Origin of the sequence: Dokdonia pacifica, from assembly GCF_900188275.1 — a bacterium.
Classification (GTDB): domain Bacteria; phylum Bacteroidota; class Bacteroidia; order Flavobacteriales; family Flavobacteriaceae; genus Dokdonia; species Dokdonia pacifica.
Genome location: NZ_FZNY01000001.1, coordinates 173,015 through 403,700, shown reverse-complemented (window position 1 = coordinate 403,700; position 230,686 = coordinate 173,015). Strand labels below are relative to the sequence as shown.

The window sequence follows — 230,686 nt, the reverse complement described above, 5'->3', positions numbered from 1 at the left end:
ATGCATACCATAAACTTGAGTGTTGCTGTATGGGTGGGATTCATTGCCTTATTTGGTATTGCAACAGATGATGGTGTAGTAATGGCAACTTATCTAACGCAAACCTTTGACAAAAACAAACCTAAAGACAGAAAAGGAATAAGGGCATCTGTGGTCGAAGCTGGAGAGAAACGTATTCGACCTTGTTTGATGACAACAGCAACTACCATTCTTGCTTTACTGCCTGTACTCACATCAACAGGCCGCGGTAGTGATATAATGATACCAATGGCCATCCCTTCTTTTGGAGGAATGCTAATTGCCTTAGTAACCTTATTTGTTGTGCCAGTTTTATTTAGCTGGAAACACGAGTTTCAATTAAAAAGAGCTACAAAATGAGATATATAATTTTAATAGGAATAGTTGTTTTCGCTTTCACGAAAACAAATGCACAAGAGTTAGTGTCTTATATTCAGGAAGCTGAAAGGAATAATCCAGAAATTCAGGCTTTTGAATTGCGGTATAACATAGCCGAAGAAAAAGTAAATGAGGTCAATACCTTACCAGATACTCAAGTAAGTGCTGGCTATTTTGTGAGTGAACCCGAAACCCGCACAGGAGCACAACGCGCACGTTTTTCAGTAAAGCAAATGTTGCCTTGGTTTGGAACCATTACAGCTAGAGAAAATTACGCAAGTTCAATGGCAGAAACTCAATATGTAGATATTGCGATTGCCAAGCGAAAACTTGCCCTAGCAGTATCTCAATCTTATTATAAGCTATATGCCATCAGAGCAAAACAACGTGTTTTAGATGAGAATATTGAGCTTTTAGAAACTTATGAACGCCTTGCACTAACCTCGGTAGAAGTTGGTAAGGCATCTGCAGTGGATGTACTGCGCCTTCAAATAAGACAAAATGAACTTGTACAGAAAAAAGATGTACTGGAGCAAGATTACCTTGCTGAACAAGTAGCTTTCAATAATCTATTAAATCGTGATGAAACTATTGCGGTAACCGTTGTTGAGGAGATGTTTATTCCAGAGGAGGATGCATTAATATTAGCCGAAAATCTTCAGTTAAATCCTGAACTGCTGAGGTATGATAAGTTATACGAATCGGTTGAACAATCAGAGTTATTAAATCAGAAAGAAAGTGCACCCAACATAGGTTTTGGTTTGGATTATGTGCCAGTTTCTGAACGTCCTGATTTGAGTTTCAGTGATAACGGAAAAGATATAGTAATGCCAATGGTATCTATTTCAATTCCAATTTTCAATAACAAATATAAGTCTGTAACAAAGCAGAATGAATTAAAACAGTTACAAATACAATCTCAAAAAGCAGATAGGCTAAACAAACTAGAGACGTTACTTGCAGATGCGCAATATAGTAGAGAGACAACAAGAATTAAGTTCAATATTCAATCAGATAATTTGAAGCAAGCCAATGATGCTGAACAAATCCTAATAAAAAATTATGAGACGGGTACTATTGATTTTAATGATGTATTAGACGTTCAGGAGTTACAGTTAAAATTTCAAATCAATCTTATTGAATCTATTAAGGGCTATTATATACAATATGCCTTGATTAATTACTTAACACAATAAAAATGAGAATAATAAATATAATAGCACTATTACTATTTACCTCTTCAATTTTTGCCCAAGTTGGAACAAATGGTGAAGATAGAAAAGAAGAAAGTCGCCAAGTTAAGGAGTATAACCTTACTCTGGAACAAAAGGAAATGACACTTGGTGGTGTAACGGCCAAATCAATGACCATCAACGGCAGTATTCCTGGTCCTACATTAGAATTTACTGAAGGTGACCTTGCCATAATCAATGTGACTAATAAAATGGACGAAGAAACTTCAGTACACTGGCACGGGCTAATTCTTCCAAATTTCTATGATGGTGTTCCTTATTTAAATACACCGCCAATTGAACCCGGAGATACGTTTCAATACAGAATCCCTATTAACCAATCAGGTACCTATTGGTACCATTCCCATACAATGCTTCAAGAACAAAAGGGGGTTTTTGGTTCCATTATCATTCAGCCCAAAGAAAAAACATTGGATTATGATAAAGATTTGATTGTAATGCTGTCTGACTGGACCAATGAAAAACCACTAAATGTATTACGCAACCTCAAAAGAGGTAACGAGTGGTATCAGGTAAAAAAAGGTACAGCAGTACCATTGAGTCGAGTCATTAAAGAAGGTGCATTGGGCGCACAATTTAAATTTTGGCGAGACCGTATGGAAGGTGCGGACATTTCGGATATCTACTATCCAGCATTTTTGACCAATGGTAAAAAAGTAGCGGAATACCCAGAATTTAAGCCAGGTGAAAAGGTCAGACTTCGCTTTATAAATGCTTCAGCATCCACCTATTATTGGATGGATTTTGGTGGAGGCAACCCAATCATAGTTGCGAGTGACGGTATAGATGTGGAACCTGTGCATAAAAGCCGATTTCTTTTTGGAATAGCCGAAACCTATGATGTGATAGTAACTATCCCGGAAGGTACTTTAGAGATTACTGCCACAACGCAAGATGGTTCTGGTAACACCTCTTTACATCTAGGACAAGGAACACTTTTTCCCGCAGTTGTAATAGACAGACCAGACAAAGTGGAAATGATGAAGGTAATGGCAAAAATGGATATGAAGATGGGTGCACCTGCAATGGTGGGCAATCAAAAGAAAAAAACGCCAGAAGTATTAATGCAAAAGTACGGGATGAAGATGGATATGAAGGATGGGCAGATGAAAATGAATATGGGCAATACGATGGAGATGAAAAAGGACTCGATGTCAATGAACCATAACGAAACATCGGACAAAATGAAAGGTCATATGAATCATGATACGTCCAAGATGAAAAAAGACAGTTCCGTTTTCGATTACAGTACTCGTAAAACCTATTTCAACTATGATTTTTTAAAGGCAAAAGAGAATACCACTTTTGAGACAGATGCGCCAGTAAATGAGATACTGCTTAATCTAACCGGAAATATGCAACGATACATTTGGAGTATGAATGGCGTACCATTGTCAGAAACCGATAATATTAAAATTAAAGGCGGTGAGGTTACAAGAATCACCTTAAATAACATAACAATGATGCATCACCCAATGCACCTTCACGGACATTTTTTCAGGGTGATTAATGAAAATGGGGAGCGTTCACCATTAAAGCACACGGTTAACGTGCCACCAATGCAAAAAGTGATTATAGAGTTCTATAATGAAGAAGTTGGTGATTGGATTTTTCATTGTCACGTACTATATCATATGATGGGTGGTATGGCAAGAGTATTTAGTTATGATACACCAAGAGACGAAAGGATGAAAGAATTTCCAGCTCAAAAGCTAGTGGATGAAACAGACCTGTATTACTCGTGGGGAGCTGCGCGGATAGGTTCAAACTTTAATGAACTCTTTTTAACGACGAGCAACATTCGTAACGAATTTGGATTACGTGCCGAATTTGATTATGACCAAAATGCCGAAATAGAAGTAAATTATAACAGGTATTTGAATGATTGGGTACGTGTTTATGTAGGTGTAAATACTGAAACCGAAATCCCAAATTCTTATGATGAATTTAATACCGTAGGATTGGTAGGTTTAAAATATTTCACGCCTTACAGATTTAACGTAGATGTGAGTATTGACCATCAATTGCGCCCAAGAATACGGTTGGATAGAGAGATATTGATTTTTCCAAGAATTTTTCTGGAAGGGGAATATGAATATAGAGCCGACTTTGGTTGGGTCAATGATTTAGAAAATAATAGTTCTTATGAAGGTGAGACCCAATGGTTGGTAGGAGCTTCTTATATCCTTTCAAGAAATTTTTCAATACAAGGAAATTATAATAATGTATATGGTTGGGGTGGTGGCCTTTTAGCCAGATTTTAAAACTATAAATGATAAACTTTAAACAAATAAAAATGAGCAAATTAAAATTAGTATTTGGAGTGGTTGCAATAGCATTTGTAACCTTAACAGTAGTGTCTTGTAAAGATGCTAAAACAGAAAGCAGTACCAATTCTGAAATCGGTACTGAGGAAGACCATTCAAAAATGAACCACGATAATTCCGATGGCCACCACGATGTGGATAAAAAGGAAATGACAATGAGTGGAAATGGTAATTCACAAACTGTATTAAATGACTATTTCATTCTTAAAGATGCCTTGGTAGCAGATGATAATGCTAAAGCCAAAGGGCTTGGTGCAACCCTCGCAACAACTTTGGGAAAACTTGACATTTCAAAATATACTGACACTCAAAAGGCAGATTTAAAAGATATTATTGAGGATGCTGTAGAGCACGCAGAACATATTTCTGAAAGTGACATTGCACACCAGCGTGAGCATTTCAAAGTATTGAGTAAAGATATTACAGATATGGTAGCCATTACTGGTACACAAAATACATTGTACCAACAGTTTTGCCCAATGTATGATGGTGGTAGTGCTTGGTTGAGTATGAGTGAAGATATTAAAAATCCGTACTACGGTAGTAAAATGTTGAAATGCGGAAAAGTTCAAAAGGAAATCAATTAAATGAAGATTGTAAAAATCATAGCAATAATCTTGTTGGTTGCTTTTGTAGGTATACAATTTGTGCCTGTAGACCACAACCAAAGTGAAGGTGTTCCAAAAACCGACTTTATGTTGGTAAATGATGTCCCAAATGATATCAAGAACAAATTGCAAGTCTCTTGCTATGATTGTCACAGTAACAATACAAAATATCCTTGGTACAACAAGGTGCAACCGGTAGCCTGGTTTCTAGAAGAGCATATCAAAGAAGGAAAAGCAGAGTTAAACTTTAATGAGTGGGATTCTCTTTCAAGTAGAAGGAAAGTAAGTAAACTGAGGTCTATGATTAAGCAGATTGAAAGTGGTGAGATGCCTTTAGGTTCCTATACTTTCATTCATAAAGACGCAAAGTTTTCAGAAGAAGAAACCCAGCAGCTAGTTGAGTATATAGAAAATTTAAAAGACAGTTTATAGTTAATATTAAAATATAAAATATAAAAAATGAAAAATATAAAAATGAGTATAGCAACAATGCTATTGTTAGCAGTTTCCTTTACCAATGCACAGGAAAAAGGAAAAATGAAAATGGACCATGGTAAAATGATGAATATGAAATCTGAAGCGATTTTAAGTGATTATTTCAGCTTAAAGGATGCTTTGGTGGCAGATGATTCTAAAAAAGCAGCTGAGGCAGGTTCTAAATTGGCGGTTTCACTAAAGGCATTTGACAAGTCAAATTACACCGCAGGAGAGCAAAAAGAATTGACGGATATTATTGAAGATGCTACAGAGCACGCAGAGCATATTACAAAAAGTGAAATAGGCCATCAGAGAGAACATTTTAAGACATTAAGTAAGGATATTACGGATATGGTAGCTATAACTGGCACTAAGAATACGCTGTATGAACAGTTTTGCCCAATGTACGATAAGGGTAGTGCTTGGTTAAGTACAAAAGAAGAGGTGAGAAACCCATATTATGGAAGTAAAATGCTTAAGTGCGGGAAAGTTCAAAAGACTATTCAATAGATAATCCCTTCCTTATGTCTTTATACATTCTTCTGGTTTATTAGTTAACATAAGATGATAAAATGACAAGGATATCTGAATAGTTAGAAGTCCTGTCGTGGGAAGGAAAAATAGTTGATGGTTAGTGTTAGTTCCTTCCCAGGTCAGGCACAAAATAATTGAAAAAGAAAAGTTGATTTGGTTAATAGCAGCCTGTGCAAGGGAGAGAGAATAATCCCCTATAATATAGTATCTCTCTTCCTTTTTCAGGCAAAACATAAGCTTTTGAAAAAGAGAAGTTTAATTAAATGCACTTGATTTTGAGAGAAGAACCTGTTTTTTGATTGATGGATAGCGTCTAACTCTCATTTTCAGGTGCTGTTTAAAGAGAAAATAATAATGAAGCAAAATTATAATTTAATTTAACTAGAGTAGTGTAATGAAAGATTGCTGCAAGGACGGTTGCTATAACAAAACAGAGAAATCTGTAGTTAGAAAATGGTTCAATTATATAGTATACGCAATACTTATATTAATAATTGGTGGTGCATTGGCACTTCAATTATTTGATTAAGAGTATTAACCAAAGTGAGTATGGAGAACATAACAAAAATATCAAACAACACAGGCTTTTACGAACAGCTTTTTAAAAAAGTATTGTTTACCACTAGCGTAGTGACTATTGTGTCATTGAGTTATCTGTTTTGGATTTATGAGAATTCGGATAGCTCATTCCTACCGTTTTTAATTGTTGGTTTGGCTCTGATTAAAACAGTTTTTATTGTCAGGCTCACTTTTATACAATTAAGTAAAATAATAGGGGAAAGTCATCAGCTTACGCACGTTCTAACATTATTTGGCGTATTAATTGTTTTGATTGTCCTTTCATTTTCGGCAGATTATCTAGCGTTGTACGTATTGAATTCAGAAAGTTTTAAAATTGCTACAGTACTCAATGGTTCCTCTTTTTTGCAATTCTTTGAGTTTATATACTTCAGCTTAATCACTTTTTCATCTGTTGGTTTTGGAGATATAGTACCATTAACTATTTCAGGAAAACTTTTAGTGATGATGGAAGTTTTTTTAAGCTTTTTGGTACTCGTATTTGGTATAGCCAACATAAATAGAATACACGTCAATAAATAAAACTTAATAAAACCAAAATTATGAAAACACTAAAACTTACAGCATTCTTAACGCTATTGTTATTTGCAACTAGTCAAATCTATAGCCAAAACAGAGATTTAGAAACAGAGAAAGAAACTGTTCTTGAAGTAATGAAATCATACAAAGATGCCTTGCAAAACCTTACTACAGAAGGTACATTCGAGTTATTTACAAAAGACTCTAAAGTGTTTGAATCTGGGGGTGTAGAAGGAACTTACAGTCACTATATAGAGCATCATTTGGGTCCAGAATTAGGGCACTTTAAAAGTTTTACATTTTCAGATTATGAAATCGATGTACAAGTAGATGCACCTTATGCATTTACAACAGAAACCTACATCTATACCATCGTTCTAAACCCTGATGATAAGGGCAATTCTAGAACTATAAAGAAAAAAGGAGTGGCAACATCAATTTTAAAGAAGATAGATGGTAAATGGAAAATTATTAAAACACATTCTTCATCAAGAAATATAAAGTAAAATCTAATGAAAAAACATATCCACCTTTCTGTATTACTAATCGTTTTTCTAATCGTCTCTTGCAAACAAGAAACAAAAGATGTCAAAGAGGTAGTTGTTGAGGAAAAAGCTTCAGAAACTTCTACACAACCAAATAAAAAGAAACCTTTAAGCCCACATACATCAACAATGGCAATGATAGGCGATGCTCATATCCATATTGATTATTCATCACCAGGAGTAAGAGATAGAATCATCTTTGGTGGTTTGGTAGGGTATGACCAAGTGTGGCAGGCAGGCGCGCATATGGCTACCTGGATAGAAACCAATAAAGATTTAATCATAAATGGAGAAACGATTCCTAAAGGGAAATATGGCTTTTTTACAATTCCATCAAAAGGCGACTGGACAGTGATGATTAATAAAAACTGGGAGCAACACGGTAAAGATGAATATGACGAAAAAAATGATGTTATTCGATTTAAAGTAACACCTACAATTTCAGAGGAAATCACTGAACATTTAAAGTATGAGGTAACGAAGAAAAATGAAACGGAAGGCACTATATCTCTTGCTTGGGAAAAAGTAAAAATCGAGTTTCCTTTTGTAGTAAAAAATTAAAAAATGGTAAACAGGCATACAGCTTTAAAAATTAGAAAAACCCACAGGTATTTGGGTCTCTTTTTAGGGATTCAATTCCTGTTTTGGACTATTAGTGGCTTGTATTTTAGTTGGACAGATATTGATGAAATACATGGAGACCAATTTAAAAACTTGGAGTATCAACCCAAAACGTTTAATAATTTAATAAGTCCTTCAAAACTAGGAACATCTGCAGGAGTTAATACTATTGAGTTAAGAGATATTGGCAATACACCATATTATTGGGTAAACAATAAACTATTGTATAACGCTATCGATGGAAGTCCAAAAAATAGTATTACAAAGGATGAAGCACTTTATATTGCCAAAAACTATATGAAAAGCGACTTGGTGGTAGAATCTGTTGAGGAAATTACAGAAACTGGAAAACATCACGAGTATCGAGAAAAACTGTTGCCTGCTTATGTTATATCTTATAAAACAGATGACGCTCTAAAGGCATATGTTTCTGTAAAAGATGGAAAATTTCAAACCGTAAGACATCGCAGCTGGCGATGGTTCGATTTTCTTTGGATGACGCATACTATGGACTATGAGGGACGAGATAATTTCAACACCATTGTTTTAAGAGCATTTTCACTTTTAGGTTTGATAACCGTTTTAAGTGGATTCTTGCTTTGGTATACGTCATCACCAACGATTAGAAAAATTAATAAAAAAAATAAAAAATAAATATTATGAATAAAAACATCATTTATATAGGTGTTGCGTTGATTGTTGGCCTGTTGGGCGGCTTTCTAATTTTTGGTGGAGATTCTGCCGATAGTGCAACAAATGAGGTTATGGATAACCACAATCATTCAGAAGAAATTGCTTCCAATCAAATGTGGACCTGCTCTATGCATCCGCAAATTATGCAACCGGAAGCAGGAGATTGCCCCATTTGCGGAATGGATTTAATTCCAGCTGAAACTGGTGCAGATGGTCTTAGTGCAAATGAGATTAAAATGACAGACAATGCGACAGCATTGGCTAACATTCAAACATCCGTGGTAGGACAAGGAGAAATGGAAGATAACTCTTTAAAGTTATCAGGTAAAATAAAGGCCAATGAAGAGTCTAATGCAGTACAAGTCACTTATTTTGGCGGAAGAATTGAAAAACTATACGTTAATTCTACGGGAGAACGTGTAGGTGCTGGACAGCGTCTAGCAACTATTTACTCACCAGAATTAGTTGCTGCACAGCAAGAATTGCTTACGGCTTCATCCCTAAAAGAATCGCAGCCAGAATTATATAAAGCTGTTAGAAACAAACTTAAACTTTGGAAACTTTCAGAAAAGCAAATAAACGCTATTGAATCTGCTGGAAAAGTACAAGAGTACTTTCCCGTATTTGCAACAGTTTCAGGCACGGTAACTCATAAAATGGTAGAAGAAGGTGACTACGTAAAACAAGGACAACCTCTTTATAAAATAGCCAATTTCAATACGGTTTGGGCAGAATTTGATGCCTATGAAAATCAAATTGCTTTGCTAAAAGAAGGTCAATCTATTAAGGTTACTACAAATGCATACCGCAATGAGGTTTTTGATGCAAAGATTTCTTTCATAGACCCATTACTGAATTCAACAACCAGAACTATCGTTGTAAGAGCAGTGCTCAACAATAAAAAAGATAAGTTTAAACCAGGAATGTTTGTTGAAGGTAAAGTTGAAGGGATTCAATCGAGTTCTAAAAGTACGGTTACGGTTCCTGCTACTGCTGTAATGTGGACAGGTGAACGCTCTGTGGTTTATATTAAAACAAAGCCAAATGAGTCTGTTTTTGAAATGAGAGAAGTTCTTTTAGGTAATACCAATGGCACTAATTATACAATATTAGAAGGTCTTGAAAATGGAGATGAAGTGGTGACTAATGGAACATTTACAGTAGATGCAGCGGCCCAATTACAGGGTAAAAAATCTATGATGAACACCGAAGGAGGTAAAACAACAACTGGGCACGAAGGACACCTAGGTATGCAAGAGAATAGTTCAGGAGACGCGAAGGAAAATACTAACCATTCAAAGATGAATAAAAGAATCGAAGTTCCCAATAAATTTCAAAATCAATTAAAGGAAGTTTTTGATGATTATATTCTATTGAAAGATGCTCTTGTTAATGACAACTCTGAAGAAGCACAAACAGTTGCAAAAAACATAGGAAAGAATTTAGCAAAAGTAGATATGAAATTGTTGTCCGATAACGAAGCACATAACCATTGGATGACCATACAAAAAGAATTAAAAAACTCTGCCAGTGCTATTGAGAAAAATTCGAACATAGCGGCGCAAAGAGGACATTTTAAACATCTTTCTGCACATATGATAAGTAGCGTAAGGCTTTTTGGGATTAACCAAACAGTATATAGTGAGTTTTGCCCTATGGCAGATAATAATAAGGGAGCCTATTGGTTGAGTTTAGAAAAAGAAATTCGTAACCCATATTACGGAGAAGCAATGTTAACCTGTGGTGAAGTAAAAGAGACTTTAGAATAATAAGGTTATAAACTAAATCAAATATCTACATTAAGAAAAGTTTGCAATGGTAATGGTAAGAGAAATGACGATGAGTGAAAGTAGAAGAAATAGAAGAAAAGCTAAAAAGAACAAGCGACAGTCTAAAAATGATATTTCTCAAAAAGATAAAATCATTTGCATACTGGCTATAGTTACCATATTTATAATTGCTGCTGTAGCCGCATATTATTATTCACTTTCAAAAGCAGGAGTAAATCTATTTTAAAAAAAATGAGTTCAATTATTCACATAAAAAATATGGTATGTCCGAGATGCATATCGACAGTATCGCAAATTTTGTCAGATTTAAATCTGGACTTCAAGGCTATTAAGTTGGGTGAAGTAGAATTGATTTCAAAACTTAACGAATTGCAAAGAGAGGCGTTAGCCAGGAAACTTAAAGATTCTGGTTTTAATATAATTAATGACCGTAAATCACAGCTTATTGAGCAAATGAAGAATCTTGTAGTTGAAAAAGTACATCATTCCAATGAAGAAACCGATGAAAAATGGGCAGATATTATAAGTGGCGAACTCAACCTAGATTACAAATATTTAAGTTCCCTATTCTCGTCAGTAGAGAGTATCACGTTTGAGCAATACATCATCAACCAAAAAATTGAACGTGTTAAAGAACTCATTGTGTATGATGAATTGACCTTGAGTGAGATAGCTTTTCAACTACATTATAGTAGCGTTGCCTATTTAAGCAATCAATTCAAAAAAGTAACAGGAATGACACCCACACAGTTTAAGAAGTCCGTAGACAAAAACCGAAAATCTTTGGATGAGATTTGATTAAAGTACATTAAAAACATAGGGTTATTTAAAGGTCCATAACTATTTGCAATATTATTATTTTAGTATTTGCTTAAATAAGAAATAATTGTAACTTTGTTTTATGGAAAATAATTCTTGTATAAGACAGCAAGCGGATATTAAACAGATAAACCGTTGTAAAGAAACAGTTTCAGAACTAAACGAAACATTTGATTATTTAGCAAATGGACTTTCATTGGTTGGTAATAGTGTAAGACTTAAGATACTTTACTTACTCTTTGAGGAGAAACGACTTTGTGTTTGCGACTTAAGTGATATTCTCGGAATGAATATTTCTGCCATCTCTCAACATCTGAGAAAAATGAAGGACAGAAATTTATTGGATACCGAAAGAGATGCTCAAACCATTTTTTACTCGCTAACCCCTGAATATTCAATATTGTTGAATCCTTTCTTTGAAATACTTGATAAAAACAAAGTTTTAGAAACGATATGAAAGCAGAAAAGACATCAAAAAACGCAGCTTATACAGGTTTGTTCGCTGCGGTTGCGGCATCATCCTGTTGCATACCACCAGTTATTGCGCTAATTGCAGGAGTGGGTGGTAGCGCATCAGCACTATCATGGATGGAACCTTTTAGACCCTATTTAATCGGTTTGGCCGTTGTAGCAATTGGTTATGCCTGGTATGCTTACTTAAAACCTCAAAAAGAAGATGATTGTTGCGAAGTTGATGCAAAACCAAAATGGTATCAAACCAAAGGGTTCTTAATCGTTATTACATTGTTCGCTGTCATTGCTATTGCATTTCCATATTATTCAACCATTTTTTATCCGGACAATAAAAAAGAAGTGGTCATTGTAAGCCAATCTGATATTCAAATCATAAACTTTACTATTCAAGGAATGACCTGTGCTGGCTGTGAAGAAAGCATAAAACACGCTGTAAATGAATTGGACGGCATTATAAATGTAACCCCTTCCTATGAACAGGGAAGTACCGTCGTAGAGTTTGATAAGTCTAAAACCTCTAAAGCAGCTATTGAAAAGGCAATTAATTCAACAGGATACAAAGTTATAAAGGATAAATAAAGGTAAAATTACCCATTATGAAAAAACTATCAATAGTGCCTATTTTGGTTTTAATGCTGATTTCTTTTCAGGCCAAATCGCAAAGCAGTGAGGTTACAAATCAAGTTGTGGAAGTAACCTCAAAGAAACAAAATACAACCATGGTGAAATTTAAAATTACAGGTATTACTTGTGCTGGCTGTTCCAATTCGATTTACAATGCATTAAAAGAAGTAGATGGTGTTTTGGAGCATTCTGTTGAATACCCAGGCGACATTGCGGTTATACAATTTGATAAAACAAAGACGAGTACAGAAGCCTTAAAGGCTGTTATTGAGAAGAAAGGATATAAAGTAGAATTACTAAAAGACAAAGTATAGATTCCGGCTCTATATATATTCTAATTTTTTAATTAAATAATCATTTGAATATAATAATGGAAAAATTTAAATCAAATATATGTCCTACTTGTGGGTGTTCGTTAGTAAGGCTAGGTATAAAAGAAATATCGGCTACAAAATCAACATATAAAGATGAATCTTATTCTTTTTGCTGCTCAGGATGTGCAAAAATATTTGATGAAAACCCAAAAAAATATATAGAGGAAATCAAAAATGTAATTGTATGTCCGGTGTGTCTTGCAGAAAAAAATATAGCTCATACTACAGGAGTGAAGTTCAAAGACACTGTAGTACCTTTTTGCAGATGTCCACATTGTATTTCCACATTTGAGGAAAAGCCTGAATACTATTTGGATAGGTTGGTAGGTAAAATTGAATATAAGGGGCTATTCAATAATTTGTGCTGCTAATAAAATCGTAAAAATATGTCGCAAAAGATAGAAAAAATTACATTAGAGATAAACGGAATGACCTGTAGTGGTTGTTCCTCGCATATCGAAAAGGATATGAACGCAACTGAAGGTGTTTTAAGTTCCACAGTTAACCACGAAACCGGAAAGGGCGAATTTACTATTGATGTTGATAAGATGAGTAAGGCAAATGTAATAGATGCAGTAAACAGCTTTGGTGATTATTCGGTCATAAATAATGTCGACGAGGGAAAGGTTTCCGTAGTAAATTCCAAAAGCAAAAATCAATACGATTTAATAGTTATTGGTGGTGGTTCTGCGGCATTTTCAGCAGCGATTAAGGCTGAAGGTTTAGGACTCACAACGCTAATGGTAAATGCAGGATTGGATTTTGGTGGCACTTGCGTAAACGTGGGTTGTGTGCCGTCTAAAAATCTTATTAGAGCTGCCGAAACGGTACGTCACGCTACGCATTCCAATTTTAAGGGTATAAAACCTAAAGGTGCAGAGATTGATTTTGCACAAATCATAAAAGATAAAAAAGCATTGGTTGCTTCACTTCAGCAACAAAAATATCTGGATGTGGTCAGTGATTTTGAAAACTTAACCATGCTAAAAGGATGGGCAGAGTTTGTGGATAATAACACAATACTTATAGATAGAAAAGACACCTACACAGCAACCAACGTTATAATAGCAACAGGAGCAACTACCAATATCCCAAATATTGAAGGACTGAATGAGGTTGATTATTTAACCAATGTGTCCTTATTCGATTTAGAAGAGAAACCCAAAAGCCTGACCATTATGGGAGCTGGTTATATCGGTTTGGAAATTGCGATGGCATATAATCGTTTAGGTGTGAAAGTGCGTATCATTGAATTTACCGATAGGCCGTTACGCAGCCAAACAAAAGATATTACAGATGTTTTGGTAGAACAAATGAAAAGTGAAGGGATTGAAATTCTACCAAATTGTAGAGCCTTTAAATTTGAAAAGGATGGAGACAATACAGTTATACATTGTAAATGTCCTGACGGTTCCACAACACAAATCATCGAAAAAGGACATATTGTGGTGGCTACAGGGACGAAGCCAAACACCTCTAAATTAGGACTTGAAAATATTGATATTAATTTAACAGAAAGAGGCCATATTATAGTCAACGAGAAAATGGAAACCAGCATTTCCAATATTTTTGCGTCAGGAGATGTCACCAATACACCAGCATTTGTATATACAGCAGCAACCGAAGGCAATGCAGCAGTTAATAATGCATTTTCATTATCAAAAACCAGTATTGATTATTCATCATTGCCTTGGGTAGTATTTACAGACCCTCAAATCGCGGGAGCAGGTATAGATGAAATAGAAGCAGAAAAAAAGGAAATTCCTTTTGAGGTCAGTAAGCTTGATTTAATTCACGTTCCAAGAGCCTTAGCAGCTCAAGATGCCAGAGGGTTTATAAAACTGATACGTAACACTGAAACCGATAAATTAATAGGCGCAAGAGTAGTTGCGCCAGAAGGCGGAGAACTCATCCAACAATTAAGTATGGCTATTAAATTTGGAATCACTATAAGTGATTTAGCTGAAAGTTTTTATCCATATTTGACATTAAGTGAAGGAATTAAATTAGCCGCTATCACTTTTGGGAAAAATGTTTCAAAGTTGAGTTGTTGTGCGAGTTAACCTTAATCATATTTGCAACACAGTTGCATCATAATATTTTTATCTTTGTAACTTGAAATATTTCGCATTCATACTATCATTATATTTTTTAGCACTCAATGTAGTGCCTTGTAGCGATACTGGAAACATTAATGATGATTCCCAAGTTGTTGCAATGGTTGATTTTGATGGCGACCACAACCAAGATTGCGAACTTTGCTCGCCGTTTTGCCAGTGCCATTGTTGCCACGTTCATACCATAAATTTTGGACTTACGGTGTTTGAACCCCTGCAACCACTAATTTCGCAAGATAACTTTAACCATTTTGATAGTGTAGGTAAGGATATTTCACTTTCCCTTTTACAGCCACCACAGGTTTAATTCAGTTTTAAAGGATAACTATGTCCTGTTCTGATGTATCCCAATTTGGATATATCAAGGTCGTGCGTTGCATTGTACTCTAAGTGTTCAACGCGAATGTAAACTGAATTAATACCCTTTTCATTCTATGATTAACAAAATCATTGATTTTTCAATCAATAACAAATTTATAATTGGTCTGCTAACCTTGGCACTAATCGGTGCAGGTATCTATAGTATGACTCAAGTCCCTATTGACGCCGTACCAGATATTACTAATAATCAGGTGCAAGTCATCACTCAATCGCCCAATCTGGGTACAGAGGATATCGAGCAATTCGTTACCTATCCAATAGAAGTTGCTATGAGCAATCTGCCCAATGTAAAGGAAATCCGCTCGATTTCACGATTTGGACTTTCCGTGGTTACGGTGGTATTTGATGATGATATGGGAACGTATCTACCACGTCAGCTTGTTTCCGAAAAACTGACTGAAGTTCGTGAGCAGATACCCGAAGAACTAGGGCAACCGTCTATGGGACCTATTTCAACAGGCTTGGGCGAAGTATATCAATATACCCTGAAAGTTGAACCTGAGTTTCAGGATAAATATTCTTTGTCCGATTTACGTACGATGCAAGACTGGATTGTTCAAAGACAAATGGCAATGGTTCCAGGGGTTGTTGAAATCAATGCCATTGGCGGAAAAATAAAACAGTATGAGGTAGCCGTAGACCCCAATGAGCTAAAGGCTATCGGTCTTGCCATTACTGATGTTTTTGAAGCCTTGGAAGCCAACAATAAAAATACAGGTGGTGCTTATATCGAAAAAAATCACCAAGCCAACTTTATCCGTGGCGAAGGTTTGGTACGCAACCTTGATGACATTAAAAAAATCATTATCAAAAATGAAAATGGTATACCAATAACCGTAAGTGATGTTGCCGATGTACGTTTTGGTTCTGCCGTACGCTATGGAGCATTGACACAGGATGGTGAAGGTGAAGTCGTTGGTGGATTGGTAATGATGCTTAAAGGTGCAAACTCAAATGAGGTCATCGTCCGAGTGAAGGAAAGAATGACCGAAATACAGAAATCTCTACCTGAAGGGGTTGTCATTCAACCTTTATTGGATAGAAGTAAGCTTATAAACGAAACTACTGGTACAGTGCGCAACAATCTACTGGAAGGTGCACTCATCGTAATTTTTGTTTTGGTTTTTTTGCTAGGTAACTGGCGTGGTGGATTGATTGTAGCTTCTACTATACCGCTATCCTTATTATTCGCTTTTATACTGATGAATGTTTTTAACGTCTGGGCAAACCTAATGAGTTTAGGGGCAATCGACTTCGGAATCATTGTCGATGGCGCGGTTATCATTGTGGAAGCAAGCGTATTTCTTATGGGTAGTTATATATTTAAAAAGAAAGCTTTAAAAAAGGAAGACCGAGACGTAATCGCTGCCGATGCATCCAAAAAGATGATGAATGCTGCTTTTTTCGGCCAGTTGATAATCCTAATTGTATTCCTTCCCATTTTAGCATTGGAAGGTGTAGAAGGAAAGATGTTCCAGCCAATGGCATTAACATTCATATTTGCGATGATGGGGGCAATGATTCTGTGTCTAACCTATGTGCCTATGATGTCAGCCTTATTTTTAAAACCACCCAAAACGGAAAAAAAATCTTGGAGCGACCGTTTTGTGCAATGGGTACAACATAAGTATGAACCCCTTTTAATGCGAGCCTTGAAAAAAGGAAAGTGGGTTGTGGGTATTGCAGTTGCCATATTCGCTGTAGCCGTATTTGTATTTTCTAAAATGGGCGGCGAGTTTATCCCACAATTGGATGAGGGTGATATTGCCTTCCACGCCATCCTTAAACCCGGTAGTTCGCTCAGCGAAACTATTGAGACAACTACTAAAGTAGAACGCATTGTAAAGGCTGAATTTCCTGAAGTGGAAAAAATTGTGAGTCGTATCGGTGTGGCTGAAGTACCTACCGACCCGATGCCGATGGACTTTGCAGATGTATTCGTTATACTGAAACCACAGGACGAATGGGTGTCAGCTGATTCAAAGGATGAACTTATAAATAAGATGAAGGATGCCGTAAGTATTATCCCAGGTGTCAACTATGAGTTTACCCAACCCATCGAAATGAGGTTCAATGAACTTTTGGAAGGCATCCGTGAGGATGTTGCTATTAAAATATATGGTGAGGATATTGATGTACTTGCTGCCAAAGCGGACGAGATTACCAAAATCATAGCAGGTACTGAAGGTATAGGCGATATGAGAGCGGAAGCTACTTCAGGCTTACCTCAAATGACCATAAAGTACAATCGCGATAAACTGGCACAATATGGTGTCAGCATCGACCAACTCAATACGATAGTCCAATCTGCTTTTGCAGGCGGATATGCGGGTATCATCTTTGAGGGCGAAAAGCGTTTCGATTTGGTCGTTAGACTCGATGAGCAGAACCGTACAGATATCAACGACATCAGAAATCTATACATCAATTTACCAAACGGTTCACAAATTCCACTTCAAGAATTGGCAAATATCGAATACACACCAGGACCGATGCAGATAAGCCGGGATAATACCAATCGTAGAACCTATGTGGGTGTAAATGTCCGTGGACGGGATGTAGAATCATTAGTCAATGAGATAAAGGATAAACTGGATGCAAATCTTGATTTACCCCCAGGGTATTTTATACGCTATGGAGGTGCATTCGAGAATCTAGAAAGGGCAAGTGACCGATTGCAGACTGTTGTTCCTATTGCATTATTGTTAATATTCATCCTGATTTACTTTGCGTTAAAATCTTTTCCACAGACCTTGATGATTTATTTGGCTATACCGATGGCTACTATAGGTGGTGTTTTTGCCCTATGGCTTAGGGATATGCCCTTTAGCATTTCCGCGGGTGTCGGCTTTATCGTATTATTTGGTGTTGCTGTACTGAATGGTTTGGTGATGATTAGCGGACTGAACGAGTTGAAAGAGGAAGGTGTTACCGACCTTAAAGAACGTATTGTAGAGGGAACAAAAAGAAGAGTACGGCCTATTATGCTCACGGCCTTTACCGATATACTTGGTTTTTTGCCTATGGCCGTTTCTGCATCCGCAGGAGCTGAAGTACAGCGACCACTTGCAACTGTTGTTATAGGTGGTTTGATTACTTCAACATTATTGACCCTTTTTATCCTTCCAATTTTTTATCAATGGGTAGAAAAGCGTTCTGAACGTAAGACGAAGCTCAATCCTAAGTTCATAACCGCAACAGCTATGGTGTGCTTACTACTTACTTCGGCTTTCGCGAAAGCGCAACAAGTTCAAGAAAGTGATGCAATACCTGCTATCTCGTTTAAACAAGCAGTGGAAATTGCAAAGAAAAATTATCCGCTATTGAAAACAAAACAGTTGGAAATTCAAAAACAGAACGCCCTTAAAGGCACAGCGTATGACTTAGGGAACACCCAAGTTTTTATAGGCGGTGAGGAAGTAAACGATGGTCAAGGTATTTACACTTTAGTGGGTGTAGGTCAGCAGAATATCAATCTATTTGGTATTGGTGCAAAGAAGCGTTTACAGGAAAAGCGAATTGCATTGGCAGAAACTGCGCTCAACCTTTCTGGACTGCAAGTGGAACAGGAAGTGAAAAAGGCGTGGTCTCAAGCGTACCAACAAAGACAGAAATTTATACTCTACCGTGAACTGGATTCTATCTATTCACAGTTTGAAAAAGCAATCGAACTCAATTATAAGGTAGAGGCTATTTCAAGATTGGAATATTCATCTGCAACCAATCAGGCGTTGCAAATCAATAATAAACTGCAACAGGCCGAGAGCGACTATGCCATTGCGCTGCAAAAGCTTAACCTTTGGTTGGTTTCCGATACTTTTTACACCGTTCCCGACACACTGGACGAAAGTGAAGTTGCTGTATTGGGAATATCCGCAAGTATAAAGAATCATCCCGAACTGGAACTTTCACAAAAGCGAATCGACGAAGCCGAAGCTGGCTATAAAGCTGCTCGTTCTGATTTGTTACCAAATCTAAATCTTCAGGGCGGATTACAACAAGTGAATGGAAGCAACGGGTTTTACACTTATCAAGCAGGAATATCTGTTCCCCTATTCTCTGGAACAAAACGAAGTCAAGCCAAGGCCGCTAAAATAGACAGTGAAATTGCCAAGACTAATGCGGACTTTGTAAAACGCCAATTGCAATCAGAATATCGACAAGCTGTACAAGCCTATCAAAAGTGGAAAGTATCTTGGCAATTTTATAAAGATAAAGCGTTGCCACTTGCCGGAGAGCAAAGACGGGGCGCGTTATTAGCTTATAGAGAAGGTGCGGTTGATTACGCAGCTTTCACTCAAATCATAAGGGATGCCATACAGACCGAAATGGATGCGCTGGCCGCTCTCGACAATTACCTAAAATCAGTTTTTGAACTACAATATTTCAAACAATAATGAAAAATCTATCTAAATACACAATTATAGGGCTACTGACAATGCTTTTAGGCTTTGCCTCTTGTGGCGATTCGAAAAGTGGTGCCGCAGAAAATAAAGAAACAAATTCTGAAATGAAAGAAGAGCATTCCGAAGGTGAAGCCGAGGAAGTGCTATTAACAGAAAAGCAGTTTGATGCATTACAAATGCAAATCGATATCTTACCAATGCGAAATATGAGTGGGTACGTGAAAGCCAATGGTCAGTTGGAAGTCCCACCACAAAACGAAGCTACTATAACTACGGTGGTTGGTGCTAATGTAGTTTCCATTGAGGTTATCGAAGGCGATAAGGTCAATAAAGGACAAACCGTCGCCTATCTCTCACACCCCAATATTATCCAGAAACAGACAGATTATCTCAACGCCTATAGTAATAGCCAGTTTCTCAAAAAGGAATATGAACGGCAAAAAACCCTGTACGAAGCAGGTGTTGGCAGCGGTGCAAATTTTCAAAAGGCAGAAGCCGAATATCAAGCATCCCGAAGTATGGCTAACGGATTGGAAGCTCAACTAAAACAGCTGAGCATTAGTGCCTCAGGCGTAAGAAACGGAACAATTTATCAGCGGGTAGCACTTAGAAGTCCTATTGAAGGCTTTGTACAAAAGGTAGAAATTAAAACAGGCCAATATGTAGAACCCCAGACCGACCTAATGGAAATTGTAGATACGCATCACGTGCACGCAGATTTAATGGTTTTTGAAAAGGACGTATATAAGGTTAAGGAAGGGCAGAAAATCACTTTCAATGTTCAATCCATTCCTGGCAAGGAACTTACCGCAGAAATCTATTCCGTAGGAAAGACTTTTGAACAGAATCCAAAAGCAATACACGTACACGCTGAAATTGAAAATAAGGAAGGGAACCTGATTCCCGGAATGTATATCCAGGGACGCATTCAAACTGACAACACTAAAACATTGGCAATGCCCGAGAGTGCCATAGCTGCTGATGGCAACAGGTTCTTTGTGTTTTCAGCTGAAAAGGAAGGTGATAATTGGGCTTTTATGCCCTATGAAGTTATAAAGAGTACTCAAGATGGAGAATGGATTGCCATTGACTTTCTAACAGAACAAAAATCAAATGTAGAATACGCATTTAACAATGCTTACTATTTAATGGCAGAAATGAAAAAAGGTGAATCTGAAGAACACGGACATTGATAAATAAGACTAAATAATGAAAGAAATAGAACAAAGACTTACTGAAAATGGCGTTCGGCCTACGGCAATGCGCATTTTGATTTATAAGTATATGGCTGAAAGCGAAGTTGCCATTGCGCTCACGGATATTGAGAACGCTTTTGCGAAAGCAGATAGAACAACGTTATTCAGAACCCTAAAAACGTTTGAACAGAAAGGTGTAGTGCACCAAATAGATGATGGTACGGGCGTTCAAAAATATGCGCTCTGTGAAACAGGATGCAATTGTGAACTCGAACAGGATTTGCATTTACATTTTCATTGCAATAATTGTAATGAGACCGTTTGTCTTACCGAACATAAAATTCCAAATATTAACTTGCCAGAAGGCTATGTGGCTGAGGATGCCAATTTGGTGTTAAAGGGAATTTGCGAGAAATGTAGTGCTCAATAAATGCACTTCCGTTGCACTACAATTTTTAATTATTTGCACAGATTATGAAAAAGAAAAAAATAAACTTACGCGACTTAAAACCTAAAGAACACCAAGGTGAGCACAGTCACGATGGCGGCCATAACAATAACAGTACTGAAGTAATATTCGATTTTAGAACCTACTTGCCCTCTATTTTTAGTCTTGTAATGCTGATTGCTGGAATTGCGATTGATTATTTTGATGCCTTTCCACGTTTTTCTGGTTGGATTCGTATTCTTTGGTATGCAATAGCCTATATCCCTGTTGGATTTCCTGTAGTGAAAGAAGGGTGGGAAAGTATAAAAAAAGGCGATTTCTTCACAGAGTTCTTTTTAATGTCTATTGCTACTATTGGCGCATTTGTCATTGGTGAATATCCCGAAGGCGTAGCTGTAATGCTATTTTATGCGGTAGGTGAACTATTCCAAAATGCTGCGGTTAAAAGAGCAAAGGGTAATATCAAAGCCTTGTTGGATGTTCGCCCAAAAGAAGCCAATGTACTTCGTGATGGCGATTATAAAAGTGTTTCACCAGAAGATGTAAATATTGGAGAAAAGATTCAAATTAGAGTAGGTGAAAAAATTCCGTTGGATGGGTTACTATTATCTGAAAAAGCATCATTAAATACTGCAGCCTTAACGGGAGAAAGCAAACCAGATTCTATTTTAAAAGAAGCCAAAGTATATGCAGGTAGTATCAATTTAGAAAGTGTCATTGAAGTTGAAGTAACTAATAAGTTTGAAGATAGTTCTATAGCCAGAATATTGGATTTGGTTCAAAACGCTACGGCACGTAAATCCAAAACGGAATTATTCATTAGGCAGTTTGCTCGTATATATACACCAATAGTTGTGTTTTTGGCTATTGGAGTTACTTTCCTACCTTACTTTTTCGTTGATGATTATGTGTTTAGAGATTGGCTTTACAGAGCCTTAATATTCTTGGTGATTTCTTGTCCTTGCGCATTGGTGATTTCTATTCCATTGGGTTATTTCGGTGGATTAGGCGCAGCTTCAAAGAACGGTATTTTATTTAAAGGTGCTTCGTTTTTAGATGCGATGACCAAAATAAATACCTTGGTGATGGACAAAACAGGAACAGTTACCAAAGGTGTTTTCAAAATCAAGGAAATTAAAGCTATAGGTTGGGAAGAATCTGAATTTATGAAATACCTAATGGCTCTGGAGGAACAATCCACGCATCCTATTGCAAAAGCCATTATGGAGTATAAAGAAAATGGTGAAGACTTTGAAGCAAAGGAAGTCTCTGAAATTGCAGGTAAAGGCTTAAAAGGTGTTGTAAATGGTAGAGCTATTTTAGTAGGAAATAAAGCATTAATGATAGCCAATGCTATAGATGTTCCAACTGAAACCGAATCTATTGTAGAATCTATTGTATTAGTAGCAATAGATAATAAGTTCGCTGGTTATGTGGTGATAGCAGACGAATTAAAAGAAGATGCCAAAGAAACGATTTCAGCATTACACAAAGTAGGTATTAAAAATATTATAATGCTTTCAGGTGATAAAGATTCCATAACACAACAAATTGCAAAAGAATTAAATGTTGAAAAAGCAAAAGGCGGCCTATTACCAGAGGATAAATTAAATGAGGTTGAAATTTTGAAGAAAAATCCAGAAAATAAAGTGGCCTTTATCGGCGATGGAATCAATGACGCACCTGTTTTAGCCGCAAGTAACGTGGGGATTGCGATGGGTGGTTTGGGAAGTGATGTGGCTATTGAAACTGCAGACGTAATCATTCAAACCGACCAACCGTCAAAAGTAGTTAGAGCTATAAAAATAAGTCGTTCTACTCGAAAAATTGTATGGCAGAATATCATATTGGCTTTTGGAGTTAAATTGGTTGTCTTGATTTTAGGGGCAGGTGGTTTAGCAACAATGTGGGAAGCTGTTTTTGCAGACGTTGGAGTGGCATTATTGGCAATTTTGAATGCTGTTAGGTTACAGCGAATGAGTTGGAACTAAAGTCTCATAATGAGTAACTAAAGCATCTATTAGTACTGAAACTAAACTTATCATTTTTTAAGGTATTGACTAAATAATAACTATATTTTAAAATGCAACGAATTCAGCAAATTCTACAAATCATTCAGCATATAACGTAACACATTAAAGTCTATTAATCCTGAAATTTGTAATGTACAAATAAGAATGGATTTATGGAGACAATCAACATATTTGAAACCGAAAATAAGAATCATAAAAAGGGTTTGAAAGAATCATTTCCTGTTACGGGAATGACTTGTGCATCTTGTGCAGCAAGTGTCGAATCTGTATTAAAACACACAGAAGGTGTGTTTGATGCAAGCGTCAATTTCGCGAATAGCTCTGTTTTGGTAGAGTACGATAACGGGTTAAACCCTAATCAACTTCAAAACGCGCTTCGCGAGGTAGGATATGATATTATAATGGATGCCGAAGATCCTTCGGAAGTACAACAAGCACTTCAGCAGAAGCATTATCAGGACATAAAAAACCGCACTATCTGGTCGGCTATACTTACGCTACCCATTTTCGTGTTGGGAATGTTTTATATGCAATGGGAACCTGGAAAGTGGATTTCTTTGGTATTAGCCTTTCCAATTCTTTTTTGGTTCGGGCGTAGCTTTTTTATCAATGCCTTCAAGCAGGCCAAACACGGTAAAGCAAATATGGACACCTTGGTCGCTTTGAGTACCGGAATCGCTTTCCTCTTTAGTATGTTCAATACTTTCTTTCCTGAATTTTGGTTAAGTCGCGGCATCGAACCTCACGTATATTATGAAGCGGCTACCGTAATTATCACCTTTATTTCCTTGGGAAAACTATTGGAAGAAAAGGCAAAATCAAATACATCTTCAGCCATCAAAAAACTAATGGGTCTTCAACCTAAATCCCTTAAAATTATTGAGAATGGGAAAGAAAAGGAAATCCCTATTTCATCCGTACAGGCAGGTCAGACCATTTTGGTACGTCCCGGAGAAAAGATTCCTGTGGATGGCGAAGTTTCCAAAGGAAGCTCGTTTGTAGATGAAAGTATGATTACGGGAGAACCTGTTCCGGTTCAGAAATCCCAAGGAGAAAAGGTCTTTGCCGGTACCGTTAATCAAAAAGGAAGCTTTCAGTTTACCGCTAAAAAAGTAGGTGGAGAAACCCTGCTTTCCCAAATCATTAAAATGGTTCAGCAAGCGCAAGGGAGTAAGGCACCCGTTCAAAAACTGGTCGATAAGATTGCCGGTATTTTTGTTCCTGTGGTATTGAGTATTTCCATTGTAACTTTTATCGTCTGGATGTCAGTAGGTGGCGAGAATGGCTTCTCGCAAGCCTTATTGACCTCTGTAGCCGTTTTGGTTATCGCTTGTCCCTGTGCATTGGGCTTGGCAACGCCTACTGCCATAATGGTGGGTATCGGCAAGGGAGCTGAAAATAATATCCTTATAAAGGATGCCGAAAGTTTAGAACTCGGCCATAAAGTAAATGCAGTAATCCTTGATAAAACGGGTACAATTACAGAAGGAAAACCATTGGTAACCGATATACTCTGGAACGATAAGCTTGAAAATCAAAATGAATACAAGGAAATTCTCTTGGCTATCGAAGGGCAATCAGAGCATCCTTTGGCAGAAGCAGTCGTTAATCATTTGAAAGAAGAAAATATTGAACAAGCAGAAATCTCTTCTTTCGAAAGCATTACAGGAAAAGGTGTAAAGGCGCAAATAGAGAATGGTTCAAAATATTATGTGGGCAACCATAAACTAATGGTCGAAAAGAATATTCAAATCGACGCTACTTTAATGCAAACAGCAGAAAGTCTCGAAGAAAAAGCAAAAACAGTCATATTCTTTGGTAACCAAAATCAAGTGCTCGCGATACTGGCCATTGCAGACAAGATTAAAGAAACTTCAAAAAAAGCTATAGTTATGCTTCAAGAAAGGGGCATCGAGGTCTATATGCTCACGGGAGATAACAATAAAACCGCATCAGCTGTTGCAAAACAAGTAGGAATAACAAATTACCAAGGCGAAGTAATGCCTTCCGACAAAGCGGCTTTTGTTGAAGAATTACAGGTGGAGGGAAAAATTGTCGCAATGGTAGGCGATGGTATCAACGATTCACACGCTTTGGCGCAAGCTAATGTGAGTATTGCAATGGGTAAGGGTTCGGATATAGCAATGGACGTCGCAAAAATGACCTTGATAACGTCAGATTTACAATCCATCCCCAAAGCATTGGAACTATCAAAGAGGACCGTGCTGGGCATACGTCAGAACTTGTTCTGGGCATTCATTTATAACATCATCGGAATTCCAATTGCAGCTGGAGTTTTGTACCCCGTAAATGGATTTTTGTTAGACCCAATGATTGCAGGTGCAGCAATGGCATTCAGTAGTGTATCCGTAGTTGCAAATAGCTTAAGATTGAAACGAGTAAACCTTTAATAATAAATAAATTCAATACTATGAAAACTTTAAAATTTAAAACAAACATCAATTGCGGTGGGTGTGTATCAAAAGTAACCCCTTTCTTAAATAAACAAGAAGGTGTAGAAAACTGGGAAGTGGATACTGCCAATCCTGAGAAAATCCTAACCATTGAAAGCGATGGAGCAACCAAAGAAGACGTAAAATCAACTTTGCAAAAAGTGGGATTTAAGGCCGAACCTGTAGATTAATACGTTTTTTAGTATGGCTTATATTTTAATTTCGGTTGTGATTATTCTCTTTGCTGTTCATTTTTATAGAAAAGCCAAACGCCAAAGCGTAAAGCCATTTCCAGAGCATTGGCATAAATTATTGATGGATAATGTGCTGTTTTATAGAAACCTTTCAAAAGATAGGCAGCTTCTTTTTCAGCAAAAAATGATGCAATTTTTAAGTGAGGTCTATATTGATGCTGTACAGTTTGAATTGGAAGAATTGGACAAGATTTTAATTGCGGCAAGCGCAGTAATCCCTGTTTTTGGCTTCAAAGAATGGCACTACACAAATTTAAGTGGCATCCTATTGTATCCAGATAATTTTAATGAGGATATGCAATTTGGAAGTAAGGATAACTCACGGAATATTGGTGGAATAGTTGGAAATGGAAGGTTCGAGAAACAGATGATACTTTCCAAAAAAGCATTGTACCACGGCTTTAAAAACACCACCGATAAAAGGAATACTGGCATACACGAATTTGTGCATCTTATTGATAAGATGGATGATAGAACAGACGGTGTGCCAGAACGGCTATTGGAACATCAATACGCAATACCTTGGTTAAATTTAATCCATAAAGAAATCGAAGCGATAAATGATAACCACTCTGATATCCGAAAATATGGTGGCACTAATCAAGCTGAATTCTTTGCCGTTGCTTCAGAGTATTTTTTTGAACGTCCAAGTTTGCTTAAAAAGAAACATCCTGAATTATACAAGATGTTGGTTAAATGTTTTAATCAAAAATTAGTACGCCTATCTCAAGAGTAGTTTACACTTAAAAGGGAGTAGTTCACCTTAGAAGAATAGGTCAAAAGTTAACAACGCTATCTAAAGCATCATCCGCTTCTCTATGGATAAAATTTGCCTGATAATTTAGTGTTGTTTTTAAGTCACTATGCCTGTAGAGTTTTTGTAACATTAAAGGATGAATGGAATCACCGGCAATATTGCCAAAAGTATGTCTTGCGATATGCATTGTTATCTTCTTGTCTATTTTAGCTTTTTTGGCAATGGATTTTAAGTTGTCGTTGAATTTCTTAGTTGCCGTTTTTCTTTTATTATAGATGTCTTTGGCATCCTCAAGATTGGCCTTTTTCAATTCAGGAAAAACAAAATCGGTAGCGTATCTTTTATCATCTCTGTAGAAATCCAAAATTCTTAGAACCTTATCTGGAATTTTTAAGGACAGTAGTTTTGAGTTTTTATTCATTCTGTAATGAAGCCTATTGTCGTATATATCTGACCACTTTGTCCAGAGTACATCTGTAACCCGCATTCCTGCAAAATTGAAGCTGAATAGCCAAACATTTCTTGTGTGAATTTCATTACGGGTTAGATTATCTAAGGCTTCAATAGCTCTTACTTCAATAATGTTCAACCCTATTTTTGTAGTCTCAGGAAACTTGATTTTAATTTGGTCAGCACCAAAAGGATACAATTCCCTGCTGACTATTTTTAGCTTTATAGCTCTGTTGAACAATAAGCGGATTAGGACAAGAATATTCATTATTGAAGTTTCAGCAAGGTCGTGCTTAACTTTGAGGTATATCATCAATTTCTTAAGAAATCGCTCATCAATTTCTTGAAACGATAACTGCTTTGATTTGTGATATTTTACGATATAACTAATCAATGCGCTGTCCGTGGATAGACGGTTTAACTTTTCAGCAACTTCCAGTTCGTCCAGATGCTCTTGTGCCAGTTCAAAGAAAGTTGAGGAATTCCCTGAGGCATAAATTTCTTTTTTAATCTGGTTTGCTGAGGCATCTTTATACTCGGACTGTAAATCAATAAGCGCCTTATTGGCATTAGAAAGTTGTTGTGATAATAACTTGTTTAGGCTATCGGCATTTGGATTTGATTTTTTTACTCGAAGATTTTTCTCGTCCCATTCCTCAATATCAATATAATGGCCAATATATTGATAAGTGGAACGACGGTTTTTTGTAATTCGAATAGCTAATGGATATTGACCTTTACTGTTCGGTTTTTTACGAAGAACTATTTTTGCATTTGATGACATAATTGACCTGTTTTTAGTACGAAAGTCAAATCAGGTACAACATAGGTACAACATTGCGTTTTTTGCTCAATTTTTGCTGTACACTTTCGATAAAGATACGAATTTATTGGGCTTTTTAGGTACAACATAGGTACAACAAATGTTGAAATCAACTGATATTAAATGACTTTAAAGAAAATGTAAAAACATATAAATCATTGAAAATGAGTATTTTTGCGTTTCTTTGATGCAATATACGCTAGACTTAGGATCTAGTGCCGCAAGGTGTGAGAGTTCGAGTCTCTCCGCCCGTACAAAGGAAAAGCTCATCAGAAATGATGAGCTTTTTTGTTTAGATCATTTATCAGAAGTCTACCACAATCCCTATACTAGGTGTGATTTGACTAGTATCTGTATCAATTTGAACTAGACAACGAGGTTCTGATATGTTTCCTAAAGAATTACGCGCTAATCCAAATTGTGGTGTTTGAGTTTTATTAAGCACTTTGGGACTTATTTTTTACAGATATTTTTATATTTAATGTGCTTTAAAACAGGTGTTTAATCACGTATAAATACGCATAGTTAGATTGAGGTTTCTTACTAGTTTTGAATATTGAAGTTTAAATAGCTTCAATATCCATTGATATTACACCTTATTCTTAAACTAAGCATTATGACAAATTATGTACTTACTATCAGTTTTACAGATCAACAATTGACCGATATTTACAATACAAATACACAAGTAACTATCGGAAAACAGGTAAATAGTCAAGAGCCTAACGTTGCCTGGCAAAGTTTCAACCCTCTTCAGAATAATCAAGTGACTTGGGAAGAGGAATATGGAATTTATGCTTCTAATTCAGAAATTGTGAATGGAACCACTATAGTTCAATTATCAAATACACCTACAGGAGTGCCAATGGATCAATTATATACATTAGAACCATCGGGTGTTATTTCAGGACCAAGTAATGGCGGTGCATCCAATGCATTTGCATTACTGAATGAATATAGTAATAAAGATTACATGACAATAGGTCTCCTCCAAGATGCTATTGTAAATGGAACTGACGTTATAGGAAACGCAGTATCTGCAGTCCCCGTTTTATTGGCAAGTACCGCTTTGATGACACCTAGTACAACATTATATATATGGTTACAATCTGAAGTGACAGGAAATTCTATAGTAACTGTTGTGACTTCACCCATGACTCAATTGAAATTTGGAAATGGGGTTACAAATATTGCTGTGGAGTATGATACAGAATCAGGAAATTTTATTACGGTACAGAATTAAATATGCAAAAAAGCACATCAGAAATGATGCACTTTTTTGTTTATCTCCTATTTTTATTTCACTCTCTTCATAAAAGAACGAATCTTAGCAATAATAGCACCCCCTTCTTCTTCTAGAGCAAAATGGCCCGTATCATAGATATTATAATCTATGTTTTTAACATCTTTTTTATATGCAGCTGCACCACTTTCAGGAAAAAACAAATCATTTTTCCCCCACACAATTAACATAGGAGGTTGGTTGTCTCTTAAGTATTGTTGCCACTTTGGATATTGCTTAATGTTATTTTGATAATCATAAAATAAATCAAAATTAACAGCATGAGCATTGGGTCTTGATAGACGTAAATAATCCAAATGCCAGGTGTCAGGATTGACCGTTTCTGGATTACGCGTACCATGGGTATACTGCCATTTAAGTCCTTCCAAAGAAAATACAGGAAGTAATGCTTTTTCAGTTTCAGCATTTCTATTTGCCCAAAATTTTCGCACATCTCCCCACGCTTCGCCTAATCCTTCTTTATATGCATTTCCATTTTGATTAATGATGGCGGTTACTCTTTCTGGATGTGCTGTTGCAATTCTAAATCCTACAGGAGCTCCATAATCTTGTATCATCAGCGCATAGGAATTAAGACCTAACTTTTCTAATAAACCATCTATAGAGGTAGCCAGATTATCAAATGTATAGGTATATACATCTTGAGAAGGAAAATCACTATTCCCAAACCCTGGGTAATCAGGAGCAATCAAATGGTATTCATCAGAAAGTTGATCTAAAACTTTACGATATTGATGTGATGAAGAAGGAAAGCCGTGCAATAATACAATCGTTGGATCTTTCGGATTTCCAGCTTCTCTGTAAGCTATGTTTACGCCATTTACTTCTAAAGAGCGATACATAGTTGGATACTTTGAGATTGTATCTTCAGTTAATGAATGGCTAGTATCTTTTACAGTATAAGAAGAAAATGTAAAGAAAGAGATAATAGCTAAAAAGGTAATGAGCGAAATTTTAATAATTGGTTTCATTGATGTTGTTTTAAATTAATATTTTACCGATCGTTCGGTAAATAAGTCGAAACACTTTTCACTCCTTACATTATTGAATTATATTTTTTGAAAAATTATGGATTTGTACTGTATACGTTTTAACGCTACGATCTCCCTTTTGGTCGTGAACCTGCCTGCCGGCAGGCAGGTCTCGCTCGCTCGCTTTAACGTTGCACTCTCCCTTTGGTCGTGAATCTCGCTCGCTCGATTTCGCACTTCGACAAGCTCAGCATAAACTTCTTCGTCACTTTGTTCCTTGAAAGCGTACTCTAAAAGTATTTATTTTACTATAAATGCTATGTAATATCTGTATCCGAGCCTCCTTGTAGTACTTTTTCTATAAGCTCCCATGACTTATCGGTCCATGACCAAACGATAGAGCCGTGCCATCCATGATGTTTTAATGTATTGACAAGATTTTCTGAAGGAATTTCAAAAATGGGATCGGGGTAATATTCGGCAATAATGGCTCTTTTGTCTAATTTTTTAGCGTCATAACGAGTATGAAAAGGAGATCCTTCTTTTTTTGCCCATGTATAATAATGAATATTATAAAAGTCTAAGTAGCCTGTAATTTCTCCACCAATATCTTCCAATACCTGATCCGAATATCGATTTTGATATCCGTGTTTTGGATCATCTATAGAAGATAAGAAACCCAATGCTCCACTTGTAATTTTAACGTCTGGCTGCGCATTACGTATATAAGCAGCAGTTCTATTAATAAAACGTTGAATATCTTCCATGGTAACACGTTCTGCAAATCCTTCCCAATGGCTTGCATATTCATGAGTCATACCTTCGGGTTCATTAAAAATTTCCCAAGCAAAAAGCCCAGGATGAGCTCCTATATAGTTGACAAGCGGGAGTAGTGCATTTTCAATATAAGCGGTATAATGAGCAACTTCAGTTAATAGTTTTTTATTAGCCTGTGCATCTACGCCTTCTTTTGTTTTGAGCATATCAAAAGACCATAAGCAGATTTGGATTTTCAGGCCTTTAGAAGCTGCCATGGCTAGTAGTTGCATCACATCTTGATGGAAAAAATCAGGATTTGGTAGCGCTTTTTTAGTGTCATCAAGCCTTGGATTTGTAGATCCGTCGGTATGATACCACCATCGTATCACATTCCCTCCATTGGCAACAGTAAGTTCCATGATCTCATCTAGTGTATCCCAATCAGGATGGTATTCTTCTTGTGTGATTGGATGAATGCCAACATCTTTTCCAAAGTCCAACCAAGCAATATTAATTCCGTGTACAAAATCAATATCATGTGGAGGCTGGAGGTGTTTAGGATACTTCATAATCATTTATTTTTAAACTATTCTCTTATATGCTTTCGCGAAAGCATATACAGCAACATAAGTACTAGAATACGCTTTTAGGAGTTAAGATACTTTGCTAATAAACTATGGAAATGGTGAACGCCCTTTTCACGCGTAGGAGAGAATCTTCCTGCTTTATAGAATTTAGATTGTAGTCCTTTATGAACGCCTTCTACCACAAACTCATCTTCGCGTTCTACTTTGTCTAGTAAAGCGCCAGCACCCGTATGTAGTTTTGTTTCATCATATACATACGTGATAAAGGAGACCTTTGTTTTATTGAGACTAAAGGGTTTTACAATATTTATGGATAATCCCCAAGGGTAAAAGTTAAACATCATATTAGGAAATACCCAGTAATAATAGGCAGCTACATGTTTTCCTTGATCGGGATGACCCTCTGGGAGTTCAAAAACTTCGTCGCCTCCATCGGTATATCCAATTTGTAGGTTTACATGCTCATAAATCTCTGTTTTATATTGCCCATAATCTAATGCATCGTTTAAATCTGCATGTACAAATGGGATGTGAAATCCTTCTAGGTAATTATCACAGTACAATGCCCAATGACAATTAATGATATAGTCTTTGTTGAGACTAGTATCTAGTTTGAATTCGTTGAGTGGTAAAAAACCAACACGTTCTTTCATCACATTGATCACCTCAGAAAAATCAAATACAGGCTTGAGTCCAACAAATAAATGTGAGCCCCATTCCCGTAATTCAAATTTGTGCAAGCTGTCACAGGGTCTTGGAAAATCTTTTGCTTCTTCAAATTCAGGCATCGATTTAAAAGTGCCTTGCAAGTCAAAACGCCTTCCGTGATACATACAGGTGAAATTCTTTATTTTTCCAGGATGATGCGCCACAATATTTCCACGATGTGTACATACATTACTGAGACACGTAATCTTATTTTCTTTGTCTCTTACCACCATCATAGGCTCTGTAAGGTAATTGTCTAACAAGACAAAGGGAAATACACTTTCTGTTAATGGGATGCAGGAATTTGCATCACCAATCCATTGCCAAGTGGTTTCAAAAACGCGTTCTTTTATCGCATCAAAAACATCTTGACTACGATAAAAAGAGGCAGGTAAGGTTTCGGCTTGTGTAATGTCTGGATGAATGTAGAATGGTTCCATATCCCTAAATTTAAGAACTTTTTTTGGTTAGATATAGATAAAACGGAATTCCAAGGACTAATAATGCAAATCCCCACAGTACAGTTTCGGCGCCACAACCTATAATCACCCAAATACAAAATAGTATACTTACGCCTGATATGATTGTCTTGCTTAGTGGGATTTTCTTTTCTTTTCTATAGATCAATATCAATAAACTTATAGCTGATAATACATAGGGCGTTAATACAGATAGTGTCGAGAGTTTCATCATAAATGTAAAAGCATCTACGAGGCTTTTGGTATAATTTAATCCCATCAATATGGATGCTAAAATACTTGAGATAATAATCCCAGTAATAGGTGATGTATGATGATTTGTTTTGCCAAATATTTTAGGAAAAAGCTGATCTTGAGCTGCGGCCATTGGAATTTGTCCTTGTATTAAAATCCATCCGTTTAACGCTCCTAATGTTGCTATAACAGCACCTGCTGCTACAATGTATTTAGCAGACTCTCCCCAAAATAGAGCCGCCGCATCTGCAAATGGGGCATTTGAAGTAACAAGTACATCTGGCGGAACAATTCCCATGATAGCTACAGAGCTAAGAATATATACGATAATGGTGATGAATGTGCCAAAAACAGTTGCTTTTTTTATAGTACTTGCTGCATTTTTAATGGAGGAGCTAGGAATCGTTGCAGTTTCCATTCCTAAAAAAGCAAAGAGTGTAAGCATTGTAGTAGCTGTAATTGCAGAAAGACTAGAAGTACCACTAAGATTGAATGGCGTAAAATGATCCATTTTTATATAAGCAATCCCAATAAAACCTATGAGCATAATAGGAACTACTTTAAGAATGGTGGTGATTAATTGTACAAAGGCAACTGTTTTTATAGGTTTAGAATTTACCCAGGTAAATAACCAAATAAAGCCTAATCCAGTGGATACTGAAAGTAGTTGATTGTGCCCCAGTATAGGAAAGAATACTTCGAGGTATCCTACTAATGCCACTGCAATGGCTGCATTTGTACACCAGATAGAAATCCAATAACCCCAAGCGACTAAATAGGCTGGAAATCTACCTAACCCTAATCGCGTATATGCATAAGGACCCCCTGTTGTATCGGGAGCTAATTTGCCTAAATATCCAAAAATTAACGCTAATAATATCGCTCCTATAGAAGCACAAATCCATCCAATAATGCTAATGGCGCCATAGGCTGCTAATGAAGCTGGTAATAAGAATACACCAGATCCAATCATGTTTCCTACCACAAGAGAGGTACTAGACCAAAACCCGATTTTCTTTGTACGCAATATCGTTTAATTTTCTACTGATCTGTAATGTACGTATAAACTATTAAAGTTGGTTACAATAGAAAGAGACTGTCTAAAGATTGGGTAAACATCATTCTGAATTTATTTCAGAATCTCATCATAATTAGTTGTTACGCTATTGAGAAACTGAAACACGTTCAGTTTGACGAAAACTATATCTTTTAGACAGTCTCTTTGTCTTATGGTTTTAAAATTTTTGTATACGCTTTCGCGAAAGCATATACAGAAACTTCATATTATAATTCTAAAATCTGACGTATCATTTGATTTGTGAATCCCCACTCATTATCATACCACGTCATCACTTTTAATAAATCGCCATCTACCACACGTGTCATGCTTAAATCTACGGTAGATGCATATGGGCTTTTTACAATATCTGAAGAAACAATAGGTTCATGCGTAGTGGCTAATACATTTGTATAACGTGCCGTTTGTGCTTCTTCTTGGAGTATTGTATTTATTTCTTCTACAGTTACTGGCTTCTCTGTTACAAACGTCATATCAGAAATAGAGCCAACTGGAATTGGAACTCGTAAAGCTACCCCATCAAATTTTCCTTTGTATTGTGGTAATGCTTTTGTGGTTGCAATAGCTGCACCCGTTGAGGTAGGGACAATATTTGCTGCGCCTGCACGTCCCATACGGTAGTTCTTTTTAGAAACGGAATCTACCATATTTTGCGAAGCCGTATAAGCGTGTACAGTCGTCATAATGGCTTTTTTAATCCCAATACGTCTTCCTAATACCTCTACGACGGGACTTATATTGTTAGTAGTACAACTCGCACAAGAGAAGATAGAAGTCTTTCCCTCTTCTGAGTTTACACCATGCACAACTGTAGGCGTATCTTCACTTTTAGTAGGCGCCGAAATAACAACTGTTTTTGCACCTGCAGTGATGTGTTTTGCAGCATCTTCACTATTGGTAAAAAAACCTGTGCTTTCTATCACAATCTCGATATTATCCTCTTTCCAAGGAAGTTCTTCCGGATTACGATTTGAATAATAGTTGATTTTCTTGCCATCTATAATCAGGTGATTCTCATCATGAGTAACTTCTTTTTCATAAATACCGTATACAGAATCATATTTAAGTAAGTACGCAATATTATCTACTGGTACAAGGTCATTTACAGCTACTACATCGAGTTCTGGGGTGTCTAAAATTACTTTGAGAGCAGCACGTCCTATGCGTCCCATTCCGTTGATTGCTATTTTTTTCATTGGTTTATTTTTTGAGGTTGGTTTTATAATTTTCTGTCTTTCTCTTCAATAGCGAGATCATTAATACTTGCATATCGTTTTTTCATCAATCCGTTTTCATCAAATTCCCAGTTTTCATTTCCGTAAGCTCGATACCATTGTCCTTCTGGCGTGTGATATTCATATTCAAAACGAACTGCTATGCGATTATCACTATGTGCCCAGTATTCTTTTTTGAGTTTGTAATCGAGTTCTTGATCCCATTTTCCTGTGAGGAATTGACGTATTTCTTCACGTCCATTTATAAATTGAGATCTATTGCGCCATTCGCTATCTATAGAATAGGCCATTGCCACTTTTTCAGGGTTTTGGCTATTCCATGCGTCTTCTGCTAGTTGTATTTTTTGTTTTGCCGTTTCTAATGTAAATGGTGGCAAAGGATGTTTTTGTTCCATGATATTATATTATGTGGTTGGGTAATATAAATTTTGAATTGTTTCTAATGTATTTTTAAAAATAGTCGTGTCGTTAAGGCCTTTTGTAATGATTAAAGAACCTTGAATATTAATTAATGTTTGCAATGCTTTTTGATGCGCTATTTCTGATGAAAACCCTATTTCTTGCGCAAAGGTTTTAAAGGCTTGAATCCAATTATTCATCGTCACTTGAATAAGGCTATCCAGAGAAGTAATGCCTGTATCCATAGACAGTGCTCGTAAAATACAAGTCTTTGTTCCTTGTGCGTATAAGACATCTATATGGTCTATTACTTTTTCTAAGCGCTGTCGGGCTGGAATCGCTTGATTTGCTAGCGTGTCTTCTACATGTGTTTTACCCCATGTCGTTGTATATTCAAGCACAGTAGTGACAATCTCTTCTTTTCCTCCAGGAAATCTGTGGTACAAGCTTGCTTTTTTTAGTCCTGCCGATGTTGCAAGATCATTGAGACTTGAGCCTTCATATCCTTTAGATCTGAATACGTCAATAAGTCTTCCTAATAGTGCGGTATCATCAATTTTTTGAGGTCTCATAGTAATGTTAACTAACGTTCGGTATAATAGTCTTAAAAATAAAAACTCCTTACAAATAGGTGTCTGAATTTGTATGGAGTTATCTTTTTTTGTGGATGAAAAATAGAATGTCTCTTGTTTTAGAAATAAAGAGGTTTACATTTTTTTATGGATAATATTTCTAATCTTAACTTCATCATTCTGAAGTTGGTTTCCAAATGTTAATCGGTGTTCTAATTGTATGATTCGTCCTTTAAGGTCTTCTATTTCAGCATTTACAGTAAAAATACCCCAAGTCCATATGGTTAATCCACATTTTAAATTACTGGGTGTTCTCTTGATAATATTCACTCTATTTTTACCAAAGGTGCTATGTAGTTTATAGGTTACTTGTTTTATATAGGGTAAGTCTAATCCATCTATATAAATTTTCACCTTATACAATTTCTTTTGACTACGAGTACTCTTTTTATAATACACAGTTTTTGAGTCATTAGATTCTTCTAAGTCTAATAAGATATCTTTTATTTCAAGATTGTATGTTTCTAAATTCATAGGGTTATCGCTGTATATTATTCGTCTTCGTCTACAAGGGGTTCAACAATATGAGGCTCAACTATTTCTTCTTCGGCGGTTGGAGCGCCCGCTTCATTTGTAATTTCTTCACTTCCTGAAGTAATCACTCCATTTTGATTTAATTTATTTCTTGCGGCAGATTCTCCATAGTAGTATCCTATAATAGAACCTAGTAGTCCGCCAAGAGAGGCAATCACGAGCTGCATGGCTTCCATTCGATCGTCAAAATTATCTCCAGACCACATTGCTGCAATAATTAATCCTACAAATAAGATCACAATAAGTAATGCTAAAAAATGCCTAAAATCATCTACAATATTTACCAGAGAGCGTGTTAAAATAAAGGTGATACTATTATTCTGAGCTTTTGCGGCTTTTCGGTTGCTGTATTTGCCTACACCAAATATCTGAAATAACCATCTAAGGATGATCACAAAAATAACAGACAAAAGAATAAGCATCATGATTCCTTTGTCATGGTTTTCTAAATAGGTTAAAAATGCATCCATAATATGATAATTTTGTGTGGTACAACAAGTGCGTTTTAAAGATACAGTTTTTTGTAATAAAGGCTTGCTATTAAAGCAACTAGTGTAGTATCGTATATATGGAGTGCGTTTTTTTAAAGGTTGTCTTGCTAGCTCGCTTTAACGCTACGCTCTCCCTTTTGGTCGTGAATCTTGCTAGCTCGATTTCGCACTTCGGCAAGCTCAGCATAAACTTCTTCGTCACTTTGTTCCTTGAAAGCGTACCCAAAAAGAATACCTACGAGTATAATGACCGGAGCCAACTAGAGCGCTCCTGACTTAAATGAATAGGCTCTTTATAAGGGGGTGTAAGTACCACCGAAAATCGTCCAGGTTTATAAGGTTGCAAACTTTTTATAGCAGTGATGCGAGCAATGATTTTTCTGTGTAATCGTACAAAATCGTCCGGATGAATGCTTTTGTGTATCTGATCTAAGGATTGATCAATGATATACGTAGAGCCATCCAGAAGGGTGACAAATACATAGTCATCTCTATAGAAATAGGCGATTTGATCTATTTGAACCGGCACGTATTGTTTCCCATTTTTTAAAAGAAATTGTTTCTTATAATTCGCTGTATTTTTAGGAGTGATGCGATGTAAAAGATCCGTATTTTTAATCATCCAGTCAATGGTAGTTTCTTCTTTTTGAGCGTTGTATTTTTGAATGACTTGAGAGACATCTTCTTCTGAAATGGGTTTTAATAGATAGCCGATTCCTGTTGTTTTAAAAGCTTCAATAGCATACTGATCATAGGCCGTAATAAAAATTATAGGGCATGTAATGCTCGTAGCTGTGATGATTTCAAAAGAATTCCCATCCGAAAGATGGATATCCATAAAAATGAGATCAGGTGTTTCATGATGTGCTAACCAATGAAGACTATCTTTTATAGAGGTACAGGAGGCTAAAATATCAAATGCTTGGGGTAACCCTTGTAGGATTTTTATGAGATGCTTGGTTGCAATAACTTCATCTTCGATAATAAGTATTTTGATCTTCATAATTATAAAAGAGGTACCGTTACTTTAAAGGTATCATTTTCTGAACTAATAGTGATTTTTTTATCTGTGAGGTAACTATAGCGTTTTTTGATATTTACAAGACCAGAACCATGCGTATTTGTATTGGTTTTTTTCTGCCCTATCGTAGTTATTACAAGGGTGTCTTTTGTTGCAGAAAATACAATTTTTAGGGTTGTGTGAATATCAATTTTATTGTGCTTGATAGCATTTTCAATAAGTTGCTGTAATACTAATGGGGGCATTTTTTTGTCTTGTAACTGAGCTTTGGAGATGGTGTTTTCTACCTGTAAGCCTTCTTGGTAACGCTGCTTAATAATTTGTAAGTATTGTTGCGCCATTTCATATTCTTTGGGAGCACTAATCGTAATATGATGCTTGTTTTGTAGGATCTGGCGGTAAATATCAGAGATGTTTTTTAAAAAACTTTTAGCCAGTGTTGTGTCTTCATCTATAAGATAATATAGGGTGTTGAGATTATTAAAAAGGAAATGAGGATCTAGTTGATTTTTTAAAATAGAAAGGTTGGCCTCTGTAATCTCATGCTTGTATTTTTCGTTTTCAAGTAGCGTATTATAATGAGTAGTTTTTAAGTTGGATACATATTCTATAAGTGAAAAAATAATAGAAATGCACAGCCCAATAAGAGCCGCCATGATCATATGTTTTACTGTTGGGGATTCACTATGGTAATACCAGTAATCAAACCATTTGAAACCATAAAATAATAGGGTGTAAACAATAGTTCCTATCAAGATGCTTCCAAATAAAATGAATACCTGAAATGGCATGTTTTTTTGAAACCATGCTTTGATACGTTTACTTTTCTGGAAAGAAAAAATAACTTCAAATGTGGCATAGATCATTAAAATCCAAACTACAGTTAAAAAACCAAATTGAGGTGGTTCTTTAAACTGTGAGGTTATCCAAATCATTGCTACTAAGATCAATGAAATGATAAGCGAAATAAGGAGTCTTTTGTATATAGAGAAAAGCTTCATGAATCTATGTGTTATTCCAAAAGTAGGGTATTTTTTTAGGTGTAGTTTTAAAAAAAGTAGTCAAATCACTTAAAAAATCAAGATGTAGCAGATACTCATGACCATGCTATTTTAGTTGGGAAGCATATCATATAGATTCATGCTCTTTTTATACATATTCATAAGAATAAGGTAAAAACTTCCCCTATTGAATATGTAGTTTTGAGAAAACAATTTTATATGAAATATTGTATTCTCACATTATGGATAAGCCTTTCATCCCTAACCCTATTTGCACAAAACATAGAAGGTATTCAGAAGCATAGTTTTTCGGTTTCGGAGCTATCAGATACTCAATTTAAGAATTTTATACAACCCCGTATACAGGAAAGTCAGTTTGTGTTTTTAGGAGAACAACATGGTATTATAGAAGTGGGAGAGGCTACGAATATATTGTATACATTAGGTCAACCTTTTGGTTATCACACATTATGTATAGAAACAGATGCTATAGCTGCTAAGACCATCACTTCTTATTTTGATACAAAAAAGCCTCTTGCAACGGCAAAGGAATTGGATACGAAATATGACTTTTCGATTCCATTTTATAATAATGAAGAGGATATGATGATGTTCAAAAATGTACTAGATACTAATGGTACACTTTGGGGAATTGATCAAAGTCTAATGACGCAGTTTCGATTAAATTTTGAGTATTTAATTAATAACACACAAAGTGTCAAATTTAAATCGGCATTGATGCCCTTACGAGAAAAAGCCATTGCCGCTTTCGAAAAAACCGTTCGCGAAAAAGATTTTATGGCGCCTTATATTTTTTCGTATGATGATGAGACACATCAAGACTTATTAGAACTAACGGCTACTTCAGAAGAAAAAGAAGTTTTAAAAGCACTAAAAAAAACACAAGAGATTTATGCCTATAATTTTGGTGGAGAGTATTATCTGAATAATTACGTACGTGCTCGCCACATGAAACAAAATTTCATGCGTTACTATAAAGCCGCACTTCAAAAAGAAGCAACCCCTAAAGTACTATTTAAACTAGGAGGAAACCATGCCGCTAGAGGCCTCACTCGAACCCGAGTATATGATATTGCTAATCTAGGTGCCGAACTCGCTGAAATGAATGAAATGGAATCATTACACCTATTGGTGATGGGCGTGTCAGGAATTCAGAATGTAGCCAATCCATTTGAACCTGAAAAATCAAAACAACCTATTGATGTTTCAGATTTTGTCCCTAAAGAATTTATAGGCCAAACCTTAGCAGGAGCACATAAGTATCAAATCATAGATACAAAAGCATTACGTCCAAAAGCACATACCTTTTCTAAGGAAGTGCAAAAAATGATCTTTGCCTATGATGTTGTAATTTTGATAAAAGAGGCAGAACCATTAACCTCATTTTAAGCTTGGCATCTTAATTGAGAAAAAGATGTAGCAAATAATATCTTTATAAATAATAATTTACAAACACATGACTAAGATTGTTACGGCACTCTTGTTTTTATTTATAGGTAGCTATACCTATGCACAAAATGAAGAGGTAACATTAGAATATATTCAGGAAAACGATTCTATTATTTTTCAAGTAAAAAGTGTTGCCATCATTCCTATAGATATTGTGAGCAAACAAGTAGATACTATTTTTCCAAAGATTGTCTATAAAGAAGTAGCGACAGTATTCCCCAATGATAGTGTACGCGGCTTTATAAGAGTTCACATAAATGATTTTGAAAACCTAAAACAAGCTAGGAAAGAACGAAAGATTTATACTGTCGAGGCCCATTATGGCGATCGCAGAAATGCAAAACACGATAGTACATATTTGTATACTTTACCCTATCAAAGAGGAAGAAAGGTAGAAATCGAGCAAACCTTTTTTGGGAAATCTTCCCACAAAAATATTGCGTCTCGATATGCCATTGATTTTGGAATGCGAACCGGAGATAGGGTATATGCTGCCAGAGAAGGTGTAGTCGTGTTTGCCATAGATCATTTTACAGAAGGTGGTAAGCGAAAAGAGCTCACACACAAGGCTAATAAAATTGTCATTGCCCACTCAGATGGAACCCTAGCATCTTATGCCCATTTAATGCACAAAGGCACGCTTGTTAAAAAAGGAGATACAGTGACTAAAGGACAACACATAGGGTATTCAGGAAGCACAGGCTATAGCGGAGGACCTCATTTACATTTTGTAGTACGTGAACCAGGAGATATTGCAGTACCTATCTATTTTGAAGACTACGAAGGTCAGGTATTAAAGCGTGGGAAACGTTATAAAAGAAAGCATTAATTCCTTTATTTTCCCCTCATCCTCACCTTCTCCCCAAGGGAGAAGGAACTGTTATGGAAACTGTTATAAAAGTTTGGGTAGATTCAAAATAGAATAGTACTCTATTTTTTTTTTACGCTTTCGCGAAAAGGAATACATCTTCTTTATCTTATGAGATGTCACACTGAGCACTTCGACCAGCTCAGCATGACACTTGTCGAAGTGCTCAGGGTTACACCTGTCGAAGTACGATTTAAATGACAATACCAGTCATTTCGAAAGAGCAAAGTATGAGCGATGAGAAATCGCATAACAGTGAGCCAGATGTGTGATCTCTCCTAAAGTTTATCCTGAGCTTGTCGAAGGATCGAGATGACTTTTGTTGTAAGTATACAGAGCGCAAGGTGGTTGAGTGATTTTCGCTTTTCGCGAAAATTGTACCGAAGCTACCGAGATACATAGTTCTAAGCCCTTCGACATGCTCAGGGTGACATTTAATTTATCTAAAAACTACCGTCTACCGACTACTATCTAGTAACTAACAGCTACTTCACCAAATCTTTAATCTTAGAAAGCGTAGCCAATGGATCTTCTACTGCTTTTTCTTCTAACATAATGGGCTCATTGGCTTTTTCAGAACTTTGAAGCGTATGATTTATGATTTTTTCCATAGTATCTAGAATCTTTTTACGTGCATCTTCATTATTTATAGAAAGCGCATTAATGGCTTGTAAACCACCCTCTACAGAATCTACATACCGTTTACGTTCATTGAGACGAACAATATTTTGTAATCTCTTATTGATTTGATTAATAAAAGTAATTATTAGAGAAAAAGAAATAAGTAAAGGAGAGGCGTAAAATAACCAATTAATAAAGGTCGTTCCAGAATCCATATTGAGTTTGAAATTAGTATAATGGTCATTTATATAATTCATAAAAAACCAAACAGTCAAAAGGCTTAATAATACGTAAAGCCCCATTAAAATATATTGAAATGTAATTTGCTTTGATATATATGCATTAGGGTTTTTTAGATATTTCACAGCTGTTTCTATCTGTGCCTTTGTTTTCTTTTTAGCATCCTGTTCTCGTTGTATGGTTTGTTCTGCTAGTTCTAATTGTGCTTCTACTTGTTTAAGACGCTCTTTCTCTTCTTTGGTAGCACTAGATGCTTGTTGTAGTTTTTCTTGAAGTTCTTTTTTCTCGTCTTGTAAAGATTTTATTTGACTCTCGGTGTCTAGAATAATATCTTTTTTTAGAAGATATTTAGAGGGTACATTAATAGCTTTTTCTAATTGTGAGTCTAAATATAGAGCATCTTCAAGATTTGCTCCTAAAAGATTTGCTCCTAAAAGATTTGCTCCTAAAAGATTTGCTCCTAAAAGATTTGCTCCTAAAAGATTTGCTTCTTGAAGATATGCTCTAAAAAGATATACTTCTTGAAGATTTGTTTCTTGAAGGTTTGCTAAACTAAGATCTGTTTTTTGAAGATCTGCTTCTTGTAGATTTGCTCTTCCAAGATTTGCATTGAAAAGATTTGCTCTTCCAAGATTTGCTTTGGAAAGATCTGCTTCTTGTAGATTTGTCCCTCTAAGATCTGCTTCCATAAGATTTGCTCTGAAAAGATTTGCTTTGTAAAGATCTGCCTTCAAAAGATTAGCCCTTTTACCTTTTTTACCATCACTTTCAAACCATAATTGATGTTCTACTAAAATATTATCTAACTCTTCTTGCGTAATTTTTCGTAATTCTTCTGCCATATATACCACTGTTAACTCTATAAAAATACAGGAATTAATTTATAAAGTGTTGTGATTGTGTGGTTTATTTCCTACCGTCCTAACCTTCTCCCCAAGGGAGAAGGAACTCTATATGCGATAAAAGTTTTTGACAAGCAAAATAGAGTACTACTCTAAAATAGAGTGTTACTCTGTTTTTTTTCACACCTCCCTAGCCCTCCTTTCTAGGAGGGAAGACTAATATATTTATAACTAAAAATAAGAGTATGAGTTTCCCCTCTAGTAAGAGGGGAGTAAGGGGTGTGTCTTTTCGCGAAAGCGAAAATGATACCAAAACTACTGACTATTAGTTAAGCACTAACAACTGAAGGCTATCACTAAGTCCTTCGACAGGCTCAGGGTGATATTATAGTTTATCTAAGAACTACCGTCTACAAGCGAACAGCTAAGCACTACCGACTAATAGCTAAAAGCTATCACTAAGCCCTTCGACAGGCTCAGGGTGACATGAACTATCAACACCCCTAAAGATAAGATTTAACAACTACCGTCTACCGACTAAAAGCTACCGACTAATAACCACCTTCCAGCAAATCATCAATCTCATCATTAGTTACTACAGCATTGGCGCCAGCTTTTCCAGCAACCAAACTTCCCATAGCAGCAGCAACCTCAAGGGAATCTTCAGGGGCTTCTCCAGAGATTAATCCAAAGATAAGGGCCGCTAAAAATGAATCACCAGCACCTACGGTATCAACAACCTTGGTGGGGAATCCTACCTGAGTATAGATCGTTTTGTTATGATATAACATCGCACCATCGGGGCCTAACGTGACACAAACCGTATCCGTATTGGTAGCTTTAGCAACCGCTTTTAACTCTTCTTCTAAGCTCTCCTTCTCAAGATCAAGTAAGGTAACAATCAGCTCTAACTCTTCGTCATTGAGTTTAATGCAATTGGCAATTTCCATGAGCGATAACACCACATCCAAATCGTAATGAGGATCTCTCAAGTTGAGATCAAAAACGGTGTATTTCGCCTCAGTTACTAAGGCTTCAAATTGCGCCTGATTATAAGTTTCGCGCAATGCTAAACTGCCAAAAACAAAGGCATCTGCTTTTTTGACTTCTTCAATAGCTTCGGGTGTCGCCGCTATATGATCCCAAGCGGCATCTTTCTGGATATCATAACGAGCACTTCCCGAGTCATCTAGTGTCACAGTCACCTGCCCTGTAGGACGTTTTGACTGTTGGATATATGTTGTAGGAAAGTCTTTTTCTTTTAAGGCTTCTAGGGTTGTTTTTCCAAGTGCATCTTTTCCAAGCGCACTAATAATACTCGTATTAGCACCAAACGAATGTAGTCGTAATGCAACGTTTAAAGGCGCGCCCCCTAATTTTTTCCCATCTGGAAATACATCCCAGAGGATTTCACCATAACAAACAATATGCGGTAATTTACTCATCTTCAGGAATTAGTTTTTTCTCAAGTGCTTCCAAGGAAACTCCTTTGGTTTCTGGCATTTTAAAAATAGCCCAGAATAATTGTAAAACCATCATGGCTGCAAAGAAATAATAAATATACCAAACCGCATCTTTAAGTACTCCTTCTTGACCATCTAAGAAGAAAGGCGTAATTAAGGTAATAATAGCTGCAAATACCCAGTGGGTTCCTGTTCCCCATGATTGTCCATACGCACGCACACGATTCGGAAAAATTTCAGAAATAAATACCCAAATTACGGCACCTTGTCCTATGGCGTGGGATGCCACAAAAAGACAAATAAATAAAAGCGTAAGTGTAGAACTTAGCTCTTGCTGGAAACAAATTCCCACCATGATCAAACTAAATATATAGCCTATCGATCCAATAATCATGAGCTGTCTACGTCCTAGTTTATCCAATAATCGCACTCCTATAATCGTAAATACTAAGTTTACAATCCCAATAGCAATCGAATTAAATAGCGATTCAGAACCACCAAGTCCGGCTTGTTCTAATATTTCTGGAGCATAATACAATACAAAATTGATTCCCGATAGCTGATTGAAAAAAGCAATTAAAAACCCTAACCATAACACACGATTGTATTTTTTTTGAAATAAGGTATTGCTTCCTTTTTGATTGTCAGAATCTGCTTTAATCTCTTTAAGCTGTATTGCTGCATCTTCAGGAGTATATATTTTATTTAAAACCTCAAGAGCACCTTGGTCATCTTTTTTCTGTAAAGCAAGCCATCTTGGGCTATTCGGTACTTTTAATACCATGAGTGTGTATAGTAAAGCAGGAATTGCTTCTACTCCTAGCATCCATCGCCAGTCATTAGCACCATCAAAACCTTTGAGTAACCAATTGGAGACAAAGGCAATCAAAATACCAAATACCAAGCAAAACTGATACAGTCCTCCAAGTTTTCCTCTATTAGAACTTGTGGTAATTTCTGAAATATAAATAGGTGCCGCTACCGATGAAATTCCAACACCTACTCCGCCTATAAATCGGAAAAAAGAAAACGAGTAAGGGTCTGGTGCAATCGCACTTCCCAAAGCAGAAGCAAAGAAAAGAACTCCTATCCAAAACAAAGTTTTTTTACGTCCTAGTTTTTTTGTGGGAATCCCCCCCATTAAAGAACCCAATACAGTTCCCCATAGTGCCATACTCATAATAAATGTCCCGTGAAAAAGCGGAGAGAGTTCCCAAATATCTTTGATGGGTTGATTAGCTCCACTAATGACAACCGTGTCAAATCCAAATAAGAATCCAGCGAGGGCAACGGTGATACTCCATTTTGTAATTTCTTTCATGAGTGTATAGTTTTAAAATAGTCGGTTAGGTATTTTTTGAATTAGGCTCAACTTAGTGATTTTTTGTGTAATTCACATCATATGTAAGATGTGGAAAATGTAATAGTATATGATAGATGGTTATAATTCACCTCGGTCTTTTAAAAAATTAAAAATAATTTTATCTACGGCAGAGACCTTCTCAATATCTTGATACGTAAGCCACACCACTTCTTCTATTTCGCTATTTGCAGCAAGTGTTCCTGAGTAGGTAGCTGTATAGCATGTCATTTGCACTTGAACCCCTTCAGGAGCTCCATCAGAGGGAGCGGTAAATGTACCAAGGTAGTTTATAGAAGATGGATGTATCGTCACAGAAAGCTCTTCTTTAATTTCTCGAATAAGCGTTTCAGTATCGGTTTCTTGACCTTCTCTTTTTCCGCCAGGAATATAGTATTTCTCTTTTCCTTTAGAACGCGTACTTAGAATAGAGCGATCTTTTGTTTCTATAAGCGCTATCTTATCAATAAGAGTAGATGTTACTCCCATATTCGTTTCATTTTTGAGACACGTACTTGCGTCATTTTATGATCCTTACTTGTAAATGTCATCACCGTATATGGTTGTGTTGGGAAAATTTGTTCGGTCATGGTAGTAGTACCTTGATCTACAAAAAACTCAACAGAAGATGCATCTAGAAAAATACTAAATCTGGTGTGATCATTTTTATCTGTACGTGCAGGAGCAAGGTGTATTTTTTCGGCAAAACGTGGTTCAAAATCAATCTTTCCAGATTTTCTGCGATCTACATAAAAGGAATGATCTTCTTTATGATATCCTAGAAATAACTGATCATTAGCAACATTTGAAAACTTCACTTCAAAATCTTCCAAAGCACCTTCAATCTCAAAATCAATGCGCATTTCATTAAAGTTCTCAGAAGTAAGGGAGTACTTATTTGTAATACTATCATAGGTTTTTGAGTCATAGCTGTATTCATCTATAGCAGCTACAGGATAACTCTTTAAATAGTAAGTATCGTTTTTATGCAGGGTAAGCTTTCGCGAAAGCGTCATCGCACTTCTCCAATTTTCGGTAGGGGTTTTTTGTGCATAATTCCAGTTACTCATCCATCCTATGAAGGTGCGATCACTATCGGGTAATCCGTTATACGTGACACCAGCATAGTTGTCAGAACCATAATCTATCCATTTGATGTCTTTTTGAGAGGTTGTAAACGTAGTACCGTCAAAATCTCCTACAAAATATTGTGTACCAGAACCTCCATTGGGAGCGCCAGGATTTATGCTTATGAGTAAGACCCATTTTGTTTCATCACTTCCCGCAACGGTAAGCGGAAATAAATCTGGGCATTCCCAAACACCACCATGAGCGCCTTTGTCTTTTCCAAAATCACTAAGATAGGTCCATGATTTTAGATCCGGACTACTATAAAACTTTGCATGATCTCCTGCGACAAGGGTGAGAATCCATTTTTGAGAAGCTTCATGCCACATGACTTTTGGGTCTCTAAAATCACGAATACTTGTTGGATTACCTATCACGGGATTCCCCTCGTATTTGGTCCATGTATTCCCTTCGTCTAGGCTGTATGCGATACTTTGATATTGAAAATCATTCTTCCCTTCTTTTTCTCCTTTGGGTTCGTGATGTGTGAAAATGGCTATCATTGGCGGATTATCTTTGGAGCCTAGTCCAGAAGTATTCTCAAGATCCATGACGGCACTTCCAGAAAAAATATACCCTAATTCGTCAGGATATAACGCAATGGGTTGGTGCTTCCAAGAAACTAAATCTTTACTAGTAGCATGACCCCAATGCATCGGTCCCCAAACAATATCTTCAGGGTAATATTGATAAAATAAATGATAAGTGCCATTATGGAATAGAAGCCCATTAGGATCATTCATCCACTTTTCGGGTGGTGTAAAATGGTATTGCGGTCTATAGCTTTCGCGAAAGCGTACGACGTCATTTTTTTCGGTAATTTCTTTTTTTACATCTTTTACATCAGGAGTTGTTTCCTTTTTACAAGCGGTTAGGATTATAAAAAGAAACAAAAAAGAGACAATTCGCATGGTTTTTAGTTTGCATAAATATAATAATACCAATTGTAATTTTTGTTAATTCGCTTTCGCGAAAGCGTATGGTGTAATCATTCATTATGTGTTTTTAGGTCTATTTTTTTTGATTTATGTGTTATTCTTAATTAGTTATTAAGATTACAACGTTTTCGTAGGAAAAAGGATTTGCCTAAATTGTAAGTCAATAGCGAACCCCTTATTTTTACATGATATAGTAGTATGAAACGAAAACTCACCCTTAAACTCATCGCCAAAGAACTTGATGTGTCTATTTCGACAGTATCAAAAGCATTACGTGATAGTGCCGAAATAAGCGAAGATACACGCCAAAAGATTAAAGCCTTTGCTAAGTTATATAACTACAAACCTAATAACATAGCATTAAGTCTTAAAAATCGTAAAACACGTACCATAGGAATTATTATTCCTCAAATTGTACATCACTTTTTCACAAAAGTGATTAAAGGGATTGAGCAAATGGCAAGAGAGCATAACTACAATGTGATTATCACGCTTTCTAATAACGATTTTGACAAGGAAGTACTCAACATGGAACTGCTTGCTAATGGGAGTACCGATGGGTTTATCGTATCACTAGCGAATGAGACTTTGCATAAAGATGATTTTAGGCATGTAACTGAAGCCATAGATCAAGGAATGCCTGTAGTGATGTTTGACCGTATTGTAGATGAGATCCCATGTGATAAGGTACTTATAGATGACCGCGAAGGTGCAAAAATGGGAGTAAGACATCTCTTAAAAACTGGGTGTCGTAAGATTGCTATTATTACAACAAAAGATTATGTGACCATTGGTAAATTGCGTACCAAAGGATATATAGAAGCATTAGAATCTTATGGGGTTAGAGTGCAAAAAGAACTAATTCTTAAGCTGGATAATATTGATAGATGTGATGATGAATGTTCTGCGAAAATTAAACACTTTTTAAAAGACAATGATATTGATGCGGTGTTTACAGTTAATGAAATGTTTGCAGTTACTGCAGCAAGGCATCTAAATGCATTGGGTAAAAATGTACCTACAGATGTATCTATTGTGAGCTTTAGTGATGGCGAATTATCTAAGCATTTAATTCCTAGTTTAAGTACGGTAAGTCAGCATGGAGAATTAATGGGACGTAAAGCTGCCGAATTATTGATTAATAAATTAGAACGTCCTGAAGATGAGGTAGAGGAGTATACGACTGCGTATATTGATACCACACTTATAGAAAGAGAAAGTACAAAAAAGATAAAAAACTAGTCTTAACGCTACTAAAAGCGTGAGGCATATTGCTAAAATATGATTTGCGATGAGAGGAATAGGATTTCCGCTTTCGCGGAAATGACACTAAATATTCTATGAAGAAAGCATTTATATTTGATTTGGACGGTGTGATTGTAGACACTGCAAAATTTCATTATCTCGCCTGGAGAAACCTTGCTAAAGGAATTGATTTTGACTTTACAGAAGAACAAAATGAACAATTTAAAGGCGTAAGTCGTGTACGATCTTTAGAGATCTTACTAGACATGGCAAAGTATACGGCAACACAAGAACAAAAAGAGGTGTGGTTGGTACAGAAAAATGAGGAATATCTGAAGTATATTCAGAAAATGGATGAAAGCGAAATCTTACCAGATGTCCCTCGTGTGCTGGATTATTTAATCGAAAATCAACAAGGGATTGCTTTAGGAAGTGCTAGTAAAAATGCGCGTCCTATTTTAGAACGTGTTTCACTTCTAGATAAATTTCAAGCCATTGTAGATGGAAATGATGTTACTGCGGCCAAGCCAGATCCAGAAGTTTTTGTCAAAGGAGCACAAGCCCTAAAAACGGAAGCAAAAGACTGTATTGTATTTGAAGATTCCATTGCAGGTATTCAAGCTGCAAATGCCGCAGGAATGATCAGTATAGGAATTGGTGATCCAACAGTATTACACGAGGCATTTCATGTTTTCACAAACTTCACTGAGCTATCAAATGACTTTTTACAGGAATTAATAGCATCATAGATTTTATAAAATACAGAACCCATTAATAGTAATTACTTAATAGTCTTTCAAGAATCAGTATAAAATAAAAGACCTTACAAAGTCTTGTATCTAGCAGTGAGTAAAGCGAGCAATCCCGATTCTTGATTCAAAATATAAAACATGCATATAGAATATATTATCCCCGACGCTTGGTCTATTATCGAAGAAAACTGGAATCCAGACCATGTAAAATCATCAGAAAGTTTGATGAGTCTCGGAAATGGGACCATGGGGCAACGTGCCAATTTTGAAGAAAAATACAGTGGCGCTACTTTTCAAGGTAGTTATATTGGTGGCGTATATTATCCAGATAAAACTCGTGTAGGATGGTGGAAGAATGGCTATCCAGAATATTTTGCAAAGGTGCTTAATGCACCAAGTTGGATAGGTATTAAGGTGACTATAAATGGAGAAAAACTAGATTTACATACCTGCACTTCTGTTCAGAATTTTAAGAGAACTCTCAACATGAAAGAAGGGGTGCTGTATCGAAGTTTTGAAGCGACATTAAAAAATGGGATTAAAGTAGCGGTAAATGTTACTCGTTTTTTAAGTCTTGCCATGGATGAGATAGGTGCCATTAAATATGAAGTGACACCATTCAATCAGGATGCTACGATAAGCTATGAGCCCTTTTTGGATAGTGGGATAACCAATGAAGACTCCAATTGGGATGATCAGTTTTGGAATACGTTGTCTATAGCAGATGAAGATCAACATGCTTTTATTGTGGCACATACCATGAAAACGGAGTTTCACGTATGCACAATGATGAGTAACCAGTTATTTGTGGAAGGAAGACCGCTTCAGCTTTCGCGAAAGCGTACTGAAAAATCATCCTATCAAGGTACCGTAGGTAATAAGCAAGAAACCATTACCTACATAGGACATTATTATGAAACAGATGTTAAGCAGGGGGAGACCTTAGCAATTCATAAGTTTGGAGGGTATGTAAGTGATTTAAATCACGATAGAGAAGCCTTAGTAACTGCAGCCAAAACAGTGCTTGAAAAAGCAGAAGCTACAGGTTTTGAAGCTTTATTACAACAACAAAAAGAAGATTGGGCAGCGGTTTGGGCCATGGCAGATATTACGATAGATGGCGATGTCAAAGCACAGCAAGGCATTCGTTTTAATATTTTTCAGCTCAATCAGACGTATTCTGGAAAAGATGCGCGTCTCAATATTGGTCCTAAAGGATTTACGGGAGAGAAATATGGCGGCTCTACCTATTGGGATACCGAAGCTTATTGTATCCCGTTTTATATGGCGACCAAAGATCAAGGCGTAGCTCGTAATTTACTTACTTATCGATATAAACAATTGGATAAGGCCATCGAAAATGCGGAGAAATTAGGCTTTATAAAAGGTGCAGCTTTGTATCCTATGGTGACTATGAATGGTGAAGAGTGTCATAACGAATGGGAGATCACCTTTGAAGAAATACACCGTAATGGTTCTATGGTTTTTGCCATTCATAACTATGAGCGTTTTACAGGCGATACTTCCTATATTCCAGAAATGGGATTGGAAGTGATTATTGGGGTAGCACGTTTTTGGAAACAGCGATTTAATTGGTCTGCTGCCAAAGAAAAATATGTGATGTTAGGCGTTACAGGACCTAATGAGTATGAGAATAATGTCAATAACAATTGGTTTACTAATTATATAGCAACGTGGTGTCTGGAGTACGCTTTCGCGAAAGCGCACGAAGTAAAACAAGAACATGCCACCGACTATGATCGTATTGTAGCAAAAACAGGACTCACCGATGCCGAAATAACCGAATGGCAAAGTGTAGCAAGTCAGGTATTTTTTCCATATTCAGAAAAGCATGATGTATTCTTACAGCAAGATGGTTTCTTAGATAAAGAACTCATTTCTGTAGCCGATTTACCCATGTCTGAACGCCCGATCAATCAAAAATGGTCATGGGATCGTATTTTACGTTCACCGTATATCAAACAGGCAGATACCTTACAAGGGTTTTACTTTTTTGAAGATCATTTTACACAAGAACAACTAGAGAAGCATTTTGACTTCTATGAACCTTTTACGGTACATGAGAGTTCGTTGTCTCCTTGTGTACATGCCATACAAGCGGCAAAACTAGGGCGTATGGAGCAAGCCTATACCTTCTATTTACGTACGTCTCGTTTGGATCTAGATGATTATAACAAAGAAGTAGAAGAAGGATTACATATTACAAGTATGGCAGGTACATGGATGAGTGTGGTAGAAGGATTTGGAGGAATGCGTATGCATGAAGGAATGCTTTCTTTTGAGCCTCAAATTCCAGATGCATGGGAGCGCTATTCGTTTAAAATTAACTATAGAGGGCAAATCCTTACCGTTGAAGTTACGAAAGAGAATACCCACTTTAGTATCGATCAAGGAAATGATTTAAACATCTTAGTACATGGGAATGCTGTTGTATTAGGTAAAGACCGTACAGTAGTCGTATAAAACAAACACTATATTATAAAAATAAAAAGCCCTCTCATGAGGGCTTTTTATATGAAGTAAGGATAAGCTTTATTATGAATTAAATGGGTTTCAACAAATTTGAAATAGCTATATGCTAATTTGAAATAAATGAAATTTTGACATCTTATAATTCATTTAAAACCTCTAATTTTAAGGTTATTACATTTTTTAATTCTAACACTTAATGTATTTATAGTATGAGACAATATCTAAAATCGCATTTAATTATGTTACTTATTGTGGGTTTTATACCTGCATCAAAAGCTAACACTATCAAACCTATTGATGAAAGAATGAATCTTTCAATGCAACAGAGTGAGGTAGAAATTCAAGATGCAAATGATTTTGCAAATCTTGTAGCAAATACAGTTTATATCATTGATGCAGTTTACTCTTTAGAAAACGTAAATGTAGTAACACCAATACCCGTAGGAGTAACTTTTTCATTTGAAGGGGCAGGAATGCTTTTAGATAATGGAGCTTTAGTGGGTAATAATACTAGAATTGTGACTAGTAATAATGATAATCAAATTTTTGATACTGTAGGAGAGATGGGTGGTACTTGGGATGTTCCTTTTATTTTTCCATCGTGGTTTGGGGCCACAGATATGCCAAATAGTACTGATGATGATACGTTGGCTTTACAAAAAGCGGTTTCTATGGGAGGGAATATACTTTTGGGTGAAGAGTATACCATAACCGACACGATAAATATTACAAAAAACACCACCATTAATAGTGCTTTTACAGCAAACCCTACACATACTCTTATAATCTATGATACCCCTAACATGATCTCGTTTGTATTTACATTACAAGCAAATGTAGATGTAAGTATTGAAAATGTTGAGATAGAAACAAATGGATTATTTGAACTCAATAGCGATGCTTCTTCTATTATTTTAAGAAATAACATTGTTAGTAATGAAACGCTAAATGCTAAAACAGTAATTAGGAATTATAATAATATCCCTAGAAATATAGATAGCTTTATCATCACAGGAAATCATTTTGAACAAGTAACCGTTGCATTTTTAGATGGTACTACTTCAAATGAACTTATTTTTAATGATAATGTAATACGTGATTGTTTTAGATATCTTTTAAGAGCAGAATCATCAGCCGATGAGGAACAAGGATATATATCATTTCAAAGAAATGATATTGATGGATTAAGAGGGAATAATGCAGGTGATGTAGCGCGTGTTTTACAAGCCAGTGCCTCAACTACTATTGATTATTTAGATAATACAATAAGAAATATTGAAGGGACAGCGGCTGCAAATTTTATTTATTGGAGAGCTGGAAATCTAAATTTTATAGGGAATCATTGCTTTGACATTTCTTCAGGTACGGGAGCAATTCACGATAAGGGATTATCTCTAGAATATACTGTGACTATTAGAGATAATGTTTTTGATCAATCTAATACAGATTTATTAGTGCTTCCTCCAGAAGAATTTGGAGGAGATAATATAATAAAACGAAACCCTGTTCTAGGAATCATCAATATTAGTAGAGCACATAATGTGAATATAGAGAATAATGAATATTTAAACTTAAGAACATTTGCATTAAGAATTTCGCATCCATTTACTCCTACTAGTGATAATAGTCAATTGCCAGAAAATATTGTATTTCATAATAATACTGTGACGAATACTAACAATAAATCTGTTATTTTGGTTGCTCCTGTTGTAACAAATATTGATATTACCAATAATTGTATTGATGGATTGTCAAATAGAAGAATAGAAACAAATCATCATCCAAGATTTATAGAGTTCTCAGTAAATTCTTCTCATCCTCTTGCTGCTGTAAATGATGTTGTTATATCAAGAAATACATTGATAAAAGTTCCAAGATATGCAGAAATGTTATGGGTAAATGATGGAAATTTTGTTTGCACATCGGGCACTAATATACCTGCAAAGATTAATGATGTAGTCATTTCTGAAAATAGTCAAATTGGAGGTCAATCATTTGTGACATTTCAAGGGGTTAATGCTACAGGGATCAGAAATTTATCAATAACGGATAATGTATATCATAATGTTTTAGATATCACTAGAGGAGGAAATGCGTGTTTAGATATCCAAGAAGATGATGTTACTAATGTTGAGGTTGAGCCAAATTTAATTAGTTGTTATAATACGGTGCCAATTATTAATGAAACAAATCCTGACATTCCTAAACAAAAAACAACTACCATTAAGTTATATCCTAACCCAGTTACTGATGTCTTAACTATAGAAAGTGAGACTGTTATTAAAGCAATTTCCCTACAAAGAAGTAATGGGTCTTTCATTAAGAATATTAAACCTATTGAAGGTAAAAACCGATTGAATGAATTAAACTTAGAAAACTTAGCAAAAGGGGTCTATTTCTTAGTAATAAAAACAGACACAGAAATAATAACAAAACAAATTATAAAGGAATAAACTTAAACTTCTTTTTGGGATGTTAAATTCCAGATGCCTGGGCTTGGAGAAAATAGAACAGTTGTGATGTAATAAAAACGACTAAAGAATGAATTAAAAAGCCATACGTAAATCACGTATGGCTTTTTTAGTATAAGACAAAGTTTTGCTATAGAAAAGCAAAATAGTATATCGTCAAATTGTTTAAAATACGGATAGACTTATTGGATTTGGGTACTATTTGTGTACATATTTGTATTTCTAAAATTGAAATTACTTCACTATTAATTCTTAAAAACTATTTATGAAAAAATCACTAAATACAATTATTTTGTTTGCATCTTTTATCTTCTTTTCTGCTTGTACTACTAACGAGATTGATGCTCCTTTAGAAGTTGAAAACCAACATTTAGAATACAATAAGGAAAATAACACAAATGGAATCAGTGAATGTCCTGACTGCTTAGAATTAGATTTCTCATTAGAACAAACTTTTGGTATAAAATTGTGTAGTTATGACTTTGATGTTTCTATAGTTAATAACCCAGTAGATTGCGGATTTTCGGGAGGTGCAAACACCATATTTACTCCTACAAGTGTAACTTGGGATTTTGGGGATGGGACTGGATTTACAGGAACAGGTTTTGATGCTTTATCAGTGACACACCCCTATGGAGGTAGTTGCCCTGATGAGGGTACTATCGTTACTGTAGATATAGTTTTTGACATTTTTGACCCGTTTGCTAGTGGCGGACCCGATTTAGGGGAATGTAGTGGCACGATCACTCACACCTTTAAATTTAAAAAATAATTTTGCCTGCTAGCGCTCGTCTTTGACGGGTGCCGTCAAGAGTGAGCGCATGAAAGAACAAAAAGCTATACGAAGTAACGTATAGCTTTTTGTATTTTAAGAAGTTGTTGTATAACTTTTCGCGAAAGCGCAAAAAAAAACAGTTATTTATTCCAATAAACAGACGTTTGTCCGTATTGAAAATGAATAGGATTAAGGGAAGGGTCATTTTGGAACATATAGAGTTCTTGTGGGGGTTTTTCAAATAACATAATGATATCTGAACCTCCAAATCTAAATTTTCCAAACTCTTGTCCTTTGACCACTTCTTGTCCCTGTAACTCAGTATACATATCTACACCTGATACTTGGCACATTCCAATGGGTAAAATAGCAACCTTTCCAACTTCAGGACCAGCATCCATAATAACCAATCCACGAGCTTGATTAAATTCGTATCCATTGCCACCGCCGTCGGGCGCATCAAACTGTCCGTTAGGAGCAGTCTCAACATTCAAATAGACTTGGCCTTGTACGGGAAGGATTTCTAAAATCTTACCGCTTACGGGTGTGTGAAAACGATGGTAATCAAAGGGGCTTAAGAAATAATGAATAAATGTACCTCCATAAAATTTCTCTCCATATTTACTAAACTGTAATAACTCATCTACAGTACCAATAGTGTGTGTCCCTTTTAATGTAATCTCATCTACATTTCCATCTTTATCAATGGGGTAATACGCTTTAAAGGTGCAATCTGCTGGAGAAACAATAACAGTATTATCATCAGGAGATGCTATGGGACGCAAAGGAGAGATTCCTGTTTTTGAATGGGCATTATTAAATTCTCTGTAAAAGAATTGATTAAAAGTTGTCCAGCTTTTTTCATTGTCTGCATACAAAGGAAAATTATAAACACTTTCTCCTTGATCATTTTTATCGTCTTTGAATGATTGTAAACTCTCTTTTGTTAAGGAGGCTTCAGTATCTAAGAACGTACCCCAAGCTGTTGCAAAATTTACCAACCAATTAGCAAATTCTGGATAACTTTGCATGGTTTCTCCCTCTGCATTTTTTTGATCAATTAACCAATACGATTGACAAAGGAGATCATAGACTTTTTGATTGTATCCATTTTTTGTTCCATCACTTGTCCAGGCATTAGGATATTCTGGATCTCTACTTTCATTTGGAATCATTCGCACATAAATATCTAAATAGTCATAATAAGCTTCTACAGTTTCTGGCCATCCTTTTCCATTGAATTCTTTGTCTATTGCTTTGTAAAGAGAATCATTCAAAGGAGGGATGTTTTTGTTGGGATCACCGTTCTTCGATAAATCTACCGCAGTTTTAAGTGAATTTTCTAAGTCTTTTGCCATTTTTGGATTACCGTCCAAAATACTTTTGAGTTGTTCAACAATTGCTTTATGTGCTTCCATAATTGATTATAATATTTAATAACTCCTACTCTTTTTTAATGGGCTTTTCGGATACTGCCTGTATCAATAAAATCTGATTGTGGTTTATCAATCGGATATTTTGTTTTGAATACCTTACAAATGTCAGACTATGTTATGAATTCCAATAGCGTAATAATACGTGACTTTTATATTGGTACTATCTGTAAATCAAATAATTGGATTGAAGTAATAAGTTCGTATAGATCTTTAATTACGCTAGTTATACTTCTTTTGCGTTGGTAAATTCCAGTTAGCGCTTGTCTGTGTTGGGTTCTATTTTGAGTGAAGAATGACATGAATAATGACATGAATATCAAAGTATAGCTTCTTTATATCATAAAGTAGGCTCCCAATATCATTAATGGATAAAGTAAACGGTGAAGCTCTTAATTTCAAGTAGCGTTTTTAAACCCTTTTTAAAAGCAGTAATACCTGATCATTGAATATGTCTAAAACAATTATTATTTACGTTGTCGCATTATGTTCATTCTCCACAGTACAAGCGCAAGATAGCCTTCTTATAAAACAGCTGACTCAACATGTGGAGACATTTAGTATACAAGATTCTATATTTCAAGGGAAAGGATGGACGACACTTCTTAAGGAGATAGAAAAATCGGGTAATGTGTTGATAGGAGAATCTCATTTTACGAAGGAGATTCCTTATTTCACTTCGCAAATAGCAACACATCATTTTTTTGACAATTTTATTTTTGAGATTGATCCATTTTCGGCAGCTATTTTAGAAGATAAAATAAAGAATCTTAACGCATCCGGTCTGGAAGCATACTATAAAACATATGGAGAAAACTTTTCTTTTTATGCGTCCAAACCAGAATATGAACTTTTAAAACAATTAGCAAAAGCAGGTACTTCTTTTATTGGGACAGATCAAATCATAAAAATTGGAGATCGGTTAATTTTTAGTGAGTTGGCTTCAGAGACCAAAAATGAAACAGCAAAGGTTATTTTTAATCGGATAGTAACAAAATCTGCAAAGTATTATGATGCATTTTTAGAGGACACATCGAAAGATTTTTACATTGAAACCAAAGAATTCCTAAACGACTTAGAAGCACTTTCTAGCTTAGATTTATCTGAAAAAGAAAAAAAATGCATAGCAGCTTTTTATACAACAGTCAAGATTTTTAATACGGATGACCATTCATTTAGAATTGATGTCATGAAACACCAACTCATGAATCGTTATGACGATTGGGGTGTTAGAGGCAAGAAAAATCTTTTTAAATATGGGGCCGTTCATGCGCCCAAAGGAGAAAGTTTATTACGTATATATGATATAGGTAATTTGGTAAATAATATTTCAGACAGTCATTTTGATACCTCTTTACATATCATGATTGTAGGAATGACAGGAACTTCAGGAGCTCCTTTTAAAGGATTTCCACCTCAGAACGTATCTTATGAAAAGGGTATGCTACAACCCATCTCTCTATTTTTTAATGCTGTAAAAGGAGATCAATGGCATTGTTTTGATACTAGACCGATATGGAAAGCCTATTTACGAGGAGAATTAACGATTAAAAGCACAATGATTAAAAGAATTCTTAAAGGATATGATTATGTCATTATAATACCAGAAGTGACGGCTGCTGTTGTTGAAAAGAAGTAGCTAATGCCGCTAGCGCTCGTCTGTGACGAGTGTCGTTACGAGTGAGAACATATAAAATTGAAAGCTGTATCTATTTTGGGTGCAGCTTTTTGTATGTTAGGTAGTAGCGGTATGTGTTTTAACGCTACGCTCTCCCTTTAGGTTGTAAACCTGTCTGTCGGCAGACAGGTTTCGCTAGCTCGATTTCGTACTTCGACTAGCTCAGTATAAACTTCACTTTCGTGAAAGCGTAAAAGGAGATCAAGAAAAAAGTATATGTATGATGCGACAGGCATCAAACTCACAATAGTGTTTGTAAGCACTCGTTGCAAACGAGCGCTAGCGGGGGTATTCCTGTGTTTAATGATTTTAATTAATAAATTATGAAAAATGATATTGGTTATCAGATATTAGAGCCTGAATCTTTAGATAAACTATTTGGAGGTATTATTAGAGTTGAATTTAAAATTTTACTATTAAATGGGATATTATCAATTATAAGAGAAACGGAGATTATAAGAAAGTATAACATTATTGCCTTAGATGTAATTATGGTAAATTATATTAGTAAATATCCAGCTATTGGAGTAAGATATTCTAATAATGAAAATGATTATGGAGATGAAATAGAAGAGTATATTAATGAAATTATAAAATCGAGTTATATTTTTAATTTGATAAATTATATTGTTGATAATAATTCTCTTATTGAAGAGGATATATCAAAATTGACAAAACAGTAGGTGGGTAATGGGTAAAAATGTTGCTTTTGAAATTTATTATTAATTGTCCTCCGCTAGCGCTCATTTGTGACGAGTGCCGTCAAGAGAAAATATACATTGATTCTAACATTTGAAACTGTAAATGAATCATCGCTAACGTGTTAGTAATGCATAAAGAGATTATGAATCCAGAAGAATTTATTATATCCTATGAAACGGCTTTAGGTACTCAAGATTGGAAAGTCGTTGCGCCTTTGGTCGCTGAAAATGTAAGTGTTACCTTTTCTAATGGAACGGTACATATAGGAAAAGAAAATGTTCAAAAAGCATTTGAGAAAAATTTCTCCCTCATTAAGAATGAAAAATATGTTGTTGAAAATGTGCAATGGTTACTAAAGGATACAATGTATGCGGTCTATGTATTTGAATTTAGTTGGACGGGTATTATACATGGAAAATCTGCTTCTGGAAATGGGGTAGGTACTTCTGTCATAATAAAAGAAGATGCTCAATGGAAATTATTGACAGAGCATTTAGGAAGAAAACCCAATTGAATTTTTGTTTAAAATATAGCTGAAATAGAATGCTATAGTATAAATGTCGTCGCTAGCACTCGTTTGTAATAACTCTCCTGATTAAATAATATACAGATGAATACATGTATGAAATACACTTTTACTTTAGTTTTTGTATTAATTCTTTTTAGTTGTGCTGTTCAACATCAGAACCCAGAAATTGTAACTGTTATTGGTATAGCTAAAGATAAAAAGGCTAGGGCTGCTGTTACCTCTATTAAAGATGGAAAAGTATATGAACTAGATGAAATTCCATATTGGGATGAAGAAATAAGAGGTAAATTGATAAAAGTAACAGGAACTTTAATTGTAGAGAAATTAAAATTTGATAAAAATGACACGGTCTTAGGTGTCCCTGTGCAACAAGCAGTTGGTACTAGAAGGTTATTATTAAATCCTAAATGGGAAATAGTACCTAATAATAATGAATCAAATTAAAAGAAATCATACTTTTTACAACCCCTAGCGCTCATTTGCAACGAGTACCGTCAAGAGTAAAGAATACAAGAATAAAGGCGGTATCTATTTTAGGTACAGCTTTTTGTTTGTTAAGGAGTTGTTGTATCGATTTCGCGAAAGCGTAAAAAACATTTTTAAAAAGTATATTTATGACGCGACAGGTATCAAACTGACAATGGTGTTTGCAAGCACTCGTTACAAACGAGCGCTAGCAGGAGCTCCAATAGAAGTACCTCCTCAATAGGTTGTAGTATGAAAAAGTATGTATTTATAGCTTCTTTATTCTTAATGTTTTCATGTAATTCTGAAAAATTGTTAGTGGAAAAAGGATATGGATTATTACTTGATTTTAGTAAAGAAAAAATTAATATGTCTAAGTTTGATTTTGAAAACCGATCTAACGAGATTGTATCTCTCAATATTTCAAATAATAATTTAACTGAAATCCCTGTCTTTGTATATGAGTTAGAGAATTTGAGATTTCTATGGCTAGAAAATAATAAGATATCTAATATCTCTAGTGATATTGTCAAATTAAAGAAGCTAGAAAAAATAGGGTTGGACAATACCGAAATTAAAGAATTACCTTCCAATTTTCACGAATTAAAGAATCTAGAGTATATAATTTATTTAGATAATAGCTTAACAAATAGTCAGGCTGAAAGTATGCTTTGTTCAATGCCAGAAAAATCAGCAATATATCTTATTAAAGAAGAGGCATCAAAATCTACTTATCCTTGTAATTAGATAAAGGATAGGTATTTTAAAGTTCTCCACTAGCACTCATTTGCAACGAGTGCCGTCAAGAGTAAGAACATATAAGAATAACGTCACAAAAAAGTAAACCCCAATGTCATTGGGGTTTAGTATAACGAATTGTTGTATGATAAGGCTTTAAATTAGCCATTTGTAGTAGGAGAGCAAACACCTCCTGAGCAAAAGCCTGTAGGGCAATGTGGGAAGCCTGTTAAGCAAGCTAAACCATCTGATGTTGGACCGCAACTACTTACATAAGGTGTTAATCCTCCTTGAATAGATTTTTGTTCTGTCGTGTTTAGTGCTGTGCCTAAACTTGAAATGTTTTTAATCATAGCATTGTTTTTTAAAATTAATAATCAGCTCTAATTTAATAAAAATATCTGATTATCAATTAGTTATGAATTTATCGTAATTTTAGATAAATACAACGTAAATAGTAATACGTTAGAATACCATTTTTGAAAAAATGAAGTTAATTTATTAGTTTTTAGGAAATTATATAAAGAAAAGGCTAAGAAATTTTAATTCCATATTTATGAACTAGCCCTTCTACTCCGTCTTTAGAGAAACGAGCACCTTTTACTTGATTCTTGTCAAGATCAATGGTATAGTTTACGGCTGTTCTAAAATCTGCTTTTTGAAGATTTGTGGTGTCAAAAATGGTCCCTTTAAGATCGCAAGTAGTAAAAACAGCTTGTGATAAATTACTCTCTGTAAAATCTGCTTCTTTTAATGAACAGTCTTTGAAATGTGTGTTTGAAAGGGTGCATTGGTAACAATTAGCAAGATCTAAAACGCAATTTTCTGCCTGTATAGAAAGCATAAAGTCATTACATACACTTAGATCTACTCCCACCATTTTACATCCTTTAAATAGGACATTGTTAAGTGTAGTCCCACCAAACTTGGTATTGGTAAAATTACAGTCTATAAATGTGCATTCTAGAAAGTTTGTGTTTGAGATATGGAGTTCTGGAAATAGGCAATCCGTAAAAGTACAGTGGTCATACTCTCCAACAGTAAATTCCTGAAGCGTATAATCAATACCTTTATAAGTTTCATCTAGGAATAGCTTGGACATGTCTGTTTACTCTTTAATAGGCATAAAAATCTCAGCCTTCCACTGGAGTTCGTTACCACCCATATTAGGATTGTTATAGAATACTTCAATAGGGGTAAGGTCTATTGGGATGTTGTGGCTCTTGGCATAGGTTTGTAATGCATACCAAGCACGATCTGAGGTAATATAGTTGCCGTTATAAGTAGCTTTTATGGCCTTTTGTGAATGGTACTGCTTGTACTTGATTTGAGGATGCTCAGGTAAGCTATCGTTTTTCTTAATAGGAAAACAGAAATTGTATGCAATGCTATCTGTTTTGGTATCCCAATGGGTCACTTCTACAAAAGGAGTTCCGTTAAGTTCTACCTTTCCTTTCAGCATGATTTGAGTCAATAAAGAATAATTATACATCATTCCTTTTGCTTTTTCATCCTGTAAACCTTTAAGCGGTGTGTAGGCTACATAGGTAGCTCTTGTAGTATCCTCTCCGTTTATGGTGACTCTTGTTCTTTTAAGATGTGCGTTGAGAATGTCATAGAATTCTTTGACAGTAGCTTCAGAGCGTTTTTCGATGGCTGTTTTTGAAAACGGAATTGCAAGTTTATTAGCAAAGCTATGGTCATTATCTTTTACATATACTTTTACCCGTGATGTCGAGTCTGTTAAAGCCTCTATTTTCCAGGTATAGGTATGTATAGAATCTCCAAAATTAAATTGTTGTTTCAACTCATCAAATTGAGACTGATCTATAATCTTAGTACCTTCTATACCTGCATACCATGATTTTATAGATTGATTAATGGTTCCTACGGTTGTTTTGGCAGGAAACCGTACTACATAATCATAAGGTTTTATAAATAGATACCAGACTGCTACAAGAATGACTAGGATGAGTAGAAGACGTACTATCTTTTTCATAAGGTATTAATTTGAAGCTTGACTATTATTGATTTTCATTTTTAAAGAAGCATTGATAAATCTACCAATGTTTTTTCCTTGTACTAGACCATTATCTACAGCTGCACGGTAATGAATCCCTCCGTACAATCTACTCACAGCAGCTTCACTAGCAGCAGCTCTAAAGGAAGAGAAGCTACGTACAGGAAGTCCATACGGTAACTCTGTATCATCTACAAATGAAAAGCCATCACCAAAAATACTGGTTAATGCTTCAGAAGCAGCGCCAGAAACTACGGAGTGACCACTTACATATTCTGGAAATGGAGGAGTCTGTAAGATAGGTTGCCAGTTATCATTAAAATGTTCATTAATCAAGGTTTCTGGACGCACTAAATTACTACGGTATTTTTCATCCCAACAGCTTATAAAAGCATCGGCAATGGCAATAGATGTTTTTGTGTAGGTATACATAGTTTCCATTACATCATGCCCTGCATTTCTAGAGGCAATTTTAGCAATTCCAATCCAATGTGCACCAGGAGTGATTTTTTTTGTAGCAAACATCAAGTGTCCTCTTGTAACAGATACATAAGGATTACAGTCCCAAAATTGTGCAATCGCAATCTCTTCTGCATCATCTCCTTGTTTTGTAATACTTTCACTAATGTCATATACTTCTTTTAATTCTTTGTAAAAATCTGAAGATTTATCCATAGAGAATGCAGGAGGTGGTACCGGTTTAAATTGTGCTGCCGAGTCAATTACAAATGGGCGTATTTTGTTCCAGTGTGGTTCAATCCCATCTGCATAGGCAGGTGGAGTAGGTTGCCATCTAGAAGGGTCGTCGGTAATGACAGAAAACTTAGGCATCGTACGTGTTTCTTTGTACATATCTTTATCCATCCACGCAGCAACATGCTCTGCTACGGCAAGACCATATGTTTTTGAAGTTGTGTATTCTGTAGGGTTTTTGGTATTCCATAATTGATATAAACTATCTCTATAGGGGGTGATCATATCTTCAGAAAACACCAAACGTCTACTTAAATCCATATGCGCTACTAATGCAGCGAGTTCATAATTTAAATGTTCTGTAGTTGCTGGCTCTGGAATAGCTTCAAAATCGGTGAGTTGAGTTGCTAAAGAGTTGTAGTCTGAAGCTTTACTAGCTAAGATTTCATAGGCCGCTACATTAGGATAGGCATAAATTCTACTCGCTTGTGGTGGAGAGAATATATCATGTATCATCACTTCTGTTACATTATTGACAGATGTGTGAAAATCTTCAGCAGTAATGGTGATAGGTTCTACTGGTTTTTCTTCACAAGCGGTAAAGAGAAAAACAAGTAGGAGTACTCCAAAATAACGGGATAATAGGGTATTCATGTTGCGTTTATTTTTGTAATTGGTATACATGTGCTTTGTCATTATTAAAAGTAACCAAAAGGTATGTTTTTGTATCTAGGGTTAGGAGGTTGAGATGCCTTACTGATTTTTGAGAAAGGTCCAATCCTAATCGATGACCTAATGTACTACTTCCATCACTTTTAAGCAACGCTCCAGAGAAAGAATCAAGTCTTCCGTGAAAAGGTTTTACACCAAAGTAATTTCCAGCAGCGAGTACTTCTTCTTTTCCATCTCCATCAAAATCATATACGGTCAATGCCATGATGGGTGCCGTTTGTAAGTTTTCGCCGAAAGGCACAAAAGAAAAACGACCTCCTTCATTTTTAAGATACCCAGATTGTAAGGTGTGTACCGTGAGTTTTGTACTTTCTGAGATGGCTTTTTTACCCATGATCTCTTCAACCGTTTGGCCTCCAAAATCTTTATAACTCGTATATTTTTTAAAGAGGTGTGTCATCTGACTTCCTAATTCATTTAATCCTAGTAAGGGGTAATAGGCTCCATTTTTTTGAGTAGCGACTATGGTTTCTGATTGCCCGTTATCATCAAAATCATCTAGATATGCATACATGGGTGCTTCTGGCGAGGCAGCAAACTTGCTGTTTTCTCCCCAATTTCCCAAGATATAATCCATGTCTCCATCGGCATCCATATCAAATGGTTGTAGGGTCTGCCATAGGCCATTAAGAGCATCTTCATACATACTTACTTTTTGAAGTGTGCCGTTAGTATTGGTATAAAATTGTGGAGCCATCCATTCTCCAATAAGGATAAGATCTTTTGTGCCATCGGCATTAAAATCACTCCAAACCGCATCAGTAATCATTCCGATGTTATCAAAAGAAATGGCAGTATCTATAGTAAAAGTCCCTTTGTTATTGCGAAGTAATAGTGATTGTGATGGGCGTCCAAAGTCATTTGCAATGGCTTGGTTTCCTACAAATACATCGAGGTCTCCATCGGCATCATAATCATGTACGGCAAGAACAGAAGCGTTCTGAAAGCTTTCTGGAAGCTGTTGTTGTACAAAAGTCGTGTCTTGTGCTGTGTAATAAAGGTCTTTAAGGGGTTGGGCATTATTATCAAAATCGGCACCTCCTGTCCCGATGATCAGATCTGCACGTCCATCTTGATTAAAGTCCTGAAGGGTTGCTACCACATCTTCTGTAATCGTTTCTTTGGTGATTTCTGGATAGGTAGCTTCTGAAAATCCAGTACTATCACTAAGGTAAATTTTAGACGTCATAAACTTTGAGCTCCCAAAATAAATATCGTCTTTCTGATCTCCGTTTATATCGCCAATAGCAACAGCTGGACCACGATCGGATACTTGGTACGGGATGAGTTTTTGCCTGTTAAAATCAATATATCGGTCTTCTGTATGTGTAAAATCAATCCCTAGATTATCGGCTACTTTTTTGAAAAGAGGCTTGTGTACGGGTTGTAAGGTACCGTAATCAAATGGAGTATTGCCTTTCGGCGAAATGGTAAGTGTTTGGTTTGTGGTTACATCTGTTAGTACTTGTGATGTCTTATCAGGCCATACAACTCTAAGCGAATCTATCGTAGCTGTCGTGCCAAATCCAAAATGAAGTATCGGCTCTGATGATGCCTGAAAACCACGTACGGTGTATAGTTCTTTATACTGTAATTGCCCTTTGTGATATGCAAAAACCTTTGTGCCTATTCCGAAAGCATTTGCCTTTGGATATTCAAAACGAATCTTTAAATAATTGGCAGCAGCATCCGTTGTATTTTGATATACTTGTGGCGTGCTATTAATAGTATTGGTTACAATATCTAAGTCACCATCATTATCCAGATCGGCTAGGGCAGTGGCACCAGATACAAGCGTGTCTTTTTGAGTCCATGTGCCAGAGAGGTCTTCAAAAGCTAGTTTCCCTTTCCCTTTAAATATATAATTGTGCGTATTTCCCTTAGGCATTAATTCTAATGCTTTCTGATCAATAAGCTTGGTATTACTTATTTTATTTTGAATTTGCTCACTGGAGATAAAACGAATATAATCTAGATCATTAGGACGTTTAGGAATTCCGTTTGAGATAAAAAGATCTTGTGAACTATCTTGATCAAAATCGGCAAATAAAGCACTCCAACTCCAATCGGTAGCAGCAATACCACTTAACAATGCAGTTTCTTGATAATCGTATCCTTTTTGGTTTACATATAGCATATTGCGTGTAAACTGATAATGATATCCAAAGCGATCAATACGTAACTTCTGCGTTTGAATATTATCATCTCCTTCAGACGATTTTAATACTTTTTCATTTTCAGGAAGCATGTCTAGTGAGATCATATCTGGCCAACCATCGCTATTAATATCTGCCACATCATTTCCCATAGAAAATCGTGAAGTGTGTCCAAAATAGTCTTTTAAGCTTTCGCGAAAGCTTCCTTCTCCCGTATTCAAATAATAATAATCATCTTCATGAAAATCATTTCCTACGTAAATATCAGGCCATCCGTCTTGATTAAAATCGGCAATAGCAATTCCTAATCCGTAACTATTAATACCTCCTAGAATACCTGCTTCTTCACTTACATCTGTAAATGTGTTGCCGTCATTACGCATGAGTCGATCTCCCGTCTCATAATTTCGCTTAAAGCGTAAAGAAGCCTTTCCGTATGATTCTTGGGTATGTACCGCATGATTAAGAATATAAATGTCCAAATCGCCATCTAAATCATAATCTAAAAATGCAGCATTAGAGCTGTAAGTATCTAGATCTAGACCGTACTTTGCGGCACTTTCTGTAAATGTTGCATCTCCATTATTGATGTATAATTCGTTATATCCATCAAAACCATTAATGCCTACGACAGCACACACGTAAATATCTAATAAACCATCACCATTTACATCGCCCATCACAGCACCCGTATTCCATGTACTATTGCCTGCGATACCTGCTTTATCACTAATATCTTCAAATTGAAGATTTCCTTTGTTGAGGTATAATTTATTCTTTACTTGATTGCCCGAAATAAAAATATCAGGAAGATGATCACCATTGATATCGCCTATGGCAAGGCCCCCACCATTATAAAAGTAGAGGTAATCAATAATATTAAAATCGTCACTCTCTGTAAGGGTGTTTACAAAGGTAAGCCCTGTATCTGCCGCCGAAGGGTTTTTAAATAAGGTGTCTTTCTCTTTACAACCTATGAGTATAAAGAGTAGACTAAGAAATATGATATTTCTAATTACCGGCATTGTATACTCTTGGTTTTTCGTTATTAATAGCCGCAATTAAAAAGGTGTTGCCTTTGCTATCTTTAAATGTTGCTAGGTGTTTAATCTCTTCGCGTACTTCAAAACCACTGGTGGTATAATCTTGCCAAGTAAACCCAAGATTTCCATCGCCTAATAATACATTCCCGCTGCTGGCATCTAGTTGTGAGTACTGAGGTTTGAATTCAAAATTATTACCTCCCATCACAAGATCAAGATTTCCATCATTATTAATATCTGTACAGGCAATACCACATACACATGATAATTGCACACGAACTGGTAAATCTTGAATTTTAAAAGTACCATTGCCTTCATTAATCGCAATGACAGAAGATGCGGTTTGTACTTGCTTTACGATAGATACATCAATGACTTCTTTTGGGAATAATTCATCGATAGATCGCTTTGCATAATCTGATGCTTTGATGTTTTGCTTTTTAAGAGATACTAACTGTCCCGTAAGCTCTTTCTTTTGATGTAATGGATAGTCTTTGCCATCTTTATGAAAGGTCGTTATTTGTTCTATGGTACCATTGTTATCAAAATCATTGATGTACATTTTCATTGGGGCGCCTTCTTCAGGTTTGTAATGAATATTAGTTCCTTCATTTCCTAATACAAGATCAAGGTCGCCATCATTATCAAGATCTGATGCTTCTACTGTATTCCACCATCCATGTAATTCATCTAATGAGCTTTTCATAGCCGTAAGACGTCTTCCGTTATTTTTAAAGATTTTTGTGGTTCCCCATTCTGAAGTAACGACAAGATCTTTTTTGCCATCTTGATCCATATCTGCCCAAAGTGCATCGGTAATCATTCCTGCATTTTTAATAGGGTAGGCAATACGCTCTGTTGCGTTAGAGAATTCGCCGTTTCCTCTATTTTCAAGGAAAAGATGTTCAGGGTCAATTCCATATACTGCAATCACACTTCGAGACCCTACAAATACATCCATATCGCCATCGTCATCAAAATCATATGGAGCGATTACAGACATGTTTTGGTATGCAGAAGGGATGGTGTAGTCCGCTTTCGCGAAAGCGCCTTTACCATCATTCAAATATAAACGAAGACTATAATCGGTTTTGGTAGTTACCTCATTACCGCCTGAGCCTACCATCAAATCTAAATCACCATCATTATCTGCATCAAAAAATGCCGCGGCCGAATCTTCATAATTGGCTTCTTTTTTAAAGATGGCATTGTTAGGTGCTTTAACTAATTTTCCATTTCCTTTATGTAAATAAAGAGTTCCTGCTTGTTTTTTAGCGCCTCCAATAAATATGTCTTCATGTCCATCACCATTTACATCTCCAATAGCTAGAGAAGGTCCTTCTTGAGATAGTTTTTTTGCAATGAGGCCTTCATAATCAAAGTCGCTGTATTCATTTTCTTTATGGGCGTCTAATGATGTGTTTGCAACCTCATTAAAAAGTGTTTTGGCTTTTTTAGGAGCCGGTGCTTTATACGTACTTGTAGCATCGGTAATCTGTAATTGAAGTGTTTGGTTGACCGTTAGGTTTTCAAAAACCTGTGTCTTGTCATTAGGCCAAATCACACGAAGAGAATCTATTTTTTGAGAAGTTCCTAATCCTATAGTCATTGCATGTTCCATAGAAGATTGAAATCCTCTTGATGGGACAAGCTCTTGAATATAAGTTTGACCTCCGTGATATAAGCGTACAGAAGTACCAATAGCGAAAGGGTTTTTTTCTGCTCCTTTAAATTTTAATTTGATGTAGTTGTTATCTCTTTCTTTATCGGTATTATTTCTAAATACAAAAGAAGGCATGTTTACATTATTTACAACAAGGTCTAAATCGCCATCATTATCTAAATCGCCATAAGCAGCACCATTAGACATACTTAAAATTTCAAGTCCCCAATCGTTGGCTTTGTTTTCAAAAGTGATGTCTCCTTGGTTATGATAGGCATAATTAGACAAAGGTTTTACGGGCATTTTATTAATAATGGTGTCTAAAACTCTTGTTTCTCCTGTGGCCTTACTTTGAATAATTTCATTAGCAAAAAAGTCTACAAAATCTAAATCGGTAAGGTCATGGTTAATACCATTGGTAACATAAATATCTCTATAGCCATCATTATCCATGTCAAATACAAGTCCAGACCAACTCCAATCTGTCGCTTCTACACCACTGTGGTAGGCTACTTCTGAGAAGGTGCCATTTCCATTATTAACCTGTAAGGTGTTTTGGATAAACTGCTGGTAGAAATCATTACGCTGTTTTCTCTTGTATACATTGTATCCGTCAAACTCCATGACAGATTTTACACGTTCTTCTCCATCAGGAAGCATATCTGTAATAAAAATATCCTGTAGTCCGTCATTATTAATATCTGAAATATCAACGCCCATCGCAGAGAGTGATAGGTGAGAAGTCCATTTTTTTATTTCTTCAGTAAAGGTGCCATCTTGATTATTGATATAAAGGTAGTCACGCTCAAAAAAGTCATTAGAGATATAAATATCAGGATATAAATCGTGATTAATATCTGTAACCATTACACCTAATCCAAAACCGATAAGTGACCCATATATACCCGCTTCGTCACTTACGTCTGTAAAAACACCATCGTCATTACGCATTAATAAATCTCCAACACCTCTAAATTGGCTATCTACATTCTCCCAATCCTGAGCACGTTTATCTCGTTGTCCTTTATTTCCTAGACTGCTTACAGGGACATTGCTGTTATTTAAAATATATACATCTAGATCACCATCTTTATCATAGTCAAAGAAAGAGGCATGTGTAGAAAATCCAGAAGTTGCAAGATTGTATTCTTTTGCTTTTTCTGAAAATGTAAGATCTCCATTATTGATATATAAATCATTGTCATGGTTATCTGCTTCTAAATTTCCTGCATTACTTACATAGATATCTAATAGTCCATCTGCATTGATATCTGCCATAGTAACTCCTGTAGACCAAGCTTTGTTACCTTCAATTCCCGCTTTTTCTGAAATGTCTTCAAACGTAAAATCTCCTTTGTTTAGATACAGTTTATTCTTCTCCATATTTGCCGTGAGAAAAATATCAGGAAGTCCATCGTTATTAATATCACCTATAGCCACACCACCACCATTATAGAAGTTGCGGTATTTGAAAATATTAAAATCCTTTTGGTTTTTTATGTTATTTACAAAGTCAATACCGGTTTCTTCTTTAGAAAGGAGTGTAAATAGTGGATTTCCTTCTGTTGTTTTTTGTTTTTCGTCTTCTTTTTCTTTGGTAGTCGAAGTACACCCTATGATGCATAGAGCTAAGAAAGCTCCAATAACGGTTTGGTATGTGAATTTAATTTGCATATGCTATTACTTCTCTTGTTTTAGAAATATAGGAGTATCGTTATTACGTCCTACGACATAAAAAATACGATCTGTTATTTTAATTTTTTGAATACTACGGGAAGCCCCACTAATATCATAATCTTGATTTGAAAGGACTATAAAATTGCCTTTAGTATCATTTTTCAAAAATACGCCATGAGAGCCATCTAGCCTACCTAATTGGGTACTTATTTCATAGTTATTACCTACTAAAAGCGCATCTAGAAAGCCATCTTGATCAAAATCTTCAATAAGGATGTCTTCTACTGTAGAAACTTGTGCTAAGAAAGGTAATTCATGTGCTTGAAAAGTGTTGTTTCCTTTGTTTTCAAAATAGGTAGAAGCAAATAGGTATGCTTCTTTCTTTTCCGATTCTTGTAATTTCTTTTTGTCTAGTAATTGTTCTATATCCGCTTTCGCGAAAGCGTTATAAGACAGATACTTTTTATTAAGCAACGGAATCTGCTTTACGAGTTCATCTTTAGTGGCAATTGTGGTTTCTGTTCCTTGATAATAATAGGTAACAATCGGGTCAATTTGATTGTTGTTATCAAAATCATTGCGATATAAGGTCACTGGTTCTTCTAGGGTAGGTTTTAAACGGGTATTGAGTCCCCAATTCCCAGCGATGATATCTTGATCCCCATCATTATCAAAATCGGCTACTTTAATGCTATTCCACCATCCATGCGTGTTTTTTAACCCAGTTGTTTTTTGAAGGGTTAGGGAAGTGCCATCGTTTATAAAAATAGAAATAGGCATCCAGTGGCCAGCTACAATGGCATCAGGATATCCATTACCATTAAGATCCTGCCAAGTAATATCATATACATTTCCTATGTTTTGAAAATCTTTTGCATAGGTATTTGTAATCTCTTCAAAATGTCCCTTACCATCATTTTTAAATAGATATTGTGTCGGGGTTTTGCCAAATTGATGTGGTACTACATTGGCAGTAATACAAACATCCATATCTCCATCATTGTCTATATCGATAGCAGTAACTTTAGATGCATTTACAAAAAGGTCTTTAAATTGGGTTTCATCTCTTTGTAATGTGTTTTGAGATGTAAGGTATAATCTTGGTGTGAGTGGTTTTCCTTGTTTAAATTCATTACCTCCGCTTACAATAAGTACATCATTTATTTGATCTCCATTGGCATCAAAGATAAGTGCATGTGTATCCTCATGAATTTGCGTGTTTTTGGCATCTGGTAGTTCTTGCACTTGAAAGTTGCCGGATGCATCCTGAATCCATAGTTGAGTTGATTGTCCTTTTGCTCCTAGAGTAAGGATATCTTCTCTTTGATCATTTGTAAGGTCACCTATAGCGATATGAGGCCCTAAATTGGTACTCGCGTACGGAATTAAGGGAGAACGACTAAACTCTATGGAAGTACCGTCACGATGATTAAAATCTATGGGAGCTGTTGTGTTTGTAATAAAAGAGGTTTGTGATTGCTTTGTGTATGGATATGTGTTTTCTGATGTATTGTTGTAGTTCAAGATAATACGTTGATTTGCTTTTGTGTTTTGGAGGGTTTGATATTTTCCATCTGGCCAGATAACTTGAAGCGAATCTATAGTTTCTTGGTTTCCTAATCCAACGAGTATACTAGGAGGTGTTGCAGATAGGTATCCTTGCGTAGTATAATTTTCGAAAAATTGTTTTTGTTTGCCAGCATATACAATCACTTTTGCTCCTATGCCTTTTGTGTTTGTAGGACTCCCTTCAAAATGTATTTTTATATAGTTTGTATTGCTACTGTCTACTTGTGTTGTGTTTTCTAAAATGAATGCATTTTGATTTACATTATTTACTACAAGATCTACATCTCCATCGTTATCAAGATCTGCATAGCTAGCGCCATTACTAAAAGATGCTTGTTCTATTTGCCAATGATTACTGACATCTTCAAATTGAGCGTTGCCTATATTCTTATAGAAGTAATTGACAGTTTTCTTTTCGGGTAATTCATCAATGAATTTGAGTTCTTCAGAACTCATTCCTTGGCCTAGTTTTTTTTGGATACTTTCATTAGAGATAAAGTTAACAAAATCCATATCGTTGGTTGCTCCTTGTATTCCATTGGTAATATAAATATCCTTATGGCCATCATTATCAAAATCGGCAATAAGAGGCGACCATGACCATTCTGTAGCAGAGATACCACTTAAAAAAGCAGTTTCTGCATATTTGCCATTTCCTAGATTGAGGTGTAATGTATTTTGCATGAATTGGGGTTCATATCCATTACGAAGCTGATTTTGAAATATGGGATAATTGTATTCGGCTCCAGAGACTTTTAGTGTGTGTAAATCTTCTGGTAGCATGTCTAATGACATAATATCTGGATGTCCATCATTATTAACATCAGTAATGGCATTTCCCATAGAAAAATGAGAACTATGCCCAAGTGCGGACTGTGTAGAGTTTACTTCTACAAATGTTTTGTTTTTTTGATTGATGTAGAGGTAATCATTTTCAAAGAAATCATTACCTAAATAAATATCTGGGTATCCATCGTTATTGATATCAGATATAGAAATACCTAATCCATATCCTAATCTGCTTTGGAAGATGCCAGAAGTATCTGTAACATCTATGAAACGCCCATTTTGATTTTCTAATAATTTGTCTCCGTAAATAGAATCTTTTTGAGTTCGTAGTCCTCCTTTTCCGTAGTTGCTATTAGGGTGTAATGAATGATTTAAAATAAAAACATCTAAATCTCCATCTACATCATAATCAAAAAATGATGCTTGTGTGGTTAGACCTTTTAAAGCTAGGTTATATGTAGTAGCTTGTTCTTTAAATTGCGGAATACCATCTGGGGTATTTCCTTGATTGATAAATAACAGATTGGATCCTTCTATTTCTAGGTGCCCGTTTATCTTAGAAACGTATATGTCCATACGTCCGTCGTTATTAATATCTACTGTAGTAACTCCAGTTGTCCAGCCTTGATCATTCTGTATGCCTGATAAAGAAGTAGTATTTGTAAACTGTAGTTTTCCTTTATTTATATAGAGTTGATCTGCTTGTTGATTTGAAGTAAAATAAATGTCATCTAACCCGTCATTATTAAAATCGGCAATAGCAGTACCTGCTCCATTATAGAAATAGAGATAATTTAAAATATTAAGTTCAGGTGTATTTTGAACAGTATTTGAAAATGAAATGCCAGAATCAGCTACTTCAATAAATTTAGGCTGAAGTATTGTTTTTTCTTTACAAGAGACGAAGAAAAAGGAAATGATTAATATGAAAAATAGGGGTTTCAATGTAAATCTAAAATGCAATTTTACTAAAAGAAAAGTGAATAAAAAAGAGGGTTGAAACAACCCTCTTTTTAAGCTTAATTCAAAATTTAGGTTTAGTAACCTGGATTCTGTGTCAAATTAGGGTTAAGAATAACCTGACTTGCTGGAATTGGGAATAAATTCAAGTTGGCATCACCTACAGCTCCTGGGCTTTTAAGCTCCCAGTCTCTAGTATATTGACCAAAACGAATCATATCATTTCTTCTCCATATTTCAGCATATAATTCACGTCCTCTTTCATCTAATAAATCTTGCTCAGTTACTGCTCCTAATGGTGCAGCTCCTCTTAGTATACGTAATGTGTTAACTTCTGAAGTAGCATCACCACCACCACGTAACATTGCTTCTGCTCTCATTAAGTGAGCATCTGAGAATCTAAAGAATATTTCGTGCTCAGTAAACCCTCCGTAACGTGGGTTGTACTTCTGAAGGCGTATACCAGTAGTTTCATCATTGTTAATTAAGTTGCTATTTCCATCACCATCTACAAAATCTCTTTTGAATGTTAATGGTGCACCTGGACGATCTGTTAATGGAGTTCCATCGATCTCATATTGTTGACCAATTAAGAATCCAAACCCTATGTTAGAACCTCTTTCAAATCCTGGAAAATCCCCAGACTCTTCAGTTCCAGCATCACCTGTAAAAGGCACACCCATTGTAGGTACAAATCCACGACGCTCTTCTTGTCCACTTCCAGGAACATTGATATTAGGATCTCCTTCAAATAGATCATAATATTCTGCAAGTGTAGAGAATCCATTCCATCCACCTCCAGCAATTTCTGGAGCCATGTTGTAGTGTAATCCATTCCAAATTCTATTTCCTACACCAGTAGGTAAGAACCAGATTGTTTCTGCATCTAATTCATTTCTAAAGATGTCAAAATATCCGTCTACAAGACCGTATCCTTCACCTTCAATTTCATTTACTAAAGAAACTACTTGGTTCATGTCTGCACTATCAGGCGAAGTACCAAGGTAGATATGCTTATTTAAAAGCACTTTAGCTAATAAATAACGAGCAGCAGCTTTAGAACCTCTAGCATGAGCAGAGTTATTATCTCCTACTCCAGCACCTGGAGCAAGTGAAGGTAAATTAGCAATTGCTGTGTTAAGATCAGATACAATTAAGTCTACAGCTTCTTGTCCTCTAAGTACAGCAGGATCTTCTAATAAAGATGCTTCTGGATCACGGAAAGGAACTTGTCCGTAGTTATCTAAAATTACAAATGTTCCTAACGCTCTTAAGAAATGTGCATCTCCTAACTGAGCAGGAGAAGCATTAGAAAGTGGAGAAATTACTTGTGTTGCAGCAAAGTGAGTTTGGTTCCACTGGTTCCATACATTAAGAATAAATGCATGCTCAGTTGTCCAGTTGTGCTGGTGTAACTGTCTCCAGATACCGTTATCTCCCCAGTCAGATCCACGAGTTGGGATAAGGGCTGCGTCTGTAGTAACTTCACTCAAGGCAAATAAGTTTGCTTGATCTCCAACTTGACCATTAAGGCTGTTGTATATTCCCTGGATGAAAGAGTCTGGATCTTCAACTCCTTCAAAACCAGCAGCAGTAATAAGAGAATCTGTCTCTTCTACTTCTAGATCAGTACAAGATGTGATAACACCAAGTGCTAACATACCGAGTAGTAATACTCTAAGTTTAAATGTGTGTTTCATAGTTTCTGTTTTTTTTAATTAAAATCGTGCATTAACACCTAATGTAAATGTTCTAGCTCTAGGAACAGCTGCATAATCAATACCCGCTGTTGGGATATTTGATGCATTAATCTGTCCAGTGCTTACCGAAACTTCTGGATCTAAACCACTATAGTCAGTGATTAAGAATAAGTTTTGTCCTGTTAAAGAAAGTCTTAAAGAATCAAAGAATCCTTCACCGCTTACAGGGAAGTTATATCCTAATGATAATGTTTGTAAACGTACAAAGTCTCCTGACTCTAAGAATCTTGTTGATACTGCTGTTGTAGCAGCACCATCTTCACCACTAGTAAGAACATCTTGAGTTACGTTTTTACTAATTGCTAATCCACCTGCAGTAAAGAATGCGTTATCTGTTGCATTATATACTGAGAATCCGAATTGTCCTGTGAAATATGTTGCAAGATCAAATCTCTTGTAACGGAAGTTTAATGATAAACCAGAAGTAATTTCTGGAACTGCATTTTCTCCTACAAACGTCTTATCTGAATCTGGATCACCAACACCATCTCCGTTTACATCTCTATATGTTGGGAAACCGTTGTCATCAAATCCTGTAAATTCAGCAAGGAAGAAAGAGAATAATGGCTCACCAGCTTGAAGACGTTGTGCAAACGCTCCTGTTAAACCATTACCATTAATAGCTCCTGTATCAATAACTTGATCAGTATCTTGTACTTCATTTTGGTTATATGCAATGTTGAATGCTGCAGAGAATCCCCAATCGTCAGTATCTATAAAATCATAATTTAATGCAAGTTCAACCCCTTGATTCACTACAATACCATCATCAAGGTTTCTGAATATAGTAGGAACATTAGCCGATGATGGAGCTGCAAGAGCACTGTTTAATAATAAATCAGAAGTTTCTTTACGGTATACGTTAAAGCTACCATTGAAACGATCGTTATTAAATCCAAAATCAATACCTACGTTAAAGTCTAATGTTTCCTCCCATTTAAGATCTGGGTTCGTATTACCAATTACTACTGTTCCTGGACGGTTTACAGTAAGATCATTTGTGATACCTGCTCCACCGAAACGCTCTCTTCTAATAAACTGTGCGTGTCCTAGTCCTTCTTGACTACCCACGATACCAGCTCCTAAACGTAACTTTAAAGTAGATACATTATCTCCTACAAAATCTTCTTCGTGTATTTGCCATGCAAATGCTCCAGAAGGGAAGTAACCATATTGGTTTTCAGATCCAAACGTTGAAGAACCATCTGCTCTGAATGTTCCAGTAAATAAATATTTATCTGCAATTGTATAGTTAGCTCTTACAAAGAATGATTGAAGCTCGTCTACATTATCAAATGTATCTCCAACAAAAGCTCTAATGCTTCTGTTAAATCCTGAAGGTAAAATATCAGTGTCATTAATTTCAGGGAATAAACGGTTTACAAAAGAACCATTTTCACCATATCCGAAGTTTTGGAAAGATCCTTGGATACTTCCACTTACAGCATTATACGTGCTTTCTAATTGATTTAAGATAGTTCCTAAATTATTTGTTGAGAATCCAGCTCCGTTTGCAAATACACCACTTCTATCAAATTCTTGGTATGAATAACCTCCAACTACGCTTAAATTAGAATTTTCGAATTCTTTATTATAAGAAAGTGTAGCTTCCAAAAGTGAGTTGTCTTGTTCAAATGTATTATAGTTACCTCTACCAATACCAGACACTCCGTTTAATCCAAGTACATCTGCTGAGAAAGCAGATACTGTAGTAGATTCAAGTTGATCATAACCAACAGTAACTTTAGCACTAAACTCATCAGTGATTTTATAATCAGCAGATAAGTTTAATAAGATTCTGTCTGTATTAGAAAGACCTCTAAACGTAGCTAATAAACTAGCAGGGTTTAATACATTATTTCCTGGATTAAAATCAGCATCTGCAGGAATTGTTGGATTTCCTGATATAGAAGCACCAATTAAATCTCCTGTTGAACCAGCATTACCTGAAATAGGTGCTAGATTATCATTTACTCTAGACATAGATCCTTGGAAGGCTAATGTTAACTTATCATCAAAGAATTTATGTTGAGCATTTAAACGACCAGCAATACGCTCTTGTGATTGTGTTTCAATAACACCATTTGTATTACTATATCCAAAAGATGCTCTTACATTTCCTCCTTGGTAGCTTTTAGAATAACTTAAATCTGTATTTCTAGAATAAGCAGTACGCGTAAGGAAATCTTGCCAATCTGTATCTGCTCCTCCAAAATCAGCAGCTACAGGGTCATTACCTATAGACTCTACTGCAGAAAGGAATTGCTCTCTATTTAAAAGGTCATACTCATCGGCAGCGTTTGATGCACTTACAGATGTGTTTATTTCCCATCTACCTTTACTAGCGCCTCTACCTCCTTTAGTTTGAATGATGATTACACCATTCGCACCACGAGATCCATAGATCGCTGTAGCTGATGCATCTTTAAGAATAGAGATGCTTTCAATATCATTAGGGTTTAAGAAACTAAGTGGGTTTCTTGAGTTACCACCTCCAATACCTGGAGTGTTTGCTGTTGGAGCTCCTGCTGAAGTTAATGGAACACCATCAACAACAAATAAAGGATTGTTTCCAGAACGAATAGAGTTCGAACCTCTAATACGCACTACAACACTACCTCCTGGCTCACCAGACGCTTCAGAAATTTGAACACCGGCAGTTTTACCTTGAATTAATTGCTCAGGAGATTGGATAACCCCTTGGTTAAATTCTTCGGAAGTAACCGCTGCAACAGAACCTGTAGCATCTTTTATAGTTGTTGTTCCATATCCAATTAATACCACTTCATCAAGCGCATTATCTAAAGATAATGATGCATTTACAGTGCTTCTTCCATCTACTGCAATTTCTTGCGTAGAATATCCTACATAACTAAATACGAGTATAGCATCACTTGCTACATTATTGAGAGTGTAGTTACCGTCAAAGTCGGTAGTAGCACCATTCTGGGTGCCTTTTACAATTACGTTTGCACCCGGCAAAGGACCATTCTCCTCTGTCACTGTTCCAGAAACTGTCTGGGCAGTTGAAATTCCCGCAAAGAGAACCGCGACAAACAGCAGCATACTTTTAAGTAATACTTTCTTCATAAGATTCTTGTTTAAAATTAGTTTGCTTAGTTTAAAAATTTTAGCGTTTAATCACTTTATAAGCGCCTAATTTATGTAAAATTTACGTTAACGCAACAAAAATACATCGTTAAAGTTACGAAAACGTTTTCGTGTTTAAAAGCCTTTTTGTATGGATTTATGTGAAAATTTTGATCAATTTTTTGGCAAGTTCATAAAAAGAAATAGCTCATACTGTCAAATACATAATGAGTTATAATTTTATACCTGAATTAAGAGAAATTGTAGTAACATAATTTTCGTTAAAGTAAATTTGATTTTTTTAAAAAAATAATTTGATCTTGTCTTCAATATTTGAAGAGTATATTTGTGCAAAAAGTATTTTTTGGAGACTAGATTACTACATAAAGATGTTATTATTATAGGAGGTGGTGCGGCAGGATTTTTTACTGCTATAAATATTGCTTCTAACGTTCCAGATGCTTCTATTTTAATTTTAGAAAGAGGAAAAGAAGTTTTAACTAAAGTTCGTATTTCTGGTGGCGGTAGGTGTAATGTAACCCATGCAGAATTTGTTCCTAAAGAATTATCAAAAAACTATCCTAGAGGTGAAAAAGAACTTTTAGGGCCTTTTCATACATTTATGACAGGTGATACCATTGCATGGTTTGAAGATCGTGGAGTGGCACTTAAAATAGAAGATGATGGTCGTATGTTTCCCGTATCTGATTCTTCTGCTACTATTATAGAGTGCTTTTTAAAGGAAGCAAAACAACTGGGTGTTGAGATTTATAAAAATCATGCTGTTCAAAAAATTGAAAAACTTGAAAACCATTGGAGTTTAGCAACCACACAACATGATTTTACATGTGACACTTTAATTGTCACAACAGGAAGTAATCCTAAAATGTGGAAACAACTAGAAAGCTTGGGGCATACGATAACCCAAGCAGTTCCTTCTTTATTTACATTTAATAGTAAGGATATACGTATTAAAGATTTGATGGGACTATCATCAGAAGCATCTGTAGAGATCCTAGGCACAAAACTACAGTCAGAAGGACCTCTGCTTATTACACATTGGGGATTGAGTGGTCCAGGCGTTTTAAAACTTTCTGCTTGGGGAGCTAGAGACCTAGCTGCGATGAATTATCACTTTACGATTAAAGTTAATTGGTTAGTATATGAATCTCAAGAAGATGTAATGGATGTATTAATGAACTATAAACATACATTAGCTAAACAGTCTCCTTATACATATACACAATTTGATTTACCTAAAAGACTTTGGCAAAGTTTACTTACTGCTTCAGGGATTAAAGAGGGTGAGAAATGGGCGAATCTTACAAAAAATCAATTACAGTCTTTAAGTAAAGAGCTTACCGGTGGTTTGTATGAAATAAAAGGAAAAAGCACTTTTAAAGAAGAATTTGTAACAGCTGGTGGTATCAATCTCAAAGAAGTTAATTTTAAAACCTTTGAAAGTAAAATTCATGAGAATTTATACTTTGCAGGAGAAGTGCTCAATATAGATGCTATTACAGGAGGGTTTAATTTTCAAAATGCATGGACGGGTGGTCATATGATAGCAGCAGCTATTGCCAATAAATAATTAGCTATTATACGCTTTAACGCTTCGCTCTCCTTTTAGTCGTGAATCTCACAAGTTCGCTTTCGCGAAAGCGTACACGGAAATTTAATTTAATCTCCAAATCTCAAAGTTGAGTATAGTAGCAAAAGCTACCCAGCAAGCATATGGGATGAGTAAATAGGCAGCACGTTTATCTACTACTTTAAACCATTTAATAGTAAGTAAGATTAATATAAATAGAATGCCAATATTGATAAGTGCCCATGCGGGTCTCTTCATTCCAAAAAACAAAATACTCCACATCGCATTTAAGATGAGTTGAAATCCAAAATGATATAAGGCGGTTTGTACCCATTTGTGATAAAAGCCTTTATGCCATACAAGAGCAACAGCAATTCCCATCATAATATATAAGACAGTCCAAACGGGAGCAAAAATCCAATTTGGGGGATTAAAACTAGGTTTGTTGAGTGTCATATACCAATCTGCAATACTAGATTGTGTGGCAATAGCACCTATACCACCTATGGATAGGCAGAAAATAACAGAAATTAAAATTTTAAGTAGTAGGCGTTTCTTCATAATGGTACTACCAATTTATGAAAAAACTCTTAAATCCAGATTATGTAATAGAAAATCTATTCCGTTTTGAACCTGCTGCAAAATATATCGCTGCGCTACATTTTTGAGTTTAATCATAGCGATGCTATGCTAAAACTAAGAATATGTCATATTTTATTGCTGTTTCAATTCTCATCACAAAGTTCTATTGCATAATCTGGATTAAAAACTTCCATACAAATAATAGAAAGACAACAGTTATCTTTGCCAAAACTTATAATTCTTATATGTCTGAAGATTCTTTTGTTTTAAATTCAAATACAGCTATACTTTCAGCTGGATCTGTGTCTTGGCAATCTCCTAGTAATATCGCTTTAGTGAAGTATTGGGGAAAACATGGAGAGCAATTGCCTCAAAATGCTAGTATAAGCTTTACGTTAAGTAATTGTCATACAGCTACAACATTACATTATACGCCAAAAGAATCTGATGGATTTGATTTTGAAGTATATCTTGATGGACATAAAGAGGAAGGGTTTGAACCTAAGATAGCCAGTTTTTTTAAACGCATAGAAAAGTATGTTCCATTTATTACGAAGTATCGTTTTAAGATAGAAACATCAAATTCTTTTCCGCATAGTTCAGGAATTGCTTCTTCGGCATCAGGGATGAGCGCATTGTCTTTATGTGTGATGGATATAGAACGACAACTTTCTCCTGAAATGACAGATGATTATTTTATGCAAAAAGCCTCTTTCTTATCTCGTCTAGGATCTGGAAGTGCTTGCCGAAGTTTGGAAGGACCTCTTATTGTTTGGGGAGCACATCAGGATATCTCAAATAGTAGTGATTTATATGGAACAGCATACCCTTATGAAGTACATGCTAATTTTCAAGATTTTCAGGATTCAATCTTATTAGTAGATAAGGGAGAGAAACAAGTGAGTAGTACTGTTGGACATGGGTTAATGCATGGGCACGCTTTCGCGAAAGCGAGATTTGATCAGGCTTACGGTAATTTAGTTCAATTAAAAACGGTGTTGCAATCTGGAGATTTGGATGCTTTTATAGCCATTGTAGAGAGTGAAGCACTCACCTTACATGCGATGATGATGACAAGCCATCCTTATTTTATTTTGATGAAACCTAATACTCTAGAGATCATAAATCGCATATGGGCGTATAGAGAAAAAACAGGTTCGAAAGTATGCTTTACACTAGATGCAGGTGCCAATGTACATGTGTTGTATCCTAAAAAAGAAACCAAAGAAATACACCTTTTTATAGAAAATGAATTGTCAAGTTTTTGCCAAAACAACCACTATATTAATGATTGCGTGGGAAATGGAGCAAAAAAATTGTAAATTTGTATATACTAAGTTAACCTACAACTATGAAAGGCCCCTTATTTTATTCTAAAATTCTTCTTTTCGGAGAATACGGAATCATTAAAGATTCAAAAGGACTCTCAATCCCTTATAACTTTTACAACGGAGCTCTAAAGTGCGATGGTAATACATCACCAGAAGCATTAGATTCTAATGTTAAGTTAAAGCAATTTGCGATACACTTATCAGAATTATCACAATCTGAAGATGTGCTTGTTCAATTTGATACAGAGCGTTTATCTCAAGATTTAGAGAAGGGAATGTATTTTGATTCTAGTATTCCTCAAGGATATGGAGTAGGAAGTAGTGGGGCATTAGTAGCAGCTATTTATGATAAATATGCTACTGAAAAAATTACAGTATTAGAAAACCTAACAAGAGAGAAGCTTTTAAAATTGAAAGCTGTTTTTGGAGCTATGGAATCTTTCTTCCATGGAAAATCTTCTGGATTAGATCCTTTAAATAGTTATTTGAGTTTACCGATTCTAATTAATAGTAAAGATAATATAGAACCTGCAGGTATTCCTTCTCAAGAACAAGAAGGGAAAGGTGCTGTGTTTTTATTAGATAGCGGTATTGTAGGAGAAACAGCTCCTATGGTAAATATCTTTATGGAAAACATGAAGCAGGAAGGTTTTCGAAATATGCTTAAAGACCAGTTTGTAAAACACACAGATGCTTGTGTAGACGATTTCTTAAAAGGAGATGTGAAATCTCTTTTTGGAAATGTAAAACAACTTTCTAAAGTAGTCTTAAGTAACTTTAAACCTATGATTCCTAAAGCTTTTCATAGCTTATGGAAACAAGGGATAGAAAGTAATGATTACTATCTAAAACTTTGTGGTTCTGGCGGAGGTGGTTATATCTTAGGATTTACCCAAGATATAGACAAGGCTCGTAAAGCGTTACACGCTCATAAGCTAGAAGTTGTGTATAATTTTTAACTATTTCTTTTACAAGAGTTTTCTATATGCTTTCGCGAAAAAATAAACGAACACTTCTTAAGATGTTCAGTTTGTTTTCTGTAGTGAGAGGATATAATATTCTAGTGATTGTACTTGCACAATACCTTGCCTCTATATTTATTATGTCATCAGGCAAGACCTTAAGAGAAGTTGTACTAGATCTTAATCTTTTTATGCTTGTTATTGCTTCTGCGGCTACTATAGCGGGTGGTTATATCATTAATAATTTTTACGATTCAGAAAAAGACCTCATTAATAGACCTCGCAAAACGATGTTAGATCGACTGGTAAGTCAAAATACCAAGCTCTCTTTTTACTTTGTGCTTAATTTTTTAGCGGTTATTGCAGCAAGTTATGTTTCGTTTAGAGCTGTGGTGTTTTTTGCGATTTATATTTTTGGTATCTGGTTGTACTCCCATAAGCTTAAAAAGATTTCATTTATTGGAAACCTAACAGCGGCAATACTTGCAATAACTCCCTTTTTTGCGGTTTTTGTGTATTATAAAAACTTAGATACCGTCATTTTTATTCATGCGAGCTTTTTATTTTTAATTATTGTGATGCGTGAGTTAGTAAAAGACTTAGAAAATATAAAAGGAGATCTAGCTCAAAACTATAAAACAATCCCAATAGTGTATGGGACAAAGACTTCAAAATGGTTGTTAACCGCTTTAGCAGGGCTTACCATTATTCCTACTTATTTTTTAGTAAATGATTTTGCAATGGGATATATGCACTTTTATTTTTATGCAAGTGTAATTTTATTGCTTCTTTTCCTACTAGTTTTATGGCGTTCAAAAGAAAAGCTACATTACCTTGTACTTCATACTATTTTGAAATTTATAATTGTAGCAGGTGTGTTTAGTATTTTACTGCTAGACATACGTGTTTTATTAGATCATATATAATTACGTTTTATGACAGCAATACCGGAAAATCATCTTAAAATAGCCATGGCACAAATTGCTCCTGTATGGCTAAATAAACAAGCTACCTTAGAGAAAATTAAAAAAGCAATAATTGAAGCTGCTCAGGAAGGTGCAGAGCTTATTGTATTTGGAGAAGGGGTGTTGCCTGGCTATCCTTACTGGTTAGCACTCACTGGTGGAGCCGAGTGGAATAAAGATGTGGTGAAAGAATTGCATGCACATTACGCTCGTAATTGTGTTGATATTGATGCAGGAGATTTAGAAGAGGTATGTACGCTTTCGCGAAAGCATAACATAGCAATTTACCTAGGGATCATAGAACGTCCACAAGATAGAGGGGGGCATAGTTTATATGCTTCTTTAGTTTATATAAATCAAGAAGGAGAGATACAGTCAGTACATCGTAAATTACAACCTACCTATGATGAACGCTTAACGTGGTCACCCGGAGATGGCCATGGGTTACAAGTACATCCTTTAAAACAATTTACAGTAGGCGGATTAAATTGTTGGGAAAACTGGATGCCTTTACCACGAGCAGCTTTATATGGTCAAGGGGAGAATTTACACATTGCTGTGTGGCCAGGAAGTGATTACAATACCAAAGATATTACCCGATTTATAGCTAGAGAATCACGTTCTTTTGTGGTGTCTGTATCTAGTAGAATGCATATATCAGACTTTCCAAAAGATACACCACATTATGAGGAGTTAGTTAAAAACGCTCCAGAACTCTTGTCTAATGGAGGTTCTTGTATTGCTGGGCCTGATGGAGAATTTATAGTACATCCAGATATTACTACAGAAGGGAATATATATCATACTATTGATTTTAACCGCGTGTATGAAGAGCGACAAAATTTTGATGCTGTAGGACATTACTCGCGTCCAGATGTGACGCAATTACATGTGAATAGGGAACGTCAGAGTACGGTGAAGTTGTCACCCTCATCCTAACATTCTCCCAGAAGGAGAAGGGACTTTTTAAGAGGGAATCCTTTTGTAAGTGTCGAAACTACCGACTGTATTAAAAAACAAACACCCGTTCATAGAGTGATGGTTTCTCAATGGCGGGTGTTGTACACTTGATGATTAGTGTATTACTTTTAAAGGTCTCTCTTTTTTGTTTGAGCATCAGTAATCAAAAGAGGATATAACTCCTTAATTTCTTTTAACTGTGCTTTTACCTTCTGTAAATTTCCTTTGTAACGACCTTCTTGTACTTCCTGATGAATAGTGGTAAAGTCATATCCAAATAAACGTTGTGACTCACGATTGCGAAGTGTGTTATAGGCCTTTGCTAATTCATTTTGCAAAAGTATGTATGATTTATACGTAGATTTTCTATTGGCATCTATAGCAATGACTGCTTTTTTAGGCCCATCTGATGATTTAGGATCACGATCTCCTTGGCAATAACTGCAATAAAATTCGTGGTCTACTGGAGCGCCTCCATTATCGATAAAATTTAAAGCTATTTCTGAAATTTCATTGATAGGAGTGACAGTTTCATCTACAAGAAATTCCCCTTCAATATTTATAAAAATAGGAAGGATGTTTCGCTCTTGAATAGGTTGAGGCTCTTCATGAGTAATAGGTAAAAATCTAGCAATTCCTTTATCCTTGTCGATAGTGGTGGTGACTAGAAAAAAAATAAGCAATAAAAAGGCAATATCTGCCATGGATCCTGCATTAACTTCGGGTACTCTTCGTTTTGACATAACGTGATGGTTTTAAAAAATTATTTAAATAAAAATCTCCATTTGGTTGGTATCTGTTTTATTGTAAATAATGTGGTATCGTTAGTTTGTCTTGATAGAATACTTCCTAATACTTCATCTTCTTTTTTTAATAGGGAAGCTAGTCTTTCAAAATCATTATAGGGTGATTTTTCAGAAAAGAAATTATCCTTCTTTTCTTCAGATAGTGCATATGATTTGTTGTTAATGGTTACGATATAGTATTCATTTTTAATTTTAAATTCCTCTTCACTATAGGGATATGTCTTGATTCTAGGTGAGTTTTCGTAATAATCTTCTTCATCTTCTTCTAGTATATAAAAATCTTCAAAGGAAGTTGTTTTTACTTGAGTCGGTTGTAATATGATTTTGGTGTTTTCCTTTATATAATCGCCAGAAATATGTTTAATATCACCACTGCCAAAACAAGAGAAAAAACTGGTTCGGTAATAAAATGTATTATTAGATAATAGCCCTAATGATATACTACTATTAAACCCTTGTATACTATACGCTGTAGTGTCAACTATTGTTACTTTCTTTTCTGAAATACCAGTGTTAACTATAGATTCTTCATAATCAGAACACGCTATGAAAATGAGACTAAGAAGTAAGAATGTGCTTAATGGTAGTATTTTTTTCACGAGCTTGAATGTTAGATGTTTTAGTTTCTATCAATAGATATGCCATAAAGAGAATCATAAAGCTTTCGTAGTTTGTATTTCAGAGTTTAAAGCTACCTTTGCACCCAAATAGAAAGAATCATGAGTCAAGGAGCATCTCGAAGTAACAAAGGAAAACAAAAGACCACTAGAGGAGGCTATCAGAAGCAGGTAAAGCCAAAACAGGCGACACCTCAAAAGAAGAAGGATGACGGAACTATGCGTTTAAATAAATACATAGCAAATGCTGGTATTTGTTCTCGTCGTGAAGCCGATATGTATATCTCTATAGGAAATGTAACGGTAAATGGAAAGGTAGTAAATGAGATGGGATATAAGGTGCAACTAGGAGATGATGTGCGTTTTGATGGACGTCGTATCAATCCAGAATCTAAGGCGTATGTACTTTTAAATAAACCTAAAGGGTTTGCAACCACTACCAGTAACGATAAAGGGAATACAGTGATGGATCTTGTGGCAAAGTCAACAAGCTCTCGAATTAAACCTATAGGGAGATTAGGGCGTAATGCGACAGGATTATTACTATTTACAAATGATGAAGAAGTACACCAGCGTTTTACAAATTCCAAAACTGGTGTTGCTAAATTATATCATGTAGAGTTATCTAAAAATGTAAAGGCGGCAGATATTGAGCGTATCAATGAAGGTTTAACTATTGAAGGTAAGAAAATAACTATTGAAGAAATTAGTTATGTAGATGGAGCTCCTAAAAAAGAAGTAGGACTTAAAATCAAACATACAGGTAATAGTGTGATTCGTACTATTTTTGAACACTTAAACTATGAGGTTGTAAAGATAGATTGTGTTACCATCGCGGGTCTTACTAAAAAAGACTTACCAAGAGGTCATTGGCGTCATCTTACAAAACAAGAAGTCATTAATTTAAAAATGGTATAGTTTTTAAGAAAAAACTATATTGCAGAAACTAACTTTATTTTAATGTCGTACCGACTTACCATTGTAGTCCCTGTTTACAACGAGGAAGATAATCTTCAACGTGTAGAAAAAGAGTTTCTCGCATATTTTGAGAATGCGGCTGTAAAAAGTAAAGTGCTCTTCGTAAATGATGGTTCTAAGGATGGTAGTCAGGCACTTATAGAAGACATCTGTTCTCGCAGTGATAATTTTACCTATATTTCATTTGCACATAATGCTGGACTAAGTGCCGCTATAAAAGCAGGTTTTGATTATGCAGATACAGCACTGGTAGGATATATAGATGCCGATCTTCAAACTACTCCAGACGATTTTAATAAATTATTAGATGAAATGGATGATTGTGCGCTAGTCACTGGAGTGCGCGCAGATCGTAAGGATAGTTTTGTCAAGAATATGTCTTCCAAAATTGCTAATGGGATTCGTCGTGCATTTACACATGATGGGATGGATGACACTGGGTGCCCTCTTAAAATCATAAAATCAGATTATGCAAAACGTATTCCTATGTTTAGAGGATTACATCGTTTTTTGCCTGCTATGATTTTATTGCAAAATGGGAAAGTAAAACAAGTACCCGTACGCCATTTTCCTCGTATTGCAGGGGAAGCAAAGTTTGGATTATGGAACAGATTGTTAGGTCCACTGATGGATTGTTTTGCCTATCTCTGGATGAAAAAAAAGTATATTAATTATACTGTAGAAAAAACAAGCCGTGGATAAATTTTCCATACTTGCTATTATTGCACAAATCCTTTTTGGCGGAAGGATGTACTCACAATGGATTCTTTCAGAAAAACAAAAAAAATCAGTAACTCCACTTTTCTTTTGGTGGTTAAGTCTTTCGGGTTCTTTTCTATTGTTTATCTATGGGTATTTGCGTGTTGATTTTGCATTAATGCTAGGACAGGTACTCACCTATTTTATATATATACGAAACTTACAAATACAAGACCAATGGACAAAAATACCCAAATGGAGTAGGCTTTTGTTTTTTCTCATCCCCATAGCTATTGTGATATATGGATATAATAATGGGGATTATGATATTAAAAATCTTTTAAATAATCCTGAGATTGCACAATGGTTATTAATCTTAGGGATCATTGCTCAAATAGTATTTACACTGCGATTTGTATATCAATGGTTGTATGCCGAACAGCATAAAGAAGCGATCTTGCCCTTAGGTTTTTGGGTGATTAGTCTTGTAGGTGGTCTTATGACATTAACTTATTTTATCTTTAGACAAGATATTGTATTGATTATTTCTAATGTAATGGGCGCTATTATTTATATGCGTAATATTATGTTATATAGAAAAAAACGTGATTGATTTAGTAAAAAAACGACCGATACTCACCATCATTACTGTGGTTGCTTTATTGCTGCTGCCATTTTTAGATGTGATGGAAGTGACTATCATGGAAGCACGTAATTTTATTACAGCTCGTGAAATGCTCACTGATGACAACTGGATTCTTACCACCATGAATGGTGAGGCTAGGTATCAAAAACCACCACTTCCTACATGGTTAACAGCGCTTTCAGCAATGTTATTTGGCATAAAGAGTACATGGGCTTTGCGATTACCAGCAGTACTCATGGTGATGTTATTAGGGAGTATGTTGTATACGCTTTCGCGAAAGCTTACCCTTGATAAATCTCATAGTTTGTATAATGGTCTGATAGGAGTTACCTCTCTTTATGTTATTCTTATTGTCTTTGAAGCTCCTTGGGACATTTATGCACATGCATTCATGCTCGTTGGGATCTATAGTATTGTTCAGATTTTTAGAAAAGACACGATTTCTTGGGCATACGGATTACTTGCCATTGTAGGAATAGGATGCTCTGTATTAAGCAAAGGCCCTGTGTCTGCGTATGCATTATTATTACCATTTTTGATTTCTTATGGTATTATATTTCGTACATCTACGACTGCTAAAAAATGGTTGTTGTTTGTAGGTCTTCTATTGGTTGGATTAGCTGTTGGGTTTAGTTGGTATCTCTATGTACGATATGCAGACCCAGAAACATTTGCAGCCATTACATCTAAAGAAACAGGAAATTGGACCAGCTATAATGTGCGACCTTTTTATTACTATTGGAGTTTCTTTGTGCAAAGTGGTCTTTGGACAGTTCCTGCTTTTATAGGGTTGTTATATCCCTATTTAAAGACACGTGTTTCCAACTTGAAAGTATATCAGTTTACATTGTTGTGGACGCTAGTTGCCGTTGTATTACTGTCTGTTATTCCAGAGAAAAAGTCAAGATACCTAATGCCTGTTTTAATTCCATTGGCAATGAATACAGGCTTTTATATTGAGTATCTCATACGTCGCTTTAAGGAGTTAAAAGATAAACGAGAGACCATTCCTGTGTATTTCTCTTTCGGGATAATTGGTATTGTTTTTATTGGTGCTTCTATTTTTGGACTATATCTTTTATTTACAGAAAAACCTATTGAAGTTCCCATAATAACCTATGTTTTTTACGGCTCACTAAGTGTAATAGGAATCTTACTTCTAAAAAAGTTGTATCAAAAATCAATTGAACAGGTTTTTGTGCTACTCACTATAGGACTTATAGCACTTATATATAGTTTAGGAACTTTACATGCTGAAAATAAGATAGCTAGCAAAAATCATTTTGAATTTGATGGTTTTTTTAAAGGATTGAATATTGATAAATCAACACCTATTTACGCTTATAAAAAAACATCGCCAGAAATGATCTGGGCTAGAGGAGCTAAAATTCCTATTATTAATAGCTTAAAAGAATTAAAAGGAAATGATGTTATTTATATTATTGACTGTGAATGGTGTGGGGAGTTGATTGAAAATGACCCATACATTGATACCTTTAAAAACGCAGGCTCTTATCTTATTGACTTGAATTATGAAGGATTAGATTACAAAAACCGAAAGGTAGGGTATGTCTATAAATTAATTAAGAGAGAGTAATAAAAAACTTGTATGATATTTAGCCCAAGGAGACTTTTTTTAATAGATGGATTGGGAGCAATATTGTCAGCTTTTATGCTAGGAATAGTGCTTGTTCAATTTGAAAGCGCTTTTGGAATCCCTTCTGCTACCTTATATGTACTTGCCATATTTCCTGTGTTTTTTGCCATTTTTGATTTCTATTGTTTTCAAAAAAAGAATGCTAACTTGAGTAAGCTGTTAAAAATAATTGCAATACTTAATTTACTGTATTGTTGTATGTCTATAGGATGTGCAATGTATCATATAGATACGGTCACAATTTTAGGATGGGTGTATATTTGTGTTGAGGTATTACTTATAGTCATCCTTTCCCTATTCGAACTTAAAGTAGCTATTAAAAATAATAAATAATGAAACAAAGCTTCACCTATTATATTACGTTATTTATTATTAAACTAAAAGGATTAAAAAAAGACTTTAGTCAAGATCCAATAGATTATAAAAAAATACGGAAAGAAGATGTACGTGAAGTAAAAGGAACGTTCTTTAAGAAGCATCAAACACGTACATTTACTATTCTAAATACTTCGATTACAGAGATTACGTCAAACAAGGCTTCAGGTAAATTAGTATTATTTATTCACGGAGGTGCTTTTATATCTGGTCCAGCAAAACATCATTGGGATACTATAAAGACTATCGTTAAGCAAACAAATCATACTGTCTGGATGTGTGATTATCCAAAAGCACCTGAACATAAGATTTCACTGATATCTCAAAATATAGACGAGGTATATAATATAGCTCTAAAAACATACAGTGCACATCAGATTTCTTGCATTGGGGACTCTGTAGGAGGTACATTGATTACAGCTTTAGTTCAAAGGTTAGTTCAAAAAGACATGGAATTACCCGCTAAAATTATTCTAGTCTCTCCAGTAATGGACGCTACCTTATCAAATCCTGATATAGAAAAAATAGATCCTCGTGATCCTATGTTATCTAAAAAAGGGGTACTTAGCGCAAAGCAAATGTGTGCTGAAGATAAAGATCTAAAAAACACAATGATTTCCCCATTGTATGGAAGCTTTGAAAATTTCCCTCATACTATTTTATATGCGGCAACCTATGATATTACCTATCCGGATCAAAAACTAACTATTGAAAAATTAATAAAAACGAATACTCAGGTAGCTATTATTGAAGGAGAAAAGATGCCTCATATTTGGCCATTCCTTCCCGTAATGCAGGAAGCAAAAAGAGCATTAAAACAAATCATTGATAGCTTGAATGAGTGATTTTATATTTCATAAAGCTGTTATACAACAATAGGCTTCTTACTTTTTCTAAAAACCTCCCAAAGGAATACACCTAATACAAGCAGGTATTCGGTAGCGACAAGCCATAAATTTTCTTTAAAACCATCTGGGCCATATGCCGAATAACTGAGTATAATCGTAAAGCTCCATACCAATGGGAAACGATACTTTGTAAATACACATAAAATAAGTGGCGTTGCTACATACCAAGGATGTACTGTGGTAGAAAGTAAAAAGTAAAATGAAATCCCTAGGAGTATGGCGGTAATGGTGGCTTTAAGGGTTCTGTTTTTTCTAAAGAATGCAAATAGTAGTAATAGTCCAACAACATAGCGAGGTAGCAAAGGACCAACATCTCCTATAATATTCCATCCCACTACTTTAAAACCTATCCAGCGTATTACATAGTAGATACTTGCATTAAATTCAAATTTCTTAAACCAAAGTGCGATAGAAGCCCCGAAATTTTCGGCAAACTCACCCGTAAGGAAAGGCGCAAAGGTAAGTGCTACGGTTCCTAAAACAACTAAGTAATACAACGCAGCTTGTTTCCAACCCTTCCATGATAGAAATAGGTTTTTTCCTTGTATAGCTTTTCGCGAAAGCAAAAACTGAAATAATAACGGTAAGAATAATAAGGGTAATAATTTAATAGAAATAGAAAGCGCTAATAAAACAGCACTTCCTATCCATTTTCCTTTATGCAAAAGATAGAGAGACCATATCACAAAAAAGAGCATCACCGATTCAAAGTGTAAATTGCCCGTCATTTCTATGATAATAAATGGGTTGAGCGCATACCAAAAGATAGCATGAATGGGTAATCCCATACGTTGAAGGAGTTTTTTCCCTAGTATGATGATACCCATGTCTGCAATAAGAATCAGAATTCTAAAAACTACTGCAGCACCTGTAATACTATTACCAGAAAAAAGCCCAGCAATCGCAAAACATAATTGATTAATAGGCGGGTAATTGGTGTAATGACTTCCATTAAGTTCGCCCATACCTTTGTAGAGCGCATCGGCTTGTGATACAATATCCATTGTGCCAGACTCCACATAACTCAGAGGCGTAGTTAGGTAAGGATTAAAACCTTCTAATAGTAATCTGCCGTCCCATATAAAGCGATAAAAATCTTGAGAGAGGTTAGGGATTGCTGGAAGGAAAATAAGCCTAAAAACAAATGCAATAAACGCTAATAACCAAAAATCAGTTTTCCCTAGTTGTACGATTTTGTAGAATAGAAAAAATAGTGCGCTATATAAGGTGAATAATTTTATAAAATCATTACGTACGAGATCATACGTAAATACCCAATAGAATACCAGTGATAGTAAAGCAAGAAGAAGCGGAAGTTTGTGATATTTCCAAATCTGGGCGATCACACTTTAGAGGTTAATGATTTAAAGAATACAAATCCAAACCCTATAAAAAGCATTAAGTGAAAAGGGAATAATCCAAAGTCACCTCCTTGATCTCCCACAATAAAAGCACTGTACATTCCAAAAGCAAAATAAAGCATAAGTGCTCCTTCGATAAAAACATTTAAGGAGACTTTTTTCTTAAGATATTTATTGCCTTTCCAGTTATCTTTAAGGTTATTTATATTAAACTTTGGCGTACGTATAAAATCACTTCGTTTTCCAATATGTCCTTCAATTACTGCAATAGAATTATGTAATGAGAAGCCCATCGCGATACTGAAAAAGGTAAAAAACATCCCTATATATCGTATAAACTGTTTAAAGCCGCCTCCATAGATATTCTTAAACATATACCAGTAACAAATAAAGAAAATCACGGTACTTGTGACAAAGAAGCTCATCACTACAAAGTAAGTTTTAAGATGCCCATATTCATTTTTGATATAAAGCATAGGAATACTTAATAGGCCAACAATCAATACATTTAAAAACATGGTGCTATTTAATAAATGTAAGATGCCGTGAAACTTTGTTTTTGTAGATAGGTTTTTACTATTCACAACTTTTGAAGCCATTTTCTGGAAGTTTTCAGCCCCTCCTTTATTCCATCTAAATTGTTGAGAGCGTGCAGCACTAATAACTACTGGTAATTCTGCAGGAGTCTCTACATCTTCCAAATATTTGAATTTCCAGTTTTTAAGTTGTGCTCTATAGCTTAAGTCTAAATCTTCTGTAAGTGTATCACCTTCCCAATTTCCAGCATCGATAATACATTGTTTACGCCACAATCCAGCAGTACCATTAAAATTAATAAAATGACCTTTGCTGTTTCTTCCTACTTGCTCTAATGTAAAATGCGCATCGAGAGCAAAAGCTTGTACTTTGGTAAGTAGTGAGTAATCTCTATTTATATGTCCCCATCGGGTTTGTACTACTCCGATATTACGATCTATAAAATACGGTACAGTACGTTGTAACCAGTTTGATTCTGGAAGAAAATCGGCATCAAAAATAGCAATAAACTCTCCTTTTGCCTGGGTAAGTCCTTCTTTAAGAGCACCTGCTTTAAATCCAGATCTATCTTCACGAGTTACATGTTTTATATCAAGTCCCGTTTTTTGTAAACGCTCGATATGCTCTTTTGTAGTTTGTAAAGATTCATCTGTACTATCATCCAGTACTTGAATTTCTAATTTGTCTTTCGGATATTCTAATAATGCGATATTATCTAATAAACGTTCCATGACATACAACTCATTATACACAGGAAGTTGTATGGTTACATAAGGGACTTGTTCAGGGTCTGACATGTCAAATTTTGGCGAATCATCCTTTTTACGTTGTGCCCGTAAATAGTTAAATAGCAAATTTAGTTGCGATAAACTATATGCAAATATGATGAGTAGCGCGATGGTATAAATCGTGATGATTGTGAATTCTAACAGCATTATTTAAAACTATATTTAAATATCCAACTTAAAATTTTTATGCCAGCAAAGATAGCACCTTTTACTGTTCCAGAAACTTTGGAAACCCCAATACGATTACGGTATTTTACAGGGATTTCTGTGTATTTCATTTTCTTTTTCAAGACCTTAAGCTGCATTTCTACGGTCCAGCCATAGGTCTTGTCTTCCATTTCTAATTCGAGCAAACTTTCATACTTCATTGCTCTAAAAGGGCCTAAATCTGTAAAACGAGCTCTGAAAAAGAGACGCATTAAGGTAGTGGCTAACCAATTTCCAAATATTTGGGGAACGGTCATGGATCCGCTTTCGCGAAAGCGTTTATCTCGTGCTCCAATTACCATATCACATCCATCTTCAATAATAGGCGTAATCAATAATGGCAATTGCTCGGGATAATCACTATAATCACCATCTAAAAAAACAATAATATCTGTTTTGTCTGATGAGTTTGCTACATAATCCATTCCTTTTAAACAGGCATTTCCATATCCAGGCGTATTTTCTCTTAATACAGTGGCTCCTGCTTCTTTTGCAACGACATCTGTTTGATCTGTAGATGCATTGCTCACAACAATAATTTCCTGTACACTATCTGGAATATCGTTAATGACCAGACCTATAGAATCTTGCTCATTATAAGCCGGAATGATAACTTTGATGATGGGATTCATAATTAGGCAACAAATCTAGTACATCTTTACATCAGGGTTGTCACGCCTAAAACTACTAATACTGGTCCACATACCTTTATATACGTCTTGTATGTATTTTTCCACTTTTATGAGTTTATTTTTCTGATATATTAAACTAAATCCGTTTTTCTTATTGTTTTGGTATTGTGTTTTGCGTTTTTCTTGGGTTGCAAGATCGTAAAAAATCCACCAATTTTCGGCGATTCCTTTTTTATAATGCCCTTCTTTCTCTAAAGCGCCGTTTTTATCATAATAATACCAGTATTCAGTTTTATGATTAGCCTTATAATGTCCTCTTGAAGCAAGCTTGCCGTTTTCGTGATAATAATACCAATAACTGGTCTTATCACTCCCCATAACCCAACCTTCTGACTTAAGATTACCATTGGTATAATATTCTTTACTATACATACGTACGGCATTCTCATTTGTGGAGGGCGAAATCCATAAAAATAAGATGAGTAAATATGATGTCATGTTGATGTCGTTAGGCTTGCTTAGACGTAAATACTTTGAGAGGCTAACAGAAAAATATTTTTTTTGTTTTTGACATGCCAGAAAGAAAGTATAGATCATCTCGCAGAAAATATCATAAAGTAAATGATGATGCTTATTTTTACCTAAAGCTTTACAAGTATGAGTTTAAGTTATTGGGAATATAAATCTTGGTTATCTCACATTGATTATACCATAATAGGAAGTGGTATTGTGGGATTAAATTGTGCATTACGCTTACGCGAAAAGTTTCCCAAGGCTCGTATTCTTATTTTAGAAAAAGGGATGTTGCCACAGGGCGCCAGTACAAAAAATGCTGGTTTTGCTTGTTTTGGAAGCCTTTCTGAAATTCTGGATGATCTTACTTCCCATTCTGAAGCAGAAGTAGTAGCACTTGTTAAGAAACGTATTGATGGGTTAAAACTATTGAGAGCAACGGTAGGCGATACAACATTAGATTATCAAGAATTAGGAGGTTATGAACTTTTTACCCAAGAAGATGCTGCTTTGTACCAACATTGCTTACAGCATATAGATCGCATAAATGCATTGTTATATCCTATTTTTAATGCTCCGGTATATAGTACAAAAGAAAACGTATTTGGATTTAACCATATTCAAGAGCGTTATATCTATAATGCTTTTGAAGGACAGATTGATACGGGAGCGATGATGGGAAATTTATTACAACTCGCCATTCAAAAAGGAATTAAAATTATGAATGGAGTTCAGGTGGAAGCTTTTGAAGAAAAAGAGAATACGATCACAGTTACAACAAACAAATTTTCTTTAGAGAGTAAGCAACTATTTATAGCAACTAATGGCTTTGCTTCTCAATTAGGATTACAGCAAGTAAAACCTGCGAGAGCACAGGTATTGATTACAAAACCAATTCCTGATTTAAAAATAAAAGGGACATTCCATCTGGATAAAGGGTATTATTATTTTAGAAATATAGATAACCGTATTCTTTTTGGAGGGGGCCGTAATTTAGATTTCGCCGCCGAAGAGACTACAGATTTAGGTCAGACAGTTGTAGTTCAAAACAAATTGGAAGAGGTATTGAAAGACGTTATTTTACCAGAAACTCCTTTTGAAATTGATAGACGATGGAGCGGTATTATGGGTGTAGGGACACAAAAAAAACCTATTGTTAAGACCCTTTCTCATAGCATACACGTAGGTGTGCGCCTAGGTGGCATGGGTGTGGCTATCGGGAGTCAAGTAGGAAGGGACTTGGCTGATTTGGTAAGAGATTAATCTGTTTTCTGAATAACCCATGAGGGGTGGTTGTAATTTTAAAAAAGAAGCTTTTTCGCTTTTTTAGAAATTACTTTCCGTTATCTTGGTTTCAGAGTCAAGTAGGAAGAGACTTGGCCGATTTGGTAAGAGATTAATCTGTTTTCTGAATAACCTATGAAGGGGTGGTTGTTCTTTTGTTTTTGTAATTTTTAGGATACAAAAAGAAAAGAATTTTCCGTTACTCTATTCTTAAAATCAAGTAGGAAGAACATGGTCTATTTAATACCATAATACGTTTTATTCGTAATTGAGATTAGTATACATGAAAAAACAAGCATTAAAAGAAGCACTATTGAAACAATGTACCTCTCAACTAGCAGTACGACGTGCGACAGTAGATAAAACACTTGCTGATATTGCAGTATCTCTTAAAGAAGAGACCAAAAGCTCTGCAGGAGATAAGCATGAGACAGGTAGAGCAATGCTTCAGTTAGAGCGAGAAAATGCAGGAAAACAACTCGCAGAAATAGAAAAGCTAGAAGTCATTCTTGATCGTGTTTCTAAAAAGATATCTTCTGGCCCTGTGCATTTGGGAAGTGTTGTTATGACTTCTCAGCATACTTATTTTATCAGTATTCCTGTTGGGGAAATTAAGATAGAGAAAGATGTTTTCTACGCTATTGGTATACAGTCGCCTATAGGACAATTACTACTTGGCAAGCAGGAAGGAGATGAGGTACGCTTTCGCGAAAGTGTACTCACTATCCATACAATTTATTAAGTAAGTAAAAGGTGTTTTCAATGTATTTTATGAAAACACCTTTGGTATTTAAATAAATAGGAATAGGTATTATTTTTTAATAACTTTTATAGTCTGCGATTGTTGATTGGTTCCTAAGATTTCAGCAAAATAAATTCCTGAGGAAAGGGTAGACATGTCTACGTTTGCGGTATTGTCTTGTGATGCAATTAACTCACCCAGTACACTATATAGGTTTACTTTTAATATTTCAGATGTATTTGGGGTTTGTATCATAAGTTGATCTTCCACCGGGTTTGGAAAAACAGAAAATGTAGTTAGATTTTCCTCACCAGCAGATAGTGATCCGGCTTCTAAAACACTCACACCTTCTAAAGTTCCAAACCAGATATTTCCATCTCGATCTGGTTCAATGCCTCTTACCAAATTACTTAGAAGTCCATTGCTTTCATTTAATATTAACCAGTTTTCGCCATCAAATCTTGTCACACCAGCACTTCCTGCAAACCATAAATTATCATCGTCATCTTGTGCAATTTCTCGTACATTGTTTGCGGCAAGCCCATCTGCAGTTGTGAAAATAGTGAAAGAGTTACCGTCAAAACGAGTTAAACCTGCATTACTAAAGCCAGACGCAAACCATATATTTCCGCTTCTATCTTCAAAGACTCTTGTGAGCTCGTTAGATGCAAGTCCGTCGTCTACCGTATAATTTGTAAATGTAGTTCCATCAAACTTTGAGGCACCACCATCAAATGTAGTTACCCATATATCGCCATTTTTATCTTGGATAACTGATGTGATGCTATTACTAGGAAGTCCATCTTCTATAGTATAGCTTGTAAAAATATTGCTATCAAATTTTGTGAGCCCTCCATTTGTAGCAAACCACAAATCGTTAAAGCTACCTTCTGCGATATCTTCTATAGCAGTACCTGCAAAAACATTTTCAGGAAAGTATGCCCAAGCAAAACCATTAAACCTACTAGCACCATTTTGATTTCCTTCAGAAGGGACACTTCCAAACCAATATGCCCCAGTTTTGTCTTGTAATAGACTAATAAATGTATTACTATGTGGTCCATCATCATCATTTCCGAAAAGCTCCCAGCTTTCACCATTAAATCTTGCAATACCTGGGCTAGTGGCATCTAGCCATCCTACACACCAGATATCACCATCATCATCTTCTATGATTTCATTTACTAAGCTTGGAAAAAGTCCATCTGCTTCAGTATAATTTGTAAATGTTTGACCCACTGTAGTTAGTGTGATCATTACTGCAATTAAAAATAGTTGTTTTTTCATATCCATTGTTTTTTATGATTGATACCCTAAGGTCTAATAAAATGGATTTTATAAGGTGTTATTTTATAAACGTTTACGCAGTGATATTATATAGTTTCGTAAACCCCGATAAGAGTTTTCGGCAGGATTTTTATGTATACGTATAGCATGAGATAATGGAAGTGGTTTCTTGTTTTAGTATACGATAGATCCGCATAATGTCCTCCTAAAAACATATATGCGGATCTCCTAACAAACCAACTAAACACTCTTTTTGTCAATACGACGTTATTTTTCTATTTCAATGTGTGTTCCTTTTATCCAGTGTTTATACTCTTCTCCATAATATAGATATACTGTGCTCGCAGGCGCGGTATATGACCCCGCGACTTCTGCTTTTAAGTCTAAATGAATTGTTTTTTCTTCAAGCTCTTTAAATGAACGCCAATACAAGACCACATAGTTGTCATATACTTCATAAAAAGCAACATGATCCTTTTCTATTAACTCTTTAAGTTGCCATGGTTGTGCAGATGCTCCTGATGGAATTCCAATAATAGCAGTGACCATTCCAAGCCCATTATCTTTTTTATTTTTTATAGTAGTGCTATGTCTTATAGTTTGTCCAATTGTATACGCTCGGTCTATAACTGTAGTAGCTATTTCTAAGGGACGATTTTCTGCAGATTCTGGTAATGTACTATCCCAATCTAAAGTAAGACTATATGGAAATTGTTTTTTTGAATCAGAAAAAATAACATCAATTGTATTAGTGCCACGCGTAAAATCTTTTTCAAGATCTGCGATAGTTATTTTTCCATTGGAAGAAGCCTTTAGTTTAGACTTGTAGGATTTTCCATTAATAGTAATGGTTATGAGATCATCTTCTGCTATTATTTTTGCTTTTTGTGTCTTTGTATATGCAATTAATGCTTTAAGAGACATTGCGGTTGCTTGAGTTGCTCCAAACCCTCCATTTTTTCTATTACTTACTAATTGCTCTACGGCTTTGTTTATTTGAATTAAATCTTGTTGTTGCTGTTTTAATAAGGCTAGGATCGTAAAGGCCAGTGTTTCTGTTTTCTTATCCTTACCATAAGATCTAGTAATCGTATTTGTAACTGGAAGGTCATCAAATCCAAAAGTTTCAATGTTTGCTTGTATTTTGCTTAAAAGTTGTTGTGCATCTTCTTGTTGAATGAGATTAAATGCAGCACAAGCCATAAGCGCCATTTTATAACTGTCATTGCTTTCTAACGCGTCTTGATAAGCAGTGCTATATTCTTTCTGGATATCTACTTTAATACCAGCTTCACTTAAGGCATATACGATATAAGCATTTGCCACATCTTGAGGAGAACTAGCAAAGCTATCGTATCCTTTTTTACTCTTATGGAAACCTCCTTTTCCATCTCTTCTACTCATTAACCAGTCTACCGTACGCATGATCATTTTCTCATTTACATCTGGATATACTTCTTTCATTTCTGTAAACTCAAGAATCCCAAAGGCGGTTAATGTTTCGTGTGGAGGTGTATGTCCAAACCATTCAAATCCTCCTTTTTTCGTTTCAAAACTGATAAGCCTTTTATATCCTTGCTTTATAAAGTCTAATGCTTTTGCTTCTATTTCAGGATTTGATTTGCCACTTTCTCTTAGGTATTTTAAAACCATGACATTAGGATATGTACTAGAAGAAGTTTGTTCAAAGCATCCATACGGCTTGCGTATAATAGAGGATATTCCGTCCATAACTTCACCCACAACATCTGTGTATAAATTAAATTCTGCTACCATGCTACCTGGAACTACATGATCTAAAGAGAATTCAAAAGATTCATTTTTAACTCCAGATAATGATGCTTTTGTAGGAAAATAAGGGCTTACAATGGTAGTAGATGTAGTTAAAAAATCTGTGTATGTGTCATTTGTAAAGAGTGCTTTTATGATTGCTTCTTCAGATTTTTGAATCGTACGAATTGGGATATATACTGGGGTAAAACTTTTTGGTGCTATTGTTATTTCTTGAGGAACATAATTTTTTGAAAACTGTATCTCTTTAGGTAAGTCTATAGAAAAAATACCAGTAATAAGCTCCTCTGTGTTATTTTGTATAGATACATTCAAAAGGACTTCATCACCTACAGACATATATGCCGGTGTTTTATAATCAACCGTAATAGGATTTATAACATGATAAGATGATTCTTTACGCCCTACTTCTCCAGAGGCACTGATGCCTTCTGCAATAATGTTAAAAGAAGTAACCGCATCAGAATTGTAATAATGTAAAGTAGCTTTCCCATCATTACCTGTTTGTACTATAGGATTCCAATAGATAGTTTGTCTAAAATCGGTACGCTCTTCAGAGAGTTGAATCGTGTTGTCATATACAGGAACATAAAACTTCTTACTTGGGGTATAGTATCTATAATTTTGAGAAGAGAACTTCTGTATTACATAATTACGATACTTAGAATTATTAAGTCTCTTTTTCCCATATGAGGAATAGTATCTATTGTTTTTTGTGTTTACAATAATAACGCCATTTCTGCCTGCGGTACCATATAATGTTGTTGCTGCTAATCCTTTTAAAATGTTTATAGACTCTATGTTATTAGGGTCAAGATTTAATGATCTATCAATGCTTTCTGTGTAGGGAACACCATCAACTATAAAGAGAGCTTGATTATTACCACTTATAGAGTTGTACCCTCTTATCACCACATTAGTTGCATTACCTGAAGAACCGCTTTGATTTGTAATTGCTACACCACTTGCTTTTCCAGATAAAATTCGCCCTACATCCCCTTCGGTTCCTACATCTTCACCCGAAACTTCACTTACGGCATATCCAAGTGCTTTTTTCTCTCTTCGTATTCCTTGTGCAGTAACAACAACTTCATCCAGTTGATTGTCTGATTGTAAAATAGTAGAGACATTTTTGGAAGCAGTTTTATCTTTTTTGACAACTTTCTTAGTTATCGGTTTTGCCGTAGGCTTTGCTAGTTTTTTTGTGGCGATTTCTTCTTGTTTTTTATTTTTTTCTTCTTGCCTTCTTAATTCTTCCCAATTATTGGTACTATGTACACTTCCTGATATAATAGTCAACTTGTCTCCTGCGTCATTATATGCAAGTAATGTATAATGTACACCATCTACCATTTTAAAGAAAAATTCTCCTTTATTATTGGTGTTAAATGGTAATACATCATCACCATAAGTGTCAAATAACAATAGCTTGGCCGGAGTAGGCTCATTCTTTTGGTTGATAACAACGCCAGTTTGAATAGAGAAATTTTCAGGTGGGTATTGTGCTGTGTGAACATCTCCTATTTTTTCGGTTAAATAACTTCTCCAACCATGCGTGAGTAATACATAATCTAAAGCCTTTTCTGCTTTGTCTTCTTTTGGATTAAAGTAAAAATTAGGCTTGTAAATACTCCCTTTTAGTTCGCTAGACATAAGTAAGTAAGAGGCTATGTTGTCTTGTCTGTCATCTGCAAAACTCATAAGCTTATTGTCTACAACAGCAAGTGATAAATTGGAAGGAACGGGTTTGCCATTTTGATCTTTTGTGAGAATAGCTACTTGAACTTTCTCGCGAGTGCTATAAGATGTTTTATCTGTAGTGATCTCAATAGATAGCTTTCTATTATAATTTAAAAAAGCAAGACGTTCTGCAATAAAGCGACCATTTATAGTTTGGATTGTAAATTTTGTAATACCCTGTGGGAAGTCATTTATATTTACGACAAGTTGTTGTGTTCCTTTTTTAAGTTGAATTTGATCATTATATAATGTTTGTTTTACATCACTCGCACACCATTCTACTTTTTGATTTTTGGAACTTGTGACCGTAAAAGTTGCGAGTTCATTCTCTATATGATCAAGGTGAATGCTAATTCCTTGGTTTTGCGCTTCAGGAATAGTATAGATGATTTTAGATGTAAAAGGTTCATAGATATGAGCTGTGTAATGCGCTCCATTTTTAGGGGTAAGTTCAAAGCTTCCCATGCCATTATGAAAACTATTAAAATTAGCCACAATTTCTCCTTGTGTATTTTTAATAACCCCACGTATATCTGCTGGTTTCCCATATGCATTTGTAGCTTTAAAAGCAATGGTATTTTTATAGCCTTCTAAAAGCACGCCGCTTTCTGGAAGAAATTGTAGATCAATATTATCTAATGTTACAGGAATACTTCTTGAAATAGATTCTGTATTCCCCAAGTGAGGTATGAGTACATTTACAATAGCATCTGTTGTATTTAAATTTTCAGGTAATAAAAATGCTATAGCTAATTTACCTTCATCATCAGAGATGACCTCATTTTTTGAGAGTGTTTTTCCTCCTATACGTAATGTGTAAGAACACTTTTTGTTTTTTAGCACATTGTTTTCTAGGTCTTTTAATACGACTGTAGCTTGCACATTACTTCCTGGTCCGTAGGCTTCTTTTTTAAAGTCAAATTTCATCTGCAAGCGAGGCTCTACTATCTTTTGAACAGTAATTTTTTTGGAGAATAAAGAAGCATTTCCATTATTAAGCATCCATTTGGTATATGCCTTTATAGTGTATATACCACCTACCCAATCAGCATTAAGACTAAATTGGCCATAGGCATACCCATTTTGAATACGGTATTCTCCTTTTTGAATGCTATTTCCTTCTGGAGATAGAAGCTCTACATAAACAATATCGCTTAAGGATGTTATTTCTTGATGCGCATTGGTTATATAGGTTTTAAACCAAATTGTTTCTCCAGGAAAATAGAAAGGACGATCTGTATGAGTATACGTTTTTTCAATATAATCAGCTTCACTTATACCTAATAGCTCTTCTTGACCTAATGTTATAGCACTTACGCATATCAACAATAAGGTATATACATATTTCTTTATCATGAGTTTATATTTTTGCAATGATTTGGATACCCGTTTGAGAAGTGATGGGCGTATTAAAAAAGTTGAATCCTTGACTACTTGCGCCATCAAAAAATGTACTGTATGGAGTAGCACCTTTAAAAGCACTCCAAGTAGCGATATTATGAGTGTATACACTTAATTTTAATGACGTAATAAATGGGTCGTGTGTGCGGTTACTGTTTTTATCAATAAATTCATAAGAGGCAGTAATTGACTTAAGATTTAGATAAGTCCCATCTTCAATAAAGCTCTCATCGATACCTGCAAAACCTTCTATGGCTTTTTGGGTTCCGTTCCAAATGTCTCCTCCTTTTTGATAGTCTAGCGTAAAGCCTAATTCAAATCGTTTATAAGAAAAAGTATTTGAAAGTCCTATATTATAATCAGGAATGGGATCTCCTATAATTTGCGGTTGATCTGCTACCAATGCGTTTCCATTTTCATCTGTGAGAATGGTATTGTCTTCACCTCTTGCAAATGCAGTCCCTACGATAACTCCTGGAGATGCTCCTTCAATTAAGTTTGTGTTGATTGTAGAAAACCCAGAAACAGGTATTCTTGGTTGATCTATTAAGAGCTTAGATACTTTTATACGCTTTCGCGAAAGCGAAACACTTGTACTCCAATTAAAGTTGTCATCATAGCTTTTAATGTGGTCAGACGTGAGTTCTATGTCTAAGCCATGAAATGAGGTGTTTGCGCTATTTTTTAGATTAAATGTACCTCCTTCTAATATGGGAAACACGCCTTTTTCATTCTCCTCTTCTGTATAAGCGATATCAAGTAACAATCGATGTCTTATAAATTTAAAAGATGCTGCAACTTCAAAACTTTTCCCTTGTTCTAATTGAAGATCAGGATTAAAAAATAAGTCTATTCTATTTGAAAATTGAGTTACATTTTCAGGAGTGATTGCAAGTGCATTATGGCTATAGTTACGATATAGTAAAGGGCTATCTTTTACAGTTTCTCCATATCGTACAGAGAGATTTGCGTAGTTAAAGAAATTAGATCGTATGTCATAAAAAGCTGCTGTAGGTACAAATGATAGCATAGCTTGTGGGATCCACCAATCACTTTCTTGAATAGAACTTGTGTAGCTTACATTAGACAGTGTAAGAAATAGAAAGTTATCATAGTCTATAGTCGCATTGTTTTTTAATTCGAATACTTGTTTTGTGAGATCATTTGGAATACGAAGTGGTATATCGCCATTGCGTTCTATAAAATTATAATCAAGACGGTTAAATATATATTTCCCATTTGTACTGGTATCTACTCCAATCCAATCTGAGATATAAAAATCTGTGTTTGCAGAAAGATTCGATTGAAATTGATGTGTGGTTATTTCTTTTGTTGAGGTATATGCATTTTCAAAACCTAGGGTGCCAGCTTGAGCTTCATACTGCTCTCTAGCGGTATCTATCGTAATGCTGGATTGAGATTCTAAATCTATTTCATCTATGATCGAATATGAAGCCGTCAAAGAAGAATCAAAATGATTTTGTGTTTTTTTACTTCTAGTGGTATTTAAAAGTGATGCTGTTGTATCTAGCGCATTTGTAGGTTCAATAAATTGATTCTGAATCAATAGGTTTTGGAATCCATTTATGTTTGCAAGGTTATCTATATGTGAGGATGCGTTTACTCTAATAGTTAAAGGGATTTTACTTTCGTAACCAAATAATCCGCTTACAGCTTTTTCTGTAGTACTATTACTGTTATATAGATTGCGCCCTGTGGATAATGATGCATTGATGGTACTTTGAAATTTTTCAGAGACTATTGAAAAACGTGCATCATGATTATTTCTAAACACCGTTTGAAAAAGTGTATTCTGATTATTAGGTAAATTACCAGATTGAATATTTTTAATAGCTAGTTTGTTATTTAAACTTCCATCTATATAAATGTCTGGTTTGAAATAGGTGAGGTATACGACATTTTTTTTGGTGTTGATATTTTGTATTCTTGAGAACGAACGATACCCAGTTTCTTTTGTGTAGGTATAAGGTGTACTTGCAATATTAGGAAAGAGATTACCTGTTTTTTGTTTTTTCAGAGCATTAGCATACGCACTATTTTGTATAGGTTTTACTTCTACTTTAGGAGCACTATACGCAATGCCATCACCGCCAAACATAGCTGCTGTTACTACAATTTCTCTTGTGACAAATCCTATGTAATCGATCACTAGAATATCTCCTACATTACATTCTATCGAGTAGTTACCATCAAAGTCAGTTTGAGTGCCGTTTAAGGTTCCTTTTACCATAATAGTTGCACCAGGTAATGGCCCACCTTCTTCTTCTAATGTTCCAGTAATGGTGCCTCTTTGTGAAAAAACAAGGGAGGTAATTAGTAAAGTGCTTATAAGTAGTATACTCCTCATGAGTTGATTGTTTTAGATGTGACCAAAAGTAATTTGACTCTTGGCAGATAAAAACAAACAATGAGTGAAGTAGTTGTTTGAATGAGTGAAGTGTTTTTTAGTTTTTAATTAAAATGAATAAGATGATTAATTATTTGGTGTATATAATTTAGAGTACATTCGCAGCCTAACTAACCTCTCTTACTATACATGGATTATTTTCTAATGTACCTAGGAATTGCTGCATTCTTAGGACTTTTAACCCATTATTCATTCAAGTTTTTAAAGCATAAATCGCTATACCCTTTTATGCCGTTCAAGTATAATTTTAGACGCCGCAGAGATACTTTTGCAAAAACACTTCAGTTATTATCAGAACGAAATGCAAAGAATATTGTAGAAACCGGAACTTCTAGAAATGGATTGTCTGCGACAAGAGGAGATGGCGCGGGTACGTTTGTTTTTGGGAAATGGGCTATGGAAAATAATGCAAAATTATTTTCTGTAGATATTAATGAAAGTGCTGTAAAAGAGTGTAGCGTAGAGGTAAAAAACCAAGAACTTCAAGATACGGTTACTGTTGTGTTAGATGACTCTTTACAATTCTTAGATGCATTTGAAGAAACCGTAGATTTTCTATATTTAGATAGTTATGATTATTGTCGTGTAGACACAGATATCCAACTAAAAAGCCAAGAGCATCACTTAAAAGAATTTATGGCTATTGAGTCGCAATTACATAAAGATACTATTGTATTAATAGATGATTGTGGATTGCCTGGAGGCGGAAAAGGAAAAACAGTGGTTCCCTATATGGAACAGAAAGGATGGGAAGTATTAATAGATGCTTACCAAATACTCTTAGTCCATCAAGAGAGTCTTTAGTGCAAGTTTTATTTGATCAGAAGGGAAGTATTCTTTTGAAGACTCAAAAAAGATAGGGGTGTCATTATGCATACTTTCTATTAGATAGTATCCGCCTTTAAAATAACTTTGTTTTACAGTTACATCAAGTCCGGTGTTTGCTGCAATAATTTGATAAGGATATAGTAATGCTAGTGTATTAGAGTCTGTGATTGTAGTGTCTAGCCAATGAGCAGGAATCTCATTTACTTCTCCAAAAAGCGAAGCGATATAATGAGTTTTTGGGTTTTTGTAGAGCTCTCTTGTAGGTGCATTTGCAATAATTTCACCTTCTCTAATCACAATTGTCTGGTCCATATAAGACAGAATATCGGTACTATCATGAGTCGCTACGATACAGGTAATATGTTGTTTTTTTAAGTATGAAAAGAGTTTTCTTCGCAGTCTGTTTTTTCTAAAATTATCAATGTGAGAAAAGGGTTCGTCAAGCAATAAAATTTTAGGCTCTTTAGCGAGAGATTGCGCTAGTGCAACTCGCTGTTTCTGTCCTCCAGAGAGTGTTTTTACATGCGCTTTCGCGAAAGCGGACATCTCCACCACCTCTAATAATTCTTGGGTGCGTTGCTCACTTTCTTTTGGGTATAAACGCGACAGAAATTTTTTAATGTTCTCTTCTACCGAAATAAAGGGCATCAAATCAAAATCTTGAGAAAGGTGTTTTATAAATGGCATGCCAGGTACTAAATGATCTTTAGGCCCTGTGATCTGGTGGTCTTTCCAAAAGATAGTGCCCGTATCGGTGTCATAAAGACCGTAAATTAATTTTAGTAAAGTGGTTTTTCCACAGCCACTTTCTCCAATGATAGAAACGTGTGTGCCTTCTTCTATCTGAAGGTTTAGATTCTGTAAGGAAAACCTATCAGAAATGCTATAAGATACATTGGTAATACGAAGCATATAATTGCAAAGGTAGCAGTTGTGATGCTTTTTCTATACACTTATATTGATTTTTTAGAAAATGGAAAACGGTAATAACCTCTATACTTTAAAAGAAGAATCTCTAACGATAAGATGTGTTTTTACAGTAACTGTTTTTGTGGTTATTTCATTTTTGTTGCTTTCAATCTCTTTGATTAAATACGTGACGGCTGTTTTTCCAATTTTTTCCCCAGGTTGATCTACAGTTGTAAGTGATGGTTGTATGATGGTAGCATGTATGGAATTACTAAATCCTACAACAGCAATCTCTTCAGGTATTTTTATGTTGTATTTATGCAAGGCTTTAATAGCTCCAATAGCAGCGGTATCTGTAATAGCAAAAATTGCATCAGGTCTTTCCTTAAGACTTAATAAGATATTGGTCATCATACGTCCTTTGTATAATGAAACATCTTCTGTACTTAAGATTATTTTTTTATCTACCTCAATATGATGTTCTTTTAGTGCTCTTAGATATCCCGCAAATCTTTTTTCTGAATTGAATGAGTTTTCTGTTTCCTTAATAATAGCAATACGTTTTTTGCCAGTATTGATGAGATGTTCTACAGCATTAAAAGCGGCTATTTCTTCGTCTACAACTACTTGTGTACATGGAATTTTATGAGAGACTTTATCAAAAAGTACTAAGGGAACTGTATCTAAGGTGTTGAGAATGCTATCTACAGATGTTGTTTTACGTGATAAGGCTAATAGGATACCATCTACTCCAAACTGACTCATAGTGCGTAGCATTTCTGATTGTTTGTTTTCATTGTTGTTAGACTCTGAGACAATGACTTTATATCCTTTTGTTTCTGCTTCTTCAAGAATGCCTTTTAGAATTGTTGATGTAAAATAATGCGCAATATTAGGAACAATTACCCCCAAAATATGACTTCGTTGTGTTCTAAAACCCTGCGCAAATAAGTTAGGAGAATAGTGTAGTTTTTCTGCAAGTTGCTGTACCTTTTCTTTAGTAGCATCACTAATGTCCGGATGGTTATTTAATGCTCTTGATGCCGTAGAGATAGAGATGTCTAACTTTTTTGCAATTTCTTTGAGTGTCGTTGCTTTTCTTTTATTCATAAGAATTAAAGATAGGTCAAAAAAAGAATTCTGCAATTATTCCCGCAAACGTTTGAATACATTTTTGAAGCTATTTCTGTAATGCCAATAAGATATTCTTATAATTTTAAGTACTCCTTAAAAATACAGAAGATGTAATGCATATGGACGTGTCATCTTTCTGTGAAGTGTATTACATATGAAAGAAGCGTTACTAGAAAGGGCAAAACAGGTATTAGATGCAAACTATCAAGAGGGTGGGTTCACCATTCCAAGTAAAGGATTATATCCTTTTCAGTGGAAATGGGATTCAGGGTTTATTGCGATAGGGTTAGCTCATTATAATACTACAAAAGCAAAGCAAGAAATTGCCACACTACTAGATGCGCAATGGGAAAATGGATTTGTTCCTCATATAGTTTTCCATAATGAGAGTGATACTTATTTTCCAGGAGCAGATTTTCATCAATCTCATTTACATCCTTTGTCCTCAAAAAAGTATAAAACTACTGGAATGACGCAGCCTCCTGTATTGGGGTTTGTGCTTGAAGAAATGTTGAGAATCTCAAAAGATGATAGTGATATGCTCTCTTTTATAAAAGCACATATTGATAAGGTGTTTGCTAATCATGTGTATTTCTATAAAAACAGAGACCCTCATCAAGAAGGGTTGGTGTATATCTATCACAATTGGGAATCGGGAACAGATAACTCTCCAGTTTGGGATGAAATATGGGAAGATGTTGAAGCTCCTGAATATACTTTTGAACGAAGAGATACCACACATGTAGACCCATCGCAAAGACCTTCAAATAGAGAATACAATCACTATTTACATATTATCGAGATTGCAAAATCACATCAGTATAACGATCAAAAAATAGCAGCACATTCTCCCTTATTAATACAAGATCCTCTTTTTAATGCAATGCTTATTAAATCTAATGAATCTTTAATAGCACTATATGAGCGTATTGGGAATAATGAAGAAAAAATTGCTTATCTCAAAAAATATCAAGCCAAAAGTATAGCAAGGTTTAATGAAAAACTATTTGATGAGACATTAGGGGCTTATATCTATTATGATATGAGAAATGATCAACCGATGCCCTATATCACCTCTTCTTCTTTTGCTCCTTTGTATGCTGGGATTCCTAATGAAGATCAGGCAAAGCAACTTTTAAACGTGTTGTTGCAAAAATTTAGAGGAGAAGGACAATACCTCTGCGCTTCTTTTGATCCAACAAGTCCCTTATATAACCCTAAAAAGTATTGGCGAGGCCCTATATGGATGAACTTGAATTGGATACTTTATAAAGGACTTAAGCGATACGGTTTTGAAGAAGCTGCGGCCATTGTAAAAATGGATTCTATTAGTCTTATAGAGACTTCAGGATTTTATGAATATTTTGATGCTAGAAAAGAATTGCCATCTGGAGATAGTAGAGCCTATGGAGGGAATAATTTCTCTTGGAGTGCAGCACTTTTAATTGATTTGCTACATGAATGATTTTAAAATATATGATATACGCTTTCGCGAAATCGAGCTTTCGAGACCTGCCTACCGGCAGGCAGGTTCACGACCTTAGGGAGAGTGAAACGTTAAAGCTTATAAAAGAATACTCCTTTTTAGAAAGAGGAAACAAATGCATACAGCTAATTAATAATCAACTATTATGAATTATTTAGACTATCTAGTTATTGTTATTTACTTAATAGGATTTTTGGGACTTGGATATGTTTTTAAGGAAAATAAAACCTCTAGTGATTACTTTCTAGGCGGGAGAAGTATCTCCTGGTTGCCATTAAGCCTGTCTACGATGGCAACACAATTATCTGCCATTAGTTTTATATCTGCTCCTGCATTTGTAGGTTTAAAAGATGGCGGTGGATTGCAATGGCTTACCTATGAGTTTGGGGTACCACTCGCAATGGCTTTCTTACTGATTGCAGTATTGCCAAGCTTATATAAGTCGGGTATCGTAAGTGTGTATGAGTACTTGGAAAAACGATTTGATGCGTCTTCAAGATTGTTAATCAGTTTTGTGTTTCAAATAAGTCGCTCTGTAGCAACAGGGGTTATGGTGTATACCATGGCACTTATTTTACAAGCAACGATTGGATTAGATTTCTGGATATCAGTAGCTATTATAGGAATCATTACCATGATTTACTCTTTTCAAGGCGGGATGAAAGCCGTAATCTGGGGAGATGTGATACAAATGACGATATTATTTCTAGGGATTGTGATCTGTCTTTTTTATGGACTGAGCGAGCTAGGGGGATTTGATAATTTCTTGACGCATGTAGATAAAGATAGAATCAACACAGTAGATTTTTCCAAATGGGGATTTAATAATGCCGATGGGAATGATGCATTTGGATTTTGGCCTATGGTGATAGGAGGGTTCTTTTTGTATGCCTCTTATTATGGAACTGACCAAACACAATCACAACGATTACTATCTGCTAAGAATATGCCTACTCTTAAAAAGCTATTATTAGCCAATGGCCTTTTTAGATTTCCAATCACATTGGTGTATTGTATTATGGGGTTAGTACTAGGAACATTGTTATTTCAGGACACAAGTTTTCAAGTAGCTATGGAAAATGTATATCAAGCTAATATTGGAACACTAGAAGGAAAAAAAGCAGACTTAATGGTGCCCGTTTTTATTATTCAATATTTACCTAATGGAGTGATAGGTATTTTGATAGTTGCTATTATGTCGGCAGCAATGTCTTCCTTGAGCTCTACAGTTAATTCACTTTCGGCTGTGACTATGGAAGATTTTGTAAAGCGTTTCAAACCAAATATGGATAATAAAAAGTATATAAGTACGTCAAGACTATTGTCTGTTTTTTGGGGTCTTGTATGCTTGTTTTTTGCCTTTTTTGCAGGCAATATAGAAGGAACAGTCATTGAGGTGATTAATAAAATAAGCTCTGTTTTTTATGGACCCATCTTAGCGGTATTTATGCTAGCAATCCTTACTAAAAAAACACATGCCTTAGGAGCAAATATTGGTATTGTAGTTGGCGTACTGTTTAATGCCTACTTATGGCTATATGTACCCGAAATATTCTGGTTCTGGTGGAATGCATTAGGATGTATTATGACCATTGTTGTAGCATTAGGTGTGAGTTATATTATTAAAAGAGAGGTAAAAGAAAATGTAGAAGTGGTGTACCATTCTGGTAAAAAAGAAGTACTATTACTCGTAGGATATTTTGTGTGTATTTTAATATTTAGTTTGATGTTACCTACCTTGTTAGGATAAAATAAAAGAAATGAAATTTGTAATCGCTCCTGATAAATACAAAGACTCGCTATCAGGTTTTGAATTCTGTGATGCTGTAGAAGAAGGACTTAAACGTGTTTTTCAAAATGCTGAAATTATTAAAAAACCACTAGCAGATGGAGGGGATGGTACCATTGCAATCATAGGTCATTATCTAAATGGGAATACGCAGAAGGTAGCGGTAAATGATCCGCTATTTAGAAAAATAGAGGCCAGTTATTTGTATAATGAAGCATCTGAAACTGCTTTTGTAGAGATGGCAGAAGCCTCTGGATTAAAATTACTGAATCAAGAGGAACGTAATTGTATGTATACAACTACCTATGGTACGGGAGAACTTATTGTAAATGCCATACAAAAAGGAGCGTCTAAGATTATTTTAGGTATAGGAGGAAGTGCTACTTGTGATGCGGGTATGGGTATGGCGCATGCTTTGGGATATGATTTTTTAGATACACAAGGAAACGTATTATCTCCTATAGGCGCAAACCTTATCCATGTAGCGCATATAAATGATTCAAGAGTACTACCTGAATTACGAGATATCACATTTCTAGTGGCTTGCGATGTAACAAATCCATTATACGGACCTAATGGATCAGCGCATGTTTATGGACCGCAAAAAGGAGCCTCAGAAGCTGAGGTGCTAGCATTAGATAAAGGCTTAAGACACTATGCGACTGTAGTAAATGCATTTGTAAATAGTAATGTGCAAGAAATTGAAGGTGGTGGCGCTGCTGGAGGAATGGGTGTAGGAAGTCATGTGTTTTTAAAAGCAACACTTACTTCTGGTATTGACCTGATAAAAGAATTGGCGGTGTTTGAAGAAGCTGTTCAAGGAGCCGATTGGATTATCACCGGCGAAGGACAACTAGATGAACAGACTGTCTCTGGAAAGACCATTTCTGGAGTATTAGAAACTGCAAAAAAACATAAAATACCTGTAGCTGCTCTTTGTGGAAGTGTCGATATATCTATACAGGATCAAGAAGATATGGGATTAGCTTATGTGACAGCTATTACTTCAGGAGCCATGACACTTCAAAAAGCCATAGCGCATAGTTATGAAAATCTTGTGATGGCTAGCTATAATTTTGCAAGAGCTCTTAAATCATAAACATTTTATAATTAGATGTATGTGTGAAAGATGTTTATGGATATGAGTGATATGCTGTATACGCTTTCGCGAAAGCGTACCTAGAAACCACATTACTTATGATTAGGATTAGGTTAAATAAACGTGAAAAGATAGCACACTCGCTACCTACATCTTATTTTTGTTAAAATTTGTTTAATGATTCGTTTCATTTTATTTATCGCATTTGTTATTGTACTTGATATTTATGCATATCAAGCCTTTCGTTTTTTAGTAAAAGGACGTTGGGGAACCGTATTATATTTTCTTATTACAGTACTTGTTATTGGAGGTTTATTTTTACAGTTTGCCACAGGAGATAGGCGTAGTTGGTCAGCTATGACACAGTTCTTTATTGTGACGTTTATTATTATGATACTCTCTAAAATGGTGCTTATTGCTGTGATGTTTGGAGAAGATATCTTCCGAAGCTTAGAAGGACTTTATTATAAATTGTCTGGCAAAAATACTTCCTATACATTGCCGTCACGACGTAAATTTGTAAGTCAAATAGCATTAGGACTAGCGGCAATACCATTTGCTTCGATTCTCTATGGAGTGATTAAAGGGCGGTATAATTTTAAAGTATTGAAGTATACATTGCACTATGAAGATTTACCAGATGCTTTTGATGGGTATCGTATTACACAGATAAGCGATATTCATAGCGGGAGTTTTGATAATAAAGAGAAAGTATCTTATGCGATAGATCTTATTAATGAACAAGCTAGTGATGCGATCTTGTTTACAGGAGATATGGTGAATAATGAGGCCAAAGAAATGGAGCCTTATATGGACATCTTTAGTAAACTAAAAGCAAAAGATGGCAAATTCTCGGTATTAGGAAATCATGACTATGGCGATTATGTCTCATGGGAGTCAGATGAGCAAAAAGCAGCAAATCTTGATCGTCTTAAAGAGATACAGAAAGAAATAGGATTTGATCTCATTTTAAATGACAGTCGTTTTTTAGAAAGAGATGGACAACGTATTGCACTGGTAGGTGTAGAAAACTGGGGAGCAGGAGGATTTAAAAAAGCAGGAGATCTAAATAAGGCTATTGAAAATATAGCTTCAGATGATTTTAAAGTATTATTGAGTCATGATCCATCCCATTGGGATAATGAGGTTGTTTCTCATAAAGACCATTTTCACTTAACATTAAGCGGTCATACACACGGAATGCAATTTGGGATAGAGATTCCTGGATGGATAAAATGGAGTCCTGTAAAATGGCGTTATAAGCATTGGGCAGGAATCTATAAAGAGAAAGGACAATACATTAATGTCAATAGAGGTTTTGGATATTTGGCTTTTCCTGGAAGAGTTGGAATATGGCCAGAAATTACTGTTATAGAGCTTAAAAAAGGCTCTAAAACAGCATAGTGAAGATAAAATGGTATATTTGATAAGGATATTCCCCCGTTTGTGAAGTACTAAATCGTAAAGGTTATGTCAAAATTTGGCGAATTAATAGACTTAAACGTTCCCGTTCTACTGGATTTTTATACCGAATGGAATGAAGATTCTGTATCTATGCATCCTGTGCTTAGGGATGTAGCTGCGGCTATGGGAGATAAAGGAAAGGTAATTAAAATTGATGTAGATAAGAATAATAAGCTTGCAGAAGCGCTTCGTATCAAATCACTACCAACGCTTATTATATACAAGAATGGCGAAATGAAATGGCGCCAGAGTGGAGAACAAGATGCTAATACACTTATAGGTATTATGCAGGAATATGCATCTTAAAGAACGCTCACATAGATTCAAAACGATATCCCTTTTCCAAAAAGAAATCAATAACTTTAGGTAGCGCATACTTCATATTTTTTGAAGCTTTTACACTGTCGTGAAAAACGACTAAATCCCCACCTCTTGTGTTTTTAACTATATTCATATAGCACTGTTCTGGTGTAACCGAAGCATCCCAGTCATAAGCTACAGTGCGATACATGCAGATTTGATAGTTTTTCTTGCGAAGCCCTTTTGCTTGTTTCCTTTTTATTTTTCCATAAGGAGGTCTAAAAAGAAGGAAGTTTGGAAGATGTCTTTCTTCAAGCTGTAAAGCATGAGTCATTGTTGTTTCAGCCAATTCTGCATCATATAGATACTTTTCTTTCGTATGCTTCCATCCTTTTAGATGGTGTTGCGTATGGTTACCAATAGTATGTCCATCGTCAAAAATTTGCTTAAAAATGTCTGGATGCTTGTGTACATTATCCCCAATACAAAAGAAAGTTGCTTTTATATCTCTTTGTTTAAGAAGTGCCAATACCCATTCTGTTACTTCTGGAATAGGGCCATCGTCAAAGGTGAGATAAATTACTTTTTTTTGAGAGGGTTTGTCCCATATATACCAAGACGGGTGCATCCATTTTATAAACGAAGGCACCCGTATAGGAAGTGGGATAAATACACCCATATTAATTCTTTAGAGTCGTGTCACTTTCTGTAGTATCTGCAGGTATTGAAATAGAATCATCATTAAGTATATCTTCTATACTTTCAATATTTTCTTCTTCGTCATCATCATAAAAGAAAGAGAATGCACGTAGGTAATTATTGAATTCTTGAGCTTTTTCTTCTACGAGTTCTTCATCTTGATTTGCTACTAATAAATCTATAAGATTTCTATACTTCTCTATATTAGTGATAATTTCTTCTGCATAATCATACTGTCTATTTTCAGTAAGACCACTAAAATACGTAAGCTGTTCTTGATATTTTGTAGCAACTTGCTCCCATAAGTCTCTTGCCTTTTGTGTTTCACCTATTTCATAATAGCCACTTATGTATGGCTCTAATAAGGTATAGAATTCAAAGATATCTACAGGCATTTTTTCCATAGCCAGATCCATAAGTTCTTTGGCTTTGTCTGGTTGACTTTCTATAATAAGTTGCTCAACTACACGTGCTATATTACCGCGGTATGTAATGGCATTAGATCGAGTCTCACGATCATGATATATGTCAGGATCACCACTATTACCCCAATACCAGTTTTTGATAATTTCGTAAGATTTCTCAGAATCTATACGTCCCATTTCATATGGATTGCGTTCATCTACAGGAGTATAAATTGGGATTAATTTAAAACAAACACCATCTAGTTGTAAGTAATCCTTCATCCATAAATAATCATCATCTCCAAAACTACCTCCTGTAAAGTAGATAGGACGTTCCCAATTATTGGTCGCGAGAATATCCATCATAAGGAGTCTGTTTTTATATAAGATATCACTCTTTAATTCTATATCTATATATGGTACAACCTCTTCTGCATCTCTTTCTGGAACAATGTTGTTTTCAAGTACAGCATTTTTATCTACTGGAATTCTTATTTTCTTACTAGGGAAGGTATTTACATATTTCCCATTCCTGAGTTCTTCTTGTGTTCTAGGATCATCAAGAGCAATCCAATTAAGCCATTTGTCTACAGGTGTAATATCATCCACCTCTTTAATAGGAGAATAGAAAATAGCATCACGTGTACCGTAACGATACTTCTCATGCGTAAGTGTACTAGGAACAGGATCACTCAGATAAGCTTTGCTTTTCATTTGATCCATATACCAATCTGTATTAATGAGACTCGTATTTACAACACGCACATCTGTACGATACCCTTCAATCTCTTGGACATACCAAAGTGCAAAAGTATCGTTATCACCTATGGTAAATAAAATGGCATTTTCATCTACCGAATCTAGATATTTCCGAGCCATGGCTAGTGCTGTTTTACGACCAGAACGATCATGATCATCCCAGTTTTCTTTAGCTAATAATACGGGTGCTGCAAATAAACATACAACCATCGCTATAGGTAAAGCGACTTTAGGTTTAATGGCTTCTTTAAGTATATCAAACAATGCGTATGCTCCAAAACCAATCCACATGGCAAAGACATAAAAAGAGCCTACAAGCGCATAATCACGTTCTCTAGGTTCAAACGGACGCTCATTAAGGTATACTTTAAGTGCTAAACCTGTAAATAAGAAAAATACAAGAAGTACAATAAAATTCTTCCAGTCTTTACTTGCGTGAAATAATAATCCTAACAACCCTAAGAGTAGTGGTAGGAAGAAATAAGTATTACGCGCTTTATTTTTTAGTACATCAGAAGGTAAATTATCCTGAGATCCTATAAATAAACTATCGATCCAATCTATCCCGCTTATCCAATTTCCATTAAAGTCATCACCTTGTCCTTGAATATCATTTTGACGCCCTGTAAAATTCCACATAAAATAACGCCAATACATATACCCGAACTGATAACTAAACATATAGGTGATATTATCTCCAAAAGATGGTTTTTCAACATCAAGATAGTATTGTCCTATTTCACTTTTCAAGAAAGCATTATAGCCTTTATAGTCTACTTTTCCTTGTGCATAATCCAATTTAAATTGAGTAACAATTTCTTGTAATTCTGGATTTCCTGCATATTCTGCTTTGATACCAAACTTAAGTGGCCCTGTATATTGCATGTAATTTGCATTATGTTCAGGACTCCACATACGGGGTAAGAAAGCTTTATGAGCATCATCTAGATTCTGCCCAGCATTACGCCAGTCATTTACAATAATATATCTACCAGATTTTTCATCTTTCTCATATTTTTTCTTCTCATCTATATAAGGTCTGTCTGGATCTAAACCAGAATAATCAGAAGTAAACTGAGGTCCGTAAAAGAGTTTTGTTTCTGGATATTGCTCACGATTATAATAAGCTAATAGCTCACGGGCATTATTAGGGTTGTTTTCATTGATTGTAGTTCCAGCATTAGCTCTTATAGGTAACATCAGCCAACTAGAAAATCCTATAAAAATGAAAAGGATACATAGTAAAGCTGTGTTTAAAGCAGGTTTGTTATGCTTTCGCGAAAGCGTAAACCCAAAGTAAAACAATGTAGTAAATATGAGTCCTGCGATAATAGTTCCGCTATTAAAAGGAAGCCCTATAGTATTTACAAAGAATACTTCTAAATGACCAAATACAGCAAGTGTAAATGGTAATAAGAATTTGAATATAAATAGTAATACGGCTACTACAACGACAAGCGCAATAATGAAATTTTTAACAGTAACCTTTTCAGTGTTTTTAAAATAATATAATAATCCAATAGCAGGTATGGTAAGAAGTCCCATAAAGTGAATTCCAAACGATTGTCCTACAATAAAGGCAATCAGAATAAGCCATCTGTTCCCACGTGGTTTATGCATGTCACGCTCCCAAAGAAGACCTAGGTAAAAGAGTACAGAGAGAATGAAAGCTGCTGGGGCATATACCTCGGCTTCTACTGCATTAAACCAGAAACTATCTGTAAAACTAAAAGCTAATGATCCTATAGCAGCACTACCGAGTACTGCATATTGCTTTGAAGTGGTAATTACTTCATTATTTATATGTAATACTTTTTTGATTAATAACGTAAGTGACCAAAACATAAAAAGAATGGTAAAGGCACTTGTTAAACATGAAAGGTAATTTACAGCTAGTGCGATATACGTACTATCTGGTGCAAAAATAGAAACAAAGGCTCCTAATATTTGATAAAGAGGTGCTCCAGGTGGATGCCCTATCTCTAATTTGGAAGATGTTGAGATGTATTCTCCTGCATCCCAAAAACTTGCTGTAGGCTCTACAGTAAGCGAGTATACAAGCAATGCGATGGCAAAAACACTCCATCCGACTATTTTATTCCACTTCTTAAAGTTGAATTCTGTCATGTTCTTATTTTTTTTGCAATGTGGCGAAGTTAAGAATATCAGGCAACTTCAGCGTTAATTTTTTCAAAACGTATAAAAAAGTTGTAATATTTTTCGAAATAAGTTTGCATACCAAAAAGTTTGGTTTAAATTTGCATCCGCTAATGAGATAGTGGCCTATGGTGTAACTGGCAACACGTCTGGTTTTGGTCCAGAAGAGTCTAGGTTCGAGCCCTAGTAGGCCAACAGGTAAATTCCCGATTCAAGTTTTGAATCGGGTTTTTCTTTTTTATCAGAATAATGGGGAGAAGTTTATCCTGAGCGTAGTCGAAGGGAGCCCTAGTAGGCCAACTATAAATTTAAAAAGTCCTAATCATTACGATTAGGACTTTTTTATTGTAATACGTTTTGCTTTTATACGCTTTCGCGAAAGCGTATAAAAATACACTGAAATAGATAATAAAGCTACTTTATATCTTAAATGTAATAACAGGGCGTTGGGCATGATTTACAAGACCTTCGCTTAAAGAGCCATTTAAGAAATGTGCGAGTCCGCTTCTTCCGTGTGTTCCTATACCTACTAATCCAGATCCTATGGTTTCTGCAAAATGAAGAATCCCTTTTTCTACAGAATCGTCATTGTAGATATTGAGAGTGTAATCGGTGCATTCGGGCTCTTGATCCATGAATGCTTTCATCTTTGCTTCTATTTCATGAGTTGTCTGGAAATTATTAGGCGTATTGATATAGAGCATGTGTAATTTTACACCATTATCTTTTGCAAATGAAAATGCTTGTTTGAAAGAAGTGTGATTCTCTTCTCTAAAATTAGTAGCATAAATAAACTTTTCAATTGCAAAATTTTCATGACGTCTTTTAATAACAAGTACAGGTACTTTTGAATTTCGCACTACTTTCTCGGTGTTTGATCCAATAAGTAGCTCTTGAAGTCCTGTAGCTCCATGTGATCCCATGACAATTAAATCTGCCTGGTACTTTTCTGTGTACTCTATAATTCCTTCAAAAGCACCATCAAATTCTGCAGTTTCATGCACGGTAATGCCTTCAAGGAAAGGAGCGTTCATCATATTTTCAAACTTCTGATGCGCTAGTTTCATAAAGAAAATGGCTTCTGGAAGATCGCTCTTTGAACCTCCGGTAGCACCATCTACAAGTTGCATGGGAAGTTCAAGCATATGCAATAAATTGATTTCACTTCCATACTTTCTAGCAAGATCGGCAGCAACACGTAAAGCGTTTTCTGCTTGTTCTGAAAAATCTGTGGGGACGAGTATTTTTTTAATCATATGCGTGGGGTTTTTGTGAATAACTGTGTTCAAAATAGTAACCGTCTTCAATTTACAAAATAATAAGCAGTTTGATGGACTTTTATAAATGGATAATTTGTATTACATTTGCACCATTGAAAGAAACGAGTATTGAGGGGACAGCGGTCCCCTCTTTTTATAGGCTAAGATGTTGAGAGAAAAAGTAACCCAACTCCTTCAAGAAGCAATGGATGAAAATCCAGCCCTTTTTTTGATAAGTTTAGACATACAAGGTAACAATGAAATTAAGGTCACAATAGATGGTGATCAAGGTGTTACCGTTCAGGATTGTATTGCTGTAAGTAGAAAAGTAGAGCACAATCTAGATCGAGAAGAAGAAGATTTTTCTTTGGAAGTAATGTCTGTTGGAGCTACAACGCCTCTTCAGCAAAAAAGGCAGTATAAAAAAAATATAGGACGTTCTCTGGAAGTGAAAACAACAACAGGTGCAAAATTAGAAGGAACGTTAGCAGAAGCCACAGATGAAAATGTGACGCTAACTTGGAAAGCTAGAGAGCCTAAACCTGTTGGTAAAGGAAAAGTGACTGTTCAAAAAACAGAAGTGATTCCTTATGAAAATATAGTAGAAGCAAAAGTGATGATTAAATTTTAACAATATGTTGATATGGAGAATTTAGCGTTAATCGATTCTTTTTCGGAATTTAAGGACGATAAATTAATAGATCGTGTAACTCTTATGGCTATCTTAGAGGATGTCTTTAGGAGCACGTTGAAAAGACGTTTTGGAAGTGACGATAATTTTGATATTATTATTAATCCTGATAAAGGAGATCTTGAAATCTGGCGTAACCGTGTTGTGGTGGCAGATGGAGAAGTAGAAGATGATAATGCAGAAATATCACTTACAAATGCACGCAAAATTGAAGAAGATTTTGAAGTAGGTGAAGATGTGTCTGAAGAAGTGAAACTTATTGATTTAGGGCGCCGTTCTATTTTAGCACTACGCCAAAACTTAATAAGTAAGATTCATGAGCATGATAATACAAATATCTATAAGCACTTTAAAGAGCTTGAAGGTGAATTGTATACAGCAGAAGTACACCATATAAGACATAGAGCAATCATCTTGCTAGATGACGAAGGAAATGAAATTATACTTCCTAAAGATCGCCAGATTCCATCTGACTTCTTTAGAAAAGGAGAGAATGTAAGAGGAGTCATTGAAAGCGTAGAGTTAAAAGGGAATAAACCTTCTATAGTTATGTCGCGTACGGCACCTATATTTCTGGAGAAATTATTTGAATCGGAAATACCAGAAGTGTTTGATGGCTTAATTACCATTAAAAAAGTAGTGCGAATTCCAGGTGAAAAAGCAAAAGTAGCCGTAGATTCGTATGACGATCGTATAGATCCAGTAGGAGCTTGTGTGGGGATGAAAGGATCTCGTATCCATGGAATTGTACGTGAATTAGGAAATGAAAATATAGATGTGATTAATTATACAAATAATCTTAATCTATATATAAGCCGTGCGTTAAGTCCGGCACGTATCACTAGTTTAAAGCTAGATGATGAAAATAAAACGGCTCAAGTATACCTTAAGCCAGAAGAAGTGAGTAAAGCAATTGGACGTGGAGGACATAATATTCGTCTTGCAGGACAATTGACAGGATATGAGATTGATGTATATCGTGAAGGGGTAGAAGAAGATGTAGAGCTTACAGAATTCTCTGATGAGATCGAAGGATGGATTATTGAAGCATTTGCAAAAATTGGATTTGATACTGCTAGAAGTATCTTAGAACAAGATGTAGATGATTTAGTAAGACGTACGGACTTGGAAGAGGAAACTGTTCTTGATGTGATGCGCATTCTCAAAGAAGAGTTTGAAGAATAACAATGCCTGCTCGTAATATATAAGGGGTAGGAAAAGAATAAATTAAAGCAGTTTATGGCAGCAGCAACAATGCGATTAAATAAGGTGTTAAGGGAGCTCAATATCTCTCTAGATCGTGCCGTGGAGCATCTAAACTCTAAAGGTATCGAGATAGAGGCGCGTCCGACTACAAAAATCTCTCAAGAGATTTATAATGTACTTTCGGATGAGTTTCAGACAGACGCTAGTAAGAAAGTAGCTTCTAAGGAAGTCGCTGTAGAAAAGCTTAAGGAGAAGGAGGCATTGCGTATTGCTCGAGAAGAAGAAATCGAGGCAAAGCACGAGTCTAAAAAACCTGAAGTTGTAAAAGCGAAAGCAAGCCTTAGTGGTCCAAAGCAGGTAGGAAAAATCGATCTTGATCAATCAAATAAAGCTCAGCCTGAAGAAAAAAAGGAAGAGCCTAAAAAAGAAGAAGCTGCTGAGGTAAAACAACCTGTAGAGGAAACTCCTAAGAAAGAAGAGGCTGCTCCTGAACAACCTGTTAAGGAAGAAAAGGTTGTAAAAGTAGAGGAGAAGCCTGTTGTGAAAAAAGAGGTAGCTCCCGTTAAAAAAGAAACGCCTAAAAAAGAGGCTCCTAAGAAAGAAACTCCAAAAACTGAAGCCGCTGCCGAAACTCCAGTTAGATTAGGAGATGAAGTTCTTAAGACCGATTATAAGAAATTAGACGGACCTAATTTTACAGGACAAAAGATTGATCTTACTCAGTTTAAAAAACCTGAGAAAAAGAAAAAAGAAAGTGCAGAAGATGCTAAGAAAAAGCGTCGTAAGCGTATTTCTAAACCTGGAGGTAATAATAATTCAGGTCAAGGAGGTAATAATAGGCAAGGAGGCAATAGACAAGGTGGTAATAGACAAGGAGGTAACCGAGGTGGAAATAATAAACGTAAACCAGCGGTTGCTAAAGTAGAGCCTACTGAAGAAGAAGTACAAAAGCAAATTAGAGAAACTCTTGAAAAACTTCAAGGGAAATCTAATAAAGGTAAAGGAGCAAAATATCGTAGAGATAAAAGAGATCAGCACCGTCAAAAAACGGAAGGTGAACTTGCAGCTCAAGAAATAGAAAGTAAAATCCTTAAAGTAACAGAATTTGTTACGGTAAGTGAGGTTGCTATTATGATGGATGTACCTGTTACAGGTATTATTTCAGCATGTATGTCTTTAGGGATGATGGTAACGATGAATCAGCGTTTAGATGCTGAAACACTTACTATTGTTGCTGATGAATTTGGATACACAGTAGAGTTTGTAACTGCAGATCTAGAAGAAGCTATTGTAGAAGTAGAAGATGCTCCTGAAGATTTATTAGAAAGAGCTCCTATTGTAACAGTAATGGGTCACGTAGATCATGGTAAGACATCTTTCCTTGATTATGTGCGTAGTGAAAATGTAATTGCTGGAGAAAGTGGAGGAATTACGCAGCATATTGGTGCGTATGGAGTGACTCTAGAAAGCGGTCAGAAAATAGCATTCTTAGATACACCAGGTCACGAAGCCTTTACAGCGATGCGTGCTCGTGGAGCTCAAGTAACAGATATAGCTGTTATTGTAGTTGCTGCAGATGATGATATTATGCCGCAAACAAAAGAAGCAATAGCTCATGCGCAAGCAGCTAATGTTCCTATTGTGTTTGCTATTAATAAAGTAGACTTACCTACGGCAAATCCTGATAAGATTAAAGAAGGATTAGCTGGTATGAATTTATTAGTTGAAGATTGGGGAGGTAAAATTCAATCTCATGATATTTCTGCCAAAACGGGTCTTGGAGTAAATGAACTTCTTGAAAAAGTATTACTAGAAGCTGAATTGCTAGAGCTTAAAGCAAATCCTAAGAAAAATGCTACAGGTACAGTAGTGGAAGCTTTCTTGGATAAAGGACGTGGATATGTTTCTACGGTGCTTGTGCAAGGAGGAACATTACGTGTGGGAGATTATCTTCTAGCAGGTACATGTTCAGGTAAGGTGAAGGCAATGCATGATGAGCGTGGTAAGAAAATTAAAGAAGCTGGACCATCTACGCCAGTATCTGTATTAGGTCTTGATGGAGCGCCACAAGCAGGTGACAAATTCAATGTAATGGATGATGAGCGTGAAGCAAAAGATATTGCTTCTAAGCGTACACAATTACAGCGTGAGCAAAATGTTCGTACACAACGTCATATTACATTAGATGAAATAGGAAGACGTATTGCACTTGGAGACTTTAAAGAACTTAACATTATCCTTAAGGGAGATGTGGATGGTTCTGTAGAGGCACTTACTGATAGTTTCCAAAAACTATCTACAGAAGAGATTGCAGTAAATATTATACATAAAGGAGTAGGGGCAATTACAGAAAGTGATGTGCTTCTTGCTTCAGCATCTGATGCGATTATTATCGGATTTAATGTAAGGCCTGCTGGTAATGCTAGACAGGTAGCAGATAAAGAAGAAATCGATATCCGTATGTATTCAATTATATACGATGCAATTAATGATCTTAAAGATGCAATGGAGGGAATGTTGTCTCCTGAGATGCGTGAAGAGATCACAGGTACGGCGGAGATACGAGAGACCTTCAAGATCTCTAAAGTTGGAACCATTGCAGGTTGTATGGTAACTAATGGTAAGATCTTTAGAAACTCTAATATCCGTATTATACGTGACGCTGTTGTTGTATATACGGGTGAATTAGCAACGCTTAAGCGTTTTAAAGATGATGTGAAGGAAGTGAGTAAAGGATATGATTGTGGTATGCAAATTAAAAACTACAATGATATCAAGATTGATGATGTAATCGAAGCCTTCCAAGAAGTAGCTGTTAAGAAAAAACTTAAATAATTAAGTTTATCATAAATAAAAGAAAGCCTTTCTAAATTATTAGAAAGGCTTTTTTAGTGTACTTTATTGGCGCCGCCAAAGGATTTAATAATCTGAGATTTGTGTTAAAATTCAGTTTTGTATAAATGCCTCTTAGTCTTGCTCTAATGTAGTTTGCTTTAATGTTATTCTGTTATCTCTTTACGTCTGGTTTAAAGATTAACGCATTAGGGAATTCCTTTTTGATTTCTATAAGGGCTCTGTCTGCTTCAAGTCTGTTTCTGAAACTGCCTACCCATACTTTATAGTTAGGTGTTTCATATTCTATATCTGATTTCCAAGTACCTACTTTATTTCTAAATCGTTTAAGCATGGTTCCAGCTTGCGCAGAATTTCCAGAATAGATCTGGATTTTATAGTGGTCTCCTAGTTCGTTGTCGTTGCTTAATTCATTCTTTAATTCAAGTAATTGTGGAATTTTTGCATCTTGAGAAACGTTTACTTGTGCTGTTTGCGCTTTCGCGAAAGCGTAAAAAGACAGAAAAACGAATAATGTAAGTGCTTTAATATTAGGGTGTATTCTCATCTTAAAAATATAATTTGCATGGCAAAGGTAAATGAATAAACGAAAAATAGAATAATTTGTTATTTAGAATAATTATAAATTAAAAACTAGCGCTTTTGCATTCTTCAAAAATGACTTCTAAGTATTATTTTTGCATACGATTTGAAGCGCTCGGTTAACAGTTTATTAACAGCAGTTATATTGTAATAATCGTGCCAAATTTTTGAAGCTAATTCAATACCAATTATGATACAGGTGAATCGCCGTAACTCATTTTCGAGAATTATCACATTATGCGCAGCATTCTTGCTCGCTTTTTCTTCTTCCCTTTTTGCTCAAATAGATGCCGCTACTGGCGATGCAGATGCTGGGAAAGCATTATTTAAAACGCAATGTGCTGCTTGTCACAAATTGTACAAGAAAGCTACTGGGCCTGCTCTTTATGATGTGGTTCAGAGGTATGATGAAGATTATGAGTGGTTAGGAAAATGGATAAGAAACTCACAAGCGCTTGTTAAGGCAGGAGATGCTAGAGCTGTAAAAGTGTATGAAGAAAATGGAGGGCAAGTTATGAATCCTTTTCCTGCACTTACTGATGCAGATATTAGTAATATCCTTGCGTATACCAATACTGAAAAGCCGGAGCCTATTGATCCGTGTATTGCAAATCCAGAATCCTGCAAAGGAGGAGGTGGAGGTGGAGGCGATGGTGTCTCTAATGAGATTATCCTTTCTATTTTAGGATTGGTGTTACTGCTTCTTGTAGCTGTATTGTTTATTGTAAATAATACACTTAAGAAGTTTGCAGAAGCACAAGGGATAGAGGTAGAGGAAAAAGAAGGTCGTAAGCCAATCTGGAAAGCTTTTGTTGAAAATCAATTCTTAGTATTAGTGTCTGTGATCTTTCTTCTTTTAGGAAGTGCATACTTTGCATATGGATGGATGTCTCAAGTAGGCGTTGATCAAGGATATGCTCCTGTGCAGCCAATTCACTATTCACATAGAATTCACGCAGGTGATAACGAGATAGATTGTAAATATTGTCACTCTTCTGCAAGAGTGAGTAAGCATTCAGGGATACCTTCGCTTAATGTTTGTATGAACTGTCATAAATCTATTAGTGAAGTTGCTGATGCTACACAAGCAGAAGGTAAGAGTGAATATGGAGTTAATTATAATGACGAGATTAAAAAATTATATGACGCTGTAGGTTGGGATGAAGCTACACAATCGTATACAGGAGAGACAAAACCTGTAGAGTGGGTTCGTATTCATAACCTTCCAGATTTTGCATATTTCAATCACTCGCAGCATGTAAGTGTCGCTGGTGTAGAATGTCAGAAATGTCACGGTCCTGTAGAGGAGATGGAGATTATGGAGCAGCATTCACCACTTACAATGGGTTGGTGTATTAACTGTCACCGTGATACAAACGTAAAAGTAGAAGGAAACGCGTATTACGAAAAGATACACGAGCAACTTTCTAAAAAGTACGGAGTTGATAAACTTACGGCAGCTCAAATGGGCGGTCTTGAGTGTGGTAAATGTCATTATTAATAAGGACGCCACTTTAAATTAGTATAATATAAGGTCACTGAGCATAGCGAGGTGCAAATAGTATAAAATCAATTATATGTCATCAAACAAGAAATACTGGAAAAGTGTCGATGAGCTAAACGGAAGTCCGTTAGTTGAAACACTAAGACAGAATGAGTTTGTAGAAGAAATTCCGACGGATGAGTTTTTAGGTGATAAAGAAACCTTAGAAACGTCTCAAACAACACGTCGTGACTTCTTAAAGTACGTAGGTTTCACTACAGCAGCAGCATCACTTGCGGCTTGTGAAGGTCCTGTTAAGAAATCCATTCCTTATGTAGTGCAGCCAGAACAGATTGTTCCTGGAGTTGCAGATTATTATGCATCTACAATCGCAGATGGATTTGATTTTGCAAGTGTGCTTGTAAAAACTCGTGAAGGAAGACCTATAAAGATTGAAAATAATAAACTAGCAAAAGCTGGGTACGGAGCAAATGCTCGTGTGCACGCTTCTGTGTTGTCTATGTATGATCAAAATCGTGCACAAGGGCCAACTGCTTCTGGTGAGGCAGTTTCTTGGAGTGATATTGATACAGGCGTGATGGCGCAGCTAAATAGTGGGAAGCAAGTAGTGTTATTAACACAAACATTTGCAAGTCCTTCTACTGATAAGCTTATTGCTGAGTTTGTAGAAAAATATCCAAATGTTTCTCATGTTGCATATGATGCAGTAGGAGAGCAATTTGCACTAGATGCTTTCGAAGTAAAGTATGGTGTGCGTGCCCTTGCAGATTATGACTTCTCAAAAGCAGAAGTGATAGTGTCTGTAGGAGCAGATTTCTTAGGAGATTGGAATGGTGGAGGCTATGATGCCGGATATGCAAAAGGACGTATTCCTACAGAAGGTAAGATGTCTCGTCATTTCCAGTTTGAGGCAAATATGTCACTGTCGGGAGCTAATGCAGATGTGCGTGTTCCTGTAACACCTTCTCAGCAGAAAGCAATATTAAGCGCGTTGGCTGGAGGTTCAATGTCTGGAGTTCCTGAGCATGCAAAGAAAGCTGTTAGTGCCGCGATAAGTGAACTAAGAGCTGCAGGTAGTAAGGGTATTGTTGTAACAGGATTACAAGATGTGCCTTCTCAAACTAAAGCGTTAGAAGTAAATGCAAACAGTGAGGTGATAGATGTTGCTGCTCCAAGAATGACGCGTTCTGGAGATATCCGCAAGGTAAATCAGCTTATTAAAGATATGAATGCTGGAAGTGTAGGAATGTTAGTGATGGCTGGAGTAAATCCTTCATACACACTTCCTAATGCAGCGGCATTTAATACAGGACTTGCTAAAGTAGCAGTGTCTGTAGCGTGTTCTATGCGTGCAGATGAAACAGCTTCTGTAGCAACACATATTGCGCCAGTTCCTCATTATCTTGAGGCATGGGGTGATGTTCAAATCAAGCAAGGAGAGGTAAGTATTACACAACCTACAATTCGTCCTTTATTCGATACAAGACAATTCCAAGACAGTTTATTAAAGTGGATGGAGAGTGATCAGTCTTATTATGATTACATGAAGTCTACAATGACCAATGCAGGTATCTCTTTTAATAAAGCGGTACATGATGGGGTTGTGATGACAGACGCTTTCGCGAAAGCGGTTTCAACAAATACAGATACTTCCATAACGGAAGATGCAGGTGCTTCAACAACGTTCCAAGGTGGAGGTTTTGAATTGACCTTATATACAAAAACATCAATGGGAGATGGTAATCAAGCAAACAATCCTTGGTTGCAAGAGATGCCAGATCCTATTACAAGAGCTACCTGGGATAACTACATTACTATGTCTGAAGCTGATGCTAAAGATAAAGGACTATGGTTAGATCGTAGCACATTCTTTACAGAAGCACGCCATGATGCTAATGGAGGTTTAAATGGAACCCTTGCAAAAATAACTGTAAATGGAGTTTCTTTAATTGCTCCTGTAATGGTGCAGCCTGGTCAAGCAAAAGGATCTATTGGTCTTGCTGTTGGTTATGGTAGAACAACGTCTATTCAAGAAGAAATGCAAACAGGTGTAAATGCATATCCATTAATGCTTAATGGTAGTATGACACAAGGAGGTGTTTCTATTGATAAAGTAGATGGAATGCATGAGTTTGCTGTAATACAATTACACAATACCTTAATGGGGCGTGGTGATATTGTAAAAGAAACAAGACTTGAGATCTTTAATACTAAAGATAAAAGTTTTTGGAATGCAGTTCCTACAGTATCTAAAGATCATCAAGAGTATGAAGTAACTTCTCCAGAAGTAGATCTTTGGGATGAGTTTGATCGTTCTATAGGACATCATTTTAATCTAGGAATAGATTTAAATGCATGTACTGGATGTGGAGCTTGTGTCATCGCTTGTCATGCTGAAAATAATGTTCCTGTAGTAGGAAAATCTGAAGTACGTCGTAGCCGTGATATGCATTGGTTACGTATAGATAGATATTACTCTTCTAATAATACGTTTGCAGGTGATGATCAGCAGAAAGATGATATGGATGGTCTATGGGGTGAAAATGGATCTTTAGGCGGATTTGGAGAAATGGAAGATCCGGCTGCAAATCCACAAGTAGCATTCCAGCCAGTAATGTGTCAGCACTGTAATCATGCTCCTTGTGAGACTGTATGTCCAGTAGCTGCAACATCACACGGTCGTCAAGGTCAAAACCATATGGCGTATAACCGTTGTGTAGGTACACGTTATTGTGCAAACAACTGTCCTTATAAAGTACGTCGTTTCAACTGGTTCTTATATAATGGTAATGATGAGTTTGATTATTATATGAATAATGACCTTGGGCGTATGGTAATTAATCCTGATGTGACAGTACGTTCTCGTGGGGTTATGGAGAAATGTTCTATGTGTATGCAAATGACACAAAAAACAATTCTAGATGCTAAGCGTGATGGTCGTGAGATCAAAGATGGAGAGTTTGCAACAGCATGTTCAAATGCATGTACAAGTGGAGCATTAACCTTTGGAGATGTAAATGATAAGTCTAGTGAGGTGTATCACCAATCACAAGATGATAGAATGTATCACTTACTTGAAAGCGTAGGAACAAAACCAAATGTATTCTACCAAACGAAAGTGAGAAATACAAAAGAAGCATAAAAATAACTAATCAAAAGAACTAATTATATAGGATTATGGCGCATTACGAAGCACCTATACGAAGACCACTAGTTACCGGCGATAAAACATATCACGATGTAACTTTAGACGTTGCAGCTCCTGTAGAAGGGCGTGCAAATAAATCTTGGTGGATAGTATTTACTATTGCTTTAGCTGCATTTCTGTGGGGAATAGGCTGTATTATTTATACCATATCAAACGGTATAGGTAGTTGGGGTCTTAATAAAACTGTAGGATGGGCTTGGGATATTACCAACTTTGTATGGTGGGTAGGTATCGGTCACGCAGGAACACTGATTTCGGCGGTATTATTACTTTTCCGTCAGAAGTGGCGTATGGCGATTAACCGTTCTGCAGAGGCGATGACTATCTTCTCAGTAGTTCAGGCAGGATTATTCCCAATCATTCACATGGGACGTCCTTGGTTAGCATACTGGGTATTACCTATTCCAAATCAATTTGGTTCTTTATGGGTAAACTTTAATTCACCACTTCTTTGGGATGTATTTGCAATATCAACATATCTATCGGTTTCATTAGTATTCTGGTGGACAGGGTTACTTCCTGATTTTGCAATGATACGTGATCGTGCAGTAAAGCCTTTTCAAAAGAAAATATATAGTTTATTATCATTTGGATGGTCTGGACGTGCTAAAGATTGGCAACGTTTTGAGGAAGTATCTCTAGTACTTGCAGGTCTTGCAACACCACTGGTACTTTCTGTACACACTATTGTATCTTTTGACTTCGCAACCTCAGTAATTCCTGGATGGCATACCACAATATTCCCTCCTTACTTTGTTGCAGGAGCGGTATTCTCAGGATTTGCAATGGTAAATACATTACTTATTGTAATGCGTAAAGTGTCTAATTTAGAAAACTATATTACATTACAGCATATTGAGTTGATGAACATCGTCATTATGATTACGGGTTCTATCGTAGGGGTAGCTTATATTACGGAGCTATTTATGTCATGGTATTCTGGAGTAGAGTATGAGCAATATGCATTCTTAAATCGTGCTACAGGACCTTATGCTTGGGCATACTGGAGTATGATGATCTGTAATGTATTCTCACCACAATTTATGTGGTTCCCTAAATTGAGAAGAAGTATTATGTTCTCATTTGTAATTTCAATTGTAGTAAATATAGGGATGTGGTTTGAGCGTTTTGTGATTATTGTAACATCACTTCACCGTGATTACCTTCCATCTTCTTGGACAATGTTCTCACCTACATTTGTAGATATAGGAATCTTTATAGGAACTATTGGATTCTTCTTTGTACTCTTCTTGTTGTATGCACGTACATTCCCTGTAATTGCACAAGCAGAAGTAAAAACAATTATGAAGTCTTCTGGTGAGCGTTATAAGAATTTAAGAGAATCTGGACAATCATTATTAGGTACGGGTGCTGATCCACGTACTTCAGGCGGTCCTGTAAAAATAAATCTAGGAGATCACGAAACAATAGTAGCAACACAAAAACTGGATGATGGACAACCATTAGTTGAGCCTCCTTCAGGTAGTGTTGAAGATCTTGTTGGTTCACTTGGAATCTTTGATGCAAGTACACAACAAGCAGATGATCTTAAGAAGATAAATGGTATTGGTCCAAAAATGGAAGAAAAGCTTAATGAGCTTGGTATCTTCACATTTGCTCAAGTAGCAAAAATGACTCAAAGAGAGTACGACCTTTTAGATAGTATTACAGGTTCATTCCCAGGAAGAGCAGAACGCGATGATTGGGCAGGACAGGCAGCAAAACTTAATAACAACTAGTATGAGTACGGGATCACACGTTATACACGCACTTTATACAGATGACGACGTTTTAATGAACGCCGTTAAGGAAGCAAAGAAGAAGCACTTACATATAAATGAGGTGTACACTCCGTTTCCTGTGCACGGACTTGATAAAGCAATGGGATTAGCTCCTACAAAATTAGCCATTACTGCATTTATGTATGGATGTGTTGGACTTACAGTTGCTATTACAATGATGAACTTCATTATGATTGAAGATTGGCCTCAGAATATTGGAGGTAAGCCTAGCTTTAGTTATATAGAAAATATGCCAGCATTTGTTCCTATTATGTTTGAACTTACAGTGTTTTTTGCGGCCCATTTAATGGTTATTACTTTTTATATGCGTAGTAGACTTTGGCCGTTTAAGAAAGCAGAAAACCCAGATGTACGTACAACAGATGATCATTTCTTAATGGAAATTGATGCATCAGGACACGATGCTCAAGAACTAGCAGATTTTCTAGTAGGAACTGGAGCAACAGAAATTAATTTAGTAGCAAACGAAGAATAAGGATACGCAATGAAGAATATATTCAAAATAGCTATCGTACTTATTGCCATTATAAGTTTAGGTTCTTGTCAGGAAGATAATAAGCCTAACTATCAGTATATGCCTAATATGTATGAATCAGCGGGGTATGAAACCTATGGTGATTACGAAGTATTTGAAACTGTAACAGGTGGATCATCTGCTATGAAACCAGCAGAAGGCTCAATTGCTAGGGGATGGATGCCTTACGAGATAGAAAACACCAATGAAGGGAAAGAGTTTGCAAAAGCAAATCTTAAAAATAAACTCCCTTTTACAGAAGAAACTGAAGCAAAAGGACAAGAGCTTTATGATATTTATTGTGGTATTTGCCATGGTAAAAAAGGAGATGGTAATGGGACACTTGTAGAGCGTGAAAAGATACTAGGTGTACCAGCATATAATGATGAAGGTAGAGCAATTACTGAAGGAAGTGTTTATCACGTGATGTATTATGGAATTAATACGATGGGATCTTACGCTTCTCAAATGACTGAAGAAGAGATGTGGATGGTAGATCATTATGTAATGTCTCTAAAAGATAAATTAGATAAGAAAGAACCTCGTGCATACGATGTAGTAGAAGAAGAAATTCATGTAGAAGAAACTCATGACAATGAAGGAAGTCATGATACTGATGAACATACTACTATTAAAGAAGATCACGGTACAGAGCACTAAACACACTAACTGAAAAAGCGATAACAGAAAGATATGTATACATTATCTAAAAACTTAAAACTTACAGCATTTATTTTTATGGCTGTTGGTGCGATATTGTTTGCAGTAGATTATTATAATTTACCTAGCACTACAGAAGAAGTAGCCGCTATGGAAGCTGCACATGGTGATGGTCACGGAGGAGGTCACGAAACAGAAGCAACACATGACAATGGTCATGGGGAGGCTGCTGCTCATGGAGAAACATCTTCTCACAGTGAGGGAGGTCACGAAATGACTCCAGAAGAACATAATGAGCACGTATTAGGACAGTATCAAAATAAGCCTTGGTCTGCTATATATATTGCAGCATTCTTCTTCTTTATGATAGCATTAGCTTGTCTTGCTTTTTATGCAATACAATATGCATCACAAGCAGGTTGGTCACCATTAGTACTTCGAGTAATGGAAGGGATTACTGCTTACTTATTACCAGGTAGTATTATCATGTTTATATTACTATGCTTATCAAGTTCTCATGTAAATCATATGTTTCATTGGATGGCTGAAGGTATAACAGATCCAGATAATGCTCATTATGATAAATTAATAGATGGTAAATCAGGATACTTAAATATTCCTTTTTTCTTAGGAAGAGCCGCATTCTTTATTATAGGTTGGAACCTTTATAGATATTTTGCTTTAAAGTTTAGTAAGAATCAAGATGAAGCAACTGATAACAGATGGCACAAAAAATCTTTTAAGGCTGCAGCAATGTTTCTTGTATTCTTTATATACACAGAATCAATCATGTCTTGGGATTGGATTATGTCATTAGATCCACACTGGTTTAGTACCTTATTTGGATGGTATGTATTTGCGGGAATGATGGTATGCGCTATTACAACAATAGCATTAGTAACGATCGTATTGAAATCTCAAGGATATTTAAAACAAGTAAATGATAGTCATATTCATGATTTAGCAAAGTTTATGTTCGCTTTTAGTATTTTCTGGACATACCTTTGGTTCTCTCAGTTTATGCTTATCTGGTATTCGAATATTCCAGAAGAGGTAACCTACTTTATTACAAGAATAGAAGATTACAACCTTCCTTTCTTTGCAATGTTAGGTATGAATTTCGTTTTCCCATTATTATTATTAATGAATAGTGATTTCAAACGAGTAAATTGGTTTGTGGTGATGGCAGGTATTGTAATTTTACTGGGACACTATGTAGATTTATTTAATATGGTTATGCCAGCAACTGTAGGGAAGTCTTGGTCGTTTGGTTTTGTTGAAATAGGATCATTATTATTCTTCCTTGGATTGTTCATTTTTGTGGTATTTAGATCACTTTCAAAACGTCCATTAGAGCCTAAGCGTAACCCGCTTATTGAAGAAAGTAAACATTTTCACTATTAGAATATAGATAAAAGAAGTTAGAAAGCAATGACAGGTTTATTAGCACTCATCGTAGTAATTCTATTTGTAGTTACAATTTGGCAAATGTCAAAAATCTTTAAGTTGTCTCAACTTAAAGGGAATAGTGAGAACGGACAAATAGCAAATGATAAGGACAACCGTGTTAACGGGAAGTTGATGATTATGTTCCTTATCTTCATGTATTTTATAACAATATATTGTTTCTGGAATTATAGTAAGTTTTACTTGCCAGAAGCATCTTCAGAGCATGGTTCTAGTTATGATACATTAATGTTTATATCACTTGCACTTATTATGGTAGTGCAAGTAATCACACAAGCATTACTTCATTACTTTGCATACAAGTATCAAGGTAAAAAAGGGAATCGCGCATTATTTTATGCAGATAATGATAAGTTAGAATTTATATGGACAATTATTCCAGTTGTTGTTCTTGCAGGTCTTATCATTTATGGACTATTTACATGGTCTGATATCATGAACTTTGAAGAAGAAGAAGATGCTATTGTAGTAGAACTATATGCAAAGCGTTTTGCATGGGAAGCTCGTTATGCTGGAGAAGATAATATTTTAGGAAATGCAAATGTGCGTTTTATAGAAGGAGCAAATACAGTAGGAGTAGATATGAGTGACCAAGATGCAATGGATGATGTGATTACATCAGAATTACATTTGCCTGTTGGACGTCAAGTAATCTTTAAATTAAGATCACAAGATGTATTACACTCTGCATACATGCCTCACTTCCGTGCACAAATGAACGTAGTTCCAGGTATGATTACACAATTCTCATTTACACCTTCAAAAACAACTGCTGAAATTCGTGAGACACAGTACATGAAAGATAAGATGCAGGTGATTAAAGAAATTAGAAGAGAGAAGAACAAAAAGTCTCTTGCCGATGGAAATGGTGAAATCGATGAGTATAACGAATTTGACTATTATTTGCTATGTAATAAAATTTGTGGTGCATCACACTACAATATGCAAATGAAGATTGTTGTTGAAACGCAAGAAGAGTATGATGCTTGGATGGCGCAACAAAAAACATTTGGAAAGAGTATAGCCGCTAATAACGAATAAGAAAAAGAAAACTAACTTAAGTATAAAGTATTAAGATTATGTCAGCACACGCAGCAGGATTAGATCACGCACACGACGATCACGGACATCATCATCATAAAGAAACATTTGTAACAAAGTATATCTTTAGTACAGATCATAAAATGATTTCAAAGCAGTATTTAATAACTGGTTTGATCATGGGTATTATTGGTATCGCAATGTCGTTACTTTTCCGTTTACAATTGGCTTGGCCTGATCATAAATTTACTATTTATGAAGTATTGTTAGGTGATTGGGGTAAAGATGGAGTAATGGATCCTAACGTATATCTTGCGCTTATTACAATACATGGTACGATCATGGTATTCTTTGTATTAACAGCAGGTCTTAGTGGAACATTTAGTAACCTATTAATTCCATTACAGATTGGAGCTAGAGATATGGCGTCAGGATTCTTAAACATGATATCTTACTGGTTGTTTTTCCTTTCTTCAATCATCATGGTACTTTCTCTTTTTGTAGAGTCAGGACCAGCAGCAGCAGGGTGGACAATCTATCCTCCTTTAAGTGCACTTCCTAATAGTATTTCTTCATCAGGAATGGGGATGACCTTATGGCTAGTGTCTATGGCAATATTTATTGCATCATCACTTTTAGGTTCTCTTAACTACATTGTAACCGTATTAAACTTACGTACAAAAGGAATGACAATGACACGTCTTCCGCTTACAATATGGGCGTTTTTTGTAACTGCAATTATTGGAGTAGTATCATTCCCAGTTTTATTATCTGCAGCATTAATGCTTATTATGGATAGGAGTTTTGGAACATCCTTCTTCCTTTCAGATATTTATATAGGTGGAGAAGTATTACATAACTCAGGAGGTTCGCCAGTATTATTTGAACACCTATTTTGGTTCTTAGGACATCCAGAAGTATATATTGTATTATTACCAGCCTTAGGAATAACATCAGAGATTATAGCTACAAACTCTCGTAAGCCAATTTTTGGATATCGAGCCATGGTTGCCTCTATTCTTGCAATTGCATTTTTATCTACAATTGTTTGGGGTCACCACATGTTTATCTCAGGAATGAATCCTTTCTTAGGGTCAGTATTTACATTTACAACATTATTAATTGCGATTCCTTCTGCTGTAAAAGCGTTTAACTATATCACCACACTTTGGAAAGGAAATCTGCAATTTAACCCTGCAATGTTATTCTCTATTGGATTAGTATCTACATTTATCTCTGGAGGTTTAACAGGAATTATATTAGGTGATAGTACATTAGATATTAATGTGCATGATACTTATTTTGTAGTAGCTCACTTCCACTTAGTAATGGGTATATCTGCATTGTATGGATTATTTGCAGGAGTATATCATTGGTTCCCTAAAATGTTTGAAGGGAAAATGATGAATAAGAATTTAGGATATGTACATTTTTGGGTAACCGTTATAGGAGCTTATGGAATTTTCTTCCCAATGCACTTTATTGGTATGGCAGGTCTTCCAAGACGTTACTATACAAATACTGCTTTCCCTTATTTTGACGATCTTTCTGATGTAAACGTTGCTATTACCATATTTGCATTAATTACTGGAGCAGCGCAATTAGTATTCTTATACAACTTTATTCACTCTATGTTCTATGGTAAGAAAGGGCCGAAAAACCCTTGGAAATCTAATACATTAGAGTGGACTGCAGAAGTAAAGCATATTCACGGAAACTGGGATGGACCTATCCCTGAAGTACACAGATGGGCTTATGATTATAGTAAATTAAATAAGGACGAATCTGACTATGTAATACCAGGTCAAGATTTTGCACCACAGCATATACCATTGCAAGACAATGAAGAAGAAATGAATCACTAATACAAGTGATATAAATATTCCAAAAACCCATTCTCATCAGAATGGGTTTTTTGTTTTAACCCGCATTATGTGATAGAACTTCGTTATGAAGGTTGAAACAGCAATAAAATATAACGTAATGCTATATTTTGCAGTAGTTACAAGACGGAATAGATTCTCTATTACATAATGTGGATTTAAGAAAGCTAGTTATAAAGTTTGTGAGATACTTTTTACGCTTTCGCGAAAGCGTACTAAGACAATCCTTATATTTGTGTAATACGTATTATTCAATCATACTATGAATGAACATTTAGATCCAACAAGTAATAAATATTCTCATGAAGAGATGGATGTAGAACGTGCATTACGCCCGTTATCCTTTGAAGATTTTACAGGTCAGGATCAAGTGTTAGAAAACCTTCAAGTCTTTGTACAAGCCGCTAATCTAAGAGGAGAGGCATTAGATCATACTCTTTTTCATGGACCTCCAGGTCTTGGGAAAACTACACTGGCAAATATTCTTGCAAATGAACTAGATGTAAATATTAAAATCACATCAGGTCCCGTATTAGATAAACCAGGAGATTTGGCAGGATTACTTACAAATCTTGAAGAAAGAGATGTACTATTTATAGACGAAATACACCGTTTAAGTCCAATTGTAGAAGAGTATTTATACTCGGCGATGGAAGATTATCGTATTGATATTATGATTGAAACAGGGCCAAACGCACGTACCGTACAGATTGATTTAAGTCCGTTTACACTTGTAGGCGCAACAACGCGATCTGGACTGCTTACGGCACCTATGAGAGCTCGTTTTGGGATTTCTTCTAGATTACAATATTATAGTACAGAACTTCTTACCTCTATTGTACAGCGTAGTGCTCATATTTTAGGTGTTCCTATCTCTATGGAAGCGGCTATAGAAATAGCAGGAAGAAGTAGAGGAACCCCTCGTATAGCAAATTCATTATTACGTCGTGTACGTGATTTTGCTCAAATAAAAGGCGACGGAACTATTGATATAGGGATTGCCAGATTTAGTTTAAAAGCGCTCAATGTAGATGCACACGGACTAGATGAAATGGATAATAAAATACTAGCTACCATTATAGATAAATTTAAAGGCGGTCCTGTAGGAATTACCACACTAGCTACTGCCGTATCAGAAAGTGCAGAAACCATAGAAGAAGTATATGAACCTTTTTTAATACAACAAGGGTTTATTATGCGTACGCCTAGAGGAAGAGAAGTGACCGAAGAAGCCTATCGTCATTTAGGAAGAACTAAAGGGCCTGTACAAGGAGGACTATTTTAAGCCAGTATACTTAATATAAAAAAATGCTAGATGCATAATTATATAACCATCGTATTTTGAAAGAAAAAAAAATTCCTACTGTTTCTTTTTTCAGCTTTCTTAAAAACGCAAGTAAGATTGTTAAGAACCCATTGCCATTTCATCATAAAAATTTTGAAGGAAAAGGAGATACATTTCGCTTAAAACTTGGACTAGGTAACTCGGTTATATTTTCTAGAAACCCTGAATTTGCATTATATACCTTGCAAAAGAATCAACGTAATTACACAAAATCTAAAATTCAGACAAAAGACCTTTCTAAGTACGTTGGGAAGGGATTGCTTACTTCAGAAGGAGAACTCTGGAAAAAACAACGTAGGCTTATACAGCCAGCATTCCATAAAAAACAATTAGAACAGTTATTGGAAACTGTTTTGGAAGCTATACGTATAGAGGTGCGTACTATCCAACCGAATAAAGAGATAGATATCTTCCCAATATTAAATGATCTTGCTTTTCAAACCGTAGCAAAAGCGTTATTTAAAACTCAGATTGATCCTGCGGTTATTAAAAGACTACAGCACATTACTGAAGCAGCACAGCAAATGCTTGTTAAGGAATTAAGACAACCGTTTAAAGCGTTGTATTTTAAATATGGAGGGCCAATTAAAAAACACGTTGATCTCACTATAGAAGCTCGAGGAATTCTAAAAAGACTTGTGAATGAACGTAGGGAAAGTGGAGAGCGACAAAACGATTTGTTAGATATGTTGCTGGATGCCCGTTATGAAGATGGTACAGGAATGGAAGAATCACAATTAATAGATGAAATATTAATTCTATTTGTGGCAGGCCATGAAACTACGTCAAATGCGCTTACATTTACCCTGGAACTTCTTGCAAAGCACCCTGATGTTCAAGAAAAGATTTATGAAGAGTACGCTTTCGCGAAAGCAAACACAGATTCTTTATTACCCTACATAAAACATTGCGAGTATACGAAGCAAGTGATAGAAGAATCCATGCGATTGTATCCGCCTGCTTATTTTGTAGATCGTGTTAATTATGAAGAAGATGAATTTGATGGTATACAGATAGCGAAAGAATCAAATCTATTATTCTCCATTATAGAAATACATAAACATAAAGATTTTTGGGAAGATCCAGAGGTTTTCAATCCAGACCGTTTTGCAAATAATGCAGGAATGAAACACAAAGCATATTTCCCTTTTGGAGCAGGTCCTAGAATGTGTATTGGAAATAATTTTGCTATGTATGAAATGGTACTCGCAATTACGGAAATTATACAACAGTATAAAATAAAGAAAAAAGAGACTCCTATAGAAATCAAACCTTTGATTACCTTAAAGCCTGAAAATGCGATTTTAGAATTTATACCTCGTTAACTAAGTGATAGAAAATCGAGCAAAATATACCGCGCTCATCAAAGCCGAAGCAAAACGTTTGGGTTTTATGTCTTGTGGTATTTCTAAAGCTGGATTTTTAGAAGAAGAAGCACCTAGACTTGAACAATGGCTAGCTAACAATATGCATGGGGAGATGCAGTATATGGAAAACCATTTTGATAAGCGTCTAGATCCAACAAAACTAGTAGAAGGATCCAAAAGTGTGATTTCATTATTGTTGAATTACTATCCTAGTGAGATTCAAAAAGCAGACTCCTATAAGATTTCAAAATATGCATATGGTACCGATTACCATTTTGTAATCAAGGATAAGCTCAAAGAATTATTACATTATATCCAAGCAGAAATAGGCGAAGTAGGCGGACGTGCATTTGTAGATAGTGCTCCAGTGCTTGATAAAGCATGGGCTGTAAAAAGTGGCCTCGGATGGATGGGAAAACATAGTAATGTCCTTTCCAAAAAAACAGGTTCTTTTTATTTTATTGCCGAATTGATTATTGATCTTGATCTGGAATATGACACCCCTGTGACTGATCATTGCGGGAATTGTACAGCATGTATTGATGCATGCCCCACTCAAGCAATTGTAGAGCCTTATAAGGTAGATGGGAGTAAATGTATCAGTTATTTTACCATAGAGTTAAAAGAAGCAATCCCTACTTCTGTAAAAGGAAGCTTTGATGATTGGATGTTTGGTTGTGATGTATGTCAAGACGTATGCCCATGGAATCGATTTAGCACATCCCATAAAGAGCCTCTGTTCAATCCTCATCCTAAACTATTAGAGTATACCAAAAAAGACTGGGAAGAAATCACACAAGAAGTCTTTTCGGAAGTATTTAAAAAATCGGCAGTAAAGCGAACAAAGTATACAGGATTACTTCGTAACATTCAGTTTCTAAAAGAATAACACCATTTTTTACGAGATTTTAAAGGAGAATTTACGAAATCGTTTTCGTTGAGTATTTACTATAAAACCTATATAGTTTCAGAAAAAATCCAGATATTACTACTACAAAAATGCATTTATGATATATAAATAGCATTTTTTCCTTTCTTAAAAATGAGCAGTATGTTTAAAAACATTAAAAAGCCTAAACTTTCTTTTTGGCAAATATGGAATATGAATGTTGGATTTCTTGGAATTCAATTTAGTTTTGGTTTGCAACAAAGTGCGGTTAATCCTATTTTCTTATACCTTGGAGCTACAGAAGATCTTCTTCCTATATTGAATATTGCAGGACCAGTTACGGGACTCATTGTACAGCCTATTATTGGTGCAATAAGTGATAAGACGTGGTCTCCAAAATTTGGACGTAGAAAACCTTTTTTCTTGATAGGGGCAATCATTGGGAGCTTATGTTTATTTGCTTTTCCTTTTAGCCCAGTATTGTGGGTGGCTGTTTTAATGTTATGGATTTTAGATATCGGAAACAATATGGCAATGGAGCCATATAGGGCTCTTATAGGAGATAAATTACAAAAAAAACAATTGAGCTTTGGGTATCAGATGCAAAGTCTATTTGTAGGTGCGGGCACACTAATTGCTATGATATCAATTATATATTTTCAAGATATTTTTGGTTTAGTGGAAGAAGAGGCTGGTACTATTCCTAAGTGGCTCTATTATGCCTTTTTCGTAGGAGCTATCTTATCTATTACGACAGTTCTGTGGTCTATTAGCAAAACAAAAGAAATACCGCCTACTGAAGAGGAAATGGAAGAGATTAATCAATTTAGAAAATTATCATTAAAGGATAAATTTAAGCAGCCCTTTGTGGAAATTGCGCAGACTGTAAAAACAATGCCTAAGTTCATGTGGAAAATTGCTGGTGTGTATTTGTTTCAATGGTACGCTTTGTTTGTATACTGGCAATATATAGTGCCGCTGCTAAAAAATACATTAAACTTTAGTATTGGAGAGGCTACTTCTCAAGCTGCTAAGATGAGTTTAACGTACAATTCGGTGACGATGATAGTAGCTCTTGCTTTAGTTCCTTTAACACTAAAGTTTGGTGGGAGAAAAATATATGCAGCTAGCTTAGTTGGTACGGCAGTAGCACTTTTTATAATTCCTTTTGTAAATGATCCTATATTATTACTAGTTCCTATGACTCTATTTGGAATAGGTTGGGCAGCAATGATGGGAATCCCTTATACCATGGTGTCTAAAATTGTTCCTCAAAACAAACGAGGAATCTATATGGGAATACTTAATATGATGATCGTTATTCCAATGGGTATAGAAACAGTAACTTTTGGACCTATTTATAAATATTTATTAGGAGGTAATGCAATTAATGCTATTCTTTTTGGGGGTGTATTCTTTGCAATAGCAGCTTTTTTGGCATTGAGATTAAAACCATCAGTATCTGAGTCAGTGACTGAATTATAAATTAGTAATGCTATGAAAAATATAGGAATAAAGATCTCTCTCTATCTAAATTATTTTGTTTTTGCAATCTTGCTAAATAGTGTTGGGATTGTGATTTCCAAATCTATTAATGTTTATAATATTGGTGAAGGCGATGCTTCTGTTTTGGAAGCTTTTAAAGACATGCCTATTGCGATAGTTTCTTTTATCGTAGCATCATTTCTACCTCGTTTTGGTTATAAAAAAGCAATGCTAATTGCCTTAGCAATTGTTTTTCTAGGCTGTATAGGTATGTATTATGGAAATACATTTGATACCGCTAAGTTATTATTTATGTCAGTAGGGATCAGTTTTGCTCTCATAAAGTTATCGGTATATAGTCTTATAGGAGTTATTACCAATAATTCTAGGGAACATTCGTCATTGATGAGTTCTATAGAAGGTTTCTTTATGGTGGGTATCGCTTCTGCATATTTTATTTTTCCTGCTTTTTATAGTGAAGATCCAAACTCTTGGCTCAATGTATATCCAGTATTGTGTGCTCTAATTGGTTTTTCATTCATATTATTACTTTTTTCAAAAATTGATATTCCAATTGAAACATCTGGAAACGATTTAAAAAGCGATATTAAAAATTCGATAGGGCTATTAGTGATTCCGCTTGTTTTAATATTTATTTTTTCTGCATTTTTCTTTGTTATGGTAGAACAAGGAATTATGACTTGGTTACCACGTTTTAATGAGAAAATATTTTCTTTTTCAGAAAAATTAAGTGTGCAAATGGCTTCAATACTTGCATTGTCATTAGCTGCCGGTAGATTTATAGCAGGTTGGGTGTCTAAAAAAATTGCTTGGGAAAAAATAGTCATTGTTTGCTCTATTATTTCTGTGATAATATTACTTAGTGTATTACCGCAATTGAAACCAAGTGGAGACAGTTTAATTTTAACAGCGCTAGAAGATGTGCCTATGTTAGGATTTATTCTGCCATTAATAGGTTTGTTTATAGCTCCAATTTACCCACTTTTAAATTCTACAGTTTTAAGTAATTTACCTAAAAATCTCCATTCCCCTATGTCTGGATTAATTATTGTTTTTTCAGCATTAGGTGGTACTATTGGCTCTAGGATAGTTGGAGAATTGTTTGAAAGTATTGGAGGAGTAAAGGCCTTTTACTTCTTGATTATTCCAATAATATTACTAATACTATCTGTGATTTTTATTAAAAAACTAATCAAGAAAAGTAATGCAGTTCAAGGGTAATATAGAAGAGACTCTTCAGCGGTTACTATCTCAAGAAGATACTGATGGAGATAAAAAAATTACGATAGAAGATAAAGGACCTAAAGCATTTACAATAGATCTTCTTTCTGAGGATGGTTTCGCGAAAGCGTATGTCATAAAAGGCACCTATTACTTATCAAACTTTCTACAAGAACTTGCCTTAGAAAAAGCTCTTGGAAAGACCGAAGCCATTATTCCATTATCTAAAATAGAAGAGGCGCCAACTGCACGTGTTTCTAGGATGATTAAAGATTATTTTTGGGATGATTTAACGCGTACATTAGATGCAGAAGGCTTGCGTAAAAGCCTAGGAGATGACAAGGCAACAGATGCCACACAACGATTATATGTGCCCATAACAGATGCAGAAGGCGTGGCTTATTATCAAAACATACAACAGCAATTTCCGAATCTGGAAGTTGTGATACTTCCAAAAGAAATTACGCCAACATATGTAAAATCAATTAATGAAAAACCAGGTGTTCTAGCATTAGCGTTACAAGAAGGGAAAGGTGTCCCATTTGTAGTGCCTGGAGGAAGATTTAATGAAATGTATGGGTGGGATAGTTATTTTGAAGGGGTAGGACTTATTCTTGATGGGCGTATTGATCTTGCCAAAGCCATGGTAGATAACTTCTGTTATCAAATTACACACTATGGTAAAATATTAAATGCAAATCGATCGTATTACCTTACCAGAACGCAACCGCCTTTTTTGAGTTCGTTTATTCGTGAAGTATATGAAGCAGCTCCTTCTATTGGAAAAGAATGGTTAGCGAGTGTTTTAAAGGTGGCAATTCAAGAATATGAAACCGTTTGGATGCAGGCACCTCGTCTTACAGAAAATGGATTGAATCGCTATTATGCACAAGGTGTTGGGATTCCTCCTGAGACTGAAGAAGGGCATTTTGATGATGTATTATCCGCTTTCGCGAAAAGTGCGAGTCGCACAGACAATGAAGGGGGCCTCTTTTCAATCAAAGCATATGTGGAACTGTACCAATCTGGAGCACTAAAAGAACCAAAGCTAGATAGCTATTTTACGCACGACCGAAGCCTACGAGAAAGTGGACATGATACTTCGTGGCGACTCGATGATGTATGCGCCGACTTGAATACAGTAGATATAAATAGTTTATTATATAAATATGAAATAGACTTTGCCTACCTCATTGACACCTATTTTAATGGAGTGTTTGAAGGATATCAAGAATCTCATTGGAAAATGGTAGCACAACAAAGGATTGAGCGTATGAATATGTTGATGTGGAATGAAGAGCGAGGGCAATACTTTGACTATAACATCCAAACCAAAGAACAAACGCACTTTGAAAGCGCTTCTAATTATATACCCCTTTGGGCAGGAATAGCAAGTGAGAAAGATGCAAGTCAGATGTTGCAATCTCTAATGAATGACTTGAAAGAAAAAGGTGGGGTTGCAGGAACTTCTAAAAAGATGAATGATCAAGTTCTGGAAGGAGCTGTACAACGCCAATGGGATTATCCTAACGGATGGGCGCCACATCAAATGATGATTTGGAGAGGCCTTAAAAACTATAACTTTGAAGAAGCACTACAAGAACTTATTTATAGATGGCTATGGATGATTACTCGTAATGCCGTCGATTATAACGGAACAATTCCAGAAAAATACGATGTAGTTGCTTGTACCCATAAAGTATATGCAGAGTATGGTAATGTAGGAACTGAGTTTGATTATATTACTACCAGTGGTTTTGGATGGATGAATGCATCTTACCAATATGGACTCTCTTTGTTACATCCTGATTTAAGAAATAAACTAGATCAGTTAATAGATCCTGACACCTTGTTTTAAATGTTGCATTTATTAAAAATAAAAGAAGAATCTGAGGTTTTTAATACAAATCATTCAGTAGATACTGTCGAAAAAACAATTCGAGAAGAAATAGATGCTACTTTTACAAGTAAGCAATTTAATTTTTCAGGAGAATATCAAGGAAGTATGTCTTATGTATTAAAAGATCAATTTTCTTTTATGGTTTTGAAACCCTCCTTTGGTCCATTAGTTTTTTTGGAAGTACATTTAAAAAAAAGTACTCAATTCGAGGAAGAAATAAGTAGTTTAAAGGTCAAAAAAAGGCTAGGGAAAACATTCTATTTTCATTTTTGGTTTCCTCTTTTTTTAGCTTTTATGGTGTTTTTACTTATTTCATATTTATATACTGTAAATTCACTTGCTTTCAGTTTTGAAATACTATTTTTTATTGGAATACCCATTTTATGGGGCTTAATTATATATGTAGTAGCATATTTTAAATTGGAAAGTCAAGTTTCAAGATTTGAAAGACTTTTAAAATCAAATAATATCTCCTTTTTAGAAAAGAAGTAAAATAATGACTCCATACCAACATTCCATAGAACTTCTAAAAAAAGTAGCAACGCCTCAGGGCTTTTTAGCTAGTGCTAACGATATTGCAAATTATAAACGCGTATGGGCTCGTGATGGGGTGATATGCGGTTTGGCAGGATTATTAGATGGTGATGAAATGCTTGTCGCTACAATGAAAAACACCTTGCTTACATTGGCAAATCATCAGCATGAAAATGGGATGATTCCTTCTAATGTGTATTTTGAAGAAGGAAAATCTTCGGTGAGTTATGGAGGGCTAGCTGGACGTGTAGATACTGTTGCATGGTTTATCATAGGGGTGTGTCAATATGTATATAAAACTGGCGACACCTCTTTTTTACACCAATTACAACCGCATATTCATAAAGGATTTCAAATTCAACAAAGTTGGGAATACAATGCTGGAGATTTAATGTATGTGCCTCGTAGTGGTAATTGGGCAGATGAGTATCCTACACAAGGATTTATTCTATATGACCAATTGCTAAGATTGTGGGCGTTGCGATCTTATTTGCACTTTGATAAAGATGTAGTTTTACAAGAAAAAGAAAAAGCGATTACACAAAAAATACGCGCCAATTATAAGAAAAGCGATACCAAAGAAAATCGGTATCATCCTAAAGCATATCAAAACCTGAAAGCTACACCATACTGGGTAGCCTCTTTAGAACCTGCAGGCTATCAAACACAATTTGACGCGTTTGCATCAAGTCTAGCACTTCTGTTAAATGTAGGAACTCCCCAAGATCATAAAGAATTGATAAACTATACAGAAACACTTCGTCTTTCATTAGATTTGCAACTTGTCCCAGCTTTTTGGCCAGTTATAAAAGAAGGGGATGAAGATTGGAAATGGCTCACCAATAATTGTAAATACGAATTTCGTAATTACCCATATGAATTCCATAATGGCGGAACATGGCAAATGGTAAATGGGTTTTATGGAGTGGGATTAGTAATACAAGGAGAAAAAGATAAAGCAAGACAAGTACATGCTCAAATTGAACAGTTAAATCAAATAGAAGATTGGAGTTTTTACGAAAACTTCAACTCTGAAAAAGGAGCCCCTAATGGAGTTCCGTTTTGCACTTGGAGCGCCGCAGGAAGTGTATTGCTTGAGCAAACATTAAATAATAATAAATTACTAGTGTAATACGTGAATCATACAGACAACATAGATATTTTTTGTGTAGGGGAAACTCTTATTGATTTTATAGGACATCAAGAAGAAGTTGCTATAGAAGAAACAAAAGATTATCATCGTTATTTAGGAGGCTCTCCTACCAATGTAGCGATGAACATGACTCGGTTAGGTGTCAAAGTTTGCTTGGCAAGTACCATTGGTGAAGATGGATTTGGAACTTATATATTAGATAAACTAAAAGATAATAGAGTAAATACAACGTATGTGCGTAAAGATGCCATACAGCCTACATCTGTCATATTTGTTTCTAAAACAAAAGGAACCCCTGATTTTATCCCTTTTCGAAAGGCAGATACCATGATTACTGAAAATCAGATTCCTACAGAAGTACTTGAAAATACGCGTATTTTTCACACAACGGCTTTTGCTTTAAGTAAAAACCCTTCTCGTAATACCATTTTAGCAAAGGCAAAAGAAGCGCATGAGCTAGGGGTTACCCTAAGTATTGACATTAATTATTCTCCCAGAATATGGCCAGACAGGTTAAAGGCAATGGAGACAATTAAAACATATTGTCAGTATGACCCTTTGGTGAAAATTAGTGAAGATGATATGGAACGCCTTTTTGAAGAGCACCTTTCTCATGAAGAAATCTTTACATTTTTTCATGATCACCTTAATGTGACCACAGTGTGTTTAACATTGGGAAGTAAAGGAGTTACGCTTTCGCGAAAGCATAAAACACCTATCACCCTTCCTGCCGAAAAAGTGGAAAATATCATGGATGCAACAGGAGCTGGAGATGCTTTTTGGAGTGGCTTTTTGTTTGCTTATCTAAAAGAATTTCCTGTAGAAAGATGCCTTAAAATTGCGCTGACATTAGCAGCCATTAAATTGCAAAATGTAGGTAGATTACCACCCAATATGGATGTCCTTTCAGAATTATTGAGAATTACATAAGCTCTTGTTTATAATTAAGCAACCTATGAGCCATTAGAATATCTTATTTTTGCAAGTCAATTACCAACTATGAAGAAGTACAATAATAAACGTCGAGAAGCATTAGTATATCACGCAAAACCAATGCCTGGTAAAATTGCTGTCGTTCCCACAAAAAAATACGCAACTCAAAGAGACCTTGCATTAGCATATTCTCCAGGAGTAGCAGAACCCTGTCTAGAAATAGACAAAAATGTAGAAAATGTATATAAGTATACAGCAAAAGGAAATTTAGTAGCAGTTATTTCTAATGGTACAGCCGTTTTAGGTCTAGGAGATATTGGTCCTGAAGCGTCAAAACCTGTAATGGAAGGAAAAGGATTGCTCTTTAAAATTTTTGCAGGGATAGACGTATTTGATATAGAAGTAGATACAAAAGATGTAGATGCATTTGTAGAAACGGTAAAGAATATAGCGCCTACCTTTGGAGGAATTAATCTAGAAGATATTGCAGCACCAGAAGCTTTTGAAATAGAACGTAGACTTAAAGAAGAGCTTGATATTCCAGTGATGCATGATGATCAACATGGAACTGCTATTATTTCTGCAGCGGCATTGTTAAATGCATTAGAGATTGCGGATAAAAAAATAGGAGAAGTACGTATTGTCATAAGTGGTGCAGGAGCCGCGGCTGTTTCTTGTACTCGCTTGTATAAGGCATTTGGAGCACGTAGTGAAAATATAGTAATGCTGGATAGCAAGGGTGTTATCAGAAAAGATAGAGACGTCTTATCTAAAGAAAAAGATGAGTTTGCTACACATAGAAAAATAGATACTTTGGACGAGGCGATGAAAGATGCCGATGTTTTTGTAGGTCTTTCTATTGCAGATATCGTATCGCCAGAAATGATACTTTCTATGGCAGAAAACCCAATAGTTTTTGCCATGGCAAATCCAGATCCTGAAATTGCGTATGACCTTGCCTGTCGTACTCGTAAAGATATTATTATGGCTACAGGTCGTTCTGATCATCCTAACCAAGTAAATAACGTATTAGGATTTCCATTTATCTTTAGAGGAGCCCTAGATGTAAGAGCAACAGGAATTAATGAGGAAATGAAAATGGCTGCTGTAAAGGCATTGGCACAATTAGCTAAAGAGCCTGTTCCTGAACAAGTAAATATTGCATACGGAGAAACTCGCTTTACTTTTGGAAGAGACTATATCATACCCAAACCTTTTGATCCTAGATTAATTACTACAGTGCCTCCTGCAGTTGCAAAAGCAGCAATGGAGAGTGGTATTGCACAAGAACCTATTAAAGATTGGAATGCCTATGAAGATGCATTATTAGAAAGATTAGGTGAAGATAATAAGATAGTGAGACTCTTATTAGATAGAGCACGTCGTGATCCTAAACGTATTGTTTTTGCAGAATCAGATCAGTTAGATGTCTTGAAAGCTGCTCAGATTGTACATGATGAAGGGATTGCAATTCCTGTATTGCTAGGAAATAGAGAAGTGATTCTAGAACTAAAAGAAGAGATAGATTTTGATGCAGATGTAGAAATTATAGATCCAAAATCTAAAGAGCAAGTGCCGCAAGTAAATGCATATGCAGAGATTTATTGGAAAGCGCGCGAGCGTAAAGGAATTACCTTGTTTGAAGCAAAAAAATTATTAAGACAGCGTGATTATTTTGCCGCAATGATGGTTAATGAAGGAGATGCCCACGGAATGTTATCTGGGCATAGTAGAAGTTATCCATCTGTAGTAAAACCTTTATTAGAGGTAATAGGCCCAGCGCCAGGTGTACAGAAAGTAGCAGCTTGTAACTTAATGATTACATCACGAGGTCCTTTATTTTTAGCAGATACTTCTATAAATATTGATCCTACAGCAAAAGAACTTGCATATATTGCTCACATGACCGCTACTACAGTAAAAATGTTTGGTTTAGAACCCGTAGTTGCTATGACAAGTTATGCAAACTTCGGATCTTCTAGCAATGAGAAAGCAACAAAAGTAGGTGATGCGGTAGCTTATTTACATAGGCATTATCCAGATCTTATTGTAGATGGAGAAGTACAGGCAGATTTTGCACTTAATAAGGATATGTTACAAAGCAAATTCCCGTTTTCTAAACTAGCAGGTAAAAAAGTAAATACTTTGGTGTTTTCAAATATAGAGAGTGCAAACATTACCTATAAAATGGTAAAAGAGCTTGAAAAAGCAGCGAATATCGGACCAATTATGCTTGGAATGCGTAAACCTGTTCACGTGCTGCAATTAGGAGCTAGCGTTGATGAGATGGTGAGTATGGCTGCGATTGCGGTGATAGATGCTCAAAAGAAAGAAAAGCACGGTATGTAATATATTGTTTCTAAGTATGCTTTCGCGAAAGCGTACTCATTAAGAATCTATCCGTAATGATGACTCTCGGTAAAGATATTTTCTTACATTTACGGGCTTAACACTAGAAATAAAGATGATTACTCATTTAAGGGGTAGGCTTATCGAAAAGAATCCAACCTATGTGGTCGTAGACTGCAATGGGGTTGGGTATTTTGTTAATATATCACTGCACACGTTTTCTGCTTTACCACAAGCAGAAGCCATATCTATTTATACACACCTTCAAGTTAAAGAAGATAGTCATACCTTATACGGGTTTATGGATGTGATGGAGCGTGAGATATTTAGATTGTTGATTTCTGTTTCTGGAATTGGGACAAGTACAGCTAGGACAATGTTGTCTTCTTTACATCCTGATCAAATAAAACAAGCAATAGCATCAAATGATGTGGCTACTATACAAGGAATCAAAGGAATAGGGGCAAAAACGGCGCAACGAGTTATTTTAGATTTAAAAGATAAAATCTTAAAAGTGTTTGATTTGGATGTCAATTCTGCCTTACAGAGCAATACACACAAAGATGAAGCGTTATCAGCATTAGAAACATTAGGTTTTGCAAGAAAACAATCCGAAAAAGTTTGTATGCAAATACTTAAAGAAAAGCCGGATGCTAGTGTAGAGATGATTATAAAAGAAGCATTAAAAAAATTATAAAGCCATTTTGGGGACAAAATATTACTTAAAATTACATATACGTTTATTAGCTATTATAGGAATGTTCTTCTTAGGAACCTCTTCATTAATGGCTCAAGAAGGTAACCAACCAACAGTGCAAGATTCAGTACCAACTACATTTTCTTTTGGAAACTTGTCCTTGCCTAATCCTAATAGTATTGTTACAAAATATACCTATGATCCAGAAACAGATCGATACGTGTATACAGAACAATTAGGGTCTTTTAATATTAATTATCCACTTATTTTAACACCTGAAGAATATTTTCGTCGCCTCAGAGATGAGCAAATGAAACAATATTTTGATGAGAAAGTAGCAGCATTAGATGGAAGAACAGATGAAGGAAAAGATGCTCAAAAGAGTTTAATACCAACACTATATGTAAAATCTGATCTTTTTGAAACTATATTTGGAGGAAATGAAATAGAATTTACACCTCAAGGATCTGTAGAAATGGATCTAGGTGTCTTATTTACTAAACAAGATAACCCCGCCTTTTCACCTCGTAATAGAAGTAACTTAACCTTTGATTTTGATCAACGTATTAGTTTGAGTTTACTTGGAAAAGTAGGAGAGCGTTTGCAAGTAACGGCAAACTATGATACAGAATCTACTTTTGATTTTCAAAACCAAATTAAATTAGAATATACGCCTACAGAAGATGATATTATTCAAAAAATAGAAGTAGGTAATGTGGCAATGCCACTTAATAGCTCCTTGATACAAGGGTCTCAAAGTTTGTTTGGGGTAAAAACCGAATTGCAATTTGGGAAAACAAGCATAACAGCTGTTTTTGCTGAGAATAGATCACAACCTCGTACAGTAACTGCAGAAGGAGGAGCAACTGTTCAAGATTTTGAAGTGGCAGCATTAGATTATGACGAAAACAGACACTTCTTTTTAGCACACTACTTTAGAGATACTTATGATGAGTCTCTAAGGAATTATCCATTTGTAAATAACAACATCCAGATTACACGTATGGAAGTTTGGATAACCAATAGGCAAAACCAAACTCAGGATGCACGTAATATTGTTGCGATTCAGGATATAGGGGAAGCAAACCCAACTAATATTGGTTTGGATTTTCCTCCTACAGGATTTATAAATAGTCCTGCATCTGCTTTTCCAGATAATTCTAATAATGATTTTAACCCTAGGGGAATTACAAATCCTAGTGTGCAATCTGTACTAAATAGCTCTATTAGAGATGTGGCAACAGTACAACAGGGATTTGGTGGCGTACAAGTAAGTGACGGAGTTGATTATGTGTTATTAGAAAATGCACGTAAACTACAACCTAACCAATATACATTATACCCTAGATTAGGGTATGTCTCATTAAATCAGCGATTAAATAATGATGAAGTACTTGGGGTTGCATTCCAATATACAGTGGGAGGTCAGGTATTTCAAGTTGGAGAATTTGCAAATGATGGTGTAGAAGCAACAAATGGAGATCGTCCTGATGCAGATGGAGATGGTATTCCTGATATTGCAGATGCAGATAGCCCAGTGACTAGACCCGATCAAGATAATGATGGAATTGCTGATGATGCCGATGCTGATATTAATGGAGATGGTGTCCCTAATGGACAAGATGCAGATGGAAATGGTATTTTGGATACTGTAATTCCAGCAGGTCAAGCAGGAAGTCCTCAGAATCTTGTTGTTAAAATGCTTAAAAGTAATTTGACAAACGTACAAGAACCTGTATGGGACTTAATGATGAAAAACATTTACCCTTTAGGTGCTTTTCAATTAGAGCAAGATGGTTTCCGTATGAATATCGTATATGCCGATCCTTCTCCCTTAAACTTTATTACACCTGTTCCAGGAGCTACGTTACCAACTTTATTTAATGGAAATACAGATCCAGGAGAATCAGGTAGTAATGCAGATCGAGGAGCGTTAGAATCTAATACATTATTGCGATTATTTAACTTAGATCGTTTAACTGCTTTTGGAGACCCTCAGGTAGGTGGAGATGGTTTCTTTGATTTTGTTCCAGGAACCACAGTTCATGTGCAAAATGGAAGTATCGTGTTTACAACTGTAGAGCCTTTTGGAGAACACTTATTTAATATCCTTCGTAGTGATGATTCTGAGGTTTATGATGATGGTATTGCAAACTCAGATAATGAGTTAAATACATTCAACCCTCATCAGGAAGAATATGTATACAGGACACTTTACAAGTCTACCAAAACAATAGCACGTGATAATGCTGAAAAAAATAAGTTCCTGCTTAAAGGACGTTATAAGTCTACTCAAGAGCAAGGAATATCTTTAGGAGCATTTAATATTCCTCAAGGATCAGTTACAGTAACAGCAGGTGGACGTCCGTTAGTTGAAGGGTTAGACTATACTGTTAATTATCAGTTAGGACGTGTTATCATATTAGATAAATCTCTTGAAGCTTCAGGTATTCCTATCACCGCTTCTGTAGAGAATAATGCTGTTTTTGGACAGCAAAACAAACGTTTTACAGGACTTAATGTAGAGCATAGGTTTAGTGAAGACTTTATTATTGGAGGTACGTTCTTGAATTTAAATGAACGACCACTTACACAAAAAGCAACGTATAGTTTTGAGCCGATAAACAATACTATTTTTGGAATTAATGCTAGTTATTCAACAGAGGTGCCCTTCTTAACTAGAATGGTAAATAAACTGCCAAATATAGATACAGATGCGCCTTCAAATTTCTCTATAAGAGGAGAGGCAGCATTCTTATCACCGGGACAACCTAAGGGAACTGATTTTAATGGAGAGGCAACTTCGTATATAGAAGATTTTGAAGCGTCGCAAACTGCCATTGATGTAAGTAGCCCATTGCAATGGTTCTTATCTTCAGCTCCAGTAGGATTTGGAGGAGAATTACCTAATAATGACCTTGCAGGAGGATTTAGAAGAGCAAAACTAGCTTGGTATACAATTGACCCCGTATTCTATAATGCACAACGTCCTGGCGAAATATCTGATACAGATCTTTCATTGCCGGAAACACGTCGTGTTTTTAGAGATGAGATTTTTCCACAACAGGATATTGTAGCTGGACAAACACAAGCATTATTTACACTCGATTTAGCATACTTCCCAGACGAAAGAGGGCCTTATAACTTTAGTAATGATGCGCAGGATCAACAATTAAGTAATCCAGAACAAAATTTTGGAGGTATTATGAGACAACTTACCTCTACAGATTTTGAACAAGCGAATGTGGAGTTTGTTGAATTCTGGTTATTAGATCCATTTTTTGCAAATAATGATACTACAAACCCTGGAGGTAAATTGACTATAAATTTAGGAAGTATCTCTGAAGATATCCTTAAAGATGGTCGTAAACAATATGAAAATGGACTTCCAGAAATAGCATTTCCACAACCTGGATTTGATGACGCTACTACTTCTACTAACTGGGGTAAAGTGCCTACCAATCAATCTTTGGTATATGCTTTTGATACTGAAGGAGCAGCGCGTACCAATCAAGATGTTGGATATGATGGATTAAATGATGCTGAAGAAGCAAACTTATATCCTGGATTTGCAGCACTCCCTGATCCAGCAGGAGATAACTATGATTATTTCTTAAATGCATCTGGAGGCGTTGTTGAACGTTATAAGAGCTTTAACAACTTACAAGGAAACTCTCCAGTAGAAGTTACGCAAACCAATAGAGGTTCTACGACATTCCCAGATATAGAAGATGTCAATCAGGATAATACAATGAATACGATTGATGCTTATTTCGAATACGAACTAGATATCAATCCAAGTTCTCTTAATATTGAGACAAACGAATTTGTAACTGACGTACGTGAGCTTACAGTAACAACACAAGATGGATCTTCTTTACCGACACGTTGGGTGCAATTCAGAGTTCCAATTAGTCAAGCGACAAACGTAGTAGGAGGTATTTCTGATTTTAGAGCTATACGTTTTATGCGTATGTATATGAGTAACTGGCAAGATGATGTTATTCTTCGTTTCGGTACACTAGATTTAGTGCGTGGAGATTTTAGAAGATACTTATTGACATTAGATCCTGATGAGACTACAGAGCAAGATCAAGCAGATAATACATTATTTGAAGTGGCTGCTGTTAATATTGAAGCAAACGAAACACGCTCTCCAGTGCCATATAATCTACCTCCAGGAGTACAGAGAGAGCGATTAAATAATAACAATAATAATATTCGTCAGAATGAACAATCACTATCTATACGTGTAAATGGTCTAGAAGAACAGGATTCAAGAGGAGTTTATAAGTTCTATAATCTAGACATGAGACAGTATAAGAATCTGCGTATGTTTATGCATGCAGAAGCACTGGTTGAAGATGGTAGTGACGGATTAGATAATGAAAATATTGTCGGTTTTGTACGTATGGGTACAGACCTTAATAGTAATTTCTATCAAATAGAATTGGGATTAGAGCCAACCCCATTTAATGTAGCTCAGACAGATCGAGAAGCTATATGGCCTTCAGTAAATGAAATGAACCTTGATTTAGAATTACTACAAACTATTAAATCAAAAGTGATTTCTGGAGACGTCGAAGATGATCCTGATGAAATTACATACTTTGATCAAAATGGAGATCGTATTTTAAATGCAGATGAAGTATGTTATGTGCCTGGAGAATTAAGAATAGGAATTAAAGGTCTTCCAAGTTTTGGTGATATTAGAACCTTATTATTAGGGGTTAAAAATGGAAACCCAAGAACAAGTATTGATATTGGATGTTCACCTGGAGAAATAGGAGGAGAAGTATGGTTTAATGAACTTCGTCTTTCAGATTTAAGTAATGAAGGAGGATGGGCCGCTGTTGTAAATGCTGATGGGAATATCGCCGATTTTGCTACAGTTTCTGCTACAGGTAGACAGAGTACAGTAGGATTTGGAAGTATAGAACAAGGACCTGCAGAACGTAGTCTTGAAGATGTGTTCCAATATGATGTAGTTACAAATGTAAATGTCGGACAGCTATTACCTAAAAAATGGGGAATCCAATTACCTTTTAACTATGCAATAGGAGAGGAGATTATTACTCCTAAATTCGATCCTCAGTTCTTAGATTTAGAACTAGATGATAGACTTGCCAATGCTGCGACGCAAGAAGAAAGAAATGAAATAGAAGGAGCGGCTATAGATTATACACGACGTAAAAGTATCAACTTTATAGGTGTTCGTAAAGAACGTACTGGAGAAGCAAAACCACAGCCCTATGATGTAGAAAACTTAACATTCTCTTATTCTTATAGCCAGACAGATCATAAAGATTTTGAAATTGAACAGTCAAGAGACCAAAATGTTCGTCTTGGTGGTACTTATAGTTTTGATTTTGAAAATAAACCTGTAGAGCCATTTAAAAAGAATGATTCGTTATTTACAGGTAAATACTGGAAATTCCTTAAAGATTTTAATTTTAATTATTTACCATCTAATATCTCTGTGAGTTCTAATATTGTAAGACAATACAATGAGCAAAAATTTAGAGACCTGTTAGGTAGTGAAAGTGATATTAGTATTCCAAGGCTTTTTCAACGTAATTATCTTTTTGACTGGCAATACAGTGTGAATTTCCCAATTACAAATAGCTTGCGATTTAATTATGATGTAAGTCATAATCGAATTGTACGTAATTATTTAGATAATGACGGAAACCCTAGTTTCTTAGATGAGAACGGAGAAGAGATAGAAGGTTTTGGAGTATACGATGGATTCTTTGATGTAGGACAACCCAATACACATTTTGGAACATTGCAATTAAACTATGATGTCCCTTTTGATAAATTCCCATTCTTAGAGTGGATAACAAATACAACCTATTCATATACTGCTAGCTATACTTGGCAAAGAGGCTCGCAACAGTTTCAAACACTAGATGGTATTCCTGATTTAGGAAATTCTGTAGAAAATAGGAACACACATGCTATTAATAGTACGCTCGAAATGGATAAGCTCTACAAGTATATTGGGCTTAAAAAGAAAACTAAAGGCGGAAATAATATCAAGGATAGATTGCGAGGAGTTCCTTCTCCTACTGATGAAGAAAAAGGAGGTGCATTAACGCAAAAAGAGGGCACTACAAGTACACTTGGAGGTGCAGATAAAGCTCTTAATACGGGTATTGGATTATTAACAGCCTTAAAGAGAGTACAAATAAATTATCAAGAAGATAATGGTATATTTCTTCCAGGGTATCTTCCTTCAATTGGTTTTTCAGGAAGTTTAAGGCCTACAGCTGGGTTTATTTTTGGAAGTCAAGCAGAAGTAAGAGAGCTAGCTGCTCGTAATGGTTGGTTAACATTATTTCAAGATTTTAATCAACAGTATAGAGAGGTTGAAAGTAGAAATTTAGGTATACAAGCACGTATAGGATTGCTTAAAGACCTAGATATAGACCTTAATTTCAATCGTATTTTTCAAGAAAATTACTCAGAAAACTATAGGGTAGACCCAGTAACATTACAATATGAATCCCTGACTGGTAATAATTTTGGAAACTTTAATATCTCTACATTGCTTATAGGTACTGCCTTTAGTAAAAGCACTTCAGATTTTTCAGAAGCATTTAATACGTTTAGAGATAACAGAATTCAAGTGGCAGACCGTTTAGCTACAAGATTTTATGGAACTGCCGAATTTGAAAGAGATGAAAATGGATTCCCTGTAGGTTTTGGACGTACAAATCAATCGGTACTCTTGCCAGCTTTCTTAGCGGCATACACAGGTAGAGATGTTTCAAAAACAAAAACAGGGCCTTTTAGAGATATTCCATTACCAAACTGGAATATTAAGTATACAGGATTAATGCGTTTAAAGTGGTTTAAGCAAAACTTTAAAAGATTCTCTATGCAGCATGGGTATACTGCGGGATATACGATTAATCAGTTTAATACAAATCTAGCTTTTAATAGAGATACAGATTTTAATCCTGAAACAGCACAAACAGATCAAGCAGGAAACTTCTTAAACCCTACATTGTATGGTAGTGTTACATTAACAGAACAATTTACACCATTGATGCGCTTGGATTTTGAAATGAAAAACTCGGTTAAAATTCTTGCTGAAGTTAAACGTGATAGAGCATTAGGTTTAAGTTTTGATAATAATATCCTTACAGAAATAAAAGGAGATGAATATGTGTTAGGGTTAGGATATCGTATTAAAGATTTAACATTCGTTACTAATTTTGGAGGAAGAAGAAAAGTGTTAAAAAGTGATCTTAACTTTAAAGCAGATCTTTCTTTAAGACGTAATGAAACCATTATTAGATATCTTGATATTGATAATAGTCAGACTACTGCAGGACAAGATATATATGGGTTGCAGTTTACAGCAGACTATGCGTTAAGTAAAAATTTAACAGCATTGTTCTTTTATGATCATACATTCTCTACATTTGCAATATCAACAGCTTTCCCACAGACTACTATTAGGTCTGGGTTTACGTTAAGATATAATTTTGGAAACTAGTATGATGAGCGTATAATATACGCTTTCGCGAAAGCATAAACACAAACACACACATAATAATAAACTAATGAGCATACCAGCAGAATTAAAGTACACAAAAGATCACGAGTGGATACGTATCGATGGAGATACTGCTACCGTGGGTATAACACATTTTGCCCAAGGAGAATTGGGAGATATTGTATATGTTGAAGTAGAAACAGTAGATGAAACGCTTGATAAAGACGAGGTTTTTGGAACTGTAGAAGCTGTAAAAACGGTGTCTGACCTTTTTCTTCCTTTAACAGGAGAGATTGTAGAGTTTAATGAAGCGCTTGAGGATGATCCAGAACTTGTAAATAAAGATCCTTATGGCGAAGGATGGATGATCAAATTAAAAATAGCCAATACAGAAGAAGTTGAAGATCTTCTAGATGCTGATGGTTATGCGTCTATTATTGGGGCATAAATCAATATTTGTAATTGCTATAGTATATACAATAGCACTTACATTAGGGTCGTTAATGCGTCCAGTACATATCGTAGAACATCCTATATCAAATATAGATAAGCTCTTGCATGCAGGGGCTTATTTTGGTTTAACAGTTTTGTGGATTTTATGGGTGTTTTTTAAGCGCTCTTCAAAAACTGATATTTCACCAAAAATACTGTGGAAAATTGTTTCTGGTATAGTTGTTGTAACTGTTCTATATGGAGTTTTGATGGAAGTACTACAAGGTACAGTTACTTCTTATAGAACTCCCGATATATGGGACATTGTAGCAAATACTACAGGTAGTGTACTTGCTTTAATGGCTTGTCTATTATATATTAACAAATCCAAGATGCTAAAATCAAAGTTTTAGTTTTATTTTAGGATTTTATTTCGTTAATTTACTTCTTTAATATTCACAATTATGGAAAACAAGAAAAATCCAAAAGCAGATCTTAGTAAACGTAGTCTGTTTTTTTTTCAAATAGGACTTATCGCCATTCTCTTGATAGTATATGGTGTAATAGAAAAAAAGACCTATGAGAAGAGCGATATTAATTTAGCACAGCTAAGTTCAGATGATGATGAAGAAGATATTCCAATCGTAGAATTAAATACCCCACCTCCTCCGCCACCGCCACCGCCACCACCAGCACCGGAAATTATTGAAGTGGTAGAAGATGAAGAAGAAATAGAAGAAACTATTATAGATTCTCAAGAAGTTTCACAAGATGAAGAGATTGTTGAAGTAGAAGAAGTAGAAGTTGTTGAGGAAGAAGAAGAAATTGCAGATGTACCATTTGCAGTTATCGAAAATGTTCCAATTTTTCCTGGTTGTGAAAGTAAAAAGAACAATGCAGAGCGTAAAGCCTGTATGAGTGAAAAAGTAAGTAAACTTGTAAATAGAAAATTTAATACAGAACTTGGATCTGACTTAGGATTAAGTGGTGTAAATAGAATTTTTGTGAGTTTCAAAATTGATAAAAACGGAAATATTGTAAATATCCGTTCAAGAGCTCCACATCCTAGACTAGAACAGGAAGCGGCTCGTGTAATTAAATTACTTCCTAAAATGACGCCTGGTAAACAAAGAGGTAAGCCAGTAGGAGTATTATATTCACTTCCAATTACATTTAAAGTAGAAGATTAATTTCTTTCTTTTCATAAAATATAGAAATCCCGATTGCATTTGCTTTCGGGATTTCTTTTTTTGGTATGCTTGTTGATTTGCTTTAAAAATTGTTTAACATTTTAAAATCAAATCTTATGAAAAATTCACAAGAAAGTAAGGATGTTCGCCAAAACATACCTTACACAAAATCACGCAAGCATGAAGCAAATTTACGAAGAAATCCCACATTACACTTTCAGATAGGGTTGATCCTATCATTATTGGTAGCTATTCTGTTTATAGAAATGCGTATGCCTACAAAAGCAGAAAAAGGACCCTATGATGGTCTAGAGCAAGAAGAGCCTCTGTGGGCTGATGTTTTTGAGCTAGAAAAAGTGAAGGTAGAAAAGATTACTCAAAAGCAACCACCACCACCTCAAGAGCAGCAGCCAGATGAGTTTACAGAAGTAGAAGATGATGATGATTTGCTTGAAGAGTTTATAGATGATACAGAAGCAAGTCAAGATGATATTATATCTGATGATCAATTACAAACGCTAGATGATATAGACCCTGATGAAGGAGATATCGCTCCTATTCCAGTAAGCTTTGTTCAGTATGTACCAATTTTTCCTGGATGTGAAGGTTTAAACTCAAATGAAGAACGCAAAGATTGTATGAGTAGTAAAATTTCTAAAATCATTAATAGAAAATTTAATACAGATTTAGGAGGTGAATTAGGACTTTCAGGAGTTCATAGAATTCATGTGCAATTTACAATCAATGATCAAGGAGTTGTTTCTGATATGAAAGCGCGAGGGCCTCACGTAAGACTAGAACAAGAGGCAAAACGTGTTATAGATTTGATTCCAGATATGACACCTGGAAGACAAGGTGATAAACCTGTAGGAGTTATCTATTCACTACCTATTACATTTAAGGTACAGGATTAATTATAATATAATGACCTAAATAAAACTCGTTACTACTCAGTAACGAGTTTTTTGTATTTAAAATTCCTATCTTTCGCCTATTAATGCATAATACCTACCATATGCACAAATATGTTACCCTTCTTATTAGTATCCTAGTAGTAGCCTCTATACAGGCGCAAATCAATGTTAACCCAAGTGAATTTGAGAAGTATCCTATATTTCCAGGTTGTGAAACAGTAGCTGTTGCAGAAATTCCTAATTGTTTCAATTCAAAACTAATTCAGTTTTTTATTGATAAGTTTGAAATGCCCTCAAGAGTTAATGAAGAACAATATCAAGGACAAATGGTAATGCTTTTTGAAGTGACTACCAAAGGAGAATTCAAACTCCTCAATACAGATGCTGTTTATGTAGAGCTTAAGGATGAGGCTCAAAAAGTTTTTGATCAACTTCCAAAAATTCAACCCGCAACCTATAATGGAGAGCCAGCATATATCCAGTTTTCTATGCCTGTGAAAATTCCGCTTTCGCGAAATGCAATACAAGATTTCACTACTTCGGAAGAAAATACGTCTAAAAAAACTGAAACAAATGCACTTGAAGCTCAAGCAGCTTCAAAAGAGCTAGAAAATATTAAAAGTGGTGTCTTTGAAAGAAAAGTGCAGTATGAAAGCCAGCTTAATATTCCTTTCTCTCATGAAGTCTATTCTAGATTTGATAAGGCACTAAATCAAATAGGCGTAAATACGCACACATCTAGTCGTCCTTTCTTATATGATGTAGTAAATAACTACCATAACTTTGACTCTATAGTAAGCACATTGCAGCTAGATAAGAAAAGCTGGTTTGGACGTAAGTTTTTTAATGAACATATGATTCGTTTTCAAGGCGATGGTTATTGGTTTACCATCAATCCAGGGGCAGACCTTGCTTTAGGAACCGAAACCGACGATCGTAAAGTTGAAAATCTTACCTATAATAATACAAGAACTGTTTTTATTCAAGGAGGTATCGGAAATAAGTTTAGTTTCTATACAGCACTGTATGAAAGTCAAGGACGATTTGCTCAATATTATAATGATTTTGCAAGATCCCTTCGTCCTGATGGAGGTAACCCTGCTGTAATACCAGGAAGAGGAATTGCTGCCGAAGGTAGAGGAGGAGATTTTGATTACCCTGTAGCCGAAGGATATGTATCCTATACACCTAATAAATATTTTAATTTTCAAGCCGGAACAGGACAACAATTTATTGGTGATGGATATCGCTCATTATTACTAAGTGATGTATCTGCAAATTATCCATTCTTTAAAATTAATACGACTATCTGGAGATTGAAGTATACAAACACATGGTCTTCTATAAAAGATGTAAGACCTGAAGTAACTGCAGATGGAGCCTTCACTAATAAGTTTGCTGTAAATCATTATTTAAGTTATAATGTAAATAACAAACTAAATATAGGACTCTTCGAATCTGTAATATCAGCAAGTGAAGATAACGGAGGGTTTGATGCAAGCTTACTCAATCCTATTATTTTCCTTAGAAATGTAGAATTTCAGAGAGGTTCCCGAGGTGGAAATGCATTAATAGGATTGACAGGAAAATATAAATTTTCAAATAATATCAATATGTATGGGCAACTTGTAATAGATGAATTGCGTCTTTCTGAACTTACAAGTGGCAATCAAAACTTTAGAAATAAACATGGGATCCAATTAGGGGTAAAATATTATGATGCATTCAAAGTTTCTAATCTTACATTACAAGCAGAGTTTAATCAAGTAAGACCTTATACATTCTCTAATAATGATCCATTGTTAAGTTATACAAATACCAATCAACCATTAGCACATCCTTATGGAGCAAACTTTAGAGAGTTTATTGCGATTGCTCGTTATCGTACAGATAGATGGTATGGAAATGCACGTATTATCTATGGACAAAGAGGATTTGAAGGAGATATAGATGATGTGTTCTTTGGAGGAAATAACCTTTTTGGGAGTGAAGATAATAGACCAAGTGATAATGGTATCGAATTATTACAAGGAAATAGAGTGAACTCTTTATATGCAGATTTGGAAGTAGGATATCTTATCAATCCAGTGACTAACCTTAAAGCATTTATAAATCCAATTTTTAGAGATTTTAGTTCAGAGATGCAAACAGATACCGTATTTGATACTAGTACGCTATGGTTTAATGTAGGTTTTAGAACAGACTTGTTCAATTGGTACTTTGATAACTAATACGTTTTGAAACTTAGAGAGTTTTAATTATACGCTTTCGCGAAAGCGTATACTGAATGATTTTAAAGAGTAAAGAAACGCTGTAATCACCATAACAATGTGATAATTACAGCGTTTTTTTTATGATAATTCCTGTAAGAATTCATCTAATCTGGTAAAAACAGAACCCCAGCCATTCATAATTCCCATTTTTTCTTGCTGTATTTTATAAGCTTCTGTCGGATGAATCACATTGAATGTAAAATCAGTTTTAGTATCATTTTTCTTAAACAATGATTCTATGATCACCCCTTCCGTCATAGGTTTGAAGTTTGCTGTGGATGCAATTTTTTCTAAATGAGTAATCTCCGTATACGTTCCTTCGGCGATAAATTCTTGTCCATTGGGCATTAACATTGAGTATTTCCATTTTCCACCTACTACAAATGAGTGTGCTACGATAGTGGTTCCCTCTCCACGAGGATTCCACCATTTTGCAATGTGTTGTGGGTCTGACCAAGCTTCCCATACCAATGCTATAGGTGCGTCAAATGTTCTTTTAATGGTGATTGTTCTGTTTGTGTTATCCATTTTTATTGTTTTTTGATTGTAATTCTGTTAAGTAATTTTCAAAAGAGTCTATTCTATCCTCCCAAAGTTTTTTGTATTGTTCTATCCATAAAAAAGCAGGAACTAAATGTTGAGGCTGAATTTTGCAATATCGTTTTCTACCTTCTTTCTGTATTTGAATGATATTGCACTCATGAAGTATTTTAATATGCTTTGATATAGCGGGTCTACTTATATTAAATTTTGCTGCTACATCGTTTACAGTTAAAGTTTCTTTTGAGATTAATTCAATAATATCTCTTCGTACAGGGTCAGCAATAGCCTGAAAAACATCTCTTCTCATAATTTAAGTAACCATTTGGTTACAAATATAAATGTAACTATTTGGTTACGCAATTATTTTTAGTAAAAATATTCAAATATGTTAAAAGTGATTTTAATTATTTCAATCAGTAATAAAATCTAAAAGAGTTGCGTTATCATCATAAGCATACAACTACTTCAACTAAATTATCTAAAAAATGTCATCAAGAATCGCCTTTGTGGGGATGGTTGTTCTGTTGTTGCTATCTACATCATGCCAAGAGTCGGGATGTTATAAATCTCAGCGCAATCAAATCCTAGGAAAAAACGAGTATAATAGTAAAGCGTATCAGGAGGAGTTGTATAGACTTATCAAGGAAAATCCTGATGTAGATTATTATTTTGAATTCAGAGAAGAAATTTTTGGACAGAGCTATCTTGTTATTAATGCTTTTGGAGATGCCTTTTGTGGAAAACTCTGTTTGATGGTTCCAGAAGAAGATGCTACAAGTATAACGCTAAAAGATTCGGCTGAATTTCAAGGAGCGCAATTAATAGGGTTGCGTTATAAACAACACAAGACCGATTATGGATCGGCCTTGGTGTATGATTCTGTAGAGTATATTGTTGATTAATAGTTTATGGAACGATTCTTCGTCCAAAATTAATTAGGATGTGTGGTTTTTTGAATCCAGTTGTTTTGGTTCTTTTCTTTCCGTTATAATCTGTAATGATTAATGTGGGGTATGAAGAAACGCCATATCTACGTGCTATTTTTATGCCTTCTCTTGATTCGGCATCAATAGAAACATTTATAAAATTTTTATTGTAATAATCGCCTACTTTGCGATCTTTAAAACTTGTACGCTTTAATTGTTTACAAGGAGCGCACCATGTAGCATAAAAGTCTACAAATACATATTTGTTTTCTTCTTTGGCTTTTATAAGAGCCTCTTCCCAGCTTCCTTTGAAAAAGGAGATTCCTTTTTTCTTATAGGGAGTATCGCTATAGCTTGATAGCGTACATGCGAGAAAGAATAAAATAAGTACATATTTGCTTTTCATAACGTAACTCTTTACTTACTAAAAGCCAAGTTAAGAAGTTTTAATGTTTCATTTCTTTTTCAGCCAAAATACTTTTATAGGCTGCACGACGTATTTTTTCTCCAGTAATAAAATCTTTTTCGGTTTCTTTATCAGAATAGTACATAGAAGTAAGTGCTTCCATATGTGCAATCTCTTCTTCTGTTTTACCATCTTTAATTGCATTAGTGACATTTTCATAAATACCTACAAGCATATCATGATATTTTTGATAATCTGCTTTGCTAGCTATTGGGCCATGGCCTGGAATGATTTTGGTACTATTGTTAATGATGAGAAGACCTTTTTTTGCAGCTTCTATATCTCCTGCTAGACTTCCTCCGTTTGTGATATCTATATAAGGAAATTTAAACCTACCATGAAAATAGGTGTCTCCAGTGTGTAATACATTACTTTGAACAAAATAGACTAATGCATCTCCATCTGTATGTGCATTATGAACATGTGTGATAAAGATATCGTTTCCATTCATGTAGAAGGTAGCATCATCACTAAATGTAATGACTGGAAGTCCTGCATTTGCAGTTTTTTCATTTGCAGCAAGACGTTTGCGAACGTTATCATGAGCAACAATCATAGTGCCGGCTGCTTCAAAATTTGCATTTCCTCCAGAATGATCTCCATGAAAATGTGTATTTACTAAAAATTTTACAGGATTATCAGAAAGGGTTTTAATGGCTGCGATAATTTTTTCACTAAGAGGAGCAAATTGATCGTCAATCATAAAAACACCGTCATCACCTACAGAAATTCCTATGTTTCCGCCTGCTCCTTGAAGCATGTATATGTTGTTAGATACAGGTTCTATCTTGATTTTTACGTTATCGAAACGACCTTGCGAATAACTAAATGATGTAACGGCAAAAAGCGCTATAAGTATGATTTTTTTCATGATAATGGTTTGTGTTAAAGGCTTCCAGTCGGAAAATACTTGGTAAGCTTTCGCGAAAGCGTAATTTTAACAAGCATTTAAGATGCATATATTGTTGTGTAAACGACAATCAGGGAGTATCTTTGCACAACTTTTAAAATAGCTAATTTTCTATTGATTTGAGTGAAGTAGCATCACATACAATTGCCGTGTCTCCATGGCAAGATTTTAAGGAAATCACAAAAATGCGATTGTCAATTAGCGTTGTCTTTTCCAGTGTTGCTGGGTATTTTCTTGGAACTTCTGAAATAGACTGGGCTGTTGTGGCCATGCTAGCTGTTGGAGGCTATTTTATGGTGGGAGCTTCAAATGCATATAATCAAGTGCTTGAGCGTGATCTAGATGCATTGATGGATCGTACTAAAAATAGACCTGTTGCTTCTGGACGTATGTCTGTAAAAACAGCATTAGGAATAGCGATTTTATTTACGATATTAGGGTTGGTTACATTATTTTATATTAATCCGCAAACAGCTATGTTTGGTGGGATTTCTATATTTATGTATGTATTGCTCTATACGCCACTTAAAACAAAAACACCACTTTCAGTTTTTGTAGGGGCATTTCCTGGAGCGATTCCTTTTATGTTAGGATGGGTGGCTGCTACCAATGATTTTGGAATTGAGCCAGGGACATTATTTATGATTCAATTTTTTTGGCAATTCCCTCATTTTTGGGCAATAGGCTGGTTTCTATTTGATGATTATAAAAAAGGAGGATTCTTTATGCTTCCTACAGGTAAAAGAGATAAAGGAACCGCAGTACAAGTTATTTTATATACTATTTGGACTATTCTTATTTCAATTGTACCTGCATTTGGTGTAACAGGAGGATTGTTTTTATCGCCTATAGCAACTATAGTTGTTGCAGGATTAGGATTATTTATGCTGTATTGGGCTATTAAACTCTACCAAAAGAGAGATGCGCCTACAGCTAAAAAATTAATGTTGTCTAGTGTGACATATATAACGCTACTTCAAATTGTTTTTGTAGTAGACAAATTTTTAAGGTAATGGATTACACAGCAGGAACAGAAAAATACAAACAAGATCGTGCCAAAAAGCAAATGCTTTGGTTCGGGATCATAAGTTTGTGTATGACTTTTGCAGGACTTACAAGTGCGTATATTGTAAGTATGGAGCGTAAAGACTGGTTGGATGATTACGAGTTTCCTCAGTCACTTATTATTTCTACTGTTGTTATCATATTAAGTAGTATTGCAATACAGCTTGCAAAAGGTGCTATTGTAAATAATAAAAGACAAATAGGAACCTTGTTATTAATAGTAACGTTGGTATTAGGACTTGTCTTTATGGGGTATCAATATCAAGGCTTATTTACAGAGCTAACGGGTCAGGGCTATTTTATGACTGGGGCGTCTAGTAATATTACCACAACATTTCTGTTTTTGATTGTTGCTGTACACATTGCCCATGTTATTGCTGGTGTGATAGCTCTTATTACAGTTGTAATAAATCATATACGAGGTAAATATTCTAAAGAAGATCATTTGGGATTAACATTGGGAGTTACATTCTGGCACTTTTTAGGAGTGTTATGGATCTTTTTATTTTTACTGTTATATTTTACGAAGTAAAAGTGGGGTATAGGTGAGTTTATAGTCAGTTTATTAAGGGCTTAAAAGAGTTCTGAAAATAAAAGCTATATAGACCCATTATAAATCCTAATTTTATCTTTGAAATACGCATAGAAAATACCTATTTTTGCAAACGATAAATTAACCAAAATGTCACTATGGACGCTACTGTAACAAATACAACAAGCGAAGGTAAAACTTGGGGCGGCGGAAACAAGCCTCTAAAAGCAAGCTACGGAAAGTTAATGATGTGGTTTTTCATCGTATCTGATGGACTATCTTTTTCAGGATTTCTTGCTGCTTATGGCTTTTCTAGATTTAAATTTATAGATTCTTGGCCTATTGCAGACGAAGTGTTTACTCACGTTCCTTTCTTTCACGGTAATTACCCGATGATTTATGTAGCGTTTATGACCTTTGTTCTTATTATGTCTTCTGTAACGATGGTACTTGCTGTAGACGCAGGACATCACATGAAAAAAACGAAGGTAATATGGTATATGTTCTTTACGATTATAGGAGGAGCTATATTCGTAGGATCTCAAGCTTGGGAATGGGCAACCTTTATCAAAGGTGATTATGGAGCTGTAGAGACCAAAGGAGGGAAAATATTACAGTTCTTAGATGCAGAAACTGGAAAACGTGTAGCATTGGCAGATTTTGCAACTACATTACCAAGTGAAAGAGTAGGGCATGAGCGTAAAAATGGAATCTGGTATGATTCAGAAGGCGCACTTCCTAGTTATACAATAGAAGAAATCAAAGCTGGATTTGCTGCAAATTCTAATCTCTTAATCCGTACACAAACACTTACTGAAAAAGGAGAAAAGACAATACTTAGTAGAGATGAATCTTTACTTCGTTTAAATCGAGATGCAGTTGCTGTTGTAGAAGGAGCAAACTTAATTCATAATGAATATGGAACACCGCTATTTGCAGACTTCTTCTTCTTTATAACAGGATTTCACGGGTTTCACGTATTTTCAGGAGTAATCATTAACTTAATTATATTTTTCAATGTGATTTTAGGAACGTATGAGCGTAGAGGTCACTATGAAATGGTTGAAAAAGTTGGTCTTTATTGGCACTTTGTCGATTTAGTATGGGTATTTGTATTTACCTTCTTCTACCTTGTATAATTATAATAAGTATCAGAATTTAGTTGTTAAGCTATGGCACACGAACATAAATTAGAAATATTTAGAGGGCTTTTAAAATTTAAGTCTAACGTAACAAAAATTTGGGGAGTACTTATTGTACTTTCTATTGTAACTGCAGTTGAAGTTGTTTTAGGTATTTATAAACCAGAATCTCTTACTGAAAACACATTTATAAGAATGAAACTCCTTAACTGGATTTTCATTATCCTAACCATTTTTAAAGCATACTACATTACTTGGGACTTTATGCACATGCGTGATGAAGTAAAAGGATTACGTAGAGCTGTAGTTTGGACTGGAGTATTCTTAATATTATACTTAGTCTTTATCTTACTAACAGAAGGAGACTATATTTTTAACGTATACGATACAGGATTCCAAAGCTGGGATTTTTAATATAATATAATTGAAAAGCGGTTTATAACCGCTTTTTTTAGCACTACACTTAATGCTTGCTTCTAATTAAGTATATTAAAGTGTATACGTGTTACAAAAGAAAGTACTATGAAAAAGAAATTAGTGCTTATTGCACTTTTTGTTCTGCCCATTGTGGCTTATTTATTTTTCTCTTCAGGGATATATAATTTTGCAAAACTGCCTATTATTACAGGAAAAGTAGTTGATATATCAACGGTAACTAATCGAGAAATTAAAACAGCTAATTATTCTTCAGACACGCCTTTAACTTTAAAGGATCATGTTTCTATAGTAGGATATTTAGGCGATAATCTCACTTCGAACATAGGGTATACTGCAAACCTTAATTTGATGATCTATAAGTATTTTTTGAAATATGAAGATTTTCAAATGATCCTTTTTGTGTCTCCAGGAAGTGAGCAGGTGATTAATGACTTAAAAATTGAGTTGGGTAGAATTTTTGACGTTAAAAAAATACGTTTTGTGCAAGCCTCTAAAGAGCAGGCTACAAAGCATTTTGAAAGCTTAGGAACAACGTTAAGTTTATCTCCTAATGGTAGTCACCCTAATGTGTTTATAATAGATAGAGCGCTAGCGTTACGATCTGGACATGAAGATAAAAAACCTAACGGATATGGCTATGATATGACACAAGCTGTAGAAATGGGTTACATGAAGGATGATATCAAAATCATTTTAGCAGAATATAGACTAGCATTAAAGAAAAACAATAATGCTAGTGATAAAATAGAACAACGTAGAGAGAAAAAATAATGCGTAAGAATACTTATATAGGGATTGCATTTATTGTGCTCATTTTTGGAATTATTTTTATTCCTAAAATTTTTAGAAGGTTTGCAAATGATGATGTGGTAAGAGGAGGTCGTATGCATGCTGTTGGAGGAACTCAAGAAACAAATGAAGATGAACTTCTTTACATTACTATAAATAAAAAAGACAGAAAAGTCCCAGAATTTGAGTTTGTAGATCAGAATAACGATACCATTTCTGATAAAGATTATAGAGGGAAGGTTTTTCTTGTAGAGTTTTTCTTTACAAGATGCACAGATATATGTATTCCTATGAATCACAATTTGCAAGCTATCGCAAAGATGTATGAAGGGAATCCTAATTTTGGAATAGCTTCTTTTTCTATAGATCCTGAACACGATACTCCTGAAGTGTTGAAAAAATATGCAGCAGATTATGGAGTGACCAATCCAAACTGGCACTTTATGACGGGTGATAGATCAGATATATTAAAACTTTCTAATGAAGGTTTCTATCTTCCAACAAATACCGAAGATGATTTAGATAATGGATTGTATCACTCAGGGCTTTTTGCATTAATAGATCAAAATGGATTTATACGATCTCGTCCTGATGACTATGGAAATCCTAAACCTTATTATAGAGGTTCTGTGCCTATGGATGCTACTGTAGGAGAAGGAGAAGAAGTGCCAGAAATTGATATACTTATAGAAGACATTAAAAAATTATTAGAAAAATAATGAGTACACATCTTTCAGATACCGAAAAGAAATATCAAAAATGGATCGTAGTATTGTCTATTGTAATTCCATTAGCAGTAGCGGCTTTATTTGGTGTGAAGCTTAAGGATTATGGTTTTGATGTAGAGCCACTTACTTTTTTACCTCCTGTATATGCTACTATTAATGGATTAACAGCTGTCGTGTTAGTACTAGCAGTACTCCAGATTAAAAAAGGGAATCGTAAAATGCATGAACGACTCATGAAGTTTGCGATACTCCTTTCAGTATTGTTTTTGGTGATGTATGTAGCGTATCATATGACCTCAGATTCAACACCCTATGGAGGAGAAGGGAGTATTAGGTATTTGTATTTCTTTATCTTGATCACGCATATTGTCCTCTCTATTGCGATCATTCCATTAGTGCTTTTTACCTATGTAAGAGCTCTAGCAGAACGTTTTGATAAACATAAAAAACTAGCTAAAATCACATTCCCAATTTGGCTATATGTAGCTGTTACGGGTGTTGTTGTCTATCTTATGATTTCACCCTATTATGTGCATTAAAATCATATGAAAACTAAAAAAAGTATCATTATTGTTTTTATGGTTTTTGTTTCCGCTTTCGCGAAAGCAGAAACAGTAACACCTTCTCCTGCATTAACAACGCAATGTGCTATGTGCCGTGCAGTTTTAGAATCTGAAGAAGATAATAGTACTGCCAAGGGCATTAATAATGGAATTAAATATCTTATGGTCATTCCCTACATTCTAGTGGGAGGCGTCTTTTATTTTATTTACAAGTCAAGAAAAAAGGATAAAGAGGCTAATGTTGAAGATTCTTTTTTAGAATAATAATTGAGGATTACTGTAACATCATTTTCAGAGTGTAGTCTTTACTTCTGAGATGTATTCATACCAATATTTCATGAGTTGCTATTTTTCTTTTGTAAGGAGAATCCCTATAAATAGAGGTATTAACATCAATTTCACACAATTTTAGCTTTTCATTACTAATATTGTGCAATTAAAGTGTCGTCCATGATTCAAATTAAAGATTTGCATAAATCCTATCAAATGGGGAGTAACTCACTCCACGTATTAAAAGGTATTGACTTTAACGTAAAAGAAGGCGAGTTGGTCTCTATTATGGGATCTTCTGGTTCTGGTAAATCTACGTTGCTTAATATACTCGGGATGTTAGATGAAGCAGATCTTGGATCATATACATTAGATAATGTGTCTATTAAAAACCTTAATGAGAAAGTAGCTGCTCAATACCGTAATAAATTTCTTGGGTTTATTTTTCAATCATTTAACCTTATTAATTATAAAAATGCATTAGACAATGTATCTATGCCATTGTATTATCAAGGAATAAAACGTAAAGAACGTACAGATAAAGCGTTGCACTACCTAGAAAAAGTAGGACTTGCAGACTGGGCTACTCACTTGCCTAGTGAGCTTTCTGGAGGACAAAAGCAACGTGTAGCCATAGCGAGAGCGCTAGCAAGTGATCCTAAAGTATTACTTGCCGATGAGCCAACTGGAGCATTAGACACAAAGACTTCGTATGAAGTAATGGAACTTATACAGGGAATTAACGAAGAGGGTAAAACAATACTTGTTGTAACACACGAACCTGATATTGCAGAGATGACCAAACGTATCGTAAACCTTAAAGATGGTCGTATTATAGATGATAGGCCTGTAAACCAAATACTAGCTAAAGCTCATGTTTGATATAGAACGCTGGCAAGAGATTTTTGAAACTATTGGAAAGAACAAACTACGTACTTTTTTAACGGGGCTTTCAGTAGCATCTGGAATTTTTATTTTAGTCATTCTTCTTGGTTTTAGTAGCGGTATTCAAAAAGGAGTAAAATTACAGTTTGCGCAAGATGCAGAGAGCAGGATTAGCGTTTGGACTAATGTGACAACAAAAGAGTATAAAGGTCTTAATCCAGGCCGTCGTATACAGCTGCATAATTCAGATTATGAAACCATCAATACAAAATTTGAAGATGAAATAGAACATAAAACAGCATTGTATAATATATGGGGAGGACGAGTAAACTATAAAAATGAATTTGGTAACTATCGAATAGAAGGTGCAAATCCAGGACAACAATTTATAGAAAATGCATCGTTGACTTCTGGACGATTTCTAAATCAAAATGATATTGATGAAGGTGTTAAAGTTGCTATTATTGGAAATAAGGTCAAGCAAGAATTATTTAAAACAGAAGAAGCGGTAGGAAAGACAATAAAAATTACAGGAATTAATTTTATAGTCGCAGGAGTATTTACAGATCCAGGAGGAGAGCGAGAAGAACAACGTATTTTTATACCTATTTCAACTGCTCAAAGAGTTTTTAATGCAGGAGATAAGTTAAGATCTGTCGCTTATACAGTTAAAATGAGTGATAATTTTGACGAAGCAGTGGCATTATCGGCAGCGGTGAGTGATGGTATAGAAAAAGAAATAAAATCCAGATATAGTATTGCTCCAGATGACCGAAGCGCAGTTCGCGTTTTTTATAACTTAGAAGAAGCACAGCAAATATATGGACTTATAGATACAATGAGATTGGTATTTTGGGTCATAGGAATATTTACAATAGTAGCTGGAGTGGTAGGTGTAAGTAATATTATGCTCATTATCGTTAAAGAACGTACTAAAGAAATAGGAGTGCGAAAAGCACTAGGAGCTTTACCAAGCTCTATCGTTGGAATGATTCTTCAGGAATCTGTTTTTATTACAGCAATAGCAGGATTTACAGGACTATTTGCAGGAGTTGCTCTTTTAGAAGCTGTAAGTCCACTTATAGATAGTGATTTTATAAAATCACCTCAAGTAAACTTTACAACAGCTGTAAGCACAGTACTAATTCTGATACTATCAGGTGCTGTTGCAGGATATATTCCGGCAAGAAGAGCAGCAAATATTAAACCCATAGAAGCCTTGCGAGATGAATAATATCTATAAAAGGCATAATCCTAAACCTATATAAATATGTTTAATAGAGATCGCTGGGCAGAAATATTGGAGGCAATGAATGCAAATAGGTTTAGAACCTTATTGACAGCCTTTGGTGTTTTCTGGGGAATATTCATATTGGTGCTTTTGCTAGCATTAACAAATGGATTACGTAATGGTGTTGGAGCAGATTTTGGAGATTTTGCTACAAACTCTATGTTTATGTGGTCTCAGGGTACTTCAAAACCTTATAAAGGATTGCCTAAAGGACGGTTCTTTAGTTTTAAGTTAGAAGATGTTGAAGTGTTAAAAGATCAAGTGCCTGAACTTAAATATGTCTCTCCTCGTAATCAACTGGGAGGATTTAGAGGATCTAATAATGTAACTCGTAATGAAAAAACAGGAGCTTATAATGTATATGGAGATTATCCAGAATTCATCAAGCAGCAACCTATGGACATTACTGCGGGACGTTTTATTAGCTATTCAGATATAGGAGATAAAAGAAAAGTAGCTGTTATTGGAGTAGATGTTGTAAAAGGACTCTATGATATAGATGAAGAACCTATAGGTACTTATATTAAAATAAATGGAATTAATTTTTTGGTTGTAGGAACTTTTAAAAATCCGAAAAGTAATGGCGATCAGGAAGAAGAAGCAAATACTATTTTTGTTCCCTTTACTACGTTTGCTCAAGCCTTTAATAGAGCAGATAATGTGGGTTGGATGGCAATAACGGCACATGATCATACACAAATAACCAATGTTAAACAGCGTGTTTTTGACATTATGAAAGAACAACGTACTGTTCATCCTGATGATGATCGCGCTATTGGACACTTTGATCTTGCTGAAGAATTTGGAAGACTTATGGGGTTATTTTCTATACTTAGTTTAGTCGGTTATGTGGTAGGAGGCCTTGTGCTATTATCTGGAGCAATAGGGGTGAGTAATATTATGCTTATTGTTGTGAAAGAACGTACCAAAGAAATAGGAGTTCGAAGAGCGCTTGGCGCTACACCATGGAATGTAAAATCTCAAATATTATTAGAATCTTTAGTACTTACTATTTTATCTGGTATGTGGGGAATTGCTTGTGCGGCAAGTGCAATTTGGCTTATGAATTTTGGCTTATCGCAATCGGGTCCCGTAGATAACTTTGCAAACCCATCTGTAAATATAGGAGTCATATTTATTGCGCTTACCATCTTATTATTATCAGGGATTCTTGCGGGATTGATACCTGCAACAAGAGCGACACAGATGAAACCAGTAGACGCATTACGCATAGAATAAAATTAAAAGTATACAATCAAATCATTATTATGAAACGAACAGGAACCATCATCATTCTACTTACAATCGTAGTTGGGTTTTTAGTAGGAATATATTATATCTGGATAAAAGATAAACAAGATCCTATTATTTATAAAACAGAACAAGCTAGCACTAAGACTATTGTTAAAAAAACAGTCGCTACAGGTAGTATTGTTCCTAAAGAAGAAGTGCTTATTAAGCCAAATATCTCTGGAATTATAGATGAAATCTATGTAGAAGCAGGAGATCAAATTAAGGCAGGAGATCTTATTGCAAAAATTAAAGTCGTTCCTAATGCCTCTTCTCTTACCAATGCAAAAAACAATATAGCGAGTGCTCGTACAGCAGTACAAACAGCTAGACTTGCTTTTGAAAATCAAAAAAGCATCTATAATCGCCAAAAGGCCTTGTTTGATAAAGGGGTGATCTCTGCCAATGATTTTGATGGTATTGAAAATGCATATAACCAAGCAGATCAGCGTGTGAAGCAAGAGCAAGTTAACTTAACGAGCGCTTTACAAAACTATGATATTATAAAAACAGGTACGACTAGTGGTCTTGGTGCTGCGGCAACAACACAAGTACGATCTACTATTACGGGAATGATTTTGGACGTTCCTGTAAAAACAGGGAATCAGGTGATTGAGGCAAATAACTTTAATGATGGAACCACCATTGCAACTCTTGCTGATGTAGACAAAATGATTTTTGAAGGAAAAGTAGATGAGAGTGAAGTGGGTAAAATAAAAGAAGAATTGCCTCTTGAGATTACTGTAGGAGCTATTGAAGACATGAAATTTGATGCGACCCTAGACTACATTGCACCTAAAGGAGTAGCTGAAAATGGAGCGATACAGTTTGAAATTAAAGGAACCTTGGCTAAGATAGATTCTACTACATTTATAAGAGCTGGACTTAGTGCTAATGCAAGTATTATCTTAGCAAAAGCAGATTCAGTACTTGCGATTAAAGAAGCTTTAGTACAATATGATCCAAAAACCAAAAAACCTTTTGTCGAAATAGAAACAGGAGATCAGCAGTTTGAGCGTCGTGATTTAGAGCTTGGGACTAGTGATGGTATATTTGTAGAAGTAAAAGGAGGGGTTTCTAAGGAAGATAAGATTAAAATTTGGAATCAAATCAAAGCTCCAAAAGGATTTGGGGGACGTGGTTAATAAAATATAAATCCAGTCTGAATGCGCTTTCGCGAAAGCGTATAAAAATTAATTAACATTTTTTGTAACATAAATACGTTTCAATAGTCATATTGGACATCAATCGATATTATGAGAAAATTATTCATTATATGTTTTAGTCTGTTCATTTCTGTAGCAGGATTTGCTCAAAATAAAAAATGGACACTGCAAGAGTGTGTACAATATGCTTTAGATAATAATATTACCATAAAGCAAACACAGTTAGATGAAGAAACTGCAGCAATAGAAAAGAAAGATGCAATAGGGAACTATTTACCTACTTTAAATGGTAATGCTTCAAATAACTGGAATAGTGGTCTTACACAAAATATTACAACGGGAGTTTTAGAAACACAGACGTTGCGTAACTCCTCTTATAGTATTACTGCTGGAGTAAGAATTTTTAATGGATTTAGAAATAAAAAAGCATTAGATAGAGCAGAGCTTTCAAGAATAGCTGCCGATTATAATATTGCAAAAATCAAAGATGATACAGCACTTTCTGTAGCATTAGCATATTTACAGGTATTATTAAATAAAGAAAACCTTAAAACGGTTGTTGCGCAAAACCAAGTGACTAAAGAGCAAGTGTCAAGAACACAGGAACTTGTAGATGGAGGTGTTTTGCCGAGTGGAGATTTGTTAGAAATTAAAGCGACAGATGCCAGTGAAAGACAACGTATTGTTGCAGCGCAAAATGCTGTTAAAATTTCACTTATTAATCTAGCACAGTTACTAGCGTTTGATGATTATGATAATTTTGAAATAGAAGACACTGAATATAATATTTTAGGAGAAGAGATATTAAATACATCTCCAGAGGTATTATTAGAAAAAGCAAAAGAAAGCCGTTATGATCTTAAAATTGTTGAGCAAAACCTAGCGATTGCCAAAAAAGACCTAGAGTTAAGTAAAGCATCGCTTTATCCTACAATAAATGGATTCTTTAATTATAATACAAGGGAGTCAGGAGCACCTACATTTAGCCAAACTGTAGATCCAAATAACCCTTCGACAGATGTTCCTATTGGTTTTGTAGAAGGAACAAATCAAACCGTATTTACCACACAGCCCAATATTCTTTTGCAAGAAGGAAATCCAACACCATTTATAGAGCAATTATATCTAAATGATGGTATCTCTTATGGAGTACAACTATCAGTGCCTATTTTTAATGGATTCTCTACGCGTAATAATATTAAGAGAAGTGAGGTAAATGTAAAACGTTCTGAGTTTCAAAGTGAACAAGCTAGACTTAATTTTGAGTCTGCTGTTTACCAGGCGTATACAGATGCTAAGGCTGCAAAAGAGAGTTATGAAGCTGCAATTGCGGCATTAACTTCTCAAGAACTAGCTTATGAATACGCAAAACTTAGATATGACGTAGGACGTACAAATGCGTTTGACTTTAGTCAGTCTAAACTACGTTATGACAATGCACAAGTTGAATTAACACGATCAAAATACGATTATATATTCCGTATTAAAGTACTGGAACTCTACTTTGGAGTACCAGCTACAGAACTTAAATTCTAACCAAAATGAGTAGAAAAACAGTATTTATACTTTTAGCATTAATTATCATTATTGTTGTAGGTTTAATCGGGCTGAGTAAGTCCGGAGCCATAAAAAGTGGAAAGAAAGGTAAACAAGTAGATATAGAACTTGTAGAACGTGCTACTATTGTAGAAACAGTAGCTGCTACAGGTAAAATACAACCAGAAGTAGAAGTGAGTATTTCTTCTGAGGTATCTGGTGAAATTATTGAGCTTCCAATAAAAGAAGGTCAAGATGTTAAAAAAGGAGACCTATTAGTGCGTATCAATCCAGATTTAGTTCAAGGCGCTCTTAATCAAGTACAGGCTTCTTTACAGAATGCACGTTCTGGACTTGCACAAGCAGAGGCAAATCTAAAAGTTGCAAAGTTAGATTTTGATCGTAATAAACCTTTATATGATAAAGGCGTTATTTCAAAAGCAGATTTTGATAGAGCACAATCTGATTATGAGGTAGCACAAGCAACAAAACAGAGTGCTTATTATAATGTACAGAGTGTAGCTGCACAAGTAAAGCAAGCTCAGGATAACTTAGGGCGTACAGCTATATTTGCTCCTAGAGATGGGACAATATCAAAACTTAGTGTAGAGCTAGGAGAGCGTGTAGTAGGAACTGCACAACAGGCAGGTACTGAAATTGTAAGAGTTGCCAATCTTACAAATATGGAGGTAGAGGTAGATGTAAATGAGAATGATATTGTGAAAATAGAAGTAGGAGATTCTACAATAGTAGAAGTAGATGCTTACTTAAAGAAAGAATTCAAAGGTATTGTTACAGAGATTGCAAATTCTGCTGAGACAACATTAACCGCAGATCAGGTAACAAACTTTAAAGTGAAAGTACGTATTCTTGAAGAATCATATAAAGATCTTTTAGAAGGCAGATCAGAAACATACTCTCCATTTAGACCAGGTATGACTGCAACGGTAGATGTGATTACTAAGAAAAGTGAAAATAGTATCTCAGCACCTATTAGTGCTATAGTTGTAAAATCAGATACAAGCTCTACAAGAAGTGGAAAGCCTAAAAAAGATATTAAGGGTGATGATAAGAAGTTTGAATGTGTCTTTATTAAGGATGGAGATAAAGCAAAACTTAAAGTCGTAACTACAGGAATTCAAGATGATTCTAAAATTGAAATCTTATCTGGATTAAGTGAAGGGGATGAAATAATTACAGGACCATATACCTTAGTTACCAAAAGACTAAAAACAGGAGATTTGGTTCAGGTTAAGGAAGATGATTCTAAAAATGATGAAACAGACGAATAATGACATCTAACATATTATGTATAGAGACAGCCACCACAAATTGTTCGGTGGCTTTGTCTATTTATGGAGAACAAAGTGTATTACGTGAAGATAATGATGTAAAATATTCTCATGCAGAACGCTTACATCCATATATAGAAGAGATATTAACTACAGCAAATTTGGATAAAAATGAGCTTACCGCAGTAGCTATAAGTAAAGGTCCGGGTAGCTATACTGGATTACGCATAGGAGTTTCTGCAGCAAAAGGATTATGTTATGCTTTAGGAATCCCTCTTATTTCTATTTCGACATTAGAATCATTGTCTTATAAAGTTAATTGTGATGAAGGTGATTATATCATCCCTATGCTTGATGCTCGTAGAATGGAGGTATACAGTGCTGTTTTTGATGCTAATCATAATCAGATAAGAACAACAGAAGCTCAGATTCTAGAAGAAAATTCTTTTGCAGAGTATCTTGAAAAAGGGACCGTATATTTTGTGGGAAATGGTGTATCAAAATTTGAAGAAATTTGTAAACACCCTAATGCAGTTTTTGTTAAAAATACATTGCCTTCAGCAACACAGATGTGCAAACTAGCAGAGGCTAAAAATAAATTGAGTGATTACGAAGATGTGGCTTATTTCGAGCCTTACTACCTTAAAGATTTTATAGCAGGAGTTCCAAAGAAAAAGTAATTACAATATTTTATATATAAAAAAGCACCCATATTTTTAAATATGGGTGCTTTTGAATTTAGATATATTATCCTTGTTTTTGAATCTCTACTCCATGTGGGTAAGGGATTTCAATACCAGCTTTATCTAGCTCTATTTTACAATTTTCAATAGTTTGGAAGTATACGTCCCAGTAATCTGCTGGTGTAGCCCATGGTCTTACTTCGTAATTTACTGAGCTATCTGCCAGTTCTCCCATATTAACAGTAGGAGCAGGATCTTTTAATACTTTTTCTTGAGAGGTCATGGCTCTCATTAGTGCTTCTTTCGTTTCTTTAATATCTGCATCATAAGAAACACCTATCGTAAGATCTACACGTAATTGTCCTAATTCTGTATAGTTCTTTATATTTCCATTAGATAACGCTCCATTTGGGATTATAGCTAGCTTGTTACCAGGAGTTGCTAGTTTTGTGGTGAAAATTTGAATCTCAGAAACAACACCAATTTCTCCTTGTGCTTCTATTAAATCTCCTACTTTAAATGGTCTAAATAACATAATTAGAACACCGCCAGCAAAGTTGGATAAAGAGCCTTGTAATGCAAGACCTACTGCAAGACCAGCTGCGGCAAGAATAGCAGCAAAAGAAGCAGTATCTATACCTAATTGTCCGAGTATCGCTATAATCAATAAGACTAATAATATAGATTTGACAAGATTAGAAAGGAATTTTTCCAAAGTCTCATCCATGTTTTGGTTCTTCTTGAGCATTTTCTTGAAGACTTTCATGATGATATTAATAATCCACTTTCCAATTATCCATATGATAATTGCCAAAATGATTTTGGTGCCATACTCAATACCATAATCTATGGCAATTTCTGTCCATTCTTTAGCCTCTTGTGCTTTTTGTCCTACGTCTTCTATTTGCATTATATAAGTATTTTTTGTTTTGAACTTTAAAAGTAAGAAAAATACAGAGTGCTTTATGAGTCTGTTAGTTTTTAAATGGTTAAAGAATAGAGATTTTATGTATATCGATACAAATGTGTCGTATATCTATAATTTTTTATAAGTTCTAGGTTGCTTATGATTTTATAAGTTCTAGCGCTTCTGGAATACTTCTAACAGGAAGTTTACAAGCATTATTTACACAAACATATATAAGTGTTTCATTTTGCAGGTAACGTCCTTCAAAAATCTCTTGTGCGCTTTCTGAAGTGCTAGCTGCAATTAACTTGTTAGGGATGTAGTATGTGTTTAATTCGGTAAGAATTTCTTTAGCATTGGGTCCTACAATAACAATCTCGTAATAGGGACTGGTATAATTAAGATATAAATCTAACCAATTGCTAAAAGCTGTTGGTGACCTGTCTATTTCAGGTTGCATATTATTAAGCATTTTTGCTGCTGTTTGTGTATACGCCTTGTCTAAATAATAATGTGATAGTGTGAAAATGTTTTTTGCCATCATAGAGTTTGATGCAGGAATAACCTTATCTGTATAGGCCACATTACGGCTTATTAAATTGGTGTCTTCATCAGAGGTAAAAAAGAACATTCCGTTTTCTTTATTCTGAAAATGAGTAAAAGTGTAATCAGTTAGTTGTTTTGCCTTTTCTAACCAAAAAGCATCAGCAGTTACTTCAAATAAAGCGATAAACGCATCTATAGTGCTAGCATAATCTTCTAAATATCCGTTTATAGCACTTTTTCCATTTTTATAATTGCGATCAAGGCCTCCATCCTTACGGATCATGTTGTCAACAATAAAAGTGGCATTTTTGAGTGCAATGTCTAGGAATTTCTGATCATTAAACACACGGTATGCATCTACGTATCCTTTTGTCATAAGACCATTCCAACCTGTTAAGATCTTATCATCTAAGCGGGGTCTTTCTTTATTGCTTTCGCGAAAGCGTAATAAGATTTGTTTCCAATGTGTTCTTTTTTCTTTAAGGGATGCAAGTGTAATGTCATGTGTTTTTGCAAAATCTGTATCTGAATCTTTACGAATTAAAACAAAGTGGTCTTTTTTCCATTTACCAAAATCATTGATATTATAATAAGAAGCAAAAAGATCATACTCTTCTTTTAAAAGAGTTCTTAAAGTTGTTTCTGTCCAAACGTAATAAGCACCTTCTTCAAGTTCGCCTTCAGGTGTAAGGCTATCGGCATCCTGAGCACTATAAAATCCTCCCTCATCTGTGGTCATTTCACGAGCTATAAAATCTAATGTTTGGTATACGGTTTCTTTATAAAGTTCTTTTTGGGTGCCTAAGTAAGCATCACTATATAAACTTACAAGTTGTGCATTATCATAGAGCATTTTTTCAAAATGAGGGATGTGCCATTTTTTATCGGTACTATATCTTGCAAATCCTCCTCCTATTTGATCTTGTATTCCTCCAAGTGCAATCTTTTCTAATGTAGTATGTACATAATTAAGAATCGTGCTATCTTGGGTTTGGTGCCCATAACGCAATAAAAATTGGTAGTTATTAGGCATCATAAATTTTGGAGACCTATTAATACCCCCTTCTTCTTTGTCCCAGTATTTGGACCATGTACTAAGTGACGATATAATAAGGTCTTCTTCAAATTTTGGCTTGTTGGGATTTGGAGTAACAATATCTCTGGTCTTTATGCCTGAGGCAAGTTTATCTGCAAACTCAACTAAGGAATTTGGGCTTTCGTTAAATGCTGTAGCAACTTGCTCTAGAGAATTCATCCAATCTTCTTTAGGGAAATAAGTGCCACCCCATATTGGTCTTCCATCTGGTAATGCAATAGCATTAAGTGGCCACCCACCAGCTCTTCCAGTCATAAGTTCAACAGCACTCATATATACATTGTCAACATCTGGGCGTTCTTCACGATCTACTTTAATATTTATAAAATGATCATTCATAAAATTGGCGACAAGAGTGTCTTCAAAACTTTCGTGTTCCATTACGTGGCACCAGTGACAAGATGAGTATCCAATACTCACTAAAATAAGCTTATTCTCTTTTTTAGCAAGTGCCAATGTCTCTTCATTCCATGGTTTCCAATCTACAGGATTATGCGCATGTTGAAGTAAATATGGGCTTGTTTCATTTATAAGATCATTGGTATATGTGTGCATGTCAGATGTATCCTGGTTTTTGCAACTCCAGAGTAATACTATGGTGAGTAACAATAAAAATTGTCTGTATATATTCATAAGAGTAAAAATACAAACAAAAAAAAACCTATCGCTTAGATAGGTTTTTTTTATATGATATGTGTGTGGTCTTACTTTATTTCAAATGTAAGTCTAAGGTTTACACGATATTCAGTAACCTTATCTCCATCTACAACGGCGCTTTGCTCAGCAACATATACAGATTTTATGTTTTTTACTGTTTTTGATGCTTGCGATACTGCATTTTGTGTTGCATCTTCCCAACTAGTTTTAGAACTAGATAGTACTTCTATAACTTTCATTACTGCCATAATTATCTTTTTTTGGTTTAAAAATTTATTGAAACTGTAAGTTACAAATAATCAATAAAAAACATAAAAAATCATTTAGATGCAGCGTATTATGCATTTTATCCTATCCATTAATCGCTTCAACGGCATTTATGCGACCAGGTAGCATTTGTTTGAGCATATTTTCAATTCCGTTTTTAAGGGTAAATGTAGAAGAAGGACATCCGCTACATGCACCTTGAAGAATCACAGATACATTTTTAGTTTTTTCATCATAGTTTTTGAATACAATATTACCTCCATCACTAGCAACAGCAGGTTTTACATATTCTTCTATGATATTTACAATTTCCTTAGAAGTGTCATCAAGATTTTCAAAAGTAGCTTCAGCAATAGTTTCTACTTGCTGAGGTGTCTTGAGTTGTTCTGCGGTAATGATTTCTTTTCCGTCTTGAATAAAATCTCTTATAAACTCGCGAGTTTCAGTAACAACTTCATCCCAATTTGCCATTTCATATTTTTGTACACTTACATAGTTTTCATCCATAAAAACTTCTTTTACAAATGGAAAATGGAATAATGCTTTTGCAAGAGGCGCATGAGCTGTATCATCTATAGTTTTAAACTCAAAAGGAGCAGTAACTAATTTTTTGTTTGCTACAAACTTTAAGGTAGATGGGTTTGGCGTGCTTTCAGCATATACAGTAACAGGTACTTTTTTTGCAGCAATATCCTCAATGATAATCACTCCATTATCATTAAGATAATCTTCTATTTGATTAGATACTTCATTTTGAATATCAATCCATTCAACAATGTTGTACTTTTCTATGGCAACAAAGTTTTGAGCGATATATACTGTTTTGACAAAAGGTAAGTAAAATAGTTGCTGTGCTAATGGCGAATTTGCAGCTTCATCTATATTAGTAAACTCATAACTATTATGGTTTACCAAAAATTGGTTTGCTTGAAATTTTTTTATTGCAGGATTTGATGTTCCTTCAACAGTAATACTATATGTAGACATTACAATAATTTTTATGCAAAGGTAGGTATTATGCCTATTTATTACACTATAGATTATGCTCTTAAATGCAGTTACGTCTAGCTTGAGATGTGAATAATATTGTTAAAAAAGTATCTGTAGATTCAATAAATAGATAAAATTGTCGTTATGCAATGCACAGGCGCCTAATATATGTTGTAATTTCCTATATTTACGGCCCCTTGAAAGCTACTATATTCATGAAAAGAATCCTACGTTTCTTCCCATTGCGAAATGATTTATGTCATATACATATATATGATGTAATTACTTCTGTATATAATTATTGGATGCGTGATTTTGCATATATGGTTTTCAATAGCATAATGCCTGTTAAATCTGAACGCTTTAATACAAAAATTTATATATTTGAACGTTACAGTACCTTATGTACATCTCATATTAATATGAATACTTCATTATTTATGTATAATAGAGCAGTACTTAAGCCTGTGTTACAAAAAAAATAGTCCCATGAATCTAAAAAAATACTATATCATACTGGCATTGTTTTGCTCGCAATTTGTTGTTGCTCAGGAAGGTTTGCCTGTATTCTTAGATTATCTTCAAGATAACCTTTACTTACTTCACCCTTCTATGGCAGGAGCTTCTAAAACGACAAAGCTTAGAGGTACTGCACGTGGTCAATGGGCTGGAGTTGAAGATTCGCCTGCATTACAAACAGTAAGTTTAAATGGGAGAATAGGAGAAAAAGTTGGTGTAGGAGGAATATTATTTAATGATAGAAACGGTTTTTTCTCTCAACAAGGAGTTTATGCTACGTTTTCATATCATTTATTGCTTTCGCGAAATTACGTAGAGCTAAATCAACTTTCATTTGGAATAAGCCTAGGTGTTTTACAAGGAAAACTAGACGAAACCAATTTTGATCTTACAGATTTTGATCCTGTTATTGCAGGTATTGAGCAATCTGACTCCTATATAAATGTTGATTTTGGGATGTCGTATAATTTCTTGGATTTCTTTGCGCATTTTACAGTGAAGAATGTGCTTCCTACAAATAGAGATATTTTTACAGAAGCATTTGAACCTAATAATCAACGTAGATATATCGTATCTATGGGATATGTGATTTCTCCTAATTTTTCAGACTGGAGTTTTGAGCCTTCTGCATTATTTCAAGCAACAGAACGTACAGGAGAAGCAAATATTGATTTAAATGCAAAAGCATATTATAAATTAGACTGGGGTAGATTATGGGGAGGACTTTCTTATAGAAGAAGTCTTGATGGAGCAGAGTTTACTCCTAATGGAGAAACTGTAGATATTCAGAAGACACAATTTGTAAGTCCATTTATTGGAGGTTCTTATGATAGATTCTTGTTTGGGTATACCTATTCTAATCAAACAAACTCTGTTGTATTGACAAATGGAGGATTCCACCAAGTTACACTAGGATACAATCTTGGAGAAAATAAAGATCCTTATGATTGTAACTGTCCAGCAGTAAATTAATAAACTATTATATAAACAAAAAGCCCGTTTGCATATGCAAACGGGCTTTTTGTTTTAAGGTATTTTCTTGAACTTATTCATTTGATGCCATAAGAGCTAAGAACTTGTCAAGATTTGGTAAAATGATGATGCGTGTTCTTCTATTTATAGATCTGTTTTCCTTACTGTCATTAGGTGCTATAGGCATATAGCTACTTCTTCCAGCTGCAATCAATTTTGAAGGATCAACTTGATAGGTGTTTTGTAACTCTCTAATAATAGCTGTAGATCTTTCAACGCTAAGTTCCCAGTTGTCTTTTACATAAGCACCTGGTTTTACAGACTGATTATCTGTATGACCTTCTACCATTACTTCTATTGCAGGTTCAGAATTCACAACATCTGCAATTCTCTTAAGTAAGGCATCTGCTTCTTTATTAACTCTGTAGCTTCCTGACTTAAATAATAATTTGTCAGAAATAGAGATCATAACGACTGTTTCATCAATGTCAATAGAGATATCATCGTTATCTACATTCTCTATTACATCACGATCCAGATTACGTTTCAGATTGTATGAAAGTGCTAAATTCATAGAATCTTCTAAAGTCCTAGCTTTTGAAAGCTCAGCCTGATCAACTTTTGCTAATGTTGCAGTCATTTGTTTTTTAACATCATTTGATATTACAGCCCCATTAGTCGTTTTGTCTAGTTTTTGATCGTTTGATATGGTAAGTTGATCATTGATATCTTTTAAAGAATTGATCTTTGAATTATACTCACTCACACGTGCTTGAATAGCCCCATATTTATTTTCTAATTCTTCTTTTTCTACTTTGGTTTTCGTTAGTGTAACCTTCGTATTGTCATACTCCGACTGTAGTGCAACGTATTTCTTTTTAGAAACACAAGAAGTAAGTGTTAACGTGGCTACTGCAATAATTACAAACGTTTTTTTCATTTTAATTTGGGTTTTAATTGTTTTACTACTTTATAGTAGTAGGTTTCTATTTATATGTTTTATATACGTTTCAAGTAGTGGGTTTGGTTTATATACATTGTATTTAAATAAAAAAAAGTGTATGCAACCTTGCATACACTTTTCATTTAACGGGATGTGTTATAGAACCTATTCCCAGGTATAATTCTTCTTTTTCGCTTGTGTTTTAATTGCTTCTACCATAGCATTACGTAACTGATTGTCATCTTTTTTTGTTTGTTCAGCAACATATGCAATACGTTTGCTATTAAGTTGTGCAATTTCTTTTTGTATTTTTTCTCTTTCTTTTCTTTTTGTTGCGATATATGCTTTTATTTCTGAAGTAGATTTTCCTTTTAATTCATTAGGTAGATCATTATCATCTAACTCTTCATAACTAAAATCTGCTTCTTTTTCTGCATCTACTAAATCCCAACTGCTATTTTTATAAAAATGTGAACTTTTACTAACGGCTCTCTTTACTGCATTTGCTTGTCCGTACTCATTTGCATTAGCATCTTGTTGGATCTGTAAAGCCATTTTGTCCTCTGCTAACCTGCCATAGCCGATATACGTATTATTAAGGGCTTTATTTTTTTCTAAAATTGCTTGATCATATGGAGATGGGACATGCACGGTACGCTTGTCATGATTAATAGCAATATAAGTTCCCTTGGCAGATTCTGCGCCATCTTTCCAGTGTGTTTGTGCTCCCGTATTGTAATTACCGCAAAATATTGTGTTAATAGTTACATCTTTCTCACAAGCATTTAAAGATGCATCTTGGTAGCGTACAGGTCCTTGATCAAAAGGCTCATTGCCTGCAATAAAAATTAGATTTAAATCATTTTTGTCAGCTCCCCAATCTAATTGATCTAATGAGACCTGAATCACCTTACCACAATATTCATTTCCGCCATTGGTTGTAAGCCCAAATAAATTTTTTGAAATCTCATCGAGATCGTTACTGAATGCATTTACTTGTCTAATAAAACCTTCACGTGCATTAAGTCTGTCATTTCCATATTCATATAATGCTATTTGTAGAGACGGTTTACTTTCATGCTTGCATTTTGCATAAGAAAGCTCATTAACCAATTCCCATAATTGTGATTTAGCTTGATCTATAAGCCCATCCATACTATTAGAAGTGTCTAGTAAGAGTGCTACTTTAATAACATTTGTATCAGGCTCTATACTAATTGTGTTATTGTCAAATTGCTCTAAAGCTTTTGATTCTTTTTGATCACTTAATGGAGTTACATAAAAATAGGATGTAGCTAGCATTAGTGATGTGATTAAAATTGTTACAGTCTTCATAGTCGTTTGTATATTTTGATGAATATGATGTAAAACTAAACACATAAAAAGAGGTTAAAAATTCAAAATGAGGGAACAGTTCATTTGAATGAGGGAACACTACTATTATTTTAGTGTGAATGCTATTTTAATGCTTAAATAGCGCTGTATTTTGACATATCTAGATATAGCCATTTTTTGGTGTTGCATTTTTCTAGTATGTTTGATCCTTATGAAGATGGATTTTAAAATATATACTACTATTTCTTTGCTGTTAGTGATGTTCACTTGTGCAAATGCTTTTTCACAAAATAGAAACTCATTTCCTCAAGAAAAAGGGCCATATATAACAGTAAGAGGAAGTGTTATAGATATAGAAACATTAGAGCCTATTCCTAGAGTAAACATAGAAATTACAGGAGGTGATTATACAACAACAGGAGCTGATGGTGAGTTTAGAATAAGAGCTAGAATAGATGATGAACTTGTGATACGAAGCGCAGATTTCGAAACAAGATATTATACGATAAAAGATAATCAACGTATACGTGTAGAAGTACAATCATTATCTAATGAAGAAGATATATTTGAAGAAGAAGAAATTCAGGGCAATTCACAACAGAGTTTTGAAGGCTTTCTTCAAATAGCAAGAGATGAGTACAAAAAAGATGTTTCTAAAGGAATAGATCATATCGCTTCTGCATTAGAAGTTAAAGGAATAAGTGAATCTGAAAGAGCTACTGCCTATGAACTATTGGCAGATATTAATACGTATGGAAAGCAGTATGATTTGGCTATTAGTAATTACAAATCTAGCCTTAAAAGTGTATATGATATTGCAGTAGATATAAAATTAGCAAAAGCTTATTTTAATAATAAAAACTATCAGGAGAGTATTAGCCTATATCAAAGCTTGTTACAAAAAACAATATCCTTTGAACAAAATTTAGAAGTTATCGAAGGGCTGGGTGATTCCTATAAGATGACTAAAGAATATGAAAAAGCGATCGAGCAGTATAAAAAAGCAGAACGCATTACTTCAGATTCCTCTATAGTATCTATTGCAACGCGATTAAACACTAAAATTGCAGAGTGTTATGATGGAATGGGTAATAGTCAAAAAGCTATTAGTTCTTATAATAAAGCACTAGATTTATCAAATCAAGAAAGTTCTGAAAGCGCCGCACGATCTAAAGTGAATACCGCCGATTATTATAATAGAACACAGCAGTTTGATGAAGAAATAAAACTACGTAAAGAAGTGTTGGAAGACATAGATAATGTTGTGACAGATTCTATTTCTAATGATGATGTACTTACTTCTCAAAAGCAAAACTATAAGATTGCAAGTGCTTATGCCAATCAAAGGAAGTTTGAAGAAGCCATTCCATTTTTCGAAAAAAGTATTAATGAAGCAGCAGATAAAAATGATCTCGTTATCGAAAAAGATGCAACAAGACGTCTTTCAGAATTGCATAGAGATCAAGGAAATTTTGATAAAGCGGCAGAGAGTTATGAACGCTATAAATCTCTTGTAGATGAAGAATACCAAAGAAAAGAACAAGAGGTATACAAAGCCGTGCGATTAGGGAAAGATATTGCTGAAAAACAGGCAAGAATCCGGAGTCTTGAAAAAGATAGAGAGTTGAATGAGAAAAAATACCAACTTGCTTTTAAAGAACAAGAGTTAAGAGAGACAAGTGATAGAAATCAACAATTAATAATAGGGTCATTAATTGTTCTGGCTATTTCACTTCTTATTACGGCTTTTGCAATGTATCGTAGCTCAAAAAGACAGAAATATGCAAATAATTTATTAGCACTTAAAGGGCTTCGGTCACAAATGAATCCTCACTTTATATTTAACGCACTTAATTCTGTAAACAGTTTTATAGCTATAAATGATGAGCGTACAGCAAATAAATATCTTTCCGACTTTTCAAGTTTGATGCGAGCAGTACTTGAAAATAGTGAAGAAGATTTTATTCCATTGTCAAGCGAGATAGAGCTTATTAAAAAATATACAATGCTAGAGCATTTTAGGTTTAAAGATAAATTTGATTATACACTTACGGTAGATGAAAATCTAAAAGTAGATGAGTTTAAAATACCACCTATGCTCTTGCAACCCTATGTAGAGAATGCTGTATGGCATGGAATGCGTTATAAAGAAGAAAAAGGATTATTACATATTCATTTTAGTCAAAAAGATAAAGACACCGCTGTGATTACCGTAACAGATGATGGTGTAGGTAGAGAGCGTAGTAAAGCTATGAAAACCGATAATCAGAAAAAACAAAAATCAAAAGGAATGGGTAACATCAAAAAACGTATTGCAATACTAAACGAAATGTATGGCGATCGCGTAGATGTTGCAATAACAGATGTTTTTGAAAACGGAGAAGGAACAAAAGTTACATTAACACTTAAAAAGAACTAACCATGCTAAAGCTTAAAACCATTATCGTAGAGGATGAAGAAATGAGTAGAGAAATACTACGCAATTATCTTCAAAAATATTGCCCAAAGATTGAGCTTGTAGGTGAAGCATCAAATATAGAAGAAGGACTAAGCCTTATCCGTAATCATACATTAGATCTTGTTTTTTTAGATGTAGAAATGCCACATGGAAATGCCTTTGATCTTTTGGAGCAAGTGGGGGATCGTAGCTTTGAAACCGTATTTGTAACAGCTTATAATCAATATGCTATCGAAGCCCTTAATACACACGCCTCTTATTATTTGTTAAAACCCGTGTCTATAGATGAACTTATCAAGGCAGTAGATTATGTTGTTCAAATTAAAGAAAAAGAAAATGCACTAGAAGATAAAGTTCTTACAGCTTATAAATCTGATAAACAAGGTAAAATTACAATTCCGGTTCAAGATGGTTTTGAGGTTTTAGAAGCAGCCTCTATTTTGTACTGCCAAGCAGACGATAATTATACACAAATATTCTTAACAAGTGGCGGTAAAAAACTAGTAAGTAAAACACTTAAATATTTTCAAGATGCCTTGGTTGACTTTGGTTTTGTGCGTGTGCATAAATCGTACTTGATCAATATTAATGAAGTAACAGGATATAGAAAAGGAAAAGGAGGGACGGCTGTATTGAGTACAGGAAAAGAAATAATGGTTTCTGCTTCCCAAAAAGCCAATTTGTTAGCGTATTTTAAGTAAAAGCTAAAAGTCCTTATATGACACCTCAATAGCTGTTTTTTGAGGGATGTGTCCGCTTTCGCGAAAGCGTATAATAATAGCTTCAAGTACATCAATAACATTATTAGAATAGATATGATGTTTAACTGGTTGTAAAGCCTCTGTTTTGATTGTTTTTTCTTGTTCTAAAATTGCTCTTGTTTGTTTAGCAACAGCTTCTCCAGAATCTATAATAGTGACTTGTTTAGGTAATAATTCTTTTAAAATAGGAAGTAAAAATGGATAATGACTACACCCTAAAACTAGATAGTCAATGTTTGCTTCAATCATAGGGGCTAAGTAATTAATAAGCAATTTTTTTGTTTCATCGCTATCAATTTTACCTTGTTCAATAAGAGGTACAAGCCCGGTCCCTATCACTTCTATGGTATCTATCTCTTTGGTGTAACGCTGTGATGTAGTAGAAAATAAACGACTATTTAAGGTTCCTTTTGTAGCTAGAATACCAATACTCTTGTTCTTAGATTGTAACGCAGCAGGTTTGATAGCAGGCTCTATCCCTATAAAAGGTACATTGTAATTTGCTCTTAAATAATCAATCGCATTTGTAGTTGCTGTATTACAAGCTACAACAATAATTTTAGCGCCAAGCTGAAGTAATATTTCTGTGTTTTTTATGCATAATTGTGTGATCTCTTCTTGAGACTTTCCTCCATAAGGTGCGTGTTTACTATCTGCTAAATAAATAGTCGATTCCAATGGTAATAACTGGACAATTTCTTTCCAAATAGAAATGCCACCTATCCCGCTATCAAATACACCGATATATTGATTTTTTTGCATAGGTCTAAAATAAAAAAACTGCCTTCATTTTGAAGGCAGTTTTTTATAAACTTTCGCTTAAAGCGAAATTATAGTACTGTTTTTAGATGCCTAAATCTGCTTTTACATCTGCCATAAGATCATAACCATCTGCCATGATTACACCAGCGGCACCAGGAGTAGAATCTAAAACAAATTGATATCCTTTTGCTCTAGCTACTTTTTGAATCGTTACACGCGCTTTTTCAAGAATAGGCTTTAATAATTCTTGCTCTTGCTGGCGAAGCTTTGTGTATGCATTTTGCTCATACTGATTGATTTGAGCTAATGTTTCTTGTACTTCTTTTTGACGTGCAAGATTTGTTTCGTCTGTTTGCTCGTTTACTTCACGACCATATCTTTCAGATGTTTTCTGAAGTTCAGTTTTCATTTCTTCTAACTGAGCTCGATACGATTTTTGTGCTTTTTCAAGCTCAGCATTGGCAGCTACATAACTTGGCATTGCTTCTACTAATGCCTGTGTGTTAATGTGCGCAATTTTTGAATCTTGAGCTTGCATTACACTAGTCATTCCTATTACTAGAGCTATGGCTACAAATACTTTTTTCATGTGTTTCATTGTAATCTAATTAAGTTAAGTGTTATTATAAAGGGTTGTTAAATACCTCCTTCTCCGTTATCATCTTCTTCTGGAGGTTTTGGAAGATTATTTGCTTTGTTTTTACGAGCGTCTAATATAGAATCTCTTTTTCTTTGACGTTCTGCATTAACAGAATCTTTTACTCTTTTACGAGCTGCTGTTATAGAATCTTTTCTTTTTTGGCGCTCTGCTATTATTCTTTGTTGTCTTTCTTTTTTCTCTTCAGCAGTAAGAGGGGCTCCTTTCCCAGACTTTTCTCTAGCTGCTGCTTTGACTGCTGCTATAGAATCTTTTCGTTGTTGACGTTCAGCAAGTATACGTTGTCTGCGTTCTTCAAAAGCTTTATTACGTGCTTCTTTTTCTTCTTCACGTTGTTTTGCTTTTTCTTCTATTAAGGCTTCTCTTTCGGCTTTTTTATCATCTATTGCTTTCTGACGTGCTTGTGTAGCTTTATCTTGCTCTACTGTTTTTGCTTCGTCTCTATCAAAAGATTTTTCTTCTTTCTTGCTATTTATTTGTTTACGCTTTGCAGATCTAGTAATACTTCTTAATACTTGATCACTCATATCAAGACGATCTGCTACATAAAGTACACCAGCTTCTTTCTTTGTTAAAACAACATCGTATTTTTTGTTTTTTGAGATTTCTTGAACAGCATTAAAAACTTGATCTTGTATAGGTTCTATTAATTGACGTTTTTGAATAGCCAAATCTCCTCCTGGACCAAAACGTTTTTGCTGATATTCAAAAATTTGCTCTTCTTCATAGGTAATCTCTTCTTCACGCTCTTCGATTAGTTCTTTTGTAAGCAATACACGTTCATTTTGTAATTGCTTTTTCATTTCTTCTATCTCACCTATCTTTTTTTCAATTTCACTTTTCCATTTTTTAACTTTTGAATCTAGTTGAGAAGATGCTTCTTGATATTCAGGAACATTTTCAAGTATGTAATCCATATTTATATAGCCCACACGGATACCACGTTGTGCTTGTGCAACTAGGCTCACTAAAAAAAGTGATGCAAAAAAGAAAAAAACTTTTGTTTTCATATTGGTTATAATAGCGTTAGAAATAATCGTGCCAAAAATTAAAACTGCTGTCCAATGATAAAGTGCGTTTCCCACCCATTAGGCTGTATTAGCCCAGGTATGGGATCAAATCCATATCCAAAATCCAGCCCTAATAATCCAAAGGCAGGCATAAATATACGAATTCCTGCACCAGCAGATCTATTCAATTGAAACGGATTATAGTCTCTAAAATTGTCATAAGTTGCTCCTCCTTCAATAAAAGCTAATGTATAAATGGTTGCAGCTTGACTAAATGTTACTGGATATCGTAGTTCCAGACTGAATTTATTGTATATAGTTGCGCCATCATTATTATTTGCTGTAGTGGCTGCTCCTCTGTCTAAAGGAGTTACAGATTGGTTTGGATATCCTCTTAAACGAATGATTTCACGTCCATCAAGAGCAAAACCTCCTAATCCATCTCCTCCTAAGAAAAAACGCTCAAATGGAGGGATTCCTCTGTCATTGTTGTAAGCTCCTAACCAACCAAATTCAACATTAGATTGTAATACAAATTTACCAGGAAGACTTGTATACCACTTTCCGTCAAATTTAATTTTATAAAATTCTAAAAAGTTGAAACGTTCTTGATCTATTTCTGCTAATGCGTCAGAATCTTGATTTTCTACTGCAACTTCTCTATCTGCCGCTAATGCTTCATAATCTACATTATTAAATAATGAATATGGAGGTGTTAACTTCGCTGTAAGGCTCCATTGAGAACCTGATACCGGGAATATAGGGTTGTTTGCAGTGTTGTTTCTACTAAGACCAATTGTATATCCTAAGTTTACTGAAGATCCATTTCCAAAAGTAAATAGACCTGTGTTAAAATTCTTTAGGTTAAAGTTTTGGTAACTAATAGCGTGTGACAATGTAAATCTTGCATCTGGCCAATTTAAACGCTTCGCTAATCCAATAGAACCTCCTGTAATAATATTTCTACTATCTCTATTTACACGATCTCTAGCACTGGTTGCTAAATTGTTAAATTGGAACTGTATGGTGTGAGATAATGATACAGATAATTGTACTGGTTTTTTACCTCCAAACCATGGATCTGTAAGAGAGATACTATACGTTTGGAAGAATTGACTTGCTTGAGCTCTTAATGAAAAGCGCTGCCCATCACCCATAGGTAACGGTTTGTATGCTTCTTTTTTAAAGATATTTTGTATAGAGAAGTTATTGAAGGATAGTCCTAAGGTTCCTACAAAACCACCACCACCAAAACCACCTTGTAGTTCTATCTGACTAGCTCCTTGCTCAACCACATTATATTCTAAATCTACAGTTCCGCCTATTTGATCAAAGTTTTTGAATTCAGGAGTAAGTTGCTGTGGATCAAAAAATCCAAGCTGCCCTAACTGACGAATGGTAGATACTACGGCTTGTTTACTATACTGTTGACCAGGTCTAGTAAGAAGTTCTCTGTAGATTACTTTATCTTTTGTTTTATCATTTCCTTTTACTTCAACTCTATTAAAATAAGCTAGTTTACCTTCAGAAATACGAATCTCAAAATTGATGGTATCATTATCAACGCCAGTTTCTACAGCGTTAATGTTTGAAAATAAATAACCGTTATTTTGATATAAGTTAGCAAGGTCATCAGCATCAGGGTCTCCTTCTTTCTGAATACGCTCTTTTAATAAAACCCCGTTATAAACATCTCCTTTCTTTAAAACTAATTGTCTTAATAATTGAGCATCAGAAAATACAGTATTACCAATAAAATCGATATCACCTATGTAATATTTTTTTCCTTCTTCAACATTAAGTTTAAGTGTGATACCATCATCATCATTCTTGATAATAGTATCAGATACGATACGAGCATCACGGTACCCATTTTCTTTATAGGTATCTATAATAGACTTTTTATCATCCTCATAGTCAGACTCTATGTACTTAGAACGCTTATAAAAACGAAAAGGATTTTTTCTTTTCGTGTTTTTCATAGCGCGTCTCAATCTTTTACTTTTGATTTTTTCACTTCCTTCAAAAATAATTTGATCTACTTTTACACGAGATCCTCTGTCAATATTTACAACCATATTGACTTTGTTTTTTGATACAGTGTCTTCTTTTGGAATTACATTTATAAGTGTTTTAGCATTAAAAAACCCTTTTTTCTTATATGTGTTTTCAATATAGTTTTTTGTAGTGGTGACTAGGTTTTCTGTAACCTTAGCCCCTTTATTTAAGCCATTGTCTTTAATAAAGGTAGTTCCCTTTTTCTCTTTTATTCCCTTGAACTTGATCTCGTTTAACTCTGGTACTTCTTGAATGTCAAGTTGAAGATCTACAACGTCACCTCTTATATCCGTAACATATAGGTTTATGTCTGAAAATAATTCTAATTTCCATAAGTTTTTAATGACATTACTTATTTTTTCTCCTGGGAGATAGATACGTTCTCCTACACGTAAACCTGTAAAGGTGATTACTGTATTTTCGTTATACGTAGAAGTTCCAGTAACTGTAATGTTACCGATCTCGTACTTAACTTCTGGATCTAGGGGTAAATCCCTCTGGGCTTGAGCGATTACAGATGTAAGTAATAGTAGTACAAAAGTAATTTTTTTTAATATCAAGCTTTGATTTATTAAGTTATTGAATTTGTTCACTTGTCTTTCCAAATCTTCGTTCTCTTTTCTGGTAATTGTAAATAGCTTCATGTAAATCCTTTTTCTTAAAATCTGGCCATAATACTTCTGTAAAGTAAAACTCTGCATATGCTATTTGCCATAATAAAAAATTACTAACACGTTGCTCTCCGCTAGTTCTTATAAGTAAATCAACATCTGGCATGTCATGGGTGTAAAGATGCTTATTAATATAAGACTCGTCAATCTCATCGGGTGAAATTATGTTATTTTTAACTTTAAAGCTTATTTCTTTTACGGTTTTAAGAATTTCTTCACGAGCTCCATAGCTTAGAGCTAGTGTAACTCTTAATCTTTTGTTATCTTTAGTTTGATGTATAACTTCTTTTAATTCTTTTTGTGCTTTTTTTGGTAATGAATCAATATTACCAATAGCTTTTAACGAGACGTTATTCTTTTGAAGTGTATTGATTTCTTTCTTTAGAGAAGAAACAAGGAGATTCATTAGCGTGTCTACTTCTTTCTTTGGACGATTCCAATTTTCAGTAGAGAAGGCATAAAGTGTAAGATGTTCTACTCCTATTTCGGCACATCCTTCAACGATCTCTCTAACCGCTTGAGTGCCTCTTTTGTGTCCAGCAGCTCGCAGTAGTCCTTGTTTTTTTGCCCAACGACCATTACCGTCCATGATCACAGCGATATGGCGTGGTAATTTGTCGAGATTAATTTGATCTAAAAAGTCCATCTCATTATTAGAAGGCACAAAAACATGGTTTGCGCCCAAAGGTATAGGTTACGGTAAATCCAGTAAACATATACCAATCATCATTATTTATATTTCCAAAACGTAACGTTCCATTGGCATCATTGTCAGGAGCACTACCATCTAGATTATCTGTTAATGTATATCTTGCCCCTATTTCAAAAGCAAGAATAAACTTTGTTCCAATAACAGCTTTATAACCTAGAACCATTGGAATTGCAAAATCCCAAGCAGTACCAGTCTTCTGAACATTGTTACCATTTAAGGCTAGCTCATCGTGATTAAAATATGTAAACCCCGTATATAAATAGGGCGTAGAAGGATTTCTATCATTAAACATATCAAAATCCCAGAATGTATATTCTAGACCTAATGAAACTTCTTTTACACTATTTTTAAAAGAATATCCTCGAAGTTGCCTTCTAGATTCATCACTTTGAGAATCTGCACTTTCTAGTTGTGTAAAAAGCGCAGTAAATCTAAAAGAATGTCGCTTACTACGATTCCATTTAAAAATACCTCCTATAACAGGGGAGTTTGGAGCAATGTAACTTGTTGATCCAACATCTCCTATAAAATTTGACCCTCCAGCAAACAAACCTACTTCATAAGTCTGCGCTTGAGAGTTAAAGCCTAAAAACATGGCGATTATTACAATCGTCAAATACCTCATATAGCTGTAAAAGTTTGCAAATATAACAATAATGTGCGGGTAGATACTATTCTATCAAAATAATGATTTATGAGATGTCGTCTTTTTAAACAAAAGAACGATAAAAATATATCTAAACTACACACAGAGTTAACAATGTTTATTGAAAATTATTGCCTAATTACGCTTATCTTCTCCCCATAATAACTTTTCTCGTAACGTTTTTAAAAAACTTTCCCCTTCTAAATTAATGAGACTTATGGTGAAAGGCGCTTTCTTTAAGGTGATAATCGTTTCATTTTCTAAAGTGGCAATTCTTGAATCTAGTGATATTAAATGTTGTTTTTCTCTTCCAGAAACTTTTAAGGTAATTGTTGTGCTATCAGGAATTACGAGAGGTCTGGCATTTAAATTATGAGGGGCTATGGGTGTAAGAATAAGACTAGATGTGAGAGGAGTAATAACGGGACCACCACAACTCAAAGAATATCCTGTAGATCCAGTAGGGGTAGATACTATTAATCCATCTGCCCAATAATTTGTTAAAGATTCTCCATTTAAATGCGTTGATATAGAGATCATAGACGTCGTATTTTTACGACTTACTACAATTTCATTTAATGCAAAATTAATTCCTTCAAAAACAGTTGTATCTTGACCTGTAGTAACTTGTAATAAGCTACGTTGTGATAATGTGTAATTGCCAGCAAGGATTTTTTCTATAGAAGTAGCTATTTCTTGTTTTTTAATAGTTGCTAGAAAACCTAATCTTCCAGTGTTAATACCTACAATAGGAATATTAAGATCTCTTATATATGTCGCAGTTTTTAGGATTGTACCATCTCCTCCTATACTAAAAAACAAATCATAGCTTGTATCTAGTTCTTCAAAAGTGCTAAAATGTCTGTAATTTTTGTCAATTGCATCATGTTCATGAATTAGATCAAGAAAATTTTTTTCAATAATCACTTCAATCTTTTTTTTATCTAAAATATCCAGAAGTTCTTGTACGTAACGAGCTGCTTCTTGATGATAAAATTGGCCGTAAATACCTATTTTCATGAATTATATATTAAGATATTTTTCTAAGTACTGAGAGCGTTCTCTAAGATCTTTTATAAATGTATCTTCTTGATGACTAGATACAACATTGTAGCTATACCTCCTAAATGCCGCAAGTATGTCATTAAAGTTGGCGCGTCCAATTTTTATAGAGATTTGAACAACATCATTTTCTATTTTAGATATAAATCCGCCCCATATTTTACCATCATTAGACTCTACGATTTGGCTTATTTCACTAAATGAATAATCTTGCATGCCTTTTTCTATAATAACAACACTTCCTGGTTCACTTATAAATGGGGTGTTGTTGAAAAAATTCATTACATCAGCTAGTTCATAATAACCTATATAGGTATTATTCTCATCTAGTACTGGCATAATGTTAGAGCTATTTTGAGCAAATGTTTCAAGAATATCCAACCAGTTGGTTTCATACCTCACAAAAAAGTGCTCATAGGCATGTGTATAGTCAGAGATAATACAATTTGCATCATAGCAATGAGTGTCATTTTCAGCAAGGCAACCTACATATGTAGAATCTCTCTGTATGGGAACATGAGAGAGAGTGGTTTGGCTAAAAATGGTCTGTACTTCCCCTATTAACTCTTTTTCAGAAACAGGTTTGATGTCGTTAATTATAAAATCTGTAATACTCATAGTGCAAAATAATGAAAAATAACTCGGCTAGCGTTAGGGTCTTTGTATTTTTGTACTCAAAATTTATACCATATTTATAATGACAAAACTAAGTGTAAACGTAAATAAGATAGCAACACTTCGTAATGCTCGTGGTGGTGACGTGCCTAATGTTGTAAATGTTTCTGTTGATCTTGAGAAATTTGGAGCACAAGGAATTACAATACATCCAAGACCAGATGAGAGACATATACGATATCAGGACGCTAGAGATTTAAAAAAAATAGTGACTACAGAATTTAATATAGAAGGTAATCCGGTTCAAAAATTTATTGATCTTGTCTTGGAAGTTAATCCTACTCAAGTAACATTAGTGCCAGACGCTGTTGATGCTATCACTAGTGATGCTGGATGGGATACTATAAAGCATAAATCATTTCTACAAGAGGTAATTAAGGAGTTTAAAAATCAAGGAATACGCACATCCATATTTGTTGATCCAGTACAAGAAATGATAGAAGGAGCAAAATCAACAGGTACAGACCGTATTGAATTGTATACAGAAAGCTATGCAAAACTGTATGCTACAGATAAGGAAGCTGCTATACGTCCTTATATAGATAGTGCATTGATTGCCAACGAACTCGAGCTAGGAATAAATGCGGGTCATGATCTCTCTTTGGAGAATATCGAATATTTTAAGAACAGTATTCCAAATTTATTAGAAGTGTCTATAGGGCATGCATTAGTTTCTGAAGCTCTATACTATGGATTTGAAACAGTAATTGCTGAATATCTTAAAAAACTAAGCTAATGATATTACATTCTAATATAATAGGTGAAGGAAAACCACTTATCATTTTGCATGGTTTTCTTGGAATGGGAGATAATTGGAAAACACTTGCGAGACAATTTGGAGAGCAAGGATATGAAGTACATTTAGTTGATCAACGCAATCATGGGCGCAGTTTTCATAGTGATGATTTTAGTTATGAACTTATGGCAAATGATCTTAAAAATTACTGTACAGAGAAAAATTTGTCGTCTGTAGATGTTATTGGACATTCTATGGGAGGAAAGACAGCTATGCTTTTTGCAGTAAAGTATCCTGAGCTTGTCTCAAAATTAATTGTAGCAGATATAGCACCAAAGTTCTATCCACAACACCATCAAACAATATTAGAAGGATTAGAGGCGCTATCCATTAATCAGGAAGCATTAAAAGGGAGAAAGGAGGCAGATGTATTTTTATCAAAATATATTAAAGAAATAGGCGTACGTCAATTTTTATTAAAAAACCTTTATTGGGTAGAAAAAGGGATTTTAGGTCTTAGAGTAAATCTCCCTGTTTTAATATATAATATTGAACGTATTGGAGAAGCATTGCCGGCTGATTCATATTTTGAAAAACCTACGCTATTTTTAAGAGGCGGTGCTTCAAATTATATTCAAAAAGAAGATGAGGATACTATTTTTTCCGCTTTCGCGAAAGCAAAATTAGAAACAATCCCAAATGTAGGACATTGGTTACATGCAGAGAATCCAAAGCAATTTTATAGCGAAGTCATGGCGTTTTTGTAAGATTTCTCTTAAAATTTTACTATGTATGCATAATAAAGTGTGTTAATAAATTGTAAAAACTTAAAAATATCCTATTTTTGCTTGCTTTCTTTTAAGAAAACAATAATAAATCTTAACCTAAATTAAATTATGAGAAAAGTAGTAAGTGTATTCGTACTTATGCTAGTTTGTGCTGTTACTTATGCTGGTGGATACCGTGTAAGTCTTCAGGGAAACAGAGCGTTGGCTATGGGTCATACAGGAGTTGCGGTAGTAAATAATGCAGAGCTAGCGTTTTTTAACCCAGCGGGGTTAGTTCATCTAGAAAATAAAATCAATCTTTCTGCGGGAGGATTTGGAGTATTTGCAGAGGTGGCATATCAAAATGCACAATTTGGAAATTCTGTATCAACAGAAGATAATGTTGGAACGCCAGTATATCTTTATGGAAGTTATAAAGTAAGTGAAAACTTTGCTTTAGGACTTGCTGTTTATACTCCTTATGGAAGTACTGTAGAGTACCCAACTGATTGGGCAGGGTCACACCTTGTTAATAATATAGAGTTACAAGCAATCTATGTACAACCATTATTCTCTTGGGAAGTTGTAAAGGATAGATTCAGTATAGGTGGGGGGCCCATCTTAGCAATAGGAGGAGTAGAGTTTAATCGTAACTTATCTAGAAACCTAACAGATTTAGACGGAAACAGATCTAATGTAACATTAGATGCTAGTGGTATTCTAGAATTTGGATGGTCTGTAGGAGCATTATTAAACTTAGATAATGAAGATAAGTGGAAACTAGGATTTAACTATCGTTCATTAATTGATGTTGAGGTTGAAGCTGGAGATGGTGAAGCAACATTTGCAAATGTGCCTAACTCACCACTTGCTCCAATTCCAAATGGAACATTTGATTTTACAGCATCATTACCATTACCAGCAGAATGGACTGTAGGTCTATCATATAAGCCAAATGAAAAATGGTTATTTGCTTTTGATTATAACTATGCAGAGTGGAGTGCTTATGAATCACTTGATATCGATTTCTTAAATGCAGATGGATCTGTAGCGTTACAATCTCTTAATCCACGTAATTATAAAAATGCAAGTACATACCGTTTTGGAGCACAATACTCTCCATCTAGTAAATTAGATCTTAGATTAGGATATTACTTTGATGAATCTCCAGTACAATCTGGCTTTTTTGCACCAGAAACACCTCGTAACGATTCTCACGGATTTACAACAGGTTTTACCTATAATATAAATGACAAATTTGCTATTGATGCTTCTTTCTTATATCTACGTTTTGAAGAGATAGATGCTTCTTATGATTTCTTTACAGAAACTAACGGACAAACGGCTCCTTTTAGAGGGACGTACAAGTCAAGCGTATTTTCACCAGGTATAGGGATAAGTTATAAACTTTAAATAAAAAAGAGAGATGAAAAAATATATAAAATATATAGCAGTTTTTGCAATAGGATTTGGGTTTGTGGCTTGTGAGCCAGAGTTCGATACCCCTATCGATGAAGATGGATTTTATACAAGTGGAGAAGCAGATTTCTCTAATTATGTATCTGTAGGAAATTCTCTTACTGCAGGTTTTGCAGATGGTACATTATATATTACAGGACAAGAAGATTCTTATCCTAATATCATGGCAGAGCAATTTGCACTTGCAGGAGGTGGTACTTTTACACAACCACTTATGAATGATAATGTAGGTGGATTACTTTTAGGAGGAAACCCTATCCCTGGATTTAACCCTCGTTTTGTACTAGCTACAGACGAAAATGGAAACCCAGCACCAGCAATTATAGGACAAACACCTACTACAGAAGTTTCTAATATTCTTTCTGGACCATTCAATAATGTAGGAGTGCCAGGAGCAAGAAGTTTTGATTTATTATTTCCAGGATATGGTAATATTGGAGGATTAACTACGACTCCTATCAGTGCAAATCCTTACTTTGTAAGATTTGCTTCTTCTCCAGATGCAACAGTAATTGGAGATGCAGTGGCTCAGAATCCTTCTTTCTTTTCTTTATGGATTGGAAATAATGATATTTTAGGATATGCTACTTCAGGAGGAGCAGGTGTAGATCAAACAGGTAACTTTGATCCATCTACTTATGGAGGAAATGATATTACAGATCCAACTGTATTTGCAGGAGCTTACTCTCAAATGGTAGATGCATTAGCAGCTAGTGGTGCAGATGGAGTACTTGTTAATATTCCTGACGTAACTTCTATTCCATTTTTTACAACAGTTCCAGCACAATCTATTCCTTTAGATGCGCCAACTGCGGCATTTTTAAATGATAATTTCGGATTATATAATACGGTAGTACTTCCTACATTAGTTAGTTTTAATATTATTACTGCAGAAGAAGCAGCTTCACGTACTATTAATTTTGTAGAAGGAGTGAACTTCCCAATTATGACAGATGATGACCTTACAGATGTAAGCGCAATTCTTCAAGCTCCTCCTGTAAGTCTTGATGCTGCAACAGCAAATTTATTAGGACAATTACGTCAGGTGAATGAAAATGATATTATTCCTCTTACTGCATCTGGAGTTTTAGGAACAATAATCAATAATGATCCTACATTAATTAATGGAGTTTCTGTACCACTTGCAGATCAGTTTGTACTAACATCAGCAGAGCAAGCTAGAGTTACAGTAGCACAAAACTCGTATAATACAACAATCCAAGCATTGGCTAATGCTAACGGACTTGCTTTTGCAGATGCGCGTTCAGCTTTACAGCAAGTAGCTAATGGAGGTGTAACATTTAATGGAGGTACACTAACATCTACATTTGTAACAGGAGGAGGTTTCTCTCTTGATGGAGTGCATCCAACACCTAGAGGATATGCATTTACTGCAAATGTACTTTTAGAAGCAATTAATGCAAGATATGGTTCTAATATTCCTAGAGTGGATATTGGTAACTTTGCAACAATAACTATAAGTAATGACTAAATGACAGTCTATTATCTATAAAACATTAAAAGATGCGCTTAATTAGCGCATCTTTTTTTTTGGTATTCTATTTGCTTTATTAAAAGCAATATGAAATCTATTTTTAAAATTATACTTACAACGATTGCTGTGCTTATTATAGCAAGAATACTTCCTGGGGTATATGTAGAAGGCTTTATGACTTCTCTATGGGTAGCCATAGCTTTGTCATTGTTAAGATTAATAGTAAGACCAATTCTAATAATTCTTACACTACCTATTACTATTATCACCTTTGGACTTTTCTTACTGGTCATAAATGCAGTATTGATTTTATGGGTAGATTATTTTATTGGAGGTTTTGTAGTGAATGGCATCTGGACAGCAATATTATTTAGTGTTTTACTAAGTATATTTCAAAGCATTTTATTTCAAATGCTTAAAGAAGATGTGAAACTACAGGATAGAAGAAATTAAAACATTGTTGAGGTGTAAAAAAATACGTATTTTTGCGCCCTTAAATTAAGAGAAGAATGAATATTACAAAGGAGCAAATCGATGAGCTTAATGCAATTATTAAGGTAGACATCGCTAAAGATGATTATCAAGATAAAGTGCAGTCTATTTTAAAGGATTACCGTAAAACGGCAAATATCCCAGGTTTTAGAAAAGGACACGTGCCTATGGGACTTGTTCAAAAGCAATACGGAATGGCAGTTCGTGTAGATGAAGTGAATAAATTGCTTCAAGATGCACTAGGTAAATTTCTTTCTGAAGAAAAAATAGATGTACTTGGGAATCCACTTCCTAAAAATCAGGAAGATTTTGATTGGGATTTAGATGATTATAGTTTTGAATTTGAATTAGGAATGGCTCCTAAATTTGATATAGATCTTAAACCTAAGAAAGCAATTGTAGGATATGAGATTTATGCAGATGATAAAATGATCGAAAATCAACTTACTACAATTCAAAAGCAATATGGTAAGTTAATCTCTCAAACTGAAGTTGCAAAAGATAGCGAAGTTACGGGTGCTTTTGTAAATGAAGAATTAGAGCTTGATAATACTGCTACTTTTGAAATTGCTCAACTAAAAGGAAAGAAAAATACAGATGCTTTTCTTGGGGCAAAAGTAGGTGATGTGATCACTGTGAAAACAAAAAGTCTTTTCAGTGAAGCACATAGCTATCAAAATGCACTAAAGAAAACTGAAGAAGAAGCAAAAGAACTAAATGCAGAAGTTACTTTTACAATTTCAGAAGTTAATTCAAGAGAGCTTGCAGAATTTGATCAAGACTTATTTGATAAGCTATATGGGAAAGATGCTGTAAAAACAGTAACTGAGCTTAAAGAAAAAATGAAGGAAGATGCAGCTAAGCAATTCCAGCAGCAAAGCGATCAGCAGTTAATGAATGATGTGACTGAGCACCTTATAGCAGAAACAAAGTTTGATTTACCAGCAGATTTTCTTCAAAAATGGATCCAATCTACAGGAGAAAACCCAATGACTATAGAAGAAGCTATAGAAGAATATAACCGTTCTGAAAAAGGACTACGTTATCAACTTATAGAAGGAAAACTTATTCAAGAAAATAACTTGCAAGTAACCTTTGAAGAGCTTAAAACATATGCTAAGGATATGATCAAAATGCAAATGATGCAATATGGTCAAATGAACCCTGAAGACAAAGAGTTAGAAGACATTGCAGCACGTATTCTAGGGAATCAAGAAGAAGTAAAAAGACTTTCTGAACAGCTAATGAATCAAAAAATGTTAACTTTCTTTAAGGAAAATGTAAACCTTAAGACTAAGAAGGTAACTTTTGATGAATTTGTAAAGGAAGTATACAATTAGAATACTTGTCTATAAATAAGTATCTTTAAGGCGTTTTACTTTTAGGAGTAAAACGTTTTTTTGTAATATAAAAATCGTATTAATAATATATGGACTACGGAAAAGAGTTTAAAAATTTTGCAATTAAAGATCAAGGAATCAGTTCTACATACTATGAAAAGATCGTAAGTAGTATGATGCCAGTGGGTCTTACTCCAAATATCATAGAAGAACGTCAAATGAATATTGCCATATTTGATGTATTTTCTCGCTTAATGATGGATAGAATTATCTTTTTAGGAACGGGAATAAATGATCAAGTGGCAAATATTGTTCAAGCACAGTTATTGTTTTTAGAAAGTACAGATGCAGTAAAAGATATCCAGATATATATTAACTCTCCAGGAGGAAGTGTATATGCAGGATTAGGTATTTACGATACTATGCAGTTTATAAAGCCTGATGTTGCAACAATATGTACTGGTATGGCAGCTTCTATGGGAGCTGTATTGTTATGTGCAGGAGAAAAAGGAAAGCGTAGTGGGCTACCACATTCTAGAGTAATGATTCATCAGCCTATGGGCGGTGCTCAGGGTCAGGCTACTGATATCGAAATTACGGCTAGAGAAATCTTAATCTTGAAAGAAGAGCTTTATAAAATTATAGCTAAGCACTCTGGACAAGAATATGATAAAGTATATGCGGATAGTGACCGTGATTACTGGATGAAAGCAGATAAAGCGCTGGAATACGGTATGATAGATGAGATATTAAAAAGAGATTAATTCTGAGAGGTATACGCTTTCGCGAAAGCGTATAATTTATTAATAATAGTTAGTTTACATGGCAAAAGAAGATTTAGAATGTTCGTTTTGTGGAAGGAAAAAACCAGAAACAAACCTATTAGTTGCTGGATTAGATGCACATATTTGTGATCGCTGTATTGAACAAGCACATGGTATTGTGGTTGAAGAATCAAAAGATGTTGATACCAACGAACTCGACAGTGATCTTATGCTCAAAAAGCCACAAGAGATTAAAACGTTTCTAGACGAGTATGTAATAGGGCAAGAGTATACTAAAAAAGTAATGGCGGTTGCAGTGTACAATCATTATAAACGTTTATTACAACCTAAAGATGATGATGATATTGAAATACAGAAAAGTAATATCGTTATGGTTGGACAAACGGGTACAGGAAAGACCCTTATTGCTAAGACAGTGGCAAAAATGCTTAATGTACCTCTAGCTATTGTAGATGCAACGGTACTTACTGAAGCTGGATATGTAGGAGAAGATGTTGAAAGTATACTAACACGCTTATTACAAGCTGCAGATTATAACCTTGAAAAAGCACAACGTGGTATTGTATTTATAGATGAGATAGATAAAATAGCTCGTAAGAGTGATAATCCTTCTATTACAAGAGATGTAAGCGGAGAAGGAGTACAACAAGCATTATTAAAGCTTCTGGAAGGTACTATCGTAAATGTACCGCCTAAAGGAGGTCGTAAACATCCTGATCAGAAATTTATAGAAGTAAATACCGAGCATATTTTATTTATAGCCGGAGGAGCTTTTGATGGTATAGAAAGACATATTACAAAACGTCTTAATATGCAAGCTATGGGCTTTAGCGCTAGTAAGAATGAAGATGCTATAGATATGGATAATATGCTTAAATATATTATCCCGAAAGATTTAAAAGATTTTGGTCTTATTCCAGAAATTATAGGTCGTTTACCAGTGTTAACACATATGAATCCTTTAGATAAGGGAACATTAAGAGCTATTCTTACAGAGCCTAAAAACGCTATTGTAAAACAGTATAAAAAACTGTTTATAATGGATAATATAGAGTTTAGTATTACTGACGATGCGTTAGATTACTTAGTAGAAAAGGCAATAGAATATAAGCTTGGAGCTCGTGGTTTACGATCATTATGTGAAGCAATCTTAACAGATGCTATGTTTGAGATGCCTAGCTCTTCAGAAAAGGAACTTATCGTCACTAAAGAGTATGCAGAAGGAAAACTTAATAAGTCAACACTTAAGAAACTAAAAGCAGTCTCTTAATACTTTACGATACTATTAAAATTAAAAAGACCGTTACCACATTGAGTAACGGTCTTTTTTAGTTTGAAGTTAATCGTATATATTTTTAATCTCTTACAATAATAAACTCTACACGACGATTCATTTCGTGTTGAGCATCACTACAAGTTGTACAATCTATCAATGGTTGAGATTCTCCATATCCTTCTGATGTAAGGCGGTCTTGTGAAATCCCTTTGCTCAAGATGTAATTCATCGCAGAAGCAGCCCTCTTTTTAGAGAGTTTTAAATTATATGTATCGCTACCTTGAATATCAGTATGCGCTTTGATATCAATTTTAATATCAGGATTTTGTGTTAAGGTTGTAACTACTGTATTAAGTGTTATTGTAGATATATCTTTAATTTGATCGCTATTGAAGTCAAATAAAATATTATCTATTTTTATAAATGTCTTTTCTTCAGTTTCTACAATTTCAGCTGCTTTTGCATCTAATGTAATATCTGTTTCGAATGTAGCAACTAAGTTTGTATTCGTATCAAAAGAAGTCGAATTACGTTCAAATCCTTCTTTGTAAGCTAGAATTGTATAATCCAAAAATGCATCTACAGGAAAACTATATTCTCCATCGTTATTAGAGTTAACCGTAGCCACTTCTTCACCGTTAGCATCTAACAATACAATAGTAGCATCAGCTAATGGAATTTGGGTTTCTGTATCACGTACAATACCAGCAACATTTTGCTCTACAACATACTCGCGTATTTTATAAATGTCATACCCGCCTTTGCCACCTTCTCTGTCTGATGTAAAATATCCTACAGTTTTTGTAGCTGGGATATATGCGATTTCATCTTTATTAGAATTAATGGTGTTTCCAAGGTTACGAGTAGCTACATAACTTAAAGCAGCATTTCGTGATCTGAAAATATCAAAGCCACCCATGCTATTGTGTCCATTAGAAGAAAAATAAAGATATTTATTGTCTAAAGAAGTGTGAGGGAATTTTTCATCTAAAACGGTATTTACAGATCCTTCTATACGTTCTACAGGACCGTAAGTTCCATCACTTTTTACTTTAACTTTAAAAATATCATACCCTCCAATGGCTTCTGGCATATTAGAAGAAAAATAAAGAGTCTCTCCATCTTTACTTAAATGAGGGTTTTCTATAGAGTATGATGTATTGTTAAACGGAAGTGCTGTAATATTAATCCATTCTCCTTCAACCTTAGGATTCATAATAGCTGTATAAAGTTGAAATGTTTTAGAATCTTCTTTTATGCTTTTAGAAAAGTAAATTCGATCACCTTCTTTTGAAAAAGAAATAGTTCCTAAGTTTTCTCCTTTATTAAGTATGTGAGAGAATAATAATGGACGACGAAGGTCCCACTCATATGTAATATCAGAACAATATAGCTTTGTGTATGGTTCTTTGGTATTAGGGTCTATCTTTGCTAATGCTCCAATCTTTCTGGCAGAAAAAGAAATAAATTTCTCTTTAAAAAAACCAACTCCGTAGTCTGAATACTTAGAGTTAATACCCGTAGTAAAAGTTTCAAATTTAAAACCATTATTCCCAATATCTGGGTCAGAATTTATAATGGCAATTTCTTGTTCTAAAGACGCAACATCTTGACCAGAATCTAATGACTCTTGTGCTTGTATTTGAATTGCAAGTAGAAGTGCAAATATTGTATTAACTAATAACTTCATTATAATCTAATTTTAATGATGACTTGGGGTCTTTATGTTGCTAAAGTAAAAGGGGAACTATTGATTAAAAAACTTTTCGTCAATTTTTAGATGAGATGACTGTTATAATCGTTAAAATACAAGGATTGTTCTTGTTAACCCGTAATAAAATTGAGGATTTTTAGTAATAATTAAATATTACTTGTAAAAAATGTAAATGTCGAAAGAAAAATAATGATGAGGAATTATTGGTATAAGTGACTGTTATCTGTTGAGCGTTAATAATTCATCTAGAAAATCTCTTTTATTGGATAGTCTAGGTATTTTATGTTGCCCTCCTAATTTATTATTTTCTTTAAGCCAGTCATAAAATAAATGTTGCCTTGCACTATGGATTACGGGAGCATTAAGTGTCGTATTATTAAAACGTTTAGCGTCATAATCACTATTTACAGCACGAAGCGCATTGTCTAGTTTATTATTAAAGTCTTCAATGTTTTTTGGTGGGCTTTTAAATTCTATAACCCATTCATGTGCCCCTTTTTCTTTTCCTTTCATAAAGATAGGAGCTGCTGTATAATCTTTAATTTCACTATGCGTTTCTTTAGCAGCAATTCCTAAAGCAACATCAGCGTTTTCAATAATAAGTTCTTCTCCAAATACATTAATGTGGTGTTTTGTGCGACCACTTACACGAATGCGATATGGATTTATAGAAGTAAATCGAACAGTATCTCCTATTTTATAACGCCACAACCCAGCATTTGTAGTAATGACAACAGCATAATTTTTATCTACTTCAACATCAGCTAAGGGAATGATTTTTTGAGAAGGAGTACCGTACGTATCCATAGGTATAAATTCATAAAAAATACCGTAATCTAGCATTAGTAAAAGATCTTTACTGTCATTTTGATCTTGAATCGCAAAAAATCCCTCAGAAGCATTATAGATCTCATAATACTTAAAAGAACTCTTAGGGAGTAATTGCTTGTATTGATCAATATAGGGTTCGAAACTTACACCTCCATGAAAATACACTTCTAAATTAGGCCATACGTCAAATAGACTTTCTTTGCCAGTAGTTTCAAGTACATTATTAAGTAGTACTAGCATCCAGGAAGGTACACCAGCTAAACTAGTAACATTGGTTTGTATGGTTTCATTTACGATAGCTTGCATTTTTATCTCCCAATCGCTCATTAAAGAGATGTCACTACTTGGAGTGCTACTTAATTCTGCCCAAAAAGGCATATTATCTATTAGAATAGCAGATAAATCTCCATACACAGTGCCATTATTTTCATAAAGCTCTTTACTCCCGCCTAATCGTAATCCTTTACCAGAAAATAATTGAGAATTTTCATTGTTATTAAGATACATACATAGTAAATCTTTACTAGCGGCATAATGGCAATCTTCAAGAGATTCTGAACTTACAGGGATATATTTGCTTCTTGCATTTGTAGTTCCACTGCTTTGAGCAAACCATTTAATAGGAGTAGGCCATAAGATATTACTCTCTCCTTTTCGGCTACGTTCTATAAAAGGTTGCACATCTTCATATGAGCATATAGGAAGACGTTGAGCAAATTGTTCGTAATCTTTTATTTCATGAAATCCATATTTTTTACCGACTTCAGTATCCTTAGCTTTCTCAATGAGTTGATGTAGCAATTCATGTTGTACTTCATTAGGGTATTTTAAAAAAAGTTCCATTTGATGAATTCGTTTTTTTAAAAACCAAGAAGCAATAGAATGTACTAGTGGTATAGGCATAAAGTTGGTATATTTACACGATCTATAGTTGAAATCTTAAAAGCTAATTTAGCTTTTTTTCCTAAATTCTTTGACGTTAAAACACGATAAATAGTATGCAATACCAAGGAGTACTCAAAAAAATGCAAACTGAAAATACAAACCCGGTAAATTATTATTTAATTATGGGGAATGATTTTTTGCATATGAATCAACTTATAGACAAAGAAGTGCATATCGAGTTTATAGGATATCAGTGCCTTGCTTGCGGAGAAAATAAAAAGATATACAGACAAGGATATTGTTACGACGATTTTTATAAGGTGCCACAAGCAGCAGATTGGATCATGAAGCCTGAGTTATCTAAAGCACATTTAGATATTGAAGATAGAGATTTAGCCTATGAGAAAAAAGTTCAATTGCAACCACATATCGTATATCTTGCAAATTCTAGTAATGTAAAAGTTGGGGTAACTAGGAAAACACAAGTTCCAACCCGGTGGATTGATCAAGGAGCTCATGAAGCGCTAGAAATTGTAGAGGTGCCTAATCGTTATCTCGCGGGAATTACAGAAATAGCACTTAAAGAACATGTTTCAGATAAAACTAACTGGCGTAAAATGCTTAAGAATGACATCGAAGATGTGAATCTAATAGCGCATCGTGAGGCTTTAAAAGAATATATTCCAGAAGAGGCAAAATCTTATTTCATTGCTGATAATGACGAAACACACATTCACTTTCCAGTATCAAAATATCCTGAAAAATTAAAAACATTAAACTTAGATAAAACGCCTGCATATGACGGTGTTTTAAAAGGAGTAAAAGGACAGTATCTTATTTTTGAAGACGATACTGTATTTAATGTGCGTAGTTGGGAAGGATATGTAGTACGTATCTCTCTTCTGTAATTTTAGAGAAGCTTTTTACCGAATAATAATTATTTAAAGAGTGTATAACACATTTCTTTTGCAAGTGTGATAGGCCATTCTTTTTTATGAAGATTACTTTGCGCTACAGCACCTTCTAAGAGTAAATATATTTTTTGAGCTAATACTTTATAACCTTCTTCAGGATTATCAACTATAATATTTTCTGAGAGGAGCATTTCAATATAATTAATGAGACCATTTTTTTGAGATTGAACCTCATTTTTAATAAGAGTATTGGACATTGGAACTTCTGAGAATACCTTAATAGACCAACAGCCATTAAAATCTTTCATTTGATAAAAAAGTTCTAAATAATGGAAAATAGCCATCACTCTTTCCTTTCCTTTTGGAGCTTGAGCTACATAAGCCATTACTTGCTTTGAAAACTCTTCATTACGATGTCGTAAATGCGCAATACATATTTCTTCTTTTGTATTAAAATGATCAAAAAGGGTAGCTTCAGAAATTCCAGAAGAGGTTGCTATTTCGCTTATCTCAGTATTGTTATATCCGTTCCGATAAAAAAGATCAGATGCATTATTAATAATGGCTTGACGGATGGAATTCGTTTCCATGATCATAACTTAGGGGTTGTATAGGGATTCTTAAGATAAAGAATTTTTAGCACACCACTTTTAATTTGAAATAAAAATATCACATTATAAGCAAGTTAGTAACTTCTAAAAAGTGTATCTGTATTGAAAATCAGTTTTTTACCAATAGGTCAAAAACTATTCAACTTTTTTAAGAAAAACCTATTAAATGTTTAAAATAGCAATAGTTTTGCTGTTTGTATAAGCGATAAGCTTATGAGAACGATCCCAATCATTCTGTTAAGAGAACTAGAATTTGTATTTGGTTTCTTCTTTTGGATACGGGTTCCTAATTTTCCATAACCGTATAAAGTAGTCACTTTCCCTAGAAACACACCTGCAAAAAATAAAATTAATCCTAATGAAGAGCTTTCTAGTCCTAGATTAAAAGAGCTGCGTAATAAAGAGAACACTAAAACCCAATATATTAATACCGGAGGATTGATAACACTTAGTGCAAATCCAGTCAGATATTTTGAACTATATTTTCTTGAATCTCTTTTTTCAATCTGTTTTGTCTTAATAAAATAGATTCCTGCAATACCTAATACACCAGCGATCAGAAATTGTAACCAAATATGCATGGCGAAAAATTCTTGAACAACCATTCCTGAGGAAAAAGCAGTAAATGCGAGAAGTACTTCACCAACACCTGAGCCGTAACTTATTTTTAAAGACTGATATATATTCTCCTTTACCGTTGTTTTAATTACGGCAAGGTTTGATGCTCCAGGAGGCACTGCGCCTATAATGGTAGCAAAAAAACCGATAAGAAAAATAGATAAAATCATAAATGCTTAGTAGTACGCTTTCGCGAAAGCTTACAAAAAAAGAATCCCTAAGGAAGTATTGAAAAGCATTTATGAAAATTGGATATAATCTGCTTAACAGCAAGGATTAAAGAAAAGCAAGTTTTATGGCCTGAATAATAGATATAACAATAAGAATAACACCTATTAAACGATTTATAAAACACTTAAAGTTGCTTTTTTTGTTTTGAATTAAGTGTCCTAATCTGCCATAACCATATAGTGTAAGTACTTTTCCTAAAAAAACACCACTAAAAAATAACATGAGTACAGGAATTGCTGCCATGCTATCAAAGTTGTAATTTTTATGGAGCATAGAAAAAATAACAACCCAGTATATAAGTACTGGAGGGTTAATAATACTAAGTAAAAAACCAGTGGCATATTTTGAAGAAAAAGAAGAAGGGTCTTTTACTTTTTTTGGTTTTGTCTGAACTAAATAAATCCCAACTCCTAGCAATACTACAATCAATACTATTTGTATCCAAGTATGCATGACAAAGTATTCCTTAATCACAAAACCGAAGCTTAAAGCAAGAAATGCAAGAATAACTTCCCCTATGCCTGCACCATAACTTATTTTTAAACCTTGTTTTATGTCTTCATTTATAGTGGTTTTTATTACGACAAGATTAGAAGCGCCAGGTGGGAGTGCTCCTAGTATTGTGGCAATAATACTAATAAAGAAAAGTAATGGTGTCATAGCTTGTTAGTGGTTTCATGATATAAAAGCTTACAATGTACGATTTTGATAGTGTAGAGTATGTTGATTTTACTTCTGGACTCGTACTTTAAAGCGTATCTTTGCATCTTAAATTAATACCATGAGTACCATTGTAGCTATAGTAGGCCGTCCTAATGTGGGGAAGTCTACATTTTTTAATCGATTAATCCAACGTCGTGAGGCGATTGTAGATGCCGTGAGCGGTGTGACTAGAGATAGGCATTATGGAAAAACAGACTGGAATGGTCGTGAGTTTACAGTGATAGATACTGGTGGATATGTTATAGGAAGTGATGATGTTTTTGAAGCCGAAATTGATAAGCAAGTTGAGCTTGCTATTGATGAAGCTGATGCTATTATATTTATGGTAGATGTAGAAAATGGAATTACAGGTATGGATGAAGAAGTAGCGAGTTTGCTTCGTAAAGTAAAAAAGCCTGTTTTCCTTACAGTCAATAAAGTAGATAATAATAAGCGTGCCGAAGATGCTGTAGAGTTTTACAATCTAGGACTAGGAGATTTCTATACTATTGCAGCTACCAATGGTAGCGGAACAGGAGATTTACTAGATGCTGTTGTAGAGGCACTTCCAGAAAAAGAAGAAGTGCAAGAAGATGAGCTTCCTCGTTTTGCAGTTGTAGGAAGACCTAATGCTGGAAAGTCAAGTTTCATAAACGCACTTATAGGTGAAGAACGTTATATTGTTACTGATATAGCAGGAACTACTAGAGATTCGATAGATACAAAGTACAATCGTTTTGGTTTTGAGTTTAACCTAGTGGATACCGCTGGGATACGTCGTAAATCAAAAGTAAAAGAAGATTTAGAATTTTACTCTGTAATGCGTAGTGTAAGAGCTATAGAGCATGCAGATGTGTGCTTGGTTGTTGTAGATGCTACTAGAGGCTTTGATGGGCAAGTCCAAAACATTTTTTGGTTAGCAGAACGTAATCGAAAAGGAATTGTCATCTTAGTAAATAAATGGGATTTGATAGAGAAAGATACCAAGACAATGAAGGCTTTTGAAAAACAAATCCGTCAAGAGATCGAACCTTTTACTGATGTACCTATTGTATTTATTTCTGTGCTTAATAAACAACGTATTTTTAAAGCAATAGAAACCGCTGTCCAGGTGTATCAAAACAAAACACGTCGTTTAAAGACGAGTGAACTAAACGATTTCTTTTTACCACTTATAGAAGCTTTCCCGCCACCAGCTCATAAGGGTAAGTATATTAAGATTAAATATTGTATGCAATTGCCTACTCCGCAACCACAGTTTGCATTGTTTTGTAACCTACCACAATACCTTAAAGAACCTTACCGTAGGTTTTTGGAAAATAAATTGAGAGAAGCTTACGATTTTTCAGGAGTTCCTATCTCGATTTATTTTAGAAAGAAATAACCATGGTAACTAAAGGGAGGATACTTATGGTGATAGCTATTTTGATAGCTGTTTTTATAACTATAGGGATCTATTCTGAGAGAGAAGTCCTAAGTACTTTTGGAACAATAAATCAGAAATTAGAAGAGACAAATACCCGATCGGTTGCAAATAAAGATAGTCTCATACATCAGATTCAAAATAATAGTTTTAAGGTCAAAGCTATGTTTTTGAGAGATCTTGTTCAAGAGTTTCATGGAGATCTAGAAGACCATAAAGAAAAGTTGTTAAATGGTGATATTGGGGAAGACTATTCCAAAGCAAATAAGGAAACTATACTTTTTGTAAAAGATGATTCTATTACTCAAGATGGTGCATCTTTTATAACTTCTATGAAGCAAATGAGGCTAGATTTTGTTACTAATGCACCAGAAGATTCTCTTCTTTTAAATAAGATCAATGAATTCTTCCCACTAGAACTTGCTAATTCTCAAGAGAAAAGAGAGTCTTGGTTACGCTATCATTTTGAAGGCTTCCCAGTAATCGCTTCGGTGACAAAACTTACGAGTATTCAAAACGATGCTCAAGTTATTGAAAGTCAAATTTTGACTCATTTCTTAAGTCAGAAAATTCCGAATACTCAATAAACTAGAAACTTCACAGTTATGTTAATTGTTTGCTAAACTATGTTAAGGCTATATGTCGTTTGATAAATGTTTCAGTAATTAGATCATCATCAATCAATCAATTAACCATTCGCTTATATGACACAATTACGTGCCGTCACTGTTCTCTTCCTTCTTTTTTCTAGTGTATTCCTACAAGCTCAAAATTTTGAAGTTACTGGAATTCTAAAAGATAAAACCACAAAACAACCCTTAGAAGCAGCTACTGTTTTTATGGAAACAGTTAAGGATACTACCCTAATTACATATACCATAACAAATGCAAAAGGGATGTTTTCTTTAGAAGGAAAAACAAATCAAAAAGAAGTCTCTGTCAATATTTCATTTGTTGGTTATGAGAATTATAGAAAAACAATTGATTTGACAAATCCTAAGGTAGATTTAGGAGAAATTCTTTTAGATTTTAATGTGGCTACTTTAGATGAAGTTGTTGTAAAAAGTAGAGCTCCAATTACAGTAAAAAAAGATACTTTAGAATTTAATGTAAAATCTTTTAAGACCAAGAAAGATGCAAATATTGAAGATCTTCTTAAGGAACTTCCTGGGGTAGAGGTGGATGAAGATGGGAAGATTACTGTAAATGGAAAAGAGGTAAATAAGATTTTAGTAAATGGGAAACCTTTTTTCGGAGATGATCCTACCATAGCCACTCGTAATCTTACAAAAGAAATTGTAGAAAAAATTCAGGTAACAGATACAAAGACAGATGATGAGGCTTTTGCAGGAGAAGAAGGCGATAAAGAGAATAAGACGATTAATCTAACCATTGCCGAAGAAAACAATAAAGGGGTATTTGGACGAATTGCAGGAGGTGTCGGAACCGATGAACGATTTGAGTTTGCAGGGATCGTCAATGTATTTGATAATGATAGACGTATCAGTGTTTTAGGAGGTGGAAATAACTTAAATTCTGCGGGCTTTAGCTTTGGTGAAATTCGCAAGTTTTTTGGAGGAGGAAGATCACTTTTTGTAAATAGTAATGGTTCCTTTGGTGTTGATGGTCGTTCTTTTGGAGGAGGTCAAGGTATTGTAAATAGCCGTAGTGCAGGAGCAAATTATGCAGATGTAATCGGAGAGAAAGTAGACATCTCTGCCGATTATTTTTATTCTGGAGCCAATTCTTTTGATGAGGTGCGTACAGAGCGGGAGAATATCCTTCCAGATAGACGTTTCTTCACTAATAGTACGACTCGATCTGATGGAAATGTAGATAACCATAGTGCCAATATGACGTTTAATATAAAAGTAGATTCTACTTTTTTAATCAATATTAGACCTGCTTTTAGATTGAATCGAAATGAAAATCGATTTGCTTCTGATGAAGCCTCTTTTGATGAAGATGGAACACAAATTAACGAGTCTAATGCTAATAATCGTACACTAAATACAGGAGGGAATTTTGAAAACAATCTAAGTCTTACCAAACGTTTTGGAAGTAAAGGGTCTTTCTTGAAATTTAGATTACAAAATGAAATTAACAGGCAAGACTCTGAAGATTTTATACAATCGCAAACCAATATTTTTGGAGATGATCCCTCTACGATTGATAGGAATCAATTTACCGACGGAGAAGCAGGCGTAAATGGATATAATCTTGGAGTTACCTATAGACAACCTATAATTGCAAAAAAGCTATTTTTAGATTTTGAGTTAGGATATAGAAATGATAATAGAACCCGAAAACGAAGTACATTTGATTTTAATGAAAGCACGCAGCAATTTGATAGCTTTAACCTAGATTTAAGTACAGATTTTGAAGGACGTAATATCCGTACAACACCAGAGTTGAGTGTGCGATATAATACAGATAAATTTAATATTAGTTTTGGCGCCGGATATGTATTTAGAACCTTAGAAAATGAAGATTTTTTAAGACCTGAATTTAATATTAGTCAAGATTTTGAAGCTGTAGAGCTCTCTTCATATTTGAACTATACCTTCTCTCCAAAAATGTCTTCTTATTTTGGTTATAATTTAACTAATAGACCTCCAGAAGTAACACAATTAAACCCTTTTGTAGATGTTTCAGATCCTTTAAATATCATACAAGGGAACCCTGACTTAGCACCATCAAATAATCATAGTTTTTATGCAGGATTTAATAATTATGATTTCCAAAAAGGAGGAGGGTATTATGTGAATTTTAATGGAAATTTCGTGAATGATGCGATCATCACAAAAACCGTCGTAGATGAAAACCTTGTAGGCTCTACTACATATGAAAATGTAAATGGAAATTATCAAATATACGGCGGAGGAGGCTATAATAAATCATCAAAAATAGATTCTATTCGTACTATAAAATATGGAGCAGGGTTCAATGTAAATGCAAATCGAAATATTAATTTTAATAATGATGTACAATATGCAAGTAGGACTACTTCTATTGGCCCTAGAGTAAATGCATCATTTACGTGGAAAGATTTATTTGAGATTAGACCTCGCTATAATTTGAGTTTTTCAAACACCGTATTCGGAATAGATGCTTTTGAAGATCAAGATTTTTTAAGCCATAATTTAAATTTAAGTACAGCACTATTTGTACCTAAACATGTAGAATGGCGTAACGAAATACAATACACGTATAACCCTAATGTAGCTCCAGGTTTTCAGAGTAGTGCTTGGTTTTGGAATAGTACCGTTGCCTATAGTTTCTTAAAAGACAAAGCAACGGTCACACTTAAAGTATATGATGTGTTGAATCAAAATACAAATGCACGCCGTACGGCTAATGCCAACTTCATACAAGATGTCCAAAGTACGGTATTAGAGCAATATTTCTTACTGAGTTTTAGTTGGAAGTTTAACACACTAGGTAGTAAAGGAGAAAGCGGTGATGGTGGTGTGTTTTTCTTTTAAATTGTGTCCTTGATTTATCGTGTTTATTTTAATCGTAAAATAGAACTAGAAATGTACTTTGTTTAGTTACATTGCATGGTAACTACTAAATCAAAAATATGTCTACAGAAAACGCCTTTACTATTATAAATCAAACTGGAGAAAATATTCTTGTTGCGTTTATATCACGTATGACTCAATTAGAAACCTATGCATGGAAAGTAGTAGGTCCCTCCCAAGATCACCCACATATAGAACCCTTTCCAAAACAAATGGAATTGGTGACTAACTACTACCCAGAAGGAGTGTCTAGTGAAGGTCCATATGGAGGGAAACAAACAGATTCCGTATGGTGGGATACTATTAAAAAAACACCAACAGCGTACAAAGCAGATTGGAATGAAGCTGCCAATAAAGTAGATGTGAAACTTGAAGGAGAAAACCATAACGGAGCAGATATAAGCATAGAAAATAATAGTGGGTCTATGATATATGTTCACCCTAAGTTTGGATCCAATGAATATATTCCTCCAATAACACTTATTGCTTTTTCTACTGCAAACTATCAATTTGAATGGCCTATGTCTGTAGCAGTTGTTGATGGCTATAGTCAATACTGTCCTCCTAATGGAGAATTATATGAAGTGAAAAATAAGTTAAGTGATCTGTCCGAAATGCTTCCTGGGCAAACCGTAGTTATTACAGGCAATCTATCTGAAGGATATCAATTGGAAGTTTCTTAAATCTGCATACATGCACTTAATTTTTACTGATATAATAAGATCATGGAAAAGTTAAATGAAGAAGATATTAGTAAGTTAAAAAACGCAATTAAACTTCAGAAAAATGATTCTGATGAAGAAGCATTATCCATTCTATGGGATTTATATAAAAGAAATTCAGAAAACGGAAAAGTGATAGGGCTTTTAGGACTGATTTTAGCTAAAACAGGACAGCGCGCAAAAGCTATTCCTTATTTAGAGAAGGCAATAACCATAAGTCCTCGTAATGAATTAGTAAGCATGTCTCTTTATATTAGTTATGCTGAGATAGAAAAACATGATATTACTTTTAATGTGATTTTTGAATATCTCAAATTATATCCTGCAGATTTATATCTAATCACTTTAGAAGAATTATTGGAAGGGTTATTAGAGGGATATGGGACTACATATAAGGATAAGATTATTTTTTATGCTATAAAAAATGAAGTCCCGATACCGGTTGAATTACAATAAGTAAAATTATAAATAAGATTTCGTAAACTTCGCAAGGAGTTCTATCTTCGATCGTCTAATCGGTTTTTAAAATAGAAACTATTTATGAGGGCTTTAGTCATTTCTGGTGGAGGTAGTAAAGGTGCTTTTGGAGGCGGTGTTGCACAATATCTTATGGAAGAGTTAGGCCATAGCTATGACTTGTTTATAGGAACATCTACAGGAAGTTTATTAATATCTCACCTAGCCCTAGGAAAGATCGAAAAAATCAAAGAAGCCTATACCTCCGTAAATCAATCTGCGATTTTTAGTAATTGTCCTTTTGTGACTAAAAAAGACAAGTGGGGACAAGAGCAAATAAATATTAATCATTGGAGTGTAGTACGTAACTTTTTAAGAGGCGCTAAAACTTTTGGCGAAAGCCAAAATTTAAGAGAACTCATAGGAAGACTTCTTACAGAAGAAGAATTTGAAGAGCTTAAGCAAAGCCATAAAGATATTGTTGTTACAGTCTCTAATCTATCGTTACACGAGACAGAATATAAATCTATTAAAGAGGTGACGTATGAAGATTTTTGTGACTGGATTTGGATTTCGTGTAACTATATCCCTTTCATGAGCTTAGTGAAAAAAGACGGCTGCGAGTATGCCGATGGAGGTTTTGGAAGTATGGTACCTATTAAAGAAGCGGTAGATCGTGGTGCTACCGAAATAGATGTTATTATTCTAGAAACAGAAGTAACTTATTACAATAGTCTGCCCTCTAAAAATGTATTTTCATTACTCACCAATTTGCATTCTTTTATGATAGACCGTATTGAAAAGCAAAATATTACTATCGGGAAATTTGCAGCAAATAATAAGGATGCCATCATTAATCTCTATTATACCCCTATTGTGTTAACCACAAACTCACTAGTCTTTAATAAAGAGAAAATGGCAGATTGGTGGAAACGTGGCTTTAAATATGCGGCTAGTAAAAATAGAGAGCTTAATGAAATTCGGGATTAATACTGGGTACGCTTTAACGCTTCGCTCTCCCTTCGGTCGTGAATCTCGCTAGATCGATTTCGCGAAAGCATATATAACGCACAGAAAACAGCGTGTTTTCCTAATATACTAACACACTCTTTTCTAAAAACTAATTTCCTATACTATCCTTTTTTGTTTTCTTTTTCTTTTTGCCAAATAAACCATCCAGAAGTCCGCCTGCTGCATTTTCTATAATCTCATCTACCTTTGGTTTGGGTGTGTCTTGAGAACTCGTAGAAGTACTGTCTTTGGGAGTATCTTTTCCACCACCTAAAATATCTCCAAGAATATCTGTAATCTGACTCGTACCTTCTTCTATCAATCTGTTTTTTTGAATCTCTATAATCTGATTGGTCAAGTCTCCAATAGCCGATTTTAAATTAAGTTGTACAGAAGGCTTGGTAAAATTTCCCGAAAGGGTAATAGGCACATGAGCAGACAAGTTTTCTTTTTCTTTATCAGTAAGTTTTGCGAGCAATTTACTTACATCGCCCCCTAAGTATTTTGCAGGAATATCAAGTTTTAAATTATATCCAATAGCATTGTCAAAGCTATGACCACCACTTACGCCTATGTCAATATCGTCTGCTTTGATAGTAAAAGGATTTACAACTACTTTTCCATCTTTAAAGGTTAATGCCGCTTTTAGACTATCTAAGTCAATACTGTCCAGATTTATAAAATCTAATTGATCGTCAAGAGCTGTAAGTAATGGACTATTTGCGGGTTGTACATCGGCGGTTAGGATTTCTGCAAATGCGTTTCCATCTATAGAGCTCAGGATAGGTGCAAAATTTTCATCCAGTTGTCCTTTTAAATTGATCTTAGTATTAAGAGAACCTTGTAATGCTTTTGCTATAGGAGCTAGTTGTTTTAAGAGTTTTATATTTTGAAATGATTGATCAATATTTATTTTACTTAAATCAAGCTCCATATCAAAAATGGGAACCCCTGTTTTTGTAGAGACATTTCCAGAAATACCAGCAGTACCTCCAAATAAGGAAGAGTTTACATTATTTAAAAGCGCTTTTTCATCATTTATAGCAACGGTTCCTTTTACATTAGATAGCTCTAAATCATCATAAATAACTTTTTTGGCATTAAAGTTTAAAGATGCATCTAAGAAATCTGGAATTTGAATAGCAACTTCCTCCGTTGTGGCTGTTGTATCTGTAGTGCTTTTATCAGAAGGAGTACTATTATCGGTAGTTTCTGTAATCGAAAAATCATTGAGATTAAATACGTCAGAAGTTACATTAAATCGCCCTTTTAGATCTTCTTTAGACATCACAAAAGGGATGAGGTTTTCTATAGTTCCGTTGGCTTTAATATCTGTATCTCCACTTTGTCCTTCAAAACTAGTGAGTTGTATTGTTCCTGGCTGAAAGGTGAGCGCTGCTTGATTTATAGTAACTGGCTTAGGAAGCTCTTCTCCTTCATATCTAAAATCTGAGAGTTGTGCTTGACCGCTACTTTTAATGCGTTGATATTGCTGTTTATCTACAGCATCCATATCAAAAGCAGTCGTCATATCTGCAATTACTTTTCCTTCTAACGGAGCTCCTAAATCTAGCGGATATACTTTCCCAATATTAGCAAGATCCAGTGTTCCTTTAATAGCGAGATTTACCAAGATATTTGTCGTAAGATTACGCAGTTTCCCATTGGCTGAAAACAGATCGTCATCTATTTTAAAATTAAGTGTATTAATGCTTATATAGGTGTCATTTACAAAGCCTGAATCATTTTTGATTTTTGCATCAATATTGATATTATTCATTTGCTTTGGTAAATTCGGATACTTAAATGAAGCATTGTTAGATACAATCGCAATATCTAGTTTAGGAATGGTGGCTTCTGTAGCTTTTCCTTCTATTTTTCCGCTTACGCGAAAATCACCTCCTGTTTCAACACCATCCAAACTGGTTGCATATGCCTTTGGAATGATGGCTAAAAAGTTTTTGAAATCTGATGAAGGTGTTTCAAATGAAATATCCATTGCCGTTCCTTCATCTTCTAGCTGTACATATCCATCAAATTGTAAAGGAAGATCATGGACTACTGCGTTATTTTCTAGAAAGGTATATTTCTGATTTTCTAAGTCAAGCTCTATAGCTGCTGTTAAATCAACATTAGCATTATCTAGATAGTTCACATTGTCAAGTTCAAAGGAAGCAAGTGCTGTTGTTTGAGTTTTAAGCGTACTTTGATTGACGCTAAAATCACCATTGCCTTCATGATTTACTTCAGATAATCGCAAGTAGGTTTTACTACTTTCATCTAGGTAATTAATAGTAGCATTGTTAAGTTCGTAATGCTGAAGATCAAATGTAAATGGTTTTGAGGGAGTGTCTTCTTTCGCGACAGCGGAATCAGAAGAAGTGTCTTTAGCAATATTATAATTTGCATTACCCAGCGTATCTACTTTGATATTTATAATTGCATCATCCAGACGTAAAGCATCTACTTTAATAGGATTATCTCCGGTGTCTTTAAAAAGTTGTTTTACGCCCATAGCAATACGAAGCTCTTTGCCTGCAGCGAGCGTATCCCCTTCAAAAGGAGCATTGTTAACCACACTAAAGTTCGTAAGTGTTACCGTAGCATCTGGAAAGTTTTTGATCAAACTAATATCTAACGATTCCCAAGCAACCTGTGCATTGACATTTTGATTGATCGTATTTTTAAGTAAATCCTCTAGTTTTCCCTTAAAGAGAAATGGAGAAACTATAAGCAGGATTAATAGCACCAAAAAGATGGAACCTATAATTTTTAAAATACGTTTCATATCATTGTTTTACTATTATACGTCGAGTTGGAGCTCTTCGCCTTCGGAGAGGTTGAATTTTTTTCTAAATAGATATACGCCTAGATATAATAAAGGGGTATCTAAGGCGGCAATGACTACTTTAAAAAGCACCCCTGAAAGGAGTAGCTTTCCGAAAATGTCCCAAGGCAAAATGCCAAAAGAACATAACAATAATAATACCGAAAGTGTATCTACAAATTGAGAAATAAATGTTGAGAAATTATTACGTAACCATAGGTGCTTTCCTTTCGTTAGTTTTTTCCAGAAATGATAAATATATATATCTACATATTGTGCTAGTAAATAAGCCGTCATACTTGCCAATACAGCCAGTGCAGTTGCACCAAATACTTTTGTGAATAGGGCGTCATTTACAGGAGATGTTGCTATTGCAGGAACGGCATCTGCTACATACACGATAAGCAAAGAAAAGATAGAAGCAAAAATCCCTGTAGTAACCATTTGATTTGCCTTTTTTCTTCCATAAATTTCACTTACAAGATCTGTAATCAAAAAAGTAATAGGGTATGGAAGAATCCCTACAGAAACTTCAAAATTGAACCACCCGAAAGGATTCCAACTAAAGAATTTTTGAAAAATAAGATTAGAAACAACGAGAGCGCAGATAAAAAGAGCACCAAGTGTAAAATAGATTCTATATGCAAGCTGTAAGTCTTTTAATGAGCGTTTTGGCATAGACTGATTCATATTTCTTAATAACTTCAATTCCAAAATTAAAGTATTATGAGAATCTTTTACTTAATTTGTTCATAAATGTTAATGTACTAGCCATCTTGCATACCATCTATTTATCATTAGGAAGTAATCAAGGGAATACCTATGAAAACCTTACAAAAGCAATACAATTGTTATTTGCTCAAGTAGGTCATATAGGTAAAATATCTCCTGTCTATCTGAGTCCAGCATTAGGTTTTGAAGGACCAGACTTTCATAATTGTGTGGTGCGTATGCACACCAGTCTTACGTCGTCTAAACTTTTAAAGAATATACTTGCTATAGAAACGGCTATGGGACGTATTCGAGAAGAAGGAGCTGGTTATCAATCCCGCCCTATAGACATTGATATTTTATTGTATGATGATACTACCGTGAGTACTAGTACACTTCAAATACCACACCTACGTATGTGTGATCGTAGGTTTGTATTACAGCCACTTGTAGATATTGCAGGAAGTGAGCAGCATCCTGTTTCTAAAGAATCCTTTTCTGATTTGTTAGAACAATGTTCAGATGAAAGTGAAGTGATTAAGCAACCTAAATGGCTTAAAAACCCTAAAGATGCTATGCTTTTAGGGGACTATAATTATATAGTAGTAGAAGGAAATATAGGTGCAGGTAAAACAAGTCTTGTAGAAATGATCTCAGAAGAGTTTAATGCAAAACCTATTCTTGAGCGTTTTAAAGACAATCCCTTTTTACCTAAATTCTATAAAGAACCAGATCGGTACGCATTTCCTCTAGAAATGTCTTTTTTGGCAGATAGATACCAACAACTATTAGATGATATAGGACAGTATGATCTTTTTAAAGATTTCATGATAGCCGATTATGATCGTTATAAGTCACTTATATTCTCACAAGTAACTCTACAAGAAGAAGAGTATGTATTGTATAAACGCTTACATGAAATGATGTATCGTGACATGCCACAACCAGACTTGTATGTGTATTTGTATCAAAATACAGAACGTCTTTTGAAAAATATCAAGAAGCGTGGTCGTAGTTATGAAAAAGAGATCGATGCAGGATATCTTGAAAAAATAAATCAAGGATATCTTGATTTTATTAAAACACAACATCAACTCAATGTCAAAATTATAGATATTTCTGATCTTGATTTTGTGAAAAATCGGCAGGATTACTTGGAAGTAGTCAACCAGTTTTATGTATAAATTTCTGTAGCTTCACTAGGTTGTACAATATTGCATTAAGATTCCAGTTATATTTGATATGTAAAAATAGATGTTATAATACGTCTATAACACTATTACAACTAATACAACTAAAGTCGCACTAGATTTTAGTGACAAACCATCCCAATCAATATGATTAAAGAGACTCTTTAATCTCACTAAAACGTGTCACAGAATACCTGTTTATTCCATCCAAACAAGTATAAGTGACTTATAAAAACTATTGTATATGAAAAAGTATATGATATTGGGGACATTACTGTTTTCTTTTTTCTCAGTTTCTGCTCAAAACGTAAGTATTGATGGGCGTTTACAACCCTTACTTAATGAGTTTTTTGAACTCTGTAAAACCTATGATATTGAGTATTATGATAAGTTATTTCAATTAGAAAGTATAGATGTTGTAAATACACTTACGGTATCTGAAAAAGGATCTACATTGGGAATGTTGCGTAGAGACGCAGCGGGTAAAGTTGTTGCTATAGATATTAATTGGATGGCACAATTAGACCCTGAAATTTTAAAAGTGGTTGCTTTTCATGAGTTTGCTCATTATTTTTTAGAATACTCAAAACATGTTTGTGATGACTGCGGTCGGATTATGTCTGTTGTAAACTCAAGTTATTTTGAGATTGTAAGAGATTGGGATAATCGTATTAAAACATTATTTGAAAGCTCTCCAGCCTATCTAAGTAAACAACCAATACCTAAAGTAGGATCTTCTCAATTGTAGATTTTTTAAAAATAGATTTGGACTTTATAATGTGATAAAACCTTTTACATCATTTAGTATCTTTACTAAAATCACAAAATGATGTTTAGTTCTATAACCCGCTTTAAACGCTTACTGGTTTTTGTAGCGCTAGCTGTAATGCTAACGATTACTTTTGAGACAGCGCAACAACTCTATTATATAAATAGATATGAGATTGCATTTGGAGTTACTTTTTTTGAGCTTTTAAAAGAACAGTCCTATCAATGGATATTGTGGATGGTGCTGGGCTTTTCCCTTTTTAGTTATATAAAGCATACGAAGAGTGAAACAAATTCGAGAGCTTATTATGTCAAGCTTATATTGAGTATACTAGGACTTGTGGTACTGAATATATTGATCATTAGTATACTTCAAATGACATTTAATGGCGTGTCGTTTTCGGGTTCTTTATTCTTTAATGAGTATATCGTTTTTTACATATTTCAAAAAGCACCTATGTATACATTAGGATACATTGCTATTTCAGGAATTTTGCATTTGTATTTTTCTAATGAAAAATTACAAATTAAAGTACAGCAATTATCTGATGTTAAAGTAGCAAATGAGCTCCTTTATGAAAAACTGAGTGCTTATACAGATGACAAAGCACAGGTGCTTACCATAAAGATTGGAAATAAGAAAAGAGTAGTTCCAGTAGCTCAAATATCTTGGATAGAATCTGATGATTATTGTGTAAAAGTCCATACAGAAGATGGAGACTCTCTTAGTATGCGTACCTCTTTAAAAGCGCTTGAAGGAAAATTAGGGGCCAACTTTTTAAGAGTACATAGAAAGGCGATTGTCAATATGGATTTTGTAAAAGAGTTTACACTTGCAAATCCTCCTAAAATTATACTTCACACTCAAGATGAAATTCAAGTTTCTAAAAGCCAACTCAAAGGAGTTCGTGATTTTTTAGGAACCTTAGAAATTTCTTAACATCGTTTACTGCAAATATGACGGTGTTCTCTGCAAGATCTACATAGAACATACTGTTTTTTAGTTCATTTGTGTAACCAATACAACGAACTATGAAATATATACTATTCCTTATATCTATAACTATATCTACACAATTCTTTGCACAGGAATATGCTAATGATGTATCTGAAGCCTACCCATTTGGACGCCCTCATCCAGATGCTCCTAAAGAACTACTAGATTATGAATTCTTAATTGGAGAATGCGCTTGTGAGTCTACTACAAGAAACCCAGATCAAAGTTGGGCAGATCCGGAAGAAATAATTTGGCGCTATAAATATATCATGAATGGTACGGCTGTACAAGATGAAACCTTGAAGCCAGATGGGAGTCATTCAGGAAGTATTAGGCAATATATAGCAGATAGCAGTAGTTGGTATGTGCATTACTATTCTAATAAGGCTCCTACTACAAGACTTTCTACTTGGAAAGGTGGAAAACGAGGGGATAGTATTGTTTTGTATAATAAGCAAAAAGCACCTAATGGCACCGATGGATATTTTCGTATTACATTTAGTGAGATTACCAAAGATG

The 230,686-nt window shown here is 35.0% G+C and carries 194 protein-coding genes and 1 tRNA gene (2 of these 195 cut by a window edge); 126 read left to right on the top strand and 69 right to left on the bottom strand.

Annotated features, from left to right (window positions below):
- The 26 genes from CHB80_RS01780 to CHB80_RS01655 all read left to right on the top strand — a co-directional run.
- Positions 1-378: the 3' end of an efflux RND transporter permease subunit gene (locus CHB80_RS01780; protein ID WP_089369718.1), read on the top strand. 3,360 nt of this gene lie to the left of the window's left edge; the window shows 378 of its 3,738 coding nt (coding positions 3,361-3,738); its start codon lies off the left edge, out of view; the stop codon is at positions 376-378.
- Entirely contained in the window at positions 375-1,592 is a 1,218-nt protein-coding gene (locus tag CHB80_RS01775; RefSeq protein ID WP_089369717.1) for a TolC family protein, read from the top strand. Before CHB80_RS01780 ends, CHB80_RS01775 begins: the two co-directional genes overlap by 4 nt.
- A 2-nt stretch (positions 1,593-1,594) precedes the next feature.
- Positions 1,595-3,913: a multicopper oxidase domain-containing protein gene (locus CHB80_RS01770; RefSeq protein WP_089369716.1), complete on the top strand. Its 2,319-nt coding sequence runs from the start codon at positions 1,595-1,597 to the stop codon at positions 3,911-3,913.
- 32 nt (positions 3,914-3,945) lie between these two features.
- Positions 3,946-4,563 carry a DUF3347 domain-containing protein gene (locus tag CHB80_RS01765; protein WP_089370743.1) on the top strand — a complete coding sequence of 206 codons (618 nt, stop codon included), beginning with the start codon at positions 3,946-3,948 and terminating at the stop codon, positions 4,561-4,563.
- Entirely contained in the window at positions 4,564-5,016 is a 453-nt protein-coding gene (locus CHB80_RS01760; RefSeq protein WP_025740713.1) for a heme-binding domain-containing protein, read from the top strand.
- Positions 5,017-5,043: 27 nt separating this feature from the next.
- Complete coding sequence (locus CHB80_RS01755) at positions 5,044-5,571, top strand: DUF3347 domain-containing protein (protein WP_025740711.1); 528 nt, start codon at positions 5,044-5,046, stop codon at positions 5,569-5,571.
- A gap of 573 nt (positions 5,572-6,144) precedes the next feature.
- Positions 6,145-6,696, top strand: a complete 552-nt coding sequence (locus tag CHB80_RS01750) for a potassium channel family protein (RefSeq protein WP_089369715.1) — start codon at positions 6,145-6,147, stop codon at positions 6,694-6,696.
- Positions 6,697-6,716: 20 nt separating this feature from the next.
- Positions 6,717-7,199 (top strand): YybH family protein, encoded by a 483-nt coding sequence (locus CHB80_RS01745; RefSeq protein WP_089369714.1) that lies wholly within the window; start codon positions 6,717-6,719, stop codon positions 7,197-7,199.
- A gap of 6 nt (positions 7,200-7,205) precedes the next feature.
- Positions 7,206-7,799 carry a DUF2911 domain-containing protein gene (locus tag CHB80_RS01740; protein ID WP_089369713.1) on the top strand — a complete coding sequence of 198 codons (594 nt, stop codon included), beginning with the start codon at positions 7,206-7,208 and terminating at the stop codon, positions 7,797-7,799.
- A gap of 3 nt (positions 7,800-7,802) precedes the next feature.
- Entirely contained in the window at positions 7,803-8,513 is a 711-nt protein-coding gene (locus tag CHB80_RS01735; RefSeq protein ID WP_025740705.1) for a PepSY domain-containing protein, read from the top strand.
- Between the two features lie 5 nt (positions 8,514-8,518).
- Positions 8,519-10,321, top strand: coding sequence for an efflux RND transporter periplasmic adaptor subunit (locus CHB80_RS01730; RefSeq protein WP_089369712.1), 1,803 nt, complete (start codon positions 8,519-8,521; stop codon positions 10,319-10,321).
- Positions 10,322-10,391: 70 nt separating this feature from the next.
- Entirely contained in the window at positions 10,392-10,568 is a 177-nt protein-coding gene (locus CHB80_RS01725; RefSeq protein ID WP_179218063.1) for a hypothetical protein, read from the top strand.
- Between the two features lie 5 nt (positions 10,569-10,573).
- Entirely contained in the window at positions 10,574-11,140 is a 567-nt protein-coding gene (locus tag CHB80_RS01720; protein ID WP_089369711.1) for a helix-turn-helix domain-containing protein, read from the top strand.
- Between the two features lie 103 nt (positions 11,141-11,243).
- Positions 11,244-11,618 carry an ArsR/SmtB family transcription factor gene (locus CHB80_RS01715; protein WP_089369710.1) on the top strand — a complete coding sequence of 125 codons (375 nt, stop codon included), beginning with the start codon at positions 11,244-11,246 and terminating at the stop codon, positions 11,616-11,618.
- Positions 11,615-12,214, top strand: coding sequence for a mercuric transport protein MerTP (merTP, locus tag CHB80_RS01710; RefSeq protein ID WP_089369709.1), 600 nt, complete (start codon positions 11,615-11,617; stop codon positions 12,212-12,214). The genes CHB80_RS01715 and merTP overlap by 4 nt, the downstream gene beginning before the upstream one ends.
- A 17-nt stretch (positions 12,215-12,231) precedes the next feature.
- Positions 12,232-12,573, top strand: a complete 342-nt coding sequence (locus CHB80_RS01705) for a heavy-metal-associated domain-containing protein (RefSeq protein WP_218823072.1) — start codon at positions 12,232-12,234, stop codon at positions 12,571-12,573.
- Between the two features lie 56 nt (positions 12,574-12,629).
- Positions 12,630-13,004 carry a YHS domain-containing protein gene (locus CHB80_RS01700; RefSeq protein WP_089369708.1) on the top strand — a complete coding sequence of 125 codons (375 nt, stop codon included), beginning with the start codon at positions 12,630-12,632 and terminating at the stop codon, positions 13,002-13,004.
- 15 nt (positions 13,005-13,019) lie between these two features.
- Positions 13,020-14,696 carry a mercury(II) reductase gene (gene merA, locus CHB80_RS01695; protein WP_089369707.1) on the top strand — a complete coding sequence of 559 codons (1,677 nt, stop codon included), beginning with the start codon at positions 13,020-13,022 and terminating at the stop codon, positions 14,694-14,696.
- Positions 14,697-14,748: 52 nt separating this feature from the next.
- Positions 14,749-15,057 carry a DUF6660 family protein gene (locus CHB80_RS25080; protein WP_089369706.1) on the top strand — a complete coding sequence of 103 codons (309 nt, stop codon included), beginning with the start codon at positions 14,749-14,751 and terminating at the stop codon, positions 15,055-15,057.
- A gap of 127 nt (positions 15,058-15,184) precedes the next feature.
- Positions 15,185-19,528, top strand: a complete 4,344-nt coding sequence (locus tag CHB80_RS01685) for a CusA/CzcA family heavy metal efflux RND transporter (RefSeq protein WP_089369705.1) — start codon at positions 15,185-15,187, stop codon at positions 19,526-19,528.
- A complete protein-coding gene (locus tag CHB80_RS01680; RefSeq protein WP_089369704.1) occupies positions 19,528-20,730 on the top strand; it encodes an efflux RND transporter periplasmic adaptor subunit in 1,203 nt (400 codons plus the stop codon). Before CHB80_RS01685 ends, CHB80_RS01680 begins: the two co-directional genes overlap by 1 nt.
- Positions 20,731-20,746: 16 nt before the next feature.
- Positions 20,747-21,163 (top strand): Fur family transcriptional regulator, encoded by a 417-nt coding sequence (locus CHB80_RS01675; protein WP_089369703.1) that lies wholly within the window; start codon positions 20,747-20,749, stop codon positions 21,161-21,163.
- 44 nt (positions 21,164-21,207) lie between these two features.
- A complete protein-coding gene (locus tag CHB80_RS01670; protein ID WP_089369702.1) occupies positions 21,208-23,172 on the top strand; it encodes a heavy metal translocating P-type ATPase in 1,965 nt (654 codons plus the stop codon).
- A gap of 194 nt (positions 23,173-23,366) precedes the next feature.
- Complete coding sequence (locus CHB80_RS01665; RefSeq protein ID WP_089369701.1) at positions 23,367-25,625, top strand: heavy metal translocating P-type ATPase; 2,259 nt, start codon at positions 23,367-23,369, stop codon at positions 25,623-25,625.
- 20 nt (positions 25,626-25,645) lie between these two features.
- Positions 25,646-25,858, top strand: a complete 213-nt coding sequence (locus tag CHB80_RS01660) for a heavy-metal-associated domain-containing protein (RefSeq protein ID WP_089369700.1) — start codon at positions 25,646-25,648, stop codon at positions 25,856-25,858.
- Between the two features lie 13 nt (positions 25,859-25,871).
- On the top strand, positions 25,872-26,657 hold the full coding sequence (locus CHB80_RS01655; RefSeq protein ID WP_089369699.1) for a M90 family metallopeptidase: 786 nt from the start codon (positions 25,872-25,874) through the stop codon (positions 26,655-26,657).
- Between the two features lie 40 nt (positions 26,658-26,697).
- On the opposite strand, the gene CHB80_RS01650 is transcribed toward CHB80_RS01655, so the two are convergent.
- Positions 26,698-27,912, bottom strand: a complete 1,215-nt coding sequence (locus CHB80_RS01650) for a site-specific integrase (RefSeq protein WP_089369698.1) — start codon at positions 27,910-27,912, stop codon at positions 26,698-26,700.
- A 343-nt stretch (positions 27,913-28,255) separates the two neighbouring features.
- Positions 28,256-28,396 carry a hypothetical protein gene (locus tag CHB80_RS24500; RefSeq protein WP_179218062.1) on the bottom strand — a complete coding sequence of 47 codons (141 nt, stop codon included), beginning with the start codon at positions 28,394-28,396 and terminating at the stop codon, positions 28,256-28,258.
- Between the two features lie 171 nt (positions 28,397-28,567).
- On the opposite strand from CHB80_RS24500, the gene CHB80_RS01645 reads away from it, so the two are divergent.
- Entirely contained in the window at positions 28,568-29,194 is a 627-nt protein-coding gene (locus tag CHB80_RS01645; protein ID WP_089369697.1) for a hypothetical protein, read from the top strand.
- Between the two features lie 53 nt (positions 29,195-29,247).
- Here CHB80_RS01645 and CHB80_RS01640 read toward each other — a convergent pair whose 3' ends face one another.
- The 11 genes from CHB80_RS01640 to CHB80_RS01590 all read right to left on the bottom strand — a co-directional run bounded on the left by CHB80_RS01640 (position 29,248) and on the right by CHB80_RS01590 (position 39,383).
- Entirely contained in the window at positions 29,248-30,225 is a 978-nt protein-coding gene (locus CHB80_RS01640; protein ID WP_089369696.1) for an alpha/beta fold hydrolase, read from the bottom strand.
- A gap of 317 nt (positions 30,226-30,542) precedes the next feature.
- A complete protein-coding gene (locus CHB80_RS01635; RefSeq protein ID WP_089369695.1) occupies positions 30,543-31,553 on the bottom strand; it encodes a glycoside hydrolase 5 family protein in 1,011 nt (336 codons plus the stop codon).
- Positions 31,554-31,630: 77 nt separating this feature from the next.
- Entirely contained in the window at positions 31,631-32,719 is a 1,089-nt protein-coding gene (locus CHB80_RS01630; RefSeq protein WP_089369694.1) for an aromatic ring-hydroxylating oxygenase subunit alpha, read from the bottom strand.
- 10 nt (positions 32,720-32,729) lie between these two features.
- The gene (locus CHB80_RS01625; protein WP_089369693.1) at positions 32,730-34,019 is read right to left on the bottom strand and encodes an amino acid permease; all 1,290 of its coding nucleotides are present in this window, start codon (positions 34,017-34,019) and stop codon (positions 32,730-32,732) included.
- A 257-nt stretch (positions 34,020-34,276) separates the two neighbouring features.
- Positions 34,277-35,266, bottom strand: coding sequence for a type I glyceraldehyde-3-phosphate dehydrogenase (gap, locus tag CHB80_RS01620; protein WP_089369692.1), 990 nt, complete (start codon positions 35,264-35,266; stop codon positions 34,277-34,279).
- Between the two features lie 23 nt (positions 35,267-35,289).
- The gene (locus CHB80_RS01615) at positions 35,290-35,700 is read right to left on the bottom strand and encodes a nuclear transport factor 2 family protein (RefSeq protein WP_179218061.1); all 411 of its coding nucleotides are present in this window, start codon (positions 35,698-35,700) and stop codon (positions 35,290-35,292) included.
- 9 nt (positions 35,701-35,709) lie between these two features.
- The gene (locus tag CHB80_RS01610; RefSeq protein ID WP_089369690.1) at positions 35,710-36,276 is read right to left on the bottom strand and encodes a TetR/AcrR family transcriptional regulator; all 567 of its coding nucleotides are present in this window, start codon (positions 36,274-36,276) and stop codon (positions 35,710-35,712) included.
- Positions 36,277-36,411: 135 nt separating this feature from the next.
- Positions 36,412-36,810 carry a pYEATS domain-containing protein gene (locus CHB80_RS01605; RefSeq protein WP_089369689.1) on the bottom strand — a complete coding sequence of 133 codons (399 nt, stop codon included), beginning with the start codon at positions 36,808-36,810 and terminating at the stop codon, positions 36,412-36,414.
- A 17-nt stretch (positions 36,811-36,827) separates the two neighbouring features.
- On the bottom strand, positions 36,828-37,340 hold the full coding sequence (locus CHB80_RS01600; RefSeq protein ID WP_089369688.1) for a hypothetical protein: 513 nt from the start codon (positions 37,338-37,340) through the stop codon (positions 36,828-36,830).
- A gap of 256 nt (positions 37,341-37,596) precedes the next feature.
- Positions 37,597-38,364, bottom strand: a complete 768-nt coding sequence (locus CHB80_RS01595) for a LytR/AlgR family response regulator transcription factor (protein WP_089369687.1) — start codon at positions 38,362-38,364, stop codon at positions 37,597-37,599.
- 2 nt (positions 38,365-38,366) lie between these two features.
- Complete coding sequence (locus CHB80_RS01590) at positions 38,367-39,383, bottom strand: sensor histidine kinase (RefSeq protein WP_089369686.1); 1,017 nt, start codon at positions 39,381-39,383, stop codon at positions 38,367-38,369.
- A 219-nt stretch (positions 39,384-39,602) separates the two neighbouring features.
- On the opposite strand from CHB80_RS01590, the gene CHB80_RS01585 reads away from it, so the two are divergent.
- Together CHB80_RS01585 and CHB80_RS24975 are read left to right on the top strand one after the other, a co-directional pair.
- Entirely contained in the window at positions 39,603-40,793 is a 1,191-nt protein-coding gene (locus tag CHB80_RS01585; protein ID WP_089369685.1) for a hypothetical protein, read from the top strand.
- A 67-nt stretch (positions 40,794-40,860) separates the two neighbouring features.
- Positions 40,861-41,682, top strand: coding sequence for a M23 family metallopeptidase (locus tag CHB80_RS24975; protein WP_089369684.1), 822 nt, complete (start codon positions 40,861-40,863; stop codon positions 41,680-41,682).
- 524 nt (positions 41,683-42,206) lie between these two features.
- On the opposite strand, the gene CHB80_RS01575 is transcribed toward CHB80_RS24975, so the two are convergent.
- The 5 genes from CHB80_RS01575 to CHB80_RS01555 form a co-directional block, all read right to left on the bottom strand.
- Positions 42,207-43,424, bottom strand: a complete 1,218-nt coding sequence (locus CHB80_RS01575) for a pentapeptide repeat-containing protein (protein WP_089369683.1) — start codon at positions 43,422-43,424, stop codon at positions 42,207-42,209.
- A gap of 551 nt (positions 43,425-43,975) precedes the next feature.
- Positions 43,976-44,869 (bottom strand): carbohydrate kinase family protein, encoded by an 894-nt coding sequence (locus CHB80_RS01570; RefSeq protein WP_089369682.1) that lies wholly within the window; start codon positions 44,867-44,869, stop codon positions 43,976-43,978.
- The gene (locus tag CHB80_RS01565) at positions 44,862-46,208 is read right to left on the bottom strand and encodes a sugar porter family MFS transporter (RefSeq protein WP_089369681.1); all 1,347 of its coding nucleotides are present in this window, start codon (positions 46,206-46,208) and stop codon (positions 44,862-44,864) included. The genes CHB80_RS01570 and CHB80_RS01565 overlap by 8 nt, the downstream gene beginning before the upstream one ends.
- A gap of 120 nt (positions 46,209-46,328) precedes the next feature.
- Entirely contained in the window at positions 46,329-46,736 is a 408-nt protein-coding gene (locus CHB80_RS01560; protein ID WP_089369680.1) for an NUDIX hydrolase, read from the bottom strand.
- Entirely contained in the window at positions 46,727-48,286 is a 1,560-nt protein-coding gene (locus CHB80_RS01555; protein ID WP_089369679.1) for a glycoside hydrolase family 32 protein, read from the bottom strand. Before CHB80_RS01555 ends, CHB80_RS01560 begins: the two co-directional genes overlap by 10 nt.
- A gap of 225 nt (positions 48,287-48,511) precedes the next feature.
- Here CHB80_RS01555 and CHB80_RS01550 point away from each other — a divergent pair, with 225 nt between their 5' ends.
- The 5 genes from CHB80_RS01550 to CHB80_RS01530 all read left to right on the top strand — a co-directional run bounded on the left by CHB80_RS01550 (position 48,512) and on the right by CHB80_RS01530 (position 56,046).
- The gene (locus CHB80_RS01550; protein ID WP_089369678.1) at positions 48,512-49,555 is read left to right on the top strand and encodes a LacI family DNA-binding transcriptional regulator; all 1,044 of its coding nucleotides are present in this window, start codon (positions 48,512-48,514) and stop codon (positions 49,553-49,555) included.
- 98 nt (positions 49,556-49,653) lie between these two features.
- The gene (gene pgmB / locus CHB80_RS01545) at positions 49,654-50,307 is read left to right on the top strand and encodes a beta-phosphoglucomutase (protein ID WP_089369677.1); all 654 of its coding nucleotides are present in this window, start codon (positions 49,654-49,656) and stop codon (positions 50,305-50,307) included.
- A 141-nt stretch (positions 50,308-50,448) separates the two neighbouring features.
- Entirely contained in the window at positions 50,449-52,794 is a 2,346-nt protein-coding gene (locus CHB80_RS01540; protein ID WP_089369676.1) for a glycoside hydrolase family 65 protein, read from the top strand.
- A 248-nt stretch (positions 52,795-53,042) separates the two neighbouring features.
- Complete coding sequence (locus tag CHB80_RS01535; protein WP_179218060.1) at positions 53,043-55,256, top strand: T9SS type A sorting domain-containing protein; 2,214 nt, start codon at positions 53,043-53,045, stop codon at positions 55,254-55,256.
- Between the two features lie 283 nt (positions 55,257-55,539).
- Positions 55,540-56,046, top strand: coding sequence for a hypothetical protein (locus tag CHB80_RS01530; RefSeq protein WP_089369674.1), 507 nt, complete (start codon positions 55,540-55,542; stop codon positions 56,044-56,046).
- Positions 56,047-56,189: 143 nt separating this feature from the next.
- On the opposite strand, the gene CHB80_RS01525 is transcribed toward CHB80_RS01530, so the two are convergent.
- Positions 56,190-57,467 (bottom strand): phosphatidylserine decarboxylase, encoded by a 1,278-nt coding sequence (locus CHB80_RS01525; RefSeq protein WP_089369673.1) that lies wholly within the window; start codon positions 57,465-57,467, stop codon positions 56,190-56,192.
- A gap of 562 nt (positions 57,468-58,029) precedes the next feature.
- Here CHB80_RS01525 and CHB80_RS01520 point away from each other — a divergent pair.
- From CHB80_RS01520 to CHB80_RS01500, 5 genes are all read left to right on the top strand, one after another.
- Entirely contained in the window at positions 58,030-59,121 is a 1,092-nt protein-coding gene (locus CHB80_RS01520; RefSeq protein WP_143337027.1) for a hypothetical protein, read from the top strand.
- 362 nt (positions 59,122-59,483) lie between these two features.
- The gene (locus tag CHB80_RS01515; RefSeq protein ID WP_089369671.1) at positions 59,484-59,843 is read left to right on the top strand and encodes a hypothetical protein; all 360 of its coding nucleotides are present in this window, start codon (positions 59,484-59,486) and stop codon (positions 59,841-59,843) included.
- Positions 59,844-59,989: 146 nt separating this feature from the next.
- Positions 59,990-60,376 (top strand): nuclear transport factor 2 family protein, encoded by a 387-nt coding sequence (locus tag CHB80_RS01510; RefSeq protein ID WP_089369670.1) that lies wholly within the window; start codon positions 59,990-59,992, stop codon positions 60,374-60,376.
- Between the two features lie 108 nt (positions 60,377-60,484).
- A complete protein-coding gene (locus tag CHB80_RS01505; RefSeq protein ID WP_143337026.1) occupies positions 60,485-60,835 on the top strand; it encodes a hypothetical protein in 351 nt (116 codons plus the stop codon).
- Between the two features lie 273 nt (positions 60,836-61,108).
- Entirely contained in the window at positions 61,109-61,603 is a 495-nt protein-coding gene (locus CHB80_RS01500) for a leucine-rich repeat domain-containing protein (RefSeq protein ID WP_089369668.1), read from the top strand.
- Between the two features lie 152 nt (positions 61,604-61,755).
- Here CHB80_RS01500 and CHB80_RS01495 read toward each other — a convergent pair whose 3' ends face one another.
- The 9 genes from CHB80_RS01495 to CHB80_RS01455 all read right to left on the bottom strand — a co-directional run bounded on the left by CHB80_RS01495 (position 61,756) and on the right by CHB80_RS01455 (position 79,746).
- Positions 61,756-61,947 (bottom strand): hypothetical protein, encoded by a 192-nt coding sequence (locus CHB80_RS01495; protein ID WP_089369667.1) that lies wholly within the window; start codon positions 61,945-61,947, stop codon positions 61,756-61,758.
- Between the two features lie 179 nt (positions 61,948-62,126).
- On the bottom strand, positions 62,127-62,696 hold the full coding sequence (locus CHB80_RS01490) for a pentapeptide repeat-containing protein (protein ID WP_089369666.1): 570 nt from the start codon (positions 62,694-62,696) through the stop codon (positions 62,127-62,129).
- Between the two features lie 6 nt (positions 62,697-62,702).
- Positions 62,703-63,593 carry a GyrI-like domain-containing protein gene (locus CHB80_RS01485; protein ID WP_089369665.1) on the bottom strand — a complete coding sequence of 297 codons (891 nt, stop codon included), beginning with the start codon at positions 63,591-63,593 and terminating at the stop codon, positions 62,703-62,705.
- Between the two features lie 6 nt (positions 63,594-63,599).
- Complete coding sequence (locus tag CHB80_RS01480) at positions 63,600-64,961, bottom strand: vanadium-dependent haloperoxidase (RefSeq protein WP_089370741.1); 1,362 nt, start codon at positions 64,959-64,961, stop codon at positions 63,600-63,602.
- A gap of 7 nt (positions 64,962-64,968) precedes the next feature.
- A complete protein-coding gene (locus tag CHB80_RS01475; RefSeq protein ID WP_089369664.1) occupies positions 64,969-68,220 on the bottom strand; it encodes a VCBS repeat-containing protein in 3,252 nt (1,083 codons plus the stop codon).
- Complete coding sequence (locus tag CHB80_RS01470; protein ID WP_089369663.1) at positions 68,207-71,575, bottom strand: VCBS repeat-containing protein; 3,369 nt, start codon at positions 71,573-71,575, stop codon at positions 68,207-68,209. The genes CHB80_RS01475 and CHB80_RS01470 overlap by 14 nt, the downstream gene beginning before the upstream one ends.
- Positions 71,576-71,581: 6 nt before the next feature.
- Positions 71,582-74,881, bottom strand: coding sequence for a VCBS repeat-containing protein (locus CHB80_RS01465; RefSeq protein WP_089370740.1), 3,300 nt, complete (start codon positions 74,879-74,881; stop codon positions 71,582-71,584).
- Between the two features lie 92 nt (positions 74,882-74,973).
- On the bottom strand, positions 74,974-76,596 hold the full coding sequence (locus CHB80_RS01460; protein ID WP_089369662.1) for a RagB/SusD family nutrient uptake outer membrane protein: 1,623 nt from the start codon (positions 76,594-76,596) through the stop codon (positions 74,974-74,976).
- Between the two features lie 18 nt (positions 76,597-76,614).
- Positions 76,615-79,746, bottom strand: a complete 3,132-nt coding sequence (locus CHB80_RS01455; RefSeq protein WP_089369661.1) for a SusC/RagA family TonB-linked outer membrane protein — start codon at positions 79,744-79,746, stop codon at positions 76,615-76,617.
- A gap of 364 nt (positions 79,747-80,110) precedes the next feature.
- Between CHB80_RS01455 and CHB80_RS01450 the strand changes: the two genes are divergently transcribed.
- Complete coding sequence (locus CHB80_RS01450; protein WP_089369660.1) at positions 80,111-81,337, top strand: BaiN/RdsA family NAD(P)/FAD-dependent oxidoreductase; 1,227 nt, start codon at positions 80,111-80,113, stop codon at positions 81,335-81,337.
- Positions 81,338-81,421: 84 nt separating this feature from the next.
- On the opposite strand, the gene CHB80_RS01445 is transcribed toward CHB80_RS01450, so the two are convergent.
- Positions 81,422-81,898 carry a TspO/MBR family protein gene (locus CHB80_RS01445; protein WP_089369659.1) on the bottom strand — a complete coding sequence of 159 codons (477 nt, stop codon included), beginning with the start codon at positions 81,896-81,898 and terminating at the stop codon, positions 81,422-81,424.
- Between the two features lie 266 nt (positions 81,899-82,164).
- Here CHB80_RS01445 and CHB80_RS01440 point away from each other — a divergent pair, with 266 nt between their 5' ends.
- From CHB80_RS01440 to CHB80_RS01425, 4 genes are read left to right on the top strand one after another with little or no spacing between them, the layout of a single operon-like run.
- On the top strand, positions 82,165-83,241 hold the full coding sequence (locus CHB80_RS01440) for a diphosphomevalonate/mevalonate 3,5-bisphosphate decarboxylase family protein (protein ID WP_089370739.1): 1,077 nt from the start codon (positions 82,165-82,167) through the stop codon (positions 83,239-83,241).
- 29 nt (positions 83,242-83,270) lie between these two features.
- Complete coding sequence (locus CHB80_RS01435) at positions 83,271-84,209, top strand: mevalonate kinase family protein (RefSeq protein WP_089369658.1); 939 nt, start codon at positions 83,271-83,273, stop codon at positions 84,207-84,209.
- A gap of 26 nt (positions 84,210-84,235) precedes the next feature.
- Entirely contained in the window at positions 84,236-85,138 is a 903-nt protein-coding gene (locus CHB80_RS01430) for a geranylgeranylglycerol-phosphate geranylgeranyltransferase (protein WP_089369657.1), read from the top strand.
- 9 nt (positions 85,139-85,147) lie between these two features.
- Entirely contained in the window at positions 85,148-86,116 is a 969-nt protein-coding gene (locus CHB80_RS01425; RefSeq protein WP_089369656.1) for a carbon-nitrogen hydrolase family protein, read from the top strand.
- Positions 86,117-86,265: 149 nt separating this feature from the next.
- Here CHB80_RS01425 and CHB80_RS01420 read toward each other — a convergent pair whose 3' ends face one another.
- Both CHB80_RS01420 and CHB80_RS01415 read right to left on the bottom strand, forming a co-directional pair.
- Positions 86,266-86,880, bottom strand: coding sequence for an ExbD/TolR family protein (locus CHB80_RS01420; RefSeq protein WP_089369655.1), 615 nt, complete (start codon positions 86,878-86,880; stop codon positions 86,266-86,268).
- 20 nt (positions 86,881-86,900) lie between these two features.
- Complete coding sequence (locus tag CHB80_RS01415) at positions 86,901-87,542, bottom strand: hypothetical protein (RefSeq protein ID WP_089369654.1); 642 nt, start codon at positions 87,540-87,542, stop codon at positions 86,901-86,903.
- 120 nt (positions 87,543-87,662) lie between these two features.
- Between CHB80_RS01415 and CHB80_RS01410 the strand changes: the two genes are divergently transcribed.
- The 6 genes from CHB80_RS01410 to CHB80_RS01385 are packed head-to-tail and all read left to right on the top strand — an operon-like array spanning position 87,663 to position 92,760.
- The gene (locus tag CHB80_RS01410; protein ID WP_089369653.1) at positions 87,663-88,478 is read left to right on the top strand and encodes a pseudouridine synthase; all 816 of its coding nucleotides are present in this window, start codon (positions 87,663-87,665) and stop codon (positions 88,476-88,478) included.
- A gap of 42 nt (positions 88,479-88,520) precedes the next feature.
- Entirely contained in the window at positions 88,521-89,240 is a 720-nt protein-coding gene (locus tag CHB80_RS01405) for a glycosyltransferase (RefSeq protein ID WP_089369652.1), read from the top strand.
- Entirely contained in the window at positions 89,233-89,850 is a 618-nt protein-coding gene (locus CHB80_RS01400; RefSeq protein ID WP_089369651.1) for a lipid-A-disaccharide synthase N-terminal domain-containing protein, read from the top strand. Before CHB80_RS01405 ends, CHB80_RS01400 begins: the two co-directional genes overlap by 8 nt.
- Positions 89,843-91,480, top strand: a complete 1,638-nt coding sequence (locus tag CHB80_RS01395) for an ArnT family glycosyltransferase (RefSeq protein WP_218823071.1) — start codon at positions 89,843-89,845, stop codon at positions 91,478-91,480. Before CHB80_RS01400 ends, CHB80_RS01395 begins: the two co-directional genes overlap by 8 nt.
- 12 nt (positions 91,481-91,492) lie before the next feature.
- Positions 91,493-91,873 (top strand): hypothetical protein, encoded by a 381-nt coding sequence (locus CHB80_RS01390; protein WP_089369650.1) that lies wholly within the window; start codon positions 91,493-91,495, stop codon positions 91,871-91,873.
- Entirely contained in the window at positions 91,873-92,760 is an 888-nt protein-coding gene (locus CHB80_RS01385; RefSeq protein WP_089369649.1) for an alpha/beta hydrolase, read from the top strand. Before CHB80_RS01390 ends, CHB80_RS01385 begins: the two co-directional genes overlap by 1 nt.
- 20 nt (positions 92,761-92,780) lie before the next feature.
- On the opposite strand, the gene CHB80_RS01380 is transcribed toward CHB80_RS01385, so the two are convergent.
- The 4 genes from CHB80_RS01380 to CHB80_RS01365 are packed head-to-tail and all read right to left on the bottom strand — an operon-like array spanning position 92,781 to position 96,846.
- On the bottom strand, positions 92,781-94,169 hold the full coding sequence (locus CHB80_RS01380; RefSeq protein WP_089369648.1) for a glycosyltransferase 87 family protein: 1,389 nt from the start codon (positions 94,167-94,169) through the stop codon (positions 92,781-92,783).
- Entirely contained in the window at positions 94,166-95,656 is a 1,491-nt protein-coding gene (locus CHB80_RS01375; protein WP_089369647.1) for a cellulose synthase family protein, read from the bottom strand. Before CHB80_RS01375 ends, CHB80_RS01380 begins: the two co-directional genes overlap by 4 nt.
- Positions 95,656-96,348 carry a glycosyltransferase family 2 protein gene (locus tag CHB80_RS01370; protein ID WP_089369646.1) on the bottom strand — a complete coding sequence of 231 codons (693 nt, stop codon included), beginning with the start codon at positions 96,346-96,348 and terminating at the stop codon, positions 95,656-95,658. Before CHB80_RS01370 ends, CHB80_RS01375 begins: the two co-directional genes overlap by 1 nt.
- A gap of 15 nt (positions 96,349-96,363) precedes the next feature.
- Complete coding sequence (locus CHB80_RS01365; protein WP_089369645.1) at positions 96,364-96,846, bottom strand: toxin-antitoxin system YwqK family antitoxin; 483 nt, start codon at positions 96,844-96,846, stop codon at positions 96,364-96,366.
- 159 nt (positions 96,847-97,005) lie between these two features.
- On the opposite strand from CHB80_RS01365, the gene CHB80_RS01360 reads away from it, so the two are divergent.
- Together CHB80_RS01360 and CHB80_RS01355 are read left to right on the top strand one after the other, a co-directional pair.
- Positions 97,006-98,124 carry an NAD(P)/FAD-dependent oxidoreductase gene (locus CHB80_RS01360; RefSeq protein ID WP_089369644.1) on the top strand — a complete coding sequence of 373 codons (1,119 nt, stop codon included), beginning with the start codon at positions 97,006-97,008 and terminating at the stop codon, positions 98,122-98,124.
- A 304-nt stretch (positions 98,125-98,428) separates the two neighbouring features.
- Positions 98,429-98,887, top strand: a complete 459-nt coding sequence (locus CHB80_RS01355; protein ID WP_089369643.1) for a GreA/GreB family elongation factor — start codon at positions 98,429-98,431, stop codon at positions 98,885-98,887.
- 69 nt (positions 98,888-98,956) lie between these two features.
- Here CHB80_RS01355 and CHB80_RS01350 read toward each other — a convergent pair whose 3' ends face one another.
- The 3 genes from CHB80_RS01350 to CHB80_RS01340 all read right to left on the bottom strand — a co-directional run bounded on the left by CHB80_RS01350 (position 98,957) and on the right by CHB80_RS01340 (position 107,474).
- Positions 98,957-100,174 carry a two-component regulator propeller domain-containing protein gene (locus CHB80_RS01350; RefSeq protein WP_179218059.1) on the bottom strand — a complete coding sequence of 406 codons (1,218 nt, stop codon included), beginning with the start codon at positions 100,172-100,174 and terminating at the stop codon, positions 98,957-98,959.
- A gap of 267 nt (positions 100,175-100,441) precedes the next feature.
- Positions 100,442-105,061 (bottom strand): TonB-dependent receptor plug domain-containing protein, encoded by a 4,620-nt coding sequence (locus CHB80_RS01345; protein ID WP_179218058.1) that lies wholly within the window; start codon positions 105,059-105,061, stop codon positions 100,442-100,444.
- A 4-nt stretch (positions 105,062-105,065) separates the two neighbouring features.
- Entirely contained in the window at positions 105,066-107,474 is a 2,409-nt protein-coding gene (locus CHB80_RS01340; RefSeq protein WP_089369640.1) for a carboxypeptidase-like regulatory domain-containing protein, read from the bottom strand.
- Between the two features lie 189 nt (positions 107,475-107,663).
- Here CHB80_RS01340 and CHB80_RS01335 point away from each other — a divergent pair, with 189 nt between their 5' ends.
- Positions 107,664-108,338 carry a class I SAM-dependent methyltransferase gene (locus CHB80_RS01335; protein WP_089369639.1) on the top strand — a complete coding sequence of 225 codons (675 nt, stop codon included), beginning with the start codon at positions 107,664-107,666 and terminating at the stop codon, positions 108,336-108,338.
- On the opposite strand, the gene CHB80_RS01330 is transcribed toward CHB80_RS01335, so the two are convergent.
- On the bottom strand, positions 108,315-109,274 hold the full coding sequence (locus tag CHB80_RS01330; protein WP_089369638.1) for an ABC transporter ATP-binding protein: 960 nt from the start codon (positions 109,272-109,274) through the stop codon (positions 108,315-108,317). The two genes, CHB80_RS01335 and CHB80_RS01330, sit on opposite strands and share 24 nt — an antisense overlap.
- A gap of 81 nt (positions 109,275-109,355) precedes the next feature.
- Positions 109,356-110,381, bottom strand: a complete 1,026-nt coding sequence (locus tag CHB80_RS01325) for a LacI family DNA-binding transcriptional regulator (RefSeq protein ID WP_089370737.1) — start codon at positions 110,379-110,381, stop codon at positions 109,356-109,358.
- Positions 110,382-110,559: 178 nt separating this feature from the next.
- On the opposite strand from CHB80_RS01325, the gene CHB80_RS01320 reads away from it, so the two are divergent.
- From CHB80_RS01320 to CHB80_RS01300, 5 genes are all read left to right on the top strand, one after another.
- Positions 110,560-111,870 carry an amylo-alpha-1,6-glucosidase gene (locus CHB80_RS01320; protein ID WP_089369637.1) on the top strand — a complete coding sequence of 437 codons (1,311 nt, stop codon included), beginning with the start codon at positions 110,560-110,562 and terminating at the stop codon, positions 111,868-111,870.
- Between the two features lie 166 nt (positions 111,871-112,036).
- Entirely contained in the window at positions 112,037-113,641 is a 1,605-nt protein-coding gene (locus tag CHB80_RS01315; protein WP_089369636.1) for a sodium:solute symporter, read from the top strand.
- Between the two features lie 10 nt (positions 113,642-113,651).
- The gene (locus CHB80_RS01310; RefSeq protein WP_089369635.1) at positions 113,652-114,779 is read left to right on the top strand and encodes a glycerate kinase; all 1,128 of its coding nucleotides are present in this window, start codon (positions 113,652-113,654) and stop codon (positions 114,777-114,779) included.
- A 177-nt stretch (positions 114,780-114,956) separates the two neighbouring features.
- Positions 114,957-116,183: a metallophosphoesterase gene (locus CHB80_RS01305; RefSeq protein ID WP_089369634.1), complete on the top strand. Its 1,227-nt coding sequence runs from the start codon at positions 114,957-114,959 to the stop codon at positions 116,181-116,183.
- A gap of 66 nt (positions 116,184-116,249) precedes the next feature.
- Entirely contained in the window at positions 116,250-116,549 is a 300-nt protein-coding gene (locus CHB80_RS01300; protein ID WP_089369633.1) for a thioredoxin family protein, read from the top strand.
- Positions 116,550-116,556: 7 nt separating this feature from the next.
- On the opposite strand, the gene CHB80_RS01295 is transcribed toward CHB80_RS01300, so the two are convergent.
- Positions 116,557-117,222 carry a polysaccharide deacetylase family protein gene (locus tag CHB80_RS01295; RefSeq protein ID WP_089369632.1) on the bottom strand — a complete coding sequence of 222 codons (666 nt, stop codon included), beginning with the start codon at positions 117,220-117,222 and terminating at the stop codon, positions 116,557-116,559.
- A gap of 1 nt (position 117,223) precedes the next feature.
- The gene (locus CHB80_RS01290) at positions 117,224-120,532 is read right to left on the bottom strand and encodes a glycosyltransferase family 117 protein (RefSeq protein WP_089369631.1); all 3,309 of its coding nucleotides are present in this window, start codon (positions 120,530-120,532) and stop codon (positions 117,224-117,226) included.
- A gap of 152 nt (positions 120,533-120,684) precedes the next feature.
- On the opposite strand from CHB80_RS01290, the gene CHB80_RS01285 reads away from it, so the two are divergent.
- Positions 120,685-120,757: transfer RNA gene (locus tag CHB80_RS01285), tRNA-Gln, on the top strand.
- A gap of 224 nt (positions 120,758-120,981) precedes the next feature.
- Here the strand turns inward: CHB80_RS01285 and CHB80_RS01280 are convergent.
- The gene (locus tag CHB80_RS01280) at positions 120,982-121,818 is read right to left on the bottom strand and encodes a universal stress protein (protein ID WP_089369630.1); all 837 of its coding nucleotides are present in this window, start codon (positions 121,816-121,818) and stop codon (positions 120,982-120,984) included.
- A 169-nt stretch (positions 121,819-121,987) separates the two neighbouring features.
- On the opposite strand from CHB80_RS01280, the gene rimP reads away from it, so the two are divergent.
- The 3 genes from rimP to infB are packed head-to-tail and all read left to right on the top strand — an operon-like array spanning position 121,988 to position 126,553.
- The gene (gene rimP, locus CHB80_RS01275) at positions 121,988-122,452 is read left to right on the top strand and encodes a ribosome assembly cofactor RimP (protein WP_089369629.1); all 465 of its coding nucleotides are present in this window, start codon (positions 121,988-121,990) and stop codon (positions 122,450-122,452) included.
- Between the two features lie 12 nt (positions 122,453-122,464).
- A complete protein-coding gene (gene nusA / locus CHB80_RS01270; RefSeq protein WP_089369628.1) occupies positions 122,465-123,697 on the top strand; it encodes a transcription termination factor NusA in 1,233 nt (410 codons plus the stop codon).
- 54 nt (positions 123,698-123,751) lie between these two features.
- On the top strand, positions 123,752-126,553 hold the full coding sequence (infB, locus tag CHB80_RS01265; protein ID WP_089369627.1) for a translation initiation factor IF-2: 2,802 nt from the start codon (positions 123,752-123,754) through the stop codon (positions 126,551-126,553).
- A gap of 172 nt (positions 126,554-126,725) precedes the next feature.
- On the opposite strand, the gene CHB80_RS01260 is transcribed toward infB, so the two are convergent.
- The gene (locus CHB80_RS01260; protein ID WP_089369626.1) at positions 126,726-127,118 is read right to left on the bottom strand and encodes an SPOR domain-containing protein; all 393 of its coding nucleotides are present in this window, start codon (positions 127,116-127,118) and stop codon (positions 126,726-126,728) included.
- 225 nt (positions 127,119-127,343) lie between these two features.
- On the opposite strand from CHB80_RS01260, the gene CHB80_RS01255 reads away from it, so the two are divergent.
- The 25 genes from CHB80_RS01255 to CHB80_RS01135 all read left to right on the top strand — a co-directional run bounded on the left by CHB80_RS01255 (position 127,344) and on the right by CHB80_RS01135 (position 165,400).
- Positions 127,344-128,654, top strand: coding sequence for a c-type cytochrome (locus tag CHB80_RS01255; RefSeq protein WP_089369625.1), 1,311 nt, complete (start codon positions 127,344-127,346; stop codon positions 128,652-128,654).
- A gap of 76 nt (positions 128,655-128,730) precedes the next feature.
- Positions 128,731-131,799, top strand: a complete 3,069-nt coding sequence (locus CHB80_RS01250; RefSeq protein ID WP_089369624.1) for a TAT-variant-translocated molybdopterin oxidoreductase — start codon at positions 128,731-128,733, stop codon at positions 131,797-131,799.
- 32 nt (positions 131,800-131,831) lie between these two features.
- Positions 131,832-133,604, top strand: coding sequence for an NrfD/PsrC family molybdoenzyme membrane anchor subunit (gene nrfD / locus CHB80_RS01245; protein WP_089369623.1), 1,773 nt, complete (start codon positions 131,832-131,834; stop codon positions 133,602-133,604).
- A gap of 1 nt (position 133,605) precedes the next feature.
- Entirely contained in the window at positions 133,606-134,142 is a 537-nt protein-coding gene (locus tag CHB80_RS01240) for a DUF3341 domain-containing protein (RefSeq protein ID WP_089369622.1), read from the top strand.
- A 9-nt stretch (positions 134,143-134,151) separates the two neighbouring features.
- Positions 134,152-134,841: a c-type cytochrome gene (locus tag CHB80_RS01235; protein ID WP_089369621.1), complete on the top strand. Its 690-nt coding sequence runs from the start codon at positions 134,152-134,154 to the stop codon at positions 134,839-134,841.
- Between the two features lie 33 nt (positions 134,842-134,874).
- A complete protein-coding gene (locus CHB80_RS01230) occupies positions 134,875-136,245 on the top strand; it encodes a quinol:cytochrome C oxidoreductase (protein WP_089369620.1) in 1,371 nt (456 codons plus the stop codon).
- Positions 136,246-136,272: 27 nt separating this feature from the next.
- Positions 136,273-137,349, top strand: coding sequence for a cytochrome c oxidase subunit II (locus CHB80_RS01225; protein ID WP_089369619.1), 1,077 nt, complete (start codon positions 136,273-136,275; stop codon positions 137,347-137,349).
- 38 nt (positions 137,350-137,387) lie between these two features.
- Positions 137,388-139,214, top strand: a complete 1,827-nt coding sequence (locus CHB80_RS01220) for a cytochrome c oxidase subunit I (RefSeq protein WP_089369618.1) — start codon at positions 137,388-137,390, stop codon at positions 139,212-139,214.
- A gap of 280 nt (positions 139,215-139,494) precedes the next feature.
- Positions 139,495-140,517: a Holliday junction branch migration DNA helicase RuvB gene (ruvB, locus tag CHB80_RS01215; RefSeq protein ID WP_089369617.1), complete on the top strand. Its 1,023-nt coding sequence runs from the start codon at positions 139,495-139,497 to the stop codon at positions 140,515-140,517.
- Positions 140,518-140,573: 56 nt separating this feature from the next.
- Positions 140,574-141,902 carry a cytochrome P450 gene (locus tag CHB80_RS01210; RefSeq protein WP_089369616.1) on the top strand — a complete coding sequence of 443 codons (1,329 nt, stop codon included), beginning with the start codon at positions 140,574-140,576 and terminating at the stop codon, positions 141,900-141,902.
- 4 nt (positions 141,903-141,906) lie between these two features.
- The gene (gene queG, locus CHB80_RS01205; RefSeq protein WP_371874977.1) at positions 141,907-142,833 is read left to right on the top strand and encodes a tRNA epoxyqueuosine(34) reductase QueG; all 927 of its coding nucleotides are present in this window, start codon (positions 141,907-141,909) and stop codon (positions 142,831-142,833) included.
- 153 nt (positions 142,834-142,986) lie between these two features.
- Entirely contained in the window at positions 142,987-144,318 is a 1,332-nt protein-coding gene (locus CHB80_RS01200) for an MFS transporter (RefSeq protein WP_089369615.1), read from the top strand.
- A gap of 12 nt (positions 144,319-144,330) precedes the next feature.
- A complete protein-coding gene (locus CHB80_RS01195) occupies positions 144,331-145,560 on the top strand; it encodes an MFS transporter (protein ID WP_089369614.1) in 1,230 nt (409 codons plus the stop codon).
- On the top strand, positions 145,544-147,418 hold the full coding sequence (locus CHB80_RS01190; protein ID WP_089369613.1) for an alpha,alpha-trehalase: 1,875 nt from the start codon (positions 145,544-145,546) through the stop codon (positions 147,416-147,418). The genes CHB80_RS01195 and CHB80_RS01190 overlap by 17 nt, the downstream gene beginning before the upstream one ends.
- Positions 147,419-147,421: 3 nt before the next feature.
- Positions 147,422-147,952 (top strand): exosortase/archaeosortase family protein, encoded by a 531-nt coding sequence (locus CHB80_RS01185; protein ID WP_143337025.1) that lies wholly within the window; start codon positions 147,422-147,424, stop codon positions 147,950-147,952.
- Positions 147,953-147,956: 4 nt separating this feature from the next.
- Entirely contained in the window at positions 147,957-149,126 is a 1,170-nt protein-coding gene (locus tag CHB80_RS01180) for a glycoside hydrolase 100 family protein (protein WP_089369611.1), read from the top strand.
- A gap of 3 nt (positions 149,127-149,129) precedes the next feature.
- Entirely contained in the window at positions 149,130-150,077 is a 948-nt protein-coding gene (locus tag CHB80_RS01175) for a carbohydrate kinase family protein (protein WP_089369610.1), read from the top strand.
- A gap of 69 nt (positions 150,078-150,146) precedes the next feature.
- Entirely contained in the window at positions 150,147-152,429 is a 2,283-nt protein-coding gene (locus CHB80_RS01170; RefSeq protein ID WP_089369609.1) for an NADP-dependent malic enzyme, read from the top strand.
- Positions 152,430-152,544: 115 nt separating this feature from the next.
- The gene (gene ruvA / locus CHB80_RS01165; RefSeq protein WP_089369608.1) at positions 152,545-153,126 is read left to right on the top strand and encodes a Holliday junction branch migration protein RuvA; all 582 of its coding nucleotides are present in this window, start codon (positions 152,545-152,547) and stop codon (positions 153,124-153,126) included.
- A 61-nt stretch (positions 153,127-153,187) separates the two neighbouring features.
- Positions 153,188-160,633: a T9SS outer membrane translocon Sov/SprA gene (gene sov / locus CHB80_RS01160; protein ID WP_089370735.1), complete on the top strand. Its 7,446-nt coding sequence runs from the start codon at positions 153,188-153,190 to the stop codon at positions 160,631-160,633.
- A 67-nt stretch (positions 160,634-160,700) separates the two neighbouring features.
- The gene (gene gcvH, locus CHB80_RS01155; protein ID WP_089369607.1) at positions 160,701-161,081 is read left to right on the top strand and encodes a glycine cleavage system protein GcvH; all 381 of its coding nucleotides are present in this window, start codon (positions 160,701-160,703) and stop codon (positions 161,079-161,081) included.
- Entirely contained in the window at positions 161,059-161,478 is a 420-nt protein-coding gene (locus CHB80_RS01150) for a VanZ family protein (protein WP_179218057.1), read from the top strand. Before gcvH ends, CHB80_RS01150 begins: the two co-directional genes overlap by 23 nt.
- Positions 161,479-161,529: 51 nt before the next feature.
- Positions 161,530-162,255: an energy transducer TonB gene (locus CHB80_RS01145; RefSeq protein ID WP_089369605.1), complete on the top strand. Its 726-nt coding sequence runs from the start codon at positions 161,530-161,532 to the stop codon at positions 162,253-162,255.
- A 116-nt stretch (positions 162,256-162,371) separates the two neighbouring features.
- The gene (locus tag CHB80_RS01140; RefSeq protein ID WP_089369604.1) at positions 162,372-163,169 is read left to right on the top strand and encodes an energy transducer TonB; all 798 of its coding nucleotides are present in this window, start codon (positions 162,372-162,374) and stop codon (positions 163,167-163,169) included.
- A gap of 101 nt (positions 163,170-163,270) precedes the next feature.
- Positions 163,271-165,400, top strand: coding sequence for a gliding motility protein RemB (locus tag CHB80_RS01135; protein WP_089369603.1), 2,130 nt, complete (start codon positions 163,271-163,273; stop codon positions 165,398-165,400).
- 120 nt (positions 165,401-165,520) lie between these two features.
- On the opposite strand, the gene CHB80_RS01130 is transcribed toward CHB80_RS01135, so the two are convergent.
- Both CHB80_RS01130 and CHB80_RS01125 read right to left on the bottom strand, forming a co-directional pair.
- On the bottom strand, positions 165,521-165,970 hold the full coding sequence (locus tag CHB80_RS01130; protein ID WP_089369602.1) for an SRPBCC family protein: 450 nt from the start codon (positions 165,968-165,970) through the stop codon (positions 165,521-165,523).
- A complete protein-coding gene (locus tag CHB80_RS01125; protein WP_089369601.1) occupies positions 165,963-166,292 on the bottom strand; it encodes an ArsR/SmtB family transcription factor in 330 nt (109 codons plus the stop codon). Before CHB80_RS01125 ends, CHB80_RS01130 begins: the two co-directional genes overlap by 8 nt.
- A gap of 178 nt (positions 166,293-166,470) precedes the next feature.
- Between CHB80_RS01125 and CHB80_RS01120 the strand changes: the two genes are divergently transcribed.
- Complete coding sequence (locus tag CHB80_RS01120; RefSeq protein ID WP_143337024.1) at positions 166,471-166,887, top strand: hypothetical protein; 417 nt, start codon at positions 166,471-166,473, stop codon at positions 166,885-166,887.
- Positions 166,888-166,891: 4 nt separating this feature from the next.
- Here CHB80_RS01120 and CHB80_RS01115 read toward each other — a convergent pair whose 3' ends face one another.
- Entirely contained in the window at positions 166,892-167,317 is a 426-nt protein-coding gene (locus CHB80_RS01115) for a thioredoxin family protein (RefSeq protein WP_089369599.1), read from the bottom strand.
- 40 nt (positions 167,318-167,357) lie between these two features.
- Positions 167,358-168,248 carry an MBL fold metallo-hydrolase gene (locus CHB80_RS01110; RefSeq protein ID WP_089369598.1) on the bottom strand — a complete coding sequence of 297 codons (891 nt, stop codon included), beginning with the start codon at positions 168,246-168,248 and terminating at the stop codon, positions 167,358-167,360.
- Between the two features lie 158 nt (positions 168,249-168,406).
- On the opposite strand from CHB80_RS01110, the gene cyoE reads away from it, so the two are divergent.
- From cyoE to tsaB, 15 genes are all read left to right on the top strand, one after another.
- Positions 168,407-169,300, top strand: coding sequence for a heme o synthase (gene cyoE / locus CHB80_RS01105; RefSeq protein ID WP_089369597.1), 894 nt, complete (start codon positions 168,407-168,409; stop codon positions 169,298-169,300).
- Positions 169,300-169,884, top strand: coding sequence for a cytochrome c oxidase subunit 3 (locus CHB80_RS01100; protein WP_089369596.1), 585 nt, complete (start codon positions 169,300-169,302; stop codon positions 169,882-169,884). The genes cyoE and CHB80_RS01100 overlap by 1 nt, the downstream gene beginning before the upstream one ends.
- A gap of 158 nt (positions 169,885-170,042) precedes the next feature.
- Positions 170,043-171,023: a cytochrome c oxidase subunit 3 gene (locus tag CHB80_RS01095; protein WP_089369595.1), complete on the top strand. Its 981-nt coding sequence runs from the start codon at positions 170,043-170,045 to the stop codon at positions 171,021-171,023.
- 33 nt (positions 171,024-171,056) lie between these two features.
- Positions 171,057-171,440 carry a cytochrome C oxidase subunit IV family protein gene (locus CHB80_RS01090; RefSeq protein WP_089369594.1) on the top strand — a complete coding sequence of 128 codons (384 nt, stop codon included), beginning with the start codon at positions 171,057-171,059 and terminating at the stop codon, positions 171,438-171,440.
- A gap of 108 nt (positions 171,441-171,548) precedes the next feature.
- Complete coding sequence (locus CHB80_RS01085) at positions 171,549-172,235, top strand: hypothetical protein (RefSeq protein WP_089369593.1); 687 nt, start codon at positions 171,549-171,551, stop codon at positions 172,233-172,235.
- The gene (locus CHB80_RS01080) at positions 172,235-172,972 is read left to right on the top strand and encodes an SCO family protein (RefSeq protein ID WP_089369592.1); all 738 of its coding nucleotides are present in this window, start codon (positions 172,235-172,237) and stop codon (positions 172,970-172,972) included. The genes CHB80_RS01085 and CHB80_RS01080 overlap by 1 nt, the downstream gene beginning before the upstream one ends.
- Positions 172,972-173,520: a DUF420 domain-containing protein gene (locus CHB80_RS01075; RefSeq protein ID WP_089369591.1), complete on the top strand. Its 549-nt coding sequence runs from the start codon at positions 172,972-172,974 to the stop codon at positions 173,518-173,520. The genes CHB80_RS01080 and CHB80_RS01075 overlap by 1 nt, the downstream gene beginning before the upstream one ends.
- Positions 173,521-173,526: 6 nt before the next feature.
- Entirely contained in the window at positions 173,527-173,808 is a 282-nt protein-coding gene (locus tag CHB80_RS01070; protein ID WP_089369590.1) for a hypothetical protein, read from the top strand.
- A gap of 186 nt (positions 173,809-173,994) precedes the next feature.
- Complete coding sequence (locus CHB80_RS01065) at positions 173,995-174,696, top strand: ABC transporter ATP-binding protein (RefSeq protein WP_089369589.1); 702 nt, start codon at positions 173,995-173,997, stop codon at positions 174,694-174,696.
- Positions 174,689-175,933, top strand: coding sequence for an ABC transporter permease (locus CHB80_RS01060; RefSeq protein WP_089369588.1), 1,245 nt, complete (start codon positions 174,689-174,691; stop codon positions 175,931-175,933). Before CHB80_RS01065 ends, CHB80_RS01060 begins: the two co-directional genes overlap by 8 nt.
- 36 nt (positions 175,934-175,969) lie before the next feature.
- The gene (locus CHB80_RS01055; protein WP_089369587.1) at positions 175,970-177,229 is read left to right on the top strand and encodes an ABC transporter permease; all 1,260 of its coding nucleotides are present in this window, start codon (positions 175,970-175,972) and stop codon (positions 177,227-177,229) included.
- Positions 177,230-177,258: 29 nt separating this feature from the next.
- A complete protein-coding gene (locus CHB80_RS01050; RefSeq protein ID WP_089369586.1) occupies positions 177,259-178,425 on the top strand; it encodes an efflux RND transporter periplasmic adaptor subunit in 1,167 nt (388 codons plus the stop codon).
- 111 nt (positions 178,426-178,536) lie between these two features.
- Positions 178,537-179,982: a TolC family protein gene (locus CHB80_RS01045; RefSeq protein ID WP_089369585.1), complete on the top strand. Its 1,446-nt coding sequence runs from the start codon at positions 178,537-178,539 to the stop codon at positions 179,980-179,982.
- Positions 179,983-179,987: 5 nt separating this feature from the next.
- Positions 179,988-181,274, top strand: coding sequence for an efflux RND transporter periplasmic adaptor subunit (locus CHB80_RS01040; RefSeq protein ID WP_089369584.1), 1,287 nt, complete (start codon positions 179,988-179,990; stop codon positions 181,272-181,274).
- The gene (gene tsaB / locus CHB80_RS01035) at positions 181,274-181,954 is read left to right on the top strand and encodes a tRNA (adenosine(37)-N6)-threonylcarbamoyltransferase complex dimerization subunit type 1 TsaB (RefSeq protein WP_089369583.1); all 681 of its coding nucleotides are present in this window, start codon (positions 181,274-181,276) and stop codon (positions 181,952-181,954) included. The genes CHB80_RS01040 and tsaB overlap by 1 nt, the downstream gene beginning before the upstream one ends.
- A gap of 67 nt (positions 181,955-182,021) precedes the next feature.
- On the opposite strand, the gene CHB80_RS01030 is transcribed toward tsaB, so the two are convergent.
- From CHB80_RS01030 to CHB80_RS01015, 4 genes are all read right to left on the bottom strand, one after another.
- Positions 182,022-182,867 carry a mechanosensitive ion channel family protein gene (locus tag CHB80_RS01030; RefSeq protein ID WP_089369582.1) on the bottom strand — a complete coding sequence of 282 codons (846 nt, stop codon included), beginning with the start codon at positions 182,865-182,867 and terminating at the stop codon, positions 182,022-182,024.
- Positions 182,868-183,021: 154 nt separating this feature from the next.
- Positions 183,022-185,061, bottom strand: coding sequence for a thioredoxin domain-containing protein (locus tag CHB80_RS01025; protein ID WP_089369581.1), 2,040 nt, complete (start codon positions 185,059-185,061; stop codon positions 183,022-183,024).
- Positions 185,062-185,210: 149 nt separating this feature from the next.
- Positions 185,211-185,411, bottom strand: coding sequence for a dodecin family protein (locus CHB80_RS01020; protein WP_089369580.1), 201 nt, complete (start codon positions 185,409-185,411; stop codon positions 185,211-185,213).
- A 103-nt stretch (positions 185,412-185,514) separates the two neighbouring features.
- Positions 185,515-186,417: a NifU family protein gene (locus tag CHB80_RS01015; protein ID WP_089369579.1), complete on the bottom strand. Its 903-nt coding sequence runs from the start codon at positions 186,415-186,417 to the stop codon at positions 185,515-185,517.
- 218 nt (positions 186,418-186,635) lie between these two features.
- Between CHB80_RS01015 and CHB80_RS01010 the strand changes: the two genes are divergently transcribed.
- Positions 186,636-186,905: a hypothetical protein gene (locus CHB80_RS01010; protein ID WP_089369578.1), complete on the top strand. Its 270-nt coding sequence runs from the start codon at positions 186,636-186,638 to the stop codon at positions 186,903-186,905.
- 4 nt (positions 186,906-186,909) lie between these two features.
- On the top strand, positions 186,910-187,911 hold the full coding sequence (locus tag CHB80_RS01005) for a PorP/SprF family type IX secretion system membrane protein (RefSeq protein WP_089369577.1): 1,002 nt from the start codon (positions 186,910-186,912) through the stop codon (positions 187,909-187,911).
- A gap of 73 nt (positions 187,912-187,984) precedes the next feature.
- Here CHB80_RS01005 and CHB80_RS01000 read toward each other — a convergent pair whose 3' ends face one another.
- Together CHB80_RS01000 and CHB80_RS00995 are read right to left on the bottom strand one after the other, a co-directional pair.
- Positions 187,985-188,851, bottom strand: coding sequence for an OmpA/MotB family protein (locus CHB80_RS01000; protein WP_089369576.1), 867 nt, complete (start codon positions 188,849-188,851; stop codon positions 187,985-187,987).
- Positions 188,852-189,019: 168 nt separating this feature from the next.
- Positions 189,020-190,189, bottom strand: coding sequence for a VWA domain-containing protein (locus tag CHB80_RS00995; RefSeq protein WP_089369575.1), 1,170 nt, complete (start codon positions 190,187-190,189; stop codon positions 189,020-189,022).
- A gap of 217 nt (positions 190,190-190,406) precedes the next feature.
- Here CHB80_RS00995 and CHB80_RS00990 point away from each other — a divergent pair, with 217 nt between their 5' ends.
- Both CHB80_RS00990 and CHB80_RS00985 read left to right on the top strand, forming a co-directional pair.
- The gene (locus tag CHB80_RS00990) at positions 190,407-192,608 is read left to right on the top strand and encodes a histidine kinase (RefSeq protein ID WP_229746889.1); all 2,202 of its coding nucleotides are present in this window, start codon (positions 190,407-190,409) and stop codon (positions 192,606-192,608) included.
- A 2-nt stretch (positions 192,609-192,610) separates the two neighbouring features.
- Entirely contained in the window at positions 192,611-193,348 is a 738-nt protein-coding gene (locus CHB80_RS00985; protein WP_089369573.1) for a LytR/AlgR family response regulator transcription factor, read from the top strand.
- A 3-nt stretch (positions 193,349-193,351) separates the two neighbouring features.
- Here CHB80_RS00985 and murI read toward each other — a convergent pair whose 3' ends face one another.
- The 8 genes from murI to CHB80_RS00945 all read right to left on the bottom strand — a co-directional run bounded on the left by murI (position 193,352) and on the right by CHB80_RS00945 (position 201,605).
- Complete coding sequence (gene murI, locus CHB80_RS00980; RefSeq protein ID WP_089369572.1) at positions 193,352-194,170, bottom strand: glutamate racemase; 819 nt, start codon at positions 194,168-194,170, stop codon at positions 193,352-193,354.
- An 82-nt stretch (positions 194,171-194,252) separates the two neighbouring features.
- The gene (locus CHB80_RS00975) at positions 194,253-194,759 is read right to left on the bottom strand and encodes an OmpH family outer membrane protein (protein WP_308489546.1); all 507 of its coding nucleotides are present in this window, start codon (positions 194,757-194,759) and stop codon (positions 194,253-194,255) included.
- Positions 194,760-194,806: 47 nt separating this feature from the next.
- A complete protein-coding gene (locus CHB80_RS00970; RefSeq protein WP_089369570.1) occupies positions 194,807-195,838 on the bottom strand; it encodes an OmpH family outer membrane protein in 1,032 nt (343 codons plus the stop codon).
- Positions 195,839-195,876: 38 nt separating this feature from the next.
- On the bottom strand, positions 195,877-198,540 hold the full coding sequence (locus CHB80_RS00965) for a BamA/OMP85 family outer membrane protein (RefSeq protein WP_089369569.1): 2,664 nt from the start codon (positions 198,538-198,540) through the stop codon (positions 195,877-195,879).
- Positions 198,473-199,213, bottom strand: a complete 741-nt coding sequence (locus CHB80_RS00960) for an isoprenyl transferase (protein ID WP_089370734.1) — start codon at positions 199,211-199,213, stop codon at positions 198,473-198,475. Before CHB80_RS00960 ends, CHB80_RS00965 begins: the two co-directional genes overlap by 68 nt.
- A 7-nt stretch (positions 199,214-199,220) precedes the next feature.
- Complete coding sequence (gene porG, locus CHB80_RS00955; RefSeq protein WP_089369568.1) at positions 199,221-199,904, bottom strand: type IX secretion system protein PorG; 684 nt, start codon at positions 199,902-199,904, stop codon at positions 199,221-199,223.
- A gap of 156 nt (positions 199,905-200,060) precedes the next feature.
- On the bottom strand, positions 200,061-200,945 hold the full coding sequence (locus CHB80_RS00950) for an NAD kinase (RefSeq protein WP_089369567.1): 885 nt from the start codon (positions 200,943-200,945) through the stop codon (positions 200,061-200,063).
- A 3-nt stretch (positions 200,946-200,948) separates the two neighbouring features.
- The gene (locus CHB80_RS00945) at positions 200,949-201,605 is read right to left on the bottom strand and encodes a CBS domain-containing protein (RefSeq protein ID WP_089369566.1); all 657 of its coding nucleotides are present in this window, start codon (positions 201,603-201,605) and stop codon (positions 200,949-200,951) included.
- A 79-nt stretch (positions 201,606-201,684) separates the two neighbouring features.
- Here CHB80_RS00945 and CHB80_RS00940 point away from each other — a divergent pair, with 79 nt between their 5' ends.
- The 8 genes from CHB80_RS00940 (at position 201,685) to clpX (ending at position 210,026) form a co-directional block, all read left to right on the top strand.
- A complete protein-coding gene (locus tag CHB80_RS00940) occupies positions 201,685-202,398 on the top strand; it encodes a pyridoxine 5'-phosphate synthase (protein ID WP_089369565.1) in 714 nt (237 codons plus the stop codon).
- A complete protein-coding gene (locus tag CHB80_RS00935) occupies positions 202,398-203,165 on the top strand; it encodes an alpha/beta fold hydrolase (protein ID WP_089369564.1) in 768 nt (255 codons plus the stop codon). The genes CHB80_RS00940 and CHB80_RS00935 overlap by 1 nt, the downstream gene beginning before the upstream one ends.
- A 129-nt stretch (positions 203,166-203,294) precedes the next feature.
- The gene (locus CHB80_RS00930) at positions 203,295-204,578 is read left to right on the top strand and encodes an OmpP1/FadL family transporter (RefSeq protein WP_179218056.1); all 1,284 of its coding nucleotides are present in this window, start codon (positions 203,295-203,297) and stop codon (positions 204,576-204,578) included.
- 13 nt (positions 204,579-204,591) lie between these two features.
- A complete protein-coding gene (locus CHB80_RS00925) occupies positions 204,592-206,136 on the top strand; it encodes an SGNH/GDSL hydrolase family protein (RefSeq protein ID WP_089369562.1) in 1,545 nt (514 codons plus the stop codon).
- A 90-nt stretch (positions 206,137-206,226) separates the two neighbouring features.
- Positions 206,227-206,592: a phage holin family protein gene (locus CHB80_RS00920; RefSeq protein ID WP_089369561.1), complete on the top strand. Its 366-nt coding sequence runs from the start codon at positions 206,227-206,229 to the stop codon at positions 206,590-206,592.
- A 56-nt stretch (positions 206,593-206,648) separates the two neighbouring features.
- The gene (tig, locus tag CHB80_RS00915; RefSeq protein WP_089369560.1) at positions 206,649-207,971 is read left to right on the top strand and encodes a trigger factor; all 1,323 of its coding nucleotides are present in this window, start codon (positions 206,649-206,651) and stop codon (positions 207,969-207,971) included.
- 89 nt (positions 207,972-208,060) lie between these two features.
- On the top strand, positions 208,061-208,735 hold the full coding sequence (gene clpP / locus CHB80_RS00910; RefSeq protein WP_089369559.1) for an ATP-dependent Clp endopeptidase proteolytic subunit ClpP: 675 nt from the start codon (positions 208,061-208,063) through the stop codon (positions 208,733-208,735).
- 58 nt (positions 208,736-208,793) lie between these two features.
- Positions 208,794-210,026: an ATP-dependent Clp protease ATP-binding subunit ClpX gene (gene clpX / locus CHB80_RS00905; protein ID WP_089369558.1), complete on the top strand. Its 1,233-nt coding sequence runs from the start codon at positions 208,794-208,796 to the stop codon at positions 210,024-210,026.
- Between the two features lie 85 nt (positions 210,027-210,111).
- Here clpX and CHB80_RS00900 read toward each other — a convergent pair whose 3' ends face one another.
- Together CHB80_RS00900 and CHB80_RS00895 are read right to left on the bottom strand one after the other, a co-directional pair.
- Positions 210,112-211,722 carry an OmpA family protein gene (locus CHB80_RS00900; RefSeq protein WP_089369557.1) on the bottom strand — a complete coding sequence of 537 codons (1,611 nt, stop codon included), beginning with the start codon at positions 211,720-211,722 and terminating at the stop codon, positions 210,112-210,114.
- 243 nt (positions 211,723-211,965) lie between these two features.
- A complete protein-coding gene (locus CHB80_RS00895) occupies positions 211,966-213,480 on the bottom strand; it encodes a GH3 auxin-responsive promoter family protein (RefSeq protein ID WP_089369556.1) in 1,515 nt (504 codons plus the stop codon).
- A gap of 95 nt (positions 213,481-213,575) precedes the next feature.
- Between CHB80_RS00895 and CHB80_RS00890 the strand changes: the two genes are divergently transcribed.
- Positions 213,576-214,370, top strand: coding sequence for a DUF2797 domain-containing protein (locus CHB80_RS00890; protein ID WP_089369555.1), 795 nt, complete (start codon positions 213,576-213,578; stop codon positions 214,368-214,370).
- 29 nt (positions 214,371-214,399) lie between these two features.
- Here the strand turns inward: CHB80_RS00890 and CHB80_RS00885 are convergent, their stop codons facing one another.
- The 3 genes from CHB80_RS00885 to CHB80_RS00875 form a co-directional block, all read right to left on the bottom strand.
- Positions 214,400-214,966 carry a TetR/AcrR family transcriptional regulator gene (locus CHB80_RS00885; RefSeq protein ID WP_179218055.1) on the bottom strand — a complete coding sequence of 189 codons (567 nt, stop codon included), beginning with the start codon at positions 214,964-214,966 and terminating at the stop codon, positions 214,400-214,402.
- Between the two features lie 191 nt (positions 214,967-215,157).
- Positions 215,158-215,775 (bottom strand): LysE family translocator, encoded by a 618-nt coding sequence (locus CHB80_RS00880; RefSeq protein ID WP_089369553.1) that lies wholly within the window; start codon positions 215,773-215,775, stop codon positions 215,158-215,160.
- Positions 215,776-215,881: 106 nt separating this feature from the next.
- Positions 215,882-216,496 carry a LysE family translocator gene (locus tag CHB80_RS00875; RefSeq protein WP_089369552.1) on the bottom strand — a complete coding sequence of 205 codons (615 nt, stop codon included), beginning with the start codon at positions 216,494-216,496 and terminating at the stop codon, positions 215,882-215,884.
- Positions 216,497-216,617: 121 nt separating this feature from the next.
- Here CHB80_RS00875 and der point away from each other — a divergent pair, with 121 nt between their 5' ends.
- The 6 genes from der (at position 216,618) to CHB80_RS00845 (ending at position 223,653) form a co-directional block, all read left to right on the top strand.
- A complete protein-coding gene (der, locus tag CHB80_RS00870; protein WP_089369551.1) occupies positions 216,618-217,922 on the top strand; it encodes a ribosome biogenesis GTPase Der in 1,305 nt (434 codons plus the stop codon).
- A gap of 2 nt (positions 217,923-217,924) precedes the next feature.
- Entirely contained in the window at positions 217,925-218,548 is a 624-nt protein-coding gene (locus CHB80_RS00865) for a hypothetical protein (protein ID WP_089369550.1), read from the top strand.
- A 117-nt stretch (positions 218,549-218,665) separates the two neighbouring features.
- Entirely contained in the window at positions 218,666-221,446 is a 2,781-nt protein-coding gene (locus CHB80_RS00860; RefSeq protein WP_089369549.1) for an outer membrane beta-barrel protein, read from the top strand.
- Positions 221,447-221,544: 98 nt separating this feature from the next.
- Complete coding sequence (locus CHB80_RS00855; protein ID WP_089369548.1) at positions 221,545-222,168, top strand: hypothetical protein; 624 nt, start codon at positions 221,545-221,547, stop codon at positions 222,166-222,168.
- Positions 222,169-222,210: 42 nt separating this feature from the next.
- Positions 222,211-222,663 (top strand): tetratricopeptide repeat protein, encoded by a 453-nt coding sequence (locus CHB80_RS00850; protein WP_089369547.1) that lies wholly within the window; start codon positions 222,211-222,213, stop codon positions 222,661-222,663.
- A gap of 84 nt (positions 222,664-222,747) precedes the next feature.
- The gene (locus CHB80_RS00845) at positions 222,748-223,653 is read left to right on the top strand and encodes a patatin-like phospholipase family protein (protein ID WP_089369546.1); all 906 of its coding nucleotides are present in this window, start codon (positions 222,748-222,750) and stop codon (positions 223,651-223,653) included.
- 130 nt (positions 223,654-223,783) lie between these two features.
- Here CHB80_RS00845 and CHB80_RS00840 read toward each other — a convergent pair whose 3' ends face one another.
- The gene (locus tag CHB80_RS00840) at positions 223,784-226,462 is read right to left on the bottom strand and encodes an AsmA-like C-terminal region-containing protein (protein ID WP_089369545.1); all 2,679 of its coding nucleotides are present in this window, start codon (positions 226,460-226,462) and stop codon (positions 223,784-223,786) included.
- Positions 226,463-226,477: 15 nt separating this feature from the next.
- Positions 226,478-227,179, bottom strand: coding sequence for a queuosine precursor transporter (locus CHB80_RS00835; protein WP_089369544.1), 702 nt, complete (start codon positions 227,177-227,179; stop codon positions 226,478-226,480).
- 98 nt (positions 227,180-227,277) lie between these two features.
- Between CHB80_RS00835 and folK the strand changes: the two genes are divergently transcribed.
- The 4 genes from folK to CHB80_RS00815 all read left to right on the top strand — a co-directional run.
- Positions 227,278-228,396 (top strand): 2-amino-4-hydroxy-6-hydroxymethyldihydropteridine diphosphokinase, encoded by a 1,119-nt coding sequence (gene folK / locus CHB80_RS00830; protein ID WP_089370733.1) that lies wholly within the window; start codon positions 227,278-227,280, stop codon positions 228,394-228,396.
- 250 nt (positions 228,397-228,646) lie between these two features.
- Positions 228,647-229,150, top strand: a complete 504-nt coding sequence (locus CHB80_RS00825; RefSeq protein WP_089369543.1) for a hypothetical protein — start codon at positions 228,647-228,649, stop codon at positions 229,148-229,150.
- A gap of 78 nt (positions 229,151-229,228) precedes the next feature.
- Positions 229,229-230,110, top strand: a complete 882-nt coding sequence (locus tag CHB80_RS00820) for a LytR/AlgR family response regulator transcription factor (protein ID WP_089369542.1) — start codon at positions 229,229-229,231, stop codon at positions 230,108-230,110.
- Positions 230,111-230,202: 92 nt separating this feature from the next.
- A protein-coding gene (locus CHB80_RS00815; RefSeq protein ID WP_089369541.1) for a hypothetical protein crosses the window boundary here: on the top strand, positions 230,203-230,686 show its 5' portion. It continues 92 nt past the right edge of the window; the window shows 484 of its 576 coding nt (coding positions 1-484); the start codon lies at positions 230,203-230,205; its stop codon lies beyond the right edge, outside the window.

Coding starts and splice junctions, on each gene's coding strand:
- CHB80_RS01120 (WP_143337024.1), top strand. CDS start 166,471: ATGTCATCAAGAATCGCCTTTGTGGGGATGGTTGTTCTGTTGTTGCTA.
- CHB80_RS01490 (WP_089369666.1), bottom strand. CDS start 62,696: ATGTCCAAGCTATTCCTAGATGAAACTTATAAAGGTATTGATTATACG.
- CHB80_RS01775 (WP_089369717.1), top strand. CDS start 375: ATGAGATATATAATTTTAATAGGAATAGTTGTTTTCGCTTTCACGAAA.
- clpX (WP_089369558.1), top strand. CDS start 208,794: ATGGCAAAAGAAGATTTAGAATGTTCGTTTTGTGGAAGGAAAAAACCA.
- merTP (WP_089369709.1), top strand. CDS start 11,615: ATGAAAGCAGAAAAGACATCAAAAAACGCAGCTTATACAGGTTTGTTC.
- CHB80_RS01140 (WP_089369604.1), top strand. CDS start 162,372: ATGAAAAATTCACAAGAAAGTAAGGATGTTCGCCAAAACATACCTTAC.
- CHB80_RS01745 (WP_089369714.1), top strand. CDS start 6,717: ATGAAAACACTAAAACTTACAGCATTCTTAACGCTATTGTTATTTGCA.
- CHB80_RS01060 (WP_089369588.1), top strand. CDS start 174,689: ATGTTTGATATAGAACGCTGGCAAGAGATTTTTGAAACTATTGGAAAG.
- CHB80_RS01335 (WP_089369639.1), top strand. CDS start 107,664: ATGGATTATTTTCTAATGTACCTAGGAATTGCTGCATTCTTAGGACTT.
- CHB80_RS01350 (WP_179218059.1), bottom strand. CDS start 100,174: ATGAAAAAACAACTATTTTTAATTGCAGTAATGATCACACTAACTACA.
- CHB80_RS01015 (WP_089369579.1), bottom strand. CDS start 186,417: ATGTCTACATATAGTATTACTGTTGAAGGAACATCAAATCCTGCAATA.
- CHB80_RS00920 (WP_089369561.1), top strand. CDS start 206,227: ATGAAATCTATTTTTAAAATTATACTTACAACGATTGCTGTGCTTATT.
- CHB80_RS01110 (WP_089369598.1), bottom strand. CDS start 168,248: ATGAAAAAAATCATACTTATAGCGCTTTTTGCCGTTACATCATTTAGT.
- CHB80_RS01080 (WP_089369592.1), top strand. CDS start 172,235: ATGCGTAAGAATACTTATATAGGGATTGCATTTATTGTGCTCATTTTT.
- CHB80_RS01675 (WP_089369703.1), top strand. CDS start 20,747: ATGAAAGAAATAGAACAAAGACTTACTGAAAATGGCGTTCGGCCTACG.
- CHB80_RS00930 (WP_179218056.1), top strand. CDS start 203,295: ATGAGAAAAGTAGTAAGTGTATTCGTACTTATGCTAGTTTGTGCTGTT.
- CHB80_RS01260 (WP_089369626.1), bottom strand. CDS start 127,118: ATGAGAATACACCCTAATATTAAAGCACTTACATTATTCGTTTTTCTG.
- CHB80_RS01660 (WP_089369700.1), top strand. CDS start 25,646: ATGAAAACTTTAAAATTTAAAACAAACATCAATTGCGGTGGGTGTGTA.
- CHB80_RS01730 (WP_089369712.1), top strand. CDS start 8,519: ATGAATAAAAACATCATTTATATAGGTGTTGCGTTGATTGTTGGCCTG.
- CHB80_RS01045 (WP_089369585.1), top strand. CDS start 178,537: ATGAGAAAATTATTCATTATATGTTTTAGTCTGTTCATTTCTGTAGCA.
- CHB80_RS01610 (WP_089369690.1), bottom strand. CDS start 36,276: ATGAGACCTCAAAAAATTGATGATACCGCACTATTAGGAAGACTTATT.
- CHB80_RS01645 (WP_089369697.1), top strand. CDS start 28,568: ATGACAAATTATGTACTTACTATCAGTTTTACAGATCAACAATTGACC.
- CHB80_RS01725 (WP_179218063.1), top strand. CDS start 10,392: ATGAGTGAAAGTAGAAGAAATAGAAGAAAAGCTAAAAAGAACAAGCGA.
- CHB80_RS00960 (WP_089370734.1), bottom strand. CDS start 199,213: ATGGACTTTTTAGATCAAATTAATCTCGACAAATTACCACGCCATATC.
- CHB80_RS01430 (WP_089369657.1), top strand. CDS start 84,236: ATGCTTTCGCGAAAAAATAAACGAACACTTCTTAAGATGTTCAGTTTG.
- CHB80_RS01125 (WP_089369601.1), bottom strand. CDS start 166,292: ATGAGAAGAGATGTTTTTCAGGCTATTGCTGACCCTGTACGAAGAGAT.
- CHB80_RS01505 (WP_143337026.1), top strand. CDS start 60,485: ATGAAATACACTTTTACTTTAGTTTTTGTATTAATTCTTTTTAGTTGT.
- CHB80_RS01770 (WP_089369716.1), top strand. CDS start 1,595: ATGAGAATAATAAATATAATAGCACTATTACTATTTACCTCTTCAATT.
- CHB80_RS01310 (WP_089369635.1), top strand. CDS start 113,652: ATGAAATTTGTAATCGCTCCTGATAAATACAAAGACTCGCTATCAGGT.
- CHB80_RS01100 (WP_089369596.1), top strand. CDS start 169,300: ATGGATTACACAGCAGGAACAGAAAAATACAAACAAGATCGTGCCAAA.
- CHB80_RS01605 (WP_089369689.1), bottom strand. CDS start 36,810: ATGAATTTAGAAACATACAATCTTGAAATAAAAGATATCTTATTAGAC.
- CHB80_RS01295 (WP_089369632.1), bottom strand. CDS start 117,222: ATGGGTGTATTTATCCCACTTCCTATACGGGTGCCTTCGTTTATAAAA.
- porG (WP_089369568.1), bottom strand. CDS start 199,904: ATGAGGTATTTGACGATTGTAATAATCGCCATGTTTTTAGGCTTTAAC.
- CHB80_RS00860 (WP_089369549.1), top strand. CDS start 218,666: ATGACACAATTACGTGCCGTCACTGTTCTCTTCCTTCTTTTTTCTAGT.
- CHB80_RS01665 (WP_089369701.1), top strand. CDS start 23,367: ATGGAGACAATCAACATATTTGAAACCGAAAATAAGAATCATAAAAAG.
- CHB80_RS01435 (WP_089369658.1), top strand. CDS start 83,271: ATGAAAGGCCCCTTATTTTATTCTAAAATTCTTCTTTTCGGAGAATAC.
- CHB80_RS01170 (WP_089369609.1), top strand. CDS start 150,147: ATGAAGAAGTACAATAATAAACGTCGAGAAGCATTAGTATATCACGCA.
- CHB80_RS01010 (WP_089369578.1), top strand. CDS start 186,636: ATGAAAAGAATCCTACGTTTCTTCCCATTGCGAAATGATTTATGTCAT.
- CHB80_RS01765 (WP_089370743.1), top strand. CDS start 3,946: ATGAGCAAATTAAAATTAGTATTTGGAGTGGTTGCAATAGCATTTGTA.
- CHB80_RS01200 (WP_089369615.1), top strand. CDS start 142,987: ATGAGCAGTATGTTTAAAAACATTAAAAAGCCTAAACTTTCTTTTTGG.
- CHB80_RS01575 (WP_089369683.1), bottom strand. CDS start 43,424: ATGGCAGAAGAATTACGAAAAATTACGCAAGAAGAGTTAGATAATATT.
- CHB80_RS01290 (WP_089369631.1), bottom strand. CDS start 120,532: ATGACAGAATTCAACTTTAAGAAGTGGAATAAAATAGTCGGATGGAGT.
- CHB80_RS01535 (WP_179218060.1), top strand. CDS start 53,043: ATGTTACTTATTGTGGGTTTTATACCTGCATCAAAAGCTAACACTATC.
- CHB80_RS01405 (WP_089369652.1), top strand. CDS start 88,521: ATGTCGTACCGACTTACCATTGTAGTCCCTGTTTACAACGAGGAAGAT.
- CHB80_RS00840 (WP_089369545.1), bottom strand. CDS start 226,462: ATGAAACGTATTTTAAAAATTATAGGTTCCATCTTTTTGGTGCTATTA.
- CHB80_RS01340 (WP_089369640.1), bottom strand. CDS start 107,474: ATGAGGAGTATACTACTTATAAGCACTTTACTAATTACCTCCCTTGTT.
- CHB80_RS01640 (WP_089369696.1), bottom strand. CDS start 30,225: ATGAAACCAATTATTAAAATTTCGCTCATTACCTTTTTAGCTATTATC.
- tig (WP_089369560.1), top strand. CDS start 206,649: ATGAATATTACAAAGGAGCAAATCGATGAGCTTAATGCAATTATTAAG.
- CHB80_RS01345 (WP_179218058.1), bottom strand. CDS start 105,061: ATGATAAAGAAATATGTATATACCTTATTGTTGATATGCGTAAGTGCT.
- CHB80_RS00895 (WP_089369556.1), bottom strand. CDS start 213,480: ATGCCTATACCACTAGTACATTCTATTGCTTCTTGGTTTTTAAAAAAA.
- sov (WP_089370735.1), top strand. CDS start 153,188: ATGTTCTTCTTAGGAACCTCTTCATTAATGGCTCAAGAAGGTAACCAA.
- CHB80_RS00850 (WP_089369547.1), top strand. CDS start 222,211: ATGGAAAAGTTAAATGAAGAAGATATTAGTAAGTTAAAAAACGCAATT.
- murI (WP_089369572.1), bottom strand. CDS start 194,170: ATGCAAAAAAATCAATATATCGGTGTATTTGATAGCGGGATAGGTGGC.
- CHB80_RS01085 (WP_089369593.1), top strand. CDS start 171,549: ATGAAAAAGAAATTAGTGCTTATTGCACTTTTTGTTCTGCCCATTGTG.
- CHB80_RS01720 (WP_089369711.1), top strand. CDS start 10,574: ATGAGTTCAATTATTCACATAAAAAATATGGTATGTCCGAGATGCATA.
- CHB80_RS01750 (WP_089369715.1), top strand. CDS start 6,145: ATGGAGAACATAACAAAAATATCAAACAACACAGGCTTTTACGAACAG.
- CHB80_RS01325 (WP_089370737.1), bottom strand. CDS start 110,381: ATGAATAAAAGAAAAGCAACGACACTCAAAGAAATTGCAAAAAAGTTA.
- CHB80_RS01635 (WP_089369695.1), bottom strand. CDS start 31,553: ATGAAGTATCCTAAACACCTCCAGCCTCCACATGATATTGATTTTGTA.
- clpP (WP_089369559.1), top strand. CDS start 208,061: ATGGACTACGGAAAAGAGTTTAAAAATTTTGCAATTAAAGATCAAGGA.
- CHB80_RS00885 (WP_179218055.1), bottom strand. CDS start 214,966: ATGGAAACGAATTCCATCCGTCAAGCCATTATTAATAATGCATCTGAT.
- CHB80_RS00990 (WP_229746889.1), top strand. CDS start 190,407: ATGGATTTTAAAATATATACTACTATTTCTTTGCTGTTAGTGATGTTC.
- CHB80_RS01230 (WP_089369620.1), top strand. CDS start 134,875: ATGTATACATTATCTAAAAACTTAAAACTTACAGCATTTATTTTTATG.
- CHB80_RS01540 (WP_089369676.1), top strand. CDS start 50,449: ATGCATATAGAATATATTATCCCCGACGCTTGGTCTATTATCGAAGAA.
- CHB80_RS01565 (WP_089369681.1), bottom strand. CDS start 46,208: ATGAAAGAAATTACAAAATGGAGTATCACCGTTGCCCTCGCTGGATTC.
- CHB80_RS01360 (WP_089369644.1), top strand. CDS start 97,006: ATGAGTTTAAGTTATTGGGAATATAAATCTTGGTTATCTCACATTGAT.
- CHB80_RS01700 (WP_089369708.1), top strand. CDS start 12,630: ATGGAAAAATTTAAATCAAATATATGTCCTACTTGTGGGTGTTCGTTA.
- CHB80_RS00925 (WP_089369562.1), top strand. CDS start 204,592: ATGAAAAAATATATAAAATATATAGCAGTTTTTGCAATAGGATTTGGG.
- CHB80_RS00845 (WP_089369546.1), top strand. CDS start 222,748: ATGAGGGCTTTAGTCATTTCTGGTGGAGGTAGTAAAGGTGCTTTTGGA.
- CHB80_RS01510 (WP_089369670.1), top strand. CDS start 59,990: ATGCATAAAGAGATTATGAATCCAGAAGAATTTATTATATCCTATGAA.
- CHB80_RS01560 (WP_089369680.1), bottom strand. CDS start 46,736: ATGGGAGTAACATCTACTCTTATTGATAAGATAGCGCTTATAGAAACA.
- CHB80_RS01025 (WP_089369581.1), bottom strand. CDS start 185,061: ATGCACACATATACCAATGATCTTATAAATGAAACAAGCCCATATTTA.
- CHB80_RS01190 (WP_089369613.1), top strand. CDS start 145,544: ATGCAGTTCAAGGGTAATATAGAAGAGACTCTTCAGCGGTTACTATCT.
- der (WP_089369551.1), top strand. CDS start 216,618: ATGAGTACCATTGTAGCTATAGTAGGCCGTCCTAATGTGGGGAAGTCT.
- CHB80_RS01685 (WP_089369705.1), top strand. CDS start 15,185: ATGATTAACAAAATCATTGATTTTTCAATCAATAACAAATTTATAATT.
- CHB80_RS01115 (WP_089369599.1), bottom strand. CDS start 167,317: ATGAAAAGCAAATATGTACTTATTTTATTCTTTCTCGCATGTACGCTA.
- CHB80_RS01630 (WP_089369694.1), bottom strand. CDS start 32,719: ATGGAACCATTCTACATTCATCCAGACATTACACAAGCCGAAACCTTA.
- gcvH (WP_089369607.1), top strand. CDS start 160,701: ATGAGCATACCAGCAGAATTAAAGTACACAAAAGATCACGAGTGGATA.
- CHB80_RS01375 (WP_089369647.1), bottom strand. CDS start 95,656: ATGCTGTTAGAATTCACAATCATCACGATTTATACCATCGCGCTACTC.
- CHB80_RS00970 (WP_089369570.1), bottom strand. CDS start 195,838: ATGAAAACAAAAGTTTTTTTCTTTTTTGCATCACTTTTTTTAGTGAGC.
- CHB80_RS01740 (WP_089369713.1), top strand. CDS start 7,206: ATGAAAAAACATATCCACCTTTCTGTATTACTAATCGTTTTTCTAATC.
- CHB80_RS00965 (WP_089369569.1), bottom strand. CDS start 198,540: ATGAAGCTATTTACAATTACCAGAAAAGAGAACGAAGATTTGGAAAGA.
- CHB80_RS01495 (WP_089369667.1), bottom strand. CDS start 61,947: ATGATTAAAAACATTTCAAGTTTAGGCACAGCACTAAACACGACAGAA.
- rimP (WP_089369629.1), top strand. CDS start 121,988: ATGTTGAGAGAAAAAGTAACCCAACTCCTTCAAGAAGCAATGGATGAA.
- CHB80_RS01095 (WP_089369595.1), top strand. CDS start 170,043: ATGGACGCTACTGTAACAAATACAACAAGCGAAGGTAAAACTTGGGGC.
- CHB80_RS01365 (WP_089369645.1), bottom strand. CDS start 96,846: ATGACATCATATTTACTCATCTTATTTTTATGGATTTCGCCCTCCACA.
- CHB80_RS00825 (WP_089369543.1), top strand. CDS start 228,647: ATGAAAAAGTATATGATATTGGGGACATTACTGTTTTCTTTTTTCTCA.
- CHB80_RS01595 (WP_089369687.1), bottom strand. CDS start 38,364: ATGAAGATCAAAATACTTATTATCGAAGATGAAGTTATTGCAACCAAG.
- CHB80_RS01225 (WP_089369619.1), top strand. CDS start 136,273: ATGACAGGTTTATTAGCACTCATCGTAGTAATTCTATTTGTAGTTACA.
- CHB80_RS01600 (WP_089369688.1), bottom strand. CDS start 37,340: ATGGATGCATTTTTAACCTATTTAGAAAACCATGACAAAGGAATCATG.
- CHB80_RS01235 (WP_089369621.1), top strand. CDS start 134,152: ATGAAGAATATATTCAAAATAGCTATCGTACTTATTGCCATTATAAGT.
- CHB80_RS01065 (WP_089369589.1), top strand. CDS start 173,995: ATGATTCAAATTAAAGATTTGCATAAATCCTATCAAATGGGGAGTAAC.
- CHB80_RS01655 (WP_089369699.1), top strand. CDS start 25,872: ATGGCTTATATTTTAATTTCGGTTGTGATTATTCTCTTTGCTGTTCAT.
- CHB80_RS01330 (WP_089369638.1), bottom strand. CDS start 109,274: ATGCTTCGTATTACCAATGTATCTTATAGCATTTCTGATAGGTTTTCC.
- CHB80_RS01485 (WP_089369665.1), bottom strand. CDS start 63,593: ATGAAAAAGATAGTACGTCTTCTACTCATCCTAGTCATTCTTGTAGCA.
- CHB80_RS01240 (WP_089369622.1), top strand. CDS start 133,606: ATGAGTACGGGATCACACGTTATACACGCACTTTATACAGATGACGAC.
- CHB80_RS01135 (WP_089369603.1), top strand. CDS start 163,271: ATGCACAAATATGTTACCCTTCTTATTAGTATCCTAGTAGTAGCCTCT.
- CHB80_RS01410 (WP_089369653.1), top strand. CDS start 87,663: ATGAGTCAAGGAGCATCTCGAAGTAACAAAGGAAAACAAAAGACCACT.
- CHB80_RS00835 (WP_089369544.1), bottom strand. CDS start 227,179: ATGCCAAAACGCTCATTAAAAGACTTACAGCTTGCATATAGAATCTAT.
- CHB80_RS01305 (WP_089369634.1), top strand. CDS start 114,957: ATGATTCGTTTCATTTTATTTATCGCATTTGTTATTGTACTTGATATT.
- CHB80_RS01445 (WP_089369659.1), bottom strand. CDS start 81,898: ATGAAGAAACGCCTACTACTTAAAATTTTAATTTCTGTTATTTTCTGC.
- CHB80_RS01755 (WP_025740711.1), top strand. CDS start 5,044: ATGAAAAATATAAAAATGAGTATAGCAACAATGCTATTGTTAGCAGTT.
- CHB80_RS01180 (WP_089369611.1), top strand. CDS start 147,957: ATGACTCCATACCAACATTCCATAGAACTTCTAAAAAAAGTAGCAACG.
- CHB80_RS01480 (WP_089370741.1), bottom strand. CDS start 64,961: ATGAATACCCTATTATCCCGTTATTTTGGAGTACTCCTACTTGTTTTT.
- CHB80_RS01150 (WP_179218057.1), top strand. CDS start 161,059: ATGCGTCTATTATTGGGGCATAAATCAATATTTGTAATTGCTATAGTA.
- CHB80_RS01550 (WP_089369678.1), top strand. CDS start 48,512: ATGAAACGAAAACTCACCCTTAAACTCATCGCCAAAGAACTTGATGTG.
- CHB80_RS01715 (WP_089369710.1), top strand. CDS start 11,244: ATGGAAAATAATTCTTGTATAAGACAGCAAGCGGATATTAAACAGATA.
- CHB80_RS00975 (WP_308489546.1), bottom strand. CDS start 194,759: ATGAAAAAAGTATTTGTAGCCATAGCTCTAGTAATAGGAATGACTAGT.
- CHB80_RS01460 (WP_089369662.1), bottom strand. CDS start 76,596: ATGAAACACACATTTAAACTTAGAGTATTACTACTCGGTATGTTAGCA.
- CHB80_RS01000 (WP_089369576.1), bottom strand. CDS start 188,851: ATGAAAAAAACGTTTGTAATTATTGCAGTAGCCACGTTAACACTTACT.
- pgmB (WP_089369677.1), top strand. CDS start 49,654: ATGAAGAAAGCATTTATATTTGATTTGGACGGTGTGATTGTAGACACT.
- CHB80_RS01760 (WP_025740713.1), top strand. CDS start 4,564: ATGAAGATTGTAAAAATCATAGCAATAATCTTGTTGGTTGCTTTTGTA.
- CHB80_RS01030 (WP_089369582.1), bottom strand. CDS start 182,867: ATGCAAATAGAAGACGTAGGACAAAAAGCACAAGAGGCTAAAGAATGG.
- CHB80_RS01590 (WP_089369686.1), bottom strand. CDS start 39,383: ATGAAGCTTTTCTCTATATACAAAAGACTCCTTATTTCGCTTATCATT.
- CHB80_RS01650 (WP_089369698.1), bottom strand. CDS start 27,912: ATGTCATCAAATGCAAAAATAGTTCTTCGTAAAAAACCGAACAGTAAA.
- CHB80_RS01370 (WP_089369646.1), bottom strand. CDS start 96,348: ATGAATCCCATCATCAAAGTTATCATTCCGGCTTATAATGAGCAAGAT.
- CHB80_RS00945 (WP_089369566.1), bottom strand. CDS start 201,605: ATGAGTATTACAGATTTTATAATTAACGACATCAAACCTGTTTCTGAA.
- CHB80_RS01320 (WP_089369637.1), top strand. CDS start 110,560: ATGAAAGAAGCGTTACTAGAAAGGGCAAAACAGGTATTAGATGCAAAC.
- CHB80_RS01525 (WP_089369673.1), bottom strand. CDS start 57,467: ATGGAAGCACATAAAGCAATTGTTGAACAACTCAAAAGTATTTTGGAC.
- CHB80_RS01055 (WP_089369587.1), top strand. CDS start 175,970: ATGTTTAATAGAGATCGCTGGGCAGAAATATTGGAGGCAATGAATGCA.
- CHB80_RS01280 (WP_089369630.1), bottom strand. CDS start 121,818: ATGATTAAAAAAATACTCGTCCCCACAGATTTTTCAGAACAAGCAGAA.
- CHB80_RS01300 (WP_089369633.1), top strand. CDS start 116,250: ATGTCAAAATTTGGCGAATTAATAGACTTAAACGTTCCCGTTCTACTG.
- CHB80_RS01570 (WP_089369682.1), bottom strand. CDS start 44,869: ATGAGTAAATTACCGCATATTGTTTGTTATGGTGAAATCCTCTGGGAT.
- CHB80_RS00900 (WP_089369557.1), bottom strand. CDS start 211,722: ATGAAGTTATTAGTTAATACAATATTTGCACTTCTACTTGCAATTCAA.
- CHB80_RS00880 (WP_089369553.1), bottom strand. CDS start 215,775: ATGATTTTATCTATTTTTCTTATCGGTTTTTTTGCTACCATTATAGGC.
- infB (WP_089369627.1), top strand. CDS start 123,752: ATGGCAGCAGCAACAATGCGATTAAATAAGGTGTTAAGGGAGCTCAAT.
- CHB80_RS00940 (WP_089369565.1), top strand. CDS start 201,685: ATGACAAAACTAAGTGTAAACGTAAATAAGATAGCAACACTTCGTAAT.
- CHB80_RS01425 (WP_089369656.1), top strand. CDS start 85,148: ATGACAGCAATACCGGAAAATCATCTTAAAATAGCCATGGCACAAATT.
- CHB80_RS00935 (WP_089369564.1), top strand. CDS start 202,398: ATGATATTACATTCTAATATAATAGGTGAAGGAAAACCACTTATCATT.
- merA (WP_089369707.1), top strand. CDS start 13,020: ATGTCGCAAAAGATAGAAAAAATTACATTAGAGATAAACGGAATGACC.
- CHB80_RS01705 (WP_218823072.1), top strand. CDS start 12,232: ATGAAAAAACTATCAATAGTGCCTATTTTGGTTTTAATGCTGATTTCT.
- CHB80_RS01470 (WP_089369663.1), bottom strand. CDS start 71,575: ATGCAAATTAAATTCACATACCAAACCGTTATTGGAGCTTTCTTAGCT.
- CHB80_RS01585 (WP_089369685.1), top strand. CDS start 39,603: ATGAAATATTGTATTCTCACATTATGGATAAGCCTTTCATCCCTAACC.
- CHB80_RS01020 (WP_089369580.1), bottom strand. CDS start 185,411: ATGGCAGTAATGAAAGTTATAGAAGTACTATCTAGTTCTAAAACTAGT.
- CHB80_RS00985 (WP_089369573.1), top strand. CDS start 192,611: ATGCTAAAGCTTAAAACCATTATCGTAGAGGATGAAGAAATGAGTAGA.
- CHB80_RS01530 (WP_089369674.1), top strand. CDS start 55,540: ATGAAAAAATCACTAAATACAATTATTTTGTTTGCATCTTTTATCTTC.
- CHB80_RS01250 (WP_089369624.1), top strand. CDS start 128,731: ATGTCATCAAACAAGAAATACTGGAAAAGTGTCGATGAGCTAAACGGA.
- CHB80_RS01075 (WP_089369591.1), top strand. CDS start 172,972: ATGAGTACACATCTTTCAGATACCGAAAAGAAATATCAAAAATGGATC.
- CHB80_RS00865 (WP_089369550.1), top strand. CDS start 217,925: ATGGTAACTAAAGGGAGGATACTTATGGTGATAGCTATTTTGATAGCT.
- CHB80_RS01005 (WP_089369577.1), top strand. CDS start 186,910: ATGAATCTAAAAAAATACTATATCATACTGGCATTGTTTTGCTCGCAA.
- CHB80_RS01130 (WP_089369602.1), bottom strand. CDS start 165,970: ATGGATAACACAAACAGAACAATCACCATTAAAAGAACATTTGACGCA.
- CHB80_RS01420 (WP_089369655.1), bottom strand. CDS start 86,880: ATGTCAAAACGAAGAGTACCCGAAGTTAATGCAGGATCCATGGCAGAT.
- CHB80_RS24975 (WP_089369684.1), top strand. CDS start 40,861: ATGACTAAGATTGTTACGGCACTCTTGTTTTTATTTATAGGTAGCTAT.
- CHB80_RS01315 (WP_089369636.1), top strand. CDS start 112,037: ATGAATTATTTAGACTATCTAGTTATTGTTATTTACTTAATAGGATTT.
- CHB80_RS01090 (WP_089369594.1), top strand. CDS start 171,057: ATGGCACACGAACATAAATTAGAAATATTTAGAGGGCTTTTAAAATTT.
- nusA (WP_089369628.1), top strand. CDS start 122,465: ATGGAGAATTTAGCGTTAATCGATTCTTTTTCGGAATTTAAGGACGAT.
- ruvB (WP_089369617.1), top strand. CDS start 139,495: ATGAATGAACATTTAGATCCAACAAGTAATAAATATTCTCATGAAGAG.
- gap (WP_089369692.1), bottom strand. CDS start 35,266: ATGAAAAAAATAGCAATCAACGGAATGGGACGCATAGGACGTGCTGCT.
- CHB80_RS01455 (WP_089369661.1), bottom strand. CDS start 79,746: ATGAAGAAAGTATTACTTAAAAGTATGCTGCTGTTTGTCGCGGTTCTC.
- CHB80_RS00855 (WP_089369548.1), top strand. CDS start 221,545: ATGTCTACAGAAAACGCCTTTACTATTATAAATCAAACTGGAGAAAAT.
- CHB80_RS01670 (WP_089369702.1), top strand. CDS start 21,208: ATGAAAAAGAAAAAAATAAACTTACGCGACTTAAAACCTAAAGAACAC.
- CHB80_RS01390 (WP_089369650.1), top strand. CDS start 91,493: ATGATATTTAGCCCAAGGAGACTTTTTTTAATAGATGGATTGGGAGCA.
- CHB80_RS01040 (WP_089369584.1), top strand. CDS start 179,988: ATGAGTAGAAAAACAGTATTTATACTTTTAGCATTAATTATCATTATT.
- CHB80_RS00820 (WP_089369542.1), top strand. CDS start 229,229: ATGATGTTTAGTTCTATAACCCGCTTTAAACGCTTACTGGTTTTTGTA.
- CHB80_RS01735 (WP_025740705.1), top strand. CDS start 7,803: ATGGTAAACAGGCATACAGCTTTAAAAATTAGAAAAACCCACAGGTAT.
- CHB80_RS01255 (WP_089369625.1), top strand. CDS start 127,344: ATGATACAGGTGAATCGCCGTAACTCATTTTCGAGAATTATCACATTA.
- CHB80_RS01555 (WP_089369679.1), bottom strand. CDS start 48,286: ATGCGAATTGTCTCTTTTTTGTTTCTTTTTATAATCCTAACCGCTTGT.
- CHB80_RS00995 (WP_089369575.1), bottom strand. CDS start 190,189: ATGAAGACTGTAACAATTTTAATCACATCACTAATGCTAGCTACATCC.
- CHB80_RS01440 (WP_089370739.1), top strand. CDS start 82,165: ATGTCTGAAGATTCTTTTGTTTTAAATTCAAATACAGCTATACTTTCA.
- CHB80_RS01145 (WP_089369605.1), top strand. CDS start 161,530: ATGGAAAACAAGAAAAATCCAAAAGCAGATCTTAGTAAACGTAGTCTG.
- tsaB (WP_089369583.1), top strand. CDS start 181,274: ATGACATCTAACATATTATGTATAGAGACAGCCACCACAAATTGTTCG.
- CHB80_RS01680 (WP_089369704.1), top strand. CDS start 19,528: ATGAAAAATCTATCTAAATACACAATTATAGGGCTACTGACAATGCTT.
- CHB80_RS01385 (WP_089369649.1), top strand. CDS start 91,873: ATGAAACAAAGCTTCACCTATTATATTACGTTATTTATTATTAAACTA.
- CHB80_RS01515 (WP_089369671.1), top strand. CDS start 59,484: ATGAAAAATGATATTGGTTATCAGATATTAGAGCCTGAATCTTTAGAT.
- ruvA (WP_089369608.1), top strand. CDS start 152,545: ATGATTACTCATTTAAGGGGTAGGCTTATCGAAAAGAATCCAACCTAT.
- CHB80_RS00950 (WP_089369567.1), bottom strand. CDS start 200,945: ATGAAAATAGGTATTTACGGCCAATTTTATCATCAAGAAGCAGCTCGT.
- CHB80_RS01475 (WP_089369664.1), bottom strand. CDS start 68,220: ATGCCGGTAATTAGAAATATCATATTTCTTAGTCTACTCTTTATACTC.
- CHB80_RS00875 (WP_089369552.1), bottom strand. CDS start 216,496: ATGACACCATTACTTTTCTTTATTAGTATTATTGCCACAATACTAGGA.
- CHB80_RS01615 (WP_179218061.1), bottom strand. CDS start 35,700: ATGGAACAAAAACATCCTTTGCCACCATTTACATTAGAAACGGCAAAA.
- CHB80_RS00890 (WP_089369555.1), top strand. CDS start 213,576: ATGCAATACCAAGGAGTACTCAAAAAAATGCAAACTGAAAATACAAAC.
- CHB80_RS01220 (WP_089369618.1), top strand. CDS start 137,388: ATGTCAGCACACGCAGCAGGATTAGATCACGCACACGACGATCACGGA.
- CHB80_RS01070 (WP_089369590.1), top strand. CDS start 173,527: ATGAAAACTAAAAAAAGTATCATTATTGTTTTTATGGTTTTTGTTTCC.
- CHB80_RS01500 (WP_089369668.1), top strand. CDS start 61,109: ATGAAAAAGTATGTATTTATAGCTTCTTTATTCTTAATGTTTTCATGT.
- CHB80_RS01195 (WP_089369614.1), top strand. CDS start 144,331: ATGAAAAATATAGGAATAAAGATCTCTCTCTATCTAAATTATTTTGTT.
- CHB80_RS01050 (WP_089369586.1), top strand. CDS start 177,259: ATGAAACGAACAGGAACCATCATCATTCTACTTACAATCGTAGTTGGG.
- CHB80_RS01355 (WP_089369643.1), top strand. CDS start 98,429: ATGAAAAAACAAGCATTAAAAGAAGCACTATTGAAACAATGTACCTCT.